Below are 226,035 nucleotides of genomic sequence, written 5' to 3'. Positions count from 1 at the left end.
TACGTCGCCCTCGCTTCGCCCGACGCCACGGATGGCTAGCTGGGATTCTGAGCAACTTGGAGCGCAGCGGGCCAGCGAACCGTACGGATCCAGTTCGCGCGCTCACGAGGGGAGACGGCGGGGCAGGGCGCGGAGGGCGGCATGGGAGTGGCTCCGGGCCGTCGATCACCCCTCGAGCCCCCTTGCGGTTTGTGGGGCGATAGCCTGCTCGTGTGCAGAAACCGGTGTCTGGGAGCGGTCAGGATGGCTGACGCCGAAGACGTTCGCCGGTTGGCACTTGCGCTGCCTCATGTGGTCGAGATCGACAGCGACGGCTTCGATTTCCGGGTCGGTGGCAAAGGGTTCGTCTGGTCCTATCCCGAGCGCAGACCGGGTAAGCCGCGCGTCATCCGGACCGACATCGCCGTCCTGTACGTCGGCGACGAGGCAGAGAAGCAGGCGTTGCTGCTCGGTGAGCCGGAGCGCTTCTTCACCACGCCCGGCTACGACGGGATGCCTCTGGTCATGCTGTGGCTGGGCGAAGTGGACCTCGACCGTCTCGAAGAGCTCATCACCGACGCCTGGCGCATGCGTGCGCCGGACACGCTCGTCGGCGACCTCGACGGCACAGCCGATTAGTTCAGCACAGATACAGGATGAGCTGAGCCGGCCGGGCCCGAGGCCGCAGTCAGCCGTCTCTGCGCATTTACGGCCATGGTCCTTCTAGTATCTCCCCCAAGGTCGGACAGCCCGGTCGCTTGGGCGGACCCTACGAAGTAGGTCATTCGGTCAAGGAGCGTAGGTAGGCCGTGAGGGCCTTGCCGCGCGGGGAGAGGCGGTAACCGGTCTCCAGGCTTTCGGTGAGGCCGAGGGCTTTGAGGCGGCGGACGTCGGCCTTGAAAGGGAGTTTGTCGCGGCCCAGGTGTTCGGCCAGGTCCAGGGCGCGAAGGCCGGGGTGTTCCTCGATGAGGCGGAGAACCTCGCGGGTCCAGGGGGCGCGGCGGCTGCGGGTGTCGATGGCGTCCAGGGCGGCTTTGAGGTCGGCCAGTTCCTGGTCGGTCAGGTCGGCGTTGGCGGCCAGCTCCGATCGGGGGTCGGGCCCGCCGAGATGGAGCATGACGCGGTGGTAGCCGCCCTGTTTGGTGCTCTTGGACAGGGCGGTGAGCAGCGCAGCGCGATCTTGGAAGCCGGAGCGGAGGGCGTCCTCTTCGGTGATCTCCTCAGGGGTGACGGCCGTGACCGAGTCGATGACGATGATCCCCGCCCAGGTGCGCTGCGTGCTCCCCGCGTGGACGCGGGGCTCGGCCCACAACCCGGAACACCCGGTCGATCCGCCCGCCCGCGATCCCCTCAAGGACCTCTCGCCTGAACAGCATCGTTGCCTCCCGGTGATAAGCCTTCCCCTTCTGCAATCTTCTTCGGATGCACGCGGGAAGGACACGAGGTTCGCCAGCCGGTCGCATGTGCGAAGCAGTGCTCTTCACGCCAAGCTGGCGGACTTCCAAGGTGGCAGATGCTCCGCGGGGCTGAAACGCCTACATCGTGGCGACCGGTCCTGCCGGTGCTGACGCCGACCGTCCCGAACGAGTGAGGGGGGCAATCCCGGCTCCAGCAGCAGCGGTTGGTACGGACCAGATCGTGGACAAGCGGTCGGGGGTGGGTCGATCTCGGCTCCTTGAATCTCTCACTCGGCAGGCTATTCAAGGAGGAATCAAGCGCCTCTGCGCCGGTTACGAGGTTCGGTGGGTTCCGGTCTCGTTCGCTGAGCTGCTGGTCGTTGCTGGGTTTCGGGGATGCGGGTGGCGGCCTGGCCGGAGATGCGGACGGTGGCGGCGAGGTCCGGCGGGCGCGTGTTGAAGGCCGACGGGGGCGGGTCGTGGCTGCCCGCCGAGTTGGCCAACTCGGCGGGCAGCGGAGACGCGGTGAGGGGCCGCGTGCGCGGCTGGTGGTAAGGCGGCGGTTGCGACGTGGCCCCCAGGACTGCACCTCTACCAGCGGGTGGGCTTCTTGTAGACGAGTCCCAGCTTCTCCGCTCCGTCCTTGCTGCCGCCGATCATCTCCGCGACCGACTTCGGGTCGGTGTGCCGCATCGAGGCGATGACCTCGGCCGCGACGGTTTCGGGGGCGCGATCCTTCACGTCGATGACCAGGCCGAACTGGATGGAGGGGTCCTCGAAGGAGCCTCTGCGTGCGGGGTGGCCGAACGTCAGGCGGGCGGTGTCGAAATCTCGCAGCCAGGCAGTGGACCATCCTGGCGCACAGTCCCACCGGCCAAGGATGGTCGGGTCGGCGCGGAGTTCGTCTTCCACCAAGCGGGCCACGGTCCGGGCCGGCCATTCCCAGCCATGGTCCTGCTCGGCTCGGGCGATCTCCCGGTCGTACTCCGCCGCGTCGAACCGCACGTCCGGCGGTGGGTCGCCGGCCATGGACGAGCGCCAATCCCTCCAGACCACCTCGGCCTCCTCGCGGACGATGGTGGTGTAGAGGCCACCGCAGCAGCCCTCGGTGCAGTACGCCTCGGCGAGCATGACCTCCCTCGGTTCGCTCGTGGCCCTGAGCTGCACGAGCCCTTCAGGGCTTTCAGCGGGTCCCTTGTCGAACGCGGACGCGACGACCGGCATCCCGTCCACCATGACCCTGGCCTCGACCTGTGCGAAGCCGACCGGGTTCGGGTCCGGCACCACGACGCGGATCGCGAACTTCTCTTCGGGGATGTCGTTGCTCGCCAGTTCGCCGAGGACCCAGGTCGCGCGCCGGGCCTCGATCGGGTCGCTCGAACGCGCGCTGTGGTGCAGCATCTCCGCCCATTGCGGAGAGCGCAGCACGCGGCTGATCGTCTCGATGAGACCTCGGCGAAGCGTGCCGGCCACCGGGGCCGCGGGTCCCGTGCACAGGTCCTGAGCGACCATGGCCAGTGAAGCGGCTCGCTCTAGTGTCGGCGGTTGGCGGTCCGCGAGTTCGACCCACCGCTGATAGACGACGGTGGCGTCCCGGTATCTGCTGATCTCGGACTGGTAGTTGTGGGTGCTGGTCATCGCGAGCAGGAGGTTCGCCGCGTGATCCCAGAGGGCGTCGTCCACCGCCGTCAGGCCGAGTTTCTCGGCCAATCCGTGCCACTCGGCCAGCTTCCGTGCGCGCTCGCTGGACAGCAGTTCCCTGGGCGTCGACAGCACCCAGTCCCGCACCACGGGATCCTCATTCCCGGACAACGCCTCGGCGGCCGCGACCCGAATACGGGTTCGCGAGCGTTCGGTAAGCCAGATGAGGTGGTGTTCAGCGCCGGGAACCTTCGCCAGAACCTCTACGGCGAGACGGTCGGCGAAGGACAGCAGTCCGACGGTCTGGACGACCGGAACATCGTGCAGTTCGGCATTTCCGCACAGCAGGCTCAGTCCGACGATGACCGCGCGACGATCCCAGCCGTTCCTGACGAGCCACCGGGCCGCATCAACGAGCCGCTGCGAAGGTTCTGGCGCGAGCTCGTGAAGGACGCCGGTCGCATCCATGGTGGTGACCGCCAGGCCGGTGCATCGATCGTGGAGATCTGCGGCCGTCAAGGACGGGTCGTCGATGAATTCTCGCAGGACGGCGGCGAGGGCGGCCTTGCGCTCGCGGACCCGGACTTCGGGGTGGTCGCCGCGATCCGGCCAGGGACGGCCGCCATCGGGCAGCGGGCCGTCCGGGTTCAGCCGAAACAGCCGCCGTGCGTGTTCGTACAGGGAAACCGGGCGGTCGAGCGCGCTGCGCTCGTTGGCCACGCTCACCGGCCGGGGGAACACTCGATTCTGTTCGTCATGATCGGAACAGTACACAGGCGCCGGCGCGGTCCGCCACCGCGAATGGGCCCCGAGCGAGGCCCGCCCTTTCAGTGGGCGCGAACATTCTTGGGGGTTCGGGCGTCTTGACGCTGGGTTCTGGGGGTGGGTTCGGGGGGTCGGGGGTTGGATTGATCACGGAGGCGGGAGACAACTTCGGGTGGTGGGGGTCGCATCTCACTTGGCACAGCGCGACCAGGGAGGTTGCGCGGCGAGGACGGGAGCGGGACCCATGCGGAAGATCGTGATCGGCGGGGTGGCGGCGGCGCTGGCGCTGGGGCTGACGGCCTGCGGGAGCAACGGCGGCGGCGCCGCGGCGGCGCCGGCCTCGCCCGCCGGCTCGCCGACCGCGTCCAGCGAGCCCACGCAGACGCCGGACGGCCCCTCGACGCCGGGCGCCTCCACGCCGAGCGAGCCCTCGGCGCCGAGGAGCACGGGCGCTCCCGTGGTTCGGCACACGCCGCTCGCCCAGCCGGGCGGGCAGCAGGTCAAGTCGAAGTGGGGAACCCTGCGCTACCTGGCGCCGGGCAAGTTCCTCGTCGGGAACATCGGCTTCTTCGTCGCCAACGACACCGTCCTGCAGGTCGCCGGGGGGACGTGCCCGGACGGCAGCACTCCGTCCGACGACAGCAAGTGCTCGATCGACGGGCTCGACGAGTGGGTGCAGGCCGCGCCGCACAACGCCGTCGTGCAGTTCTCCGGGCAGGCCGCCACGCTCATTCGGGAGACGCAGTAAGGCTGCGCCGGGTGTGACGCGGCGGCCCCTGTGGTCGAAGGGGCCGCCGTGGAGTTCGGGCGTTGTGCTGGTGGGGCCTGGGCGGCAGGGTTCAGAGCGTGGCTCTTTATGAGGAGTGGGAGGATCGGAAGATCCTCAGGGTTCGGGGTGCGCGGGTCGTCGAGGTCAGGGCTGCTCCGGCGTTCTTTCTTCGGCTCACCGGTGGATTGGTTCTTGAGTTCGGCGGGCCGGTGCTTCATACGCTCGGGCCTCGCGGGGAGGGATCTGCGGCTCCTCGGTCGCTCGGGGAGTTCTCAGATGAGGAGTTGGCGGGGCTTGTCGGGGCTTCGCCGTTGTCGTGGGTCGTTTTCGACGGCGGGGATCAGCGGATCGTCTTTTCCAATTCGTGGCATCTGACCTTGGAGGCGGAGGCCGGCGACTCGTGGAGCTTGGAGCTCGGTGATGGGTCGCGGCTACTCGAGTAGGCCGCTGTGGCGGAGGCCGGTGGAGCGGGTCCGGTTTCTCCCGCAGGCTCATGGGGGTGCGTTTTCACAGCCGGGTCAGTGCCGCTGGTCGCTGATCTGTGCGGCGGCGCGGGGCTCGGCGGTGCGGTGCGTGCCGTAGGCGAGCAGGGCTCCGGCGAGGCAGGCGAACGCGGCGGTGTGGAGGAGGGCGCGGACGATGTTCCAGGTCACCCACCGGCCCTCGAACTGGTCGCGGACGGCGTGGAGGTGCTTGATGTGGTGGGGGTCGCCGGCCTTGGCGAGCTGGTCGTTGAGGGGGACGTTGACGCCGCTGGTGACCGCGAAGGCGACCAGGTAGAGGACGAGGGCGGCGATCAGCCAGGGCAGGGCGGGGCGGCCGTGGCCGCGCCAGGCGAGGAACGTGGCGAGGCCGATCAGCGGGATGGAGCCCATGAAGGGGAGCATGAAGGCGGGGTTGAGGATGGCCTTGTTGATGGTCTGCATCGCCTCGACGAGGGTCCGGTCGGACGACCGTCCGAGGCCCGGCATGACCGCGTAGGCGAAGGCCGCGAACAGGCCGGCCATGAGGCCGGTGGAGAGGGTGGCGGCAAGGAGGGTGCCGGTCTGCAGGAGTTTCATGCTGCGTCCTTCGTGTTCCAGATGCCGGTGGCGGCGGTGTCGCGGGCGTAGTCGGTGAAGTCGCGGGGCGGGCGCCGGAGGACCTGGCGGACGCCGTCGCCGAGCGGGGTGCGGCGCCCGGAGGACGCCGGCGCCGGGACGAACGCGATGTGCCGGCCGGTGGCCTCGGCGATGGCGGCGACGGCGGCGGCGAAGGTGAGGAGCCGGGGTCCGGTGAGGTCGTAGGTGCGGCCGCGGTGGCCGTCCTCGGTGAGGACGGCGGCGGCGGCGTCGGCGATGTCGGCGGCGTCCACGAACGGTTCGGCGGCGCCGGCGGGCAGCACGACCTCGCCGTTCAGGACGGGGCCGAGCAGGGGGCCTTCGCTGAAGTCCTGGGCGGGGAGGGCGGCGCGGAGCACGGTCCAGTCGGCGCCGGAGGCGGCGAGCGCCCGTTCGCGGGCCTGCGCTTCGGGCTCGCCGCGGGCGGACAGCAGGACGAGGCGGCGCGCGTCGGACGCGACGGCGAGCCGGGCGAACGCGCCGATCGCCGCGGGGGCGGCGATCGAGGGCCGGCCGGCGATGCAGGCGGCGTGCACGCCGTCGAGCGCCGGTGCCCAGGTGGCGGTGTCCGTCCAGTCGAAGGGGACGCCGCCCGACCGAGAGCCGATCCGGACGCGCAGGTCGCGGCCGGTCAGCCGTTGCACGATGCGGCGGCCGATCTGGCCTGTCCCTCCTAGGACGAGCGTCATATCATGTGTGATCACAAGGGTTTTTCCTCTGATTCGGAAGTGAGAGCCGGGGGCGTCCCGGCCATGTCTCGACTCTCGCGCCTGGGCGATTCGCGAACAACGCCCGATCTCGCAAGGATCGTTAACCGGTGGGTTATCGAAGGGGGAGCGGGTGGAGCGGCGCGAGATCGAGGTCTTCCTGACGGTCGGCGAGGAGCTGCACTTCGGCCGCAGCGCCGAGCGGCTGCACGTCTCGGTGGCGATGGTCAGCAAGACGATCAAGAAGCTGGAGCGGTCGGTGGGCGCGGCGCTGTTCGACCGGACCAGCCGCCGGGTCGCGCTGACCCCGATCGGGCGGCGGCTCTACGACGACGTGCGGCCCGCCCACCAGCAGATACTCGACGGTTTCGAGCGGGCGGTCGCGGCGGGGCGGGGCGTGGACGGGGTCCTGCGGGCGGGGTTCCTCGGCACGGCCGTCGCGCAGTTCGTGCTGCGGGTGGCGGAGGTGTTCCAGGCCCGGCATCCGGCGTGCCAGGTCCGGATCCAGGAGAGCCGCTACGCCGACGGGACGGGCCTGCTGGACGACGACGTCGTCGACGTCCTGCTCATCGCGGCCGCCGGGTCCGGTCCGGACCTGGCGGCGAGCCCGGTGCTGTTCCGCGAGCCGCCGGTGCTGGCCGTCTCGGCGCGGCATCCGTTCGCGCGCCGCGACGCGGTGTCCGTCGAGGATCTCGCGCGCGACAAGGTCCTGCGTCCGCGCGGCATCCCGGCCGAACTGGACGCGCTGTCGGTGCCCGCGGGCACGCCCGGCGGCAGGCCGATCGAGCGGGGGATGGAGTTCGGCACGGTCCAGGAGATGTTCGCCCTGGTCGGGGCCGGGCGCGGCGTCTTCCCGGTGCCGCGGCACGCGAGCCTTTACGACTCTCGGCCGGACGTCGTGTACGTCCCGATGTCGGACGGGCCGCCGTTCGAGTGGCGGCTGGTCTGGCGGGCGGCCGCGGAGACCAACCGGATCCGGGCCTTCTGCCAGGCCGCGGCCGATCTCGTCGCGGAGGAAGGCAGCCCGTTCCCGGCCGCCTGACGGCTCCTAGGCCCGGGCGAGGTCGCGCGCTGTGGCGAGGGCGGCGATCGCCAGGGCGGCCAGGGCGAGGGTGGCGGGGACGGCGGTCGTGGCGCTCTGCGCCGCCGCCGCGGCGAGCCCGGTGCCGGTGAGGGCCAGGGCGGCGCTCAGGCGGCGGGCGGACGGGGCCGTCCCGGCGCGGGCGACGAGGGCGCAGAGGCGGTGGGCGATGAAGGCGAGCGTGGCCCAGTAGTAGGCGAGCAGCGCGACGGCCACCGGGGCGGACGGTGAGGCGAACACGCCGCTGCGGGCCGTCAGGATCAGGGCCAGTACGGCCGCCGCGGGGGCGGTCAGGGTGCGGACGGTCTGGACGGCGAGGCGGCGCAGCGGCTCCCACCGCAGCGGCGGGAGCGGGGCGGCGAGGGCGGCGCCGAGGAGGATCGGGGCCAGCCACAGGCTGGTCGCGGGGTGGGCGGTGTCGGCGGTCAGCGTGCGCGACGGCTCGATGGCGCGCAGCAGCAGCGTCGACAGGGCGAGGATCGCGAAGAGGGCGACGGCGACGGTGCGGCGCGTCTGCCCGGCGCGGGTCTCGGGCCAGTCGGTGGGGTGGAGCCAGAGGCGGGCGGCGCCGGCGAGGGTGTCGGGCCAGGCGCGGGCGCCGGTGTCGCGGAGGGCGTCGTCGATCTCGGCGCCCCAGCGTTCGCGGACGGCCGGCGGGTAGAGCGCGGACGCCCTCATGCCGGGCCCAGCGCTCGGAGCCCCGCCTGGGAGACGCGGGCCATCTGCTCCAGTTCGGCGCGGAGCGCCGCGCGGCCGGCGTCGGTAATGCACATGGTGCGGTGGCGCCCCTCGGACGCGCCGTCCGACGGGCGGATCAGCTCGCGGGCCTCGAGCCGGGACAGCGCGCCGTAGAGGCTGCCGGGGCCGAGCTTGCGGCCGGTGAGCTCCTCGATCGCGGCGTTGATGGCGTAGCCGTGCAGGGGCCCGTCGGCGAGGACGGTCAGGACGAGCATCTGGGCGTCGTTGCTGTGCACGCTCCTGATTGTAGTACGAGACGCGTTGCTACTTGCCACGTAGTACGAGGCGCGTACTATGGCGGCCATGGAACGGACGCGACCACCGCGCGCCGTACTGGCGGGCCTCGCCCTGGCCTGCCTGTTCGAGGCGCTGACGGTGCTGGAGACGCAGGACCGGGAAGTCCGGGCGGCGAGCCCGTGGCAGGACGACCCGTACAACGCGGCTGTATCGCTGGCCCAGTTCGCGGTGCCGATGCTCGCCGCGGTGATCGCGCTGCGGCTGCTCGCGTGGCGGGCGCCGGGCGGCCCGGACCGGGAGCGCCAGACGGTCCGGGCGGCGGGCGCGCTGACCGCGCTGGTCGGGCTGACGCTCGCCGCCGAGTGGGCCGGCGTCGCGGCGGTGCGCCGGTCGTGGACCGGGCGGACGTGGGCCATGGTCGCCGGGCTCGCCGTGATGTCGGCGTGCGCGGTCGCCGTGACGGTGATGCTCGCGCGGTGCCGCGGGACGCGGCCGCGGGAGCGGTGGCGGCACGACTGGCTCGGCGACGTCCTGCTGGTCGGGCAGCGCCTGCCCGTGCTGCGGCGGTGGGCGACACCGGCCGCCGCGGACCGGGTGCGCGACCACGCGACGGCCGTGTTCGCGCTGGCCAGCGCCCTGGCCGCTGCGGGGATCGTCGGCGGGATGGTCGCCGGCGAGCACTGGACGGACCCGGGCCTCATCGCCTGGGCGTTCGCCGTCGAGTTCGCGTCCAACCTGGCGTTCTGCGTGATCGGCAACGCGGTCGCCGGGTTCATCGCCCGTCCGGAACGGCCGCGGACGCGGCGCGCCGGCGAGGCGTCGCTGGTGGCGGGATGCGTCGCGGTCCAGGTCGCGGTCGCGTTCCACGGCGAGCTGTGGCCCTCGGCGTCGGTGGCGGACCTGGCCGTCCTCACGCTCGGCGCCGGGGCCGCCGGCGCGGCCGCCACGAGCGCTCTGCTCATGGCGAGGTTCATGGCGAAGGGGAGGCAATGGCAACGGTGATCAGTGCGAGCGGGCTGTCCAAGCGGTACGGGCGGCGGCAGGCCGTCGGCGGGCTCGGCTTCGCGGTCGGGTCCGGGCAGGTCTGCGCGCTGCTCGGCCCGAACGGCGCCGGGAAGACCTCGACGATGCGGATGCTGCTCGGGCTGTCGAGGCCGGACGCGGGTACCGCGACGATCCTCGGCGAGCGGGTCGGGCTCGGGGCGCCGGTGCTGCGGCGGGTCGGCGTCCTGATCGACGGCCCGGCGTTCGTCCCGCACCTGTCCGGGACGGCGAACCTGAAGCTGCTGTGGGCGGCGACGGGCCGGGCGTGGCCGCCGCCCGCGCTGGACGACGCGCTCGGCCTCGCGGGCCTCGGCGCGGCGGTCGACCGGAAGGTCAAGGGCTACTCGATGGGGATGAAGCAGCGGCTGATGCTCGCGCAGGCGCTGATGCGCGCGCCGGACGTGCTGATCCTCGACGAGCCGGCGAACGGCCTGGACCCGGCGGAGGTGCGGGCGCTGCGCGAGCGGCTCGCGCAGGCGGCGCGGGACGGCGCGGCGGTGCTGGTGTCCAGCCACCAGCTGGCGGAGGTGCAGCAGCTCGCGACGCACATCGTGGTGATGAACCGCGGGCGGCTCGTCGCGTCGGGCCCGCTGGAGGAGCTGCTCGGCGGCGAGGACGCCTACCGGGTCGAGGTGGACGACACCGCGCGGGCGGCGGAGGTGCTGCGGGCGGAGCGGCGCGTCGCCTCGGTCGCCGTGCAGGACGGGCGGCTGGTGGTGACCGCGCCCGGGACGCCGCCCGCCGCGCTCGTGGAGGCGCTGGTCACGGCGGGTGTCGGCGTCATGTCGGTGACCCGGGCGGACCGGTCGCTGGAGGAGGCGTTCCTGACGATGACCGAAGGGGAGGGCGAGCATGCTGCGCGTTGAGCTGAGGACCCAGCTGCTGCGGATCCGCACGCTGGTCGCGCTGGCGTTCCTGGCCGCGGTGCCGGTCATCGCGGGGCTGGCGACGGCGTCGCGGGCCGGGCGCCGCAACGGGAACCAGGGCGGGCTGTTCGGCGCGTCGGGGTTCTCGGCGCTGAACCACGCGATGGCGAGCCTGGAGTTCATCGGCCCGCTGCTGCTGCCGATCGTGGTGGCGATGCTGGCGGGTGCGATCGGCTCGTCCGACCGGGACTGGGGGACGCTGCGCTACCTGTACGTCGCGCCGGTCGGCCGGGCGCGGCTGCTCGCGGGCAAGTTCGGCGCGGTGGTGGTCATCACGGCCGCTTCGGTCGCGTTCGTGCTGGCCGGGGGCATGGTCATCGGGCTGGCGGTGTTCGGCTGGCACCCGTTCCGGATCATCGGCGCGCCCGATCTGTCGATGGGCGACGCGATCGGGCGGGTGCTCGCGGCATCCGGATACACGCTGCTGTGCATGCTCAGCATCGCCGCGATCGCGTTCGCACTGGGGCTGCTGCTGCCGCGCGGCGCCGAGGCGCTCGGCGCCGCCGTCGCGTTCGTCGTCGCGGCGAGCATCCTGAACGGGTCGCCGGTGCTGCGCGCCGTCCAGCGCGTCCTGCCGGTGCACTACTGGCAGGACTGGACGCACCTGTTCGACCCGCACGGGACGGCCCGTCTCGGCACCGGGGTCGTGTGCCAGGTCGCCACGATCGCGCTGGCCGCGGCGGTGTCCGTGCTGGTCCTGCTGCGGCGCGACCCGGCCGCCTAGCCCCCGCCCGGGTAATGGCGGTGCGGGTACCGGGTGCGGTGGTCGCCGTCGCGGCGGTCCACGCTGACGGCGGCGGACGGGCGGTCCGCGTGGCAGGTGACGGTCATCGTGACGAGCCGGGCGGACGACTGGAACCGGACGAACACCGGCCCGGGCGGCGTGCGGTTGCTGGCGCCGACGCTGAAGTTCTGCGCGGGCGTCCAGGAGACGAGGAAGGCGGCGCCGCGCTCGCAGCGGGCGACGACGTCGCCGGCCTCGGAGGCGAGGTCGCTGATCGCGGTGGTGACCTGCCGGGTCACGGTGACGGTCGGGGCGGGACGGGGCGGGTCGCGCGGCGGCGGTGAGGACGGCGCGGGCGCGGGCGGCGGGCCCGGCGGCGTCGCCGGTGCGGCGAGCGCGGCGTCCACCTGGCCGGGCGTCATCGGCTCGACGCCGCGTTCGGTGATCCCGGTGCCGACGGCGGAGATCGCCGCCATGCCGGCGCCGACCCCGAGCACCGCGGCCGCCGACCAGACCGCGGCGGCGAGCACGCTGTGCTTGGACATGCGCGAACTGTTCCAGATCGATGGCTAAGGTTCGGTTAAGCCGCCATTAAGGCGTCTATAGGTCCCTTATCGGCCGCTTTCCCGGTCTAGCGTGGCGCCGTGGCGCAACTGTTGCTGGTGGAGGACGACGCCGAGGTGCGCAGCAGGCTCGTCCGCGCGCTGGGCGAGCGCGGGCACGCGGTCGCGTCCGCGCCCACGGGCATGGACGGCATCCGCCGGGCGGTGGGCGCCCGCCCGGACCTGGTGATCCTCGACCTCGGGCTGCCCGACCTGGACGGCGCGGAGGTGCTGCGGATGCTGCGCGCGGTCAGCTCCGTCCCGGTGATCGTCGCGACGGCCCGCGACGACGAGCGGGAGATCGAGCGGATCCTGAACGCGGGCGCGGACGACTACCTGGTGAAGCCGTTCGGCGCGGGGCAGCTCGACGCGCGGGTGCGGGCGGTGCTGCGCCGGGCGGAGGACCCGGGCGCGGCGGCGCGCGAGGTGCGGGTGGGCGGGCTGCGGATGAACGCGGCGGCGCGCGAGGCGGCGCTGGACGGGCGGCCGCTGGAGCTGTCGCCGAAGGAGTTCGACCTGCTGCTCTACCTGGCGTCGCGGCCGGGGCAGGTGGTGTCGAAGCGGGAGCTGCTCACCGAGGTGTGGCACGTGCCGCTCGGCGGGGCGAACAAGACGATCGACGTGCACGTGGCGTGGCTGCGCCGCAAGCTGGGCGAGTCGGCCTCGGAGCCGCGGTACCTGCGGTCGGTGCGCGGCTCCGGCGTGAAGATCGTCGACCCGTCGTGAGGCGGCACATCACGCTGCTGGTGGCCTCGACGGTGGTGCTGGTGCTGGTGGCGTTCCTCGTCCCGCTGGCGCTGCTGGTGCGGGACGTGGCGCGGACGCGGACCCTCGCGGCGGCGAACGTGCGGGCGCAGGCGCTCGCGCCGGTGGTGGCGGCGGGCGACCGGGGGACGGTCGAGGTGGCGCTGCAGCAGACGGCGTCGAGCGGCTACCCGATGACGGTGCTGTGGCCGGACGGGAGGTTCAGTGGCGCGCCGGCCGGGCGGGACGCCGGGGTGCGGCTCGCGGAACGGGGCCGGAGCCTGACCGTGGACACGCCGGGCGGCCGGGAGATCCTGGTGGCGGTACTCGGCGGCCGGGGCGGGACTGCGGTGATCCGCGCGTTCGTCACCGACCGGCAGATGTTCGCGGGCGTCGGCCGGGCGTGGGCGATCCTGGCGGGGCTGGCGGCGGGCCTGCTGGCGGTGAGCGTGCTGGTCGCCGACCGGCTGGCGCGGTCGCTGGTGCGCCGGATCACCAGGCTGGCGGCGCTGGCCAAGGGCATCTCCAGCGGGGACCGGGACGCGCGGATCGAACCGGGCGGCCCGCCGGAGATCCGCGACGTGACGGTGGGGCTGAACGAGCTGGCGGGGCAGATCGACGCGCTGCTGTCGCGGGAGCGGGAGCAGGCCGCGGACCTGTCGCACCGGCTCCGCACGCCGCTGACGGTGCTGCGGCTGGAGGCGGAGACGCTGCGCGACCCGGCGGAGGCGGGCCGGATCGGCGAGCAGGTCGACGTGCTGGAGCGGACCGTCACCGAGCTGATCAACACGACGCGGCGGCCGGTGCGGGCGGAGGCGCCGTGCACCGACGCGACGGCGGTCGTGGCGGAGCGGGTGCGGTTCTGGTCGGTGCTCGCCGACGAGCAGGACCGGCGGATGGACATGCGCATCCCGTCCGGGCCGTTGCAGGTCGGGGTGCGTGCGGAGGACCTGTCGGCGTGCCTGGACGCGCTGCTCGGCAACGTCTTCGCGCACACGCCGGAGGGCGGCGGGATGGGGGTCGCGCTGGAGGCGCGCAGCGGCGCGGTGTACCTGACCGTGGACGACGCGGGCCCGGGTTTCGGCGGGCGGCACCTGCTGCGGCGCGGGGTCAGCACGGCGTCGTCGACGGGGCTCGGGCTGGACATCGTGCGGCGGACGGCGGAGGCGAGCCACGGCAGCCTCCAGCTCGGCGAGTCACCGGCCGGGGGCGCGCGGGTGATGGTCCGTTTCGGCGTGCCGCCGCGTGACGGGGCGCCTTAGCCGACTCTTAACCCGTCCGAAGCGCCGCCTTATCGGGTGAGCCGCGACCCTGGCCGGGTGATGTCCCCTCCGCGGTCCGGCGGCGGCTCCGTCCTGCCGCTGGCCAACCGCATCGTGCGGCTCGGCGGCGCCGGCGCGGGCGCCGTCCTGCTCGTGCTGTGCGCGGTGGTGACGCAGGCGGTGCAGTCGCCGCCGGGACGCCCCGCGGCGGCGCCGGAGCCCGCGTCGAAGCGGACCCGCCCGGCGCGCCCGCCGCGGGGCGCCAAGCCCGCGACGACCACCGCGAAGACCGCGCCGCTGGTCCGGACGGTGCGCACCGCGGTGCTCCGGCAGCGGTCGGCGATCGCGCGTCGCGAGTTCGGCGGCCGCGCCCCGGCGGCGCCGACCGTGCTGCTGTCGCGGGCGGACGCGGCGAAGGGCTGGGCGTTCGGCTCGTCGGTGCTCGCGCCGCCCGCCGGGGTGGACGCGCCGCCGGACGCGTCGCTGTTCATCGCCCGGCATGTGAAGACCGGCTGGCAGGTGTCGGTGACGGGCGCGCCGGCGTTCGCGGCGTTCGCGCGGAGCGCCCCGTCCGACGTCGTGCCGGACGGCGAACGCGCGCTCCTCGCGAAGTACGGGAAGGCCGCCGTGAGCGGGGCGGCCACCGGACTGGAGCTGCCCTTGGGGCCCGGTAGGCCGTGGACGATGCGGCCCGCCGGCGACCCGAGGGCGATCGCGTTCGCGGGAGGGGACGGCCGGGTCCTCGCACCCGGGCCCGGCCGTCTCTACCGGCTGTGCAGCCGCTCCTCTGGGCACGCGATGCTGCTGCTCATCCACCCGAACGGGCTGGCCTCGACGTTCTCGCGGCTGTCGGCGCCGACGGCGGTGAAGGACGGCGGCGCGGTCCGGGCGGGCGCCTACCTCGGGACGACCGGGCGCGGGCTGCCGTGCTCCCCCGGCCAGGCGGCCGGGCCCGCGTCCGTGGTGTTCGGGCTGCTGTCGGGCGGGCGCCCCGCGGCGCTGAACGGGGTGCGGATCGGCGGCTGGACGCTGCAGGTCGCGGCGTCGGGCCGGGCCGTCGCGGCGACCCGCTCCGGGGTGCGCGTGCGGCAGGGCGATCCACTGCCCATCCTTGGCGGCGGCGCGGCCCCCACCCCCGCGCCGTCGCCGTCCCCCGCGTCGCCGTCGGCGTCCCCGCCGCCGGCGGCGACGTGACGGGGAGGCGCGCGTGACCGCCGCGTCGCCGCCGCCCGTCCGGGTCCCCGCGGGCCACCGGACGCTGAAGATCGTGCTGATGGCGGCGGGGATCGCGGCGGCGGTGCTCGCCGGCCGGACCGCCGGGGCGGCGCGCGCCCTCACCGCCGCGCACGCGTTCCTGGAGTTCTTCGCCGGCGTGTTCACGCTGGTCGGGCTGACCGGCGCGGTCGTGTTCGGGCTGCTCGCGGCGGCCCGCTTCACGCCGATCCGGCTGCGGATCCTCGCGCAGTCCGGGCACCGCGCCGCCGCGACACTGTCGCTCGCCTTCCTCGCCGTCCACATCGTGCTGAAGGTGCTGGAAAAGCACGCGACCGCGCTGGACGCCGTGCTCCCGGCCGCCGGGTTCCAGGGCCACGGGCTGATGGTGAGCCTCGGGCCCGTCGCGGGCGACCTGATGGTCCTCGCGGTGCTGACGGGCGTCGCGCGCGGCCGGTTCATCGGCGCCGGACGCGCCTGGACGTGGCGGCTGCTGCACCTCGCCGTGTACGCGTGCTGGCCGGTCGCGCTCGTCCACGGCCTCCAGGCGGGGCGCGCCGCCAAGAGCTGGGTGGTCTACAGCTACCTGCTGTGCGCGGCGGCGCTCGTGCTGCTGGTGCTGGTGCGGCTGGCGATCGCGTCCCGGCACCGCCGCACGACCGGGCCCCGGCCGGTCCGTCCCGCCGCGGCGGCGCGTCCCCCCGCCCGGCGGCCCGCGCCCGCCGCCGAGGCCCGCGTCCCCGACGAGCAGTTCTGGGCGGACCTCAAGGACGAGGCGCGCCGCTGGTCCAGGAGCCGCCCATGAGCACCGCCTTCACCACCGACCGCGCGTACCGGCTCACCACGCTCGGCCCGCCGCGCCTGTTCGCCGGCCTCGACCGGACGTCCCGGCTGGACGCCGCCGCGCACCGGCTCGTCCACCCGGTGCCGCGCGGGCTCGCGTTCCGCGAGCTCGCGGCGCTCGCCGAGAGCGCCGACCTGCGCGGCCGCGGCGGCGCCGCGTTCCCGTTCGCGCGCAAGCTCGCCGCCGTCCACCGGTCGGCGCAGCGCACCGGACGCGACTGCGTCGTCCTCGTCAACGCCACCGAGGGCGAGCCCGCCAGCTCCAAGGACAAGGCCCTCCTCGCGCACGTCCCGCACCTGGTGCTGAACGGCGCGTTCCTCGCGGTGCGGGCGCTCGGCGCGCGGGACCTCGTCATCGGCGTCACCGACGACGGCCTGGCCGCCCGGTCGCTGCGCCTCGCCATCGCCGAGACCCGGCTGCGCGACCGCGCCCGCGTCGTCCGGCTGCCCGAGCGGTTCATCACCGGGGAGGGCGGCGCGCTCGTCCGCGGCGTCAACGGCGAGACGCCCATCCCGCCCGGCCAGAAGGTCCGGGCCGCCGACAGCGGCGTCGACCGGCTCCCCACCCTGCTGTCCAACGCCGAGACGTTCGCGCAGCTCGCCGTCCTCGCCGAACTCGGCACCGACGGGTACCGCGCCGCCGGCACGCCCCGCGAACCCGGGACCGTCCTGCTCACCGTCACCCTCCCCGACGGCGGCCACATGGTCGTCGAGACCCCCGCCGGGGTGCCGCTCGCCGACGTGCTCCGGCACTGCGGCACCGACGCCGGGCAGGGCGTCATCGTCGGCGGCTACCACGGCGCCTGCCTCACCCCCGAGCAGGCCGCGCAGGTCAGGGTGTCGCGCGAGTCGATGGCGGCGGCCGGCGGCGCGCTCGGCGCCGGGATCGTCGTCCCGCTGCCCCGCGACACCTGCCCGCTCGGCGAGATCGCCCGCGTCGCCGCGTACATGGGCGCCGAGTCCGCCGGGCAGTGCGGCCCGTGCCGGCTCGGCCTGCCCGCGATCGCCCGCTCCGTCGCCGCGCTCGCCGCCGGCACCGCCGGGGACGAGGCCGTCGCCGCCGTCCGCCGCGGCAGCGCCACCGTCCGCGGCCGCGGCGCCTGCAAGCACCCCGACGGGACGACCCGCTTCCTGCTGTCCGCGCTGCGCGCCTTCGACCGGGACGTCGCCGCGCACCTCGACCGGGGCGGCTGCGGCCGCCCCACCCGCCGGTTCCTGCCCGTCCGCGGCGAGGAGCCGGCCGAGGCCGAGCGGTCCCCGCACCGGCTCGCCGTCGACTGGTCCCGCTGCGCCGGGCACGGGCTCTGCCGCCACCTGCTGCCGGACCTCGTCCGGCTCGACGAGTTCGGCTACCCGGTCATCGCCGGCGCCGCCGTCCCCGCGCGGCTGCTGCGCGACGCCGTCCAGGCCGCCGAGATGTGCCCGGCGCTCGCGCTGTCCGTCCGGAGCGCCTGAACCCCCCGGTCATGAGGGCTTTACCGGCGCCGGACCATCCGGGGCGCGGCTTGCGGGTACTGCCATCCCGCCGACCGGCCACAGCGCACATGAGGGGGAGAACCGAGCGTGACCGACGTTGCGAGCAGGGGTGCCCAGCCGGGGGACGACCGTCCGGTGCTGACGAACCGGCAGGGCCATCCGGTCTACGACAACCAGAACCAGCGGACGGTCGGGGCGCGCGGCCCCGCGACGCTGGAGAACTACCAGTTCCTGGAGAAGATCAGCCACTTCGACCGGGAGCGCGTCCCCGAGCGGGTCGTGCACGCGCGCGGCGCCACCGCGTTCGGCTACTTCGAGGCGTACGGCACGTGGGGCGACGAGCCGATCTCCCGGTACACGCGGGCGAGGCTCTTCCAGGAGGCGGGCAAGCGCACCGCGGTCGCGCTGCGGTTCTCCACCGTCATCGGCGGCCGCGACTCCGCCGAGACCGCCCGCGACCCGCGCGGGTTCGCGATCAAGTTCTACACCGAGGACGGCAACTGGGACCTCGTCGGCAACAACCTCGCGGTGTTCTTCATCCGGGACGCCATCAAGTTCCCCGACGTCATCCACGCCCTCAAGCCCGACCCCGTGACGTTCCGGCAGGAGCCGAACCGGATCTTCGACTTCATGTCGCAGACGCCGGAGACGATGCACATGCTCGTCAACGTGTTCAGCCCGCGCGGCATCCCCGCCGACTACCGGCACCAGCAGGGCTTCGGCGTCAACACCTACAAGTGGGTGAACGAGGCCGGGGACACCGTCCTGGTCAAGTACCACTGGATCCCCAAGCAGGGCGTCCGCAGCATGACCGCCGCCGACGCCGCGGCCCTGCAGGCCGGCGACCTCGGGCACGCGACCAAGGACCTGCACGACGCCATCGACCGCGGCGACTACCCCGAGTGGGAGCTCGTCGTCCAGATGATGAGCGACGACGACCATCCCGAGCTGGACTTCGACCCGCTCGACGACACCAAGGTGTGGCCGGAGAACGACTTCCCGCCGCGGCCGGTCGGCCGGATCGTCCTCGACCAGAACGTCGCGAACAACTTCGCGGAGAACGAGCAGATCGCGTTCGGCACCGGCGTGCTCGTCGACGGCCTCGACTTCTCCGACGACAAGATGCTCGTCGGCCGGACGTTCTCCTACAGCGACACCCAGCGGTACCGAGTCGGCGCGAACTACCTGCAGCTGCCCGTCAACCAGGCGAAGGGCGCGCAGGTCCGCTCCAACCAGCGCGACGGGCAGATGACCTACTACGTGGACGGCGCCGGCGAGAACCCGCACGTCAACTACGAGCCGTCCATCACCGGCGGGCTGCGGGAGGGCCGGTACCCGACGCACGACGACCAGGGCCCGGAGATCCGCGGCCGCCTCACCCGCAAGCGGATCCCGCGCGCCAACGACTACACGCAGGCCGGGCAGCGCTACCTGCTGATGGAGGACTGGGAGCGCGACGACCTGGTGGACAACTTCGTCGACCAGCTGTCGCAGTGCGAGCGGCCCATTCAGGAGCGGATGGTGTGGCACTTCCTGATGGTCGAGGACGACCTGGGCCTGCGGGTCGGCAAGGGCCTCGGGATCGCGCCGGAGGACGTCGCGCACCTCGAACCGCTGAACGGGCAGGACCTCACCGACGAGGACAGGCGGCGGATGGGCAGCCTCGGACGCAACGGCCCGCGGGACGTGGCCGGGCTGAAGATGACGCACTGCGTCCCGAACGAGCGCGCCGTCCACCTGCCCTCCGGCCCGACCGGCTGAGCACCGCGCACACGCCGGAACGGGCGGTGACCGGTGCGGGCGGGCGGCGTGCGCGCCGTCCGCCCGCCGCCCGGACCGCGGTCACACGAGCCAGCCGGGCGCCGCGTGCACGGCGACCAGGTCGGCGGCCAGGAGCGCCGCGAAGGCGGCGCCGCACCACGCGTACTTCCTGAACGTCGGCTTCTCGATGAACAGGATCGTCGCGGTGATCGCCCCCGCGACGGCGGACAGCAGCAGGAACGCGACGGCCAGGCCGGGGGCGTTGCCGCACGGCTCGTCCTCGAAGCAGTCGCCCGGCCCGAACAGCGCACCGACGCCGAGCAGGAAGTTCGCCACTGTGGCCGGGCCGGTGCACACGCCGATGGCGGCGGTGACTCCCAGCGGCCAGTACCAGCGGCGCCTCGGCACGGACGGCCCCGATCCCATCCCGTACTCCTCCACCACACGGCCCCCCGAAGGGCGGGCTCCCATCCGCGTTCGACACCGGAAAGGCCCGCCCGGTTCGGACGGAGATCGGGGAATGGCCTCACGCGGCCACGCCGGGCGGCAGGCCGCGGACGGGAGGGGGTCAGTTCGCGGAGTAGCGGTGGCCGCGCGCGACCAGCGGGTACAGGCGGGAGCCGCTGCCGGACGGCGCGGCGCGGTGGTGGCCGTCGACGGCGGCCTCGACGATCTGGTCCTCCGCGCTGAACGCGCTCTCCATGACGGCGATGAACTCGGTGTTCGGCGGGTGGACGCGGGCGGCGGCGTTGGCGGTGCGGCGGATGAGCACGCGGGCGCCGCTGCGCAGCGCCGACTCCAGGTGCCGGACGTCCTGCCCGGCGCGGGCCTCGTGCGCGCCGAGCCGGCGGAAGTGGTCGAGGGCGGCGCCGCGGTCCTGCGCGCCGGTGTAGACGGTCAGCGCGTCGCGGACGAGGGTGAGGATCATCGCGGCGCTCAGCCCGGTGTAGGCGGGGACGCGGCCGGCGATCTCGCCGGCGACCTCGGCGGTGATCTCGTCGAGCCGCTCGGCGAGCAGTTCGGTCACGGGGTTCATGGCGCCGTCCCCTCGGGGCTCCGTCTCGCGTGCACCGGTGTGCCGCGTCGGTCCGTGCGTCGTGTCTATCCGTCCCGCGGGTCCGCGGTGGCAACATGTTACTCACGCGTAGGCCGGCCGCGCCGCCCTCGGCGCCGCGGCTGGCCACATTGCGACTCCCGCTTCTACTGCACGTGCATATGCACTTGCCGCTACTATCCGGCCAGCAGGAACCCACCCTCCGAGGAGCGGCGTTGAGCGCAGGGCAGGAGCCGGAGGCGGCGGGACCCGGGGACGGGGCCGTGCGGGGGCCGGCGGCGCGGCGCATGCTCGTCGGCGCCCGGCTGCGCGGCCTGCGCGAACGCGCCGGGCTCAGCCGCGAGCGGGCCGGCTACGCGATCCGCGGCAGCGCGTCCAAGATCAGCCGGATGGAGCTCGGCCGCACCTCCTTCGCCCGCCGCGACATCGCCGACCTGCTCACCCTCTACGGGCTGCCCGGCGGCGCCGAGCGCGAGGAGCTGCTCCGGCTCGCCCGGGAGGCCAACGAGCGCGCCTGGTGGTACCGCCACGGCGAGCTGATCCCGGCCTGGACGCACCGCTTCCTCGACCTGGAGGAGACCGCCCGCGAGGTCCGCGCCTACGAGCCGTGCCAGATCCCCGAGCTGCTGCAGACCGAGGAGTACACGCGCGCGAGCCTGGCGATCCGCGACGGGATCCGGGAGGGCGACCGGCGCATCGAGATCGACGAGCGCGCCGCCGTCCGCCGGCTGCGCCGCCGGCTGTTCGCCGACGACCCCGCCCGCACCCTCACCGCCGTGCTGGACGAGGCGGCGCTGCGCCGCTTCGTCGGCGGCCCCGAGCTGATCCGCGACCAGCTCGCGCACCTGGCCGCGCTCGCCGGGACCGGCCGCGTCGAGCTGCGGATCGTCCCGGTGGGCGGGCGCGCGCTCCCGCTCGCGCACGGCTTCTCGATCCTGAGCTTCGCCGGCGGTGCGCTCCCCGACGTCGTCTACCTCGAGCTCCTCACGACCGCGCTCTACCTGGACAAACGCGCCGACGTCACCGCCTACGCGGGCGCCTGGGACCGGCTGGCCGCCGCCGCGCTGCCCCCGGACGCCGGCCGCGACCTGATCACCGACCTGCTCAAGCGGCTGTGACGGTCAGGCGGTCGGCGGGTTCGCCGCCGCGCCCTCGGTGCTCAGCAGGACGACGGTGTCCGCGGGCCCGAGACCGAGGCCGGGCAGCGCGGCCCGCACCCCCGCCAGCGCCGCCGCACCGCACGGACCTGCGGAAACGCCCAGTCCGGCCAGCTCGCGCGCGGCCCGCGCGGCGCCCGCGTCCGTCACGCTGACGGCGGCGTCCACACCCGCCCGCAGGTACGGCCACGCCGACGAGGACGGCGTGGCGCAGTTCAGGCCCGCCATCGCCGTCGCGCCCGTCGCCACGGTGACGAGGCGGTCCTCGGCGAGGCTCGCCAGCACGCACGGCGCCGCGTCCGGCTCCACGGTGAGCAGAGTCGGCGCCGCCGCGCCTGATCGGTAGTGCATCACGGCCGCCTGCGCGAGCGACCCCACCCCCACCGGGACCGCCACCACCCCGGGCGCCCCGGCCCCGGCGGCGCGCAACTGCGCGTCGATCTCGGTGAAGAGCGTCGAGTAGCCCTCCACGATCCACTGCGGCACGCGCTCGTAGCCGGGCCAGGCGGTGTCCTGGACGAGCAGCGCCGACGCGTCCCCTCCGGCGGACTCCGCGGCCCTGCGCACCGCCTCGTCGTACGGCGCCGCGACCCGCACCACGCGCGCCCCCTCGGCCTCGATCGCGGCGAGCGCGGCGGGATGCACGCCGTCCGGCACGAACACCTCGGCGGCCGCCCCGAGCATCCGGGCCATCGCGGCGACGGCCCGGCCGTGGTTGCCGTCCGTCGCGGTGACCAGCCGGAACGCCCCGGCACGGGACCGCAGCACGCCGATCGGGTCGATCGCGGGGACCGGGACGCCGAGCCGGTCGCACAGCGCCCGGCACACGCCCCACGACGCGCCGAGGATCTTGAACGCGGGCAGCCCGAGGCGGGACGACTCGTCCTTGGCGAACACCCGTCCGGCGCCGAGACCGGCGGCGAGCGCGGGCATCTCGACCAGCGGCGTCGGCGCGTACCCCGGCAGCGCGGCGTGGAAGGCGGCGACGTCGCGGGACGCGGGCGGGCACCTCCAGTCCCTGGCGGCGGGACGGGAGAACCAGGACGGGCGGACGGCGGAGGCGGGAGCGGCCATGCGGGCCACGCTCCCGCAGGCACGACCCATCGGTCCAGCGAATGTTTCCGAGCGATAATCATCAATGGAACCGACGAATGGAGCGCCATGCTCGACCTGCACCGGCTGCGGCTCCTGCGCGAGCTCAAGCACCGCGGGACGCTCGCCGCCGTCGCCGAGGCGCTCTCCTACAGCCCGTCGTCGATCTCGCAGCAGCTGTCCGTGCTGGAACGGGAGGCCGGGGCACGGCTGCTGGAGCCCGTCGGGCGCCGCGTCCGGCTGACCGCGCAGGCCGAGATCCTCGTCGCGCACACCGAGGCCGTGCTGGAGCGCCTCGAACGCGCGGAGGCCGACCTCGCCGCGTCCCTGCGCGACATCACCGGCGTGCTGCGGGCCGCCGCGTTCCAGACCGCCGCGCTCGCGCTGGTCCCGGGCGCGCTCAGCGCCCTGCGCGACGCCCATCCCGGCCTGCGCGTCGAGATCACGCAGCGGGAGCCGGAGAGCGCCCTGCCCGCGCTGCTCGCCCGCGACTTCGACGTCGTCGTCACCGAGGAGTACCCGGGCGAACCGCACCCCCGGCCGTCCGGCGTCGAGTACGAGGAACTGGGCGAGGACGAGATGCGGCTCGCCCTGCCCGGCACCGTCCCGCCGGACGCCGATCTGGCCGATCTCGCGGAACTGCCGTGGGTGATGGAGCCCGCAGGGACCGCGGCCCGCGCCTGGGCCACCCGGCTGTGCCGCGACGCCGGATTCGAGCCCGACGTCCGGTTCGAGTCCAGCGACCTGCTGCTGCACCTGCGGCTCGTCGAGCGCGGGCACGCCGCCGCCCTGCTCCCCGGCCTCGTCTGGACGGGCCGCCCGCCCACGGTCGCGATGGCGCCGCTGCCCGCCGGGCGCCGCGTCCGGCGGCTGTTCACCGCCACCCGGCGCGGCGGCGGCGCGCACCCCGCCGTCCGCGCCTTCAGGGACGCGCTCGCCGGGGGTACCGGATTTGCCCGTGCCGACTAGCCTGGTCCGGAGTGAATAAAGCGCGCCGCCAGGGAAGGGTCCTGGTGAGCGGCTAGGCCGCGCGCACGACGGCACCGGCCGAAGGCGCCGTCCCGACCGAACTGGAGACGCCCGGCGGCGGGGGCCCGCACCAGGGCCGCGCCACGCCGGCTCCCTGAGACTTCCACAACCCCGACCCCGGACGCCCGCCGCCTACGGGTGTTCCAGGGGTGACCCGCACCTCCGAATGGGTGTTCTCCCCGATGGCGATGACTCCGCCGCTCCGGCAGAGTCATAGTCGGCAGCAGGGGGACGAGGCCCCCTCGTAGGAAGAAGGCACACGATGTCGAACACGCCGCCCAATCCCTCGATGACCGCCACCGACCTCGCCGAGATCCTCTTCAGCTCGGGCCTGCAGGCCTCCGACAGCCCCACGCCCGAGCAGGTCCGCACCGCCGTGGACGCCCTGTCGCGCACCTGCGGCGGCGACCCGTCCGCCTGCGCCGCCCGCGTCGCCCAGGAGGCCGGCGACCACCCCGACACGTTCGCGGTCCGGATGCGGTGGGCGCTCGACACCGTCCACGACGCCTACGGCGACCTCACGACCGCCGCCTGACCGCCCCGCCCGGCACCGGGCGGGGAACCGCACCGACAGCAGGGAGGGACGTCATGCGCTCCACGCGCCCCACCGCCCCGCGCACCCGCTTCACCGACCGGCGCGAGGACATCGTCCCGCGCACGCTCCGCGACCTGATCGCCGCCGACTCCGCGCAGCGGCTCGACGAGGGCGGCCGCCGGCGCCGCAGACGCCGTGCCATGACCGCCCGCCGCGTCACCTAGTGGTGCTTGACCTTCACCTTGGTCTTGTGGTGGTGCACCACGGTGGTGTGGTGGTGGTGATCGTGGCCGCCGCCGCAGGCGGTCAGCCCGAGACCGGCGAGCAGCACGGTCGCCGCCAGCAGTACGGGACGGGTCTTCGACATGGTCGGCCTTTCGCTCCGGGGGGATGACGGGGTATCTGACGCAGCCTGCGCGCCGCCCGTTCCGTCCGTTGTGCGCGCCGGACGGGCCGGAGCCGGTGGCGGGGCGTGGCGAACTATGCTTCTCCCGTGACCGAACAGCCGGCGGACGACCAGGGCGCCCCCTCCCCGGACACGGGCGAGGGCACACGCGAGGACGCGGGCCGCGAGTACCGGATCGGCGAGCTCGCCCGGGCCGCCGGCGTCCCCGTCCGGACCCTGCGCTACTACCAGGAGCGCAAGCTGCTCCCGCCGCCCCGGCGCGCGGGCCGCATCGGCCTGTACTCCGAGGACCACCTCGCCCGGCTCCGCATGATCGGCAACCTGCTGGAGCGCGGCCACACCCTGGAGGGCATCCGCGAGCTGCTGTCGGCGTGGGAGCAGGGCCGCGACATCGGCACCGTCCTCGGCGTGGAGAAGGTCGCCACGGCGCCGTGGTCCACCGAGGTCCCCGTCACGATGACGCTGGACGAGCTGGCCGCGCTGTTCCCCGGCGAGGTCGGGCCCGAGTCCGTCGAGCGGGCGCTGTCGTCCGGGGTGATCGAGGTCGACGGCGACCGCGTCACCCACTGGAGCCGCCGCCAGCTGGAGGCGACCGTCACGCTGGTGCGCGCCGGGGTGCCGCTCACCGAGGTGCTGTCCGCCGGGCGGCGGCTGCAGGAGAGCATGGACGAGCTGGCCGCGATGTTCGTCCGGCTGATCGCCGACCACGTCGTCGGGGACTTCGGCGAGCAGGACCTCGGCGACCTCACCGAGACCCTCGCACGGCTGCGGCCCGGCGCCCAGGTCACCGTCGAGGCCGGGTTCGCGCGCGCGATGGACCGGCAGGTCCGCGCCGCGATCGACCAGCTGCTCGGCCGCCTGACCTCGCCGTAGCCACGGACCGGAGCCGCGCCGTCGCGTGTCGCGACCGGGCCGCCGCGCCGCCGATCACTAGCGTGGGCGGGTGCCTGGACTCCTTCCGCGGACCCTGGCGGCGAGCGCCGCCGCCGGTGCCGTCCTCGCCCTCGGCGCCGTGCCCGCCGCCCTGCCCACCGCCGTGCCTACCGCCGCCGCCCGCGCCTCGGACCGCCCGGTCTGCACCTCGGCCTCGTCCGCGCACCGCGCGCTCGCCCGCCGGCTCGGCCGCCGCATCACCGCCGCGCTGAAGGGCCGCACCGGCACCGAGTCCGTCGCCGTCTACGACCGGAGGCGCGGCGTCCGCTGCGGCGTCCTGGCCGGCCGGCACTACGACTCGGCGAGCGTCGTCAAGGCGACGATCCTCGCCGCGCTGCTGTGGAAGACCGCCGGCGAGCACCGCGCCCTCACCGCGTCCGAGGACGCCCTCGCCACCAGGATGATCACCCGCTCGGACAACCGCGCCGCGTCCGCGCTGTGGCGCTCCGTCGGGCGCGCCCGCTTCGCCCGGTTCCTCAAGCGGGCCGGGATGACGCACACCACGCTCGACCCCGCCGGGCGCTGGGGCCTCACCCGGATCACCGCCGCCGACGAGATCACCCTCCTGCGGCGCCTCACCGAGCACGGCACCCTCCTCACCGGCAGGGCCCGCGCCTACGAGCTCGGCCTCATGCACCGCGTCATCGCGTCGCAGCGCTGGGGCACCACCGCCGGGACGCCCGCCGGGACCACCTGGCACGTCAAGAACGGCTGGCTGCCGCGGCACGGCAAGGACTGGCGCGTGCACAGCATCGGCGCGTTCACCGGCCGCGGCGGCGACTACCTGATCGTCGTCCTCACCCAGGGCACCCCGACCATGGCCTACGGCGTCGGGACGATCGAGCGCGTCGCCCGCGCCGTGCACGGCGACCTCGCGCCCGGCACCCGCGTCGCGATCCGCGGCGGCCTCCCCCGCGGCGCCGCCGAGACCTCCGACGGCTCCGTCCCTCCGCAAGCATGATCGCGGGCGATACTGGGGTCATGGTCGACGACGAACGCTGGAAGGCGCGGTTCCGCGCCGCCCGGATCAGCCTTCCCCGCTGGGCGCGCGACGCCCCGAACCGCAGCATCTACCGGTCCAACGCCACCGGCACCTGGGAGATCTACACCTGGGACCGCGGCACCGGCGAGCAGCGGCAGACGACGGACCGGCCCAACGGCACGTGGATGGGCACCGTCGACCCCACCGGGGAGTGGGTGTGGTGGTTCGCCGACACCGACGGCGACGAGTTCGGCGTGTGGCGGCGCGTCCCGTTCGGCGGCGGCGAGGACGCCCCGGCCGTTCCCGGGCTGGAGCCGTCCTACCCGGCCGGGCTGTCCCTCGGCGCGAGCGGGCTGGCCGTCGTCGGCCGCACCGGCGAGGACGGCAACACCGTCCACCTGTGCCGTCCCGGCGCCGCCCCGGAGGTGCTGTACCACCACGCGGAGGACGCGCACGTCGCCGCGCTCTCGCGGGACGAGTCGCTGATCGCGATCGGGCACAGCGAGCACGGCGACAGCCGGCACATGGCGCTGCGGGTCGTCCGCCCGGACGGCTCCGCGGTCGCCGACCTGTGGGACGGGCCCGGCAAGGGCGTCTACGGCATGGGCTTCGCGCCCGTCGCCGGCGACACCCGGCTGCTCGTCGGGCACGAGCGCCGCGGCCGCGACGAGATCCTCGTCTGGGACCCGGTCGCCGGCACCGAGCGGGAGATCGTCCTCGACCTGCCCGGCGAGATCGGCGCCGGCTGGTACCCGGACGGGTCCGCGCTGCTGATCTCCCACAACCACGAGGCGCGCGACGAGCTGTACCGCCACGACCTCGGCGACGGGTCGCTGACGCGGGTGGAGACGCCGCGCGGCGTGATCGGCGGCGCCGACGTCCGGCCCGACGGGACGGTGGAGTTCTCCTGGTCGTCGGCCGCCGAGCCGCCGGTGATCCGGTCGGCGTCCGGCGCGGTGGTGCTCACCCCGCCCGGGCCGCCCGCCCCGCCGTCCGTGCCGGTCGGGGACGCGTGGGTGGACGGTCCCGGCGGCCGCATCCACGCGCTGGTCAGCAAGCCGGAGGGCGGCGAGCGGCCGTTCCCGACCGTGTTCGACGTGCACGGCGGGCCGACCGCGCAGGACGACGACTCGTTCGCCCCGGCCGCCGCCGCGTGGGTCGACCACGGGTTCGCGGTCGTCCGCGTCAACTACCGCGGCTCCACCGGCTACGGCTCGCAGTGGCGCGATGCGATCGAGGGACGCGTCGGCCTCACCGAGCTGGAGGACGTCAAGGCCGTCCGCGACTGGGCCGTCGCCACCGGGCTCGCCGACCCGGACCGGCTCGTGCTGACCGGCGGGTCGTGGGGCGGGTTCCTCACGCTGCTCGGCATCGGCACCCAGCCGGAGGACTGGAGCGTCGGCGTCGCGTCGGTCCCCGTGGCGGACTACGTCGCCGCCTACGAGGACGAGATGGAGGGCCTCCAGGCGTTCGACCGGTCGCTGTTCGGCGGGTCGCCGGAGGAGGTCCCCGACCGGTACCGGGAGTCGTCGCCGATCACCTACGTCGAGAAGGTGAAGGCGCCGGTGCTGATCCTCGCGGGGGAGAACGACCCGCGCTGCCCCATCCGGCAGATCGACAACTACCTCGCGCGCCTCGGTGAGCTGGGCCTGCCGCACGAGACGTACCGCTACGACGCGGGTCACGGCTCCCTCGTCGTCGAGGAGCGCATCAAGCAAATGTCCGCCGAAATGGACTTCGCCCGGAAACATCTGGGTATGGCATAGCGCAGTCGCGGGGACGGGCGTCGCCCCGCCCGCCCCCGCGTTCCCCTGACCGCGGTTCGCATGATCGCGTTTACATGATCGAGGACCCGGGCATCCCTCCGATCGGCCGCCACCGGGCGGCCGGTACGTCAGAGGGCCGGTCATCGACCGGCGGCCCCCCGGGCGCCGCCGCCACGTGCGGCGACGCGCTCGTCCGCCGCTCTCCGCGCGGAGAGCCGAACCGGGGGATCCGCCATGAACCGGATGCATGCCGCCCGCACGCCCGCGCCCTGTCCGAAGCCGCGCCCGCGCCCGCATCGAAAACCCGCGTCCGCCGCGCTGACCACGCTGCTCGCGACGGCCGCCGCGCTCGTCGCGACGACCCACGCGGCACCGGCCGACGCCACCGTCCCGCCGCCCGCCGCGACGCCCCCGCCGCCGGAGCCCGCCGCGGCCGCGCCCCTCCCCGGCGGCGCGCCCGCCCTGTCGCCGACGGCCGACGGCGGCGTCGCACCGGTCACGATGCCCGCCGCCGAGGTCGCGGCGGATCCCGGGAACGGCGGGACGCAGGCCGCTCCGCCGCCTCGCGGACCGTCCGCGCCCGCTGTGAGCGGCCCGCCGAGCCCGCTGCCCGGGACGCTGGCGGGCCTCGCGCCCTCCGCCGCGGCCGCCGGGGTAGGCGGCCTACTACCGCCCCCGGCGCCGAACCCCGCCGTGCCACCGAACACCGCCGTCCCGCAGACCGATCCGGCCCCCGGGACGGACGGTGAGCCCGCGCCTCCGGCCGCGGAGACCGACCCGCCCGCCGACGACCCGCCCGCCGATGATCCGGCCGGCGCGGTCTCCGGCGTGCTCACGGCGGCGGTGCCGGACATGCCGAAGTCGGTGCGGCTGACCCAGCAGGTCGCGGAGGGCTTCCTGCGCGCGAACGGCGTCCGGTGGCGGTCCACCGGCGGCTGCTCGGACCGCGCGCGCCGCACCTGCACGTCGTTCGACGGCCTGCGCTGGGGGACGCTGAAGGGGCTGCTGGACTTCCAGGCGGCGAGCGGCTGCCCGGTCACGATCACCGGCGGGACGGAGACGGGCCACGCGGGCGGGCCGCGCAGCCACGGCAGCGGCCACAAGCTCGACATCGCGACGGGCCGCTGCGTCGACACGGCGATCCGCCGCTACCCGTACCGGGGCGTGCGGGGCGACGGCGCGCGGCTCTACCGGTCGCCGGACGGCGCGCTGTTCGCCCGCGAGCGCGACCACTGGGACATCACGTTCCCGTGAAGAAGACCTAGGCGCGGACCTCGCGGATGATCCCGACCAGCTCCCGGGTCACCGACTTGAAGCCGGGCAGCCGGGACATCGCGACCATCCGGTTGACGAGCGGGACGGTCCGCTCGACGAGCAGGTAGGTCTTGCGGCAGCCGGGCGAGTTGTCGTGCACCCAGTACAGGACGATGCCCATCGAGTAGATCCACAGCAGCTCGGGCAGCTCCTTGCGGAACTCCTTGTCGATCTTGAGGTCGGAGCCCTCGACGACCTCCCGGTAGATCGCCACGGCGGAGTCGCGGGCGGGGCCGGACTCGGCGCTGAACGGGTTGAGCGGGCTGGTGGGCTCGGCGGCGAACTTGAAGAACTTCCCGGCGAACTCGTGGTAGGGGACCATCGTGTCGACGCGGGCCCGCAGCACGCCGAGGAGGCGGGCCGCGAACGCGGTCTCGGAGTCGAGGACGGCGCGGCAGGCGGCGACGTGCTCGTCCTGGAGCTCGTCGTAGTACGCCTGGATCAGTTCTTCCTTGGACCCGTAGTAGTAGTAGGCGTTGCCGACCGAGACCCCGGCCTCCTTGGCGATCGCGCGCATCGTCGTCGCCTCGTAGCCGCGCTCCCGGAACAGCCGCAGCGCGGTCTGGACGATCAGTGCCCGCGTCTGCTCGGACTTCACCGCCTTCGTCTCGGTCACGCATGCCACCCTACGGCCCAGGAGGCCGTGGAACACTGCGCGCGTCCACGGCCTCACCGGTCTCCGGGCCGTTCGGCCGGGTCAGCGGCCGGGCGGCCCCTCGCCGGTCCAGCCGGACTCCAGGGTCAGCTGCGCCGTCTCGACCTGCCCGGCCCGCGCGGTGCCGGCGGCCTTCCCGCCCTTGCCGGTCATGACGGACTCCCAGGCCAGGGCCCTGCCGGTCTTGGGGTCGAGGACGAGGCGCTCGGTGAACCGGGACCCCTGGGCGTCGACGCCGGCGTTCAGGCCGACGGCGGTGCCCGTCCGCCCGGCCCGGTCGGTGACCGTGCCCAGTTTCCTGATGCCGGGCAGGCCGGCCAGCATCCGGTACGTCGCCGCGCGCACCTGCGGCGACGCGGGGTAGCGCAGCAGGAGGCTCCCGCCCCAGTCGAAGAGCTGCTCGTCGCCCTCGTCCGCCGACGCGCGCTTGATCAGCCGCAGCAGCGCGGTCCTGAGCCGGGCGGGGTCGGCGGGGAGCGTCCGGACGTCCTCGGGGGTGAGCTCCTGGCCGAACCGCTCGCCGTACCCGCCGGGCTTGATCCGTTCGGTGAGCGGTTTGTCAGGCTTGGCCGGGATCTTCACGTCACCGTTCTCGGTCGTGCGGTACGTGGCGGGCGATCCCTGGGCGCGCCAGACCGCCTCGTCCGCCTTCGTCGCGGGCGCGGCGCCGAGGCCGCTCGTCCGGATCCAGGCGGGGGCGGCGGCGTCCTGGGGCATCCAGAGGTCGGTCCGCGCCCGCTCGCGCACCTGGTAGGTGCCGCGGCCGGGCGAGCCGACCTGGATCAGCTCCTCGCTGAGCCCCGAGGTGTGCCAGTACCTCCCGGTGCCCGCCGGCGCGGACGCGGCCGCGTCGGCGGCCGTCAGCAGCAGCTCGCGCGCCGCCGGCCCGTCATCGTGCTGCCCGGTCACGCCGACCGCGACCGCGGCGGCGGCCACCGCGAACGCGGCGCCGGCGGCGGTCGCGGCCCGCCGGTTCCGGTTCCGCCGGATCCGCCGCTCGACCCGGCCCATCGCCTCCGGGTCGGTGCCGAACACCGCCGCCTTGCTGCGCAGCGCCTCGCGCAGGTCGTCCTCGACCATCGTCATGCCTTCTCCCTCAACGAACCCTGCAGCGCCGCGACGGCCCGGTGCGCGTGCGACTTGACCGTGCCCGCCGAAATGCCCATGACCTTGCCGATCTCGCGCTCGGACAGGTCCATCCAGTAGCGCAGCACCAGCACCTCGCGCTGCTTGGCCGGCAGCGCGTCCAGGGCGGCCAGCAGTTCCCGGTGGTCCTCGCGCACCATCGCCGTGAAGTCGGCGGGCACGTCCTCCTCGGTCCGCGCGAACAGCACCGGCAGCGCCCGGCGGACCACGCCGAGGTGCCTGCGCCGGTTGCGGGTCAGGTTGCAGACGGTCGACCGCAGGTACGCGAACGCCGCCGCGTCGTCCCGCAGCCGCCTGCGCCTGCGGTAGTACCGGGCGAACGCGTCCTGCGCGATGTCCTCGGGGTCGTCCGCGCCGAGCAGCCCGGCGAGCCGCACCAGCGGGCCGTAGTGCGCGTTGAACAGCGCGGTGAAGGACGCCTCGTCCACCGTGGTGCGCCCCCTCGTCCGGGCCGGTCCCGCTCGATCGTGCACGAAGGTTTCGATCATGTTGAAGAGACACGCGTGCGCGCCCCGGGTTGTCCCGGCGCCCGAAAAGGTCTCCGCGCCGGCGGCGCGGCGCAACCCGCCCGGCGCAACCCGCCCGGCCCGGCCGGTGTTCTCCCGGCATGACCAACGCATGGGACGTACTGGAGCGCTTCTACGCCGCCGAGGCCGACTACCTGGCCGCGGGCGGCCCCGGCAAGGCCGACTTCGCGGGGATGGCCGCGCACCTGGCGCCGGACGTGGTGATGCACCAGGCGCCGAGCCTGCCCTACGGTGGGACGTGGCGCGGCCACGACGGCATGGAGCGGTTCATGGCCGCGATGAGCGAGGCGTGGACGGGCCTGACGTTCCTCGAACAGCACCGCGCCGTGGACGGGGAGACGGTCGCGGTCCTCAACCGCTGCGTCTTCCGGGCCCGCGCGACCGGCCGCGAACTGGAGACGTCCGTGCAGCAGTGGATCACCGTGCGGGACGGGCTCGTCCGCGAGTTCCGGCCGTTCTACCTGGACACGGCCGCCGTGCTCGACGCGCTCGGTGCCGCGGAGGCCGCCGGGGCCGTCACGGGGTGAGGTCGGCGGCGACCGGTTCGGCGATCTGCGCGGTGTTGAGCGCGGCGCCCTTGCGCAGGTTGTCGCCGCACAGGAACAGGTCGAGGGCGCGCGGGTCGTCGGGGGACCGGCGGACCCGCCCCGCCCACGTCGGATCGGTGCCGGCGGCGTCGGACGGGGCCGGGAACTCCAGCATCTCGGGGTTGTCGCAGAGCACGACGCCGGGCGAGCGGGCCAGCACGTCCTGCGCCTCGCGCCGGTCGACGCGCGCGGCGAAGACGGCGTGGACGGCGACGGAGTGCGCCGTGACGACCGGGACCCGCACGCACGTCGCCGCCGCCTTCAGCTCCGGCAGGCCGAGCACCTCGCGGCACTCGTCCCGGATGCCGAGCTCCTCCGAGCACCAGCCGTCGTCGCCGACCTTCTCCAGCTGCGCGTAGAGGGTGCCGGCGCCCTCGCGGCCCGCGCCGGACGCGGCCTGGCAGGACGCGACGACCAGTTCCCGCAGCCCGTACCGGGCGTGCAGCGCGCCGAGCGCGACGATCATCGACAGGGTGGTGCAGCCGGGGCCCGCGAGGACGCCGCGCGGCCGGTCCCGGACCAGGTCCGGGTTGACCTCGGGGACGATCAGCGGGACGTCCGGGTCCGCGCGGAACGCCGCGTGCGCGCCCGCACTCCGTCAACTTCCGCGGCGTGCGGGCGGTTCCCGGCCCGAGGGTGCCATGTCCGGGCGCGCGGCTCTGCGGCACAGGGCGCAGAAACGACGGTGCGGGCCGCACGGGTGGTCCCGTGCGGCCCGCACCGGTCGTCGAGAGGCCGGGGTCAGCGGCCGGTGCCGCCGTAGACGACGGCCTCGACCTGGTCGGCGTCGAGGTCGAACGCGTGGTGCGCGGCGGCGACCGCGGTGTCCACGTCGTCCTGCGCGACGACGACGGAGATCCGGATCTCCGAGGTGGAGATCATCTCGATGTTCACCCCGGAGTCGGCGATCGCGGCGAAGAACGTCGCGGTGACGCCCGGGTGCGAGCGCATCCCGGCGCCGATCAGCGACACCTTGCCGATCCGGTCGTCGTAGCGCAGCGACTCGAACCCGATCCGCTCCTTCAGCTTGTTCAGCGCGGTCAGCGCGGACTGGCCGTCGCTCGCCGGCAGCGTGAAGGAGATGTCGGTGCGCCCGGTGGACGCCGCCGACACGTTCTGCACGATCATGTCGATGTTGATCTCGGCCTCGGACAGCACCGTGAAGATCGTCGCGGCCTCACCGACCTTGTCGGGCACCCCGACCACGGTGATCTTGGCCTCGCTCCGGTCGTGCGCGACCCCGGAGATGATCGCCTGCTCCATGTCCTGCCCTTCGATCTCGCTGCTGTCGACGACCCACGTCCCCTCCTTCTGGGAGAACGAGGACCGCACGTGGATCGGGATGTTGTAGCGGCGCGCGTACTCCACGCAGCGCAGGTGCAGGATCTTCGCGCCGGTCGCCGCCATCTCCAGCATCTCCTCGTAGGAGATCTTCGGGAGCTTGCGGGCGGCGGGCACGATGCGCGGGTCGGCGGTGAAGACCCCGTCCACGTCGGAGTAGATCTCGCAGACGTCGGCGTCCAGCGCGGCGGCGAGCGCGACCGCGGTGGTGTCGGAGCCGCCGCGGCCGAGCGTGGTGATGTCCTTGGTGCCCTGCGAGACGCCCTGGAAGCCGGCCACGATGCACACCGCGTTCTCGTCGAGCGCGGTGCGGATCCGGCCCGGCGTCACGTCGATGATCTTGGCTTTCCCGTGGGTGCCGTCGGTGATGACCCCCGCCTGGGAGCCGGTGAACGAGCGGGCCTCGTGGCCCAGGTTGGCGATGGCCATGGCCAGCAGGGCCATCGACATCCGCTCGCCGGCGGTGAGCAGCATGTCGAGTTCACGGGCCGGCGGCAGGGGGCTGACCTGCTTGGCCATGTCGATGAGATCATCCGTCGTGTCACCCATGGCGGAGACCACGACGACGACGTCGTTCCCCGCCTTCTTCGTCGCGACGATGCGCTGGGCGACCCGCTTGACGCACTCGGCGTCGGCGACGGAGGAGCCACCGTACTTCTGCACGACAAGAGCCACGGGTGGGCGCTCCTCGGTTCGGGGTCAGGCGTACTGACGGACGAGTCTACCGAGACCGCGCCAATGGATTACGAGCAGGTAACTGCGCACCGCCCGGACTAGGGCAGGAGCGCCCCGGCGAGGCGGCGCCAGTGCGGCATGGCCGGCTCGCCCGGAACCGCGCGCAGGACCTGGACGCCGACGTGGTCGGCGCCGGCGTCGAGGTGCTCGTGCAGCCGCGCGGCGACCGTGTCGACGTCGCCCCATACGACCAGGTCGTCGACGATGCGGTCGCTTCCGCGGCCCCCGGCGATGTCGTCCTCGGTGTAGCCGAGCCGGAGGAACTTCGCGATGTTGTACTTCTCGGTGAAGTAGCCGTGCAGGTGCTCGCGCGCGATCTCGCGGGCCCGCGCCGGGTCGGTCTCGAAGAGCACCGGCTGCTCGACGCCGAGGAACGGGCCGTCGCCGAGCACCTCGCGCGCCTGCGCGGTGTGCCGGACCGTCACGTGGTAGGTGTGCGCGCCCGCGGACCGGTCGCGGGCCATCTCCAGCATCTTCGGCCCGTAGGCGGCGAGAATGCGCCGCACCGGCACCCGCGGCTCGGGGTTGGCGCTGGTCGCCGCGTCCATCTCGGTCAGGTACTCCTCCATCGCCCGCAGCGGCGTCGTCCCCGGCTGCGGCTTCCCGCCGAAGCCGAGGCCGAGCACGTGCCGGCCGGGGTAGGCGTCGGCGAGCAGCACCGCGGCGCCCCGCGTCCATCGCGCGCCGCGCGACCAGATGCGCGCGATGCCGTTGACGACCTTGATCCGCTCGGTGGACGCGAGCAGGAACCCGGCGTGCGTCATCGCCTCACGGCCGTCGCGTTCCGGGATCCAGACCGCCGGCCAGCCGAGCTCCTCCAACTCCTGGACGGAGTCGCGGATCGCGGCCGCGGGCCGGTCCTCGAAGTCGAACGTCCAGATGCCGAACCGGCCGAGGTCCGTCCCGCCGATCGCGCCCATGCCGCCTCCCAAAGATCGCGTCGATGATTCGAAGTATCGCAGAATCTCGATATGAATGCCAACGTGCCGGGGATCGCGAGCACGGGTGCGGCAGGGTCAGAGCGAGCGGCCGAGGGCGGCGACGAACCAGGCGATGCGCTCCTCGTCCCGCCTGTAGTGCGTCCACTTCCCGACCCGCGTGGACCGGACGAGCCCGGCGCGCTCCAGCGCCGCCATGTACGCCGAGACCGTCGACTGCGCCAGCCCGACCTTCGCCTGGATATGGCTGACGCAGATGCCGACCTCGGCCGGGTCCGCGATCGCCTGCTCGACCGGGAAGTGCAGCTCCGGCTCCCGCAGCCACTGCAGCAGCTGGAGCCGCACCGGGTTGGCGAGCGCCTTGAAGACGTCCAGCAGCTCGGCCGGGACGTCCTCGGCGGGGTCCGCGTTCGTCGTCATGGTCCGGCCACTCTACCTCGACGTTTCGCGGTTCCTCGATATGACTTCAGGACACCGCGGCGGCCAGCTCCGCGAGCACCTCCGAGGTGGTGACCGGGTCCAGGTCGGTGAAGGGCCGCCGCCCCTCGCGGGCCACCCAGTCGCCCGTCTCGGGGCGGTCGTCGAGCCAGATGACCTCCAGCCGCTGCCCATCGGCCAGCTCCGGGTAGATGCTGAGCCCGGGATTCAGGTGGACGTTGACGAACAGGCCGCTCGGCGCCGCCCGGTACACGCTGTGCTGGATGCCGGCGTCCATCGGGCCGCCGCGCCGCCAGCCGCGCCGCTCCAGCGCGAGGACGGCGGACGGATCGACGCCCGCGTCCTCGAACCGGGCCAGCCGGCGGGCGGCGCGCTCCGCCTCGGTCAGCGTGTGCACCTCGCGGCCGAGCTGCGGGAACGGCTGCAGGATCGCGTAGTCGGCGAACAGCACCGACCACGCCTCGACCGACCCGCCCAGCTCCAGGGGGTGCGGGATGCCGACGGCCGCCGACTCCGGCAGGGCCACGACGTCGTCGGCGGCGTCGGCGAACGTCCCGTCCTCCGCGATGCGGAACGACGCCGCCTTGCCGCCGTCCTCGGCGACCCACACCAGCCGCCGCGCGACGTGCGCGATCAGCGGGTGCTCCACGAACAGGCGGCGGAACTCCCCGGCCGTCCAGCGGCGCCGCGCGACCATCGCGGCCTCCAGGCGCCGGATCTGGTCGGCGGCGACCGTCCGCACGTCCTTCTTCAGCGCGGCGAACCGCTTGTACGCGGCGGGCGCCAGCTCCGGGTCGTCCTTCGCGCCCGGCTTGGGCAGCGCCTTGCGTCGGGTGCCGTCCTCGTCGGCGACCTGCGGCCTGAGCTGCTCGTCGAACCCGACGACGAAGCGGCGCGGCCCGTAGTCCAGGACGAGCCCACCACCCGCGTCCAGCCCGAAGTCGGGGACGAGCCGGTCCCCGAGCTGCTCCGCCGTCAGACCCAGCCCGTCGGCGACCTCTTGGACCTTGTCCTGCGCGCGCGCCTTCAGCCCCTTGAACTTCACTTTCTGCGAGATCCCGTAGAGCTGCATCAGCGCGATGTCGGTGCCGATGGCGGCGAGGACGTCCAGGCCCACCACGGCCTTGGAGTGCCCGTCCTCCCCCGGCCATGCGCGGATCAGGGGCGTCAGCCGGCGCGCGGTGTCGTCGTCGCCGAGCCAGCCGAGCTGCGCCAGCGCCCACCCGTCCTTGGCGGGCGCCTCGTTGCGCCGCCACTGCTCGAACAGCGCCCACGCGAACGCCGCGAGCGACTCGGGATCGCACGCGTCCTTGACGATCCCGACGCCCGCATACACCTCGTCGTTCTTGGACATGGCCAGCATCGTCAGCAAGTGCCGGACGGCCTCGACGGGCAGTGCGTCGTCGCGTCCACGGAGCCGGATCTGCGGCAGCGTCTCCGCGACGGCCCACTCGCCCACCACCGGAATGCGTTTCGGCAGGAGCTCTAGAGGGTCCACCGCGAGAAACGCGCGGACGGCGTCCGCCGCCTCATCGCCGTGCGCGCGCGCCGCCGCCTCAACGACCTCGTCGATCCCGTGGTTCTCGGCCAGCAGGCGCAGCGCCGCCTCTGCCTCCCGGCGCGGCCCGACCGGTTTGCCCAGCGCCGCCGGAACCAGCAGCGGCACCGCGTCCACGCCATGCCGGCCGAACCACGCGAGCGCGGTCTTGCGCCCCTTCTTCGGACGCCCCAGTGCCCCGGCCATGAACCGGGCCACACCGGCGTCCAGGAACGGCAGCGCCCGGTCGGAGAGCCCCGCCGGGTCCTCCTCCGCGATCCGCAGCGCGACCGGCAGCGCGTCCACCCCGAACCGGGCGACGACCGGCCGCAGCCACATCTCGGCCTCCCACAGCCGCGGCTTCCAGTCCGCCAGCCACGGCCGGACCTTCTCCACCGGCCCGTGCGTGAGGACGCCGAACCCGTACCCGTGGGCGCGGCCGGTGCGGAACTCCTCGACCAGCGCGTCCCAGTCGTCGCTCGCCGGGACGCGGTGCCGCTCGTCGGTCCTCGCCCATTCCTCCTGCTCGCCCGGCTCCCACCGCACGGCCGGCCCGGCGGGCGGTACGAGACCCTCGATCACGACGGGCTTCACCGGCTTCGTGCCGCGCAGCCACGGCGGGTCGGCCAGCGGCCTCGGCAGCGCGTCCACCGGAGCGTCCGGCAGCCTGCCTTCGTCGTCCACCACCATCCCGGCCGCCGCGGCCAGCTCGGGATGGGACCGCACATGCCCCGCCAGCAGCTCGGCGAGATGCGGCGCATCCGCGGCCGCCGGCTCCAGCAGCCGCAGCGCCCGTACGGGGAAACGCTTCATCGCCGCGAGCAGCGCGGGCCGCACATGCTTCTGACCGGCGCGATCCACCAGCGCCTGGAACGCCTCATCGCCGGGCGTGATCGCGAGCATCTCCAGGATCAGCTTCCGGAGATCGGTGTCCCAGTCGTTCGCGTCGTACACCCCGGCGAACAGCGGCACGGCCGCCGCACCCACCCCGTCCAGCACCGTGACCAGGCACGACCGGTCCCACTGCGGAAAGAGGAGCCCGTGCGAAGCCAGCGCCTCCACATGGCGGGGCTCCCCCAGCGCGCAGTGCAGCATCCACAGGAAGACGCCCTCGGACCGGTCCGGCGGCGCGGCGCAGCACTCGTCCACCCAGTCGAGCCGCGACGGCACCAGGAACGACACCACCGTCCGCTGCGCCACGCCGCGGCGGCACCGCGCGAGACCGTCGACCGCCTCCGCGTACTCGTCGTCGCCCGCGACGGCCAGCATCGCCCGCAGCCGCGCGCCGATCCGCCACGCGGACGTCGACGCGACCGACCTGCCGGGACCCTCCGCCGCCCCGTCCGCGCGCAGCCCCGGGACGCTCCACCGGATCCGGCTCAGCTCCGCGAACGCGCACGCCGCGAACGGCAGCCCGTGCTCGGTCACCCACGCGTCCGCCAGCGGCGCCGCAAGCCGGCCGACGGTGTGGTCCCACCGCGCGTCCTCGGCGACGACCGCCGCGACCACGGCCGCGCCCAGCGGGTTCGCGGCACCGTCCAGGTACTCGCCCGCCGCGGCGGCCAGGTCCGGGCCGACGCCGTCCCACTCCCGGACCGGACGCTCGGCCTCGATCACCCGGACCCGCTCGCGCAGCCACGCACCCGCGTCCCGGTCGATCTTGATCGCCGGTCCGGGACGGCCGCCGCGCCGCGGAAGCATCCGCCGCCGCCACGCGTCCGGGAGGATCAGGGCGTCTTCGTCCGGAACCGGAAGATCATCCATGCCGCCCACCGTAGGGCAGCACTCCGACACGCGCCCCCGCTACTGGGCGACGGCGGCCTCCTGCGCCACGGCGAGCCGGTCGTTCGCGACGAACGCGTGCAGCGCCCGCAGCGACGCCCCCGCGTGGTTGCCCCAGTGGTTGAAGTACGAGTACTGCCACCACCACAGCGCCTCGAGCGGACGGTCCTGGTTGTAGTGGCGCAGCCCGTGCACGAGGTCGCTCGCCACGTCGACCAGGTCGTCCGACAGGCGGTAGGACGTCGGCTCGGTGTCCTTGTACGGGTCGAACACCTCGACGTACTCGTCGAGGGCGCCGAGCCGCTCGGCCAGGCCCGTGCGAACCGCGTCCAGGTCCGGGTCGTCACCGATCTCCGGCTCCCAGTTGTCCGGGAGGATCACGTCCGCGCTCGCGCCGAGCTGCGCGCCCGCCAGGATGACCTGCGACACCTCCAGCAGCAGCAGCGGGACCGTGTGGGTGCCGCCGTCGCCGCGGGCGACGGCCTCCAGGCCGTTCAGGTAGTTGTCGACATGGCACGCCACCCGCTCGGCGAGGGCGTTCCAGTCCTGCGGGCTGTTGGCTTCAGACCTGCTTGCTTCAGACATCGAGCAGCCTCCGTCCTTCGAATGCGCGTCCCAGGGTCACCTCGTCGGCGTACTCCAGGTCACCGCCCACCGGCAGGCCGCTGGCGAGCCGGGTGACGGTCAGGCCCATGGGCTTGACCAGCCGGGCGAGGTACGTCGCGGTCGCCTCGCCCTCCAGGTTCGGGTCGGTCGCGAGGATCAGCTCGGTGACCGTGCCGTCGGCGAGCCGCTGCATCAGCTCCCGGATCCGCAGGTCGTCGGGGCCGACGCCCTCGATCGGGCTGATCGCGCCGCCCAGCACGTGGTAGCGGCCGCGGAACTCGCGCGTCTTCTCGATCGCGACGACGTCCTTGGACTCCTCGACCACGCAGATGACCGACGGGTCGCGGCGGGCGTCCCGGCAGATCCGGCACTCCTCCTCCTCCGCGACGTTCCCGCACGTCCGGCAGAAGCGGACCTTGTCCTTGACCTCCTTGAGCGCCTTGCCGAGGCGCTCGACGTCGGCCGGATCGGCGGCGAGGAGGTGGAAGGCGATCCGCTGCGCGCTCTTGGGGCCGACGCCGGGCAGCCTGCCCAGCTCGTCGATGAGGTTCTGGACCACCCCTTCGTACAACGGACCCCTCCTTTCGGTTCCTGTTCCTGCTGTCCGCCGTCGTCCGGCCGCCGCGTCAGGCGCCGGTCAGGCGCCGCCGCCGAGGCCGGGGAAGCCGCCCGGAAGGCCGCCGCCCGGCGCGCCGCCGCCGCCGAGGCCGGGGATGCCGCCACCGCCGCCGAGACCGGCCGCGAGCGGGCCCATCTTCTCCTGCTGCAGCTCCGCCGCCTCCCGGGCCGCGTCGCGGATCGCGGCGAGCACCAGGTCGGCGATGGTCTCCGCGGTGTCGGCCGGGTCGTCGGGGTCGATCGCCTTCGGGTCGATCGCCAGGCCGGTGACCTCGCCCTGGCCGTTGACCGTCGCGGTGACGAGCCCGCCCCCCGCGGTGCCCTTCACCTCCGCCTCCGCCAGCTCCCGCTGCGCGGCGAACAGCTGCTCCTGCATGGCCTGCGCCTGCTGCAGCAGCTCCTGCATGTTCAACTGACCACCGGGTTCCACGGTGCACCCCTCTTCCGGCCCCCTCGGAAGGGCCTTTCTCTCGCGACCGCGCCGCCCACCGGACGTCGTCCCCCGAGACTACGGGGTCCCGGCGCGATCCGGTACGTGCGGCCCGCCCACTCTGCCGCGTCCGCCCGCCGCCCCGCCCCCGGGAACGACAAAGGCGCGCGCCCTAAGGCGCGCGCCTCCCGGCCCGGTGGCCCATCTCACTCGGACGGGCCTAGGCCGTTCGTCGGGTCGGCCGGGCGGACCGCCGCCCGGCCCCGTACTCGCGTCGGGGCCGGCCGGCGGCGCCACCTGGCGTTCGGTCGCCGAGGCGACCGCGGGTCAGCGAACGCCGGCGAGGGCCTCGCTGTGGCCTTCGGCTCCGGCGTTGCCGGAGTCGCCGCCGCGGCCGCCGTTGCCACCGGCCGTGTACGAGGTGTTCGAGGCGTTCCCGCTGTTGCCGGTGTTCCCCGTCTTGCCGGAGTCGCCGGACGAGGCGTAGGCCACCAGCAGCGCGTGCTCGCGGCCCTTGTCGCCCTTGCCGCGCTCGCCCTGCTCACCCTGCTCGCCGTGCTCGTCGCCCTCGTGGGGACGGCTGATGTTGGCGGCGACGTTGCCGCCGGTCGAGCCGGAGTTGCCGGAGTTGCCGGTCTGGCCGGACAGGGCGAAGTTCTTGCTCTCGGCGTTGCCGCCCTTGCCGCCCTTGCCCGTGGCGCCCGTCGCGGCGGCGGTGTGGTCGCCCGAGTCGGCGGCGGCCGAGCCGTTGCCGTCCCGGCCGTCGCCGTCCTGCGACCCGAGCCGGTAGCCCGCCCTCATCGACCGCTCGTCGCTCTTCGCGCCGCTCTCGGCCTGGGCCTTGCTGTGGCCTTCGGCCCCGGCGTTGCCGGAATCGCCGCCGCGGCCGCCGTTGCCGCCGCCGGTGGCCGAGATGTTCCCGGCGTCGCCCGAGTCGCCGGTCTTCCCGGTGTCGCCGGACTTGCCGGACGTGGCCGCCGCCCCGCACTTGCTCATCACGCAGATGTTGTAGGCGGCGTTGCCGCCCGTGGAGCCGGAGTCGCCGGACTTGCCGGTCTCACCGGAGACGGCGGTGTTCTTGCTGTCGGCGTTGCCGCCCTTGCCGCCGTTGCCCGTGTCGCCGCTCTGCGTCAGGGACTTGTTGCCGGAGGCGGCGCCGGCGGTGCTGCCGCCCTGCCACCCGCCGTACTCCTTCGCGTAGGCGACGGCGGCGGCGTTCGACTCGCCCTTCGCGAGGCTCTCCCCGGAGTCGCCCCCGCGGCCGCCGTGGCCGCCGGTGGTGTGCGACTTGTTCCAGGCGTTCCCGCTGTTGCCGGTCTTCCCCGTCTTGCCGGAGTTGCCGGAGGTGGCGAAGGCCGCGCAGTCCGCCATGACGCAGAGGTTGCCGGCCTTGTTCCCTCCCGTCGAACCCGAGTTGCCCGAGTTGCCGGTCTTCCCGGAGGCCGCGACGTTCTGGCTGGCCGCATCGCCTCCCTTGGCGCCGTGCCCGGTCTTGCCGCTGACGGCGACGCTCTGGTTGCCGGACCCGGCGCCCGCATGGCCGTGGCCGTCGTGGCCGTCCTCGACCGCCTGGGCGGCGGCCTGCCCCAGGAAGAAGACCCCGCCGATGGAAGCCGCGACCAGCAGGCCGCGCTTGAGGTTCTCGATCATGAAGTGGTGCACATCCCTTTCGGAGAAGTGGAGTCCCCCTCTGGTCGCCGACCTCGGCGTGGGGGACTCGGAAGCCGGCGCCGGCCGGAGCGGTCCAGGCGCCGTGTCCGTGAAGGGGGGTGACAGGGGTGAGAGGGGGGCTCAGCCCGGGGACGCGCGGGCGTACCGGTCGTCCGTCCCCGCCGGCCCCGTGCCTTCGACCGCATTTCGCCGACGTTCGCCGATCAGTGTCCGCATCCGTCCACTCCCGGAGCGGCGACATCGTCGCCGCCTGTAGTCGATCTTGCGCTGTCCGTGCAGGATAGCGCCGAACCCGCAGGTCATCGAGGATCCCGCCGCGGTCGCTTGGCAGGTGTCGCAGGACCCGCTTCCGTGGGCCCGACCGCCTACCCCCAGGCCCCCGCTGGGCCGCGGAATCGGCACGGTTCAATTTCGGAGAGGGAGACGGCCGGCCGTGACGGCCGCGGCGGAACCCAGCGGACGCGGCAGAAGGGACCAACATGCCGGGCGATGGCGAAGCGGAAGCCTCAGCGGACGGCACCGCAGCGGGGGCGCTGGTGCCTGCCGACGCGGGCGGCGGCGGGGGCGGGGTGCTGCGGCTGGGCACCCGGACCTCGCCGCTGGCGATGGTGCAGGCCCGTGGAGTGGCCGCCCGGCTGCGGGAGGCGGCGAACGCGACCGTCGACGTGGTCGGCATCTCGACCGCCGGCGACCGGCACCGCGGGCACCTCGGCGAACTCGGCGGCAAGGGCGCGTTCATGAGCGAGATCGACCGGGCGCTGCTGACGGGCCGCGTCGATGTCGCGGTGCACTGCCTCAAGGACGTGCCCGGCGACGTCCCCCGGCCGGACGAGCTGGTGTTCGCCGCGTACGTCGAGCGCGACGACGTCGCCGACGTGATGCTGTTCCCCGCGTCGAGCGGGATCCAGAGCCTCGCCGATCTCCCGCCGGGGGCGCGGGTGGGGACGTCGGCGGTGCGGCGCCGCGCCCAGCTCAGACGGATCCGGCCCGATCTGCGGATCGAGTACCTGCGCGGCAATGTGGACTCGCGGCTGGAGCGGCTCGACGCGGGCGAGGAGCTCGACGCCATCGTGGTGGCGAGGGCGGGCCTGACGCGGCTGGGAATCGATCGGCCGGGCGAAGCCCTCGACATCCTTCCCGCCGTGGGCTCCGGGGTACTCGCGGTGGACTGCCGGCGTGCGGACACCGAGGTCGTGGAACTGCTGCGGCTGCTGGATCACCCGGAGACCCGGCGGTGCGTCAGCGCGGAACGCGCGATGCTGCACGGCCTCCACGGGCACTGCAACAGCCCGATCGCCGGCCACGCCCGGATCGAACGCGATGGGCGGCTGAGCCTGCGCGGGATGGTGTTCACGGAGGACGGTTCGCTCTTCGTGCACGCTCAGGAGTCGTCCCCGCCGGAGAAGGGCGAGGGTCTCGGCGCGTCCGTGGCCGCTGATCTGCTGCGCAAGGGCGCCCGCGACGTGATCGCGGACATCCCGCACTGACCGGGAACACCGTCCGCGGGGGCGATGTCCGTCGCGGGGCTGCGGGCGCGTTGCCCGGCCCCGGGCGTCCGGCCCCTCAGGAGTTGTCGATCTCCCGGATGATCTGACCGCCCAGTTCGCGCTGGATGAGCGCCATACCGCTCATCTCCGCCTCGGTGCCGTCGGCATCGGCGTCCCCTTCCGGGTCCACCTCGTCGCTCTCGTCCATGGGAGACGGCTCGGGGGGCGGGGGCGGCTCGTCCGGAGGCGGCGGCAACGGCCCCAGGTCGCCGGCGGCGCCCGCGCCCGCGCCGAACCCGTTGCTCCGGCTCGCCCCGTTGGCCCCATTCGCGCCGTTCGCGCCGGTCCCGCCGGACGCGGGGCGCGGAACCGGATTCGTCCCACCCTGCTGCGATCCCGCCTGCGCGTTCTGGCCCGTCCCGCCGCCGAAGCCGCTCCCTTGCGGGGAAGCCCCGAACCCTCCGGCGGCCGGAGCGCCGCCCGTGGAGGACGAACCGAAGCCACCGGACGGAGCGGAGCCGAACCCGCCGGAACCGCCGGGCCCGTTGGATCCGAACCCGCCGCCACCTGCACCGCCGGCGCCGGACCGTCCGCCGCCCGGGCCCGCCTTCGGCCCCGGACCGCCCTGGCCGCGTCCGCCGCCCGCGCCGCCGGAGACCGTCTCGATCCGCCAGTCGACGCCCATCCGCTCCCGCAGCACCTCGCTGAGGATCACGTCGCGGTTGCCGTTGACGAACCCGAGGCGGTTCCCCTCGGCGTCGAACGCGAGCGTGAGCACGCGCCCCTCCAGGGACGCCGGCCGCACGCCGGACATGATGACCATCCAGGTCGCGCGGCTCTTCTGCTTGACGGCCTCGACGATGTCCGGCCAGTACCGCTGTACCGTCGCCACGTCCACACCACCGGCGCCCTGCCCACCGGCGCCTTGCCCAGTGGGGCCCTGCCCGCTGACGCCCTGCCCGCTGACGCCTTGACCTGCGGCGCCTTGCCCACCGGCGCCCTGCCCAGTGGGGCCTTGACCTGCGGCGCCTTGACCTGCGGCGCTCGAAGCGCCGTGGTTTCGCGACGGGGTTCCGGTTCCGGCGGAGCGCCGGTTATCCACAGAACCGCGTTCCACCTCCGCCGGACCGTGGCCGGAGTTGACACTAGAAGTGGGGTCGCCCCCCTGGGCGGGCGGGGGCTGCCTCACCCCGGACTCGGAAGACGCCGCCCCAGAAGCCGAGGTCGGAGCCTGAGCCGGAGCCTGAGCCGGAGTTGGCGCCGAGCCCGAGGACGAGGCCGGGGTTGAGGCCGATCCAGGGGACGAGGCCGGAGCCGCGGCCGGGGCCGGGGCCGGGGCCGGGGCCGGGGCCGGGGCCGAAGCCGGGCTCGGGGCCTGGGTCGCGAATGCTTGTGCCATGCCGTCGCCGGGGGCAGGCCCGGCCGCGAATCCGCCCTGCGGGATCTGGGCGGCCTGGCGTTCGAGGCGGTCGAGGCGCGCGAACATCGACGCCTCGTCCTCGTACGCGGCGGGCAGCAGGATGCGGGCGCAGATCAGCTCCAGCAGCAGCCGCGGCGACGTGGCGCCGCGCATCTCCGTGAGCCCGGTGTGCAGCAGGTCCGCGGCCCGGGTCAGCTCCCCCGGGCCCATCGAGGACGCCTGCCGCCGCATCTGCTCCAGCTCGTCCGGCGGGACGTTCAGCAGCCCCGAACCGCCCGCCTCCGGGACGTTCGACAGGATCACCAGGTCGCGGACGCGTTCCAGCAGGTCCGCGGTGAACCGGCGGGGTTCCTGGCCGCTCTCGATCACCCGGTCGACCGCGGCGAACACGGCGGCCCCGTCGCGGGCGGCGAACGCGGCGATGACCTCGTCGAGCAGCGTGGAGTCGGTGTAGCCGAGCAGCGAGACGGCCCGCGCGTAGGTGATGCCCTGCTCGTCGGACCCGGCGAGGAGCTGGTCGAGGATCGACAGGGTGTCGCGGGCGGACCCGGCGCCGGCCCGCACCGCGAGCGGCAGCGCGGACGCCTCGTACGGGACGTCCTCCGACTTGAGGATCTCCTCGACGAGCTCCGTCAGCACGCCCGGCGGGATCAGCCGGAACGGGTAGTGGTGTGTGCGGGACCGGATCGTCCCGATGACCTTCTCCGGCTCGGTGGTCGCGAAGACGAACTTCAGGTGCGGCGGCGGTTCCTCGACGAGCTTCAGCAGCGCGTTGAAGCCCTCGCGGGTGACCATGTGCGCCTCGTCGATGATGTACACCTTGAAGCGCGCCGACACGGGCGCGAAGAACGCGCGTTCGCGCAGGTCGCGGGCGTCGTCGACGCCGCCGTGCGAGGCGGCGTCGATCTCGATGACGTCGATGTGGCCGGTGCCGGACGGGCCGAGCGCGACGCAGGAGTCGCACTTGCCGCACGGGTCGGGCGTCGGTCCCTGCTCGCAGTTGAGGGAGCGGGCGAGGATGCGGGCGCTGGAGGTCTTGCCGCAGCCGCGGGGGCCGCTGAACAGGTACGCGTGGTTGATCCGGCCGTTGCGCAGCGCCTGCTGGAGGGGCTCGGCGACGTGCTCCTGCCCCTTCAGTTCGCCAAAGGTCGCTGGCCGGTACTTGCGGTACAGAGCCAGACTCATCGGGGGTCCGCCCTCCCTCGAGAAGCAGAGCGTCACGGGCGCGGTGGCGCGGTGAAAGCAAGGGACCCCCCGCACACCCGCCAGAGCCTGCTTATCCTTGCTGCCTTCCGGCCCTGGGGAGGTTCACAGGGTGACGCCGTGCGAGGGGTCTGCACAGAGTCTATGGCATCAGCGGCCAGGCTCGGCACGGTTGCGGCGTACTCTCCCGCCCATGACCGACGCCGCGCAGCAGACGCTCCTGCACATCGCCGAACGCCGCCACTGGGAATCCGCGCGGGACTCGGGTGTGTCGTACTCGATGTCGACGCTCGGGCGGACGCTGGGCGAGGAGGGCTTCGTCCACTGCTCGTCGGACCTGGAGCAGGTGGACGGGGTGCTCGGCCGCTTCTACGGCGCCGTCCCCCGCTCGGATCTGGTGCTGCTGGTCGTCGACGTGGCGCGGCTGGACGCGCCGGTCCGCTACGAGCCCGCGGGGGACGAGGTCTTCCCGCACGTGTACGGGCCGATCCCGGTCTCCGCCGTAATTGATGTCAGGTCACTGCCGGAGAGCCGGTAAGCTTTCCCGCGGAGGATTCGCCTAGTGGCCTAGGGCGCACGCTTGGAAAGCGTGTTGCGTGCAAGCGCTCGCGAGTTCGAATCTCGCATCCTCCGCCACCGGCGTGAGCCGAACGAAGGTCCCGACCGCACAGCGGCCGGGACCTTCGTCGTTTCCCGGTGCCGCCGCCCTCGCCCGCGGAGGGGTCTCACTGAGTCGAACCGGCCGTCCGGACGCCGCATCGTGCCTGGTAGCTGTGGGGGGACGCCGGCGCACGGCCGGGCGGGGAACGGGGCTGATCATGGGGAACCTGGAGAGCAAGGTGGCCGTCGTGACCGGCGGCGCGTCCGGTATCGGCGGGGCGGTGACGCGGCTGTTCGTGGAGCGCGGCGCGCGGGTCGTCGTGGTGGATCTGCAGCGGGACGCGGGTGACGCCCTGGCGAAGGAACTGGGTGACGCGGTCGTCTTCCGGCAGGGGGACGTCTCGGACCGGGCCGTCGCGGACGCCGCCGTCGCCGCGGCCGTGGAGCGCTTCGGACGGCTCGACACGCTGATCAACAATGCGAGCGCGTCGCGGCAGAAGCCGATCGAGGAGCAGACGGACGACGACTGGCGGCTGGCGATGGACACCGGCCTGTACGCCACGCGCAACTTCATGCTGGCGGCGCTGCCGGAGCTGAAGAGGGCGGGCGGCGGGTCGATCGTGAACTTCGGGTCCGCGGCCGGGATGGAGGGCCAGCCGAACCAGGCGTCCTATGCCGCGGCGAAGGAGGCGATCCGCGGGCTGAGCCGGGTCGCGGCGAACGAGTGGGCGAGGTACGGCATCCGGGTGAACGTGGTCTGCCCCATGGCGTTGACGCCCGGCGTGGCGCAGTGGGCGCAGGCGCGGCCGGAGCAGTACGCGCAGTCGGCCGCGAAGGTGCCGATGGGGCGGTTCGGCGACCCGGCGCGGGACGTCGCGCCGATCGTCGCGTTCCTGGCCTGTGACGACGCGCAGTACATGACCGGGCAGACCGTCATGGCTGACGGCGGCGCCGTCAAGCTGCGCTGACAGCAAGCGACCGGCGCCCGGACGCGGCGGGGACGGGGTCCGTCCGGGCCGCGCCGGACGCCGTGTTCTCAAGCGTGGTTCTCAGGCGTGCTGCGGCACGTCGTCCTTCAGTCCCTTGCGGATCTCCTCGCGCAGTTCGGGGCTGTCGGCGTGCCCGTGAACGGACACCGCGTGCTCGGCGGCCGCGCGTACCACCTCCTGCTCCTCGCCGGCGATGGTGAGCGTGCAGTTCATCTCGCTCGGGTAGTCCCTGCAGTCGGCGACCTTGCGCATGTCGATACCTCCCCTCCCTGCCAGTGTCGGACGGCGGACGTCCCAGGGCGAATACGGGAAATCCCGTACCGGCAAAGACCTGGAATCGGCGCCTTGTCCCACCTGACCAGGGATTTTAGAGTGGAGGGATGACCGGCTGCGCGGAGGTCGGGCTGCGGCGGGCGCTGGCGGTCGCCGATCTCCTGATCGACGCCGGCGACGAGCGGACGCTGCTCCCGGCGCTGCTGCCGATGCTGCTCGACGTGCTGCCGGGCGACAGTCTCGTGTGGTCGGTGCGCCCGTACGACGGCGGCGGGCCGCTCACGGTCCCGGGCGGGCTGCTGACCCGGGACGCGCTGGCCGCGTTCGCACGGGACAGGGACGCCGATCCGCTGGTCGCCCACACGACGACCGGGCCCGGCACGCCCGTCCTCCGGTCGGATCTGCAGTCGCGCGCCGAGTTCCACGCGCTCGCCGCCTACGCGGACGTGTACCGCCCGCTCGGCGCCGAGCACCAGCTGGCGATGGCGTTCCCGGCCGGATGGGCGGGGGACGAGCCGCGCAGCGTGTGCCTGGCGGTGAACCGGCGGCGCGGCGACTTCCGCGACGCGGACCGGGCCGCCGCCGAGCTGCTGCGGCCCCGGCTGGCGCGGGCGATGCGGCGGCTCGCCCCGCCCGCGCGGGACCGGGTGACGCGGCGGGAGGCCGCGGTCCTCGACCTGCTGGCGCGGGGCCTCACGGACCGGCAGATCGCGCGGCGGCTGGCGATCAGCCCGCGGACCGTGGAGAAGCACCTTGAGCACGCCTACCCGAAGCTCGGCGTGCACGGCCGCGTGGACGCGGCGGTCACCTGGCTGTCCGCCGGCGACGGCCGCCGTCCGGGCGCCCGCCCCGGGGCGCCGCAGGCCGGTGACGGAGGTTACTCACGGGGCCTCTGAGCTGCGGTGTAACTGGTTTACCAATCGGTGGAATGCGGTGACCGGGTCAGTCGGGGCACGTAGACTCGGGGCGTGATCTTCAAGGCGGTGGGCGAGGGAAGGCCCTATCCCGAGCACGGACTGTCGTCCCGGGACTGGGCCAAGATCCCCCCTCGCCAGGTCCGTCTCGACCAGCTCGTCAGCACCAAGCGGGAGCTCGACCTGCAGTCGCTGCTGGCCAAGGACTCCACGTTCTACGGCGACCTGTTCCCCCACGTCGTCCAGTGGAAGGGCGAGCTGTACCTGGAGGACGGCCTGCACCGGGCGCTGCGGGCGGCGCTGCACCAGCGGCTCGTGCTGCACGCCCGCGTCCTGGACCTGGACGCCGTCGACATGATCGGCTGACCGGGCCCCGCCCCGCTACGAGGTGCGGACGGGCTCGGCCGCGGGCAGGCCCTTCGGCTCGACGAGACGGCCGTCCGCCGCCCCGGAGCGCACCACCGGGCGGACGAAGCCGGGCCGGGCGGCGAGCATCCCGAAGACCAGTTCCGGGACCACGAGGACGAGCAGCAGCGTCAGCGAGACGTGCCAGCCGCCCGTCGCGCTGTGCAGAACGCCCATGGCGAGCGGCCCGAACCCGGCGAGCAGATACCCGCCGGTCTGCGCCATGCCGGACAGCCGCGCCGCGATGGACGGCGTCGGGGAGCGCAGGCTGAGCAGGGTGTAGGCGAGCGGGAACGCGCTGCCGGTGCCGATGCCGAGCACGGCCGTCCACGCCCAGCCGGCGGCGGGCGCGAACATCAGGCCGCCGATGCCGACGACCATGGTGAGCACGACGCCGGCGACGACGACGCGCTGGTCGCGCAGCCGGGCGGCGAGCACGGGCACGAGGAAGCCGAGCGGGATGCCGACGACCATCATCGCGGACACCATCATCCCGGCGGTGGCGGGCGCGTACCCGGCGTCCTGCATGATCTCCGGCAGCCACGACATCAGCACGTAGAACATCAGCGACGCCAGGCCCATGAACACCGCGACGTACCAGGCGACGGGCGAGCGCAGCAGCGACCCCTCCGGCGCGGCCGGAACGGAGGCGGGCACCGAGGCGGGGGCGGCCGCGGGCTCGGGGGAGCGGCGGCCGCGGAGCGCGAGCGGGCCCCAGGCGAGCGCCGCGATCAGCGACGGGACGGCCCAGACGGCGAGGGCGAGCCGCCAGCCGCCCGCGTCGTTCAGCGGGACGGCGAGCCCGGCGGCGATGGCGCCGCTGGCGGCCATCAGCATCATCGCGAGGCCGGTCAGCGACCCGACGCGGCGCGGGAACGCGCGCTTGATGACCGCGGGCATGAGGACGTTGCCCATCGCGATGCCCGCGCCGGCCAGGACGGTGCCGGCGAACAGCGGCAGCGGCGACGCGACGACGCGCAGCAGGATCCCGGCGGTGATCAGCAGGAGGGATCCGGCGATGGCGGTCTCGGTGCCGAGCCTGCGCGCGGCCAGCGGCGCCATCGACGCGAAGACGCCCAGGCAGAGGACGGGGAGGGTGGTGAGGACGCCGACCTCGACCCCGGACAGGCCGAACGCGTCCCGCAGGTCGCCGAGCACCGGGGAGATCCCGGTGATGGCGGCCCGCAGGTTGATCGTCAGCAGCACCAGGCCGATGAGCGACCAGGCGGTCAGGGCACGGGGGACGGGGGTCGTTGCCGAGGTGTTCATGTCGCCTTCGTCATGCGCCCGCGGGCGCGGTCGAACCGGTTTCGGGCAGGGCGCGGCGGCACGGAGGGCCAGGTCACGCCGATGATCGTTGATGGGGACGCGGGGGAGAACCGCGTGATGCCGGACGCATGCCGCCGCTAGGGCTCGCGCTCCTCCGGCGCCTCGGGGACCTCCGAGGCCGGCGGCGCGGACTTCCACGGGCCGGTGGAGGCGAGGATCTGGTCCAGGCAGGCGTGCGTGGCCTGCGCGGCGGCGGTCGCGTCGCCCGCCTGCACCGCGGCGGCGATGGGGCCGTGCGGGACGTCCGCGTGCTCCAGGAGGGTGCCCGCCGCGCCGATGCTGGCCCGAAGCGCCGTGCTGAAGTCGCGGTAGAGGTCGGTGAGGACCTGGTTGTGGGTCGCCTCCACGACGGCGGTGTGGAACGCCAGGTCGGCCTCCACGAACGCGGCGTGCTCGCCCGCGGCCCACGCCGCGTCCCGGCGGCCGAGTGCCTCGGTGATCGCGGCGATGTCGGCGTCGGAGCGGCGCGCGGCGGCGAGCCGGGCCGCCTCCACCTCCAGGCCGCGCCGCACCTCGAGGATCTCGACGAGCTCGGCGCGCTCCAGGCGGCGCGCGACGGCGCTGGACAGCTCGCTGGTGGCCCGCACGTAGGTGCCGTCGCCCTGGCGGCTGTCGAGCAGGCCCGCGTGGGTGAGGGCGCGGACGGCCTCGCGGACGGTGTTGCGGCCGACGCCGAGCGTCTCCGACAGCACCGGCTCCGGCGGGATCTTCCCGCCGACCGGCCAGGTGCCGCCGGTGATCTCGCCCCTGAGCTGCTCGATCACCTGGTCGACGAGCGACGAGCGACGGGCGGTGCGCAACGTCATGGTCCCTCCTCGACCTCGGGACGCCGACATCCGGTCAGCCAGTCATCCCATGTTTCCGTCACCAGGATACGACAGGCGCATCGCCGCTTTTATTCCGCGGCGCCGTGATCTCGCACGCAGTCCGCGCGTTCAGACCCGTCCGAGGTCGTGGTTGGCCTCCTGGGACGGCGCGGCGTGCAGCCCCGCGGCCTCCAGCGCCTGCCGGTACGCGGCGGCGGCCGCCTCCACGTCCTGGACCAGCTCGAACAGCTCGCCCAGCTCGCGCAGCAGATGCGCGGCGGGGCGCCCGGCCGGCAGCGTCCTCAGCTGCTCGGACGCCGCGCGCAGCACGACCTTGGCGGCCGCGCGGTCGCCCTGCGCCACCCTCGCCCGGGCCAGGACGAGGCGCGCCAGCACGGTCTTCTGTGTGCGCGCGGCCAGGTCGTTGCCGGGATGCGGTGTGAGGGTACGTCCCTGCTCGGGCGCCGCAAGGGCCATCCCGGTCTGGAGGAACTGCTCCAGTTCGGCGATCGCCTCTTCCAGCTCCCCCACGAGGACCAGCGCGCGCGCCTTGGCGATGGTGCTCTCCGTCGCCTCGGCGCCTTCGAGCGCGTCCGTCCCGTCCAGCAGTGCGAGCGCCTCCTGCGCGGCCTCGCGCGAACCTTCCGCACGGGGCTTCTCGATGCCGGGCACGCCTTCGCCGGGCGAGACGACGTCCGCCATCGTGGCCGGCGCGGGCTCGGAGAACGGCATGACGCCTCGTAGCAGCGCCTTGGCGGCGGCGAGGGCGAGACGCGCCTGCGCCCGCACGGGCGTCGCGTCGGTGCGGGCGGCGAGGGCCTGGTCGGCGAAGTACAGCGAGTCGCCGATCGTCCCCTCCTCCAGCGCTCGCATGCTCGCCCGCTGGTAGTGGACGCTCGTGGACTCGTCCTGCCCCGAACCCTCCGGATGCAGGAGCCGCCTGCCGAGCTCGTGCGCACGCGCCGGGTCGGAACGGTCTATATAGGCCAGCAGCAGGATCCTGCCCGCCTCGGTGTACTCCTGCCCCGCGGCCAGCCCGAGCTTGCCGAGCCGGTCCATCGCGCGCTCACCGAGCGCGATCGCCTGCCCGAGGTCGCCGACCGTGTGGTAGCAGCGCGCCAGCGCGATCACCGGCGGCAGCCAGCTCGCCCGCCCCGGATCGCGCTCGGCCTGCTCGCGCAGCTCCTCGAACAGCGCGATCGCCTGGTCGGCGCGGCCGAGCTCCTCCAGGGCGCGGGCGCGGCCCCAGCGGGCGCGGGACGTCAGGTCGGGATCGTCGCTGCGCGCGATCACCTCGTCGAAGCCGGACTCGGCGGTGCCCGGGTCGCCCCCCAGCAGCGCGAGGTGCGCATGGCGCTCCCGCACCTCCAGGTGCGCGCGCTGCTCCGGCTCGACGCCCTCGGCGAGGTACTCGGGCGTGCAGCCGAGCCGTTCCGCCAGCATGCGCAGGACGGTCGGCGTCGGAGTCCGCTTCCCGGACTCGATCAATGAGATGTAGCTGTCGGAAAGGTCGTGACCGGCGAGCTGTGCCTGCGACAGGCGTCTGGTGAGCCGCAGGTTGCGGACACGTTCGCCGACATTGCCTGGACCCGGCATGTGGACTCACTTAGCGGAAGTAATCAGGCGGCTGGGGTGCCGACATGATTGCACATTGCGGGTTATCGCACATCGAGAGTAACGAAGCGGGACCCCCCGACCGTCGCGGCACCTGTCCACTCCGACGTTATCCGACGATCCCCGCAAGATCGCCGATTCCGCCGAGATTGCTCCCCCACCACCACTACGCCGAACGCAGCCACGCGGCCAGCACGCGGTAATCCGCGTCGCCCAGCCCCGACCGCGCGTCGACGCGATGCAGCAGCGCCCGCCCCCCATGATGGGCGGCCACCCAGCCGCGATCCGCATCGGAGATCTCGTCGTCGACCCATGCGAAGGGACGTCCCGCGGCCCATCCGACCAGCGTCCGCGTCTTCCAGTGCAGGCCGGCGCGCTCGTCCCGCTCGTCGTCGGCGGACGGCTCGGGCCATGGGACGACCGCCAGGTCCGGCAGGCCCAGCCGCGGCGCGATGCATTCGTTCGCGTCGGCGGCCCATGTCGTCGCCCACACCATCTCGCAGGGCAGTGACATCAGGCGGGGGCCGTGCGCCGGGTCCAGACGGGGCAGCAGCGGATGGGAAGTGGGGTCTTCTGGACGATCCGGTCCATAAAGGGGGTACGGGTCCGGCGAGCCGAACGGAATGAGCGGACCGTCGACATCGAGGAACAGCAGCGGGCGCTGCGCGGAACCGGCCACGCCCGCACCGTAGCGCCCGGAACGCCGCCGGGTCAGTCGTCGGCGGTGGCGTTCTTGTTCGGGAAGATCATTTCGCAGACCTCGAGGTAGAGCTGCTCCGGATACGGCAGGTACGGCACGTTCGACAGCGCCTGCTCCTGGCCCGCCGACTCCAGCACGAACTCGCCGTAGCCGAGCATCCGGCCCGCGATCGTCCGCTTGAAGCTCATGTCGGTGACCTTCGCCAGCGGCATCATCGCGACCTTGCGGGTGATCAGGCCGGTGGTCAGCAGCATCCGCTGGTTGGTGATCACGAAGTAGTCGACCGACCATTCGGCGACCCGCCAGACGAACCAGGCGAGCAGGATCAGCCACGCCCACCAGATCCAGCTGATCACCGTGCCCGCCTGGCTGGCGACGGTGTTGCTCAGCACGCCCGCGACGATCAGGCCGCCGAGGACGAGCCCGACCGGGACCATCAGCACCGCCGGATGCCGGCGCACCGTGATCACCTGGTTCTCGTGCGGGAGGAGGTACTTGTTCACCGAGGCCGGGGCCGAGTCCCCCGGGGTCACCAGCCTCATCGCGGCCTCGGGCCGGAGCGGCGGCGCCCACCCGGCGGGGCCGCTGCGGCCCTCGTCATCTGCATGCTTGCGGGCACGGCTGCCTCCCGGAGCGTCGACCCACGGACCCCGGTTCAGTCTCGCACAGCCGCAACCCCCGGCAAAGCAAGGGCTATGGCGCGTTGTCGAGAGACGAGCGCCGCGCCTGGCGCCGCTTCTCCGCCGCCACCGTGGCGAGCACCTCCAGGTGCCGGCGCGCGATCCGCTCCACGAGGTCCGGGGTCGCTCCCCCGCACACCTCGTCCGCGCCGTGCCGCGCGGCGGACACGCACCGTTCCACGGTGTCGGCCTGGTGCACCCCTTCGAACTCCTCGCCGAGCCGCTCGCCGATCGCGGCGTAGCGCGGCAGGTCGCCATCCCCTTGGTGAGTCATCGCGACTCCTAGGCCTCGCTCGCGCCGCCCGGTCCGTGAAGGTCCCCTGTGCCGGGGCGGCGGAGGGGAACGCGCACTGACGTTCCGTAGCGCGTTCGTACCCCTTGCCACCAGGAACGAACATCTGGAGCACGCCGCGCATCCGGATCACGCCCCACAGCGCCCCCGCAGGGGAATCGGCCCCTCAGACGACGCCGTAGAGCCGGTCGCCGGCGTCACCGAGCCCCGGCAGGATGAAGCCCTGCTCGTTGAGGTGCGCGTCGATCGCCGCGGTGACGACCCGGATCGGCGCAGCCGTCCCGGCGAACGCGTCCTCCAGGTACTTCAGGCCCTCCGGCGCGGCGAGCAGGCAGATCGCCGTGACGTCGTCGGCGCCGCGGTCGAACAGCAGCTTGATCGCGGCGGCGAGGGTCCCGCCGGTCGCGAGCATCGGGTCCAGGACGTAGCACTGCCGCCCGGACAGGTCGTCGGGGAGACGGGTCGCGTACGTCTGGGCCTGCAGGGTGCCCTCGTCGCGGATCATGCCGAGGAAGCCGACCTCGGCCGTCGGCAGCAGCCGGGTCATCCCGTCCAGCATGCCGAGCCCGGCCCGCAGGATCGGCACCACGAGCGGCTTCGGACTGGCGAGCTGGACGCCGTCGGTCTCCACCAGCGGGGTGCGCACGGTGACCGGGGCGACCCGGACGTCGCGGGTGGCCTCGTAGGCCAGCAGCGTGACGAGCTCGTCCGCCAGGCGGCGGAACGTGGGGGAGTCGGTGCGGACGTCCCGCAGCGTGGTGAGCTTGTGCGCGACGAGCGGATGGTCGACGGCGAGGGTCTGCATGCGCACACCGTAGCCCAACGCCCGCCCGCGGCGGCCGGGCCGGCGATTTGGATAGGACGCCGCTGAGCTGGGCACCATGGGCTTATGAGCAGCGAAAGTGATCGGCGGCCGGATCGGGCGCGCGAGCCCGCGCCCGATCCGCCCGGGCCGGGCCCCGGCGCCGCGGAGGGCGCGCCCCCGGCCCCCGACTCCCTCGTCCCCCCGCCCGAACCCGTCCCGTTCCCCGCCGAATCCGCGGACGTCGACGAGGCGGTGAGCGATGTCACAGCGGACCGCTACCGCGCGGGCGCGGGCGACGTCTCGCCGGAGCAGGTCCGCGAGCGGCTGCGCCGCCGCGCGATCTTCCTGCGGGAGCTGGCGGAGGCGCGCGAACTGCGCCGCCGGGTGACACCGCACAGGTCGCGGCGCGCCCGGATCCACGCGGCGCTGCGGCGCCGCACCTTCCGCATCAACTGACCGCCCGGGCGCCGGCCCCTCCCCAGGGCGCCGGCGGGGACCGGGTAGGTTGTGCCGTTGCCGCCGGAATGCGGTGCTGACTCCCCGCTTCACGCGGCGGTGCGGCGCCCAGTTCAGCGGTCGGGCACGCGAGCGCGCGCCGCATCTGCGACCATGCCCAGGCAGGAACGGCGCCGGTGGGGTGGAAATGACGGATGTGGACGCGACGGACTTCGCCGTCGTGGTGTACCGCGAGGACGACCGCTGGGAGGCCGAGATCCTCCCGGTGGCGCTGACCGAGGATCTCGCCGGGCTGATCCATGCCCTGCGGCAGCAGCCGAGCCTGGGCGGGACGGTCGGGCTCGTGTCGGTGGGCGACGACTTCTTCGTGGCGATCCGGCTGCTCGGCGACGAGGTGATGGTGTTCCTGTCGGACGTCACCGCCTCGGTGGACTGGCCGCTCGCCGGGCAGGTGCTGGAGTACCTGGACATCCCGATCCCCGACGACGAGGAACTCGACCAGGTGCTCCCCGTCGGCGACATGTCGATCTTCGCCGACCTCGGGCTGGACGAGATGGAGCTCGGCGCGATCTCCGGCGACCTGGAGCTCTACCCGGACGAGATGCTGCTCAGCATCGCGGGCCGCGTCGGCTTCGCCCCCGCCTTCGAACGCGCCCTGGACTCTTGACTTTCCCAGGGGGGCGACCCCCTGGAACCCCCGTTGCGACGGACGGATCGTTTCGCGCTCCGCTAGCGCTCCGCGCGAAACGGCCCGTCCGTCGTCGGGCAGGCCCGCTGCGCTCGCTAGCGCTCGCTCCGCGTGCCTGCCCGTGGGCGGTGGCTGGGGTTCGAGCATGGCGGCGTCGGGGGCCTGGGGTTATCTGAAGCCGTGAGTTAGGGCGTAGGCGTTGAGTTGGGCCCAGTCGTCGCCGGCGTGGGTGTGCTGCGGGTCGATGCAGCCGAGGGTGAGCGGGCGCGGGACGTCGTAGTGCGGCGCCTTCAGCTTCGGTGCGCTGTCGAAGTCGAGGACCTCGGCGATGTTGCGGGCCCCCGCGTCCCGCACCGACAGCGGTTCGAGGCCCCAGCGCCACTCGATCGCCTTGAGCACGGACGTGTGGTCGTACACCTCGTGGGCGACGGCGCCGCGCCGGGCGCGCGGTGAGATCAGCAGGCAGGGGACGCGGAAGCCGCGCAGGCCGGTGCCGAGGTCGGGGCGCGGGTCGGGGCCGGCGGGCGGCGCGACGTGGTCGAAGAACCCGCCCCACTCGTCGTAGTTGATCACCAGCAGGGTGCGGGCCCAGTTCGGCGAGTCGATGATCGCCGTGTAGACCTTGTTCAGGAAGCTCTGGCCGAACCGGATGTCGGCGAGCGGGTGCTCGTCCTCGGACAGGCCGGGCAGCGCCTCGCCGACGAAGCCGGGCTCGACGAAGCTGACGGCCGGCAGGTTGCCCTTCCTGGCGTCGTCGTAGAAGTAGTTGATGTGGCGGCTGATGTCGAGCTGCTTGAGGCCCCACAGCGCGGTGAACGGCACGTCGCTGAAGTAGTAGTGCGCGGGGATCTTCTTCTCCTTCAACCGGTCCCAGATCGTGGTGAGCTCGGAGAAGGTGAAGGTGTTGGAGATCCGGTCGGTCTGCCCGGCGTGCTGGAAGATCCGGTTCGGGAACGTCGATGACATGACGGCGGCGAAGTAGCGGTCGCAGAGCGTCCAGTCGAGGGCGGCGCGGCCGTGGAAGCCGAGGTCGGGCCCCTTGAAGTAGCCGATGGAGAAGACGTCGTTGTCGCCCGCGCGCAGCCATCCGTCGCAGGCGCCGCCGTTGTACTCGGTGCGTCCGCCCTCGTAGGAGTGGTCGGGGTCGTTGAAGCCGCAGCCGTAGGGCACCGTGAGGTGGTGGGTGTCGTGCGCGGCGCCCTGCGCGTCGGTGAAGGTGAGGCCGGCCTGCTTGCCGTCGGCGCCGGGCACCCAGCCCATGTAGTGGTCGAACGACCGGTTCTCCATCATCACGACGACGATGTGGTCGATGCCGGAGTCGCCGGGTTCGGGGAGGGCCGAGACGGGGGCGCGGACGGTCGCCGCCGCGTCCGCCGCCGTCCCGCCGGCACCGCTGGCCGCGATGAGCGCGGCGGCGCCCGCCGTCCCCGCGAGGAACCCGCGCCGCGTCAGTTCGTCCTTGCCCATGGTTCTCCTCCCGCCGCGTGGCCGGTGAGAAGTATCACGATCATCGGGTCACCAGGGGAAGAACCGCACCCGACCACCATGGGACAAAACCCGAAGTATCCTCATGACCGAAAGCGCGCGGAGGGTGTGACCGCGGCAACCCCGTGGGTCACAATGTGCGTGTGCCGTACTTCGCAGCCGTGTTCGCGCAGAGCCCGCAGGGCTGGGTCGGGGCCGAGGCCGTGCTCGCCGAGGCCGAGCACGTCGACGACGTCGCCGACCTGATGCGGGAGGCCGCCGTCGAGTCCTACGGGGACCCGGTCGTCCTGCTCGTCGAGCAGGACGACGACTGGTTCGCGGTCGTCCGGCTGGACGGCGACGGCGAGCCCCGCGCGTACGTGTCGACCGTCCGGGAGGACGGCCTCGCCGCGCTGTTCCACCAGCTCGTCGGGGAGGTCCCCGACGGCGACTCCGGCGGCGACCCCGCTCTGCTGGCCGACCTCGGCGTCGGCCCCGACCAGCTCAGCGACCTCGGCGAGCGCGCGCTGCCCGGCGACGCGCTGCTGACGGTCGCGGAGCGCGCCGGTTTCGGCGAGGAGTTCGACCGCCTCCGTGACTGACCTGGACGAGGAGTTCGGCGCGGCGATGCGGCTGGCGCTGGACGAGGCGCGCGCCGCCGGCCGCGACGGCGAGATCCCCGTCGGCGCCGTGGTCCTGGACGGCTCCGGCGCGGTGATCGGGACCGGCCGCAACGACCGGGAGCGCAGCACCGACCCGACCGGGCACGCCGAGATCGTCGCGATGCGCGCGGCCGCCCGCGCGCGGGGGGAGTGGCGGCTGTCCGGCTGCACGCTGGTCGTGACGCTGGAGCCGTGCACGATGTGCGCCGGGGCGTCCGTCCAGGCGCGGGTGGACCGGGTCGTGTACGGGGCGGTCGACGCGAAGGCGGGCGCGGTCGGGTCGCTGTGGGACGTCGTCCGGGACCGCCGCCTCAACCACCGGCCCGAGGTGCTCGCGGGCGTGCTCGCGGCGGAGTGCGGCGCGCTGCTCTCCGAGTTCTTCGTACGCCGCAGAGTCCGGTAGGCTTCCCCGCGGTGGTGTCGCCTAGTGGACGAGGGCGCACGCCTCGAAAGCGTGTGAAGTGCAAGCTTCCGTGGGTTCGAATCCCACCACCACCGCCAGCCGAACGGCCGTTCACCTGGCCGAACACCTAGAGGGCGGGACCGGCGGTCCCGCCCTCGGTGCTTTCTCGTGCCACGTCAAGGGACCGTCGTCGAACAGGGCGAACGTTGCCTGAGCGGCGTGTCCCGGCCTTGTCAGGAGTCGGCGGGCGGTTCGATCGCCGGCTCCTCGCCGGCGGCCAGCGGGAAGTAGCCCAGGAAGGTGACGCCTTCCTCGGTGGCGTCGAACTTTTCGATCACCGCGCCCCCGGGTTCGTGGAAAACGTCCCCGGGACGAAGCACCGAGGGCTCCTGGCCTGCGATCTGGTAGACGGCCGAGCCGGATTCGATGCTGCCGAACACGGGCCCGTTGTGAATGTGCCGACCGGCGGGATGGCCAGGGGCGATCCGGATGCGGCGGATCTGGATACGGGCCGTCGCCTTGACCGGGTCCACCACTTCATCGAGCAGAATCTCTCGGCTCATCGGCGCCTGAGCGTCACCGGGTCCAAGGGGCGTTTGATGCTCCATGGCCCCATCATGCCCGGAGTGGCCGGCCGGACCGGTCCCGCCTCAGGTCCACGAGGGGCGAACACCGAACGCCACGGTCACCTGTTCGCCGGCCAGTGGCAGACTTCAGCATCGCTTTGTACTGGTCTGCTCGCTGCGGCGGCTGCAACGTCCGTACCCCTGCCAAGTGTCCGTCAACAGGGAACTGTGACCTATGGATAGTGAACTCGACGAACTTTTCAGGCTCATCGACCGCTTGGCCGATGGACGGCGCTGGGACGATCTCCGAGCCCTGTACGACCGGCTCGATGACGCACACGGCCGCACGGACCCGCCCGCGTCTCAAGAGGAGGTCCAAGGAGATTACGACCTGCGCTACACCTTGACCTGGATCGGCCGCCTCATGGCCGAGCGCGGCACTCCGCGGCACGCCGTGCACATCGTGACCCGCGAGTACGAGGAGAGCCGCAGGGAAGCCCGGGATCTTCATGAGGCGCTGGCCATGAGGCGGTGGGACGAACTCGATGAGCACCTGACCCACCGTGGACTGCGTCATCTGGTCGCGCACTCGCAGGTCCTGCGCGGCGCGGACCTGTCCGGCGTGGCCGGCCTCGACACCGCTGTGTTCGCCGGGGTGCCGTTCGCGCTGCAGCCGTGGGAACGTGCATGCTGGCGACCCGACCAGCACATGCGCGACTTCTCATGGCGCGGTTCCGGCGGCGGGACGATGGCGTACTTCCCCGACGATGCCCAGGAGTTGACCGTGCCGATCGTGAGCGCGGGTGACACCCCGCTTCGGGCAGAGCCTGTCGCGGGGATTCTGGACTCCCACTGGATCGAGGGACCGATCACCGTGCACGGCACTGCCTGGGAAGCGGCGGCACGTGTGATGGCCGCCGCTCCCGGATCGCCCGCTGATCAGTACGGCGCCCCGATCGACTTCGTCGACGCGTATCCGGCTCTGCTCGCCGTGGCCGGAGGCAACGCGGCCTACGGACAGTGGTCGGAGGCGCGCGGGCGCATTGCGGTCTGGCGCCTCCTGGCTCGCATCGGCGGCCTCGCCGAACCCGTCGACATCGGAGCCCTGGCGGGCGTGGTCGCCCGCCTGCGCTGCGTGGCCTGGCGCCGACCCGACGACGAGATCTGGTTCATCCATCTGGCCATCGAGGACCCGCTTAGCGGACTGACCTGGGTGCTCGACGGCCAGGACTTCGATTAGTTCAGGCGTTCCGTACCAGGTCTCAGCGGTGCGTGTCGGCCGCAAGTCTCCGAAGACGTGCGGCCGAGACGCCGGCGACGTTCGCCGCATCCCTGGTGGTCTGCTCCACCGGGCTGCACAAGATCCGGCCGGATGCGCTGAGGGCGGGACCCATGGTCCGTCCTCAGCGCTTCTCTCATCCCGGTTCGGCCTGGTCAGAGGGTGCGGTTGATGACGAACATCCCGCCCTTCTGGGAGACGGCGGAGAGCTTGGCGGCGCTGATGGTGTGCCTGCCGCCGGTCGCCTTCCACGGGTCCCAGACGGCGATGGTCTTCTTGGATGCGTTGTAGCCGTACACGACGATCGCGTGCCCGGTGTGGTTGGGGAAGCCCTGCTTGGCGTTCCAGGGCAGATCGTCGGCCCATACGCCGAGGACCGTGGCCCGGTGCAGCACGCCCGCGTCGTACCTGACCTTGGCCAGCAGTTTGGTGCCGGTGCTGATGTCGTCGCCTGTCCGGTAGGCGAGGTGCTTGGGCTTGGCGTAGGCGTTGAGCACCGGGAGCGCCTGCCTGGCCGTGGTGCCGGGGCCCGCGGTCTTCATCTTCTTGGCGAGCGTCGTCTGGCTCACCTTGATGCCGAGGGTCCGCAGGCTGATCGAGCTCGACGTCGGCACGCACCAGTTGTTCCGGCTCTGGTACTGCCCGGTGATCTTCACGGTGTACGACCCGGGCGAGATCGCGGCCTGGTGCAGGGTGGGCCGGCTCGCGGGTGCGGGCGCGGGCTCGTAGGGCATGCCCTGCGGGATGGCGGCGGGCCGGGTGGGCAGGGCCTGGGCGGCTCCGGCGACACCGGCCCGGCCGCCGTCCCGGTCGCCGGCCGTCGAGACGACGATCCCGGTCGCGACGGCGGCGGTGGCGGTGACGGCGGCGATGCCTCCGGCGATCCAGCGGGAAACGGGCACCTGGATACTCCTTGTGGTCGGGGGGCTACCGAGGTGACTCGGCTGCCTCCTGAGACGCACCAAGATCGCCGAGGGTTTCGGAGGATCGTCCGATCTTCGCGGCGGGCGTCAGCCGACGGTGACGAGGGCCACGCCGGCGACGGCGACCGCCATCCCGACGCGCTGCACGGCGCGGAGCCGCTCGCTGTAGGCGACCCTCGCCAGCATCACCGTGATGGCCGGGTAGAGCGAGGTCAGGACGGCGACGAGGCTCAGCAGGCCGTCCTGGACGGCCAGGTAGTACAGGGCGTTGGCGCCGGAGTCGAGGATGCCGGACAGCAGCGCGAGGCCGATCAGCGCCCGGCCGCTCACCCACGGGCCCCGGTCGCCGCCGCGGGTCCGCAGGGCGATCAGCAGCGCTGTGAACACGACGGTCAGCGTGCCGACGCGGGCGCCGGCGATCGGCCAGAGCCCGGCGCCGTCCCCGACCGCCTTCAGCACGATGAAGAAGACGCCGAAGCAGGACCCGGACACCAGCGCCATCAGCGGGCCGCTGTCCAGCGGCCGGCGGAGGAGGGAGGCGGCGCCGGACGGCTCGCCCTCCCCGCCCTTCTCCATGCTGACCAGGCCGATCGCGACCAGGCACAGCAGGACGCCGAGCAGGGCCGTCTCGTCCATCCGCTCGCCGCGCAGGACGCCGGCGCCGACCGGCAGGACCGCGGAGGCCAGCGCGGACACCGGCGCGACGACGTTCATCGGGCCGCGGGCGAGCGCGCGGTAGAAGGTGATGAGGCCGACGCCGCCGGTGAGCCCGCCGAGGAAACCCAGGGCGATCGGGCCGGGCGCGGGGGCGCCGCCGGCCAGCAGCGCGGCTACGACGACGACGAGGAGCCCCATCGGGGCGGACAGCGCCAGGGTCTTCAGCGCGGTGGACCGGCGCGAGACGGCGCCGCCGAGGAAGTCGGCGACGCCGAACGCGACGGCGGTGACGAGGGCGAGGGCGGTGACCATCACGCCCCGCCGACGAGCCGGCTCTCGATCCGGACGTCCGGGGAGATCTCGCGCAGGCGGGCGGCGAGCTCGTCGCCGGCGGCCTGCAGCCGCTCCAGGGGGTAGGGCGCGAGGCGCTCCAGCAGGAAGAGGCCGTTCTCGGTGTCCTCGGTGAGCCGGGTGCGGACGCACTGCCGCCAGTTCCAGCGCCGGCAGGTGACGCCGGCGTCGTCGCGCCAGACGACCTCGCCGGGCTCGGGGTGCTCGACGGCGGGCTCGCCCGCGGCGATCACGTCGAACGGCTCGTCGCCGGAGGCCCTGACCAGGTGCGCGGGGCCCTGGTAGGCGTCGAGGTCCTCGCCGCCGATCGGCAGCGCGTGGGCGACACTGACGGCGTTGTAGGCGTCGACGACCCGGTTGATCGCGGGGAGGGCGTCGGCGCGGCGGAGCAGGGCGTCCACGGAGGGGCGGGTCCGCTTCGGCTTGGCGCCGAACGCCCGGTACGCCTCGCGCCACGCCTCGACGTGCGGGTCGGCGGCGTCGGCCTGCCCGGCGGCCTCGCGCAGCCAGGTCTCGGACGCCGCGTCGCTCGGGCCGTTGGCCAGGCCCTCGGCGGTCATGACGAGCACGGCGAAGTCGGGACGGAGCTCCCGCACGGCCTCGTCCACGGTGATCCGCTCCAGCATCCCCTTGCTCCCCTCGACGGTCATTTCAGTGAACTTCAAAGTTCAGCATACCGACCGAAGGGGCGATCCGGTGAACCCGTTTCCTCCAACACGCGGGCGCCGCCGGATGTTCTCCGGCGGGTTCAGTCCGGGTCGGGGAGCTCGCGGACCAGGTCGAGCAGACGCCGGACGTCCGGGAGGACGCCGATGAGCCCGGCTTCGGCGAGCGCTTCGGCCGCCCGGTCGAAGAAGGGTTGCCGGGCTTCGGCGATGCGCTCGACGAGGTCCCGCCCGGCCGGGGTGAGGGTGAGGTCGGTCCGGCGCCCGTCGTGCGGCGAGGGGGTGCGGTCGATCCAGCCGGCCGCGGCGAGCCGGTCGGTGAGCCGGCTGGGATGGCCGGGGTCGGCGGCCATCCGGGCGCCGAGGTCGGCGATGGAGACCGGCTGCCCGTCGGCGATGATCAGCAGCGCCTCGGCCTGGACGGCGGTGACGCCGAGCGGGCGTAGCAGGTGATTGAACCGCCGCTCGACCTCCCGCTGCGCGGTCTTGAGGGCCATGAGCAGTTCGAGTACGGGCTCCACGGGAGGAGTCTATTGCTTTATGTGTCATGACATGCATATGCTCGGCGCCGGGCAAATATGTGTCATGACATGGAAATGGGGCCGTGGATGCGCGCGATCAGGTTCTCCCGGACGCCGGCGTTCGCCTTCGAGGCGCTGCGCGGGCTGTGGACCGCGGCCTACGACGGCGGCGAGTTCGGCGAGGTCGCCGCCGTCATGGCGCGCGTCCGCCGCGGCGACTTCGCATCCTGGTACCGCGAATGGTCCGCGATGGCGGACCGGGTCGCGGAACGAGGACGCGCATACGGCGAGCCCGTGTCCCGGGGCACAGCGCTGCTCAGGGCCGCCAACTACCAGCGGCAGGCCGAGTTCTTCCTCGACCCGGCGGACCCGCGGCGCGCCGCGTCCTCCACGGCCGGCCGGGACCTGTTCGACGCCGGGCTGGACGCCCTCGGCACCGACGCCACCCGCACCCGCATCCCCTACGAAGGCGCGGACCTGGAGGCGCTGTTCCTGCGCCCCGCGGACCCGGACGCCCGCACGGTGCTGGTCGTGCAGGGCGGCTTCGACTCCACGCTCGAAGAGCTGTACTTCATGCTCGGCGCGGCGGCCGTCCGGCGAGGGCACTGCGTGCTGATGTTCACCGGCCCGGGCCAGGGGTCGGCGCTGCGCGAGCACGGCATGCCGTTCACGCCCGAGTGGGAGCGTCCCACCCGGGCGGTGCTCGACTGGCTGGACGGCCTCGTCGAGCCCAGCCTCCTCGTCGGCGCCGGCATCAGTTTCGGCGGCCACCTCCTCGCCCGGGCCGCCGCGTTCGAGCCGCGCTACGACGGGATCGTCCTGTACGACTACTTCCCCGGCATGCTCACCGCGTTCCTGCACAACGTGCCCCGGCCGGTGCGCCGCGCATTCGAGCGCATGCCGTGGTGGATGCGGCGCGCCGTCCCCCTGTACGGCGGGTTCGACGCGCAGGCCCGCTGGGGGATCGGCAACGCGCTCTGGACGTTCGGCGCCGAAACGCTGCCCGACCTGGTCGAGGCGATGCGCCCGTTCGACGACCGCGCATGGGCCGGCGGGATCACCGCGGACGCCCTCGTCCTGCTGGCCGAGCGGGAGCACTTCTACGACCCCGCGCTCGGCCGCGGCTTCGCCGACCGGCTCACCGGCGCGCGCTCGGTGCGGGTCCACACCTTCACCGAGGCCGACGGCGGGCACCTGCACTGCCAGAACGGGGCGCTCCAGCAGGCGCACGAGGTGATCTTCGATTGGGTGCACGGTCTGGCCGCCGCCGCGGCGCCTCGGCACAGATGACCACGGCACGGATGACCACGGGCCCGCACCGAGGGTCTTTCCGTGGTGAGCACGGAGGCGTCCCGTACTCCCGGTGGGCGAGGCTATGACCACGGCGATCGGCCGGGGAGAACACCGGCGATCGGGAGAACGGGCTAAAGGAGCGACCATGGCTGCCACCAAGGACAGCGGTTACGAGGGTTTCACGGCCGAGGAGCGGGCCGCGATGAAGGACCACGCCAAGGAGCAGAAGAAGGCGGCGAAGCGCGTCTCGGCGGCGGAGAAGGCGGCCGAGGCGGAGCGCGACGTCCTTGAGAAGATCGCCGCGATGCAGGACTCGGACCGGGTGATGGCCGAGCGGATCCACGCCGTCGTGACGGCCACCGCTCCGGAGCTCGCGCCGAAGACCTGGTACGGGATGCCCGCCTACGCGCTGGACGGCAAGATCGTCTGCTTCTTCCAGAGCGCCGAGAAGTTCAAGGCGCGCTACGCGACGCTCGGCTTCAGCGACCTGGCGAAGCTGGACGACGGCCCGATGTGGGCGGCCGGTTTCGCGCTGACCGAGGTGACCGAGGAGGTCGAGGCCCGGGTCGCCGAGCTGGTGAAGCGGGCGGTCTCCTGAGCCGCTACCGGACGGCCATGGGCGCGAGGCCGAGGCCGTCGAGGGCCGCCTGCCCGGCGCCGGCGTGCTCGCCGCCCGCGAGCACCAGCGTGCGGGCCGCCTGGTAGCGGCAGCCCGCCGCCTCGAACGCCGCGGCGGCCGCGAGCTGCCCGGGCACGTCGCCAACGAGCAGCGCCTCCGCCCGGTCCACCTGGGCGGAGGCGACCGGGTTGCCGGCGACCAGGGCACGGGCGGCGGCGATCCGGTCGCGGGCGTCCGGGCGCCCGGCGAGGACCGCCGTCTCCGCCCGCAGCGCCGCGTACCAGTGCAGCCACACCCAGCAGACCCACTTCCACACCTCGTCCGGCTCCGGCGCGACGCGGTCGAGCGCCGCACCGGCGTCGCCGTGGTGCAGCAGGACCATGGCGTCGAAGACCGCGCCGTATCCGAGGCGGTGGTCCGCCTCGGGGCCGGCCTCGGCGACGATCGCGAGCCACTCCTCGCGGGCGGCGCCGTCGCCGCGCAGGCCGTGCACCATAGCGACGGACGCGGCGGCGGGGCCGAGCGAGCGCGTCCGCAGCCGCCCGCTCTGCTCCCACGCGTCGTGGAACCGCAGGCTGCTCGCGAGCACCTCGCCGGCGTTCCCGGCGAACGCGTCCGCGACCAGCAGCCAGGACGTCGCGTGGTGGCCCGCCTCGGCGAGCAGCGGATGCCCGGCGAGGCGCCCGCCGAACCGGCGCGCGTCCGGCAGCCCGCCCACGCCGATCGCGGTCCCGGCGGCCATCGCGAGCGCGTCCATCAGCTCGTGCGTCTCCGCCGGGCCGGACGGCTCGGACGGCAGCAGATCGATCCGGCGCCGGGCCGCCGCGGCGGCGCCATGGGAGTCGCCGGCCCAGCTCAGGGCGCCGGAGAGCGCGTCGAGGGCGGCGGACTCCGCCACCGCGTCGCCCGCGCGCCGCGCCAGCTCCACCGCCCGTTCGGCCTCCCCGACCGTCTCCTGCGCGGGATTGTCCGGATCGCCCTGGACGGAGCCGAACGCGTCCGCAAGCACCGCCGCCTCGGCCAGCGCCACGGCCGCCCCGGCGACCGGATCGTCGCCGGACAGCGCGCGCGCCTCCGCGAGCATGGCGGCCACCTCGTCCACGGGCGGGATGCGCTCGAACGAGCTGGAGAACCGGTACGCGACGGTCGCGGCCATCGCCAGGTCGCGGGCGGCGCCGGTCGCGTCGCCGGACCGGCGGGCGGCGTCCGCGGCGGCCTGGTGCAGGCGGAACATGTCGCCGTCCACGCTGCGGCACCCGGCGACCGCGGCGGCCTGCCGCAGCGCGACGGCGGCCTCGGCATCGCCCGCGAGCCCGGCGGCCTGCTCGAACCGCTGCTGCGCCTCACCGAGCAGGGTCCGCGCGAAGGCCAGCTCCGCCATCGACGAGGCGAGCCGGCACGCGTCCGCGCGGTGCTCCGGCCGGCCTGCGGCCCAGGTGAGGGCCGCGCGCATGTCCTCGGCGACGGCGTCGAACCGGACCCGCCAGTCCGCGCCGCGCTTACCGGACAGGGCGTCCGCGGCGTTCAGGCACCACGCCAGATGGCGCGACCGGACGTCCTCCGCCTCGGCGGCGCCGTCCAGCCGCTCCGCGCCGTACTGGCGGATCGTCTCCAGCGCCTGGTAGCGGGTGCCGGTCTCCGACGGCGCCACCGCCAGCAGGCTCTGCTCGGCGAGCCGGCCCAGGCCGTCGACGACCGCCGCCGGATCCAGCGGCGCGAACCCGGCCACGTCCGCGGCGGCCTCCGCGGTGAACGGCGCGACGAACACCGACACCCGGCGCAGCAGCGCCCGGTCCTGCGGCTCCAGCAGGTCGTGGCTCCAGTCCAGCACCGCCCGCACCGACCGGTGCCGGTCGTCCGCGCGAGGCCCGCCGGTGAGGATCCGCAGCTGGTCCGACAGGCCCGCGGCCAGGCCGTCCAGCCCGAGCGTCGCCCACCGCGCCGCCGCCAGCTCGATCGCCAGCGCCATCCCGCCGAGCCGCTCGCAGACCGCCACGACCCCCTCGCTCACCCCCGGGCCCGGCGGCCACCCGACCGCCGCCGCGCGGTCCATGAACAGCGCGACCGCGTCCGACTCGTCGCCGCCCTCCCGCGACAGCGGCGGCACCGGCACGACCCGCTCGAACGGCACCATCAGCCGGGCCCGGCTCGTCACCAGCACCCGCAGCCGCGGGCACGCCGCCAGCAGCCGCTCCAGGAACGGCGCCACCCCGTCGCGGACGTGCTCGCAGTTGTCCAGCACCAGCAGCGCGCGGCGGTCCGCCAGCGCGGCCGGCACCGCGTCGTCGATGCCGCGCCCGGGCTGCTCGCCCACGCCCACGGCCGCCGCGACCGCCGCCCCGACCCGTCCCGGCTCGGTGACCGGCACCAGGTCGACGAACCACACGCCGTCGGGGAAGTCGCCCGCCACGTCCGCCGCCACCGCCAGCGCCAGCCGCGTCTTGCCGACCCCGCCCGGGCCGACCACCGTCACCAGCCGCTGCGCCCGCACCGCCCCGGCCAGCTCCGCGCGCTCCCGCACCCGCCCGATGAACGCCGTCAGCGGCGCGGGCAGCGCCGCCTGCGGCTCCTCGGCGCGGACGACCTCGGCGGCATGCCGGGCGAGCGCCCGCCGGTCCGGCACCTGCAGCTTGCGCAGCAGCGACGAGACGTGCGACTCGACCGTGCGCACGGAGATGACCAGCCGCGCGGCGATCTCCGCGTTGCTGAGGTGCTCGCCGAGGAGCGCGAGGACTTCGGCCTCCCGGGCCGAGACCGCCGGACTGATCACCGGTTCATTATCCGTGGTGGATTCCGTGACCGGCACGGAGGCGGCCCGCACCCCCGCGGCGACAGGCTGTGAGCACGGCGACCGGCCCGTGACCCACGACCATCGGAGCAGCGATGACCAGCCCTTCCGCGCAGGAGACCCGGCCCCTTCCCGAGCCCCGCCCCCGCGCCCGGCGCCGCCGGGACACCGAGCACCGCCTCGCCCGCGACGTGGACGTCTGGGTGGCCACCGCCTCGCCCGACGGCGTCCCGTACCTCGTGCCGCTGTCCTTCGACTGGGACGGGGAGGCGCTGCTCGTGGCCACCCCGGCGGGCAGCCCGACCGGCCGGAACCTCGCCGCCGCCCGCACCGTCCGGCTCGGCCTCGGCCCCACCCGCGACGTCACCATGATCGACGGCGATGTCGAGCCCATCGACCTGGACGCGCTGCCCAGCGACCGCGCCGACCTGTTCGCCGAGCGCACCGGCTTCGACCCGCGCACGTCGCCGGGGGCGTACCGCTGGTTCCGCGTCACCCCGCGCCGCGTCCAGGCCTGGCGCGAGGTGAACGAGCTGCCCGGCCGGGACCTGATGCGCGACGGCCACTGGCTCCCCTGACGGCGCGACGCCGGCGCGATCCGGAGGCCCGCCGGAACTCCGGGCACCGATGATGGTGGGATCGTGGGGGACGTCGGATCACGGGTCGTGCGCGGCCGTGCGGGCGGGAGGCCGGGGTTGAGCGGGCAGGAGACCGGGTCGGGCGGGCAGGAGGCGATCGGCGAGGCCGTCGCCCGGACCGTCCGGGCCCTGCGGGCGGGGCACGGCTGGAGCCTGGACGAGCTGGCCGGGCGCTCCGGCGTCAGCAAGGGCGTGCTGGTCGGCCTGGAGCAGGGGCGCGGCAACCCCAACCTCGGCACGCTCATCCGCATCTCCGACGCGCTCGGCGTCCCGCTGACCCGCCTCGTGCAGGTGGAGGAGGAGCCGCCGGTGCGGGTGTTCCGCCCGGAGCGGCACGTGGTGCTGTGGGAGGGCGCGAACGGCGGGACGGGCACGCTGCTCGCCGGCAGCGACCCGCGGCCGTCGCTGGAGCTGTGGCGGTGGGAGCTGCGGCCCGGGGAGGTCCGGGAGAGCGACGCGCACGTCCCCGGCACCAAGGAGATCGTCTACGTGGAGGCGGGCACGCTGACGCTGTGGGTCGACGGCCGCACCGACCTCCTCGACGCGGGCACCGCGGCGGTGTTCGTCGGCGACCGCCCGCACTCCTACGGCAACGCCGCCGCCGACGACCTGCGCTTCGTCCTCGCCGTCCTCGACCTCTGACCGCCCGCCCCGGCGCGTGGGGCGAGGGTCAGCGGTCCAGTGAGGACCAGAAGGCGTAGTCGTGGTCACGGGCGAAGGCGGCGGGCTTGATGCCGTGCTCGCCGGGGGCCAAGGACTGGACGTAGGGGCGGGTGGGGGCGGAGCGCTTCCAGGCCGGGGCGGCTGAGCCGTTGGGGTCGCCGGTGCGGGCGAAGCGGGTCCAGTAGCCGATCATCTGGTCGGACAGGGGCGGCTGGGCACCGGTGAGGGGCTCGGTGCCGGTGGTCTCGAACAGGTAGGGCAGCTCGGCACTGTGGTAGGCGCCCATCGCGTAGGGCTTGGCGACACCGGCGAACCAGGGGGCGCCGGCGTCGGCGAACTCGTAGGCGTAGGTCGGCACCCGCCGGGACAGGGCCTTGTACGTCTCTAGGGCGGGCTTGGCGTACTCGGCGTCGGTCAGCGCGGTGGCGAGCGCCTGGCCGGCGGAGGCAAAACGGTTCAGCGGGTAGCGCGCCAGGACCTTGGCGGCGTGGTCGCCGAACGCGGCGCGGACCTCGTCGTCGTAGGCGCCGGCCGGGATGGGGCCGCCGTACTTGGCCATCTCCAGGCCCCACACGTGCATGCGTTCCTCGTCGTGGTTGGTCCCGGCGAGCACCGGCACGCGGTGGAAGCGGCCGGCGGCGATGGCGCGGGCCGGGTCCTCGGGCAGGACCGGGCCGCCGACGACCGGCCCGAACCCCGGCTGGGCGGGGTCGGCGGCGGCCTTCAGCAGGTCCTTGACGGGAACCCGGCGCAGCCGGTCGGCGGTGGGCTCGGCGCCGAGGTCCAGCCGCCCGACCAGCGCTTCGCCGTCGCGTTCGGCCTGCGCGCGGGGACGGGGGTTGTTGGCCAGGGCCATCGACGGCGCCTGCGGCGCGGTGCACGGCGCGCTCTGGGTGATGGCGCGGTCGAACAGCCCGGCCGATCCGGGCGCGGTCAGTTGCGCGCAGGTGCTGATGGCGCCGGACGACTCGCCGGCCAGGGTGACGTTGCCGGAGTCGCCGCCGAACGCGGCCGCGTTGCGGCGCACCCAGCGCAGGGCGGCCTGCTGGTCTTCGAGCCCGAAGTCGCCCGAGGCGTTCTTTCCCCGGTCGAGGGACGGGTGGGCGAGGAAGCCGAAGACGCCGAGCCGGTAGTTGATGGTCACCACGACGGCCTGGCCTTGGACGGCCAGCCGCCGCGCGCCGTACAGGCTGCCGCCGCCGTCCTTGAAGCTGCCCCCGTGCATCCACACCAGCACCGGCAGCCGCCTGCCGGACGCGACCGCGGCCGGGGTGGTGACGTTGAGGTAGAGGCAGTCCTCGGCCTCGCTGCCCTGGCCCAGGTGGTCCCCGCTCTGCGCGCACAGCGCGCCGGGCTTGGTCGCGTCCCGCACCCCGCTCCAGGCGGTGGCCGGGCGGGGTGAACTCCACCGCAACCGCCCTACCGGCGGAGCCGCGTACGGGATGCCTTGGAAAGTCCGGTGATCGCCTACGACGGCCCCACGTACCAGGCCCTTGTCGGTGCGGACGGTCGCGCTCGCCGCGGTCATGGCTCCCGCTGCGGCCGCCGGCGGACCCGCCAGCGCCGCCGTCACCCCGGCCGCGCCCACGGCCGCCGCCAGTCCCGTGCCCAGTGCCTTGCGCATGTTCGCCTGCCCCACATCCCGTTGATCAAGGTCGATGGCGAGGACACTAACCGCGATTTGGGCAAACGTGCAAGACGCATGCCCAAGTCGTTTGCCTAAGGCGGATGCCCAAGTCCGGTGCTAGCATGTCCGGCCATGGGAAACCGCGAAGACCTCCTCGCCGGAGCCAAGCGCTGCCTGTACGAGAAGGGGTACGCGCGCACGACCATCCGCGACATCACCGCCGCCGCCGGCGGCGTCAGCATGGCGGCCATCGGCTACCACTTCGGTTCCAAGGAGGCGCTGCTCAACGAGGCGCTCGCCCAGGCGTCCGGGGAGTGGGGACGGCAACTCGGTGAGGCCCTGGCCGCCGCGCCCCTCGGCCCGGGCGCCACCGCGGCCGAACGCTTCGAGGTCGCCTGGAACCACATCACCGGGTCGTTCGCCGAGCACCAGCGGCTGTGGACCGCCACCTTCGACGTCATCGGCCAGTTGCCGCACGTCCCCTCGCTGCGCGAGCAGCTCGCCGCCGGCCTGAGCGAGGCACGCCTCGGGCTGGCCCAGGTGCTCGGCGGTCTGGACCCCGACGCCGACCCGGACACCGCCTGGGCGGTCGGCGGCTTCTACCAGGCCCTGCTCACCGGGGTCATGGCCCAGTACCTCATCGACCCCGACCGCGCCCCCACCGGCCGCGACCTGGCCCGCGCACTTCAGCGCATCGCCACCGACGGCGGGACGTGAGGGTCAGCTGGTCAGGCGGACGGGCATGGCCAGGTAGCGGAAGCCGGTGTCGGACGGGGCGTCCGGACCCGGGTCCTCGCCGTCCTTGCGGTCGGGGATGCCGGTGAGCAGGGCGGCCTTGGTGGGGCCGGTGCATTCGAGGCGGGCGTACTCGGTGTCGATGCCGGCGAGGCCGTCCAGCAGGTACTGGGGTGCGAACGCGATGTCGATGTCGTCGCCGGACAGCTCGACGCCGAGGCTCTCGTTGGCGCGGGCGGAGTCGCCGGACGCGGCGCGGATGCGGACCTCGCCGGCGGTGAACGCGAGCCGGATCGGGGTGCCGCGCTCGGTGACCAGCGCGGCCCGCTTGATCGCCTCGACGAACGGGGCGGTGCGGATCTCGGCGACCGACGTCCAGTCGCCGGTGAGCCGGGACCGGTAGTTGATGTACTGGTCGTCGAGGAGGCGGCTGGTCATGCTGCGGCCGCCGCCCGAGACGCCGATGAGGGTGTCGGCGGCGCCGGTGAGGTCGAGGGCGACCTCGGCGCCGGGCCGGATCGCCTTGGCGGTGTCGGCGAGGGTGCGGGCGGGCACGACGACGCCGGCGGTGAAGCCGGGCTCGGTGGGCGACCAGGTCAGCTCGCGGGCGGCGATGCGGTACCGGTCGGTGCAGGCGAGCCACATGGTGTCGCCGTCGATGTCGATGCGGACGCCGGTGAGCATGGGCAGGGTGTCGTCGCGGCCGGCGGCGGGGACGACCTGCGCGACGGCGGCGGCGAACAGCTCACCCGGGACGGTGCCGGCGCGGGCGGGCGCCTCGGGGAGCGTCGGGTAGTCCTCGACGGGCAGGGTGAGCAGGCCGAACTCGGCGGGCCCGCAGCGGACGACGACCTCGGCGCCCTTGGTGGCGAACTCGACGGGCTGCGCGGGCAGGTTCCGGACGATCTCGGCGAGCAGCCGGCCGGGGACGAGGGCGCGGCCGGGCTCGGCGACGTCGGCGTCGATCCGCGCGCGGGCGGACACCTCGTAGTCGAAGCCGGCGAGGGCGAGCCCGCCGTCGGCGGTGGCCTCGACGAGCATCCCGGCGAGGACGGGCAGCGCGGGGCGCGCGGGCAGCGTCCGCGCCGCCCACGCCACGGCCTCGGCGAGGGTCTGACGGTCGACTCGGAACTCCACCTCGGTCTGCCTTTCGACGTTCGGCTTGCTCTTCGTGCACGGTAACTCGCGGCTCTGACAGAACGGTGATCCCCCCGTACGGGGGAGTTCCCCACGACCCGGCGGGGGAAGCCCGGGCGGCCGGGCGCGTGGCTCTTCGCGGGCTGGGTCCTGTTCTTCCTGGCGGGGCTGGGGTTCCGGCCGGGGCCGGTTACTTAGAAGAGCGCCGCTTCGACGCTGTGGGTCTTGCGTTCGAAGTCGAGGAGGTAGCGCTTGCGGTCGAGGCCGCCGCCGTAGCCGGTGAGGCTTCCGGTGGAGCCGACGACGCGGTGGCACGGGACGATGACGCCGACCGGGTTCTTGCCGTTGGCGAGGCCGACGGCCCGGGACGCGCTGGGCTTGCCGAGTTCGACCGCGAGTTCGCCGTAGGTGGTGGTCTCGCCATAGGGGATCTCTTGGAGCGCGGCCCAGACCCGTCCTTGGAACGGGGTGCCGCGCAGGTTGAGCGGCAGGTCGAACTCGGTGAGTTCCCCGGCGAAGTAGGCGGTGAGCTGCTCGGTGGTGACGGCGAAGGGTTCGGCTGTGGGGTCTCCGGGGGTGCCGAAGGACTCCTGTGGCGGACGGTGCCGCTGGTTCACCATGTAGAGGCCGCATAGGGCGCCGTCTAGAGCCACCAAGGTGAGCGGCCCTACGGGACTGTCCACTACGACGTGTGTCGGTTCCATGGATATGTCTCCTGGTCAGTTGGCGGGGAGAAGGTTGATGGGGTGGTCGCTGGTGGCCCACAGGTATTGCACGGCGTAGGCGCGCCATGGGCGCCACTGTGCGGCGTGCTTGGTGAGGGCGGCCGGCGTGGCGGGGAGGCCCAGCGCCTTGGCGGCGACCTTGATGCCGAGGTCGCCCGGTATGAACGCGTCGGGGTCGCCCAGGGCGCGCATGGCGATGGTCTCGACGGTCCACGGGCCGAAGCCGGGGAGGTCGTAGAGGCGCGTCCGGGCCTCGTCCCAGTCGCTCCCTACGCCGAGGTCGATCTCGTCGTTGGCGAGGGCGTCGACGAGGGTGGTGAGGGTGGTGCGGCGGGTCTTGGGGAAGGCGAGCGCCTCGGGGTCCAGTTCCGCGAGCGCGGCGGGGGTCGGGAAGAGGTGGGTGAGGCCGCCTCCCGGGTCGGTGATGGGGTCGCCATAGGCGGTGACGAGGCGTGCCGCGTGTGTGCGCGCGGCGGCCACCGACACCTGCTGTCCGAGGACGGCCCGCACCGCGAACTCCGGCGCGTCCATGGTGCGCGGGACACGGCGCCCGGGTGATTTGTCGACAAGCGGTGCCATGACGGGGTCGGCCCTCAGCAGGTCGTCCACGGCCACGGGATCGGCGTCGAGATCGAGCATCCAGCGGCACCGGCTGATCGCGATGGTGAGGTCGCGCAGGTCGCTCAACGTCAGCGTGCAGGCGACATGGTCAGGGCGCGGGCTCAGGGCGGCGATCCCGTGCCCGTGGGGGAGGCGCATGGTGCGGCGGAACGTGCCGTCCCGCCACTCCTCGACGCCCGGGACGGCCGTCGCGGTGAGATGGCCGAACAGGTTGTCGGGGCACAGCGGCGCGCGGAACGGGAGCCGCAGCGACAGCGTCCCCGAGCCGGCGGGCGGGTGGCCCTTGGCGACGCGGTCCCGCAGCTCGGTCGGCGTCAGGGCGAACACCTCCCGGACGGTGTCGTTGAACGCGCGGATACTGGCGAATCCCGCCGCGAACGCGACGTCGCCCATGGGCAGCGGCGTCGTTTCGATGAGCAGCCGCGCGGTCTGGGCCCGTTGCGCGCGCGCGAGCGCGAGCGGGCCCGCACCGAGTTCGGCGTTGAGCTGCCGCTCGATCTGGCGGGTGCTGTAGCCGAGGCGTCCGGCGAGGCCGGGGACGCCCTCGCGGTCGACGACGCCGTCGGAGATCAGCCGCATCGCGCGGGCGACGACGTCGGCGCGGTGGTTCCATTCAGGGGAGCCGGGGCTGGTGTCGGGCCGGCAGCGCTTGCAGGCGCGGAACCCGGCCTGCTGCGCGGCGGCGGCGCTGGGGTAGAACCGCATGTTCTCGGGCTTCGGCGGCACGACCGGGCAGCTCGGCCGGCAGTAGATCCCGGTGGTCACGACCCCGGTGAAGAACCATCCGTCGAAGCGGGCGTCCTTCGACCGGACGGCCCGCACGCACCTTTCCACGTCCTCGTGCATGCTTCCAGCATCACCGATGGTCAGGCATGTTCACTGGCGGAAAACCGACATCATCGTCGCGGGGCGGGACGGCCCGCGAAGGCGTAGAGGACGACCCCGAGCGCGATCGCGGCGATGCCCGCCCATGCTACGGCGCCGGGCGGGTCCGTGGCGGTGAACAGCGGTTCCAGGAGCGCGACGAACACGACCTCGGCGGCCTGCGTGGCCTCCACGGCGGCGAGCCGCAGCGGGTGCCGCCGGACGCGGTGCGTCGCGGCGAAGAACAGCGACGTCGCGATCACGCCGGAGCTGACCGCGACGACGAGGCTCGCGACGAGCTGCCCCGACGTCGGCGCGCCCGCCCGGACCCCGCCGGCGGCCGCGACGACGATCCAGAACGGCAGGCTGCCGATCGACATCGCCAGCAGCCGCTGGAAGGTGTCGAGGCCGGTCCCGGCGAGCTCCATCGTGCGGCGGTTCCCGACCGGGTAGGCGACGGCCGCGACCAGCACGACCGCGACGCCGCCCGCCATGCCCGCCGACGTCCCGCCGTGCCCGCCGAACTGGCTGAGGAACACCCCGGCGAGGATCAGCAGCGACAGCGCGGCGGCGCGGCCGGGGATCCGGCCGCGCTCGTCGTCGTAGAGCAGCGGCGCGAGGAGCATGCCGCAGACGATCGTGACCTGCCAGGTCGCGGCGACCGTCCAGCCGGGGGCGAGGTCGGCGGCCAGGCACAGCGGCGCGTAGAAGAACCCGAATCCGACGGTGCTCCACAGCGTCCAGGGGAGCGGGTCGGCGCGCAGCGCCCGCAGGACGGGCCGGACGCCGCCGCGCGCCCCCACGATCGCCAGGAAGATCGGCAGCGAGAAGAAGAACCGCAGCGCGCCGGTCCACTCCCAGGCGCCGCCGCCGACGGCCATCATCCGGTTCGCGATGAACGAGGCGGAGAAGAACAGCGCGCCGAGCACGGCCAGGCCGATGGAGGCGGTGGCGCCCGTGCGTCCGCCTCCATCGGCCTGGGCGTGCAGGGCGGGGGCCTCGGCGGTCACTGCTGGAACGTTCCTTCCCGGTGCGGGTCCGTCCCCCGCAGGGGTGGCCGCCGGGGGAGTTCGCAGCCCGACACTATCCGGCATCAAGCGGGGCGAGTCCGGTCGGACCTCGCATGACGTCCCAGGTAATCGATCTCCGGCCGCCGGGACGGCACCGTAGGGACCACCGGGACGGACGAGCCCGGACGAACCGACAGGAGCACCGAGATGAGCGACGTTCAGCAGCGGGTCGAGCAGTACCTGGCCGCCTGGAACGAGACCGACCCCGCCGCGCGCCGCGCCGCGATCGACGCGCTGTGGACCGAGAACCCCGTCTACGTCGACCCGCTCGGCGTCGCCGAGGGCCGCGACGCGATCGACGCGTTCATCGCCGCGGCCCAGGGCCAGTTCCCCGGCCTGGTGTTCCGCGCGGCGGGCGCGGTCGACGCCCACCACAACGTGGCCCGCTTCACCTGGGAGCTCGGGCCCGAGGGCGGCGAGGCGCTCGCGGTCGGCTTCGACGTGGCGACCTTCGACGACGACGGCCGCTTCGACCGCGTGACCGGCTTCCTCGACAAGGTCCCCGCCTGAAGGAAAGGGGACGGGCCGGGCGCCCCGCGCCCGGCCCGTGGCACCGCTCAGAGCTGCCGGAGGGCTCCCCCGTCCACGGCCCACTCGGCGCCCGTGACCTGCGCGGACAGCGGCGACAGCAGGTAGGCGATGACGCGCGCCACGTCCTGCGGCGTGCCGAGCCGCCCGGTCGGGAGCCGGCGCTCCTCCCGGACGAACCGGTCGACCGCGTCCTCCACCGGCAGCCCGTACTGCGCGGACAGCTGCTCGGCGAACCCGCCCGGCTCGTCCCACAGCCGGGTGCGTGTCGGGCCCGGCGCGACGACGTTGGACCGGACGCTGCAGCGGCCGAACTCCCCCGCCAGCGTCTTCGACACCGACAGCAGCGCCGTCTTGGCCGCCGCGTAGTCCACCAGCGGCGTGTCGGGGAACCGCGCCGCCTCGCTGGACACGTGGACCAGGCTGCCCGCGCCCTGGTCGATCAGCGCGGGGAGCGCGGCGCGCGCCATCCGGACGGCGGCGTGGAGGTTCAGCTCGAACGCGGCGTGCCACTGGTCGTCGGTGACGTCCAGGAAGCCGATCCGCGAGTCGAGGGCTCCGGCGTTGTTGACCAGGCCGTCGAGGCGGCCGTGCCGGTCGAGCGCCGCGTCCACGATCCGCTGCGCGGCGGACGGGTCGGTGAGGTCGGCGGCGATGCCGTCCCCGGCCGGGGTGCGGGCGACGCCGACGACGTGCGCGCCCTCCTCGGTGAGCAGCCGGGCGGTCGCCGCGCCGATCCCGGCGGACGCGCCGGTGACGATGATCACCTTGCCGGCGAGTTCGAGGTCCATCGGATCGATCCCTTCTGCGGGTTCAGGAGCGGCGCAGGAACAGCCCGGCGAGGGCGCCGCCGGCGACTGCGATCAGGGCGTTGACCAGGGTCGCGGCGTGCACGCCGCCGAGGACGGAGGCGTGCGCGGTGGCGATCGCGCTCATCACCGGGATGCCGAGGGTGATCGCGACCTGCTGCGTCATGGTGGCGAGGCCGGTCGCGAGGCCCTGCTCGCCGTCCGGCAGCCCGGACGTCGCGGTGCCCATGAACGCGACGATCGCGACGAGGTTCCCGAACCCGCCGATCGCGGTCGCGGCCAGCAGCAGCGGGAGCGCCGAGCGGTCCGCGCCGAGGCCGAGCAGCGCGGCCGTCGCGGCGGCCTGCAGGACGAGCCCGCCGACGAGCGTCGCGCGGCCGCCGAACCGGCCCATGATCCGGGGTGCGGCGACGCCGCCCGCGAACGTGCCGGCGCCGAGGACGCCGAGCGCGAGGCCGGTGGTCAGCGGCGAGAAGTCGAGGACCTGCTGCAGGTAGAGGGTCATCAGGAACACCAGCGACGTCTCGGTCGCGAACGCCACGAAGCCGCCCGCGTTCCCCCAGCTCACCGAGCGCCGGGTCAGCACGTTCAGCGGCGCGAGCGGAGCCGGGGACCGCCGCTCGACCAGCACGAACGCCACCAGCAGGACGACGGCGGCGGCCAGCGCGACCAGCGCGACCGGGTCGCCCCAGCCGTGCTGCCCGGCCGTCGTGATCCCGTAGACGAGGGCGAGGAGGCCGCCGGTGACGGTGACCGCGCCGGGGACGTCCAGCCGCGCGCCGTCCCGCGCCCGGCTCTCGGCGACCAGCGACGGCGTCACCGCGAGGATCAGCACCGCGACCGGCACGTTGACCAGGAACGCCCAGCGCCAGCTCAGCAGGTCGGTGAGCACGCCGCCGAGCACCGCGCCGACGGTGAACCCGGCGGACATCAGCGCGCCGCTCAGCCCGAGCGCCCGCGTCCGCATCGGCCCCTCGGGGAACGAGGTGGTCAGCAGCGACAGCGCCGCGGGCGTCGCGATCGCGGTCGCGAGCCCTTGCAGGACGCGCCCGGCCAGCAGCATCGCGGGCGAGGCGGCGAGCCCGCCGACCAGCGAGCCGGCGGCCAGCAGCGCCATCCCGGCGAGCAGCATCCGGCGGCGTCCGGCGAGGTCGGCGACGCGTCCGAACAGCAGCGTGAACCCGGCGGCCGGCAGCGCGAACGCCGTCGCGATCCACTGCAGCTGGCCGAGTCCGAAGCCGAGGCCCTTGCCGACCACGGGAAGCGCCACGTTGAGGATGGAGAAGTCGATGGCGAGCATGAACTGCGCGCCGAGAAGCAGGGTCAGGATCAGCTTGTGCCGCGGCGACATCCGCTCGGGGGCGGTCACCGCGGCGCTCGTGAGAACGCTCATGGCAGCGACTCTGGCGCCGCCCCGCGCGCACACCCAGCCCCCGCCGATTCGTACCACCGGCAGTAGCAGGATCAGCGGATAGCCTCACCGGCATGGCGCGCAACACCGAGCTCGGCGAGTTCCTCAAGTCCCGGCGGGCCCGGCTGCGGCCCGAGGACGCCGGCGTCGCCTCCTACGGGACGCGCCGCCGCGTCCCCGGTCTGCGGCGCGAGGAGCTGGCGCAGCTCGCCGGCGTCAGCGTCGCCTACTACATCCGGCTGGAGCAGGGCACCGCGGACGGCGTGTCCGCCGAGATCATCGACGCGATCTCGCGCGCGCTGCGGCTGGACGCCGACGAGCACGCCCACCTGCACCGCCTCGCGCACCCGCCCCGGCGCTCCGGCCCGCACGCGCCGGCCCGGCTGCGTCCGCCGCTCCAGCACCTGCTCGACTCGATCACGCAGGCGCCTGCGTACGTCGTCGGCCACTACACCAACGTCGTCGCGTGGAACCGGCTCACCGCGGCGATCTTCGTGGACCTCGCGAACATCCCGCCGGACGAGCGCACCTGGTCGCACCAGATCCACCTCAACGCCGACTACCGGGCGCGGCTCGGCGACAACTGGCCCACGGTCGCCCGCCGCAACGTCGCCTACCTGCGGTTCCGCTCGGGCCAGGACCCTGACGACCCGCACCTGCGCGCGCTCATCGACGACCTGCGCGCGCGCAGCCCGGAGTTCGTGCGGCTGTGGTCGGCGCACCACGTCACGGACCTGACGCACGGCGAGGCCCGCATCGACCACCCCGACGTCGGACGGCTCGTCCTGCCGTTCGAGACCCTGCACCTGCCCGGCGACCCCGAGCTGAGCCGCCTGATGCTCTACGCCGCCGAGCCCGGCTCGCCCTCGGAGGCCGCCCTCCGCAAGCTCGCCGACACGTCCCGCCACCTCTCCAGCGCCGACCTCGCCGCCGCTACCGAGCGATCCCCGCGAACCGCCGGCTGATCTCGGCCAGCCGCAGCACTCCCGGATCGTCCGGCATCTCCGCCAAGGCCGGGACGACGGCACCGGCGCGCTCCACCAGGACGAGCGCGGTGCCGGTGAAGCCCTCCATGAGCGCCTTCAGGACGTCGTGGTTGGACCGCGCGTACCTGCGGACCAGCGCGTCGACGAACGCGGCGAACGCCGGGACGTCGATCCGGCACTCGTCCGCCACCATCGGGCCCAGCCCCGACGGCCGCTCGACCAGGCGGGCGAGCGCCTCGGCCGTGTCCGTGAAGAGCCGCGCGACGGCGGTCGCGGGATTCCACAGGACGTCCTCACCGGCCTGGAAATACTGGCTCACTGGGCGGCGGCGCGGAAGGCTGCGTCGCGGTCGAGGGTGGCGAGGGCGGTGTTGAGCAGCGCGACGACGGCGAACGCGGCGGCGAGCGCGGGATGTCCGACGCCGTAGAGCGCGAGGGCGCCGGCGCCGAAGACGACCGCCTTCACCAGCAGGACGAGCGGCAGCGCGACCTTGAAGCGGGCGCGGGGCGCGGCGAACATGCCCCACAGCACCATCGCCGCCACCGGAGTGCCGATGCCGAGGACGATGTGGACGATCACGTTCCCGCCCGCGGTGAAGCCCCACCACGCCAGCGCGGCGAGCGCGGCGAGCTCCAGGATGAAGGCCAGGCCCTCGTTCAGGACGTGCAACGGACCTGGTAGACGCATGGGGTGATCTTCGCATCGGGCTCGCCGCCGCCGCTACCCTGCTCGTTGTGGACGAGCGGACCGTGATCGGCTGGCGCGAGGACGGCCGCGACCGCTCGGCGCGGTGGCGGTCGGAGAGCGGCGCCGCCCGCCCCCGCCGCGTGGTGGTCGCCGACGACGCGACGCGCGCGGACGAGGCGTACCGGCTGGCGTGCGAGGGGACGGCGCTGCTGTGGCGCGGCGACTTCCAGAACGCGCGGCAGCTGCTCAAGGCGATGGCGCGGCGCGCCGACCGGCCGCCCCGCCGGAACCGGCAGAAGCCGGAGCCGTCGCAGGTGCAGGCGTTCCACCTGTACCGGCAGGCGCGCGCGCAGCGCGCCCGTACGCTCGGCATGCTGCTCATCCCGTTCGAGCCCGGTCACACGATCCCCTTGCGGCGTGCACCGGACGTGGTGCAGGCGTGCACCGAGGCGTACGGGCCGGATGACGAGCCCTATGTGACCTCGTTGCGGGAGCTTCTCGGGCTCGTCGGTGCGCACGAATGGCGCGAGAAAGGCGTTCCGATCTCCGCGCTGGGGGGCGACCACATCCACCCGCACTACGGAGTGTTCTCCCCTGTGCGGGGCGAGTACGTGGACTTGGTGGCGCAAGCGCCGCTGCCCTCGACCACGGTCGCGTTCGACATCGGTACGGGGACGGGTGTGCTCGCCGCAGTGCTCGCTCGCCGCGGGGTGCAGCGCATCGTCGCGACCGACCAGGACCCGCGCGCGCTTGCCTGCGCCCAGGACAACATCGAGCGGCTGGGCGTGGCGGAGCGCGTCGAGGTCGTCGAGGCCGACCTGTTCCCGGACGGGCGCGCCCCGCTGATCGTGTGCAACCCGCCGTGGGTCCCCGGGAAGCCGGCGACGCCGCTCGAACACGCCGTCTACGACCCGGACGCCCGGATGCTGCGCGGTTTCCTCGCCGGCCTCGCCGGTCATCTGGAGCCGGGCGGCGAGGGCTGGCTGATCCTGTCCGACCTGGCCGAACACCTCGGCCTGCGCACGCGCGACGACCTGCTGCGCCTCTTCGAGTCGTCCGGCCTGACCGTCGCCGGACGCCTCGACACCAAGCCCGCGCACCCGCGCGCCGCGGACCGGGACGACCCGCTCCACGCCGCCCGATCGGCCGAGACGACGTCGCTCTGGCGCCTCATGCCCGCCCGCTAGCCGTCACACGTGGCTGCGGTGCGCGGTCTCGGGGCCGATGACGCGCAGGAGTTCGAGGGCCTCGATGGCGCCGGAGCCGGGCGGCGGCGTGAACACGAAGACCCGCTGGTCCTCGGCGGGGGTGAGCAGCGCCTCGGTGTCGAACTCGATGAGGCCGACCTCCGGGTGCACGACCTTCATCCGGCTGCTGCGGTGCACGGCGACCTCGTGCCGCTCCCACAGCCGGGTGAACTCCTCACCGGTCCCGTGCAGCCGCTCGACCAGCGCGGACGCGGCGGCGTCGTTGCCACGGCGGGCGACCGCGGCGCGCAGGTGCGCGACGTGCAGGCGGCCGACCCGCTCGTGCTCCTCCTCGGGATACGCGGACCGGACGAACGGGTCGGCGAACCACCGCCACACGATGTTGCGGTCCCCCTCGTCGACCGTGCACACGCAGCCGAAAAGCGCCTCGGCGAGGGCGTTCTGCGCGAGCAGGTCGCCGAGGTCCCCGATGATCTGCGCGGGCGTCTCGTGCAACCGGTCCAGCAGGTAGAGCAGCCCCGGCCGGACGTACTCGCCCGCGAACGGCCCGGCGGGCGGCCGGTGCCCGGCGAGGAGGTAGAGGTGGTCGCGCTCGTCCAGGGTGAGGCGGAGCGCGCGGGCGAGCGCGCCGAGCAGCTGCGCCGACGGCTGCGGGCTGCGCGCCTGCTCCAGCCGCATGTAGTAGTCCGCGGACATGCCCGCGAGCTGCGACACCTCCTCGCGGCGCAGGCCCGGCGTGCGGCGGCGCGGCCCGGCGGCCAGGCCGACCTCCTGCGGGCGCAGCCGCTCCCGCGAGCGGCGGAGGAAGTCAGCGAGCTCCCTGCGGTCCATCTCCATGCCCCCATGTTCGCGTGCCGCGGCCCAGGCCAGAACGGCTCAGGCTAGGACCGTTCGTCCTAGCCAAAGCGGTCCGCTCCTCATCGCGGACCCGCGGTGGCAGCGTCGGGAACGTCCGGAACCGATCCGGGCGGAATCGACCACCACCGAAGGGACGGCCGGAAATGACGACGCTCACCGTGGGGAACGCCCGCGTGCCCTACCGCACCGAGGGCTCCGGGCCCGCCCTCGTCCTCGTGCACGGCGCCGGCCCCGGCTCGGTCATGTGGGACGGCGTCCTCGACCGGTTCACCGGCCACCGCACCGTGATCCTGCCCGACCTGTCCGGCAGCCTCCCGGCCGAGGACGACGGCGCCCCGCTGACGATCGAGACGCTCGCCGCGCAGGTCAACGCGGTGATCGAGGACGCGGTCGGCGGCCCCGCCGACGTGGTCGGGTTCTCGCTCGGCGCCCCGACCGCCGCCGCGGCGGCGGCGCTGCGGCCCGACCTCGTCCGGCGGCTCGTGCCCGTCGCGGGCCTGACCAACGCGGACGACGAGTACGTCCGGCAGCACATGACCACGTGGCTGGGCCTCGCCGAGGTCCCCGACGCCTTCGGCCGGTTCGCGACGCTCACCGCCTACAGCCGCACGTTCCTCAACCGGATCGGGCACGACGCGGTCGAGGAGTCGCACGCGTTCATGCAGCCGGCGGACGGGCTGCTGCGGCAGCTCGACCTCGTCCGGCGGCTCGACATCCGCGGCCTGCTGCCGAGGATCACCGCGCCGACGCTGGTGGTCGGCGCGTCCCGCGACCAGACGATCCCCGTCGAGAACCACCGGGAGCTGTTCGCGGCCATCGCCGGCAGCGAGTACGCCGAGCTGGACACCGGGCACGTCGCGATGGCGGAGCGCCCCGAGGAGTTCACCAAGCTCGTCCTGGACTTCCTCGACCGGCCGTGACCGCCGGCGCGCGCCGCCCAGCCTGGTGGTCGCGGGTACCAGGCTGGGCGAGCCCTGGTTACGGCCGCCGCGCGTCGAGCAGGATGGGGCCATGCGTCCCATCGACCAGCAGACCATCCTGATCACCGGCGCCACCGACGGCCTCGGCCGCGCCCTGGCCGGCGAGCTCGCCGCCGAGGGCGCGACGGTGCTGGTGCACGGCCGCGACGACCGGCGCGGCGAGGACACCCTCAAGGAGATCGGCGGCACGGCGGCCTGGTACCGGGCCGACCTGTCGTCGCTCGCCGAGACCCGCTCGCTCGCCGAGCGGGTCCGCGCCGACCACCCCCGGCTGGACGTCCTGGTCAACAACGCCGGCATCGGCAGCGCCGGGCCGCGCCGCGAGAGCGCCGACGGCCACGAGCTGACCTTCCAGGTCAACTACCTGTCCGGGTACCTGCTCACCCGGCTGCTGCTGCCCGTGCTGACCGCCTCGGCGCCGGCCCGGATCGTCAACGTCAGCAGCCTCGGCCAGACCGCCATCGACTTCGACGACCCGATGATCACCCGCGGCTACAACGGGACCCGCGCGTACTGCCAGAGCAAGCTCGCGCAGATCCTGTTCACCGTCGACCTGGCGGACGAGCTGGCCGGGACGGGCGTCACCGCGAACGCCCTGCACCCCGCCACCTACATGCCGACGAAGATGGTCGCGTCGCCGATCAGCACGCTGGAGGAGGGCGTCCGCGCGACGCACCGGCTCGTCACCGACCCGGCCCTCGACGACGTCTCCGGGCGGTTCTTCGACGGGCTGCGCGAGTCCCGCGCGGACGGCCAGGCCTACGACCCGGCGGCCCGCGCCCGCCTCCGCGAGCTGTCCGAGCGGCTCACGTCCCCCTGACCCGGGGGTCACGCGGCCCGCAGGTCCCAGATCACGTTCGAGCGGACGCCGGCGATGCGCCAGCCGTCCGGCGTCCGCGCGGCCTGGAGGTCGTAGCGCTCGCCGACCACGCGCGGGCCGTCCTCGTGCGCGAAGACGACCAGCAGGTTCGCGCCGATCCCGGCCCGGTCGCCGTCGACCTCGATGAGCGGGTTGGTGACGAAGTGCTGGGTCGGGACGGTGTGGTTGCGGCGGGCCTGCGCGGCGAGCGCGCCGGCCCCTTTGGACGTCCCGCCGGGCGTCGTGACCTCGGCGTCCTCGGTGAAGACGGCGCGCGGGTCGTCGAAGCGCTTGCCGTCGAGCCACAGCCCGAGCCGCCCGATCAGGTCGGTGAGCTCGTCGCGGTCGCGCTGTTCCATGACCCCTCCTTTTGTTGGCGTTGCCAACGTTGGTAGAGCCAACATTACAGCTATTCATTGGTGATGCCAACAAGTAGACTGGCCGCCATGATCACCGACGACGCCCGGCAGCCCGCGCGGCTCCGGCACGCCGCCAGCTGGCTGATCAACCAGGCGTCCGCGCACAGCCACCGGCTCGTCGCCGACGGCTTCGCCGCCGCCGGCGCCCGCGGCTACCACTACCGGCTCCTCGCCACGCTCGAGGAGTACGGCCCCGCCAGCCAGGCCGACCTCGGCCGCCGCGCCGCCATCGACCGCAGCGACGTCGTCGCCGCGCTCAACCAGATGGGCGACAAGAAGCTCATCGAACGCGCCCCCGACCCCGCCGACCGGCGCCGCAACATCATCACCCTCACCCCCGCCGGCCGCCGCCACCTGCACGAACTCGACACCGTCCTCGCCGGCATCCAGGACGAGCTGCTCGCCCCGCTGTCCCCGCCCGAACGCGCCCGGCTCACCGAGATGCTCACCCGCGTCACCGACCACCACGCCAGGAGCCGCCCATGACCCTCCGCCTCGTCGAACTGCCGCCCCCCGTGATGACCGCGCTGCTGGACGGCGACCTCGCGACCGCCTCCGCCCTCGCCGGAGCCCCCCTCCCCGCGTACTTCCTCACCGACGACGCGAAATGGCTGTGGCGGTACCGGCTCGACCAGCTGGAACGGTCCCCCGAGGACGCCGCCTGGATCGTCCGCGCCGCCGTCGCCGAACCCGAGGGCACCGTCGTCGGCCACACCGGCTTCCACTCCGCGCCCGACGAGAACGGCATGGTCGAGATCTCCTACTCCGTCGCCCCCGCCCACCGGCGCCGCGGCCACGCCACCGCCATGCTCGCCGCGCTCCTCGCCCGCGCCGCCGCCGAACCGTCCGTCCGGACCGTCCGCGCGACGATCAGACCCGACAACGCCGCGTCCCTGGCCACGCTCGCCGGAAACGGATTCCGCCACGTCGGCGAGCAGTGGGACGAGCGGGACGGCCGCGAGCTCATCTTCGAGCGCCCCGCCCGCTGACCCCGGCGCGATCAGCCGATCGGCATCGTCACGGCGATCGGCCACGCCAGCAGGACGCCCCCGACCAGCGCCGTCACCCACACCGGCGCCCGGACGGCCCGCAGCGCCGCCGCCTGCACGCCCTGCCACACCAGCAGCCCGGCGATCAGCGGCGCCACCAGCAGCACGAACCACGACACCAGCCCGAGGACGGCGGCGGCCCCCAGCCCGGCCAGCGCGCCCGCCGCCGTCCACGCGTGGATCAGCGCGGCGGCGCGCGCGCTGTATCCGCGGCACAGCAACTCGATCCCGGCGAAGAACGCCATCGCGCACACGGCGACCGGCACCAGCGCCCACACCCGAGGCCCCACCGGAACGGCGTGCGCCCAGCCGAGCTGCGCGGGCACGGCGAACGACACCACGGTCAGCACCGCCAGGACAACGGCGGCCGCGACGGTCCGCACCTCCGGCCGCCCAATACTCCTTCGTCTGACCAGCGGAAACGCGGCGCACAGGACACCGATCACACCGAAGAACCCGGCCAGCGGCCCCGCCGGCCCGACCGGAAGCACCCCGCGCGGAATCACCGCCACCGCCGCGACCGCGGCGAGCACCCCCGCCACCGGCACCCCCAACGCAACGGCCGGCGAGAGCCTCTCCTGCACGCCGCCCTCACCGCCGGACCGCCGCCCCAGCAGTGCCGAAGCGACCGCGCCGAAGCTCAGCACCGCCGCCAGATACAGCAGCAACGCCGACCCCGCCCGCTGGAACGGCCGGATCCCGACACCCCTCGCGTCCCCCGAACGGCCGAAGGCCCGATCGAACCAGGCCGCGGCCTCCCGGTGCGTCCGCGGCTGGAACAGGACCCCGACATGCTCGGCACCGCCCACGATGACGGCCCGCCGCGCCGTCCCCGCACGCGGATCCCCATACGTCACCCCGGCGCGTCCCTGTGGATAAGCCGCCCGCACCGCTCCGACCGCCCCCTCGCGGTAGTCGCCGAACTCGAACCCGCCCGCGATCGCCAGCAGGTCCCGCGGGCTCGACGCCGACGCGCCGAACGGCATCGTCCCCTGCGAGATCGCCACCGTCGCCGCCACGTCCGGATGCGCGGCCGCGTACCGCACCACCGCGGCGGCGCCCATCGAATGCCCGAGAAGCCCGATCCCGTCCACCCCCGGCATCGCCCGCAGGTGGCGGACCGCGACGTCCAGGTCCCGGTCCAGCCGCGCGTCCGCCGCGGGCCCGTCGCCCAGGTCCGGCAACCGCTCGGTGTTCGCACCGCCGCCCGCCAGATCCACCAGCTCGACCACGTACCCGCGCCGCGCCAGCGTGTCCGCGAACCCCCGCATGAGCTGCATGCTCGCCGACAGCCCGTGGGCGACCACCACCCCGGGACGCCGTCCTGCCGCCCCGTCCGGCCGCACCACCTCGACCGGCACCCCCGACACCACCGCCGACCGCCGCTCGATCCCCCGGTCCGCCGTCGCGAACCCGACGACCCCCGCCACGGCCGCCACAACGGCGACCACCACGCACGCCCACCGACTCCCCTGCACCCTCAGATGGACGTCACCGAATCCACTCAAGTTCCCCCAAGCCCGGTCACTAGAGTCGTCGCGTGGCGACGCACAGGCCTAAGACGCAGCACGGCATCGAGGACGCCGCCCTGCCCATCTTGGAATGGCTCGCCGAGCAGGGCGTCAACGCCTTCCTCAGAGTGGACGCCGAGCGCCTCGCGGAGGGACGCCCCGCCTGGTCCTTCGGGGCGAGCGGCGGCCCCTTGCCGCACGGGATCCGCGCCGACGGAGCCGACGCCGACCAGTGCCTCTCCCTCGCACTGTCCGTACTGCACGCCGCCGGAGTCGACGTCCCCTACTGAAGCGCGGCTCCTGGTGGTTCCGGCAGCCGGCCAAGACGTCCGGAAACACGCCCACGCAGCAGCCGGTACTCCTCATGGCGCCGCTGCAACGGCCCCGGCGGCCGCTCGACGACCCGCCCAACCGTGACGATCTGGCCATCCCGGAACTGCTCACGCGTCAGATCGAGCTCCACCCCGCTGCTCAACCGATTCCACCAGTGGTACCCCTGCTGCTCTCCCTCGCGGTGGACCTCGCCAACGACGAGCTCGCCGCCGAAGATGTCGTGGACGACCAGGGCCGTGATGTCGCAATGACCCCAGGCGGGGTTGTCAGGCCGCCAGCCCGCGCGGGCGAGGTCGTCCGGCGAGCATGTGTCGGCGGCCCAGCTTGCTCGAAACGCCTGGGCAAGGGCTTCCAGGTTCCATGGGGACACGTCCGCAGCGTCGCAGCCGCCACTGACACCGGAGCCCCTCGTGGTGGCTCACGGAAGCCATAGGTCCGGTTCCATCGCCGTGACCTGGTCGGGCTCGACGCGCCAGGCGCGGCGGTCGGGGAGCACGGCCACGGCCCGGTGCAGCCGGGTGCCGACGTAGTGGAGGGCGACGCCGTCCTCGGTGGCGTGTCCGGCGGCCAGGAGGCCGTCCGCCACGGCCTGTCGATAGCGGGCCCGGCGCGGCTGGTCTGCCAGGTCGTCGTGGACGCCGTTGCTGAAGGGCAGGAAGCCCAGGCCGTCGTTCAACACCGTCAGGGAGTCGCCGAAGGAGTCGGTCACTCCTCCGCTGTGCCAGCACAGGCTTCCCGCGCTCGTCCCCGCGAGCACGACGCCCTTCTCCCAGCACTCGCGCAGGATCTCCTCCAGCCGGTGGGCGCGCCAGACCGCCAGCAGGTTCACCACGCTGCCGCCGGACACGAAGATCACGTCCTGCTTCAGCAGGTGCGCGGCGACGTCCGGGACGTTCGGCCGGACGAACAGCTCCAGATGCGTCAGCTCGGCCGGCCCGTACCGGGAGGCCCGCTCGTACCAGCGGTCGATGTAGGGACGCTGGTCGCCGACGGCCGTCGCGATGTAGCACGCCCGCGGGCGCGCGACCCCGGTCAGGCGCAGCGCCTGACCGGTCTGGTCGCCCAGCCGGCCGGGCGGCAGGCCCTCGGGCGGATGGACGATGCCCGAGCACGCCAGGATCTGCGGAGGACGCCCCATGATCGGCATTATGTCCCGCGACGGGAGCTACTGGGCCATGTCGACAAAACGGCTGTAGTGGCCCTGGAAGGCGACCGTGACGGTCGCGGTCGGGCCGTTACGGTGCTTCGCCACGATCAGGTCGGCCTCACCGGCCCGCGGCGACTCCTTCTCGTAGGCGTCCTCCCGGTGCAGCAGGATCACCATGTCCGCATCCTGCTCAATGGATCCCGATTCGCGTAGATCGGACACCATGGGCTTTTTGTCGGTGCGCTGCTCGGGACCTCGGTTCAGCTGGGAGAGCGCGATGACCGGGACGCCCAGCTCCTTGGCGAGCAGCTTCAGCGAACGGGAGAACTCCGACACCTCGACCTGACGGCTCTCGACCCGCTTGCCGGACGTCATCAGCTGCAGGTAGTCGATGATCACCAGGCGCAGGTCGTGCTGCTGCTTCAGCCGCCGGCACTTGGCCCGGATCTCCATCATCGACATGTTCGGCGAGTCGTCGATGAACAGCGGCGCCTCGGCGACCTCGCTCATCCGGCGGGCGAGGCGCGTCCAGTCCTCGTCCTGCATGGTGCCGGACCGCATCGCGTGCAGCGCCACCCGCGCCTCCGCCGACAGCAGCCGCATCGTGATCTCGTTGCGGCCCATCTCCAGACTGAAGAACGCCGAGGTCAGGCCGTGCTTGATGGATGCGGCACGGGCGAAGTCGAGCGCCAGCGTCGAGTTGTGCGTCGGGATGCAGGACCGCCCGGCGAGGTACATGTGGTCGGCGTTGTCGACCTGGACGCACCGCACCGGCACGCTCGCGACCGGCCGCACGTCCACGATGTACCGCACCCGTGCGCCGGGACGGCCGCCCGCACGCTGCCGGTCGGCCTTGCGCGGGGAGCGGAACACCGTCTCGTGCGGGGTGAAGGAGAGGTGGTGGATCGGCTCGTCGCGCGGGTCGAGGTCGGCGCGGTGGCCGAGGCCGTGAACAAGTTCGAGGACCCCCTCGGCGAGCCGCGCGGACGGGAGGGTTGCGTCGACGCGGCCGTCCGGGGACGACTTGCCGCACGCGTCGAGGAGGCCGGCCAGCAGCGCGCGCCGTTGGGGGACCGACGCCCGCAGGTAGGCGGCGGGGACGTGCTTGCCGTCGAGCAGGCCCAGGGCGGCGAGCCCCCCGTGCAGGCCGGGGAGCAGGTAGCAGCCGGGGAGGAGTTCGGGCACGACCGGCTGCCCGGCCAGCTCGACCTGGGCGATCACCGCGCCGTCGAGGCAGGTGATCCGGGCGTCGTCCTCCCCCGCGCCGAGCCACACGCCGAGGACGTAGGGGTCGACGGGCAGGTCGGCGTCGGGCAGCTCGAACGCGGCGGCGACCTCGACGGCGTGGCGGGGAAGCCCGTCACTGCGCAGGTCGGCGAAGATCTCCTCGGTCGTCCGGATCCGGGACGATCCGGCGAGCGGACGGCCGTCCTCGTGCCGGGCGGCGGCGGATGCGCGGTGGGAGGGCCGCGCGGCGCGGCCGGTGTGCGTACGGAGCGCCAGCGCACGGTGGGGGGAGATCGAACGATGCGGTCGGTCGATGATGGCCGGGGCCGTCCGATCGGTGAGGACGTCGCCGCGCCGGATCAGCTCCGCCAGGGCGAGGCCCGCCTCGACGGTCTTGCCGTGACCGACGTGGTCGCCGACCAGCCTGCCGCTGTAAAGGAGGGAGGCGACGGCGGCCGTCTGGTGCGGCCGGGGACCGAGGTCGTCCACGCCGCTCGGCGCGGTGCCGCGAGCCGGGCGGCGCGCGCCGCCGCAGCGGTTGTCGCCGGTGCGGTTCGCGGACGCGGGGCCCCCTGGCAGAGGCCGCGATGCGGTGGTCGCGGACGGACGCGAGTCGTCGCCGCCGTCGCCGGTGATGGTGCGCCACTGATGCTGGGCGTCGGCGACGATCACTTCGCCGTCGGAGAACTCGACCTCGTAGCAGGGGCGGCCGTGCATGACCTCGGTGGCCGCGACGACGCGGGTCGGCTTGCCGTCGGCGCCGATCAGGTGGTCGCCGACCGCGACCTCGCCCATCGTCGTCCAGCCCGTAGGGGTCGGGAGCAGTGTGTCCAATTTGAGAGCTTTGCCCATCGCGGGGCGGGCAGCGACGACGATCATCTGGCCGGGGTGCAGGCCGTTGGTGAGGGCGTCGAGGTCGGCGAAGCCGGTGGGGGTGCCGACCATCTGGCCGCCGCGGCTGCCGATCGCCTCGATCTCGTCGAGGGCGCCGGGCATGATCTCGCTGAGCGGCACGTAGTCCTCGCCGGCGCGCTTCTCGGCGATGGCGAAGACCTCGGCCTGGGCGCGGTCGAGGACCTCGTCGGCGTCGGCGCCGTCGGCGGCGTAGCCCATCTGGACGATGCGGGTGCCGGTCTCCACGAGGCGGCGCAGCACCGAGCGCTCGTGCACGATCTTGGCGTAGTAGCCGGCGTTGGCGGCGGTCGGCACCGAGGAGATCAGCGTGTGCAGGTAGGGGGCGCCGCCGATGCGGCCGATCTCGCCGCGCTTGGTGAGCTCGCCGGCGACGGTGACGGCGTCGGCGGGGTCGCCGCGGCCGTACAGGTCGAGGACGATGTCGTAGATGATCTGGTGGGCGGGGCGGTAGAAGTCCTGCGTGCGCAGCACCTCGACGACCTCGGCGATGGCGTCCTGGGAGAGCAGCATGCCGCCGATCACGCCCTGCTCGGCCGCGATGTCGTGCGGTGGGGTGCGTTCGAACTCCTGCTCGTGCGGTCCGAGCTCGGTCACGCTCACCTGCGCACCCCCTTCCTCCCGGCCGCCGGGCGCCCCGTCCGCCCATCGCCGGCCGTTACTCATCACGTCTACCTCAGGCGTCCGACATTCTCCCGAGCCCACGCGGGCGGGAGCAAAGGCACGTGTGGACGAACCTGTGGAATACCTGTGCAGACACGCGGGCCATGTTGTGCACGACCTGTGGACAACTCTGGGGAAAGTTCGTTCGTTGCTTCATCTGGCACGTCGTGAGCTGGGAAAACACCGTCCACCGGGTGTGGGGGAGAGAAAGTTCGCGGATCCGGGTGCTGTAAGGTGTGAACTTCTTTGAAGAGTTACCGAGTCCGGGGGCGGTGTGGTGAGGTTCCGGGCGGGCCGGTACGACCGGGAGATCCTGCGCCTGGCGGTGCCGGCCTTCGGCGCGCTCGTGGCCGAGCCGCTGTTCCTGCTGTCGGACTCGGCGATCGTCGGGCACCTGGGGACGGCGCAGCTCGGCGGGCTCGGCGTCGCCGGGCAGGCCCTGAACACGCTCGTCTACCTGTGCGTCTTCCTCGCCTACGGCACGACCGCGGGCGTCGCGCGGCGGATCGGCGCGGGGGACCGGCGCGCGGCGGTGCGGCAGGGCATCGACGGGATGTGGCTGGCGGTCGCCATCGGCGCGGTGCTGATCGCGGCGGGCTGGCCGCTGATTCCGCCGATCGTGGACGCGTTCGGCGCGTCCGCCGCGGTGGCGCCGTTCGCCGAGACCTACCTGCGGATCAGCCTGTTCGGGATCCCGTCGATGCTGGTGGTGCTGGCCGGGACGGGCGTGCTGCGCGGCCTGCAGGACGCCCGGACGCCGCTCGCCGTCTCGATCGGCGGGTTCACCGTGAACCTGCTGCTCAACGCGGTGTTCGTACTGGTGCTCGGGTGGGGGATCGCCGGGTCGGCGTGGGGCACGGTGCTCGCGCAGACCGGCAGCGCGGCGGTGTACGTCGCGGTGGTGCTGCGGGCGGCACGCCGGGAGGGCGCGCCGGTCCGCCCCGACTGGGCCGGGTTGCGGACGTCCGCGACGGCCGGTTTCGGACTCCTGCTGCGGACGGCGGCGCTGCGGATCGTGCTGATCGTCGGGACGTCGATCGCCGCGCGGATGGGCGACGCGGAGATCGCCGCGTACCAGGTCGGGTTCCAGGTGTGGACGCTGCTGGCGTTCGCGCTGGACGCCATCGCGATCGCGGGCCAGGCGATCACCGGACGGTACCTCGGCGCGGCGGACGTGGCCGGAACGCGGGCCGTCACCCGCCGGATGGTGGGCTGGGGCGTGGCGTGCGGGGTGGCGTTCGGGCTGGCCGTGCTGGCGGTGCGGCCGTGGCTGCCGGACCTGTTCACCTCGGACGGCGACGTCCGGCATCTGCTGCTGGTGTCGCTGCTGCTCGTGGCGGTGCTGCAGCCGATCGCGGGCGTGGTGTTCGTGCTGGACGGGATCCTGATCGGCGCGGGCGACGGCGCCTACCTGGCGGTGACGACGCTGGTCGCGACGGTGGTGTTCCTCCCGGCGGCGCTGCTGTTCTACGGCGCGGACGCCGGGCTGGTGGGGCTGTGGACGGCGATCGGGCTGTGGATGGCGACGCGGATGGTCACGCTGGGGCTGCGGGCCCGCGGTGACCGCTGGATGGTGACGGGCGCCGTCCGCTAGCGGCAAGGCGCGCGCGCATGCCGTCGATGAGCAGCCCGAGCCCGTGTTCGAAGGCGGCGCCGGGGCTCTGGATCTCGGCGACGGCCCGCCCCAGCAGACCCTCGCCGGACGGCGCGCCCTGGAGGCGCTCGAGCCCGTCGTCCTCGCGGTCGCGCCCGGCCTGTTCTTCGAGGGCGGCGCCGCCGACGTAGTCGGTGAGGGCGAGGATGTTGAGCAGCGCCTCGCCGGGGGTGAACCCGGCGTCGCACAGAGCGCGGAGCATGCCCTCGATCGCGGGTGCCCGGTCTGCGGTGGGGCGGCTCCCGGCGGCGAGTCGGACGGCGTCGCGGTGCGCCCGGTACCCGGCGTGCAGGTCGCGGGCGAGGGCGGTGAGCCAGTCGTCCCAGGACTGGCCGGGCGCCGGCGTCTCCCGCCGCCGCGACCCGGCGGCCATCATCGAGACCATCTCGTCGAGAAGCTCCTGCTTGTTCGCGAAATGCCAGTAGAGCGCGGGCGCCTGCACGCCGAGTTCGCGGGCCAGCCGGCGCAGGCTGAGGGCGTCCAGACCCACCTCGTCCAGCAGCCGGATGGCGGTGCGGACCACCTCGTCCCGTTCCAGTTTCATGCGGGCGCCCTTCGATCGCGGGGTTGACAGCCTAACGAGGCCGAAGCAAACTTAACGCCGTTAAATTTAACGGCGTTAAGGAGGCTGGGATGGAACGGCAGCACACCGGGGTCGTCGTGTCGGGGGCGGGGCCGATCGGGCTCGCGCTGGCCGTCGAGCTGCGGCTGCACGGCGTCGAGGTGGTCGTCCTGGAGCGGCTCGCCGCGGTCGACCGGCGGGTGAAGGCGGGCGCCGTCCACGGCCGCGCCGCCGAGATGCTCGACCGGCGCGGGCTCACCGACGCCATTACCCGGATCCAGGAGTCGATCATGGTGGCGGCGGCCAAGCCCGCACTCCGCGGCGGATCGGTGCCGCGCGGGCACTTCGCCGGCATCTGGGCGCTGCGCGAGACCCCCTACGAGGCGGCCGGGCTCGCCATCATCCCGCAGGACCGGCTGGAAGAGCTGCTCGCCGAGCACGCCGCCGGGCTCGGCGCCGAGATCCGCCGCGAGCACGAACTGCACGCCTACGAGCAGGACGGCGCCGGTGTCACGCTGACCGTCGGCGGCCCGGACGGGCGGTACGAGCTGCGCGCCGGGCACCTGGTCGGCGCCGACGGCGGCCGCAGCCGGGTCCGCAAGCTCGGCGGGTTCGCGTTCCCCGGCACGGACGGGATCATCACCGGCTACCAGGCCCTCGCCGAGCTCGACGACCCGGGCTTCGCGCCGCGCAGATGGAACCGCTATCCCGGCGGCCTGCTGGTCAACGGCCCGACACCCGGACGGCTGCTCATGGTGGAGTTCGACGGCCCGCCGGCCGACCGCGACGCGCCCGTCACCCTGGCCGAGGTGCAGGCCGCCGCGCGGCGCATCACCGGCACGCGGGTCACCCTGAAGTCCGCGGCGTCGCTAACCCGCTTCACCGACAACGCGCGGCTGGCCGACACCTACCGCGACGGCCGCGTGCTGCTGGCGGGCGACGCGGCGCACGTGCACTCGCCGTTCGGCGGGCAGGGCCTGCTCCTCGGCCTCGGCGACGCCGCCAACCTCGGCTGGAAACTCGCGCTGGTGGCGCGCGGCGAGGCGCCGGACGCCCTGCTCGACACCTACACCGAGGAGAGGCGCCCGGTCGCGGCGCGGGTGCTCGACAACACGCGCGCGCAGGTGGCGCTGCTGCGGCCGGGCCCGCACGTGGACGCGCTGCGCGAGATCTTCACCCGGATGCTCGACCACGACGACGCGAACCGGTACCTCACCGGCGTCATCACCGGGTCGGACGTCCGGTACGACCTCGGTTCGGCCCAGGACATCGTCGGCCGCTGCTACGCGCCGGACACGGCCGTCCGGACGCCCGGCGGCGAGGTACGGCTCGCCGATCTGCAGCGGTCCGGGCGAGGGGTGCTCATCGCCGCGGACGAGGTGCACGCCGCGGCCGCGGCGGGCTGGGCGGGCCGCGTCGACGTGGTGGCCGGGACGTCCGGCCTGGCGCCGGGCGCGTCGATCCTGGTGCGGGCGGACGGGTTCGTCGCGTGGACGTCGGGTGACGCGGCGCCGCTGGAGGACGCGCTGACCCGCTGGTACGGCGCCGCCCGGGTGCCGGCGGCCTGAGCGGCCGCCGCCGGCGTGCGGGGCCGTGGCCGCGCGAGCGGGGAGGCGGGGGATTTCCGGAAGCGCACGCGCCTCCTCCGCCCCACTCGCTACTATTCGAACATGTGTTCCACCCACGGCGAGCGGATGGCCCGGCTCACGCAGGCGATCGACGACCTCGCGGCGGAGGGCCTGGCCGGGCTGCCGCCGGAGACGCTGGTGGAACGCGTCGCCGGCATCTGGTCGCTGGTCGAGGGCATCGACCCGGAGATCGCCCGCAGCCGCACCCGCTACACCACTCCCGAGACGTGACCGCCCGCCCGCGCCCGGCCCGGCGTCACCAGTTCAGGTTCAGCAGCCCGGGCCAGTCGTCGTCACCCTGGTAGTACTGCGTCGGGTTGCCCGGGTCGTCGTCGCCGTCGTCCGGCCTCGGCTTCGGCTTGGGCTTCGGCGGCGCCTTGGGCTTGCCCTTGGGCTTGCTCTTCGGCTTCGGCTCCGACGAGCCCTCCAGCCGGTCCGCGACGGCGCGGCGCAGCGCCGGCAGCCGCGAGTACAGCACGTCACCCGGACACGAGGTCTGGTTGAAGTCGCGGTGCCCCACGATCGCCTCCGCCGGATCCAGGTCGTACTCCCGGCACAGCCACACGCACACCTCCATCAGGGAGGCCCACAGGCGGCCGGGGACCGCCGTCCTCATGTAGTTGCCCTCGTTCTCGATCCCGAGGGTGTGGTCGTTGTTGTGCAGGACCTGCGCGCCCTTCACCAGCTCACCGGCGCGGATGGACGCCAGGCTCCGGTTGCGGCCCTCCATCACGGCGCCGCCCCGGCTGATCGTGAGCTGCTGCCCGCTGTCGTCCCAGCCGCGCTTGTCCATGTGGAAGTTCTGGATGTAGCGCGACAGCCCGAACGCGTGCGCGACCGAGTAGTCGGTGGAGTTCCCCGTGTCGGTGTGGTGCACGACGATGTGGTCCGGCGCGCGGTCCAGGACCTTGGCCGGACGCTTGGGCGGACGGGCCTTCCACTGCGCGCGCGTGTAGATGTGCGGCGCGTCCGCCGTGAACAGGGGCGCCCGCTCGTCGAGCAGGCGGCCGGCCGCCGGGTCGGGCGGCACCGTGCCGGTCACGCCGTCCAGGTCAGGGCCCGCCGAAGGGCCGTCCGCCAGCGCCCTCGCCCCGAACGGCGAGCCGAACGCCAGCGCCTCCAGCAGCCCCGCGCCCACCACGCCGCCGATCACCGACCGGCGCGTCAGCGCCGTCCCGTCGCGTTCCCGGCCGGCCGCGCCGTCCCCCGATTGCGCGATCAACACCGTCCCCCTTCGCCCCGCGATGATCTGATCACGGAACGTCATGGCCGCTCAGACGATCACCCAAACACCGGGCGGTTCAGGGACGTTTCACATGAAACCCAGAGAGATCCGGGACGGGTCGACCCTGCTCTTGTGCAAGAGATTGCAGGGACGAGAGGCGACGCGGACCGGGAGCGGACCACCGGCCGGAAAGCGGAACGACCCCCGCGCCCGGGTTGCTCCCGGGACGCGAGGGTCGTCCGTGACGTCCGGTCTCCGCGGGTGTCACCCGCGGCGGCGGACGTCCAGGTCAGGCCTCGACGACGTTGACGTCGATCGTGGCGTTCACGTCGCTGTGCAGCCGCACGCTGACGCGGTGGGTGCCGACCGTCTTGATCGGGTTGCCGATCTCGATCCGGCGGCGGTCCAGCTCGGGGCCGTCGGCCGCGCGCACCGCGTCGGCGATGTCGGCGGCGGTCACCGCGCCGAACAGCCGGCCGTTGCTGCCGGTGCGGGTGCGCAGCGTCACGCGCAGCGCCGCCAGCTGGCCGGCGACCTCCTTGGCGTGCTCGACGGTCGCGATCTCGCGGGCCGAACGCGCCTTCTTGATCGAGTCGATCTGCTTCTCGGCGCCCCGGGTCCACTGGATCGCGAACCCGCGCGGGACCAGGTAGTTGCGGCCGTAGCCGTCGCGGACCTCGATGACGTCACCGGGCTCGCCGAGCCCGGAGACCTGCTGGGTCAGGATGAGCTTCATGTTCGTTACCCCCTGCCTCAGCGCGCGGTGCTGGTGTACGGCAGCAGCGCCATCTCACGGGCGTTCTTGATCGCCGTGGCGACGTCCCGCTGGTGCTGGGTGCAGTTGCCGGTCACCCGCCGGGCACGGATCTTGCCGCGGTCGGAGATGAACTTCCGCAGCAGGCCCGTGTCCTTGTAGTCGACGTAGGAGATCTTCTCCTGGCAGAAAACGCAAACCTTCTTCTTCGGCTTGCGGGGAGGTGGCTTCGCCATCGTGGTGCTCCTTTGGGAGAGCCCCGCTCACGCGGGAATGGACGTGGAAAGTGTCGTAGGTCGTTCTGCGCGGTTAGAACGGCGGGTCGTCGGAGAAACCGCCGCCGCCGCCACCGCCGCCGCCGGTCGCCCAGGGGTCGTTGGCCTGGCCGCCCTGCTGGCCGCCGCCGCCGAAGCCGCCGCCCTGCTGGCCGCCGTCACCGAACCCGCCGCCCTGGCCGCCGCCGCCGAAGCCGCCGCCGCCCTGGCCGCCACCGCCGCCGAAACCGCCGCCACCGCCGCCCTGCCGCTGGGTCTTGTTGACCTTCGCGGTGGCATTGCGCAGCGAGGGGCCGACCTCGTCGACCTCGATCTCGAAGACGGTGCGCTTCTCACCCTCGCGGGTCTCGTACGAGCGCTGCTTCAGCCGGCCCTGCACGATCACCCGCATGCCGCGCTGCAGGGTCTCGGCGCAGTTCTCGGCGGCCTGCCGCCAGACGTTGCAGGTCAGGAAGAGCGCCTCGCCGTCCTTCCAGTCGTTGCTCTGGCGGTCGAAGAACCGCGGCGTCGACGCGATGCGGAAGGACGCGACCGCCTGGCCGCTGGAGGTGAAGCGCAGATTCGGGTCCTCGACGAGGTTCCCGACGATCGTGATTACGGTGTCGCCTGCCATGGGGCTCGCTCCGGCTGGTGTGAGGACTGAGCCGGGCTCAGTGGACCTCGGGGCGGATGACCTTGGTACGCAGGATCGACTCGCTCAGGTTGAGCTGCCGGTCGAGCTCCTTGACCGTGGCGGGCTCAGCCGAGAGGTCGACCACCGCGTAGATGCCTTCGGACTTCTTCTGGATGTCGTACGCCAGGCGCCTGCGGCCCCAGACGTCGACCTTCTCGACGCTGCCGCCGGCGTCCTTGACGACCTTCAGGAACGGGTCGAGCGCCGCGTTCGCGGTGCGCTCGTCGATGCCGGGTTCGAGGATCGCCATCAGTTCGTATCGACGCATGCTGTGTCCCTACCTCCTCTGGACTGGCGGTCACGGTCTCTCCGTGACAGGAGGGCTCTTGCGTCCCCCGCGGCCGCGCCGGACCCGGATTCGCCGGGCGCGCCTGCCGCGGGACCGGTACAGGCTACCAACAGTTGGCAGCGTACGAGCCGGTTCCGGCCGGTCCGCCGGACCCGCGGGACCCGGCCGCCCGGCCTGCCCGACCCGAGCCGCCGGGCGTACCGGGCCCGGCCGTCGAGCGCGCGGGACGGACGCGGAGGCGCGGCGGGCGGTCAGCGGCGCGCGGCCGGATGGCCCGGGGTACTGCGGCGCCGCCGTTCGAGCTCGGCCATGATGTCGGCCATCCGCGCCCGCATGCGGGCGGTCTGGGTCGTCAGCATGGACAGCTCCTCGACGAGCTCCGCGTCGCCGATGACCACGAGTTCGCTGGAGTTCATCGCCTCGCCTCCGCTCCCCGGCCCGCGCGGGCCGGCACGCTCTCCCTCACGGTTCGCTCCTCCCGGACCCCGGCGTCCGCCCGGGTCCCGGCCGTGTTCTCGAATCCTTGTTCGACCGTACCCCCTGGCGCCGACATTTCGAGCGGCTCCGCCGGTTGATCTTCCGATCGGCTGGGCATTCCTTTACGCACATGGTCCGTCCGGTCCCGCGCCCACCACGCGTCGCGCGCGGGGCACCATGAAGTGAGGAGGTCCGGATGCCCGACCAGGTAGCCGGCAGTCGGCACGCGACCGCGGAGAGCCGGGCGGAGCCCGAGAGCCACCGGTTGCAGGACGTCCTCGCCGTCGTGGCGTTCACCCTCGGGATCGCCGCGCTCGTCCTCGGCGGGGGCATCCCGTCGGCCCACTTCGTCGGCCTCGTCGTCGGCGTCATCGGGCTGCCGCTCGCGCTCGTCTCCCAGATGATCTCGGCGACGACCAACGAGCGCTGGCTGAACGTCATCGGCATGGTCGGCTCGTTCGTCGGCGCCGGCTTCGCGATCAGCCACGGCGGTTTCTCGCTCTGACCGCGCACCGCCTCCGCCGGCGCACCGCACCCCCGCCGGCGCGCGTTGCGGAGCGAAACGTCGCAGGGCGCGGATAACCTCGGTGCCATGCGCATCGGAGCCCACGTCGACCAGACCGACCCGCTCGACAACGCCCGCGCGGTAGGAGCCGACGTCGTCCAGTTCTTCCTCGGCGACCCGCAGGGCTGGAAGAAGCCCGTCCTGCCGGAGGGCGTCGAAGCGCTGGCGGGCTCCGGCGTGGACGTCTACGTGCACGCCCCGTACACGATCAACGTGGCGACGTCCAACAACCGGATCCGCATCCCGAGCCGAAAGAACCTCGCCCAGCAGCTGGAGGCGGCCGCGTCGATCGGCGCGAAGGGGCTGATCGTGCACGGCGGGCACGTGCTGAAGGACGACGACCCGGAGACCGGCTTCGAGAACTGGCGCAAGGTGTTCGAGCGCACCGACTGCCCGATCCCGGTGCTCATCGAGAACACCGCGGGCGGCGGCAACGCGATGGCCCGCAGGTTCGACCGGATCTCCCGGTTGTGGGAGGTGCTGTCGGGCGTCCCCGGGCTGGAGGACAAGCTCGGCTTCTGCCTCGACACCTGCCACGCGCACGCCGCCGGCGAGGAGCTCGTCGACGCGGTCGACCGGATCAAGGCCATTACCGGCCGCATCGACCTCGTGCACTGCAACGACAGCCGGGACGCGTTCGGGTCCGGCGCCGACCGGCACGCCAACCTCGGCAGCGGCAGCATCGACCCCGAGCTGATCCTCACCGTGGTGCGGGCGGCGGACGCGCCGGTCGTGGTGGAGACGCCCGCCGCCGGCCAGGCCGCCGACATCTCCTGGCTGCGCGACAACCTCTGATCGGCCGGGCCTCCGGGGCGGCGCAGGCGGGCCCGGGGGGACGTTCCGGCGCCGGGCGGCGGACGGGCGCGGTGGCACGATCAGGCCATTCGTGGAACCCGGACGGCGCGCGCGGCATCCAACCTCGGTGACGGCGGCATGGCGACAAAATCGCGATGTCACGTCACACTGGCATAATCCGGAACCCCAGCCCATCAGCGCACGCGCGTCCTCTCGGCGGCGGGCGCGCGAACCGATCGGGAGCCCCCATGGCCCAGCCTCCGTACGATCCCTACGGCTACGGCTCGAACGACCCCTACGCTCCCCAGCCGTACTCGCAGCCGGCCGTCCAGCACCACTACTACGGCGGCGGCGCGCCGGTCACCCGCGGGACCAACGGCATGGCGACCGCGGCGATGATCCTGGGCCTGGTCGGCATCATCAGCTGCGGCACGACGTCGATCCTGGCGATCATCTTCGGGCACGTCGCGCAGAGCCAGATCAGGCGGACGCGCGAGGAGGGCGCGGGGATGGCCACCGCCGGCCTCATCCTCGGCTACATCGTGACCGGCCTGTGGGTGATCGTCTGGATCTTCTACCTCTGGCTGTGGGCGATCATGTTCGGCAGCGCCGCGTCCACCGGTTCGACGTACTAGCCGGGCCCGGGCCGGCCTCCTGGCGGGGCCCGGCCCGATGCACTAGAACGCCAGCCGGGGGACGCCCGCGACCTCCACGCCCACGCTCGCCAGCAGCACCACCATGGGCGTGGGGGTGTCGCGCCACGCCTTGACCGCGGTTCCGAAGACATCGAGGACGGTCCGGAACGCGCCCTGGTCGGTGTCGGCGAGCTCCGCCCACGACTCGTAGAGGACGAGGTAACCGTTCTTGGCGGGCGTCCAGGACAGGTCGGAGAGGCAGTCCTGCAGGGCGTCCCAGTTGCCGCCGAACCAGCCGGGCAGCTCGAAGACCTCCGCGCAGAGCCGCAGGAACGCGTCCTTGTCGCGGGCACGGCGGCCGTCGAGATGGAAGCCTTGCCAGCCCGCCTCCTCGGCCCGGTCCGTCCAGGCGGTGTCGCCGACGGCACCGGGGGCCGCGGGCGCCCGCCACTGGTAGACGCCGGGCCGCAGCCGCCCGGCGAGCAGCTCGTCCAGTGCTCGATTCGCGTTCACGTCGTCTCCCGGCAGTCGTCCTCCCCGCGCCTGCGGGGCACCCGGGGCCGCTCGCCCCACCGGCCGCGATCATCCCCGGCATTCACCTACGAAATCCTCAAGTCGCCGCAATCGTCCCGGCGATCCCGTCGCGTCGCCGGCTGACCCGGCTCGACGCCGGCGGCCTCCCCTGTGGCCTCCTTGGGGCCTCCACTGCGGCCTCCACTGTGGCCTTCCCGATGGTTGACGCGGGCCGACCCCTGCCCTATTCTCTCTTATATCGAGAGACTCTTTAGGAGAGCGACTCTCGAAGCGAGGTAGTTGCCCGATTCCGCGAAGGAAGACAGAGATGAACACCACGCCCACCACCCCGGCCACCACCGACGCCCCCGCCGACTCCGCCACCACCCGCGTCCAGGCGTACTACGGCGCCGTCAAGAAGCTCGGCCACTGGGCGCAGACCCGCCGCTTCGAGGTGCGCGCCCGCCGCGCCTCCGCCGTCCTCGACCTGCGCTCCCCGCGGATCCCCGACGGCGACATCGAGATCGAGGTGGCCGTCGACCACTCGATGGTCAAGCTGCTCGTCCCCCAGGACGCCGAGATCGACCACTGGGACCTGCGCTACACCGGCCGCGGCCGGGTCAAGGACTGGACCGGCGCGAACGGCGGCGGCCGCCGCATCCGGATCACCGGCGAGATCAAGCACGGCGAGATCCGCATCCACCGCGGCGGCGTCGCGACGCTGTCCGCGCTGTTCACCAAGGAGTTCCTCCAGGACGCGCGCCGCGCCCACCTCGAGGGCACCACGCCGGCCGTCGCCGACCCGTCCCACACAGGCTGACCGACCTCTTGCAGAGAGCGCGCGCGGGCTCCCCGCGCGCGCTCTTGCGCATCCCGGCGTGGCGGATTCGAGAAGGCGGCGCGAACGGGCTTGAGTCTCCACCGACTGGAACCCGCAAGGTGGAGGACATGGACGGCGACACCCTGTACACGATCGGGGACCTGGCCCGCCGGACCGGCCTGCCGGTCCGGACGATCCGGTTCTACTCCGACGCCGGCGTGGTGCCGCCGACCGACCGGTCGCCGGCCGGCTACCGGCTCTACGACATCGCGGCCGCCACCCGCCTCGACCTCGTCCGCACGCTGCGCGACCTCGGCGTCGACCTCGGCGTCGACCTCGGCACCGTCCGGCGCGTGCTGGACCGGGAGGTCTCCGTCGGGGACGTCGCGGCGGCGCACGCCGAGGCGCTCGACGTGCAGATCCGCACGCTCCGGCTGCGCCGGGCCGTGCTGCGCGCGGTGGCTAAACGCGGTTCCGCCCCTGAGGAGGTCCAGCTGATGCACAAGCTCGCCAGGCTGTCCGACGAGGAACGCAACCGGATCATCACCGGTTTCCTCGACGAGACGTTCGCCGGCCTGGAGGTGAACCCCGAGTTCGCGGCGAAGATGCGCGCGGCGCTGCCGGAGCTGCCCGACGACCCGTCGCCCGAGCAGGTCGACGCGTGGGTCGAGCTCGCCGAGCTGGTCGGCGACCCCGGCTTCCGCGCCGCCGTGCGGCGGATGGCGGAGTTCCAGGCCGAGGAGTCCGCGCGCGGCACCGCCACTGAGGGCCTGCCCGAACTGACCGAGATCACGGTCCGGAAGGCGGGCGAGGCCGCCGGGAACGGCGTCGACCCCGCGTCGGAGGCCGCCCGTCCCGTCGTCGACGAGCTCGCCGCCGCCTACGCGGACGCGCTCGGCGAGCAGGACGGCCCGGAGTTCCGCGCCCGGCTGCTGCACCGGCTCGAGGTCGGCGGCGACCGCCGCGCCGAACGGTACTGGCAGCTGCTCGCCGTGATCAACGGCTGGCCCGTGCCGCCGTCGCTGGTCCCGGTGTTCGAGTGGTTCATCGCCGCGCTGCGCCACTGACCGGGCGCGACGCGGGGCGCGGCGTCAGGTCGCCTGGGGCGCCAGGTGCCGGGCGCCGCGCCACCGGCGGAGCGACACCACGTCGTCCGCGCCGTCGAGCACCCCGCCCGCCGGGTCGTCCTCGCCGCCCGTCCGCACGATGTCGCCGGACGGGCGCAGGACGTCCCACACCACCAGCACCGCCATCGCCAGCACCGTGACGAACCGGGCGAGCAGCGCGATGACGTACACGTCGTGGCCGATCCCGCCCTCCGGGGCGCCGAGGTGCGCCACCGCCGACAGCGTCGACGACAGGTCCGCCCCCGGCACCTGCAGCGACACCGACATCAGGTACCACCAGATGCCGAAGAAGTAGATGATCTCGCCGACCTGCCAGACCACGAACGCCGGGACCTTCGGGCGCGCCAGCACCGCGAGCGGCAGCAGCCACAGCACGTACTGCGGCGACCACACCTTGTTCGGCAGCATGAACGCGACCAGCACCAGGAACATCAGCTGCGGCAGCCGCGGACGCCGCGGCGCCGCGAGCGCGAGCACCGCGATCCCCGCGGCGAGCACCAGGAACGTCCCGGTGCCCGCGAGGTTCAGCTCGTCGGTGTTGGACGCCAGGCCGGACAACCCGTGGTCCTGCAGGAAGAAGAAGACCGAACCCCAGTCGATGCCGCGCTTCTGGCTGAAGCTGTAGAACTCCACCCAGCCGTCCCACGCGAACACCATCACCGGCACGTTCACGACCAGCCACGCGCCCGCGGTGCCCGCCAGCATCCGCCCCATCGCCCGCCACCGCCCCGCGCGGACGCACAGCAGCACCAGCGGGCCGAGGAACAGCAGCGGGTAGAACTTCGCCGCGATCGCCAGCCCCAGCATCGCGCCCGCCAGCGCCGGACGCCGCGCCGACCACGCCGCCAGCGCCAGCGCCGCCAGCGCCACCGCGAGCAGGTCCCAGTTGATGTACGCGGTGAGCAGCAGCGACGGCGACAGCGCCACCATCAGCCCGGCCCGCAGCGACCGCCGCCCCGCCGCGTACGCCGTCGCCAGCACCGCGACGATCGCCAGCACCGCAAGCAGCAGCGCCGTCACGTTGTAGAACGCCATCCCCCGCGCGTCCACCCCGAACGGCTTGACCAGCCACGCGGCCAGCTGCATGAAGCCGCCGCTCAGCACCGGGTACTCGACGTGGTGGATGTCGGAGCCGGTGAACGAGTCGAAGTACGGGATCTTCCCGTCGTTCAGGCCCCGCACGTAGTACAGCGGGTACACGTCGGTGTAGCAGGCGTGCTGCGTCGTCTTGATGAAGTCGAACTTCGCCGACGCGCACGGCTGCTTCTGCAGCCAGCCCAGCGCGCACACCAGGGCCGCGACCCCGGCGAGGACCGGCGCGAGCCGCGCCGTCCGGCCGCGCTCGCCCGCCGGATCCGTCCCGGCAGCGGCGCCGGCCATGGCGACCCTCTCAAAAGACGACGACATGGACAGCAGACTATTGGTCCCCGCGCAAAGAACGCGTCGGCGCACCGCCCGCGGACCGGGACGTCCAGGAAACCCTCAGGAAAGCGGAACGGCCCGGAGCCTCCCTGGCTCCGGGCCGTTCCGGTCACGCGCTCGCGCTCAGTTCGTTCCGTTCGGGGTGTTCGGGTCCTGCTCCCTGCACGCCTGGTTGTTCGGGTGCGTCTTGCACCACCGCCTCAGGTCGTTCGGGTCGGTCGGCGGGAGGTTCGGGTCGCAGCCGAACGGCATCCCCATGCCGTTGCACGGCACCCCCGGGTTCGGGGTCGGCGACGTGGTCGTCGGGTTCGGTGACTTGGTGTGGCAAGGCCGCCCGTTCTGCGGCTGCTGCTGCCCCTGGCCGTTGTTCCCGCACGACGGGGTGATGGTCGGCGACGGCGTGTTCGACGGCGACGTGGTCGGCTGCGGCTTGGCCGCCGCCCACGGGGCGACCTCACCGCCGTAGACCGCGGGCGGGAACGGTTTGATCTCCTTGCCCTCGAGCGCCTTCGTCATGACCATCTTGAACAGCTCGGCCGGGACGGTACCACCGTAGACCTGGCTGTACCCACCGACGCCGACCAGGGACTGGCGGTTGCCCTTCTTGTCCTGCCGCCACATCGCCGCCGAAGTCACGTACTCCGGCGTGTAGCCCACGAACCAGGCCGACTTGTTCTGCGACGACGTACCGGTCTTGCCGGCGACCGGACGGGAACCGAGGCTCGCCCCGGTACCGGTGCCGTGCGTGACGACACCGCGCATCGCCTCCGTGGCGTCCGCCGCGACCCCCGACTCGAAGACCTTCGTCTCCTTCGTGCCCCACGGGTTCTTCTTGATGGGCTTGCCCGCGTCGTTCCTGATCGGGTTGCCGTTCGCGTCCGTGATCGACTGGATCACGTGCGGCGGCCGGTGCACCCCGTTCGCGGCGAACGTCTGGTAGACGCCCGCCATCGTGACCGACGTCGCGTCGATGACACCGAGGGGCAGCGAGGTGTAGGTCGCGTTGAGGCCCGGCGTGTTCGCCGGGATGCCCATCTTCTCGGCCATGTCGACCACCTTGTCCAGCCCGACCTTCTGGCCGAGGTCGACATAGGCGGTGTTGATGGACTTGGCCGTCATCTCCTTCAGGTCGAAGACGCCGTTCTCCGCGTGGCTGTCGTTCGTGAACGCCGTCCCGTTGATGACGCGCCGGTAGTGGCCGTCCATCGTCGTCTTCAGGCTGACGTTGTTGTCCAGCGCGGTCGCGAGCACGATCGGCTTGAACGACGAACCCGGCTGCACCGCACCCTGGAAGGAGTCGTCGAACTGCTGGGTCTTGTAACTCGGGCCGCCGTAGGCGGCGACCACCCCGCCGGTAGCAGGGTCGACCACGGTGAGACCGAAGTGGATGCTGCTGTTGAAGTTCTTCTCCTGCTTCAACTGCTTGACGGCCACCGCGGTGTAGTCCTGCAGATTCTTGTCGAACGTGGTCGTGATCCGCAGCCCCGCCGTCTGGACGCTCTGCTTGGAGATGCCGAGCGTCTTGAGCTCGGCGATGACACGGTCGGTGAGGTACCCGGACTGCCCCGTGTCCTTGATGTCGCTCCACTTCTCGAACGTCTTCGGGAACTTCGCCTTGGCCTTCTCGTCAGGCGTGATCCACTGCTTCTTCTCCATGCCGGCCATGACGTAGTTCCAGCGGGAGATGAGCGCCTGCTTCGCCGGGTCGGAGTCGGAGCCGAAGGACTTGAAGTAGGTCGGACGCTGGATCATCGCGGCCAGCAGCGCCGCCTGCGAGGCGTTGATGTCCTTGACGGGCTTGTGGAAGTAGGCGCGCGAGGCGGCCTGGACGCCGTAGGCGTCGCGGCCGAAGAAGACGGTGTTGAGGTACTGCTCCAGGATCCACTTCTTCTGCTTCTCGTTGCCCAGCCGAACGGAGATCAGGATCTCCTTCAGCTTGCGGCTCACGGTCCGCTTCTGGCTCAGGCCCTTGTAGTAGTTGCGGGCGAGCTGCTGGGTGATCGTCGAGGCGCCGTTGACGTCCCCGCCGGTCGCGGCCCGGTACAGCGCGCCGGCGATGCCGCTCGGCGAGATGCCCGGCTCGTTGAAGAACTCCCGGTCCTCCGCGGCGAGCACCGCGTGCTGAACGACGTCCGGGATGTCCTTCAGGGGGAGGATCTCGCGGTTCATGCCGACCCGCGCGATCGTGGTCTTGCCGTCGTCATAGCTGATGACCGACGCCTGCTTCTTCACGTCGTCCTGCGTCGCCGTCGGGATCGGGGTGTTGGCGTAGGCCACCCCGATCAGCGTCGCCGTCCCCAGGATCCCCACGGTGATGACCGCGGTGACGATCTTCCAGTTCGGGACGTACTTGCGCCAGCCGGTCTTCTCCGGCTTGTCCTTGCGCCGTCCGCGCCGGCCGCTGCGTCCGCCGCCGCCCCCGCCGGGACCACCGGGGCCGCCCGGCCCGCCGGGGCCCCCAGGACCTCCCGGACCACCGGGACCGCCCGGGCCGCCGGGACCGGAGCGCATCGCGTTCGGCGGCGCGGCGCGGCGGCGCCCGCCGGGACCGCCCGGCCCGCCCGGCCCGCCGGCCCGCGCGGGACCCGTGCCCCGCCGGGGACCCGGCCGGGACCCGGGCCGCGGCGCGGCCCTGCCGGGCGTCGGCGCGCCCATCTGCGATCCGCGCGGCGCCCCTTGGCCTCCGCGCGGCGCGCCCTGGCCCCCGCGCGGCGCGCCCTGGGACGATCCCTGGGCGCCGGGGCGGGGGGAGCCCCTCCTGGGCGGGGGGCCCTCTCCGTATTCGGGTCCGTAACGGCTTGGGTTGCTCACGCGACCTCATCAACTGGGGTACGGCTTTGCGTCGTCCGAGCGTACTGCTCACCCGCGGGCGCGGGGGGCGGGGGAGGAACGACGCCCCTCCCCGGCACGGACGGACGCACTGGAACGTGCCCGACGAGACCGGAATGTCCGGACCCGTAGCGGACGGGGCCGCTCCGGCGGGACGACCTGCCCCGCCGTGCCGCGGCCTGCACCGGCGCATCGGGACGTGCGACGTCCGCCGCCGCGCCGCACGGCGTCATACGGACATGGCTCATGTCACACCCCGATCCGCCGAGGGGGACGGTGGACGCGGCCGGGGCGGCCCGGGTCCCGGCGCCCTGCGGGCGGGACCAGGCCGTCGGCCATGGATACGCGCGCCGGTGCCCCGGCCGGTTCAGCCGGGGCCGGTTCGCGTCCTGGAGCGCGCTCATTCCGGCGGCCTCGTGAGCGTGAGCAGCGGCGCCAGCGCCGCGCCGTTCGGCTGGTTGGGGCCGCCGCCGCCCCGCTGCTTGCGGCATGCCGGGTCGCCCCGGTGCATCGTGCACCACCAGCGCGGAGGCGGGTCGCTCGGCGGCTTGTTCGGGTTGCAGTCGGTCTGGAACGGCGACTGGCACGGCTGCCCGCCGCCACCGCCGCCGCCACCGCCGCCGTCCTTGCACCGCGGGTCGTACTTGCCGATCGGGGAGTTGCACCACGGCGGCCTGTCGTCGTGCTTCTTCTTCTTGGGCGGCAGCTTCGCCCACTTCTGCACGAGTCCGCCCCACACCGGGTTCGGGAACGGCTGGACCTCCATGCCCCTGGTCGCCTGCGCCATGTACGAGCGCCAGATGCGCGCCGGGATCGACCCGCCCTCGACCTCGCCGATCTGCGGCAGCACCACCGACTTCTTCTTGTGGTCCGGCCCGAGCTTGTCGTTGTACATCGTCACCGCGGTCGACACCTGCGGCACGAACCCGATGAACCACGACGAGACGTTCCGGTCGGTCGTCCCCGTCTTGCCCGCGGCGGGACGGCCGTCCGGCAGCGCCGCCGCCGTCGCCGTACCGCTCTTGATGACCTGCTGCAGCGCGTACGTCGCGTCCGCCGCCACCTTCGGGTCGAAGACCCGGCGCGTCTGGACCTTCGGCCTCAGCCGCACCGTCTTGTTGTCGCTCTGCTTGACGATCCGGATCACGTGCGGCTCGTGGAACACCCCGCCGTTGGCGAACGCCTGGTAGCCCGCCGCCTGCTCGACCGGCCGGATGTCGTTGACGCCCAGCGCCAGGTTCAGCTGGTGCTTGTACGGCTCCAGCAGATCCGAGGAGACCCCCGCGTCCTCCGCCGTCTCGATCGTCTCCGGCACGCCGACCTTCGCGATCAGCTGGATGAACGCGGTGTTCACCGACTCCTTCAGCGCCGTCACGAGGTCGACGGCCGGCGCGACGTCATGGCTGTTCGGCACCGTCACCGAGTTCGGCGACCCCTTCGGGACGACGTTGCCGGTGCCCGCGTCGATCGGGGTGTTCGACTTGCCCTCGACCATGCTCTTGAGGCTGTAGTTCTGCTTCAGCGCCGTCGCCAGCACGTACGGCTTCATCGCCGACCCCGCCTGCGCGGAGCCGCTCCACACGTTGTCGAACGCCTGCTCCAGATAGCCCGGCCCGCCGTAGAACGCCACGACCTCGCCGTTCGCGGTGTTCACCGACACCAGCCCCACCCGGATGCCCTGCTTCGCGAGCTTCTTCGGGTTCACCTGAGGGACGGTGTGCTCGGCGGCCTTCTTCGCCATCGCCATCCGCTCGCGGTTGAACGTCGTGTAGACCCGCAGGCCCTTCGTCGTCAGCTCCGACTGCTGGATGCCCTGCCGGCGCAGCTCCTCCTTCGCGCGCATCAGCATGTAGCCGCGCTGCCCGCCGTACAGCTGGTCGCCGCTGCCCGCGCTCTTCACCGCCGGCACGTGCTGCATGTACTTGTCGGCATCGGCCTTGGACATCTTGCCCATCGCGACCATGCCCTTGAGCGTGTACTGGTACCGGCTCTGCACGTACGCCTTGTTGGCCTTGTCCGCCGGGTCCTTGTTCGCGTCCTGGATCATGCCGCCGAGCAGCGCCGCCTGGTCCGGCTTGAGCTGCCACACGTCCACGCCGAAGTACTCGCGCGACGCGGCCTGGATGCCGTAGGTGTCGCGGCCGAAGTAGATCGTGTTCAGGTACAGCTTGAGGATCTCGTTCTTGGACCGGCTCTTGTCCAGCTTCACCGCGATGAACAGCTCCTTGAACTTCCGGCTCATCGTCCGGTTGTTCGGGTCGGAGTAGTAGTTCTTCGCCAGCTGCTGGGTGATCGTCGACCCGCCGCCGTGCCCGCCGGTCAGGTTCACCCACACCGCGCGCCCCGTGCCCCGGATCGAGAACCCGGGGTCGGTGCGGAAGCTGCGGTTCTCCGCGGCCAGCACCGCGTCCTGGACGAACGGCGGCACCTTGTTCAGCTCGACGCTCTGCCGCTTCTTGCCGATCCGCCCGATCTCGGTCTTGCCGTCGGAGTAGTAGAAGATCGACGCCTGGTCCTCGACGCCCGCCACCGTCGGCTCCGCCGGCGTCGGCGTGTTCGCGTACGCCACCCCGATCATCGTGACGAGGCCGGCGACGCCGAGCAGCAGGACACCGGTCACGAGCTTCCAGGACGGCAGGAACCGCCGCCATCCCGTGCTGCGCGACCGCAGGTGGTCGACGAAGGACTTCTTCGCGGCCCGCCGTCCCCGACCGCCGGGCCCGCCCGGACCACCGGGACCGCCCGGGCCTCCGGGGCCGCCAGGACCGCCCGGACCGCCGGGCTTGCCGGGACCGCCGGACGCGCCGCCGCTGCGGAACTTGGCGACCACTCCGCTGACCGCGCCGAGCGCCGCCGTCACGCCGGCGCTCACCGCGGCCCCCGGACCGCCGGCTGCGCCCGCGCCTCCGGCCCCGCCGGGCACGCCCGCCGACCCGAACCCGGCCGGCCCGCCCCGCATCCCGGGCCCGCCGGGCCCACCGAAACCACCGGGCCCACCGGGACCGTTGGGCCCGCCAGGCCCGCCCGGGCCACCGGGGCCGTTCGGACCACCGAAACCGCCGGGACCATTGGGACCACCGGGGCCGTTCGGGCCGCCCGGCCCGGCCTGACCGTGAGGAGCGCTCGGGCCATTGAAACCGTTCGGGCCGCCGGGACCGGCGGGCCCACCAGGGCCGTTCGGTCCGCCGGGGCCACCCGGACCGGCCTGGCCGCCGGGGCCCGCGGGGGTGCCGGGGGAGCCCGGGTGCGGGGAGACGGCGGCGCCGTGCAGGTCGGGCATGGTCATGGGACCCGGGTCGCCACCGGTCGGAGCGCCGAGCGGCCCGGGGGACGAGCCGGGGCCACCGGACGGGGACGGCCCGGCGAGCGGACCCTGGCCCAGGGGGTCCCCGGCGGGCGGCGAGGACGACGCGGACCCGAAGGACGGGCCCTGTCCCAGCGGGTCGCCGCCGAAGTCGTTCTGGCCTGCGGAGCCCGCGCCGGGCCCGGACACGGCCGAGGGGCCGGACGGGGCGGCGCCGCCCATGAAGGAGGAGCCGAGCGGGTCGTCCGGCAGGAAGGCGGCGCTCGGCTGCGGGCTCACCGGCCCGGTCACGCCCGGGGGCGCAGGTGGCGCGGGCGCAGGCGGCGCGGCGGGCGGCTGCGGCGCGGACGGGCCGATGTTCTGCGTGCGCTCGGCGTCGAAGCCGGACGGTTCGGAGCCCGGCGGGCCGGCCGGGCCGTGGCCCTGCGGCGCCCCGGAGGGGGGCGGCGGCGCGGGGGTGCCGGAGCCGGACGGGGGGGTGCCGAAGACGGCGGTCGCGTCGAGCCTGATCCCCGAGGCGTCCACGGGCGGCGGCGGGGAGCCGAGGGGTCCGGGGCTCTGGCCGGGGGCGCCCGGCGCGGGCGGGGGTGTCGGCCCGCCGGTGGCGGCGTCGCCGGGACGGGCGTCCGGGACCTCCGGTTCACCGGTGCGGCCGAGACGGGGGATCTGGTGCCCGCCCGGCCCTGGCGACCCGGACTCCGGTCGGGGCTGGCTTGGATTACTCACGCGACCTCATCAACAGGGGACGACGACGGGCGGGTCACCGCGGGTTCCGGAGGGGCTCCAGGTGCCGCGGCGGCTCGTGCGCCGTCCGAAGAGTACTGTGCGGGCTGGTGAGCGGGGGGAGCGCGGTGCATGGCGGAGCACCGTCCGTGCTGGTCGGACGCCCTCTCGTCGGCTGATCCTCCTCACTTCGCCACCGCCCGGGGCGCCGTTCCCCGCGGCCGGGGAGGCAGGGCACGGTCGGCAGATGCCATCCGCAACTTTGACACACTTCCACCACATACACCCTGAATTCGCCGGATTCGCGGTCCCCCAGGGCGCCTCCCCGCCCGCCTCCACCCGTCCGGCGCGCGGTCCCGCATGCGCCGGACGCCTCCTTGACGATCACCACGAACGGCCCGTTTCCAGCGGGCGGCTTGCCAGGATGCGGTGGGGTACGTATCTTTGCGATGTATCGAGCCGATACATTCACTCGATACATCGAACGGAGACATCGACTCTGCGGAGGGATTCGCGATGGCGGGCAAGAAGGGCGCGGGCGTGCTGGAGCTCGCCGTGCTCGGCCTGCTCCACGAGTCCCCGATGCACGGGTACGAGCTGCGCAAGCGGCTCAACACCCTGCTCGGCATGTTCCGCGCCTTCTCGTACGGAACCCTCTACCCGTGCCTCAAGCAGCTCCTCGCCAACGGGCTGATCATCGAGGACCGGCCGGAGGAGCCGAACGCGACGCTGGCCCTGCAGAGCCGCCGGTCGAAGATCGTCTACAAGCTCACCGCCGAGGGCAAGGAGCGGCTCCAGAACCTCCTGACCGAGGCCGGTCCGGCGTCCTGGGAGGACGAGGGGTTCGGCGTGCACTTCGCCTTCTTCTCGCACACCCGCGCCGACGTCCGGCTCCGGATCCTCGAAGGCCGGCGCAGCCGGCTCGAGGAACGCCTGGAGAGCGTCCGCGCCGCCCTCGGCCGGACCCGGGAACGGGTCGACTCCTACACCCTGGAGCTGCAGAACCACGGGCTGGAGTCGGTCGAGCGCGAGGTCCGCTGGCTCAACGAGCTGATCGGGCGCGAGCGGGCCGAGCAGGAACAGCAAGCCAGATCTTTCGAAAAAGACAACGACATGCCTCGGGACAAGGGCCGCTGAGGAGCGGCCCCACCTGGGACGGGTGAACTCCACCTCAGGTCCCGCCAGTGGTGGCGTTCGCCCTCCGGGGCGGGCGAGGATCGCAACCGCAAGAGAGTTAAAGGAGCAATCGGATGGGTTCCGTGCGCGTAGCCATCGTGGGTGTGGGCAACTGCGCCTCTTCGCTTGTCCAGGGTGTCGAGTTCTACAAGGACGCCTCCCCGGAGACGCGTGTCCCCGGCCTCATGCACGTCCAGTTCGGCGACTACCACGTCGGCGACGTCGAGTTCGTCGCCGCGTTCGACGTGGACGCCAAGAAGGTCGGGATGGACCTGTCCGAGGCCATCCACGCCAGCGAGAACAACACCATCAAGTTCGCCGACGTCCCGCCGACCGGCGTGACCGTCCAGCGCGGCCACACCTTCGACGGCCTCGGCGAGTACTACCTCGACATCATCGAGGAGTCCGACGCCGAGCCGGTCGACGTGGTGCAGGCGCTGAAGGACGCGCGGGTCGACGTCCTGGTGTCGTACCTGCCGGTGGGCTCGGAGGCGGCCGACCGCTTCTACGCCCAGTGCGCCATCGACGCCAAGGTCGCGTTCGTGAACGCGCTGCCGGTGTTCATCGCCTCCGACCCCGAGTGGGCCGCCAAGTTCACCGAGGCCGGCGTGCCGATCGTCGGCGACGACATCAAGTCGCAGGTCGGCGCGACCATCACGCACCGCGTCATGGCCAAGCTGTTCGAGGACCGCGGGGTCGAGCTGCTGCGCACGTACCAGCTCAACTTCGGCGGCAACATGGACTTCATGAACATGCTGGAGCGCAAGCGGCTCCAGTCCAAGAAGATCTCCAAGACGCAGTCGGTCACCTCGCAGATCCCGCACGAGATGGCGAAGGCCGACGTGCACATCGGCCCGTCCGACCACGTGCCGTGGCTGGACGACCGCAAGTGGGCCTACGTCCGCCTCGAGGGCAAGTCCTTCGGCGACACCCCGCTGAACCTGGAGTACAAGCTGGAGGTCTGGGACTCCCCGAACTCCGCCGGCGTCATCATCGACGCGGTCCGCGCCGCGAAGATCGCCAAGGACCGCGGCATCGGCGGCCCGATCCTGTCGGCCAGCTCCTACTTCATGAAGTCGCCGCCGGAGCAGTACAACGACGACCAGGCCCGCCAGGCCGTCGAGCGCTTCATCGCCGGCGAGGTCGAGCGCTGACCCCCGCCTCGCGGCGCTGAGAGTCTCGTCACAAAGCTCTCCCAGGACGCCCTGACAGTGGACATCCCACTGTCAGGGCGTCCTTACTTCTCTACATAAAACGGTGATGTAGCGGCCCTTTGTCACGCTCTGGCCCTACTGTGACACCGCCGGTTATCGCACACCAGCTGCCGAGTGCCGGACTGGAGGACGAGATGGCGCGCGAGGTGGTCAAGCTGACGGCGGGGATCGCCGGGCTCGCGGTCGGGCTGGCCGCGTGCGGCGGAGGGGGCGACGGCGCCTCCGCCGACGGCCCGCCCCGCGACGGCGACACGCTGCGGATCGTCGGCTCGTCCGACGTCGAGCACCTGGACACCGCGTCGGTCGCCAGCGTCGGCGGGTACGGGCTCGTCCGCACCTTCGCCCGGACGCTGTTCGCCACCCGCGCGTCCAACGACTTCGCCGAGACCGTCCCCGTCCAGGCCGACGTCGCCGCGCGGCTGCCCAGCAAGGAGAACGGCGACGTCAGCAAGGACGGCCGCACCTACACGATCCGGCTGCGCGACGGCGTCATGTGGAACGCCTCGCCGCCCCGGCCCGTCACCGCGCAGGACTTCGTCCGCGGGTTCCAGCGCCTGTGCAACCCGGCGTCCCCGTCCGCCGGCAAGGGCTACTACATCTCCACGATCAAGGGGATGGACGGGTTCTGCCGCGGCTTCGGCGCCGTGGACGGCAAGGACGCCGCCGCGATGGCCGGCTACCAGCGCGCCCACGGCATCGACGGCGTCCGCGCCAAGGACGACCGCACGCTGGTGTTCCGGCTGAAGCGCCCCGCCAGCGACTTCCTCAACCTGCTGTCGCTGCCGTTCACCGCCGCCGCGCCCCGCGAGTACGACGCGTACGTGCCCGACAGCCCCGAGCTGCGCCGGCACATGATCTCCGACGGGCCGTACCAGATCGCCGAGTACCGTCCCGGGATCTCCTACCTGCTGACCCGCGACCCCGCCTGGCGGCAGGACACCGACCCCATCCGCGAACGGCACGTCGAGCGCATCCAGATCACCCTCGGCCAGGACTCCCCGGAGACCGTCCAGCAGCAGATCGAGCAGGGCGCCGCCGACCTCGCCTGGGACCAGCCCGTCCCCACCGCCGCGATCCCGCGGCTGCGCGACGACCCGCGCTTCGCCATCCGGGAGACCCCGAGCAACAGCCCCTACCTGGTGTTCAACCTGCACAGCCCGAACAACGGCGGCGCGCTCGGCGACCGCGCCGTCCGGCAGGCGCTGGAGTACGCGATCGACCGCAGCGCCCTCATCAAGATCGTCGGCGGGCCGTCGGTCGCGCAGCCGCTGCACACCGTCATCCCGCCCGGCAACTCCGGCTACGCCGCCGCCGACCCCTACCCGACGCCGAACGAGTCCGGTGACCCGGGCAAGTGCCGGCAGCTCCTCGCCAAGACCGGGCACCGCAAGATCACGCTGAAGTTCCCGTACCGCACCAACAGCGTCCACAAGCTCATCGCCCAGTCCATCGCCGAGAACCTCTCCTCCTGCGGCGTCAAGACCGAGCTCACCGCCGACACCGGCGGCTCCTTCTACTCCGACACCATCGCCACGCCCGCGCGCGCCCGCGAAGGCCAGTGGGACATCGCCGCGCCCGGCTGGACGCCCGACTGGTACGGCAACAACGGCCGCTCCATCATCCAGCCGCTCTTTGACGGCCGCTCCTACGGGCCGAACTCCACCGACTACGGCGGCTACGACAACCCGCAGGTCAACGCCCTGATCGACGGAGCCCTCACCGCCCCCGACGCCGCCCACGCGGCCGGCTACTGGCACCAGGCCGACCAGCTGATCATGGCGGACGCCGCGATCGTCCCGCTCCTCGACCGCGCCCACACGATCTTCCGGTCGTCGCGCGTCCACGGCGCCGTCTTCGTCCCCACCGCCGCCGGCTACGACTACACCAGGCTCTGGTTGTCTTAGCAGTGCCCTCGGCGGCCGGGCTCTGTGGGCCCTCCCTTCAACGGGCCCTGCGTGCGATCGCTGCATCGCTCCGACTCGGCCCTGGGGGCCTCGCTGCGCATCGGATTCTCGCTTCGCTCGAATCCGCCTTCGGACGCGATCGCAACGGTCGAGGTCGCTGACGGCTGGGCACAAGTGCGCCGCCGGCGGGGCGGCTGCGGCCCGGGTCGGTGTCCGGCGGGCAAAAAGGGTGCGGGGGTGCGAGGCGGCGGGGCCGCGGGGGTCGGGGCGGCGGGTACTTTGATCAGGTGAAAGCGGGTGAGCTGGGCGCGATCGTGCGGGGCCGGGACTTCCGCCGGCTGTACGCGACGCGGCTGACGTCGCAGCTCACCGACGGGGTCTTCCAGGTCGCGCTGGCCGGCTACGTGTTCTTCTCGCCGGAGCGGCAGGCGACGGCGGGCAAGGCGGCCGCGGCGTTCGCGGTGACGCTGCTGCCGTACTCGGCGCTCGGGCCGTTCGCCGGGGTGTTCATCGACCGGTGGCAGCGGCGGCAGATCCTGGTGTGGACGCCGGTGCTGCGGGCCATGGTCGTGCTGGTCGTCGCGGCGCTGGTCGCGAGCGGGCAGGACGGCGTCGGGTTCTTCCTGGCCGTGCTGGTGGTGCTCGGCGTCAACCGGTTCTTCCTGTCCGCGCTGTCGGCGGCGCTGCCGCACGTCGTGCGGCGCGAGCATCTGGTGACGGCGAACGCGTTCTCGGTGACGAGCGGGACGGTGATCGCGTTCGTCGGCGGCGGCGCCGGCTACCTGCTGCGGGCGCTGTTCGGCGGCGGCCAGCAGGGGACGGCGCTGATCCTGGCGGCGGGCGCGGGCATGTACCTGGCCGCCGGGGCGATCGCGACGCTGCTGCCGCGGGGGCTGCTCGGCCCGTACCCGGCGGAGGCGGAGGCGCTGGCGGGACGCGGCCCGGGGCAGGACGCGCAGGGGGTGCGGGACGCGCTCGGCGCGGTGCTGACGGGCCTGGCGGACGGGGCGCGGCACATCGCGGGGCGGCGGCAGGCGGCGCTGGCGCTCGCGGCGATCTCGTTCCACCGGTTCGTGTACGGGATCATCCTGATGATGACGCTGCTGCTGTGCCGCGGCCATTTCGCCGACAGCGCCGACGAGGGGCTGGCGACGCTGGCGCTGATGCTCGGGGTGTCGGGCGCGGGCTACTTCGCGGCGGCGCTGGTGACGCCGCCGGTGGTGCGGCGGATCAGCAAGCAGGCGTGGATCGCGCTGCAGCTCGCCGCGGCGTCGGCGGGGATGCTGCTGCTGGGGCTGCCGTTCTCGGAGAAGACGTGGACGGCCGGCGCGTTCGCGCTCGGGGTCGTGTCGCAGGGCATCAAGCTGTGCGTCGACACGACGCTGCAGGAGTCGATCGACGACGCGTACCGGGGCCGGGTGTTCTCGGTGTACGACATGCTGTTCAACACGACGTTCGCGGCGGCGGCGGCGCTGGCCGCGACCTGGCTGCCGGCGGACGGGGTCGCGTCGATGACGCTGGTCGCGGTGGTCGTCGCGTACGCGGCGGGCGCGGCGGCGTTCTGGACGGCGTCGGCCCGCGGCCCGAAGCCCGTCCCGGTGCGGGACTAGCCGGAGCCGGCTACAGCGACTCGGCGATCGCGTGGAGCGCGGCGCCGATGTGGCCGACCTCGTCCTCGGTGCACACGTAGGGCGGCATCGTGTAGATCAGCTTCCCGAACGGGCGGAGCCAGACGCCGTGCGCGATGGCGAGGTCCTGGACGGCGGCCATGTCGACGGGTTCGCGGGCCTCGACGACGCCGATCGCGCCGAGGACGCGGACGCCGGCGACCCCGGGCAGCTCCTCGGCGCCGGAGAGCTCGCTGGTCAGGACGGCTTCGATGGTGTCGACCTCGGTCCGCCAGTCGCGCGACAGCAGCAGGTCGATGGACGCGGACGCGACGGCGGCGGCGAGCGGGTTCGCCATGAACGTCGGCCCGTGCATGAGCGCGCCCGCCTTGCCGGACGTGATGCCGTCCGCGACGCGGTCGGTGCACAGGGTCGCGGCCATCGTCATGTATCCGCCGGTCATGGCCTTGCCGACGGACATGATGTCGGGGACGACCTCGGCGTGGTCGCAGCCCCACAGCTCGCCGGTGCGGCCGAACCCGGTGGCGATCTCGTCCAGGATCAGCAGGAGGCCGTGCTCGTCGGCGATGTCGCGGAGGGCGCGCAGGTACTCGGGGGCGTAGAAGCGCATGCCGCCGGCGCCCTGGACGATCGGCTCGGCGATGATCCCGGCGAGTTCGTGGGCGTGCTCGGCGGCGAGCTTCGCGACCTCGTCGATGTAGCCCTGGTCGGGGTCGGCGGTGTAGCCGGGCGGCGGCACCGGCGCGAACACGTGCCGGGCGAGGACGTCGCTGAACTCGCGGTGCATGCCATTGAAGGGGTCGGCGACGGCCATGTCGCCGAAGGTGTCGCCGTGGTAGCCGCCGCGGACGGTCAGCAGCCGGTGCCGCTCGGGGCGTCCCTGCGACCGCCAGTACTGCATCGCCATCTTGATCGCGACCTCGACGGCGACGGAGCCGGAGTCGGCGAAGAAGACCTTCGTCAGCGGCTCGGGCGTCAGCTCGACGAGGCGTTCGGCGAGGCGGACGGCGGGCGGGTGGGTGAGGCCGCCGAACATGACGTGCGCCATCTTGCCGAGCTGCCCGGTGACGGCGGCGTTCAGCTTCGGGTGGTTGTAGCCGTGGATCGCGGCCCACCACGACGACATCCCGTCGATCAGCTCGGTGCCGTCGGCGAGGGTGAGCCGGACGCCGTCGGCGGACACGACGGGCAGCACATTCTCCGTCGCGGGCATCGGCGCGTACGGGTGCCAGATGTGGTCGCGGTCGAAGGCGAGCATCCGCTCGGCCTCGGCGGGGCTCATCCGGCCCAGCTGCAGGGAGATCATTCGGGCTTGATCCCTTCCTCGGCGGCCCAGCGGCGCAGTTCCCGCTCGGCGGCCTCCTTGCCGACCATCCCCTGGTCGAGGCGCAGCTCCAGGAGGAACTTGTAGGCCTTGCCGACGAGCGGCCCCGGCCTGATGCCGAGGATCTCCTGGATCTCGTTGCCGTCGATCTCGGGCCGGATCGCGGCGAGCTCCTCCTCCTCGGCGAGCCGGTCGATCCGCGTCTCCAGGTCGTCGTAGGTGCGGCGGAGCCGGTCGGCCTTGCGCTTGTTGCGGGTGGTGCAGTCGGCGCGGGTGAGCTTGTGCAGCCGGGTGAGCAGCGGCCCCGCGTCCCGGACGTACCGGCGGACGGCCGAGTCCGTCCACTCGCCGGTGCCGTAGCCGTGGAACCGCAGGTGCAGCTCGACCAGCCGGGACGCGTCGGCGATGACGTCCTTCGGGTAGCGCAGCGCGGTCAGCCGCTTGCGGGTCATCTTCGCGCCGACGACCTCGTGGTGGTGGAACGAGACGCGCCCGCCCGCCTCGAACCGGCGCGTCCGCGGCTTGCCGATGTCGTGCAGCAGCGCCGCGAGCCGCAGGACGAGGTCGGGGCCCTCCTTCTCCTGCGCGATCGCCTGCTCCAGGACGATCAGCGAGTGCTCGTAGACGTCCTTGTGCCGGTGGTGCTCGTCGATCTCGAGCCGCAGCTTCGGCAGCTCCGGCAGGACGTGCGCGGCGAGGCCGGTGTCGACGAGCAGCGCCAGGCCCTCGCGCGGGTACGTCCCGCAGATCAGCTTGGACAGCTCGTCGCGGACCCGCTCGGCGGAGACGATCTCGATCCGGCCCGCCATGTCCTTCATCGCCTGGACGACGTCGGGCGCGACGGTGAAGCCGAGCTGCGCGGCGAACCGGGCGGCCCGCATCATCCGCAGCGGGTCGTCGCTGAAGGAGTCCTCGGGCCTGCCGGGCGTCCGCAGCAGTTTGCGCCGCAGGTCGGTGAGGCCGCCGAACGGGTCGACGAACTCGTAGCCGGGCAGCCGCGCCGCCATCGCGTTCACCGCGAAGTCGCGGCGGCGAAGGTCCTCGACGAGGGAGGTGCCGTAGGACACCTCGGGCTTGCGGGACTTCGGGTCGTAGGACTCGCTGCGGTAGGTGGTGATCTCCAGCTCGTGGCCGTTCTTGCGCAGCCCGACCGTGCCGAACTCGATGCCGATCGTCCAGACGTTGTCGGCCCAGCCGTCGATGATCTCCAGGATCTTCTGCGGCGGCGCGTCGGTGGTCAGGTCGACGTCCTTGGACGGCCGGCGCAGCAGCGCGTCCCGGACGGGCCCGCCGACCAGGGCCAGCTCGTGCCCGGCGGCGGCGAACCGCTCGCCCAGCTCGTCGGCGACCGGCGCTATCCGGCGCAGCAGTTCCGCGATCGCGGTCCTGCGGTTCGCGGTGGCGCTGGGGTTCTCGTTGTCGTCGGGCACCTGGTCGAGCACGGCCATCGAGCGTATTTCCTTGGTGAGCGGGCTGACAAAGGACTTTCGGCGGGCGCCGGCCTTCACGGCGTCGGCTCCGGGTCACGTTCCGGGCGCTGCGACGAGATCGGCGCGGCCGCCGGTGAGCCTCCCGTACCCACCACGGTATCGGGATCCGCGGGCCGCCGGTCCGCCGCACATGCGCCGCGACGCGCCCGGGAGGCTCCGCGGAGGCTCGACCCGCGGTTGGACGCGTGTTGGACCGAGCTCCTCGGGTATGTGGGGACATTCCCCGCAAAGTGCGACGTACGGGGGCACAGGGAGACCGGCGCGGGGATGTGGCGGGGAGTTGCCCCGCGGGACGGAGCCAGCTGATGAAGGACGCCCTCACCCTCCACCGCGCGCTGCTCGAATGGGAGGCCGTGCACGAGATCGTGCGGCTGCCCATCGGCATCGCCCACGCCGACGAACTGCCGAAGGCGCTCGGCCTCCCGGCCGACCGGTGCCTGGTGACGCGCGTCTTCACCTGCGACGACGACTCCGGCGGCGGCCACGGCGGCGGCCACGGCGGCGGCCTCGGTGGCGGCCTCGGTCGTGGCGGCCCGCGCCGGGACCGGGGCCGGGGCCGGCGGTTCCTGGCCGGGGTGATCGTCCGGGCGGGGGACCGGCCGCCCGGCGAGGCGGTCCGCCGCGCGATGGGCGCCGCGCGGGTCGTCCCGGCCCGCGCCGACCTGGTCAACGCCGTCACCGAGTACGCGGCCGGGCTGGTGTGCCCGCTGCTGCTGCCGGAGTCGATGCCGCTGCTGATCGACCAGCGGCTCGCGGACGGCCCGCCCGGTCCGGACGTCGTCTACACCCCGACCGGCGAGCCGTCCACGGCGCTCGGCATCCGCGGCCACGACCTCGCCGCGTTGTGCCAGGCCAAGCCCGTCGATCTGGCCGCCGTGCCGGACCTCCCGGCGCCCGGGCCCCGGCGCGGCGCGGCGAACACGCCGGATCGGCGCCGTCCGGTGGGCTGATCCGGATCGGAAGTCCGGCGCCCGGCCGGTCCCGACTACCATCGGGGCCGTGGTGCGGGAAATCGACCTCCGCCCCGCGGCGGACCCGGCGCCGGGCGGCCGTCGGGCGGACTTGTGCGCGGGCACGGCGTGAGGGCGGAGACGGCGTGAGAGCGGTCAGACGCGCGGTGACGCTGGCGGCCGTGCTGCCGTGGTTCGCGGTGGGGGCGGGCCCCGCGCTCGCCGCCGCCCCCGGCACCGGCGCGCTCGCCCGGGCCGCGGCCGCGCAACCCGGCGCCGCCCCACCCGAGGCGGCGCAACCCGACGCGGCTCAACCCGGCTCCCCCGATGCCCCGCAGACCCCCGACCTGGGACGCGGCCGCGCCCAGGTCGGCCTCGCGCTCACCAAGGTCAGCCCGAAGCCGCTCAAGGCGAACTCCAAGCTCGACATCCGCGGCCTGGCGCAGAACCGGTCCGGGCACGAGATCGGCGGCCTGACGCTGCGGCTGCGCTACGGCCGGCAGCCGATCGGCAGCCGCAGCCAGCTCGACCAGTACGCCCAGATGACCGCGAACCAGCTCCCCGTCTCCGGCGAGGCCAAGCAGATCGCGCAGGCGGGCGCCGCCGGCGGCAAGCAGAACTGGGAGTTCAAGGTCCCCGTCGCCTCGCTCGGGCTGGCCGCGCCGAGCGGCACCCCCGGCGTCTACCCGGTCGGCGTCGAGGTGCTGAACTCCGCGCAGCAGGTCGTCGGCGGCGTGACGACGTTCGTGACGTTCATGCCGAAGCAGACGCACTTCCAGCCCGTCGCCGTCGGCTGGGTGCTGCCGCTCGCCGACCAGCAGCACCGCACCGGCGACTCGATCTTCCTCGACGACCGGCTCGCGCCCGAACTGGCCGGCACCGGACGCCTCAACGACCTCGTCGGCGCGGTCACGGCCAACCCCAAGACCCCCGTCACCTGGGCGGTCGACCCGGCGCTGCTCGACGACGTCCAGCAGATGGCGCGGCACGACTACCACGTGCTGACGCCCGGATCCGACACGTCCACCAAGACCGTGAAGAAGAGCCCCGCCGCGGCCGCGTGGCTGACGGCCCTGCGGAACGCCGCGAAGGGCGACCACCGCTACTTCACCCTCCCGTACGCCGACCCCGACGTCGTGGCGCTCGCCCGCCTCAAGACGACCGGGCCGATCGCGACCGCGTTCGACCCGCGCAACACCCGCGTCGCCTCCGACGTCATCGGCCGCGCCCCCGACGCGCGCTACGCGTGGCCGCCCTACGGCGTCGCCGGCCCCGACACGCTCGACGCGCTGGCCAAGTACGGCCTCAAGGGCGGCGGGTCGTTCCTGATGAGCGACCTCCAGTTCGGCGACCTGCCGCAGGGCGAGGCGGCGAACGCCACCAGCGCGATCCGGACCGCCCACCAGGGCACCCACAAGACGCTGATCTACGACTCCGGCCTGAACGACGTCGTCAGCGCCAACTCGCGGGCCCCCGGCGGCGCCGTCCTCACCGAGCAGCGGTTCCTCGCCGAGACCGCGGTGATCGCCGGCGAGGCGCCCAACGTCCGGCGCACCCTGGTCATCGCCCCCGACCGGAACTGGAACCCCGCCCCCGGCCTGGCCGACCACCTGCTGAAGTTCACCAAGGGCGCGTCGTGGCTGCGCCCGGCGGGCCTCGACAAGATCGAGCGGGTTCGCGCGCAGGCCCGGACGCTGCGCGCCTACAACGACGGCTACCAGCGCTACGAGCTCGGCAGCGCCTACCTCGACCAGGTCGCGGCCATCGCCCGCCGCGCCGCCCGGTTCCGCGCGATCATGACGGAGCCGATCGGCATCTCCTACGAGCGCGCCCTGCTGCGCGTCCAGTCGGCGTCCTGGCGGACGAGCCCGGCCCGCGCCCGCAACGCGCGGATCGAGCTGTCCGGCGAACTCGACCACGAGATGGCGCGGGTCCGGATCGTCACCACCAAGAACCGGCGGACGAACCTCGCGGGCAGCTCCGGCAAGTTCCCGGTGACCGTCAAGAACACCCTGCACGGCCAGTCGGTGCAGGTGCGGCTGGTCGCCGTGTCCGCGAACACCGCCAAGCTGCAGCTCGGCAAGCTCGACAAGGACGAGGACGTCATCACGCTGCGGCCGGGGGAGCAGCAGCAGCGCTGGTTCCCCGCGCAGGCGGCGGGCAACGGCAACTTCGACGTCCGGCTGGAGTTGCGGGACCCGGCTTCGGGCAAGGTCTTCAGCAGCGCCACCATCACCGTCCGCACCACCGGGTACGGGCGGCTGTCCCTGCTCATCACCGGTGGCGGACTTGCCGTACTCTTCGTGGGCGTCGGAGTGCGGGCCATCAGAGCGAGGCGCCGCCGGAAAGCGGAGGCAGCCGGTGACGGGTCGACCGGAATGGGACCAGCAGGGTCCGGAGAACCGGGGGACGGATTCCCCGGTCCCGGGTTCCCGGGGTCCGGGTTCCCAGGGTCCGGGTACCCCGGGTCCGGAGTACCGCCCGCAGAACCCCCAGCCGGGCCCTCGGCAGGGCCCTCCGCAGGGGCGTCCGCCGCAGGGCGGTCCTTCACGGGGCCGTCCGCCGCAGGGATACCCGGCGCCCCAGGGACCCCCGCCGGCCCAGGGGCCGCAGGGCTACCCGGAGCAGACCCCGCAGGGCTACCCGGCGCGGGGCCAGCAGCCCCCGTACCCCCCGCAACCTCCCCGGCAGCCGCGCCATCAGCGGCCCCCGGCTCCCCCGCAGCCCCAGGCGCCGCAGGGCCGTCCGGTCCCGGCGAACCCGGCGGGCTACCCGGGCCAAGCACCGGCGGGCACGCCGCGCACCGCGGCGAACATCGCGGCCGAGACCGCGATTGACATCCCGCTCCCAGGCGGGGGCGGCCCCGTGGGCGAGACCGTCGTCGACGTCCCGCCCCCGGCGGACGGCGCCGCCGACGGCGGCAAGGCCGGCGGCATCCTCCGCTCCGGCGCGATCATGGCGGTCGGCACGCTCGCGTCCCGCGTCACGGGATTCCTGCGCACCGCCGTCATCGTCGCCGCGCTCGGCACCGGGTCGCTCGCCAACGCCTACAACACCGCCAACACGATCCCGAACCAGGTCTACGACCTGCTCCTCGGCGGCATCCTGACCAGCGTCATCGTGCCGCTGCTGGTGCGCGCCAAGGAACGCGACCGCACCTACGGCGAGCAGTACGAGCAGCGGGTGTTCACCCTCGCGGTGATCGGCCTCGGCGTGCTGACGGTCGTCGCCGTGATCGCCGCCCCGCTGTTCATCGACGTGCTCGCCGGCAGCTACAAGGGCGACCAGCGGCATATCGCGATCCTGTTCGCCGAGTTCTTCCTGCCGCAGATCTTCTTCTACGGAGTCGGAGCGTTCGCGGGCGCCATCCTGAACACGCGCGGCAGCTTCGCCGCCCCCATGTGGGCGCCGATCCTGAACAACATCATCGTGATCGGCGTCGGCGGGGTGTTCCTGGCCATGGCGTCCGGGAAGGTCGACCCGTCCAGCATCTCCAACACCGAGTTCATGGTGCTGGCGGTCGGCACGACGGGCGGCATCGTGCTGCAGACCGTCGCGCTGTGGCCGTCGCTGCGCCGCGTCGGCTTCCGGTGGCGGCCGCGCTTCGACTTCCGGCGCGACGAGATCGGGCAGGTCGGCCGCATGGCCGGGTGGACGCTGCTGTACGTCGTCGCGACGCAGATCGGCCTCGCCGTCGTCACCGCCCTGGCGAACCGGGCCGGCGACCTCGGCACGCAGAAGGGCCTCGGCGAGGGCTACGGGTACACCCCGTACTTCAACGCCTACCAGCTCTTCCAGCTGCCGTACGCGATCGTCGGCGTCTCGGTGATCACCGCGCTGCTGCCCCGGATGAGCCGGTTCGCCGCCGAGGGCAAGATCGCCGACGTGCGGGCGGCGTTCTCCAGCGGGCTGCGCCTCTCCTCGGTGATCATCATGCCGGCGGCGGCGCTGATGCTGGTGCTCGGCCCGGAGATCACCACCGTGCTGTTCGCGCACGGCAACACCAGGCCCGAGGACGCGCTGGTGATCGCCCGCGTGATGCAGATGTTCGCGATCGCGCTGGTGCCGTTCTCCACCTACCAGCTGATGCTGCGGGTCTTCTACGCGTTCGGCGACACCCGCACGCCCGCGCTGGTCGGCGCCGTGTCGGTCACGTCCAACATCATCATGGCGTTCGCCGCCTACAACCTGCTCGGCGTCAAGTGGATCGTGGTCGGCATCGCCGGCGGCTACGCGATCACCAACATCGTCGGCACGTTCGTGTGCTGGCTGGTGCTGCGCCGCAAGCTCGGCGGGATCGACGGCCGCCGCATCGTCGGCGGCCACCTGAAGCTGCTGGTCGCGATCTGGCCGCTGATCGGCTTCGCGTACGCGGTGCACGCCGTCGCCGACGCCGCCGTCGGCACCGACTCGATGCTGCCCGCCCTCGGCACCCTGGTCGTGGGCGCGGCGGGCGGCGGGCTGCTGTACCTGCTGTTCGCCAAACTGCTGCGGGTCGACGAGGTACAGGCGACGATCGCCACGTTCGCGCGCAGGTTGCCGGGCGGACGCCGGTAAGACGTGGCAAAGTGAGGGGGACGCGCCCGGATCACGCCGCCGTTCCCGTGTTCGAACCACTACCATGTGGGGGACTACGGCTTGCGGGCTGACACCCTGGGGAACGCAAAGAGGAGGGTCGGAGGCGTAAGCTGCCACGCCACGAACATGGGATCTGACCACCTGCGCAGGACGTTGCCGTGAGCACGTCAGTGATCGAACCCGGCACGCGTCTCGCCGGCCGCTACCGGCTCGAGGAGCGCATCAGCGACTCGGGCGGGTCCTCGCTCTGGAAGGCCATCGACGAGATCCTGGCCAGGGCCGTCGCCGTCCGCACCTTCGACCCCGAGTTCCCCCGCATCGGCGAGGTCGTGACCTCCGCCCGCGCCGCCAGCCGCCTCACCGACCCCCGCCTCACCCAGGTGTTCGACGCCGACGACAGCGGCGAGAGCGCCTACGTCGTCAGCGAGTGGGTGGCGGGCGAGACGCTGGAGCAGATGCTCGCCAAGGCCCCGCTGGAGCCGGGCCGCGCCGCGACCCTGCTGTACGAGGCCGCCGAGGCGGTCGCCGCCGCGCACGCGGCCGGGCTCGCGCACCTCTGCCTGTCCCCGCGCGACCTGGTCTGGACGACCGGCGGCACCGTCAAGCTGCTCGGCGTCGCCACCGACGCGGTGCTCGGCGACCGCTACTCCGACGACCCCGCCGCCGAGGACGTCCGCGGCCTCGGCCGGATGCTGTACGCGGCGCTCACCGCGCACTGGCCGGGCCCCGAGGAGCGCTCCGACCTGCCCGCGGCGCCCACCGCGGACGACGTCCCGCAGGCACCCCGGCAGGTGCAGGCCGGCATCTCGCACGCGATCGACGCGATCGTCTGCCGCTGCCTCGGCATCGGCGCCGCCGAGCCGCTCACCGAGCCCGCCGAGCTGGCGAAGGCGCTGCGCGGCGTGCCGCGCACCCCGCTGCCGCTGTTCGCGGGCCTCGGTAGCGTCGCGCCGTCCCCGCGTCCGACGCCGAAGCGGCCCGCGACGCCGTCCACGTCGGCGACGACGCAGCCGCACCAGCCCCCCGTCCAGGACCCGCCGCGTCCGGCGCCGGGCCAGGACACACGGGGGCCGGGCAGGCGCGCGCGCGGCTCGCACGCCCAACATGCCCAGCACGCCCAGCACGCGCAGCCGCAGCAGTCCGGGCAGGTCCCGCCGCCGCGCGGCCGCTACGACACGCCTCCGCCGGGGGCGCCGTCCAACGCCACGACCGTCGCGTCCCGACCCCGCAAACCCGCCAACCGCGCCCTGCTGGGCGTCGCCGCCGCCGCGCTCACCGTCATCGTCGGCCTCGGCGCCTGGGCCCTGTCCGGCGGCGACGGCTCCAAGCACGATTCCGGCGGGGGTGGCACCGGCGGGCAGAAGAAGACGAGCGCTCCCGCCACGCCGTCCGCCACCGCGCTCAACATCCAGAGCGCGGAGGGCGTCGACCTCACGGGCGACGACGGAGGCAAGGGCCCGAAGGGGCGGCTCGCCATCGACGGCAAGTCCGGCACCACTTGGCGGAGCTCCTACTACAGCTCCGCCGAGTTCGGCCGCCTGAAGAGCGGCCTCGGCCTGCTCCTCGACCTGGGCGACACGGTCAAGATCAAGGAGATCAAGGCCGAACTGCCCGAGGGCGCCGGGGCGACGGTGCAACTGAAGGTCGGTAACACCTCCGACCCGAAGTCGATGCAGAAGGTCCAGACGGTCACCACGACGGGCGCCGGCTCCACGTCGTTCCAGCTTCCCCGGCCGCATTCCGCGCGTTACGTCCTGCTCTGGTTCACCCGGCTCTCCCACGGTACGGACGGCCAGTTCCGCGCCGAGGTCAGCGAGGTCTCCGTCCTCGGCTGGCACTGAGCCGGCCCCGCGCACATCCGGCGTGGCCGGGAGCGTCCCGTGCGGGACGCCCCCGGCTCCGCGGAACGCGAAGGTCAGGCCCAGTCCATGCACTTGCCGCCCAGGCCGCTGCCCGGCAGCCCCCAGGCGCAGACCCGCATCTGGACGTACCGCGTCTTGTGGGTGGCGCGGTGCAGCGACAGGTAGCCGGTGCCGCGCGCGGGCGTCACCTTCCCGAGGTTGGACTTGCTGTGCCACCGCCACTTCCCGCTGGTGTACACCTGGTAGCGGATCTGCATGTAGGCGTAGGTGTCGGTGGAGGTGTTCTTCACCGTCCCCTTGACGGCGACCTTGGTGCCGTTCCAGTAGATGTGCAGCCAGGCCCTGCCCTCCGACTGCTTGCTGTAGGCCGTCCGCGAGTGCGCGGACTTGATCCCGCCCTTGACCCAGTCGTCCGACGCGGAGGCGGAGGAGACGGCGAGACCTGAGGCGACGGCGGCCGTCGTCGCGATGACGAGGGCGCGCTTGGCGGCTGTTCGCATGGGAGCCTTCCGGATCGATTCGATGATCATGAAGTCCCGGCCATCATGTCCTGAGCGCCGCCGCGCGGGCAATCGACGGCCCGGAAGTGGACACCTCCGGGGACGGGGGACGGGGCGGTCCGGGCACCGGGCGGCGGCCCCACGGCCGCCCCACGCCTGCCCCCACGGCCGCCCCACGGCGGCTGGAACGGTCCGGGAAAGGTCCGGGGCGGCTCGACCTGTGACGTGAGCTGCCGGTTGTCTGTATCGTGCCTGTGAGCATCCATGTCCCCTCGCCCCCAGGAAACCGTGGTGACCACCCGAGCAGCCGCAACCGGTCGCAGCCGCCCGGCACCGGCAGGGCGGCCCGTACGAGAAAGCGGTCGCTCATGACGTCGGTGAGCATGCGTCGGGTCGACGAGGTCCCCGACAAGGAGCTCCTCGCCCGCCACGCCCAAGGGGACCCGCACGCCTTCGCCGAGCTGGTGCACCGGCACCGGGACCGGATGTGGGCCGTCGCGCTGCGCACCCTCGGCGACCCGGAGGAGGCCGCCGACGCCCTGCAGGACGCGTGCCTGTCGGCGTTCCGCGCCGCCGGCCGGTTCCGCGGCGACGCCGCCGTCACCACCTGGCTGCACCGGATCGTGGTGAACGCCTGCCTCGACCGGATCCGCCGCAAGTCCGTCCGCCCGGCCACCCCGATGGGCGACGACGCGACCTTCGACGCCGTCGCGCCCAAGATGCCCGACCCGACCGACGCGCACGGGGTGTCCCTCGACGTCCGCACGGCGCTGGAGCAGCTGCCGTTCGAGCAGCGCGCCGCGCTCGTGCTGGTCGACATGATGGGCTACTCCGTCGACGACGCCGCGCAGGTGATGGAGGTCCCGCCCGGGACGATCAAGAGCCGGTGCGCGCGGGGGCGCGCGCGGCTCGCGCCACTTCTGACCCATCACCGGAACCGACGCGGCTCGGAAAACGTCGGAGGTGTGGAAGGAGGTGGCATGCCCAAGTGAACCCCGCACATCTTGACTACGACGTCCTCGCCGACCTGGCCGAAGGACTGCTCGAAGACGACCAGGCCGCCTCCGTCAACGCGCACCTCGAATCCTGCGCCGAATGCCGGGACCGCTCCGCCGACCTTGCGGACGTCTCCCGGATCCTGGCGGAGGCACCCGTGCCGTCCATGCCGCCGGAGTTGGCCGAGCGCATCGACACCGCCATCGCGGCGGAGTCGATGCACAGCGCCACCGTGGTGAGCATGGAGCAGCGGCGCGGAAGGCGGCATTGGCGGATACTGTCCGCCGCGGCGGCGACGATCGTCGTCCTCGGCGGCGGTGCGACGGTCGGCAAGATCGCGCTGGACGACTCCGACGGCAGCGGCAGCCAGGCCGCGACCCCGCCGCAGGACCGCGCCCGGCAGCACTCGGCGGGCGGCGCGGCGCCGAACGCCGCCGCGCCCTCGGAATCCACCATGGTCAAGGGGGCCTACAAGGTCACCCGCAGCGGCACCGAGTACCGGGCCGGCCGGCTCGGCGGGCAGGTCGACCGGCTGCTCGGCAAGGGGCAGGAGCTGCGGCTCCAGGGGTCCGCGCCGAGCGGGGCGGTGTCCGGCTGCGTCGCCGGCGTCACCCGCGGCCGCACGCCCGCGCTGGTCGACCGGGCCAGGTACGACGGGCGGGACGCGATCGTGATAGCGCTTCCCGGCGCCAAGGACGGCGGCTGGGACGTCTGGGTCGTCGGCCCGGACTGCACCGCGAAGGACCCGCACGTGCTCGAGCACGAGCCCGCCTGATCCAGCCCATCGGGGCGGAACCTCCGGACGTTCGGGGTCCGCCCCCAGAGGCCGCGCTCACCGCGGCCCACCGTCGCCGTGGGGCACGGCCACAGCGGGCCGCGCGCGGCGGTCAGAGGGTCGCCACGAAGTCGAGGGCGATCGCCCAGGCGCGCTCGGCGGCCTCCGCATCGTGGTCGGGCAGGTCCGGGTCGGTGAACAGGTGCCCGGCGCCCCGGTAGCGGAACACCTCCACGTCCGCGCCCGCCTTGCGCATCCGCAGGTACCACGCGTTCAGCCAGTCGACCGGCTCGTAGGTGTCGGGGTCGGCGACGTGCAGCTGCACCGGGATCTCGGTGGACGCGTCGTCGGCGAGGTCGGACGTCCCGTGCATCAGCAGCAGGCCGCGCGCCCTGTCGTCGCCGAGTGCCAGGTTCTGCGCGATGGACCCGCCGAGCGAGAACCCCGCGTACACGAGCCCCTCGTCCCCGTCCAGCAGCGGGGCCGCCGCCGCGACGGCGCGGCGCAGCAGCTCGTCCCGGCCGATCTCCTCCTTGATCTCGACGCCCTCGTCCGGCGTGCCGGCGACCCGGCCGCCGTACAGGTCCGGGACGGCGACCTCGTGCCCCGCGGCGCGGAGCCGGTCCGCCGCCTGGTGCACGGCGGGACGGAGCCCGTACATCGAGTGGAGAAGCAGAATGCGTGCCATGGGACAACCCTATGGCCGTCGCGACGCCCCCACGGCGGGCCCGGAGAGGCGTCGGAAGGGCGTCGGAAGGGCGTCGGAAGGGCACTGCGGGGCAGGTCACGGGACGGGCCGCGCATGCCGGGAATCCCCTGGCCCTAGGATCGGTTGACGCGACTGGCAGGCCGTGCGGTGAGGCCACCGAAGGCCAAGAGGAGAGGCGCACAACAGTGAGCGACGTCCGTAACGTCATCATCATCGGCTCGGGCCCCGCGGGCTACACGGCCGCGGTCTACGCGGCCCGCGGCGACCTGAAGCCGCTGCTGTTCGAGGGGTCGGTGACCGCCGGCGGCGCGCTGATGAACACCACCGACGTGGAGAACTTCCCCGGCTTCCCCGACGGCGTCATGGGCCCCGACCTGATGGACAACCTGCGCAAGCAGGCCGAGCGGTTCGGCGCCGAGCTGATCACCGACGACGTCACCGAGGTCGACCTCGCCGCCGACCCGAAGGTCGTCAAGGTCGGCGACGAGACGTACCTGGCCAGGACCGTCATCGTCGCCACCGGCTCCGGTTACCGCGAGCTCGGCCTGCCGGACGAGAAGCGCCTCTCGGGACGCGGCGTCTCCTGGTGCGCGACCTGCGACGGCTTCTTCTTCCGCGAGCAGGACATCGCCGTCGTCGGCGGCGGCGACACCGCGATGGAGGAGGCGATCTTCCTGACCAAGTTCGCCCGCTCCGTCACCGTGATCCACCGCCGCGACGAGCTGCGCGCCTCCAAGATCATGCAGGACCGGGCGTTCGCCAACGACAAGATCCGCTTCCTGTGGGACAGCGAGGTCGTGAAGATCGACGGCGAGGACCGCGTCACCGGCGTGCAGGTCCGCAACCTCAAGACCGGCGAGCAGAGCCCGCTGGAGATCACCGGCCTGTTCATCGCGATCGGCCACGACCCGCGCAGCGAGCTGTTCACCGGCCAGCTGGAGACCGACGCCGACGGCTACCTGCTCGTGGACGCCCCCACCACCCGGACGAAGATTCCCGGCGTGTTCGCCTGTGGCGACGTGGTCGACCACATCTACCGTCAAGCCATCACCGCGGCCGGCAGCGGCTGCTCGGCGGCCATCGACGCCGAGCGCTGGCTCCAGGACCAGGACGCCGCGGAGACCGTCCCGCAGGCCTGACCGCACGCCCGGCCCGGCGCCCGAATCCCGCGCCGGGCCCGCTACCGAAGGAGACACCATGAAAGCCGTGACCGACGCCGACTTCGCGTCCGAGGTCCTGGACAGCGACAAGCCCGTCCTGGTCGACTTCTGGGCCGAGTGGTGCGGCCCGTGCCGGATGGTGGCGCCGATCCTGGAGGAGATCTCCCAGGCGCACGGCGACAAGCTCGAGATCGTCAAGCTGAACATCGACGAGAACCCGAAGGTCCCCGCCGAGTACGGCGTCCTGCAGATCCCGACGATGAACGTCTACTCGGGCGGCCAGGTCGTCAAGCAGATCATGGGCGCCAAGCCGAAGGCCGCGCTGCTGCGCGACCTCGCCGAGTTCATCTGACGGCCCTCCGCCCGCCCCCGCGGCGCCCGTGAACACGAGTGCGGCCCGCATCCCGTCCGGCGGGATGCGGGCCGCACTCATGTGAGCCGCTCAGACGGCCTCAGACGGGACGCAGCGCTCCCTCCGGGGTCATGGAGCCCAGCAGCCGTTCCAGGGCGACCTCGACGTCCTCACGCCACGACAGCGCCGACTTCAGCTCCAGCCGCAGCCGCGGGTACCGGTGATGCGGCCGGATCGTCTTGAACCCGACCGACAGCAGGTAGTCGGCCGGCACCATGCAGCCGCCCTCCTCGCCCTTCAGGTCGCCGAACGCCTCGATCGCCTTCACCGCGCGCCTCGTCAAGTCCTTCGCGACGCCCTGCACGAGCATCCGGCCGAGCCCGCCGCCCGCGAACTCCGGCAGGATGTGCGCCGTCATCAGCAGCACCGCGTCCGCGCTCACCGGGCTCGTCGGGAACGCCACCGACCGCGGCACGTACAGCGGCGGCGCGAACATCACGAACCCCGCGGGCACGTCGTCCACGTAAGCGATCTTGCCGCAGGAGCCCCACTCCAGCAGCGTGGAGGAGATCCACGCCTCCTTCTCCAGCCCCGCGTCGCCGCTCGCCTGCGCGCGGTCCCGGCTGACCGGGTCCAGCTCCCAGAAGACGCAGCCGCGGCAGCGGTGCGGAAGATCGTCCAGATTGTCCAGCGTGATGTTGACGAGTCGACGCGACACCGGGCCGGCACCCCCTGCTGGCATCCTCGTCCGCCGGGCGAAGGCACCCGGTACGGCCGGGGCCCTCGGGGCGGAACGCCCACTTGCGCGGAAGTCCCCGGCAACAAACCGGGATCCTCGGGCATCGTATCGGACGGGGGACGAGCAACCGGGCGGCGCGCCAGGCACGGGAACCGCCGAAGTGCGGGGCTCCAGCACCGCCGGAGGGCGGGGTCCGGGGACCGCCGAGGCGCGAGGTCCGGGGTTCGCCCGCTCCCCCCGGAGCCGATGCCGTAACTTTGCGGTCAAGCCAGCCCCACCGGAGGTGCCTCGTGGAACAGCACTCGCGAACCGATGCCTACACCGACCGCTACGCCGCCCGCGCCGCCGGCATGGTGCCGTCGGAGATCCGGGCTCTGTTCGCGATGGTCGCCCGCCCCGAGGTCGTCTCCCTCGCGGGCGGCGCCCCCTACGTGTCCGCGCTGCCCCTCGACGCCGTCGGCTCGATGGTCGGCGACCTCGTCGCCGGCAAGGGCGCCGAGGTCCTCCAGTACGGCTCCGCGCAGGGCGACGAGACGCTCCGCGAACTCATCTGCGAGGTCATGGCCCTCGAAGGCGTCCAGGGCTCGGCCGACGACGTCGTCGTCACCGTCGGCGCCCAGCAGGCCCTCGACCTCATCACCAAGATCTTCATCGACCCCGGCGACGTCGTCCTCGCCGAGGCCCCCTCCTACGTCGGCGCGCTCGGCACCTTCGCCTCCTACCAGGCCGACGTCGTGCACGTCCCGCTCGACGACGCCGGCCTGATCCCGTCCGCGCTCCGCGACACCCTCGACCGGCTCCGCCGCGAAGGCCGCCGCGTCAAGTTCCTCTACACCGTCCCCACCTTCCAGAACCCCGCCGGCGTCACCCTCACCGCCGCCCGCCGCACCCAGGTCCTGGAGATCTGCGCCGAATACGACGTCCTCGTCATCGAGGACAACCCCTACGGCCTCCTCGGCTACGAGGGCGAGCCGATGCGGGCGCTGCGCGCCGACGACCCCGACCGCGTCATCTACCTCGGCTCGTTCTCCAAGACGATCGCCTCCGGGCTCCGCGTCGGCTGGGTCCTCGCACCGCACGCCGTCCGCGCCAAGCTCGTCCTCGCCGCCGAGTCCGCGATCCTGTGCCCGTCGAACTTCTCCCAGCTCGCCGTCCGCGAGTACCTGCTGACGCAGCCCTGGCGCGAGCAGATCAAGGCGTTCCGCGAGATGTACCGCGAACGCCGCGACGCCATGCTCGACGCCCTCGACCAGCTCATGCCGGACGGCTGCACCTGGACGCGCCCCGGCGGCGGCTTCTTCGTCTGGGCCACCCTCCCCGAGGGCCTCGACGCCAAGGCGATGGCGCCCCGCGCGATCGCCGACCGCGTCGCCTACGTCCCCGGAACCGGCTTCTACGCCGACGGCGGCGGCCGCCGCAACATGCGGCTGTCCTTCTGCTTCCCCGAGCCGCACCGCATCCGCGAAGGCGTCCGCCGCCTCGCCGCGGTGGTGGAGAAGGAGATCAGGCTGCGGGACACTTTCGGGGGAGTCGAGCACGACGGCCCCGGCGGTGTGCACACCCCGGGCCCGGGCATCGTCTAACCGATACCACCCGGTTTCGCGTAACCGCGCCGGCTCCCCCATGCTGGGAGCCGGCGCGTTTTCGTTGCCGCTCCGAACGCCAGAAGGGCACCTGCTGTGGAACTCGGGCACGTCGTCGTCCTCGCCGGGGGACTGTCCTACGAGCGAGAGGTCTCGCTGCGCTCCGGCCGCCGCGTCACCGACGCGCTGCGCGCCCTCGACATCCCGGTCGAACTGCGCGACGCCGACGCCACGCTCCTGGACTCCCTCACCGACGACCCGCCGGACGCCGTGTTCCCCGTCCTGCACGGCGCCGCGGGGGAGGACGGCTCGATCCGCGACGTGCTCGACCTCCTCGGCGTCCGCTACGTCGGCGCCCGCGCCGACGCCTGCCGCGTCGCCTGGGACAAGCCGACCGCCAAGTCCGTCGTCCGCCGCGCCGGGCTGCGCACCCCCGACTCCGTCGCCCTGCCCAAGGAGGTCTTCCACGACCTCGGCGCCGCGTCCGTCCTCGACCAGATCATCCGCGGGCTCGGCCTGCCCCTCTTCGTCAAGCCCACCCGCGGCGGCTCCGCCCTGGGCGCGTCCGTCGTGCACGAGCCGTCCGAGCTGTCCGCCGCCATGGTCGGCTGCTTCGCCTACGGCGACGCCGCCCTCGTCGAGCGCTACATCGAGGGCACCGAGATCGCCGTGAGCGTCATCGAGCGCAACGGCCGGCCCCAGGCGCTCCCCGCCGTCGAGATCGTCGCCCCGGGCGCCCTGTACAACTACACGGCCCGCTACGACGCCGGCGACACCGAGTTCGTCACCCCGGCCCGCCTCACCCCGGACGCCGCCGAACGCGCCACCGCCGCCGCTCTCACCGCCCATCGCACCCTCGGCCTCCGCGACCTCTCCCGCACCGACCTCATCGTCGACCCGGACGGCGAGGTCCACTTCCTCGAAGTGAACGTCGCCCCCGGCATGACCGAGACGAGCCTCCTCCCCCGCGCCGTCAGCGTCGCCGGCCTCGACCTCGGCGAGGTCTGCCGCGACCTCCTGCTGACCCAACTGACCACCACGTGACCCCCCGATGTTTCACGAGAAACCCCCAACGTTTCCCGTGAAACATCATCACCCGTCACGAAGCAAAAGCAGCGTCAGCACTCGGTCTTGCCAAACGCGATGCCCGGCCAACAGCTGGCGGTCACCCGCGTGTTCTCCTGGCGCAGCTGCCGGGCCAGGCTCGGGTGGCTGCGTGCGACAAACGACCGGTGCACCTGGTCGACGGTGAGAGCAACCCCAGGAAGAACCATCGCACGCGCGATTCGCCGACGTGACTAGAGCGCACCCGGCCGCAAAAGAACCTGAATATGCGGTCGGCTCCCCAGGGGGGCCGGCCGGCAGAGGACCGGTCACGACCCGGCGTGCTGCGGCGCACACCGGCGTGCTCCAGCGTGCTCCGGCGTGCTCCGGCGACGCAGGCTCAGCAAAGCGGCGCCCGGCAAGCAACGTCAACGGGCGAGCGGACCCGCCGCTGCCAGCCGCCCCTGCGAATCCGGGCGCAGAACCTTGCTGTCACCTTCGCGCGCATGGGCATGCAGGCCGGGTCGCGCTGAACATGACCTCCATTTGCCGCGCGCCCAGTGCCCGTCGGGGGATCGGCCGTGGGAGCAGTTGAGCTTTGTGCCTGAAGGCCCGCCTCCAATCGTCCATGGATCAGCTGCCGACGGCCCCACCCCTGAGGGGGCAGCCGGCTCCATTGATCGCTCTCCTGGCGCCGCTACGGCGCGCCCCGTATGACGCCTTCCTGCCGCGCGGGCGCCGGGTCACAGGCAAGCCCAGCCGCCATCCGTCGCCCGTCGGCGGACCAACACCCGGCGCCCAGCACCTGCCGAGCACTCGCTCGAGGTTCGCTGCGCCGGGTTCTGCCGCGAGGCCCCGGGGCTCCCGGCCTTCGCGTCCGAGCACGAGCACGCGCTGATTCTGCCCCCGTTGCTCGCTATCGCTCCGCCACCGTCCGCCACCCGCTCACCGGACCAGGTCTCGCCATGCCAAAACGTGTCGTCCCACCCACGCCCGGACGCGCCGGGCCGCGCGCCTGCCGTCCCTCGCTGCCAGAGGGGGCCGACCATCACTCGCCGTCGGGGGCGTCGGCCGGCTCCCGGCGCATATGATCTGCCGCGGCAGGCTTCGAGACTGGCCGGGGCAGCCGGAGCGGTGAGCGGCCGGAGGGGGACGCCGCGGAGTGAGCCGCACAGGGCCTTCCGGGACGAACAGGCGGCGCAGAAGTGGTCGTTGGTTCTCTGCGTACCGCGCCGCCGCGGGCGAGAGCTCGCTACCCGATCGATGCGAGGGACGGACGGTGCGCCCGCGTCCTCCCCGCGTGCTCCCCGCGGCCGCCGCGCGTGCTCCCCGCGGCCGCCGCGCGTGCTCCCCGCGGCCGCCGCGCGCCCGAGGCAAACGAGGCAACGCGCTCCGGGGGGGGAGCTGGGCGATGTTTCACGCGAAACGTCGGCGTTTGCGGATGCTGCCCCCTAGCGGTCATTCGTGGGTTGGAGCATGGAGAGCTACGGCGGCGGCAGGGAGCTCCTCCACAGCCTCGACGCGAGGTGGGTTTCGTGGGGGGTGCGGCGGTTTGGGAGGGGCGTCTGCCGGTGCGAGGTCGAGTTGGGGTCGGCCGTCGGGCTCATGTTTCACGGGAAACATCGGGGCGCCCGGAAAGCGGAGCGCCCCGGAAGGAAGCTTCCGGGGCGCTGAGAGCGAGCGTAGGGGGCGTTCCTACGGCTCGCCGGGGTCGGTGTCATTGTCGGGTGCCATCGACTTGATGATGCGGTCGAGGTCTTCGAGGGTCGCGAACTCGACCACGATCTTGCCCTTGTTGCGCCCCATGTCCACACGGACCTTGGTCTCGTAGCGGTCGGAGAGGCGGTCGGCCAGCTCCTTGAGACCGGGGGCGACGGGGCGCTTCCGGCGGCCCTGGCGCGGCGCCTTCGGCTCGTCCTCCACCTCGCGGAGGGCGATCATCTCCTCGAGCGCCCGCACGGACAGGCCCTCCTGGACGATGCGCTGCGCCAGGTGCTCCTGTGCCTCGACGCTGTCGAGGGAGAGGAGCGCTCGGGCGTGGCCGGCCGAGAGCACGCCGGCGGCGACGCGGCGCTGGACGGCGGGCGGCAGGTTCAGCAGGCGAAGCGTGTTGGTGATGTGCGGACGGGACCGGCCGATCCGTGTGGCCAGCTGCTCGTGAGTGGCGCCGAAGTCCTGCAGCAGCTGCTGGTAGGCGGCCGCCTCCTCCAGCGGGTTCAGCTGCTGGCGGTGCAGGTTCTCCATGAGCGCGTCACGGAGCAGGTCGTTGTCGCCGGTGTCGCGAACGATCGCGGGGATGACGTCCAGCCCGGCCATCTGGGACGCGCGCCACCGCCGCTCGCCCATGATGAGCTCGTAGTCGTGGTCGCCGGTCTCGGCCCGGCGGACGACGATGGGCTGCAGGAGCCCGACGATGCCGATCGACTCGGCGAGCTCCTCGAGGGCCTGCTCGTCGAAGTGCTCGCGCGGCTGGCGGGGGTTGACGGTGATGGACGTGACGGGAAGTTCGGCGAAGTGCGCTCCCGCGACCGGCTGGACGTCCGCGATCGCGGCGCCGTCCTGGCCGGGGCCGTTCGGGCCGCCGGGGAAGCCCGGCGCGCCGGGGGCGCCGGTTCCGCCCGCGCCGGACGGATCGTCCGCCGGCGGTGGGGGCGGGGCGGTGGGGATGAGGGCGCCGAGCCCCTTGCCCAGACCGCGTCGCTGCTGGCTCACTTCCTCGCCCCTCCATGGGCCATTTCCGAGGCCGCCTCGCTGTAGGCGAGGGCGCCGCTGGAACCTGGGTCGTACGTCATGACGGACTGCCCGTAGCTCGGCGCCTCGGAGACGCGGACGCTGCGGGGGATCACCGTGTTGAGGACGACGTCCCCGAAGTGGCTGCGGACGTCCTCCGCGACCTGCGCGGCGAGCCGCGTCCGGGCGTCGTACATGGTGAGCAGGATGGTCGACACCCACAGTTTCTGGTTGAGGTGCGCCTTGACGAGGTCGACGGTGCGGATCAGCTGCCCCAGCCCCTCCAGCGCGTAGTACTCGCACTGGATCGGGATGAGCAGCTCGTCGCCGCCGACTAGGGCGTTGACGGTGAGCAGGCCGAGCGACGGCGGGCAGTCGATCAGCACGTAGTCGAACTTGTCGGTGTCGTAGGCATCGAGCGCGCGGCGCAGCCGGGACTCGCGGGCGACCTTGGAGACGAGCTCGATCTCGGCGCCGGCGAGGTTGAGCGTCGCGGGCGCGCAGTACAGGTTCGGGATCTCGGGGGCGGCGACGACGATGTCGGCGAGCGCCATGTCCTCGATCAGGACGTCGTAGATGGACGGGATCTCGGCGTGGTGCTCGACGCCGAGGGCGGTGGAGGCGTTGCCCTGCGGGTCGAGGTCGACGACGAGCACCTGCGCCCCGTGCATGGCGAGCGACGCGGCGAGGTTCACCGAGCTGGTGGTCTTGCCCACCCCGCCCTTCTGGTTGGCGATGGTGATGATGCGGCAGCGGTCCGGGCGCGGCCATTCGCGCTCCCTGCGGCCGGACATCGCCTTGAGGGCGGTGACCGCTGTTTCATGTGAAACCTTGGCGTCCTTGAGCGCCTCGCGCACGAGTTCTGACTCCCCCTGAGATGGTCCCTGGCGCGGAGTCGCCTGCTGTGTGCCGGCGCTGGTCGGCACATAGCCGACGTTCTCCGCGGTACCGGACGTCGTGTTACCCCACATTGCGTGCCCGGAGGGCGCGGACGCCGGCGTCGTCGCGGCGCCGGCGTCCCCCCGCGTCCCCTCGTCGGCCTGCGCGGCCTGGCCCGCGGGGGTCCCCCGCACGGGTTCCGCGGCGCCGGTCCCGCCCGGGCCGGGCGGCTGTTCGTCGGGGGATTCGTCGGCGCGGTCAGGCCGGCCCAGTCCTGGTCCCGTGCTCATGAAGACCTCTTCCTCGACCTTCCAGCGCGCCGGGGCGCGCTCTGTCGTCGCCCGGCCGCTGCACTCCGGTCCGCCGGCCTGCCGGCGACCACACGGACAAGCGTTGTCGGCGGGTCGACCATACCGCGCCCGACTTGGAGCAGTTCGGTCTCCCGCACCCCGAACCGCTGCAGAACGGGCGCGGCCTCGTCGAGTTCGGCCGCGGCCCGCTCGCCCTTCAGCGCGAGGAGTTCGCCGCCTGGGCGCAGCAGCGGCAGCGCCCACTTGGCGAGACGTTCGAGGGGGGCCACCGCGCGCGCCGTCGCCACGTCCACCGAGAACTCCTTGGTGACGTCCTCGGCTCGCGCCCGGCGCACCTCGACGTTCCGCAGGTCGAGCATCTCGACGCACTCGTCGAGGAACGTGGTCCGCCGGAGCAGCGGTTCGAGGAGCGTGATCCGCAGGTCGGGCCGGACGATCGCGAGCACGATGCCGGGCAGTCCCGCGCCGGACCCGATGTCGACGACCTGGGCGTCCGCCGGGATCGCCTCCGCCACGACCGCGCAGTTGATCAGGTGGCGCTCCCAGAGCCGATCGGCCTCGCGCGGACCGATCAGCCCGCGTTCGACACCGGCGTCGGCAAGGAACGCCGCGTAGCGTTCCGCGACCGGCAGCGTTTCCCCGAAAACCTCGCTTGCAATCCCCACCGTACGAATCGTTCCACATAACGGCGTGGCGGCGTACACACGCAACGTCCCGGAGTGAAACGGGAGCGCCTTTTGCACGCCGCCGATCACGGCTTCGCCCAGCGCCGCCCCTACGGCCATGCCGCCGGGTCGCCCGCCCGGGACGGCCCGCCCCTTGCGCTATGGCAAGAACCACATGTCCCTCCGCATATTCGACGTCCGCCGGGTAAAGGGACCGTGTCGCCCCCCTTGGAAGGAGCTCCGAGACATGGGAATCGGAGTCAGTCTCGCGTTCATCGCCATCGGCGCGATCCTCGCGTTCGCCCTCCGCGTCGATCTCGCCGGCGTCGACATCCACCTCGTCGGCTGGATCCTGATCGTGGTCGGGGCCGTGAGCATGGCCTTCACCCTCAAGTACACGCGCCCGCGGCGCCGCGCCGGCCGGGTGGTCGGAGCAGACCCCGCATACGGGGACGAGCCGGGCACCGTGGTGCGCGAGGAGCACATCATCGAGGACCCCGCCCCGGCAGGACGTCCCGCCGAGCGCGTGGAACGCGTCGTCGAGCACCCCGCGGACGAAGGGGTGACGCACGGGCACGTCGCGCAGGACCCGTCGTTCGCGCAGGATCCGTCCCGCGCCCAGGACCCGGTCGAGGAGAACACCACGGGCGTTGTGTCCGACCCCGTCGACCCGATCCACGATCCGGCGCCCCGCGAGCGGAGCGTGTACGGCCGGACGCCTCGCGGACGCAGGTGACGGAGGCGGGACGGCGCGTGCGCTGATCCCGTCCGGGCGACGCCGCCTCCGTCCGGGACGAGACCGACGGCGCCCAGCGGGAATCGTCCATCCCGGCCGCGTCGACCCGTCCGGAAAGACCAACCCGGTGTGCTTTGGGCGGCGGTGCACACCGGGTCCCCAGGGGCCCCGCGTCGGTCAGGACGCGGGGCCCCGCCCTTGCCTCACCACGATCGCCTCCCCATCCTGTTGCCCGACGCCCGGCGCGGCGCGAGCACGCACCGGGACGGGCCCGCCCCCGCCTCGCCACCGTCCCCAGCGCGCCTCAGCACGCTCGCCGTACCGTCCCCCGCCCCCGGGGCATGGGTCCGACGCCCTCTCATCGTCCCTGACACCGCCGCCGGCGAAGGCTCTGTCTTCAACCTGTGGATAACAAGGCCGGTTATCCACAGAATTGCATTCTGGTTCCGTGGAGGGTGGCGAGGCTTGACTATGGAAGTAGCCGGTCCGCCCCCGGGGCGGGAGGGGCCTCTTTTCGACGCCGGGAGCAACTCATCTCCACCCCGCCGCAACCCGCTCGGCCCCGCTGCCCTCCGCGCGCGGCTCACTCCCCGCGTCCCGCCTCGCTGACCCGCGCACTCCGGCTCGCTGCCCCGGCGCACTCCGGCTCCCTGTCCCCGAGCGCGCCGCCCCACTGCCCCACATGCGTGTCGCCCCGCTGCCCCCGTGCGCGTGCCGCCTCGCTGCCCCCGTGCGCGTGCCGCCTCGCTGCCAATGCGCCCGTCGTCTCGCTGCCCATGCGCGCGTTGCCCCGCTGCCCCACATGCGCGTTGCCTCGCTGCCCCTGCACGCCGTCGTCTCGTTCCCGTAGCCCGCCCCGCCTCATCGCTCCACGGCAGCGTGCGGCCTCGTGTTCCCGGGGCGCCCGGGCATGCGAAACGGCCCCGGCGTGGTGCTCTTGCCGGGGCCGTTTCGATGGATCGGATCAGCCGGTCGTCCTGCCGGCCGCGGTGATCAGACCGCCCGTCAGGACGGGTAGACGACCACGTAGCGCTCGGGCTCCTCGCCCTCGGACTCGCTGCGCAGGCCGGCCGCCGCCACCGCGTCGTGGACGATCTTGCGCTCGAACGGGGTCATCGGGGCGAGCGGCTTCGGCTCGCCGCCCTGCTTGACCTCGTCCGCGACGTCGGTGCCGAGCTTGGTCAGCTCGGCGCGCCGGCGCTCCCGGTACCCGCCGATGTCGAGCATCAGCCGGGTGCGGTTGCCGGTCTGGCGGTGCACGGCCAGCCGGGTCAGCTCCTGCAGCGCCTCCAGGACCTCGCCGCGCTTGCCGACCAGCTCGTCCAGCGACCCGCCGACGACCGCGACGATGGCGCGCTCGCCCTCGACGTCCATGTCGATGTCGCCGTCGTAGTCACCGATGTCCAGCAGGCCCTCGATGTAGTCGGCGGCGATCTCGCCTTCCTGCTCGAGGGCCTGGACGTCGACCTCGGTGGTGTCGGTCTGGCTCAACGGGGTCTCCTTCTTCGGCGAGGACAGAGGTCCAAATTAGCGCTTCGGGCTGCCGCTGCGCTTGCTGCGCGGCTTGCGGGTCGGCTGGTTCCGGACGACCTTGGGCTTGGTGTCCTCGGGCTCGGGGGTGGGCTCCGGCTCCTTCTTGAGCTTGGCCTTGATCCCGGACTGCGCCTGCCCGTTCTTGCCCGCGGCCGCCTTCGAACCGGCGGCCTTCGAACCGGCGGCCTTCGAACCGGCGGCCTTGGAACCGGCGGTCTTCGTGCCGCCGGTCTTCCCGCCGGACGTGGTCTTGGCGGTGGTGCCCGCCTCGTCCGCCTTGTCGCCGGGCGGAGGGAAGCGCTTGTAGATGTAGTGCTGCTGCGTGAGCGTCCAGCCGTTCGACGTCACCCAGTACATGAGGACGCCCAGCGGGAAGCCGAGGCCGAACAGGCCGAACAGCGGCGCGAGGAAGACCATCATCTTCTGCGCCTGCATCATCGGGTTGGCGTCCGCGGCCGCCGCCGGCTGCCGCTTCATGCTGGCCCGGACGGTGAAGAACGTCGTGCAGGAGCTGATCACCACCGCGATGCCGGTGATGACGACCGCGCTCGTGACCTTGTGGTGGGCGCCCCACGCGTGCAGGAAGGTGTCGGGGATGTGCGCGCCGAAGATGTTGGCGTGCTGGGCGCTGTGCACCAGGTCCGCCGACATCGCGAAGACGCTGTGGCCCTCCTTGGCGTCCGAGATCCGCTTGAGGGTCTGGAACAGGCCGATGAAGATCGGCATCTGCACGACCAGGGGAAGGCAGCCCGACAGCGGGTTCGCGCCGTTCTCCTGGTAGAGCTTCATGACCTCCTGGTTGAGGCGCTGCTTGTCGTTCTTGTACTTCTTGCGCAGCGCCTGGACCTTCGGGTTCAGCTCCTGCATCTTGCGGGACGCATGGATCTGCTTAACGAAGAGCGGGACCAGGAGGAGCCTGAGCAGGACGGTCAGCAGGATGATCGAGCCGCCCCACGCCCATCCGCTGTCCTCGGGGAAGACGGCACTCAGCCCCGCGTGTATCCACACGATGAGCTGAGAGACGATCTGGTATAGCCAGTCAAGCACCGGGCAGCTCCTTGGGCTCTGCTAGGGCGGGGCCGCTCTCCTCGCGGCCGGAGTTCGAAGAAGCCGCCTTCGCCTTCGTGGAGGGCGTCCTCTTCGGCGGCACCGGGTCGTAGCCGCCGGGGTGGAAGGGGTGGCACCGCGCGATCCGGCGGACCGTCAGCCATGTGCCGCGCCCTGCCCCGTGCACCTGGAGGGCCTTGAGCCCGTAGGTGCTGCAGGACGGGGTGAAGCGGCACTGCTGCCCGAGCAGTGGACTCAAGAAGCGGCGGTAGGCGCGGACGAGAAGGATCAACACCGCGGCGACCGGACCAGGAGTGGTCGCCGGGCGCTGGTCGGTGAACGGTTTCCCGTGCCGGTTCCTCATCTCCGCCCCTTGGACGCGGGCCGCAGCAGCCGGTCGAGTGCCGACTCCAGATCCGCGGCCAGATCGTCAGGGCGCGCCTCGCCCGCGCGGGGGTTGGCGCGCACTACGAGCAGGCTACCCGGTGCAAGCCGGTCCACGTGCCCGCGCGCGAGGTGCCGGAGACGGCGCCGCACCGCGTTGCGGGTGACGGCGTTGCCGACGTTGCGCGCCACGATGAACCCGACCAGTGCCGGGCCGGCGGCCTCGTCGTCCTCCCCGCGGAGCAGGTGGACGACGACGTTAGGCCGTCCGGCGCGGCGCCCGCGCCGGACGGCCAACGAGAAGTCGTCCCGCCGCCGCATCCGGTGTCCGGACGGCAGCATGAGAGGGGTCGGTCAGACCGCGACGCGGCCGCGGCCCTTGCCGCGCCGCGAGGAGAGGACGGCGCGCCCGGCGCGCGTGCGCATCCGCAGCCGGAAGCCGTGCTTCTTGTGGCGGCGGCGGTTGTTCGGCTGGAATGTACGCTTGCTCACTTTGAGGCTCCAGTGCTGCGGTCGGTTCGACTAGAAAGGCTCGATAGCTCGCATCGAGGGCCCGCGTTCGGTCCCCCGCAGCGGGGGCCCACCCGTGCCGTCCGGACGGACGACCGGCGGGCACGCGTCACCTCCGTCGATGCGACTCGACCTCAGCACGTTACGGGCTATCCGGCCGCCGGGTCAAACGGATCACCGCGCCGAGGGCACGGAGGGCGCGGCCAGGCGCCCTCTGGCCTCGTCATCCAGCGGCCCGGGCTTTCGTGGTCCGGGCGGGCGGGGCGGTCCTCGGCTTCGTGTTGCGAGGGCGTTCGGCAGGGGTTAGGGTCTTCCTTCCGGGCAAGCCGATACTCCTGTGACGATCTGGGATCGAGATCGGTGTTCCGCCCGCCGAATCCCCCCGTCAGAGAACAGCCCGATCCGGCCGCGCGACGCGGCCGGTGAGCTCCCGTCCCCACCTCTCCGACCGCCGCGGCGGAGTTTTGCACAGGGTCCCGCATGCCTATGCACAGCATGTGGACAACTCTGTGGACAACTCGTGAGAGAGTAAGGCTTCCGCGTCGCGGCCGTGCCCAACGAGGCGGGTCGCGACCCGCGGGAGAGCCGGGCAGTCAGGTACTCCGTTGACCGGAGTCGTGGGGAGGGGACCTTGCGCATGGACGGACAGGATCTCGGATCGGTCTGGGCCCGCACCCTCACCGCACTGTCTGAGAGCGATCTGTCCCCGAGCTACCGCGCATGGCTGCCGATGGTCCGCCCGCTGGCCCTGGTCGAGGGGACGGCGCTGCTCGCGGCGCCGAACGAGTTCGCCAAGGACGCCCTGGAAACGCGCCTGCGCAACCTCATCACGCAGGCGCTCTCCCGTGAGCTGGGCAGGGAGATCCGCGTCGCGGTGACGGTGCAGCCGGAGCCTCCGGCGGCGTCGGGCCCGGGCGGCGGTTCCCGTGCAGGGTCGGGCGAGCCGCTGCCGGCGCCGGTCCCCGGGCCGGGCCTGCACGAGTCCGCACCTTCTTCTTATGGCGAACGGCCGCTCGACGACCGCGACCGAGATCGCGACAGGGAACGGGACCGCGATCGGCCGTATGCGGAACAGCAGCAGTACGGGGACGCCCCTTACTCCGACCGTCAGGACTACGCTGACCGCTCGTACCCGGAGCAGCCGTACGGCGACCCGGGCTACCGGCCGCCGTCCGAAGTTACCCACAGGCCCGGTCTTCCCGGTGGATATCCACAGGGCGACGACGACCGTGGATGGCCGCAGCGCGACAACGACCACGGCGCCCCGTTCCCGCCGGCCCCCCGTCCTCCGGCGTACGGCGCCGGGCCGGGGGGGCGCGGGCCTTCGTCCTACGACCGGGGGGGCGTGCCGAGCTTTCCGGGACGCGGCCGTCCGCAGGAGGGCTTCGGCGGTTCGGAGGGGTACGGAGGCGAGCCCCCCGGGCGGCCGCCGCACGCGCCGTCGCATCTCAACGACCGTACGCTCGGCCCGCTGCGTCCGGGGGGGCGCGGCGAACCGCTCGGCAGGGAGCCGCAGCACGGTGCCGGCGAGCCTCCGCTAGGGCACGACGAGGAGTCCTACAAGACGGAGTTCCCTGGCGCGGAGCAGTCGTACACAGGGCCGGAGCAGTATTCGGGCTCCGAGAAGTTCCGTGGGGAAGAGCCCTACAGGGCCGACGAGCAGCCGTACCGGGGCGAAGGCGGTTTCCGCGACGACGAGGCGTCCGACGCCCGTGGACCGGTCCCGGCACCAGGCGGGCCCACCAGCCCGGGAGGGCCGGGAGGCCCCGGCGGGGGCGCGCGCGAGGGAGGCGGCGGCCAGGGCGCCGGCGCGTCCGAGCACGCCCGCCTGAACCCCAAGTACACGTTCGAGACGTTCGTGATCGGCTCCTCGAACCGGTTCGCGCACGCCGCGGCCGTCGCCGTCGCCGAGCAGCCCGCCAAGGCGTACAACCCGCTGTTCATCTACGGCGACTCGGGCCTCGGCAAGACGCACCTGCTGCACGCGATCGGCCACTACGCGCAGAGCCTGTTCAACGGGGCGCGCGTCCGGTACGTGAGCTCGGAGGAGTTCACGAACGACTTCATCAACTCGATCCGCGACGGCAAGGCCGACGGGTTCCGCCGGCGCTACCGGGACGTGGACATCCTCCTCGTCGACGACATCCAGTTCCTGGAGGGCAAGGAGCAGACGCAGGAGGAGTTCTTCCACACCTTCAACACGCTCCACAACGCCAGCAAGCAGATCGTGATCTCCAGCGACCGGCCGCCGAAGGAGCTGGTGACGCTGGAGGACCGGCTGCGCAACCGGTTCGAGTGGGGCCTGACGACCGACGTCCAGCCGCCCGAGCTGGAGACGCGGATCGCGATCCTGCAGAAGAAGGCCCGCCAGGAGGGCCTGGCGGCGCCGCCGGACGTGCTGGAGTTCATCGCCTCGCAGATCGCGACGAACATCCGCGAGCTGGAGGGCGCGCTGATCCGGGTGACGGCGTTCGCGAGCCTGAACCGGCAGTCGGTCGACATGAAGCTGGCGGAGATCGTCCTGAAGGACCTGATCCCGAACGACTCCGGCCCGGAGATCACCGCCGCGATGATCATGGCGCAGACGGTGGAGTACTTCGGCACGACGATCGAGGACCTGTGCGGGCCGTCGCGGTCCCGGATGCTGGTGACGGCCCGGCAGATCGCGATGTACCTGTGCCGCGAGCTGACCGACCTGTCGCTGCCGAAGATCGGGCAGCAGTTCGGCGGCCGCGACCACACCACGGTGATGCACGCCGAGCGCAAGATCCGGTCGCTGATGGCCGAGCGCCGCGCGATCTACAACCAGGTCACTGAGCTGACGGGACGGATCAAGCACCAGGCCCGCAAGCGCTGACGCGGGGCCCGGGCAGGACGGGCCTGGGGACGACCTGGGGAAAGCCTGGGGATGACCTGGGGACGACCGCCCGCGAGACCGTCCCGGGCTGTGTACGAGGCCCGTGCACAGGCCCGTTCGAACGCCCGATCGAAGACCCGCCCGGACCGGACCCGAACCAAGATCGACACGCACAGGCTGGGGATAACCCTGGGGATCCCGGCGCAAAGACCGGGGAAAACCTGCGGACAACATGGGGACGACTCGTGGACCGATTGTGGAAGCCCTGGGGACGGCCACCCGGCATCATGGGGACGAACCCGTGGACAAGCTGGGGAAGCCTTGGGGACGCCCTGGGGACGGGCCCGGCCGGTGCCCACCGCGACGGCCGGCCGCCGTGCCGGCCCGGGAGAACCTGCGGAAAACTCGTGGACAACCGGGGGATGACGTGAGGATGACGTGTGGGGAAGGATTCGCCGTCCCCAGCGCGGCTCGCGGCGTCCACCGCCGATGCACAGCCCCGGTGGACAGAGATTCGCGCTCTGACCTGCGAGAACGGGGTCTGTCCACACTATCCACGGCCCCTATTACTGGTACTGCACTACTTCTCTACTCAAGAAAAGATCCAACTCAAGTTAGGGCCTGGGGACAACGCGCCCCGAGCGCCCGAGCCGAGGCCGAACCACCCGAGCCTTGTCCGACACCTGCAGGAGGCGGGTCCCCTTGAAGTTCCGCATCGACAGAGACGCCCTGGCCGACGCCGTGGCCTGGACGGCGCGCACGCTGCCGGTCCGGCCCCCGGTGCCGGTGCTCGCGGGCATGCACATCGTCGCCGGGGGCGACGGCAACGGCGACCGGCTGAAGCTGTCGGCGTTCGACTACGAGGTCTCCGCGCAGGTGTCGACGGAGATCGACGTCGAGGAGGAGGGGACGGCGCTGGTCTCCGGCCGCCTGCTCGCCGAGATCTCGCGCAGCCTTCCTCCCCACCCTGTGGAGGTGACGACCGACGGCGCGAAGGTGATGCTGCGCTGCGGCAGCGCGAAGTTCACACTCCTCACCATGCCTGTGGAGGACTACCCGTCGCTGCCGGAGATGCCGCCGGCGGCGGGCGCGGTGGGCAGCGACGAGTTCGCGGCCGCCGTCGCGCAGGTCGCGATCGCCGCGGGCAAGGACGACACGATCCCCATGCTCACCGGTGTGCGTGTGGAGATCGAGGGCGAGACGGTCACGCTCGCCTCGACCGACCGGTACCGGCTGGCCGTCCGGGAGCTGCACTGGAAGCCGGAGCGGCCGGACTTCTCCGCGGTCGCGCTCGTCCCGGCGAAGACGCTCGCCGACACGGCCAAGTCGCTGACGGCGGGCGCCGAGGTGTCGATGGCGCTGGCCGGGACGGGCGGCGCCGGCGAGGGGATGATCGGCTTCGAGGGCGGCGGGCGCCGCACGACGTCGCGGCTGCTGGACGGCGACTTCGTCAAGTACCGGTCGCTGCTGCCGAGCGAGTACGCGGGCCTGGCGGAGGTGAACACGGGGCAGTTCATCGAGGCGGTGAAGCGCGTGTCGCTGGTCGCCGAGCGCAACACCCCGGTGCGGCTGTCGTTCAGCCAGGGCGAGGTCGTCCTGGAGGCCGGGACGGGCGACGAGGCGCAGGCCGTGGAGGCCCTGGAGGCGACGCTGGAGGGCGAGGACATCGACATCGCCTTCAACCCCGGGTTCCTGCTCGACGGGCTCTCGGCGATCGGCTCGGACGTCGCGCGGCTGTCGTTCACGACGCCGACCAAGCCGGCGGTGCTGACCGGCAAGCCCCCGCAGGACGGAGAAAACCCGAACTACCGTTATCTGATCATGCCGGTGCGGTTGTCTGGGTAAAGACCGGTCCTGGGGCATACCTGGGGGAGACGACCGGCCCGCGGGGGACCCGCCCCCGCGGACGGGCACGGGCAGCTACGCACAGGGGAGAAGTGAGCATGGAGCTGGGCATCATCGGCCTGGGCAAGATGGGCGCGAACATGGCCGAGCGGCTGCGGCGCGGCGGTCACACGATCGTCGGCTACGACCGCGACCCCGACATCAGCGACGTTGGCTCGGTCGAGGAGCTGGTCGAGCGCCTCTCCCCGCCGCGCGCCGTGTGGGTGATGGTGCCCGCCGGCGGCCCGACCCAGGAGACCGTCAACAGGCTGGGGGAGGTCCTGGATGCGGGCGACCTCGTCGTGGACGGCGGTAATTCACACTATGTGGACGACCAGAAGCACGGCGAGGAGCTGGCGGCCAAGGGCATCGGCTTCATCGACTGCGGCGTCAGCGGCGGCGTGTGGGGGCTGCAGAACGGCTACGCGCTCATGGTCGGCGGCGACGACGAGAACGTGAAGCGGATGATGCCGATCTTCGAGACGCTCAAGCCCGAGGGCGAGTACGGCTTCGTCCACTCCGGCAAGGTCGGCGCGGGCCACTACGTGAAGATGGTCCACAACGGCATCGAGTACGCGATGATGCAGGCGTTCGGCGAGGGCTACGAGCTGATCGAGGCGAGCCCGCTGGTCACCCGCGTGCCGGAGACGTTCCTCAGCTGGCAGGAGGGCACGGTCATCCGGTCCTGGCTGCTGGACCTGCTGAACCGCGCCCTCAGGGACGACCCGGAGCTGGACGACCTGCGCGGCTACGCCAACGACTCCGGTGAGGGCCGCTGGACGGTGCAGGCCGCGGTGGAGCACGCGGTGCCGCTGCCGGCGATCAGCGCGTCGCTGTTCGCGCGGTTCGCGTCCCGGCAGGACGACTCCCCCGCGATGCGGGTCGTCGCGGCGCTGCGCAACCAGTTCGGCGGGCACGCGATCGAGTCCGCCAAGGGCGCCGACTCCCCCGGCGCCGACGTGAACCCGCCGAAGGTCTGACCCCGCGGGGAAGTTATCCACAGAACGCGCCGGGTGTGTGGGCGGCGCGCGAAAGGCTCTACCCTCGTGTCCCGTGCACGTCGCCCACCTTTCGCTCCAGGACTTCCGGTCGTACGCCACCGCGGAGGTGGCGCTCGGGCCGGGCGTGACCGCGTTCGTGGGGCCGAACGGGCAGGGCAAGACGAACCTGGTCGAGGCGATCGGGTACGTCGCCTCGCACGGCAGCCACCGCGCCGCGACGGACGCGCCGCTCGTCCGGCAGGGCGCGCCGCGCGCGATCGTCCGCGCGGGGGTGGTGAAGGACGACCGCAAGGCGCTGATCGAGCTCGAGATCAACCCGGGGAAGGCGAACCGGGCGCGGCTGAACCGGTCGCCCGTCCCCAGGCCGCGGGAGATCCTGGGGATGCTGCGGACGGTGCTGTTCGCCCCCGAGGACCTCGCGCTGGTGAAGGGCGATCCGGGGGAGCGCCGCCGGTTCATGGACGAGCTGCTGACGGCGCGGGCGCCCCGGTTCGCGGCCGTCCGGTCCGACTACGACCGCGTCCTCAAGCAGCGCAACGCCCTGCTGAAGTCGGCGGCGGCGCACCGCCGGTCCCCCGGCCCGGAGGTGCTCGCGACGCTGGACGTGTGGGATGCGCATCTCGCGCGGACCGGCGCGGAGCTCCTGGCCGGGCGGGTCGAGCTGGTGGAGGCGCTGCGTCCGCTCGTCGCGCGCGCGTACGCGGCGCTCGCCCCGTCCAGCGGCGCGGCGGATCTGCACTACAAGAGCTCGCTGGGCGCCGAGGAGTTGTCCACAGACCGTGGACGGCTGGCCGAGCAGCTGCTGGCGGGCGTGGCCGAGGCGCGCAAGCAGGAGCTGGAGCGCGGGGTGAGCCTGGTCGGGCCGCACCGCGACGAGCTCGTCCTGCGGCTGGGGGAGCTGCCGGCGCGCGGCTACGCCAGCCACGGCGAGTCGTGGTCGTTCGCGCTGGGGCTGCGGCTCGCGGCGTTCGACCTGCTCCGCGCGGACGGCGACGACCCGGTGCTGATCCTCGACGACGTGTTCGCCGAGCTGGACGCGGGGCGCCGCAGCCGGCTCGCGGAGATGGTGGCGCCGGCCGAGCAGGTGCTGATCACCGCGGCGGTGCCGGCGGACGTCCCGGCGGAACTGACGGGCGGTTCCTATACCGTCGCCGACGGCCGGGTCGTCCGGGAGTGACCGGGAAGGGGCGGGCGCGTGGGCGATGATCCCCGTCGTCCGGGGGATGCGGGAGGCCGTCCCGCCCCGGGCGGTAATGATCCACAGGATGTGCACAACTCCCCCGGTCCGGTGAATTCTCCGGAACCCGGGGGTGCGGACGGCGCCGGTGATCCCCAGGCTGTGGACGGCCCGGCCGGGGAAGGGGCGGCGCCTCCGGCGAAGTCGGGGATCGAGCTGGCGCGGGAGGCGCTGGCGCAGGCGAAGGCGGACGCGCTGAAGCGCGGCACGCTGCCCGGCCAGGGCGGCCGGCGCAAGGGCGGGGCGAAGCCCGCCCGCGTGCGGGACCCGGGCCGCGGCGGCGACCCGAAGGCGTTCGGCGCGGCGATCCGCGAGCTGATGGCCACGCGCGGGTGGGAGCAGCGCGCGGCGGTCGGCGGGGTGTTCGGCAACTGGGCGGGGATCGTCGGCCCCGAGCTGGCGGAGCACACCCGTCCGGAGCGGTTCGAGGACGGGGAGCTGACGGTCGCGGCCGATTCCACGACGTGGGCGACGCAGCTGCGGCTGCTGTCGTCGACGCTGGTGCGGCGGCTGAACGAGGAACTGGGCCACGGGACGGTCCGCAGGGTGAAGGTGGTCGGGCCGGCGTCGGGCCCGCGGCGCACCGGCGGCTGGCGCGTACGCTGAAATCCGGGCCGGACGATGCGACGGAGCATCTCAGCGGCCCTTCCCACGAGACGGAGCCCGGAGCGGCCCGGCGGCGGGCCGACCTTCAGAGAAGTGACAAGGCGGCGGGGCCGTCGCGGCGGGTGTGGACGGGCGGTTGCGCGGCGTGACGGGATGTCGGTGGCGGGTGGGAACATCTGTTCGGGAACCGCGGTGACGAGTTCAGCAACGAGCGCGCCGTAGGCCAGAGAACCCCCCTAGGGCTATGGGGGGATGCATCTCCAGGCCCGCCGGGCCGGGAGACGCGCACACAGCGCTCGTGAGTGCCACTTTTCGCCGTGTGACCCGGTAGAATGAAAACGGGTTCAGGATGCTGCACCGCCATGGGGTGCCCGAGAGCTCTACCGAACACGTACAGAGCACCAGGGCGCCCTCATGTGTGTTACGGGGCACACCGCGCTCCCCTGGGCGCGGGGCGGCTCACCATCCCCGGCAGGAGGATCTCCTTTGGCGTACGACGCTAGTTCGATCACTGTCCTTGAAGGCCTGGAAGCGGTTCGCAAGCGTCCGGGCATGTACATCGGGTCGACCGGTGAGCGCGGCCTCCACCACCTGGTCTACGAGATCGTGGACAACTCGGTCGACGAGGCCCTCGCGGGCTACGCCGACGACATCGTCGTGACGCTGCGGGCGGACGGCGGTGTCAGCGTGGTCGACAACGGCCGCGGCATCCCGGTGGGCGAGCACCCTGTGGAGAAGCGGCCGGCGATCGAGCTGGTGCTGACGACTCTGCACGCCGGGGGCAAGTTCGACGGCAAGTCCTACGCGGTGTCCGGCGGTCTGCACGGCGTCGGCTCCGCGGTGGTGAACGCGCTGTCGACGCGGCTCGAGGCCGAGGTCAAGGTGGACGGGCACGTCTGGCGGCAGACCTACACCTGGCGGGGGCCGGACACGGAGCTGCGCAAGGGCGAGGCGACCACCGAGACCGGGACCCGCATCACCTTCTGGCCCGACGGCGACATCTTCGAGACCCTCGAGTGGAACTTCGAGACGCTGTCGCGCCGCATGCAGGAGATGGCGTTCCTGAACCGGGGCCTGTCGATCACCCTGTGCGACGAGCGGCCGGACCACTCCAACGGCGAGCCGCACGTGGTGAAGTACCACTACGAGGGCGGCATCGAGGACTTCGTCCGCTACATCAACGCGCGCAAGGACGCGGTCCACGAGTCGACGATCTACTTCGGCGACGACACCGAGGGCATGTCGGTGGAGATCGCCATGCAGTGGAACTCCTCGTACGCCGAGTCGGTGCACACGTTCGCGAACACGATCAACACGGCGGAGGGCGGCACCCACGAGGAGGGGTTCCGCGCGGCGCTGACGACGATCGTCAACCGGTACGCGCGCGACAAGGGGCTGCTGCGCGACAAGGACGACAACCTGACCGGCGAGGACGTCCGCGAGGGCCTCACCGCGATCATCTCGATCAAGCTGGCCGACCCGCAGTTCGAGGGGCAGACCAAGACCAAGCTCGGCAACACCGAGGCGAAGTCGTTCGTGCAGCGGGCCTGCAACGAGCATCTGCGCGACTGGTTCGAGGAGAACCCGGGCGAGGCCAAGGAGATCATCAACAAGGCGTCGCAGGCCGCGCGCGCGCGGGTGGCGGCGCGGCAGGCGCGCGACCTGACGCGGCGCAAGAGCCTGCTGGAGTCGACGTCGCTGCCCGGCAAGCTGTCGGACTGCCAGTCGCGGGACCCGTCCAAGTCGGAGCTGTACATCGTCGAGGGCGACTCGGCGGGCGGCTCGGCGAAGGGCGGCCGCAACCCGCACTTCCAGGCCATCCTGCCGATCCGCGGCAAGATCCTGAACGTCGAGAAGGCGCGGATCGACAAGATCCTCAAGAACAACGAGGTCCAGGCGATCATCACCGCGCTCGGCACCGGGGTGCACGACGAGTTCGACATCACCAAGCTGCGCTACCACAAGATCATCCTGATGTCGGACGCCGACGTGGACGGCCACCACATCAACACGCTGCTGATGACGCTGCTGTTCCGGTTCATGAAGCCGCTGATCGAGGCCGGCCACGTGTACCTGTCGCAGCCGCCGCTCTACAAGATCAAGTGGGACGCGCGCGGCAACGAGGCCGACTACGCCTTCTCCGACGCCGAGCGCGACGCGATCATCGAGGCCGGGATCGCCGCCGGCCGGCGCGACCCGCGCCCCCGCGACCAGGTGCAGCGCTTCAAGGGCCTCGGCGAGATGAACGCCAACGAGCTGTGGGACACCACGATGGACCCCGACAACCGGGTCCTGCTGCAGGTGCAGCTCGACGACGCCGCCCAGGCCGACGAGCTGTTCAGCGTGCTCATGGGCGAGGAGGTCGAACCCCGCCGGGAGTTCATCCAGCGCAACGCCAAGGACGTGCGCTTCCTCGACATCTGACAGGTGCGGCGGCCCCGGCCCGTCCTTGACCGGCGGCGGGGCTCCCATCGGGCGTCGTACTTCGTTCCCACTTAGCAGAAGAGGTCTTGAGAGTGACGGACGTGACCACAGAGGGTGGACACCCGGGCGAGCGGATCGAACCGGTCGACATCCAGGTCGAGATGCAGAAGAGCTACCTCGACTACGCGATGTCGGTCATCGTCGCGCGCGCGCTGCCCGAGGTCCGCGACGGGCTCAAGCCGGTGCACCGCCGGGTCATGTACGCGATGTACGACGGCGGCTACCGGCCCGACCGCGGCTACTTCAAGTGCGCGCGCGTCGTCGGCGACGTCATGGGCAACTACCACCCCCACGGCGACTCCGCGATCTACGACGCGCTGGTCCGGCTCGCGCAGCCGTGGTCGATGCGGTACCCGCTGGTCGACGGCAACGGCAACTTCGGTTCGCGCGGCAACGACCCCGCCGCGGCGATGCGGTACACCGAGTCCCGCATGGCGCCCCTGGCGATGGAGCTGCTGCGCGACATCGACAAGGAGACCGTCGACTTCTCCCCGAACTACGACGGCCGCTCCGCCGAGCCCGACGTCCTGCCGTCGCGGTACCCGAACCTGCTGGTCAACGGCTCCGCCGGCATCGCGGTCGGGATGGCCACCAACATCCCGCCGCACAACCTGCGCGAGGTCGCCGACGGCGTCCGCTGGTACCTGGAGAACTACGGCGCGACCGACGACGAGCTGCTCGAGGCGCTGATCGAGCGGATCAAGGGCCCCGACTTCCCGACCGCCGGCCTGATCGTCGGCCGCAAGGGCATCGAGGAGGCCTACCGCACCGGCCGCGGCTCCATCACGATGCGGGCCGTCGTCGAGGTCGAGGAGATCCAGGGCCGCACCTGCCTGGTCGTCACCGAGCTCCCCTACCAGGTCAACCCGGACAACCTCGCGCTGAAGATCGCCGAGTCGGTCAAGGACGGCAAGCTCGACGGCATCGCCGACGTCCGCGACGAGACGTCCGGCCGCACCGGCCAGCGCCTGGTGATCGTCCTCAAGCGGGACGCGGTCGCCAAGGTCGTCCTGAACAACCTGTACAAGCACACGCAGCTCCAGGAGACGTTCGGCGCGAACATGCTCGCGCTGGTCGACGGCGTACCGCGCACGCTGCGCGTCGACCAGTTCGTCCGGCACTGGGTGACGCACCAGATCGAGGTCATCGTCCGGCGCACCCGGTTCCTGCTCCGCAAGGCCGAGGAGCGCGCCCACATCCTGCGCGCGCTGCTGAAGGCGCTGGACCGCATCGACGAGGTCATCGCGCTGATCCGGCGCTCGCCGTCGGCCTCGGAGGCGCAGCAGGGCCTGATGGACCTGCTGGAGATCGACGAGATCCAGGCGCAGGCGATCCTGGACATGCAGCTGCGCAAGCTCGCCGCCCTGGAGCGCCAGGCGATCACCGACGAGTACGACAAGCTGATGGCGGAGATCGCCGACTACAACGACATCCTGGCCTCGCCGGAGCGGCAGCGGCAGATCGTCGGCGACGAGCTCGCCCCGATCGTGGAGAAGTTCGGCGACGACCGGCGCACCGAGATCATCCCGTTCGACGGGGACGTCTCGTACGAGGACCTCATCGCCGAAGAGGACGTCGTCGTCACCATCACCCGCGGCGGCTACGCCAAGCGCACCAAGACCGACCTGTACCGGGCGCAGCGGCGCGGCGGCAAGGGCATCCGCGGCGCGCAGCTGAAGCAGGACGACATCGTCGACCAGTTCTTCGTCACCACGACGCACCACTGGATCCTGTTCTTCACCAACAAGGGCCGGGTGTACCGGGCGAAGGCGTACGAACTGCCCGACGCCGGGCGCGACTCGCGCGGCCAGCACGTCGCGAACCTCCTCGCGTTCCAGCCGGACGAGCACATCGCCCAGGTCATGGACCTGCGCGACTACGAGGTCGCCCCCTACCTCGTCCTCGCCACCAAGAAGGGCCGCGTCAAGAAGACCGCGCTGAGCGACTTCGACTCGCCCCGCACCGGCGGCATCATCGCGATCAACCTGGTCGACGACGACGAGGTGATCGCCGCGCGGCTCGTGTCCGCCGACAACGACCTGCTGATGGTGTCCACCGGCGCCCAGGCGATCCGCTTCCACGCCGACGACGACTCCCTGCGGCCCATGGGCCGCGCCACCTCCGGCGTGATCGGCATGCGCTTCGAGGAGGACCAGGAGGTCCTGAACATGCTGGTCGTGAGGGACGCCGACCACGACGTCCTGGTGGCCACCGAGGGCGGCTACGCCAAGCGGACCCCCGTGGACCAGTACCCGGTCCAAGGACGGGGTGGTAAGGGAGTTCTCACCGCTAAGATCGTGGAATCTCGCGGCAGGTTGGTAGGGGCTCTCATGGTCCGTCCGGACTACGAGGTGTTCGGCATGACCTCGAACGGGGGGGTCATCCGCACGAGCGCCGCGGAGATCAAGCAGTCCGGCAGGCAGACCATGGGCGTCCGCCTGATGAACCTCGCCGAGGGGGACAGCGTGGTCGCCATCGCGAGGAACGTAGAGTCCACCATTGAGGACTCAGTAGACGCCGAGGGGGGCGATGGTGAGTGACGCATCCGATCGCCTCACCGAGCCGCTAGGCCAGGAGGACACGTGAGCACGGAGCCCGGCAAGAGCAAGGGCGGGCCCGGCGGGGACCGCAGCGGCAAGGGGGCGGCCGGCAAACCCGCCGGCCGCCCGGCCGCCGCCGGCAAGCCCGCGGACAAGCCCGGCGGCAAGACCGTCGCCGCCGCGTCCGCCAAGCCGGCCCGGGACGAGGCCACCGTCGAGATCGACTCCGACGCCGCCGCGCCCGCCTCCTCCGCCGGCAAAGGCCCGAAGCCCTCGCCGGGGTCCGACGAGACCAGGGTCGACCTCGCCCAGCTCAAGGACGAGCCGGAGAAGCCCGGCACGCCGGGGATCGCGCCGGTCAAGGACACGGCCGAGCCCGCCAAGGACGCCAAGGCCGCGGGGAAGCCCAGCTGGACCAAGCCCGCCGAACCGTCCGGTTCCGTCTCCACGGGCCGGACGGAGAAGCCCGCGCCGCCCCCCGCGCCGTCCGCCGCCGCTTCCGCGTCGGGCGGCTCGTCGGGCGGCCGTCCCGGCTCCGGCTCCGGTTTCGCCAGCACCGTCCTGAAGGACCGGCCGTCCGCCGCCGTCGCCCCGGTGAACTCCAAGTCGCCGGCGCCGGCCAAGCCGGCCCGCAAGGCCCAGCTCCAGCTGGCCCGACTCGAGCCGTGGTCGGTGATGAAGTTCAGCTTCGTGATGTCGCTGGTCTGCTTCGTCGTCCTGCTCGTCGCCGTCGTCGTGCTGTACGTCATCCTGTCCGGCCTCGGCGTCTTCGACGCCATCAGCGACACGGTGAACAGCCTCACCAAGCAGCAGGGCGACACCAGCGGCGGCGTCGACGCCGCCAACTGGTTCTCCTTCGTCCGCGTCTTCGGTTACACCGTCCTCGTGGGCGCCCTGAACGTCCTGCTCATCACCGCCCTGTCCACGGTCGGCTCCGTGATCTACAACCTCGCCGCCGACCTCGTGGGCGGCGTCGAGGTCACCCTCAAGGAGGCCGAGTAGCGCGATCCGGCCGCCGCCCGGCAATCGATTTCCGGTTGCCCTTCGACATGGGGTAATCTCTGGTTGCGCCGCAAGGGCGGCGGCAGTGCGGGCCTATAGCTCAGTCGGTTAGAGCGCATCCCTGATAAGGATGAGGCCGGAGGTTCAAGTCCTCCTAGGCCCACCAGCTCAAAGACCCCCACCGGGTACCGGTGGGGGTCTTTTGGCAGCAGCGGCTCACCTTTCCGGCGTCCCGAACAGCTCGTCCCCAGCGCCATCACGCGGGCCGAGCGTCGAGCCTCGTTCGCCCTGTCGGCGCCCACGCGCGCCGGCGCCGGTCCCCGGCCGCGCTTTCCGTTCGCCGGCCCGGTCCGCTCGGGGTCGCGCCGCCGCCCGGGATGGGCCGACCGCCGTGGCGTTCAAGCCATCCGACGACGAGGAGCAGGCCAGCAGAGTTGGAACGCCCTGCCGCTAGGGGGGCGCGCTTCGGATGAAGCAGCAGAACCCCGTGATAGGGGTACTCGTCCGACTCCATGAGCAGTCGGTCGACAACTTCGACCGGTTCGTCGAGGAAGTCGCTCAACTCGGCCACGAGGCGTGTGATCCACCCGTATCGGGGATCGTCCTTAGCGGCTGGGGTCATCGGCTCCCACTTGCGACATCGACTTGCACGGCGAACGAGACGCTCGCATGGTTGCCTCCGGTCGCTGGAGGGGCCCGGCAGCAGTGACAGCAAGCATGACAGTCCTTGGTTCTGTGCGGGTCGTGTGTGGGCGGTCTTCGGTGGGGGGCCATGAGGGTGGTGGGTGTCCCCCGTGCGAGCTACTCGGGAATGTCCTCCGCGCGGTGATGCTCCCGGGGGCGGCCGATTCATAGCGTTCTCCATGTGCACGCGGCCGGTACGGGCCGCGAATTCCCCCCGGTGGTCGCGCTCCTTTTCCAGTGACCGCCGGGCCATTCACTGGAGGACATGATGACCCGCAAGTTCAGGACCCTCGCCGCGATCGTGCTGGGCTGCGCCGTGGCCGGCGCGGGACTGACCGGGTGCAAGGTCGACGGCGACTCCGTTCCGTTCATCGAGAAGCAGCCCGACTCGTTCATCGGCACGAAGAAGTTCAGCGTCTCGGGGAAGTCGGTGAACACGTCCTGCTCGGGCAAGTGGAAGAAGGGTGCGCCGGTCGTCGTCCTGCTGCACGGCGGGGGCGACGGGCTGGACAAGATGGCCGCCTTCCAGAAGACCCTGAGCGCGAAGAACCGGGTCTGCTCCTACGACCGGCTCGGCGCCGGCAAGAGCGGCAAGCCCGACGGCGACCAGAGCTTCGCCGACACGGGGAAGGTCCTCACCGGGGTGCTCGACGAGCTGGCCGGGGACGCGCCGGTCGTCCTGGCCGGGCACTCGATGGGCGGGCTGATCGCCGCCAGGTACGCGCCCGACCACCAGGACAAGGTCAAGGGGCTGGTCCTGATGGACGCGACGCCGCCGACCATGCTCGCCGACCTGAACAACGCGATCCCGGCGTCGGACAAGGGCCCGGCGGGCCAGCTGCGGGCGCAGAACCTCGCGATCTTCAAGGGGGAGAACCCGGAGCGGCTCCTCATGCCCGACGGGAAGGTCGGGTCCGCCGGGCACATGCCGGTGGAGGTCATCAAGCACGGGAAGCCGTACCTGGCGGCCGTCCCCGGGGCCGGTCCGCGGCTGGAGAAGGCGTGGACCGCCGGTGAGCGCAAGTGGCTCGCGCTGTCGAGCGACAGCAGGTTCACGGTGGCGCCGAAGAGCGGCCACTACATCTACCTCGAGCAGCCCGATGTCGCCGTCAAGGCCGTCGAGCGCGTCACCGCGAAGGTCGCGAGCTGAAAGTCCCGCGAGGCCGCGAGCATCCCCGCGCCGCTCACCATCGGTGAGCGGGCGGGGATGCTCGCATTTCCGGAGCCGGGTAATGGCAGGACGCGCCATTCGGCCGCCGCTCGCGCAATGGCTTGTCCCCCGTCCGAGCTACTGGTGAATGTCCACGCTGCGGTGACGTTTCCGAGGGGGCCGGTTCCCTAGCGTGATCATCAGCCGCGGGGAGTGCGGGCCGCGGGTTCACGCGAAGGAGTCGACATGCGTTTGCTGAAGCAGCTGCTGGCCGTCGGGGCGGTCGCCCTGGTCGGCGGCCAGGTCACCATGGCGGTCAAGGGGAACCCCTTCCTCACCCTGGTGCTGGGGATGGCGACGGCGGCGCTGGCGCCGGCCGTGTACGCCTGGGTGGTGCGGCGGACCGAGCACCGCCCGCCCGCGGAGATCGCCGCGAAGGGCGCCGGCGCCGCCGTCGCGCGGGGCATGCTGATCGGCTTCCTGATGTTCGCGGCCGTGATCGCGAACATCGCGTTCCTCGGCGACTACCGGGTCGACGGCTTCGGTTCGGTGTCGGGCGCGGTGGGGCTGCTCGGCTTCATGGCCGCCGCGGCGGTGACGGAGGAGCTGATATTCCGGGGCGTCCTGTTCCGGATCATCGAGGGGCGCGTCGGGACGTGGGCGGCGCTGGGGCTGACGGGGCTGCTGTTCGGGCTGTCGCACCTGACCAACGCGCACGCCACGCTGTGGGGCGCGATCGCGATCGCGGTGGAGGCCGGCGGCATGCTGGCCGCCGCGTACGCCGCGACCCGGAACCTGTGGGTGCCGATCGGGCTGCACTTCGCGTGGAACTTCGCCGAGTCGGGGATCTTCGGCACCGAGGTGTCGGGCAACGGCGCTTCGAAGGGGCTGCTGGACGGCGCGACGTCGGGCCCGTCGCCGATCACCGGCGGCGAGTTCGGGCCGGAGGCGAGCCTGTACGCGGTCGGGGCCGGAGCGGCGCTGACCGTCGCGTTCATGTGGCTGGCCCACCGGCGCGGCCACCTGGTGCCCGCCCGCCGGGCCGCCGCCGCTTCCGCGAGCGCCGGATCCGGTGCCGCCGCGACCGCTACGCTCTCCCGATGATCGTTCTGCGGCGGAGCCCGGCGATGGGGCTCGGCCGGATCGCGGAGGTGTGGCGGCGGTGCGACGTCGTGGTCCGCGACCTCCCGCTGGCGCTGGCGCTGGCCGCCTCGTCGTTCGTCCCGGCCTTCCACGGCAAGGGGACGCAGATCGGCGAGATGGCGACCCGCCCGTTCGACGCTCTGGCGGTCCTGGTGATCGTCCTGGAGTGCCTCCCGGTGGCCCTGCGGCGGCGGTGGCCGGCGCTGTGCCTCACGCTGGTGTCGCTGGGGTTCGCCTTCGACCAGATCCGCGGCTACCACCTGGTCGCGGGCACGGCGCTGCCGATCGCGCTGCTGAGCACGGGCGCGCACCTGGAGTTCCGCCGGCGCACCGTGATGCTGGCGGGCTCGGCCGCGTTCGTGGCGTTCGCGTTCGCGGTGAACGGGGCGGGCGCGAACGAGCGGGTCGACGAGTACGTGACGTTCTACCTGGCACTCGTACTGATCTGGGGGGTCGGGTCGTGGCTGCGTTCGACGCGGGCGGCCGAGGCCGAGCGGCGCCTCCGCGTCGCCGAGGCCACCCGGACCGCCGAGCGCACCCGCATCGCCCGCGAGCTCCACGACGTGGTGACCCACCACGTGACGGCGATGGTGGTGCAGGCGGAGGCGGCCCGGTATCTGGTGGCCGCCCCCGACCGGCTGGACGCGACGCTGAGCACGGTGACCGACACGGGCCGGCGCGCCATCGCCGACCTGCGGCATCTGCTCGACCTGCTCAACCCCGACCACGGCACGGGTTCCGGGGACGGCCCGGGCCGGGCACCTTCGGCGGGGGACCTGGACGAGCTGGTGGAGCAGACCCGGCGGGCCGGGCAGCCGGTCGAGTTCACCCGGGTGGGCGAGGCGGCGGTCGCGGCGGGCAGCGCCGAGTCCGTCGCGTTCCGGGTCGTGCAGGAGGCCCTGACGAACGTGTTGAAGTACGCCCATGGGAGCCGCGCCGAGGTCGAGGTGCGGTACGGCGGAAGGGAGATCACGGTGGAGGTCGGCAACGACGGCACGGGCTCGCGGGCCGCGGCCGTCGGCGGCAGCGGGCGGGGCCTCGCGGGGCTGGGCGAGCGGGTGGCGGCGCTGGGCGGGGAGTTCAGCGCGGACCCGCGGCCGGGCGGCGGGTTCCTGGTGCGGGCGCGCATCCCGGCGGGGGGCGCCTCGTGACCGCGCCGGTCCGGGTCCTGGTCTGCGACGACCAGGCGCTCATCCGCACCGGCTTCGCGACGATCATCGACGCGCAGCCCGACCTGGAGGTCGTCGGCGAGTGCGGGGACGGGCGCGCCGCGGTCGACCTCGCCCGCCGGCTGGACCCCGACATGGTGGTGATGGACGTCCGGATGCCGGTCCTCGACGGCATCGAGGCGACCCGCCTGCTGGCCGGCGCCGGGGTGGAGAACCCGGTGAAGGTGCTGGTCGTGACGACGTTCAACCTGGACGAGTACGTCTACGAGGCGCTGCGGGCGGGGGCGAGCGGGTTCCTGCTGAAGGACGCGCCGCCGGCGCAGCTGCTGCAGGGGATCCGCACCGTCGCGTCCGGGGCGGCGCTGCTGGCGCCCGAGGTGACGCGGCAGCTCGTCGGCAAGTACGCGGCGCGGATCCGGCCCGTGCCGGGCACGCCGGAGGGCACCGCGCTGGCGCCGCGGGAGCTGGAGGTGCTGCGCCTGATCGCCAACGGGCTGTCGAACAGCGAGATCGCCGCGACGCTGGTGATCAGCCAGGAGACCGTCAAGACCTACGTGTCCCGCATCCTGACGAAGCTGGACCTGCGCGACCGCGTGCAGGCGGTCGTCTACGCCTACCGCAACGGCCTGGTCACCTGACGCCCGGCGCCTCGTCCGTCCCCATTGGGGACGGCTGGCGCACAGGGGTGTGAACAGAGTTATCCACAAGATGTGGACGACCGGTCGCCCGGGGAGCGGAAGCGCTTGTGGCCAGGGAGGACGCGGATATCCCCAGGATGTGGGGATGGGGACGACCGGTGGACGGCGGTGGACACGGCAGCCGCCGCCGGAATGCGGGCGAAGTTATCCACAGGTGTCATGCCTCGGCGTGGAACTCGTGGACGACCTCGATCGGCCCGACGATGTGCGCGTTGAACTCCTCCAGCTCGTCCGCCGGCACCCACAGCTCCAGGATCGTCCGGCCGCCCGCCTGGCGGACCGGGTACCGCTCGGCGAAGCCCGCGTCGACCTCGAACCTCGTGACGTAGCCGGAGCCGTGCGCGGGCACGTTCCAGTCCCGGGCGATCTTGATCGCGTAGTCCTCGTTGAGCACCGGGTAGAAGATCGGCTGGTCCGGCAGGCGCGGCGGCCACGCCCGCCATTCCGCGGCGCGCAGCAGGTCCAGCTCCGCCGGGCCGACCGGCCGCCAGAGGGTGAGGGTGGTCATCCGCAGAGTCTGCCCGCCCGGCCGTCTCGTGGCCATCTTCCCCGGGGACGGCCGTGTCGGTGGCCGCCCGCTGGGATGTCGCGCCGTTCTCGCTCGCGGACCGTGTCCGGTCGTCCACAGGCGGTCGATCGGGTGGCGGCTGGGGACGTGGTTGGGGATTGCCGGTGGGCGGCGCCGTCCACCGGCCGCGGGCCCTTGTGGAGGGCGATTGCCCACAGGCTGTGAACGCGGTGTGCGCAGGCGCGCGGGGAGAGCGCTCTTACCGCTGGTCAGCGGGTTATCCACGTCGTGGCCAACGGTCCCGCCGTTTGGGGACCGGGTGGGGAAGAATGGTGGACGACGGCGCTCACCGGTCGTGCCCAGGTTGTGCACGGGAGTTATCCACAGGCTGTGGAATATGTGCGTGAAGGGACGGCGGTGTGGACGGCGCGGCGACGCGCCCGCTCGGGTCGATCGGACGTTCGAAAGGCCCTGCCGCCTGGGGATTCCGCTGTGGAGCCGGCGTCCGGAACGCCTGCTCACCAGGGTCGGAGGATGTGTGAAACGTTGCCCCCAGCCTGTGGACGACGGGCCTCACAGGTCCTTGGCGAGGGGGTGGCGGGGTTGGTAGATCGGCAGTTCGCCGCCGCTCGGCAGCCGGATCGCGGCGAGCAGTCCCCAGCCCTGGTCGCGCACGGGCACGTCGACCTGGACGCCGCGCTCGGCGAGGTCGTCGAGGGTCGCGTGGATGTCGTCGCACATCAGGTAGAACTCGTGCCGGGGCGCGCCCTCGGTGGGGTGGGCGGCGAGCTCGGCGGGCGGCAGCTTGAAGATCAGCCAGCCGTGGCCGGCGTCGACGTCCGGGAGGCCGAGCACGTCCCGCAGGAACGCGCGGTCGGCGGCCGCGTCGCGGCTATAGATGATGACGTGCGCACCGTTGATCATGAGTCCCCCTCCCGGGCCGTCCTACCCGCGCGGGCGCCGGTCATTTCGGATGGTCTGGACATGGCCGGGCGGCTGCGCCTTAATGGCGGCATGGAGCCCGGAACGGTCGCCGCGCCGCGGCGCGGGCGTCCGGCGCGGCTCGCCGGACGGCCCCCGACCTGCGAACATCTGTTCGAACGCGTGCTAGGCTCCGGGATTCATGGGGCACCTTCTGAACGAGCCGGTCCGCGCCGAGCACGACCCCGCCGGACGACTCACCGCGTACGAGTGGCGGGGGTCGCGCTACGCCGTCGAGGAGGTCCTGAAGACCTACGGGACGCCCCAGGACGGCCGGGTCTACCGGGTCCGCGTCGTCGGCGCGGAGGGCGTGGCGGTCGCGGAGCTCGGCCGTGACCGGGACCGCTGGCGGCTCCGGCACGTCTTCTCTGCCTGACGCCCCGGGCGGCGGCGGAGCCGCGGGGCGCCGCCCCGACCGGGCGGTGTGGACGCGGGTCGACGGCATCCAGGGCGCCTCGCTCGACCTGCTCAACGCGCGGATCGGCCGCCGCCACTACGCGCCGCACGCGCACGACGAGTTCGCGATCGGCGTGTGCGTCGACGGCCTGGAGACCATGCGGTACCGCGGCGAGCGGCTGTACTCGGCGGCCGGCAGCATCGTGGTGATCGAGCCCGGCGAGGCGCACACCGGCGGTCCCGCCGACCAGGGCGGCTTCGCCTACCTGTGCCTCTACCCGACGGCGGAGCTGGTGGCGGCGGCGTCGGGCTGGGACGGCGGGCTCCCGCACTTCCGCGAGCCGATCGTCGGCGACCCGGACCTGGCCGGCCGGCTGCGGCTCGCGCACCGGTCGCTGCGGCTGGCCGACGACCCGCTGGAGGGCGAGAACCGGCTGCTCGAGGTGCTCGGCGCGATCGTCCGGCGGCACGCCGTCCGCGTCCCGCCGGGCGGGTCCGCGCCACGGGGCGCGTCCGGGATCGCCCGGGCCGTCGCGGCGCGGCTGTCGGACGAGATTGTGGGTCCGCCTACCCTGGCGGAGGTGGCGGCCGACCTCGGTCTGTCCCGGTACCAGCTCCTACGGGCCTTCCGCGATTCGATGGGGATGCCGCCGTACGCATGGCTCGCCCAACACCGGGTGGCGCGCGCGCGGACGCTGCTCGACGCGGGGCATAGGCCCGCGGAGGCCGCATCGCTCGTCGGGTTCGCCGACCAGGCGCACCTCACCCGCTGGTTCCGGCGCGTCCTCGGCGTGACGCCGGGCGCGTACCGCAACAGCGTTCAAGACCGCGTCCGCCGCCGCCCCGCATCCTGAACCGGTGCCCGGCGCTGGTGGCCGGGCGGACGATCCGGAACGGAGGACGTGGTGAGTCGCCGCGGCTGGTTGCTGTTCGCGCTGATGAGCGTGCTGTGGGGGATCCCCTACCTGATGATCAAGGTGGCGGTCGGGGGCGTGTCGGTGCCCGTGCTGGTGTTCGCGCGGACCGCGCTCGGCGCGCTCGTGCTGGTGCCGATCGCCGCCCGGTCCGGCGGGCTGGAGCCGGTGCGCCGGCACTGGCGGCCGCTGCTGGCGTTCACGGCGGTGGAGGTTCTCGGCCCGTGGGCGCTGCTGTCGGACGCCGAGCACCGGCTGACCAGCTCGATGACCGGGCTGCTGATCGCCGCGGTGCCGATCATCGGGGTGGTGCTGGCGCGGCTGTCCGGCGACGCCGAGCGGCTCGGGCCGGTCCGCTGGGCGGGGCTGCTGGTCGGCCTCGCGGGCGTCGGCGTGCTGGCCGGGCCGCATCTCGGTGGCGGCAGCGCGTGGGCGATCGGCGAGGTCATGCTGGTGGCGCTCGGCTACTCCATCGCCCCGATGATCGCGACGCGTCGGCTGCAGGACCTGCCGAGCCTGCACATGGCCGCGGGCGCGCTGACGATCGCCGCGCTGGTGTACGCGGTCCCGGCGGGGCTGACCTGGCCGGACGCGGTGCCGAGCGGGCGCGTGCTGGCCGCGCTCGGCGGCCTCGGGCTGGTCTGCACCGCGCTGGCGTTCATCGTGTTCTTCGAGCTCATCCGGGAGGCGGGCACGTCGCGGGCGATGGTGTTCACCTACGTGAACCCGGCGGTGGCGGTCGTCGCGGGCGTGCTGCTGCTCGACGAGCCGCTCACCGGGACGATCATCGCCTCGTTCGCGCTGATCCTCGGCGGTTCGGTGCTCGCGACCGCGCGTCCCGGCGGCGGCGCTTCACCGGCCGCCGCCGGGACGTCGGGCACGGAGGTGCCCGGCGCGGAGGTGCCGGTCAGCGAAGAGTCACGATGAACTTGCCGGGCTTGGCGACGTTCCCCGCCGGGTCGATCGCGCGGTACTCGACGGTGTGCCGGCCCTTGGCGAGCTTGCCGTAGGTCAGCGAGTCGATCACGGTGCCGTCCTCGGAGAACCGCCACGGCGCGGACGAGTCGGTCGGCCAGCCGAAGTAGTTGAACCAGCCGTCGCCGTCCACGCGGAACTCGGAGACGACCACGCCGGGCCGGTCGTCCGCGCCGGTCAGCTTCATGGTGAAGGGGCCGTCGAAGACGTACTCGGGCGTGCGGCCAGGGCGGGGGCGTGCCTGCGCAGCGGCGGACAGCTGGAACTTCACCGTCGGACGTTGCGCGTCGATCGTCCACGTACGGGTCTTGGTGCCGACCTTGGCGACGAGCTTGTGCGTACCAGTGCGCAGGTGCAGGCGGCCTAGTGCGATGTCGCGTTCGCCACCGTTCACGCGCCGCCCGTCCAGTTCCCAACGGACGCTGGGGACGCTCCTAGCGGGATGGGTCGTTTCCGCGTACACGACGGATTCGGCGCCCACTGCACTGTCGGTGGGGGTGGACGAGGTGAAGTCCGCGGGCACGTTGTCGGGCGGCGTCTTCACTCCCGTATCGACGTTCCAGGTGCGGACCTGGGTGAGCGCTGCAGACGCCCGTACGGCGGGGTCCCGCACGAAGTCCGTCGGGTCGGTGACGGTCGCCTTGACGGTGTGCGTGCCCTTCTTCAGGTGGAGGCGCCTGAGGTCCAGGTTCGGCGACTTCCCCACGGTCCTGCCGTCGGCCGTCCACGTGACCGACAGCTGGTGTCCTGTCGGGTGCATGGTCTCGACCCACAGAACACGGTCAGCGCCCACAGGAGCGTCCGTAGGGGTCTGCGCCTGGACGATGTCGACCTTGCCGGAGATGCGCTGCGTCATCCGCTCACGCGCGACCTGGTCGTAGTAGTAGCCGAGCGTCTTCATCATGGAGTGCCGGCTCGGCCTCCACACGCCCTTGCTGTAGTAGAGGCCGCCCTCATAGCGCCCTATGACGCCGCCCGCTTCGCTGCGCTCACCGAGCCACCGCCACCACTTCTTCTTCTGCGCCTTCATCTCGTCGACGGTGAGCAGCGTGTGATGGATCGACGTGGGCTCCGGACCGGTGTACGTACCGCCCGGCACACCCCGCTGGTAGTAGTCGTACTCGTCGTCCAGTCCGCCTAGCGAATGCCCGAGCTCGTGCGGCGCGATGAGGGCCGACATGGCGTTCCCGCCGGACGACGTGGCGTACGTACCACCAGCGCCCCCGTAGGTGTCGCTGTTGGCCATCGCGAGGATCTGCCTGTTGTTCGCGGTCGTGCCGGGGACCATGTCCGCGTACTTCTTGGCGGCCGCGGAATCCATGACGAGCAGGCGCTGCAGGCCGTCCTGCCTGCAGCCGCTCCAGAACGACATGCTGAGCGGCGTCGTACGGCGCGGTGAGGACAGATCCGGGTCGCAGCTCACCCCGGACTGCTCCGACGGGATCTCGACCGCGTACACGTTGACGTAGCTGCGGTACGACTTGAACGGCTCGATCGTCCACAGGTCGTTGAGGTGCTTGTCGAGGTCCGCGCGGAACTTCGGCATGTCCGCCGCCGTATAGCCGTCACCCATCACGACCAGGTTGAAGCGCTTGGCCGGATCGCCGGTGACCTGGATCGGCACTATGGTCGCGTCCGGTGCCTCCGCGCGCGCGGGAACGGCCGCCAGGGCCGTCACGGTGAGCGCTGCCGCGCCGATGATGCTCGTCCTACCCGTCCACATGCACGGACCTCCTCGCGTGGGCGCGCGCGAGCCACAACGGCCCGGGGAGCGGCGCGCCGGCCCCGCTGATCAAGCGGCGCTGCCCGGATTATCACTCCAAGATCCGCGTTTGTCGCCCATCCGCGCCCGGCGCCGTCAGCGCTTGCCGCGCTGGCCCTCCGCCAGGCCCGCCGAGATCTTGTGGCCGCCCGCGCGCCGCTGCACCGCCGCCGACAGCACCGGCGCGACGCCGCCGAGCCGCGCGCCGAGCCGCAGCGCGAGCGGCGCCACGTCCACCTCGGCGACGTCGCGCTCCACCGCCCGCACCGTCGCCTTCGCGACGTCCCGCGGCGAGCGCGTGCCGACACCCCGCGGCAGCGCGACGCCGGCGTCCGCGAACATCCCGGCATCACGGATGAAACCGGGAAAGACGGTCGACACGCCGACGCCGTGCGGGCGCATGTCCTCCCGCAACGCCAGGGCGAACCCCCGCATACCGAACTTCGTCGCGTTGTAGAGCGACGCGTGGCCGGACGCCGTCTTCCCGGACAGCGACGCGATGAACGCCAGATGCCCGCGGCCACGATCGGCCATCTGCGCGCCCGCGAGCTTCGCCATCACGATCGGCGCGCGCAGGTTCACGTCCAGGACCCGGTCGACCTGATCCACCGAGTACTCCGCCAGCAGCCCCGACGCGGGCAGCGCCGCGTTCGCGACCAGCACGTCCACCGGGCCCGCCGCGTCCAGCAGCCGCTCCACCGCGGCGCGGTCGGCGAGATCGGCGACCACCGCCCGGCCGCCGAGCCGCTCGGCCAGCGGCTCCAGCACGTCCGCCCGGCGCCCCGTCAGCACCACCCTCGCGCCGCGCCCGGCGAACCCCTCCGCCAGCGCCCGCCCGATCCCGCCCGTCGCCCCGGTGACCAGGACCGTCGCACCACGCAGCTCCATGGCCGCGATCATGGCCGATCAGAACCCGATCCGCCACAGCAGCAGGATGACCGACGCGATCGCCAGCCCCACCGCGCCGAGCCGCACGTCGCCCAGCGCCATCAGCAGAGCGCACCCGGCGGCCGTCACCGCCGCCACCAGCATCAGCCCGCGGCCCCCCGGCCCCTCCTTCTCCGGCGTACCCGGCTCGAACTCGCGCTCCCAGCGGCGGAAGTCGTCCTCAGCCATGGGCACTCCCGAGGGTCGTCCCCAGGATCATGCGGCCGCGCGACCGGCCCGTCGAGATGGCGTGGACGTGACAGCCACGGCACCCGGGATTGGATGATCGGTCCGATAACGGCGAGCGGGTGCGGACCGCCCGGGTTCGGTTGCTAGGCTGCGGAGAGCCTGGGGGAGCAGACACTGATCCGTATCTTTCCCCGGGTTCGGACTCATAGTCGAGGTGAAGGGGTCCCCACCGTGAAGAAGCTACTGATTCTCGCCGTTGTCGCCCTCGGTGGCTTCGCCGTCTGGCGCCGCCTCCAGCAGGACCGCGCCGAGCTGGACCTGTGGACCGAGGCCACGTCGTCCGACAGCTGAGACGCCGGCGACACCGGGCCCCGGCGTGAGCGGCGCAGAGCCGATCTCGATCGCCTGCATCGATCTCGCCGGGACCACCGTCGCGGACGGCGGCACCGTCGAGACCGCCTTCGCCGAAGCGATCGCCGCCCTCGGCATCGTCTCCGGCACGGCGGCCCACGACCGCGCCATGGCCCGCGTCCGCGAGTCACGCGGCGGCTCGAAGATCGAGATCTTCCGCTCGCTCTTCGACGAGCCGCGCGCTCAGGCCGCGCACCTGGCCTTCGAGCGGTCCTATGACCAGCTCGTCGACCGGCACGGCCTGCGACCCGTGCCCGGCGCCGAAAGCGCTCTCGAGCGCATCCGCGGCGCCGGGGTCCGCGTGTGCCTGCTCACCGGCTTCGGCCGCCGCACCCAGGCCCGCGTCCTGGACGCGCTCGGCTGGTGGGACCGCGTCGACCTGACGCTGTGCCCCGAGGACGCCGGCCGCGGCCGCCCGTGGCCCGACCTCGTCCTCACCGCCGCCCTCCGCCTCGGCGCGGACGACGTCCGGCACATCGCCGTCTGCGGCGACACCGCGAACGACATGCTGACCGGCCGCCGCTCCGGCGCGTCCGTCGTCGCGGGCGTCCTCACCGGCGCCCACGACCGCGACCGCCTCCTCGCCGCCGGCGCCACCCACGTCCTGCCCAGCGTCGCCGACCTCCCCGGCCTCGTCCTCGATGACGCGCCGGTAGCCGACCACCGGTAAGCTTGACGCGCCCGCAGGGCAAAGAGGGGCCTTAGCTCAGTTGGTAGAGCACCGGCTTTGCAAGCCGGGTGTCAGGGGTTCGAATCCCCTAGGCTCCACCACCGAAAACGCCCCCATCCGACTCCCGGACGGGGGCGTTCGTGCGATTAGCGTGCGATTAGGCCACCGGGACGAGCGCGCCACCGAGGCCCCCGTCGTCCTCGTCATCGTCGCCGCCCGCCTCAGACGTCGCGTGCTGATAGATCATCGCTGCTCGGACGCTGTCATGCCCCATGCGGTCCATGAGGTCGCGCAGGCTCGCGCCGCCCTGTGACGCAAGGGTGTTGCCCATGTGCCGGAGGGCGCGGAAGTGGGGTTTCGCGAGCCTGGGCGTCTCCACGGCTAGCGCACACTGAGACGCCCGCCGCAGGACCCGGCCGTCCGGCCCCGCGAAGACGAGCGCCGCAGCGTCCTCGCGACGTGCGCCCGCAGGGCGTTCCCGGATCAACGGGACGATGCCTTCCGGGAAGCTCACGGTTCGCTTGCCCGCCCGAGACTTGGGAGGCCCGATCACCAGGTCGCCGGTGTCGAGTTCAAGGGGCGGCGGCGCTCAGGCCGCTGCGCGGCCCCGCGCCAGGCCGCCCGGAGCGTGCGGCGTGGGCGCCGGTCACCGGACGGCCGCGCTGGGCCGCGCATCGCGACGCGTCCGCCGGCCCCGCCCTGTCCGCCCGCCACCGGGGCCGCGCCGCCGCCTACGGACTCAGCGTTGGATGGCCAGGCGTGCGCTACTGGGGAACCCCGTGGTTTCCCAGACCCCTCCTGGAACCGGAGGGCACTCCCGCGCCAATCTGTCTGTCACGGGGTACGCGCCGTTGGCGCGGGAGCACCCTCCGGACAGGTCCGTTCGTGTGTCGCAGAGCGCGGGGCGCCAGCAGACGGGAAACTCGGGCGGCAGGACACATGTTTGGCGCCATCAGCTGAGGTAGAAAGCCTGCCTACGCCTCGGCTGAGTCGTTGTCGACTGGTTCGCCACGAACAGATCTCTCCGAGATCAGGAATACCCCTGATGCGGTAGCGGTCGCCCCTGCTGGACGTTGATAGCCGCAACCCACAACGGTGCCCTTGGCGTTCACGACCGTGAAATCCATAAGGACTTTGGTGGGGTCGCCGCTCTCGTAGATCCACACGCTCAGGTGGTTGGGCTGGGCGTAGACGGCGAACTGAGGATCGGTGTCGTCGGCCGAGGGCATCACGGCAAGGCTCTCACCCGGCCTCAGCCAGAAGTCTTCGGCATACGGCTCGACGGACAGGCAGAGAAGGCGGTCGCCTGTGTTTTCCACTGGAAGCCTGTTCATGGCGCCATGATCTCGCCGCCCTGGCAAGGGCGGTCGCCCAGGGGCGCCAGATGCGACTTCCCAGGCTGACAACGCGGAACAATCACGGAACGGACGGCCCCGGTCGCGCGCACTGCAGCCGTCCGTTCGCAGGTCAGAGCGCTACTCGGAGTCTTCTTGATCACTTCACCCTGCCGAGTGCATGACGCTGGGCCAGTCGTGGGCCGCCGTGCGATTAGGGGCGCTGATCAGGAGTCAACAGGGGTCATATGCGGATCATGGTTGGCCCACGTCAGAGGGGCGATCGGGGCCGGTCACGGAGATTTGCAAGCCGCGTCTCAGGGGTTCGAATCCCCTAGGCCCCACCCACCAAGAAGCCCAGGTCAGAACCAGAATTCCGACCGGGCGGTACGGGGAGTCGGTTGCGCGTGCGCTACTGGGGAACCCCGTGGTTCCCCAGACCTCTCCTGGACCCGGAGCACCCGTTTGCGCGCCAAGCTCTGTTGCAGCTCTCGCCGTTCGCGCGAACAGGCACTCCGGAGCGATGCGCGAGGCTGCGGGTGGAGTGTCGGGCACATGGGGCCGTAAGGATCAGTCCCCATTGAAGCCACGGAAAGTACCGGACTCGTCCGCGGCATCAGCGAAATCGGCGAAGTCCATGTTCGCGATGCTCAGATTGGCGGAAACATCGCCGTACCAGCGGGGCGGCAGGCGGAAGGTACGGCCGGGTTCCTCGTATAGGTCGACGGCAAGCAGCGAGCGTTCATCCTCGGTCATGGTGGTCGCGTCGGCAAGGAACAGATAGGTCAGCTTCTCCTCGTCGACAGCGGCGGCATCCGCGGCAACTAGGGTTTGGACGCTTACCCCGGCGTACGCAAGATCGCTCACGTAAGTCGCGCCGCCGCTAAGGGAGGCTTCGATTGCTGCTTTCAGCGCCTCCCAGGCCATGTCATCGGTGAAATCGGTGCGCATGACCAAGGACGCCAGGTCGCCGGGCTCGGGCAGGGGAGTCATGCTAAGGATCTTCCTGCATGTACTCAACTTCTCAACACGGCGTGTAAGCGTCGGACGGCGGTGACAGCAGCCGTTACAGCAACGTCAGCGGATGCCGTCGCCCCTCACCGCAAGGCCACCACGGCGAACCGAGCTAGCGACCTTGGTCGTGATCGAACTGATAAAGATGCGGTCGACCGGTCAAGGGACGGCGTGCCCGTAGGCTCCACCAGCGAAAACCTCCGCATCCGGATCACGGACGGGGGCGTTCGGGCCATTAGCGGGCCATTAGGCCACCGGAACCAACGCCCCGGCCGCTCCGTCGTCGTCCGTCGCGCTGGCCGCCGTGATGCGGTCGTTGAGGTCACGGAGACTCGCCCCGCTCTGCGCGGCGAGCGTGTTGCCCGTATGCCGGGGTCGTGGAAGTGCAGGCTCGGAGCACCGATCGCCGCCACCGCATCGGCCCATTGTGATGCACGCCGGAAGTTGCCCCGTCGCAGGACGACGCCCTTCGTCCCCGTGAAGACCAGCGGCGTCGGGTCGGAGCCCGTGTGTCGCTCCGGTGTTCGGCGATTGCCGGGAGCATCGCCGCCGGAAGCGAACCCGCCCGCGATTTCGTCGGCCCCACCACCAGGTCACCGGAGTCCATTTCAGGGGGGCGCCCGGACGGCCGCGCGATGCGCCGCCCGGCCCTGTTCCCCGGGTGACCGTCATCACGGGGTGCGCCGCTGCCCCAGGACGCGCCATCACGGATCGGCCGGAGGCCGCCGGCCAACGCGCACGCTCGCTCCTCCGGGGTGCCTACGGCGTTGGACGGCAGCCCGCTCGCACTGCCGAAAGATCAGCACTCAAGAAGCCCACTTGAGTGCGCGCAGCCCGGGGGTACGCTGCCCCCGAACCCCCTGCGACCCGGAGTGCTCGCGCGCCTCTGTCTGTCACACCGTCTCGCCGTGCGCGCGGACGAGCACTCCCGCACGCGCTCGCCACTGCCGCCGCAAACGCGACGGCGTCCACCACGCCACTCGCGGCATCGCCCTCATGCGCAACCTGGCCATGGGCCGGCTGACCCGGTCCCGGGCCGGTGGTGACCGACGGTGCTCATGACCAATACATGTTGGTCATTGCGGTGTTCGGGTACCGGGCTCCACGTCATTGATGTGGAGCCCGGTCTCCTTTACGCAGGGCGGGAGAGGCCATTGGCGCACTCACGCAGCGGTCTCGCCTCACGCATCTGCCCGGGTGGTACTTCTGGGAGCGGACATTGTGCGCTGCTCGAGGGGGTCGCCCGTAGGGCGAATTCCGGGCCGTTCAAGAAGCCCGAACGGGATCAGTGGTCGTTGACGAAATGCTTGGAGCTGAAGTTTCCGCCGTTACCGTCGTATTCGATGTCGATCCTGGCGTTCTCGGGCAGGTTGTAGACGCCGCCGTCGCTGGCCCGGTGCGTCTTGCTGCTGCCCTTGGACTTGGCGGTCATGTTGTAGCTGAAGTCCCTGCCCTGGTAGGTGTACATGACGGTGACATAGGCCGAGTGCCCGTTCGCCGAGGTGTCCGTCACCTTGACGACGTCACCGTGCTCCCAGATCTGGACCTTGACACCGCTCGCGGTCACCAGGTGGTAACCCGCGGTGGCGGCGGAGGCGGTTCCGGTGGTGGCCATGACGGCGGCGGCACTGAGCGCCACCGCGCTCGCGACGAGGCGACCGATGCGAATCTTCAAAACAGGTTCCCTCCGTACGGAAGAGTTGGCGGGTTGCCCCGGTCGGTACCGACCTCACGTCGTGTACCGACTCCAGGGCTCTACCTTCGTTCGTGGGACATTCGGGTCGAGACCGTACTACAGCCGATCAAAGCGGTCCGTCTTGGGGTAGGCGATCGCGGCAACCATTCAGGTTGAGACTCTGGTTTGATCGCCGTCAGATCGGCTATGAGGCGGGTCATCGCGGTCCGATAAGCCTGCCGTCTCGCTCCCCGGCCGTCCTTCAGGGCTATGACGGCGGCGAACGCCGGGCGGTTCCATGATCTCTGTTGGGGACGTGACCCATCGGCTCGGCGAGGGGTCGCGCTGCGGTCGGGGCGGTGTGTGCGCGAGGAGTGGCAGGTTAGTGGTCGTTCAGGAACCACTTGTTGCCGTCCCAGGCTCCGCCGTTCCCGTCGTAGTAGACGTTGATGTTGCTGCCCTCTCCCCAATTGTGTGCCGCACCGTCGCCGGCCCTGGCCGTCTTGCAACTGCCGGAGCCGCTGTGACGGTGAGGTGGTAGAAGTCGCCTCCGAAGCCGGCGGGGATCTGCTCATCGACATAGACCACGGCCGAATGCCCGTTCGCCGATGTGTCGCACGGAGATGATGCCGCCGGGTGTGTACGGCTGATGAAGGGGACTGTCCGAGCGTGGGGGGTCGCGGCAACCGATCGGGTTGTGGTTTCGGTGTGATCACCATCAAATCGGCCAGCGCTACAGGTCGAAGGCGCCGCCCTCGACGAGGATCAGCAGGCCGATTCCGATCAGGACCACGGGCAGCAGGACATGACCCCACCGGCTGAGGGTGCGGGCGATGACCGGCCGCGTCGCGAAGTAGCGCCCCACCGCGCACCAGATGCCCACCAGGACGAGGAAGACCACGGCGTACACGCTCATTCCGCCCGCACCGGCGGTCGCGAAGACAGGGACGTAGACCCCGATGTTGTCGCCGCCGTTCGCGAAGGTCACGGCGGCGACTTCCAGGGCGCCGGGGCCTCCTGACCTCGTCTGCTCGTCCTTCTCGTCCTCGCCGTTCCGGCGGTTCTTCCACGCCTGCCAGGCCGCTTTGAGCCCCAGGGCCAGCGGCAGCAACCCCAGATAGGGGATGGCGGACTCCGGCAGGAAGGTCGCGCCGAACGCGGCCGCCACGGCCACGGCCAGAATCGCGGCGAACCCGAGGTATTGCCCGAGGCTGATCCGCACGGCCGAGCCGTGATGGCCTGCGCCCTGGGCGAAGAACAGGGACAAGATCAGGATGTCGTCGATATTGGTGACGGCGAACAGCCCGGCAGCCTGCCCGATGATGCCCAGATCCACGCGCGTGAGATCCCTCCGGTGACGCGAATCCCAGGAGGCTACCGCTCCCGATCTGTCGGGCTTTCCAATCCCCCTCACCGACGTCGAGCGCGCTCGCGCGGTTCAGTGAATCGCAGGACTCCGGGACCGGGCGAACACCTGGTGGTCGGCCTGAGCGTGTCCACCCCGCTCGTTCGCTCCGGCACGACCGTTCGTGCTGTGGGTGCTCACAGGCCGGCGCCGCCTGTGGCGTCGATGACGCGTCCGGTCACCCAGCGGGCGTCGTCGGAGGCGAGGAAACCCACGATGTCGGCCACGTCCTCCGGCTGCCCGACTCGGCCGAGGGCCGCCAGGGCCGCCGCGTGCGCCTCGGCCTGCGGGTTGCCGCGGAGCCAGTCCGCGTTGACGTCGGTGTCGACGACCCCCGGTGCCACCGAGTTCACCGTGATGTCTCGGGAGCCCAACTCCTTGGCCAAGTTGAGGGTGAAGGTGTCCAGGGCGCCCTTGGTGGAGCCGTAGGCGATGGCCTCCGGCATGGCCAGGCGGGCCGCGCCGCTCGAGATGTTGATGAGCCGGCCTCTGTCGCGCAGGCGGGTCAGGCCCTGCTGGACGATGAAGAACGGTGCCCGCACGTTCACCGCGAAGAGCTCGTCGAATCCGTCCTCGGTCAGCGTGGCCAGCGGCGCGCTGCGTCCTATGCCGGCGTTGTTGACGATGATGTCGAGCTTCCCGTCGGGCGCGTGATCCCCGGCGGCGGCGGCGAAGGCGGCCCAGAGGTCCGCCGCGTCGCCGTGCCGTCCGAACTCGGCGCGCACCGCGAAGGCCCGGCCGCCGTCCTTGCGGATGCGTTCGACGGCCTCGGCCGCCGCCGCCTCGTCGCGGGCGTAGGTGAGGCCGACCGCGGCGCCGTCTCGGGCGAGCCGTTCCGCGATCGCCCGTCCGATGCCCCGGCTGCCGCCGGTGACCAGCGCGACCTTGCCCTCGAGTGCTCGTGCCATGACCGCCGCCCTCTTTCTTGAGGGCTCGTTCAAGAATGACGGTAGCACGGTTTCTTGAGTGATTGCTCTAGAATGGGGTGCATGGGTGAATCGGGAACCAGGCGAGGGCGCCCGCCGGGCTTCGACCGCGCCACGGCGCTGACGGCCGCCACCCGGCTGTTCTGGGAGCACGGCTACGAGGCCACCTCCATCGGCGAGCTGACCCGGGTGATGGGCATCAGGCCGGGCAGCCTGTACGCGGCGTTCGGCGACAAGAAGTCGCTGTTCAAAGAGGTCGTCGACGCCTACGGGCGCACGCCCGCCGGAGCGTTCGCCGCCGCCGCCCTCCGGGAGGAGCCCACCGCCCGCGAGGCGTTCGGCCGCATCCTGCGCGAGGCGGCCGCCGTCTACCCCGACCCGTCCCATCCGGCCGGCTGCCTCACGATCAGCGCCGCCACCAACGTCACCGAGCAGGACGCCGAGGTCGCGGCGTTCCTGCGCGACCTGCGCAACCGGAACCTGGCCGCCTTCGAGGCCCGTCTGGCGAACGCACAGCAGGAGAGCGAGCTGCCCGCCGCGGCCGATCCCCGTGCTCTGGCCGCGTACTTCGCCGCGGTCATCCAGGGGATGTCACAACGCGCCCGCGATGGTGCGACGACGGCGGAGCTGACCCGGACCGCCGAACTGGCGCTGGCCGCCTGGCCGCAAGAACAGGGCTGACCGCCGTCCTTGCGGGACGCGCTCGGCCGCTACTCGAAGAGAGAACGGATGGCCTTGGCCACCAGGAGAACCAGGCAGACGAAGCCGAAGACGAAGGAGAGGGTGCCTCCTATGCCGATCAGTAAGGGAGCCAGGTAGTCCTGCCTGCCGACCCGTGCCATGGCGCAGCTGAAGTCGCAATTGGGCGGGGATTTCTCGCTGAACTGGAGCAGTACAACGCCTGCCAGTACGCATGAGAGGCTTACCAGCAGTGGTATGCCGCCGACCCGCCAGAAAAAGCTCGTCCCGCGTTCGCGCATACCGGCATCGTCTCCGGCCCCCTTCGATCGCACATCCGCCTGAGGTCTGACCCCGAGGAGCACAGCTTGATGGATCTGTCGGGCCTGCCGGAGGACAACTCTGAATCGTTGCAGGTGGACGAGACGCGGGGGCGGTTGGTCGGGCACTGTTGTACGAGTACGGCGTCTATTCGTTCGACGGGCCGCGGCGCTTCCGGTTGAGCTTCTGTCGTCAGTTCGACATTGACCGGGACGGTGTGGGGGTGCTCATCCAGCTTCGTTGCGAGTTCGAGTACGAGCCCGCACCCGCGCTCGAAGCTCTGGGCGCACATCATCGTTGGTGGTGCGGCATGGAGGACGAACCACCACTGGCGGTGGTGCTGGACGAGATCGGGCGGGGGCCGGAGTGGGCCGTTGTTGCGGCTCATCGGCCGGCGGCGAGTTCGGTCCGCCAGGAGGATGTCTGCTGACCCCCCGGGGCGACAAGGGGGGTGACCTGCGGGTACGCTCCTGCGATCAGGTTCGTGGCGGGGGAGTGTCCGTGGGGTCGATCGGCTTTTTCGAGGTCGTTGTGCTGCTCGCCGTTCTCGGGGTCGGGGTGGCGTTCGTGGTCGGGTTGGTGCTGGCCGTCGTCGCCATTTCCAAGCGTCTTTGAACAGGGCGTTTAACGGACCGGCTCGGGGCCGGTTTTCGGCGGTTCCGATGGTCGACGGTGGGGGCGCGCGAGCGTAGCTTCTGGGCATGGCAGGCGTCAGTCCGCAGCGTGTCGCGTTCGATGCGGCGCGGGTGCTGGTGTCGGCGGCGGGCAGCGATCTGTGCTGGTGGTTGTGCGGGGAGATCGGCCGGTGCCTGGGGGCGGGGTACGAGGCGCGGTTGCTGGAGACGCGGCTGCGGATGGAGCAGGACGACGTCTACTTCAAGGAGGCCGGGTGCTGGCGGGCCATGTTGGAGGATGCGCTGCGCGACCGGCCTGATGTGGCGGAGTGCCTTTACGAGGTCATAGGTCCGCTGCTCGGGGCGTCAGCCGGTCGGTGAGGCGTCCGGGACGAGGGCGGGGCGGGTCAGGCCGGCGGGGACCAGGAGGAACACCTTCGGGCCGAGGCGGTCCATGTCGCCGCCGCGGCCGAAGACGAGGCCCGCGGCGAAGTCGACGAACTGCTTGGCGACGTCGTCCGAAAGGGCGGTCAGGTCCATGACGACGGGGATGCGCTTGTTGCGGAAGTAGTGGCCCACGTGCAGCGCCTCGTTGTAGTCGCGGGGGCGCAGTGTCTTCACCATCACCCTGCCAGTGTCCGGGTGCTGTCAAGAGGCACAACCCGGGGTTGTGCGGCGGGCCGGGCGGTTGTTTGTGGCGGCGGCGCGCGGGGGTGTTTGATCGGCGCCGGAGAAGAGGGGGGCGCTGTGCTCGGACGGGATTTCGCGTGGCTGTGGCGCGCGTACGCGGTCAGCGCGCTGGGGACCTGGCTGGCGCTGGACGCGTTCCCGCTGATCGCGGTGCTGGTGCTGCACGTGGGTCCGGCGCAGGTGTCGATGATCTCGGCGACGAGCCTGACGGCGGCGGCGCTGATCGCGGTGCCGCTGGGGCCGTGGATCGAGTTCCAGTACAAGCGGCGGTTGATGATCCGCGCGGATCTGGTGCGGTTCGCGGTGCTGGTGACGGTGCCGGTCGCGTACGGGTTCGGGGCGTTGACGTACGTGCATCTGCTGGTGGTGGCGGTGGTCGTCGCGCTGGCCGACATCGTGTTCCGGGGGGCGAGCGGGGCGCATCTGAAGGCGCTGGTGCCGAAGCGGCATCTGATGGAGGCGAACGGCCGGTTCGAGACGGTCCAGTGGATGTCGACGGCGGTGGGGCCGCCGGCGGGCGGGGCGCTGATCGGGGTGCTGGGGCCGGTGGTGACGGTGCTGCTGGACGCGGTGAGCTACGTGCTGTCGGCCCTGGGGGTGTGGAGGATCGCGGCGCCGGAGGCGGAGCCGCCGGAGCGGACGGGCGCCGGGTCGCGGTGGGCGGAGATCGGCGAGGGGTGGCGGGTGATCGCGGCGGACCGGGAACTGCGGCTGCTGTTCGCCAACAGCGTGCTCACCGGGGCGCTCATCATGGCGACGGCTCCGCTGCTGACGTATCTGATGCTGCACGACCTGGGGTTCTCGCCGCTGGAGTACGGGCTGGCGTTCGGGGTGCCGTGCATCGGCGGGATCGCCGGGGCCCGGGTGTCGGGGCGGCTCGTCCGGCGGTACGGGCGGCGGACGGTGATGCTGGTGTTCGGGGTCGGCCGGGCGGTGTGGCTGGTCGGGCTCGCGTTCGCCGGGACGGGGATCGGTGCGCTGCTGCTGGTGATGGCGATGGAGTTCGGGATCATCACCTGCATGGGGGTGTTCAATCCGGTGTTCGCGACGCGGCGGCTGGAGCTGGTGGATTCGGCGAAGGTCGCGCGGATGCTGACCGCGTGGACGGTCAGTTCGCGCACGGCCATCGCCGTCCTCACCGCGTTGTGGGGTGTTCTGGCGGGGTTCGTGGGGGTGCGGGCGGCGGTGGCGGTCGCGGGGGTGCTGCTCATCGGCGCCTGTGCGTTCCTGCCGTGGCGCCGGGAGCCGGCCGCGGTCAGCGCAGACGAAGCCGAGGTTCGCGTCCCGGGGTGATCGGGTAATCGGTTTCGCGCCGCCAGAGGGTGCGGTAGAGGCCGGGACGGGAGATCAGCTCGGCGTGGGTGCCGCGGTCGGCGACGCGGCCCTCGTCGAGGACGATGATCTCGTCGACGGCGTCCAGGCCGGTGAGGCGGTGCGTGACGAGCAGGGTCGTGCGGCCTTCGGTGGCGGCGAGGAGATCGGCGGTGAGCGCGTCGGCGGTCGCGGTGTCGAGGTGCTCGGCGGGCTCGTCGAGGAGCAGGATCGGGAAGCCGGCGAGGAGGGCGCGGGCGAGGGCGATGCGCTGGCGCTGGCCGCCGGACACCTGGGCGCCGTGCTCGCCGACGCGGGTGCCGAGGCCGCGGGGCAGCGCGTCGACCCAGTCGAGGAGGCGGGTGCGGCGCAGCGCGTCGCGGATCTCGGCGTCGGTGGCGCCGGGGCGGGCGAGCCGGATGTTCTCCCCGATCGTGGAGTCGAACAGGTGCGCGTCCTGCGCGCACAGGCCGATGACCGTCCGGACGTCGTCGCCGGTGAGGGTGCGCAGGTCGGTGCCGTTGAGGGACGCCGATCCGGACGCGGGTTCGAGGAACCGCAGCAGGACGGAGGTCAGGGTCGTCTTGCCCGAGCCGGACGGCCCGACGATCGCGCAGCGGCGGCCCGGCGCGAGGTCGAGGGAGACGCCGTCGAGGGCGAACGGTCCGGTGGGCGTCCACCGGGCGCGGAGGTCGTCGACCGTGAGGGTGTAGGGCGCGGCGGGGAGCGGCGACGGCGCGGGCGGGTCCTGGACGGGCGGTGCGGCGTCGAGGACGGCGAAGATCCGCGCGGCCGAGCGGCGGACCCGTTCGAGGTGCTGGGCGGCGAGCGGCAGCCCGGTGACGACCTCGAACGCGGCGAGCGGCAGCAGGACGATCACGGCGAGCAGGACCCCGTCGAGGGCGCCGGACCGGACGGCGGGCACGCCGACGGCCAGCGAGCCCCACACGGCGAGCCCTCCGGCGAGTGCGGACACGGCGGCGCCGAGGCCGGTGGACGCGGCGGATCGCGCGGTCGCGCGGGTGAAGTCGCGGTCGATGCGGGCGGCTTCGGCGAGTTGCGCGGGCGCAGCGCCGTAGGCGATGAGTTCGGGTGCGCCCTGGAGGGTGTCGACGACGTGGGAGGTCAGTTCGCCGCGCAGGTCGGTGGTGCGGCGTTCGGCCCGGCGGGCCGTCATGGACGACAGCCAGGGCGCGACGACGCCGGCGAGCAGCAGCGCGAGCAGCAGGATGACGCCGGCCGACGGGAGCAGCGCCCACGCGAGCCCGACGGACGCTCCGCCGACGACGGCGGCGACCGCGCACGGGAGCAGGACGCGCAGGAACAGGTCCTGCACGGCGTCGACGTCGGCGACGAGCCGGTTCAGCAGGTCGCCGCCGCGGAAGGCGGGGAGCCCGCCGGGCGCGAGGCGTTCCAGCCGTTCGTACACGCGCGCGCGCAGGTCGGCAAGGATCCGGAAGGTCGCGTCATGGCCGACGAGGCGTTCGAGGTAGCGGAACACGCCGCGGCCGAGGCCGAACGCGCGGACGGCGACGATCGCGACCATCAGCATCAGCACGGGCGGGTGCTGCGCGGCGCGGGAGATCAGCCATGCGGACGTCGCCATGAGGCCGACGCCGCTGCCGAGGGCGAGGACGCCGAGGAGGACGGCGAGCAGCAGCCGTCCCCCGGCGGGGCGGGCGAGCCGGAGGAGCCGGAGGATCATGCCGCCACCGCCGCGGGCTCGACGGTGACCACCCGGTCGGCGAGGGTGGCGAGGGCCGGGCGGTGCGCGACGAGGACGACGGTCCGGCCGGCCTTGAGGCGTGCGACGGCGTCGATCACGGCGGCCTCGCTTTCGGCGTCGAGGCCCGAGGTGGGCTCGTCCAGCAGGAGGAGCGGCGCGTCGCGCAGGAACGCGCGGGCGAGCGCGATGCGCTGGCGCTGGCCCGCGGAGAGGCCGGCGCCGCGGTCGCCGAGCGCCGTGTCGAACCCGGACGGCAGCGCGGAGACGAACTCCAGCGCGTTCGCGGCCTCGGCGGCCTCCCGCACCGCGGCGTCCGGCGCGCCGGGGCGGCCGAGGCGGATGTTGTCGGCGACCGTCCCGGCGAACAGGTAGGGGCGCTGCGGGACCCAGGCGATGCGGTCGCGCCAGGCGTCCGGGGCGAAGGAGCCGAGGTCGTCCCAGTCGGCGAGGACGCGCCCGGCGTCCGGCCGGACGAACCCGAGCAGCACCGACAGGACGGTCGACTTCCCGGCGCCGCTCGGCCCGACGAGCGCGACGGTTTCCCCGGGGTGGACGGTCAGCGAGAAGTCCTCCAGCGCGGGGCCCCGCGAGTAGGCGACGGTCACGCCTTCCAGCCGGAGGGTCGCGCGGGAAAGGTCTGGAATGTCCGTCCGGTCGCCCGCGGCGGGCAGCGGCGTTTCGAGCACCTCGAAGATCCGTGACGCGGCGGTGAGGCCCTCGACGCTCGCGTGGTACTGCGCGCCGACCTGCCGCAACGGCAGGTACGCCTCCGGCGCGAGGACCAGGACGAGCAGCGCGGTCTCCAGGCCGAGCCCGCCGTCGACGAGCCGCAGCCCGATCGACACGGCGACGAGCGCGACCGACAGCGTCGACAGCAGCTCCAGCACGAGCGCGGACAGGAACGCGACCCGCAGCGTCGCCATGGTCGCGCGCCGGTGCCGGTCGGTGACCTCGCGGATCCGGTCGGCCTGCGCGCGCGCCCGGCCGAAGATCTTCAGCGTGGGCAGCCCGGCGACGACGTCGAGGAAGTGCGCGGCGAGGACGGACAGGGTGCGCCACTGCCGGTCCATCTTCCGCTGCGTGGTGAGCCCGACGAGGATCGCGAAGACCGGGATGAGGGGCAGCGTCGCGGCGATCGTGACGGCGGACGGCCAGTCGCCGAGCAGGATCCGCAGCCCGACGGCCGCCGGGACGATGACCGCGAGGACGAGCTGCGGCAGGTAGCGGGAGAAGTAGCCGTCGAGCGCGTCGATGCCGCGGGTGGAGAGGGCGGCGAGCTCGCCGCTGCGCTCGCCGGACAGCCAGCGCGGGCCGAGCGCCATCGCGTGGGCGAGGAGCCGGCCGCGCAGCTGCGACTTCACCGCGGCGGACGAGCGGTGCGCGGCGACCTCCTGCAGCCAGGAGACGAGCGCCCGGCCGAGCACGACGCCGAGCAGGAGCAGCAGCGGGGTGCGCAGCTCGGTGAGCGCGGCGCCGTGCAGGAACGCCCTGGTCAGCATGGTGGCGAGCAGCGTCGCCTGCGCGATGATCAGCGCGGCGGTGGCGGTGCCGAGCGCCACCGACGACAGCAGGAAGACGCGTGCCGTCCGGGCGTGGCGCAGCAGCCGCGGGTCGAGGGGCTTCATCGCACCGGCTCCGGCTTCTTCTTCGGCGTCGCGGGGATGTGCGAGGTGCCGATCCGCTTGCGGAACACCCAGTACGTCCACCCCTGGTAGATCATCACGATCGGGGTGAACGCGGCGGCGACCCACGTCATGATCTTCAGCGTGTAGCCGCTGGACGCGGCGTTCTCCGTGGTGAGGGTGCCCGACGCGAGCGTGGACGGCATCACGTCCGGGAACAGCGCGGTGAACAGGGTCGCGATGGCGAGCACGATGGCGGCACCGGTGCCGATGAACGCCCAGCCCTCGCGGCCGCGCCGGTTCGCGGCGGCGGCGAGCAGCAGCCCGGCGGCGGCGCCCCCGGCGGTCAGCCAGGTCACCGGCTTGCCGTGCTGGACCTGCGTGATCAGCAGGAAGCTCCCGCCGGCGGCGATCGCCCCCACGACGGCGATCTCCGCGACCCGCCGCGCCCGGTACCGGATCTCGCCGGATGTCTTCAGCGCGAGGAACACCGCACCGTGCAGCACGAACAGGACCGTGGTGGCGACCCCGCCGAGCAGCGCGTACGGGTTGAGCAGGTCGAGCAGCGTCCCGGCGTACTCGTGCGAGCCGTCCAGCGGCACGCCCCGGACGATGTTGGCGAACGCGACGCCCCACAGGAACGCGGGCACGAGGCTGCCGCAGAAGATCGCGCGGTCCCAGCGGGCCCGCCACCGCGCGTCGTCGCGCTTGCCGCGGTACTCGAACGCGACGCCGCGGACGATCAGCGCGATCAGGATCGCGAGCAGCGGCAGGTAGAAGCCGCTGAACAGGGTGGCGTACCACTCGGGGAACGCGGCGAACGTGGCGGCGCCGGCGACGATGAACCACACCTCGTTGCCGTCCCAGACGGGCCCGATGGTGTTGATGACGACGCGGCGCTCGACGTCGTCGCGGCCGAGGACGGGAAGCAGCATCCCGACGCCGAAGTCGAAGCCTTCGAGGAAGAAGTAGCTCGTCCACAGGAAGGCGATGATGACGAACCAGACGGTGGTGAGTTCCATGGCCGTTCCCTCAGTAGGCGAACGCGAGCGAGCGCTCGGCGTCGTCGTCGGAGTCGTCGGACGGCGGCGGGGGCAGCACCTCTTCTTCGGTGGGCGGCCCGGCCTTGGCGTACCGGAGCATCAGCCCGACCTCGATGACCAGCAGGACGCCGTACAGGGCGGTCAGCGAGACGACGGAGATGAGCATCGACGTCGCCGACACCCCGGGCGAGACGCTCGCGGACGTCTTCAGCACGCCGAACACCGACCAGGGCTGCCGGCCGTTCTCGGTGAAGATCCATCCGGCGGAGTTGCCGATGAACGGCAGTGACAGGGCCAGCACGCCCACTCGGTACATCCAGGGCTTGGACGGGAGCCGTCCGCGGCGCATCAGCCACAGTCCGGCGACCGAGAGGAGCGCGGTGAGCATCCCGACGCCGACCATGATCCGGAAGTTCCAGTAGGCGACGGGGACGACCGGCCGGTAGTTCCCGGGCCCGTACCGCGCCTGCTCGGCGGCCTGGACGTCGTTGATCCCCTTGACCTCGCCGTCGAAGGTGCCGGTGGCGAGGAACGACAGCACCCGCGGGACCTTGATCCCGAAGACCTCCTTGTGGCCGTCCGGGGTGCCGAGCGTGAAGACCGAGAACGACGCGGGCTGCTCGGTCTCGTAGAGCGCCTCGGCGGCGGCCATCTTCATCGGCTGCTGCTCGGTCATGACCTTGCCCTGGACGTCCCCGGTGATCGCGACGCCGATGGAGGCGATCGCGGTGACGGCGAGCGCGACCTTCAGCGAGGGCCGGAAGACCTCGATGTTCCTGCGGCGGGCGAGGTGCCAGGCGCTGACGCCGGCCATGAACAGGCCGCCGGTGACGAACGCCGCGGTGATCGTGTGCGGGAACGAGACGAGCTGGGTGGAGTTGGTGAGGACCGCCCAGAAGTCGGTGAGGCGGGCCCGTCCGGTCGCGTGGTCGATCCGGTAGCCGACGGGGTGCTGCATCCACGAGTTGGCGGCGAGGATGAAGTAGGCCGACAGCAGCGTGCCGATGTGGACGAGCCAGATGCAGGCGTTGTGGAGCCTGGCGTTGAGCCGGTCCCAGCCGAAGATCCACAGGCCGAGGAAGGTCGACTCGACGAAGAAGGCGAGGAGGCCCTCGATGGCGAGCGGCGCGCCGAAGATGTCGCCGACGAAGCGGGAGTAGTCGCTCCAGTTCATGCCGAACTGGAACTCCTGCACGATGCCGGTGACGATCCCCATCGCGAAGTTGATCAGGAAAAGCTTCCCCCAGAACTTGGCGGCGCGCAGGTAGTGCGTCTTCCCCGTCCGCAGCCACGCCGTCTCCAGGCCCGCGACCAGCGCGGACAGTCCGATCGTCAGCGGGACGAAGAGGAAGTGGTAGACGGTGGTGATCCCGAACTGCCACCGTGCGATGTCGACCGTGTCCATGGGCGTGCGCCTCTCCGGCTGTCTACTACAAGCTGTAGTACTACGTCCTGTCAGAGATACTACGGCCTGTAGTACTACGAGTGGTCGTAAGATCCCTCACACGGCCGCGGGCGCACGCGCGTCGAGCCCGCGGCCGGTCGGCGGCCGCGGGCTCGACGGGGTCGGATCAGGCGGTGGGGCGGTGGATCACCGGCCGCCGCGGACCGCGTGCGGAACGGTGCAGCCGGCACGCGAGAAGTCCAGGACGCTGCCCGGCGCGATGCACGCGGCGAGCCCGTAGGTCTCCTGCGCGTAGCCGATGTGCGGGCGCACCGTGACGTTGCCCGACTCGTCCACCTCGCACGGGTTGTCGAGCGTGCAGCGCTCGCCGTTCTCGTTGATCGTGTTGTTGATCGCGATCACCTTGCCGGAGGCGGCGTCGATGACCGGGGAGCCGGAGGTGCCGCCGATGACGTCGCACGACGACGTGTAGCGGACCGAGTCCTTCCAGGTCCACTGGTCCTCGCGCAGCCGGTAGGCGAACCCGTCGAGGCTGCACGAGTACATCCTCCGCCAGTAGCCGGACACGACGCGCAGGTCCGTGCCGGCCGCCGGGTGGGCGAGCGACAGCTCCAGCGCGGGCGTGCCGTAGCGCTGCCGGATCGCCGCGTAGCTGGTGTTCAGCCTGTACAGCGTGACGTCGGTGTCGGTCATCGTGGAGTACAGCATCGTCTTCGCGCGCAGGGTGCCGAGCGTCCCCTGGCCGCTGGAGTCCAGCAGCGTGAACGACCGGCTGGACGCCCGGTTCGTGATCACCTGTCCGGCGCTCGGCATGCCGCCCTCGTAGCAGTGCCCGTTGGTGAGCACGAGCGCCGGATCGGTGTCGGCGGCGCCGGGCGTGCGCACGAGGGAGCCGGAGCAGTTGCTGAGGGCGACGATGCCGGTGAAGTCGACGGCCGCCTTGGCGGGAGCGGGGGACGCCGAGGCGGTGGAGACGGAGGCGGTGGTCAGGGTCGCGGTGCCGAGGAACGCGGCGGCGAGCACGCCGAGGAGGCGTCGGTGCATGGCGGGGGTCCTCTCCGTTGAGCGGGCAGCGTGATGCTAACCAGGCCCCCGACGCCCAGGAAGCGCCAATATGTGCCAAAACGTCCGGCCTGTGCGGGAACGCCGCGAATCTGGCACGGAATGCAAAACCGCACCCGCCATCGGCGGCGGTCCCGCCGCGCCGTCAGTAGTGGAAGGCCGTGGTGGCGCGCGCCCCCGCGGCGCCCATGTTGACGATGGACGACGCGCCGGACGGGACCGTCCGGCAGAACGCGCCGCCGTAGCCGTCCGGGAAGACGAACAGGCCCCACACCGCCGTCCAGTCCTCGACCTCGCCGGTCTCCGGGTCCATCACCGGTTCGGCGACCGGGTCGATCCGGCGCTGGACGATGTGGTCACCGCCCAGGCGTCCGGCGACCGTCTCGGCCCACTCGCGGTCGGTCTGGTCCCAGCCGACGTGGATGCCGCGCCCCGACAACTCCCCCACCGGCTTGAGGATCAGGGTCTCGCGTTCGGCGCGCACCTGGTCGGCGAGGTCGCGGGTGAGGGTGCGCGTCCACGGCAGGATGCGGTCGATCAGTGCGTTCTCGTCCGGCGACAGCTCCGCGCGCACCTCGGGATCGGACACCATCGCCAAGCAGCTCTTATAGGAGAACATCGTCTCCGTCAGGGGAGTCCACAGGACGACCTTGCCGTCCTCATGGGCGCGCATCACCGTCTCTACGGGCTTGTCATTGCGCGTGTCCCGGGCCACCTGGTTGATGGTGAAATACCGCAGGATGAGGTCGATCGGACGGCCGTGCAGGTACAGACGTCCGTCCTTCTCCTGTACCTGGTCGACCTCGCCTAGGAGCACCTCTATGCCGTACTGCTTCATCGACTGCTGGAAGGAACGGTAAAGCGACCCGTACGTCGGCATCCCGCCGACGGCCTCCAGGATGGCGACGACGGGCGACTCGTTCTGCGTCGCCTGGACGGCATGGCGCGCGATCGCCACCGGCGTGTCGACGGTCGAGAGCCCGTGCTCCTCGGCGAACGCCGCGAACTCCTTGTGTTCGAGCAGCCTCCGGTTGACCTCGCTGATCTCAATGCCGCCCAGCTCGCTGCCGGTGTTGAACTCCAGCAGCCGGAACGCGGAACCGTCGTCGTACAGGTCGGCGCGCCCGTACAGGATCGGCTCGCCGCCGACCCGGGTCATCAGGGCGGCGCGCCGGTCGTCCGCGCCGATCGCCGCGCAGAACGCGCGCCGGTCACCGCCGAACAGCCGGCCGGGCAGGGACGCCATCATCCCGAACAGGCCGGTCAGGTCGTCGGCCGCCTGCCGCATCCGCGCCTCGGAGGAGAACAGCGGACGCGGCAGCAGGATCGCCCGCCATGCCTCGTCGAACAGGGGCGGGAACTCCGCGTCCGCCATGACGCCGCGCAGGGGACCGGCGGCGCAGGCGTCGAGGTACTTCGCGGTGACGCTCACTCGGTCCCCTCCGCGTCCACGACCAGGTCCTTCTCGATCTTCCGGATGGCCTCGCGGTCGGCCTGGAGCTGCCCGGGGTCCTCGTGGGCGAGGATGATGTAGCCCATCGTCATGCTGGCGAAGATGTCGGTGCTGGCGTGCACGCGGTCGCCGGTGCGCGCCAGGGCCACGGGCGAGTGGTAGCTCGGCAGCTCGCGCGCCTGGTCGTAAATCTCGGCGTTGCGCAGGATCCCCGTCGAGTGCGACATCAGGAACACGGCCATGACGTTGCGGTGCAGCGTGTAGCCGGGCGGCAGCTGCGGACCGCGCCCGCGGACCAGGTCGATCGTCCGCGTCACCTGGCTCTCCCCGGACGCGATGTGCGTGACCGCCGGGTTGCCCGCCCCCGACAGCCGAGCGTTCACCTCCAGCAGCCGCGGCCCGTCCGGCGTCATCATGATCTCGGTGTGCGCGGCCCAGTTGCGCAGCCCGACCGCGTCCAGCGCGGCGAGCCCGTAGTCGATCAGCTCGCCGTAGGCCTCCCGGTCGTAGGGCAGCCACTCGACGCTGTCGTAGACCGCGATGCCCTCCCCGAACGGGACCCGCCGGTACTTGATCATGTCGGTGATCGAGTGCCGGCCCTGGTGGCTGATCGTGTCGATCGCGTACTCGGTGCCGGTCAGCTGCTCCTGGACGAGCACCTCGTCGGCCAGCACGCCGAGCTTGTCGTGCGTGCCGAGCATCGCGTCGAACAGGTCGCGCCAGCCCTCCCCGCCCGGCGCGCGGCTCACCCCGACGGTGCCCGCGCTCGCCGGCGGCTTGATGACGAGGTCTGCCCCGGCGAGGCGCTCCCGCTCGATCCACGCCGCGACCTCCGCCGGGTCGGACGTGCAGACCTGCCGGGGGACGGGCAGCCCCGCGGCGGCGACGGCCTGGTGCATGGCGTACTTGTGGCGCCGGGCGTCCATCAGCGCGGGGTCGTTGGAGAACTCCGGCGCGAGCGCGTCCGTGCAGCGCTGCGCCAGTTCCAGCGCGGCCTCAGCACCGTGGAAGACCGCGACCGGGTCCAGCGCGCCGAGCCGGGCGATCGTCGCGTCGACGTCGCCGTGGTGGTTGATCACCGCGTCGTAGGCGGACGGATCGTAGGCCGACCGCATCGGCGCGAGCGCCGGGCCGTCGTAGTCCATGACGGCGACGGGGCTGAATCCGGCCTCGCGCAGCGCGGGCGCCAGCAGCGCCGACGAGCTGAACGGCTGGACGACGGCGACGACGGGTTCCTTCATGCTCTTCACCTTCATGTCGATTGCTCCGCCGCCTGGTTCGCGGCCATCGCCGGCGCTTCGTCCGGCGCGTCGTCCTGGGCGCGGCGCCGCGGCAGGCCCGTCCCGGCGAGCACGAGGCAGGCCGCGACCAGCCCGAACGCCCCGGTCAGCAGCCAGACGCCGGACCCCCACGCGTGCCACGCGGCGATCCCGATCATGGGTCCGATCGCGTTCCCGACGTGCTGCGGGACGGTCGCCGCCGCGATGTAGCGGGCGCGCAGCGCGGGCGGCGCGACGAGGCCCGGGTAGGCCATCATCGACGGCGCCGCGATGATCTCGCCGGCCGTCCACACCGCGGTGGCGAGGACGAGCACGGTCACCGACGACGGCCCCGCGTAGACGAGCTGGCCGGCGCCGAGCAGCACCATCCCGAGCGCCATCGGCAGCCCGATCGGGAGGCGCTGCGTCCACTTCGACAGCAGTACCTCGAACGCGATCACCAGGAACCCGTTGACCGACAGCAGCGCCGCGTACACCTTCTCGGTGTGGCCGGACCCGGTGACGAACAGCGGCAGCGCGGCGGAGCTCTGGATGTAGGCGATCGCGGTGACGAACAGGCCGAGGACGACGAGCATGAACCGCCGGTCGGCGAACACCTGCCGGTATCCGACGCGCTCCCCCTCGTCGGTCCGCTTGGCCCTTCCCTCCGGCTCCGGGCCCGACCGCAGCGCCGCGTAGGCGATGACGCCGAACGCCAGCGACGTCGCCGCGTCCACGTAGAACAGCGCGCTGTAGGACGCGTAGGCCAGCAGCAGCGCGGCGCCGACCGGGCCGACGGTGGTGCCGATGTTGAACGTCAGCCGCCACACCGAGAACGCGATGACCTGGCGGTCCTTCGGCGTCAGCTCGACGAGCCAGGCCATCGCGGCGGGCCGGTACGCCTGCGCGGTGAGGCCCGCTCCCCCGGCGACGAGCATGGCGGTCCACACGTTCGGGACGTGCACGAGCGCCGCGGTCAGCACGGCGCTCGCGGCCATCGAGCCGATGATGGCGCGCCGGTAGCCGAACCGGTCGGCGGCGGCGCCGCCCACCGCCGACCCGGAGATCCGGCCGATCATCAGCGCGGTCAGCACCGCGCCGCTCTCCCACGCGCTGAACCCCTTGCCGGTCAGGAACAGCACGAGGAACGCGTTGAGGAACGCGGCCAGGTTGATGATCAGATTGCCGAGGAAGAGGATCCGGACCGTCCCGGACATCTCCCGCAGCGTCGCGAGGATCGTCGGGTGCTCCCCGGGGGCCGTGGACGCCGTCATGGCGCCGGCTCCAGCGCTGCGCCCTCGAACGTGAAGTACCGTCCGGCGTCCGGGACGGCGGCGCGCGTCTCGTCGAGGGTCGCCCCGACCGCGATCACGTAGCCGGTGCGGGCCAGGCCGTGCGGGGGGAGCCGGACCCGCGCGCCCGGCTGCGTCCCGACCTCGACCTCGGCGACCGGCGGCCGCATCAGGTCGCGGTGCGCGGTCGCCGACGTGATCTCCATGTCGTACGGGGGATAGGCGAACCGGATCGAGGCGGCCCTGCGCTCCTTGGGGAACGCGACGGCCGGGCGCCGGCCGGCGGCGACGTCGGCGGCGGCGAGCGGCGCGTCGACCCCGGACGTCAGCAGCCCGAGGTAGGGGATCATCCCGCCGCCGAGCCGGACGTTGATCTCGATGACGTGCTTCAGGCCGTCCGGGGTCAGCTTGAACTCGATGTGCGTGCAGCCGTCGGTGAACCCGGCGGCCGCGTGGACGCCGGTGAGCATCTCGTGGAAGTCGTCGTCGAACAGCAGCGGGTCGTTGGCGTCGACGTCGTGGCCGATCTCCTCGAACGCCAGCCGGCCGCTGCCGCCGAGGACCTTGCGGGCCACGATCAGCGGCGTGCACTCCCCCGCGGACAGCACGCACTCGACGGAGATCTCCGGGCCGTCGAGGAACTCCTCCACGATCACGTAGTCGTCGAACTGGCGGATGCCGCCCATCCGCGTCCCGTCGGTGAGCGCGAACGCGGCGTCGAGGCCGTCCGGCCCCTCGACCTTGCTGAGGCCGAGGCTGCCGCCGAGGTTGCGCGGCTTGACGATCAGCGGGTAGCCGATCTCGTCCGCGAACGCGCGGGCGTCCGCGAGCGAGGACACGGCGCGCGACGCGGGCTGCGGGAACCCGGCGTCCGTGAGCGCCCGCCGCGTCGCGGACTTGTCGCGGCACCGCGCCACCGCGCCCGGATCGAGGACGGGGAACCCGAGCGCGGCGCTCAGGTGCGCGGACGTCTCGATGTACACCTCGTCGTAGCAGAACACTCCGGCCACGTCGTGGTCGCGGGCGACCGCGCGCGCCGCGTCGGTGAGCTTGTCCAGGTCGAGGCAGTCGACGACGGTGGATCCGACGATGTAGGGGTCCTCCCAGGAGGACGGGGCCGGGTTCAGCAGCCACAGCCGGTACCGCGCCGACACCGATTCCAGGATGTACCTGCGGTAGACCCAGTAGCTGCTCGCGACCAGGAGGAGGAGCGGGCGCTCGTCGCCCGCGGGCGGGTCATACGACATGCGAACCTTCCGCCGTCAGGAGAGGTAGTCCTCGAGCGCGCCGCGCCGGCGGACGTCGAGGGTGGCGCAGTGGAAGCCGCCGCCGAAGGTGTTGACCGTCCGGAACGGGACGGGGATGGGGGTGAAGCCCTCCTTCTCCAGCAGCCGCAGCAGCTCGGTCTCCTGCGCCTCGACGAAGATCCGGTCGTGGTCGAGCATCAGGGTGTTCATCGCGATCCAGCGGCTGCAGAAGTACATCGTCTGGTCGGCGGGGATGGCGGGCTCGGGGCAGACGAGCACGTCCCAGCCGGCGAACATGGCCGGTAGTTCCGGCACCCGCTCGGGGTTGATCAGTACCTTGCCGGGACGGAGCGGGACGAACGTGGCGTTCATGTGCATCGGGTGGTCGTCGGCGAACGCGACCTCGTGCACCCGGAACTCGCCGCCGAGCAGCCGCCGCACCCACTCGATCCCGAACCGGTTGGTGACGTGGCTGCGCTGGACGAGGATGTCGCGGCCGAACCGCATGAAGTCGCCCGCGTCCACGATCGGCTCGAACTCGGTGATCACGGACGTCGCATTCGGGAACGGGTCGTCGCGGGACGGGGTGTCCGGCTTCGCCGCGGCGTAGCCGGGGTTGTAGGCGGCGTCCGTGAGCTGCGGTTTCGGTGCCGCGACCCAGCGGGCGCCGCGCCGGAAGTAGTCCTTGAAGATCGTCCGGAACGGGTGGGTGGCGAAGTAGTACGACCGCCAGCCCATCGTCGCCTCGACGATCTGGTCGCCGGCGACCAGCGCGACGTCGCGCGGGAACGTGTGCGACGAGCCGCCGGTGGACGTCCAGTCCGCGGTCCCGAACGAGGCGGACTGGTCGACCGGGTCGGGCCGCCGGACCGTCACCCCCTCGCCCTCCAGGATCGACACGAACCCTTCGAGCTCCTCGTGGGCCGCCTCGACCTGCTCGGCGGGGAAGCCGGCACCGCCGTTGCGCTGGTAGAACTCCCACGCCTCCGGCGGCACGGTCGCCTCGATCGCCGGATGCCAGGGCGGGACGGCGGCGCCGTCGATGACGCCGACGATCACCTCTTCCAGCGGGTCCCACTCGTTGTACGAGCCGACCGGCGAGGTGTGCTCAGGCATCGAAGGTCCTCTCAACGGTCCGTACGGTCACGCGGGCCTCGGGCGAGGCCGCCTTCAGGCCGTGCAGCCGGCCGCGCGGCACCAGCAGCACGTCGCCCGTCCCGAGCCGGTGCGGGTTCTGCGTCGCCCAGGCGTGCACGTCGACCTCGCCGGACTCGACCTCGACGAGCCGGTCCGCGTCGTAGACGCCGGTGCTGAACGGGGAGCCGGGACGGAGCGTGCCGGTCACGGCGTCGTCCATGGCGGCGGTCGCGAGCGCGGCGCCCGCCTCGGTGTGCGCGTCGAGCGCGTCCGCCCAGGCGATCTGCGCGCGGAAGTCGGCGTCGCCGAGGCGCAGCAGCAGCTTGGTGTCCTCGATCCCGCGCACCAGCTCGGGGATGACCAGCTCGCCGTGCGCGCGCGCGAGGCCGAGCAGCAGGTTCTCGTAGGTCATCCGCCCGTGGTGGACGTCGATGTGCGCGTGCTCGTCGCAGTACTTGGCGTCCACCCGGTCGCCGTAGACGGCGCGGAGCATCGCGCCGGTGTCGGCGAACCCCTGCGCGAACAGCCACTCCAGGTACGTCACCGCGGCCATGTAGCGGAACATGCCGCGGTGGTCCTCGGTGAGCCAGTTGAAGTAGTTCACCCCGACCAGCGAGCTGGTCAGGTAGAAGTTCCAGTACGCGTGCAGGTCGGTGCGCAGGCCGACGCTCGCCAGCATCTCCTTGAAGATCGTGCTGTGCTTGGCGCCGTAGACCCCGTACCCGAACTCGTCGTTGAAGATCTTGAACAGCTCGGACTGCTCGACCCCGTACGACCCGCCGAGGTTGCGCGCCATCGCCGACGCCTCGGTCAGCGCGTCCAGCGCGAGCTGGATCAGGTGCAGCGCCGCCGCCTCCTCCGGGTGCCGGCACTCGGTGATCGCCTTCATGGTGCCGCTCACCGGGGCCGCCGCGTCCACCGCCGGGTTGCTCCCGGACGCGTCCGCCGGCGCGCCCGCCCCGCCGACCTCGGCGAGGAAGTACGCCTGCAGCTCGTCCAGCGTCCGCACCGGCGGGGCGGGGACGGCGTCGTCGAGGAACGAGAACGCGTACCGCTCCAGCCCGGGCCGGACCCGGTCGCGCAGCGCCCGCACCTCGTCGCCGTAGAACAGGTCGAAGTCGTCCTTCGCGGACGCCAGCCCGGCGGGCGGCAGCAGGATCATGTCGCTCTCGTAGGCGTTGCACAGCACGCGCCCCGCCAGGAGCTGGCCGCTGCCGAGGAACTCCGCCTCCGTCGCCGGGACGGAGAAGTCGTGCTCGCCGAGCGGCCCGATCGGGCGCAGGAACGGGTTGCCGGCGATGAGGACGTCCGGCACCGGCTGGAAGATCCGCTGCGCGCAGTACCGCGCGAGCGCGCTCCCCGTCGTGGTCGCGGTCGCGGTCGTCGTCACCGTCATGACGCCACCTCGAACCGGAGGCACTCGCCGTCGTGCGCGGCGTCCAGCACGACCGGCTCGCCAGGCTGGACGTGCAGCGGCTCGGGCAGGCACTGGATCGCCTGCTTCCAGTGCGAGTCGTGCCCCGGCGCGTTGTCGACGACGATGCCCGGCAGCAGCTCCATCTCGAACCAGAACGCGACCGCGTGCATCCGCCCCGCCGCCGTCGGCGCGATCCGCAGCTCGGTGCGCTGCGGCCGCGCGTCCGCGGTGGCGAAGTCGAACTCGAACACGGTCACCGGTTCCGACAGCATGCGGTGCTCGTGCCGGTGCAGCCGCGAGTCGAAGTACTCCAGCGTGGACAGCCGGTTGAACGGCGCGAGATCGAACCCGTACAGCTTCCCGACATGGTTCTTGCGGTGCAGCGGTTCGCTCTCGATGAGCTGCGCGATGATCCGCCCGCGCGCCGGCAGGATCACCGCGTCGGGGGTCAGCAGGTGCTCGCGGGCGTGCGCGATCGTGCCGAGGATGCCCTCGCCGAGCAGCCCGCAGTCGACGATCTCGGTGACCAGCAGGCCGGCGCGGCGCGGCAGGTCGTCCGGCACCCGCATCCGGGTGGACATCTTCGCGACGACCGAGACCGCGTCGTCGTACCCGGCGCCGCGCACGACCCGGGCCGCCGTCTCGGCGACGGACGGCTGCCCCTCGCACGCGACCACCCGGCGCGCCCCGGCTCGCGCCGCCATCATCGCCAGCAGCCCGGACCCGGCGCCGATGTCCAGGACCAGCGCGTCCGGGTCGGCCGCGACCGCCCGCCGGATCGCCCGGTCGTACAGCTCGGCGCGCTCCTCGTCGTGCAGCATCTCCCAGTGCCAGCGCGGGACGGTGCGGCGGACGGCGCGGTTGCGCCCGATCAGCGCCTCCTCGTTGTCGCTGTCCAGCCCGAGGATCAGCTCGAACGCCCTGGCGGCGTCCTCGAAGCGGCCCTGGTGGTGCAGGTCTCGGCCCCAGTCGAGGAACGCGTCCAGCTTCGGCTCGCCGGGGATGTCGGTGCCGTTCATCCGTGCTCGGCCCCCTCGTCGTGGTGGGTCGGGTCGGGCGGGAGGTTGGCGAGGATCTCCCGGTGGGTCACCGAGACCGGCGCATCGGCGCCGTCCGGGAGCACCACGAGGGCCTCGTCGCCGCTGCGCACCATCGGCAGGCGGCTTCGCCGCACGGCGGCGACGCCGACCTTGGTGCCGTGCCACGGGCAGCTCAGCCGCCGCCCGTCCGGGGTGCGGCGGGCGAGGCTCAGCGGCCCGCCGCGGTGCGGGCAGTGGTCGCGGACGAGCTCGGCCCGTCCGCCGGTGTCCAGGACGAAGTAGCGGTCGTGGCCGACCATCACGGTGTTGTGCCGGCTCAGATCCATCACGATGACGCGTGCCATCGGCTCCTCTTCGGTGTCGGGCGCGGCCGGTGACGGGCGGGGACGGCACAGGGCATGGCGCGGTCAGGCGGCGGCGGTGAGAGAGGGGAGCGGAAGCGGGAGCGACGGAGGTGGGCGGGGGTGCGGCGGGTGAGGCGGGTCAGGCGGGTCAGGCGGGTCAGGCGGGTCAGGCGGGTGAGGCGGGGGTGCGGCGGGTCAGGCGGGTGCGGCGGGTCGGTCGGGTGACACGGGATGCAGCAGGAACGCGGTCTCGGGCGTCGCCGCCCGGACCCCGTAGAGCCGTCCGGCGGGGATCAGCAGGGCGTCGCCGCGCGCCATCCGCTCCGGGGGCCCGGTCGGCGTGGTGAACAGCTCGGCCTCGCCGCGCTCGATCTCCAGCACCATGGCGCCGTCGTGGCAGCGGGTGCCGAACGGGTCGTCCGGCGTGCGGACGGACCGCCGCGGCGGGCCCGCGGCGGTCGCGGCGCCGGCGAGTTCGCGGTGCCGGGGGAGGGTGTCCGACCAGCGGATCTGCTCCGCGGTGTCCGCCTCGAACCAGCCGCCGATCAGCCGGGCCTCGGCGACGCCGCGCAGCAGTTCGGGCACGACCCGCGGGCCGTGCCGCTCGGCGAGCGCCAGCAGGACCTGCTCCCGGGTGATGCGCCCGTGGTGCTCGTCGATGTGTGCGTGCTCGTCGCAGTAATGCAGATCGACGGCGTCGCCGAAAATGTCGCGGAAGACCGCGACCATCTCCACGAATGCGGGCGCGAAAACCGCTTCCGCATAAGTGACGGCTCCGGCGTAGCGAAAGAACTTCGCATGGTCGCGGGACAGGTAGTAGTAATAGTTGTTCGTCGCCAGCGGGCCGGCCAGGTAGAAGTTCCAGTACGCGTGCACATGGTCCGCCATCCCGCGGCTGCGGAGCATTTTGGCGAAGATGGTCGTGTGCTTGGCGTCGTAGACGCCGTACCCGAACTCGTCAATGAAGATCTTGAACAGGGCGGACTGCTCGGGGCCGTAGGCGCCGGCGAGGTTGCGCGACATCGCCGACGCCTCGGTGAGCCCGTCGAGCGCGAGCTGCACGAGGTACAGGTCGGCGGCGCGCGCCCGGTCGCCGGCCGCGGCGACGGCCGCGAGCGCGGGCGACGGCCCGGCGGCGGCCTCGGCCACCATGTGCTGGAAGAAGGCGTCCAGGACCTCGGGGGTGGCGGCGCCGGTCACGTCCACCGCGTCGTCCAGGCAGGCGAACGCGAAACGTTCGAGCGCCGAGACCGATCCTTCCCGAAGGTCTTTCAGCTCCTGCCCGTAGAAGGCGGAGAAATCCTCGTACAGCCCCGCGAGCCCCTGCTCGGGCAGGAGCACCGTCTCCGACTCGTAGAAGGTGCCGAGGAGCCGGTGCGCCGCAAGGGAGCGGTGGGAGGACCACTCGCCGGGGCCGGGCGGCCGGTCGAAGTCGGGCTCGGCCAGCGACTCCGGCACGAGCATCCGGCGGTAGGGGTTCCGGTCGTGCAGCACCTGGGCGTCACCGCGGAAGAGGGGGCTGCCGGCGAAGGCCAGGAGCCGCCGTCCGAGGGTGTCGCCGGCGGCGCTGCCGGCGGACGATTCCTGCGGTTGCACTGTCATTAATTTGTACCGTTCACGTGACTGTTCGTGGGGTCGGGCATGGCTGTGGACGCTCGCCGGCGCCGATTGTGTCGGCCCCTGGGCGAGAACGGTTCGATTTGTTGGCGGGAAGAACAAACGTCGCGCAGTGAATTCGTCCTATCACGGGTGGTGAAAGGCCGAATTTCTCCGGCTGCCGGGCAGATTAACAAGGGCGGACGGGGTGATCAACGATGCGGCGGCAACTTTCCCGACCGGCTGATCATGCCCCGAATCCGGTTTATGGTCGGCAGGTAATCGCGTGCCGGGGCGCACCCTTCGCGGCGCCCCGGACCGGCCCCGCCGCCGAGACACGGGCTCTGACCTGTCTCGTCGCCCGCTCCGCCGCCCCCGCCCCGCCGCGCCGGCCGGATCGAAACGGCGCCCTGACAACACTTGTCCACGACAGTCACCACTTTCCGGGCGGCGTTCGTGGACCATGGCCGTATCCGGCCGACCCGCCCGGGCGGCGGCGCGCGCCTACACTCGCGTGCATGGAGCTGAGCGACGCCGCACGCATGATCCTGACCGAGTCGGCCCCGCACCCGGAGCTGCTCCGGGTCACGCGGCAGGCGCACGACGAGCTCGCCGCCGGACGCCCCGTGCGGCACGCGGAACTGAGCTGGATGCTCCGGGAGGCCGCCCGCAAGAACGTCTACCCGGCCGTCCGGGCCCGGTACGGCGCCGGGGCGTTCGACGAGATGGTCCTCGCCCTCGGCCGCGAGATCGACCGGCAGGCGCCGGTCGCCCGCCGCTAGCCGGCGGGACCCGCGCCCGCCGCCTCAGTGGGCGGCGGAGCGGAACGTGCGGCGGTAGGCGGACGGGGACGTCCGCATCGCGCGGCCGAAATGGTGCCGGAAGGTCACCGGGCTCTCGAACCCGACCGCCGCGCCGATCTCCTCGATCGGCACCGCGCCGTCCTCCAGCAGCGGCAGCGCGGCCATGATCCGCTGGGTGACGACCCAGCGCAGCGGGCTGGTCCCGGTCTGCCGGTTGAAGTGCCGGATGAAGGTGCGCGGCGCGAGGTGCGCCTCCCGCGCCATCCGCGCGACGGTGATCGGCTCGGCGAGGTGGCCGAGCGCCCACCGCATGCTCCGCGCGACCGGGTCGTCCTCGGCGGGCGGGGTGACGGCGGCCTCGACGAACTGCGCCTGCCCGCCCTCCCGGTGCGGCGGGACCACCAGGCGGCGCGCGACGGCGTTGGCGACGCGGGCGCCGTGGTCCTTGCGGACGAGGTGCAGGCACATGTCGAGCCCGGCGGCGCTGCCCGCGCCGGTCAGGACGTCGTCACCGTCCACGTACAGCACGTCCGGGGTCACGCGGACGTCCGGGTAGCGGCGCTGCAGCAGGTCGGCGTACCGCCAGTGGGTGGTGGCGGCGCGCCCGTCGAGGAGGCCGGCGGCGGCGAGCGCGAACGCGCCGGAGCAGATCGACACCACCCGGGCGCCGCGCGCGTGCGCCGCCCGCAGCGCCGCGACGACCTCGGGCGCGGGGTCGCCGCGGACGTCGGGGACGGCGACGACCATCACCGTGTCGGCGGCCGCGAACGCGTCGAGGTCGTGCTCGGCGGCCATCGTGAACCCGCCGACGGCGCGCATCGGGCCGCGTTCCAGGGAGCAGACCCGCAGGTCGTACCAGGGGACGTCGAGTTCGGGGCGGGGCAGGCCGAACACCTCGACGACGGAGCCGAGCTCGAACGGGGCCATGCCGTCGAACGCCAGGACGGAGACGGCGTGCCGGCGGGCGGGGGCGGCGATGTCCATGGCGCGATGTTAGCGATAACCGGCATTCACGCCACTCCCGGCGGCCCGGTCCAAGGCCCCAGGATCGAGGCACTGGAGAGAAGGAGCCGCCCATGAGCGCCGTCCCCGCCGCCCGCCCCGAGGAGGCGCGCCGGCATTTCGCCGCCCGCCTCGCCTTCGAGACCGACGTCTCCGACGTGGCCGCCGACCTCGCCGCCGGGACGCCCGGCATCGTCGTCGTCGACACGCGCAGCGCCGAGAGCTGGGCGCAGGGCCACGCGGCCGGCGCCGTCCACCTGCCCACCGCGGAAATCAGCGCGCGCGCGGACGTGTTGGTCCCGGAAGGCGCGACCGTCGTCGTCTACTGCTGGGGACCCGGCTGCAACGGCGCGCAGAAGGCCGCCCTGGAGTTCGCTAAGCTCGGCCGTCCCGTCAAGGAGATGATCGGCGGGTTCGAGTACTGGGCCCGCGAGGGGTACCCCGTCGAGACCGGCGCGGGCGCCGTCACCCGCCGGTCCCCCGACGCGCTCACGGCGCCCGTCACGGGCATCTCCTGCGCATGCTGAGCCGAACGGGGCGAATGTTCCGCCCGGGACGGGGCATAAGGAGGCACCCGTCCGACGTTAGACTCTACGAATCATTCTTCGGCGCCCCGATGGCGCCAGGCTCGTCCTTGTAGCCCACCGACCGCGCCGCGCTCATCGCCGTGCCGGTCGCAACGTGGTGGTGCCTCCCGAGACGTGCCCCCCTCTCGGAAGGTAATGCGTGACCACAGCTGCCGCTGCACAGAACCCGTCCGCCGACGTCCCGGCCGCGCCGGAGACCGCCGACGAGCGCGTTCCCACCTTCACCGAGCTCGGCCTCCCGGCCGCGCTGGTGTCCGCCCTGGCCCGCCAGGGCATCGAGGCCCCGTTCCCGATCCAGGCCGCCGCGATCCCCGACGTGATGGCGGGCCGCGACGTCCTCGGCCGCGGGAAGACCGGCTCCGGCAAGACCCTCGCCTTCGGGCTGCCGCTGCTCGCCCGTCTCGCGGGCCGCCGCGCCGCGCCGAAGCGCCCGCTCGCGCTCATCCTCGTGCCGACCCGCGAGCTCGCCCAGCAGGTGCAGAACAACCTGGAGCCGCTGGGCCGCGGCCTCGGGGTGAAGTTCAAGACCGTCATCGGCCAGACGTCGATGTTCAAGCAGATCGACGCGCTGCGCCGCGGCGTCGAGGTTCTCGTCGCCACCCCGGGCCGGCTCAAGGACCTGATGCGGCAGGGCGCCTGCGACCTGTCCGACATCGAGATCGCGGTGCTGGACGAGGCCGACCACATGGCCGACATGGGCTTCCTGCCCGACGTCACCGACATCCTGGACGCCGCCAAGCCCGGCGGGCAGCGGCTGCTGTTCTCCGCGACCCTCGACAAGGACGTCGACGTCCTCGTCAAGCGGTACCTGGACGACCCGGTGACGCACGCGATCGGCCCGGTGGACGAGTCCGTCGACACCATGGAGCACCACCTGCTGCTGGTGGCGCCCAAGGAGAAGGGCTCCATCACCGCCGAGATCGCCAACCGCGAGGGCCGGACGATCCTGTTCGCCCGCACCAAGCACGGCGTCGACCGGCTCGCCAAGCAGCTCACCCAGGTCGGGGTGCGCGCGGCGGGCCTGCACGGCGGCAAGAGCCAGGGGCTGCGCACCCGCACGCTCGCCGAGTTCCGCGAGGGCTCGATCAGCGTGCTGGTCGCCACGGACGTCGCCGCCCGCGGCATCCACGTGGACGACGTGTCGCTCGTCATGCACGTCGACCCGCCCGCCGACCACAAGGACTACATGCACCGCGCCGGCCGCACGGCCCGCGCGGGCGAGCGCGGCACCGTCGTCACGCTCGTGCTGCCGCACCAGGTCCGGTCCACGTCCGCGATGACCCGCCGCGCCGGCATCAACGCGCCGCGCGTCCGGGTGAGCAGCGGCGACTCCGAGCTGATGAAGCTGACCGGGGCGCGCATCCCGTCGGGCATCCCGATCGAGGAGCCGCTGATCCCGGAGCGGCCGCGCCGCGAGGGCGGCCGGGGCGGCCGTCCGGGCGGGCGCCGCGGCGGGCGCGGCTTCGGCGGCGGCCGCGGCGGGCGCTCGTTCGACCGGCAGGACGGCGGGCAGCGCTCCGAGGGCCGTGGCGAGGGCTCGTACGAGCCGCGCCGCGAGGGCGGCGGCTACGGCGAGCACCGCGGGTCCTACTCCGGTGGTGGCGAGCGCCGCGGCGGCGGTCCCCGCTCCGGCGGCGGCTCGCACGCCAACCGCCGCTCCTTCGGCGGCGGCGGTGGCGGCGGCAAGCGCAGCGGCGGCGGCGACCGCCGCCCCGCCCGCTACAACTGACGCAAGGCGCGAAGAAGCCCCGTCCACCCGGACGGGGCTTTTTCACGTTCGTCTTTAGCCCGCTTCCTCGCGGAGCTTGTCCTGGAGCAGCTGGAGGCCCTCCAGGCCGTCCACGGAGAGGGCGGCGAGCTCGTCCAGCGACATCAGCGGGCCGTTGCGCAGCGGCGGCTGCCAGCCGTTCTCGTCGTCGTAGCTGCGCAGCACCTTCGCGGGCACGCCGCCGATCACCGCGTGGTCGGGGAACTCGCCGCGGACGACCGCGCCGCCCGCGACGGCGACGTTCCGGCCGAGCCGGGTGCCCGGGAGGATGATCGCGCCGGTGCCGATCCAGCAGCCGTCGCCGATCACCACCGGGTTGTTCTCCGGCCACTGCCGCCCGATCGGCGTCTTGGTGTCGCCGTAGGTGTGGTTCTGGTCGGTGATGTAGACGTTCGGGCCCGTGAAGACGTCGTCGCCGATCTCGACGGACTGGTGCCCGACGATGTGGGTGCCGCGCCCGAGCGAGCAGCTCGACCCGATCTTGACGATGACGTCCGGGCCGAGGTCCAGGCCGGGGACGAAGCCCGCGGAGATCGTCACGTGCGTGCCGACGAGGGTGTGGTCGCCGATCGAGATCCACGGCTCGCCGTAGATCGCGCCGACCGGGAAGCCGATGCAGGCGCCCTCGCCGAGATAGGCGAAGCGGCGGCGGCCCGGCGTGTGCGGCGTGATCTCGCCCTGCCGCTGGATCCACTTCCAGCCGGCGTGCACCGCCGTGTGCAGGCCGCGGCGGGCCCCGTCCTTGGCCCGGTCGGCCAGCAGTTGCGCCATGGCGCGCGGGTTCGGCGACATGGCGTTCACCGTACCGGGTGGTAGTAACCGGCGGAACGCGAGGACCGCACGGCGCGGGACCACGGCCACAACGGCCGGGCCCCGCGCCGTGCGGGCTGCGCGGACGGTCAGTGCGGCGAGTGCACCTGCCCGTCGACGTCGGACCCGGAGACGGTCATCGAGTCGGCCGAGACGGCCTCCCCCTGCTCCCCGGAACCTCCGGTCATGTCGCGCATGGCGTCGCGCTTGGTCAGCACGATGCCGGCCATGCCGGCGGCCGCCACCATGCCCATCATCGCCATCATGGCGCCGCGCCGCGGCCTGCTCCTCGGCGGCTCCACCCGCTGGGCGACGTCACCGAGGAACGCGCTCACCCTGGGGGCGAGCCCGGTCTCGACGTACTGAGCGGCCATCCGCAGGCGCGGTGCGCTCCAGCCGCGCATGACCATCACCTGGTCCTGGGCGGCCGGCATGATCCGCTCCGCCATGGCGGAGGCGCCCTCCTGGGCGCGTCCGGCGCCCTGGCGGGCCGCCTCCTGGACGCGGCTGAGCCGCGAGAGCATCTCGTCCTGCGGCTTCCGGCGGATACTAATCATTAGGGACACGCTAACCTCCCTGTTTGCGAGGTCCTGTCAGGAAGCCTTCCCGAGAGCCGGAGGGTAAACCCGATGTACGCGATCGCATCGTCACGCACCGTGACGGATTCGGGCCTGGCCGGGACCCGCGGGAAATGCACACAGATCCACTTCACGAGGAGGCGGCCAGCGTGGCCAACGAGACCTTCGCGACGCTCACCACGTCGCTCGGCAAGATCGTGATCCAGCTGTACCCGGAGCAGGCGCCGGAGACGGTGGCGAACTTCACCGAGCTGGCGGAGGGCGCGCGCACCTGGACCGACCCGAACACCGGCGCCAAGTCCGAGGCGCCGCTGTACAACGGGACGGTCTTCCACCGCGTCATCCCGGGCTTCATGATCCAGGGCGGGGACCCGCTGGGCACCGGCACCGGCGGCCCCGGCTACAAGTTCAAGGACGAGTTCCACCCGGAGCTGAAGTTCAACAAGCCGTACCTGCTGGCGATGGCGAACGCCGGGCCCGGCACGAACGGCTCGCAGTTCTTCATCACCACCGACAACATCGGTCAGGTGCAGCACCTGACCGGCCGGCACACCATCTTCGGCAAGGTCGTCGAGGGCACCGACGTCGTCGACAAGATCAGCCATGTCAAGACCGGCCGGATGGACCGTCCCGAGACCGACGTCGTCATCGAATCGGTGACGATCGAGCGGCGTTAGTCGTTTTCCAGGGTGAGACCCAGCGCCGGGTGACACCCCGCGACGGCCCGACGGAGACCCGATGAGCACAGAGCAAAGTCCCGCGCCCGAGACCTCGGTGCCGACCTGCTACCGGCATCCGGGGCGGGAGACCTATGTCCGCTGCACGCGGTGCGACCGCTACATCTGCCCCGAGTGCATGCGGGACGCGGCCGTCGGGCACCAGTGCGTCGAGTGCGTCGCCGGGGGGAACCGCGGCGCGCGCAGTGCCGCCCCGCGAACGGCGCTGGGCGCGCGCGGCCCGGTGTCGGCGATGCCGGTCGTCACGTACTCGCTGATCGGCCTGTGCATCGCGGTGTACCTGGCCGAGCTGGCGTCGACGCGGGTCGTCACCGACTTCATGATGCTGGGCCGGTGGGTGCAGCCGGACGGGGAGGTCATCGGGGTCGCCGGGGGGCAGTGGTACCGGCTGGTCACGACGATGTTCCTGCACGAGCGCGGGGGGTCGTTCGGCTTCACCCACATCCTGTTCAACATGTGGGCGCTGTACGCGGTGGGGCCGGCGCTCGAGCAGGTGCTCGGCCGCTGGCGCTACCTGGCGCTGTACCTGCTGGCGGGGCTCGGCGGCTCGGTGCTGCTGTACCTGGTCGACCCGAGCGGCGCGGCGGTGGGGGCGTCCGGAGCCATCTTCGGCCTGTTCGGGGCGTACTTCGTGATCGGCCGCCGGCTGGGCGCGCCCGCCGCGCCGATCGTCTTCCTGCTGGTCATCAACCTGGTGATCACCTTCTCGGTGAAGGGGATCTCCTGGGAGGGGCACGTCGGCGGGCTCGTGGTCGGGGCGCTGATCGCGCTGGCGTACGCGTACGCGCCGGCGGCGCGGCGGCGGCTGTTCCACATCGGGATGCCGGTGGTCACGTTCGCGGCCCTGGCGGTCCTGGTGGCGGTCAAGACGCTCGCGCTGACCTGAGGGCCGCTGAGCGGCTCCTGAACGGCTCCTGGACGCGCGGAAGCCGCCCGTGCCCCTCGGGGTGCGGGCGGCTCTTCCGTGTGCGGCACCGGGCGTCCGAAGACCGTTCGGTACCCCGCCTGTGGAAAACCTGGGGAAAGCCGCGGCCAGGGATCCCCAGCCTGTGGATAACTTTCGTGGATTCGCGTGACGTGAAAGCGGGTATCCCGGCTGGATCGGCCCGATCGACCCGATCGGCCGGAGCAGGGACCGGTCAGCGCCAGCGGGTCGACAGCACCACGCCCAGGATGATCGCCGCGAAGCCGATCCCCAGGTTCCAGTTGTGCAGATCGGACATGAACGGCACGTTCGTGCCGGTGCTGGCCGTCACGTAGAAGACCGCGATCCACGCCAGGCCGATCAGCCACAGCGCGACCATCGTCGGGACCAGCCAGCGCGGGCTGACCTCCGGCGCCTTCGACTTCTGCGGGGGCGTGTAAACGGCCTTCTTGCGCACTTTGGACTTGGCCACGGTGGGATCGTTCTCCTCGTGCGTCCGGCGGCCGGAGCGCCGGACCGCGCATGGGTGGTTTGTCGGTTAGCGTAGTCGCTGGTGAGCACTGACTGATGAGCAGTTCAGGATGATGAGGGTACGGCGTTCGGCGTGGGGAAGCATCATCCCAGCACTCACGCTTCTAGCGGGAACCCTGTTCGCGGCGAGCGCGAGCACCGCCCGCGGCACCAGCCTGCGCGACGAGGGCCGCACCCGCGTCACCGACCTCATCGGCGACGAGCAGCGCGGCAACCGCCGCGAGCGCGCCGACTACCGGCGGCTCCGCCGCGACGTCGACGGCCTGTCCCGCGCCGCCGGCCGCACCGACGCCCGCGTCAAGCAGGCCCAGGGCGACGCCGACCGGCTCGCCCCCGCCGCCGGCTTCACCCCCGCCACCGGCCCCGCCGTCCGGGTGACCCTGGACGACGCGCCGCAGCCGCCCGGCGGGCTGCCCCACGGCGTCCGCCCCGACGACATCGTCGTCCACCAGAGCGACGTCCAGGCCGTCGTGAACGCGCTGTGGGCCGGCGGCGCGCACGCCATGCAGATCATGGACCAGCGGGTGATCGCCACCAGTGCCGTCCGGTGCGTCGGCAACACCCTCATCCTCCAGGGCGTCGTCTACTCCCCGCCGTTCCGGATCACCGCCGCCGGCGACCCCGCCCGCCTGCGCGCCGCCCTCGCCGCGTCCCCCGACATCGCGATCTACCGCAAGTACGTCCGCGCCTACGGGCTCGGCTACACCGTCCGGACGATCGCCCGCGCCGAGCTTCCCGCCTACACGGGCAACATCCACATGAAGCACGCTACGGTGCCGACGGAGGCGCCGGCCGGCGCCCACTGAGCCTCGGGAGGGGGACGCGGCGTGCGGATGGTCATCCGTGGCCTCGGCGAGCTGTGTATCACCGCGGGCGTCATCGTGATGCTGTTCGTCACCTACGAGCTGTGGGGCACCGGCCAGTACACCAGCGCCCAGCAGGACAGGCTCGGCAAGCAGCTCATGCGGTCCTGGCAGGCGCCCAAGGTCACCACCGAGAAGGTCAGGCTCGGCAACGGGCTCGCGATGATCCGCATCCCCAAGTTCGGCAAGAAGTACCACTACGTGATCATCGAGGGCGTCGGCGTCCCCGACCTGCGCAAGGGTCCCGGCCACTACCCCGGCACCGCGCTGCCCGGCCAGCTCGGCAACTTCGTCGTCTCCGGCCACCGGACGACCTACTCCGCCCCCTTCAACAAGCTCGGCGAGCTCGACCGCGGCGACGAGATCCTCATCGACACCCGCGACGACCAGTACGTCTACAAGGTCACCGACCGGAAGATCGTCAAGCCGACCGAGGTCGACGTCACCGACCCCGTGCCGTTCCACCCCGGCCGCGCGCCCCGCGAGCGGCTGATCACCCTCACCACCTGCCACCCCAAGTACTCCGCCGCCAAGCGGATGATCATCTTCGGTGAGCTGGCGTCCGCCGTGCCCCGCGCGGCAGCGGGCGCCCCGTCCGCCGCCGGAAGGTAGGAGAGACCGTGTACGCCTGGCTCTGGCGCCACCTGCCCGGCACCTGGCCCGCCAAGACCGGCATCGCCCTCGCGATCGCCGCCGCCCTCGCCGCCGTCCTGTGGTGGGGCGTGTTCCCCTGGCTCGAACCCAAGGTCCAGATCGACCACGGCGTCGTCGACGGCACCCCGACCCCCGCCGGGACCTCGACCACACAACCCCGCTGACCTGCACGTTCAGGCCCCCGCTGGGCGTCATGCCGGATACATCAGAAAAGTTCGGTTGAAACCCGTAACGTCCGAGACGCCCCACACGAAGACCTATCGAGGGCTTCCGCCATTGCCCCCGAGTGGCGGAAGCCCTTACTTATTTGCATTGCCCTTGGCGGTCGGGCCCTGGGGGCCCTCCCTTCGGCGGGCACTGCGGCGATCGCTGCATCGCTCCGGCTCGCCTAGGGGCTCGCTGCGCGATCAGATTCTTGCTTCGCTCGAATCTGGCTTCGCACGCGATCGCAACGCTCGGGTCGCTGCCGGCCTTGCTTACGGACGATCTTCTGCTGGTGCGTCGTGGTTGCGCTGCCGGTTGGGGGTGGTGGGTGCGTGGGGCTTGTGGACATGTTGAAGGGCCCGTCCCCTGCGGGGGGCGGGCCCTTCGTCGTTCGGTCAGTTACCCCAGTTGGGGAAGTTGGGAATGCCCGTGGTCGGTGAGTCCGTCGGGTTCGGCGGCTGGGTGGGCTGCTGCGCCACGAAGATCGTCACCGTGTCGCCGGGGGCCACCGTCGCGTCCTGGCCGGGCGACTGGTCGTAGACGAAACCGGTCGCGACCTGCTTGTCCGGCGGCGGCGTGCCCTCCTGCACCTTGCACCTCAGGCCGAGGCTCTCCAGCTTCGAGCAGGCCGCCCGCTTGCTGCTGTTGAACAGCGCCGGGACCTTGAGGTTGCTCGGGCCGTTGGAGATGACGACGGTCACCGTCGACTTCGGCTTCACCTGCGAGCCGGCCGTCGGGTCGGTGCTGATCACGCTGAGCCGCGGGACGCTGTCGCTCGTCTGCACCGACTTCTCGACCTTGAAGCCCTTCTCCTCCAGCATGCTCTTCGCGACCGAGTAGGTCTTGCCGGTCACGTCCGGGACCTCGACCTTCGGCACCGGCTTGGAGCCCCTGGAGACCAGCAGGACGACCGAGGAGCCCTTCTTCAGCTCGGTGCCGGGCTTCGGCGTCGAGGTGATGACCAGGCCCTTGTCGACCTCGTCGCTGTAGTCGTACTTCGGGTCGCCGACCGTCAGGCCGAGCTTGGTCAGCTGCGCCTTCGCGGCGTCCTGCTGCGTGTTGACGATCGAGGTCGGGACCGCGACCTTGTCGCTGCCGCCGCCCCCGCCGCCGCTCATCATCCAGCCGACGAGCGCGGCGCCGCCGATGAACACCACGGCCAGCGCGATCCACAGCGCCGCCTTCTTGCCGCCGCCGCCGCGGTGGTCGAGGCCGTCGTCGTAGTGGGCGGGCGGCAGGGTGTAGCCGTCGTCCATCGGGCGCTGGACCTGCGTGTGCGCGCCACCGGGATAGCCGCCCATCACCTGGGTGCCCTGCGGCTGCGCGCCCATCAGCATCGTCGACGCCGCCGTCGAGGCCACCGGCTGGCCCTGCAGGACGCGCTGGATCTCCTGCCGGAACTCCGTCGCGTTCTGGTAGCGGTGGTCGGCGTCCTTCGCCATCGCCTTCAGGACCATCGCGTCCGCCCACTGCGGGATCTGCGGGTCGACCTGCGACGGCGGGACCGGCTCCTCCCGGACGTGCTGGTAGGCGATCGCGACCGGGGAGTCGCCGGTGAACGGCGGACGGCCGGTGAGCAGCTCGTACAGCACGCAGCCGGTCGAGTAGATGTCGCTGCGGGCGTCGACCCGCTTGGCCTGCGCCTGCTCCGGCGACAGGTACTGCGCGGTGCCGATCACCTGCGCCGTCTGCGTCATCGTGGACGCCGAGTCGGCCATGGCCCGGGCGATGCCGAAGTCCATGACCTTGACCTCGTGCTGCCGGGTCAGCATCACGTTCGCCGGCTTGATGTCGCGGTGCACGATCCCGCCGCGGTGGCTGTAGTCCAGCGCCCGCAGGATCCCGTCGGTGATCTCCAGTGCCTTCTCCGGGAGCAGCGCGCGGTTCTCCCGCAGCAGGTCGCGCAGCGTGCTCCCGTCGACGTACTCCATCACGATGTAGGGGATCGGGGTATCGCCGATCATGTCCTCGCCGGTGTCGTACACGGCGATGACGGAGGGGTGGTTCAGCGACGCGGCCGACTGCGCCTCGCGCCGGAAGCGGGCCTGGAACGTGGGGTCGCGCGCCAGGTCCGAGCGCAGCGTCTTGATCGCGACCACGCGATCCAATCGCAGATCACGGGCACGGTAGACCTCGGCCATGCCGCCACGCCCGATCACCGTGTCGAGCTCGTAGCGGCCGCCGAGCAGCCGAGGTTGACTCATATGTGCACTTTCCCTCGTACGTCTACACCTTGGTGTCCGAACTTAGCTCCCCGCTCTGCGTGGGCGAGGGATCCGGGCTCGGAGTTGACGGAGTCGTGGTGCTCGCCGTCGGTGTCGGTGTGGGCTCAGGGGCGGTGGGAGTCGCCCGGGACGGTTTCGTGGTCGGCTTGTGTGTAGGGGACGCCTTGCGGCTCGGTGACGTTGACGGACGGATCCTATGCGTCCGGTGCGGCCGGGTGACAGCCGGTCCGGGGGTCGGCGTCCGCCCGGCCCGCGGCCGGCCGGGCGCGGTGGCCGGGACGTCCACGCTGTCGCCGCCGACCGGGCTCATGACCGGGGTCCGGGGCGCGTCCCGGCGGTCGCGGGCCGAACCGGACGCGCCCTTCCACAGCGAGCCCGCGACGATGGCCCCCACCACCAGCAGCACCGCGGCGACCGAGGTGAACGCCAGTACCGTGCGCCGTTGCCCGGTTCCCGTTCCGCTGGTGAGGTTATCCTCCGCACCGTCAGCGTCAAATCCCGACAAAGTAGATGATCTTGCCGTCCGCCGCTCGGGCGCGGGGCCGGTGCGCAGCGGCTCGGCCACCGGGTCGACGGCCGCGGGGCGCTGCCCCGGCCGGCCGTCCCGGGCACGGCGTCCCGTGCTCAGCGACCGCCGGATCTCCAAAGCCCGGTCCGCGAGCGCCGACGCCCCGGCCGGACGGTCCGCCGGGTCCTTCGCCAGCAGCTCCATGATCAGCGCGCGGGCCGACTCCGGCACCCGCGCCGGCAGCTCCGGCGGCGCGTCCCGGACGTGCTTGAGCGCCACCTCCACCGGCGTCTGCCCGTCGAACGGCGGCTCGCCGGCCAGGCACTCGAAGGCCACCACGCCCAGCGAGTACAGGTCGGCGGCCGTGGTGATCCCGGTCGCCGACGCCTGCTCCGGGGAGATGTAGTGCGCCGTCCCCATGACCATCCCGGTCGCGGTCTGCGACGCCGCCGCCAGCCGCCGCGCGATGCCGAAATCGGTGATCTTCAGGGTGCCGTCCGGCGACACCATCAGGTTCGCCGGCTTCACGTCGCGGTGCACGATCCCCGCCTCGTGCGCCACCGCCAGCGCCCGGCCCGCCTGCACCAGCAGGTCCAGGACCGCCTCCACCGGCAGGCCGCCGTCGCGCGCGAGGATCTCGTCGAGCGGCTCGCCCGGCACCAGCTCCATCACCAGGAACGTCCGGCCGTCCTGCTCGCCGTAGTCGAACGCCTGCGCGATCCCGGTGTGCTGCAGGCCCGCCGCGAACTGCGCCTCCGACTCGAACCGGGCCCGCGCCGACAGGTCCCCGCCGAGCTCCAGCCGCAGCAGCTTCACCGCCACCGGACGGCCCAGCGACTCGTCCCGGGCCCGCCAGACCTCGCCCATCCCCCCGGTGGCCAGCCGCTCCAGCAGCCGGTACCGGTTCTTCAGGACGAGGCCCGCGCTCACTTCTTCAGCACCTGGCGCATGATCGCCGCGGCGATCGGGCCCGCGCCGGTCGCGCCGAAGCCGCTGCCCTCGGTCATCACCGCGAACCCGTACCGCGGATTGTCGGCCGGGGCGAACCCGACGAACCAGCGCGCGTTCGGGTTGCCGTCCTGCTCCGCGGTACCGGTCTTGCCGGCGATGTTCATGCCCTGCAGGTTCTTCGCGGTGCCCTGCGCGACCACCGCGCGCATCATGTCCTGGAGCTGGGACGCCTGGTCGCCCGACAGCGGCTCGCCGTACTGCTTCGGCGAGGCCTTGTAGAGCTCGCTCTGGTCCTTCGCCCGCACGTCGTCGACGACGTAGGGGTTCATCAGCTTGCCGTGGTTCACGACCGCGGAGGCGACCATCGCCATCTGCAGCGGCGTCGCCCGCACGTTCTCCTGGCCGATGCCGGACCGCGCCGTCGCGTCCTGGCCGGTGTGCTGCTGCTTGCCGTCGGCGCCCATGAAGTTGATCGGCACGTCGCTCTCCGCCGCGGGCATGTACGGCTCGATCGTGACGTGCTTGCCGAACCCGTAGTCGGCGGCGCCCTGGCTCAGCCGCTCGATGCCGAGCTGCAGCGCCAGCCGCCCGAACGAGGTGTTGCAGGACTCGGCGTACGCGCCCTTCAACGGCGCCGACGAGCCGCACGCCCCGCTGTCGCTGTCGTTCGGCAGGTTGATCCCCGACTCCGGCAGCTTGAGCGGCGAGGTGTTCACCGTCGTCTGGTCGTTGATGCCGAGCTTGCGCATCGCCTCCGTCGCCGTGACGGTCTTGAACGTCGACCCCGGCGGGAACGTCTGGCTCAGCGCGTTGTCGTTCAGCGGCCGGAGCACGCCGCTGCCCTTCTGCAGCTCGCCCAGCCGCTTGACGCCCTTGTCACCGGTCTGCGGCGCCACCTCGTTCGGGTCGTAGGACGGCCACGACGCCGCCACCCGGATCGCGCCCGTCTTGGCGTCGATCACCACCGCGCCGCCGCGGCGGCCCGGCGCCGTCTGCGCCTTCAGCTGCGCGTACGCGGTCCGCTGCGCCTGCGGGTCGATCGTCAGCTCCAGGTTCGCGCCCTCCGGCTTCTTGCCGATGAACGTGTCGAACCAGTGCTGGTTGGCGATCCGCTTGTCCTTGCCGCCCAGCAGCGAGTTGTAGGCGCGCTCGACCTGCGTGGCGGTCCCGCTGCCGCCGAAGAACCCGGTGATCGGCGCGAAGATCGGCCCGTCCTTGTAGGCGCGGCCGAACTTCGGGCTGTCCTTGCCCGTCGACGGCGACGTCACCAGCACCTCGCCGCCCGCCGAGATCTCCCCGCGCGGCGAGTTGAACAGGTCCTGGTACTGCCGCGCGTTGTGCGGGTCGGTGCGCAGGCTCTCCGCCTCGCTGCCCTGGACGTAGTTCACCTGTGCCATCAACCCGAAGAACAGCAGCATCCCGAAGACGGCCACCCAGCGGATCGGCTTGTCCATGTTCATGGAGCGGAGATCACCTCGTGCTCACGATCTGGGTCATGCCCTCGTCCTGGATGGCCTGCGGGGCGGGCTTGCGGGCGTCGTGGCTCATCCGGACCAGGATCGCGATCAGGATCCAGTTCGCCATCAGCGACGAACCGCCCTGCGACAGGAACGGCGTGGTCAGACCCGTCAGCGGGATCAGCTTGGTGACACCGCCGACGATCACGAAGACCTGCAGCGCCAGCACGAACGAGACGCCGCCCGCGAACAGCTTCAGGTACGGGTCCCGCGCGGCCACCGCGGTCTTCATCCCGCGCTGCACGATTAAGGCGTAGATCAGCAGCAGCGCCATCAACCCGGTGAGACCGAGCTCCTCGCCCATCGAGTCGAAGATGAAGTCGCTGAACGACAGCGGCGTCCGCCACGGCTCGCCCTGCCCGAGGCCCTTGCCGAGCACCCCGCCCTCGCCGAGCGAGAACAGGCCCATCATCAGCTGCCGGCTGTCGGAGTAGTCGCCGCCGAGCTTCGTGCAGGCCGTGAAGCCCGGGTAGCCGCTGCCGGCGGCCTGCTCCTTCTTGTAGATCGTCGTGTCGGGGTTGACGGGGACGACCTTGCCGTCGTGCAGCAGGCAGCCGCCGTCGAAGTACGGCTTCGGGTTCTGCCAGATGTCGATGCGCTGGTTGACGTGCGCCATGAACGGCAGCTGCGTCGCCACGAACACGCCGACGGCCAGCATCCCGATGCCGATCGCCACCCACGACAACCGCTGCGTCGCGATGTACAGCATCGACACGAACAGGCCGAAGTACAGCAGCGCCGTACCGAGGTCCTTCTGCATGAACAGCACGCCCAGGCTGAAGAACCAGATGACCACGATCGGGCCGAGGTCGCGGGCGCGGGGCAGGCTGAACGGGCCGATCTTCTTGCCGATCAGCGACATCGCCTGCCGCTTGTTCACCAGGTACCCGGCGAAGAACACCACCAGCAGCAGCTTGGCGAACTCGCCGGGCTGCACCGACAGCGGCCCGACGTGGATCCACACCTTGGCGCCGTTGATCTCCGCGCCGATGCCCGGCACGATCGGCAGCAGCAGCAGGATGATCGCGGCGAGGCCGGTCAGGTAGGTGTAGCGCTGCGCCGTCTTCGGCGTGAACGACAGCGGCGCGTCCGGCTTGCTGGTGTCCCGCATGATCAGGACGGCCGCGACGAACATCGCGATCCCGATGAACGTCCACATCAGCTGGCCGGTGGCGTTCGCGTCGTCGGGAATCAGCTTCTTGCCCGCCAGCTGCGCCACCTTGTGGCCCTCGCTGGTGTCCAGGTCGAGCCGGTAGATCATCGCCAGGCCGAGCCCGTTCAGCGCCACCGCCAGCGGCAGCAGCAGCGGATCGGCGTACGGCAGGAACTTCGCCATCACGAAGTACGCGGCGAACGCCAGCACCAGCAGCGCCCCGCCGTAGGTGAACAGCCCGGCGGGAAGGTACCCGTCACGGGCCAGCCCGACCTCCGCGAACGCCGACAGCGTCAGCACCATCGCGAACGCCAGCAGCGCGAACGACGCCGCGTTCCGCCGCTGGTAGGGCAGGACCGACCTGATCTGCTCCCCGAGCGAGTTCATCTATGGCTTCCCCCGTCGGAGGGGCAGTCCTTGATGGACGGGTTGCTCCCCTTGCACGCGTTGCGGCGGTCGCCGAGCTCCTTGAGCTTGGCCTCCGCGGCCGCCTGCCCGATGAACGCCAGGCCGCCCTTCGTCACGGCCGTCGCGTCCGACGACGGGAGCTCGCTCAGCGGGATGTCGCTGTTGGTGATCTTCTTCTCCTGGCAGTTGCGCTGGCCCCGCCCCTTGACGACGACGACCTTGCCGGCCTCCTCCGTCAGGACGTACTTGCACGCCCGGTTCTTCAGGTCGTCCAGCGCGGACGGCCCCTTCACCGTGTAGGTCCCCTTCACCTGCGCCTGCAGGTCGAGCGGCAGGTCCGCCAGCAGGATCGGCGGGTTCGGCTGCTTGTCGGCCTTGCGCGACAGGCTGAGCCCCGGCACCTTCTGCGTCGTGCCCCGGTACAGGACGACCTTGCCGCCTTCCGTGCCGACGTAGTAGCCGCCCCGGACCTTCTGCAGGAGCACGAAACCGCCCGCCGCCACGGCCACCACCACGACGCCCGCCACCACGATCAGCCACATCCACTTGCGCACGCCCCCGCCGCGCCGCCGCTGCGGCGCCGGCATCGGCTCCTGCACTGCCTGCGGCATCGCGCCCGGCGGCCCCGCCATCGGCTCGCCCATCGGCATCGGCGCCGGCGGCGGCATCTCGTCCACCGCGACGGGCGGCTGCGGCATCGTGTCGCGCAGCTGCGCCGCGCGCCCCGCCGGGGTGTCGGCCACCGTCGTGTTCGGGCCCGTCCCGCCGCCCGGCGCCTCCGGCGGCGCGGCGTTCGCCGCCGCGCCCACCGCGTGCCCGGGCCCGCCCGTCGGCGGCGTCCGGTCGAGGTCCACCACGTCGGCGACCACGCAGGTGATGTTGTCCGGGCCGCCGCCCCGGTTCGCCAGGTCGATCAGCTGCCGGACGGCCTGCTCCGGCTCCGTCGCGTCCGTCAGCACCTGGAAGATCGTCTCCGCCGTCACCACGCCGGACAGCCCGTCCGAGCACAGCAGGTAGCGGTCCCCGACCTTCGCCTCGCGCAGCGACAGGTCCGGATCGACCTCGCCGCGGCCGTCGAGCGCGCGCAGCAGCAGCGACCGCTGCGGGTGCGTCGCCGCCTCGTCCGGGCTGATCCGGCCCTCGTCCACCAGCGACTGCACCAGCGTGTGGTCGTGCGTGATCTGGAAGAGGCTGCCGTCGCGCAGCAGGTAGGCGCGCGAGTCCCCGATGTGGACGAGCGCGACCTGGTTGCCGGCCCACAGCATCGCCGTCAGCGTCGTCCCCATGCCCTGCAGGGCCGGGTCGGACTCGACGATGCGGTGCAGGTTGTCGTTGGCCGTCTTCACCGTGTGCTCGAGCGCGGCCAGCAGCTCGTTCGCGGGCAGGTCCTTGTCGAGCCCGCGCAGCGCGTCGATCGCGGCGGCACTGGCGATCTCGCCGCCGACGTGCCCGCCCATCCCGTCGGCCACCGCGAGCAGATGCGCCCCCGCGTACGCCGAGTCCTCGTTGCCCTCGCGCAGCATGCCGACGTCGGAGCGCGCGGCGTAGCGGATTCCCAGTGTCATTTGCGCAGCTCGATCACGGTCTTGCCGATACGGACCGGTACGCCGGGCGGTACCGGCATCGGCCGGCTCACCTTCGTGCGTCCGAGATATGTGCCATTGGTCGAGCCGAGATCTTCCACGATCCACTGACCGTCCTGCGCATAAAGTCGGGCATGCCGGCTCGAAGCGTAGTCGTCGGTCACCACGAGCGTGGCGTCATTGGCGCGTCCGATGGTGATGGGCACCCCCGTGAGGTCGATGACGGTGCCGGCCCGCTCGCCCTGGACGACCACGAGCTTGCTGGGGGCGCCGCTGCCGCCGCCGTGGGCGCCGCGGCGCGGCGGCGGTGGCGGTGCCGCGGCCTGCTGCGGCCGGCCCGCCTTGTGGGATCGGGGCTGCTGTGCCGCCCGCGCGGCCGCCTTCGTCGCCGCCTTCGAGCCGAACAGGTCGGCCCTGATCACACCGACGGCCGCGATGACGAAGAGCCAGAGCACCGCGAGGAACGCCAGCTTGATCAGCGTGAGGGTGAAATCGGACATCGGAGTCGGGGTTACTCCCTATCGCGGCGGAACACAAGGGTAGTGCGGCCCATCGTGACCCGGGAGCCGTCCACCAGCGTCACCCGCCGGATCGGCTGCCCGTTCACGAACGAGCCGTTGGTCGACCCTAGATCCACGAGCGCGATTTCGGGACCTTCTACGCGGATCTCGGCATGGTGCCGGGACACGCCCGGATCCACGAGACGCAGGTCGCAGTCGGTGCCGCGACCCAGCAGGGTGACCGGAGTGTTGATGTCGTACGTGCGCTGCGTCGTGTCGGAGCCCTCCACGGCCGTCGTCACCAGGAGCCGCGGATGGCCGGCGAAGGCACCGCCCCGCCCGCCCTGCGGCACGTCGCTCACCGGCTGGCGGATCTCCCCGCCCTCCACGGTGGACCCCCTGATCACACCGGACCGGATCCGGAACATGCCCGTGGCGAGATCCCCGGCGTTCTCGAACCGGACGCGCACCGGGCCGACGAAGGAGTACCCCTGCTCCTTCGCGTACTCGCGCGCCAGATTCGCCAGCTCCTGGCTCAGGCTGTCGGCGTACACCTGCAGCCGCTGCCCGTCCTGCTGAGAGATCTCGACGACGAAGTCGTTCGGGACCAGCGTGCGGCCCTGCGCCACGATCGCGGCCCGATCGTCCATCTCGCGCTGCACAGCACTGGCCACCTCGACCGGCTGCAGCTCCGACTTGAAGGCACGGGCGAAGGCCCCTTCGACCATGCCCTCGAGCCGTCGCTCGAAGCGCTGAATGACGCCCACGGGCACCTCCTCTCCCCACTGGTAGACGATCGTATCGGTGCGAAGGTTCGCGAGAAGTATCCGAGTAGCTAACCACTGCTCCGACCGTGCTAGCCTTTTCAAGCGCCCGGAGACGGGCCGACACCCTGGGCGGGTGGCGGAACGGCAGACGCGCACGGTTCAGGTCCGTGTGTCCGAAAGGATGTGAGGGTTCAAATCCCTCCTCGCCCACCAAGGGGTACCGGCGAAAGTCGTAGCCCTACAGTGACGAATCAGACCCCGGAGCGGCAAGCTCCGGGGTCTTCGTCGTTGCGGAGGCCAGTCTTCTGTGACCGCTGGGACCAAAGAGGCGGCCGTGCAGGAGAGCGCCTCGGCCCTTGGTCCGGTTCGTGATGGTGTGCCGGCCTCGTGAACGCCGGCGATGGCGCGGACCCCCGGCCGGGCGCGGCCCGATGAAGATCACGATCGGGTGTCGGGGGCAACCCGGTCGCCGGGCCGGACGTCCTGATCAACGCTGATCTTCGCGCCCACCCAAGGGACACTCGTGCTTCGTATCGCCACCACCGGGACGGCGGCCGTGCTCATCCTCGGCACATTGACGGCCGCTCCCGCCCTCGCCGACGGGGCGGCGTCCATCGAGCTCGCCGCCCAGGCCGCCTCCGTCGACCCCGACAACCCCACGACCACGATCACCGGGAAGGTGCTCGCCGCGGACGGAACCCCCGCCGCGAGCATCCCGGTCGACCTGTCCACGAACACCGGATGGGGCTCGGTCACCGACGCCACCACCACCGCCGACGGCACCTTCACCGCGACGCTGAGGCCCAACGGGGCGAGCGACTCGGTGAACGTCTGGGCCGATGTTCCGTCGCTCGGAATCCACTCCGCCATGGTGACCGTCCAGGTCGTCCATGGAAAGACGCAGACGACCCTGGTCGGGAGCCGAACGGGCCTGGACGAGGGCCAGCCCCTCACCCTCAGCGGTCAGGTCACCTACCAGGGCAGGCCGCTGTCCGGACGGACGGTCGTCATCGACCCCGCCGTCGACCCGTCCCGCTGCACCAACCCCATGTACACCTTCCAGGCCAGCACGGACGCCGAAGGCCGGTTCAGCAGCACCATCAAGCCGTCCTGCACCGCGACCTACGTCGCGCGGACACCCGCCGCCGGCTTCTACGAAGGTTCCACCGCGACCCTCCCCGCGGTCAGCGTCCGGCCGGCCACGCAGACCTCGCTGTCGGCGACCATGGACGCCTACGGACGTTTCGAGGCATACGGCACTCTGTACGCGGCCTCCGCCGGTGGAGACGTGAACGGCAAGCAGGTGCTCCTCGAATACTCTCCCGACGGCCGCACCGGCTGGCAGACCGCCCGCCGGATGAAGACCAGCCAGGGACAGTTCAGCGCCTCGTTCGACGTGAACAACTCCGGCTACTGGCGGGCCCGCTTCGCCGGGGACACCGCCACGGCGCCCTCCGTCAGTCCCGTGCGCAAGACGTGGCGATGGTCGACCTCGATGTCCAAGCTGAAGGCGTCCTCGACCAAGGTCCGCAAGAACCGCTACATCACCGTCTCCGGGACCCTGAGCCGCTACTACAGCAGCAAGAAGCGTTTCGGCGCCTTCCCCGGCCAGAAGGTGCGCATCATCTTCCGGTTCAGCGGCAAGAAGACCTGGTACCACGTCAAGTGGGTGAAGACCGACGGCAAGGGCCGCTACACGGCCAAGGTCCGCGCCTACGGCAACGGCTACTTCGCCGCCACTTTCGCAGGCACCGGCGACACGTGGGCCGCCGGCACGCCCAGTGACACCCACGTCACCACCTACGCCGTCCCGTCCCCTGGCGGCCGGTCGGGCCCGCCTCCCGTCATGACCGTTCTCCCGTGGCGAGGCGACCGGTAGCCATCCCGTCGAACCGCAACCGCCGCTGACCGGCGGGGAACGCCCCACCCGGGGTCGTTCTCCGCCGGTCTTCTGTTACCGCAGGGACCAGAGGGACAGACGCGCTCCGGCGTACCCAGGTGCTTCCGCGTGTCCCCGTTACGTAGGCGAATCCGTGGTCGCCACGCATGTGGGGAGGGCCGGGCGGGCGGCAGGCTGTGGGCACCCGGACGACGAGGCCGGCATCGACGCCGCGACCTCACTGAACGCACTGGATGGGAACGCCATGGCCACCTTCGGATCCGTCACCCTGGAAGTCGCCGACCCCGCGGCCGCTAAGGCCTTCTACGAGGCCTTCGGGCTGGGCCCGTACGTGGACGTACGCGCCTCGGACGCGGCGGCCGACGGCTTCCGCGGGTTCGCGCTGTCCCTGGTGGTGTCCCAGCCGGGCGACGTGGACGCCTTCATGAACGCCGCCCTCGACGCCGGCGCCACCACGCTGAAGCCGGCCGCGAAGAGCTTCTGGGGGTACGGCGGCGTCGTCCAGGCCCCGGACGGGACGATCTGCAAGATCGCGACCTCCAAGAAGAAGGACACCGGTCCCGTCGCCCGGGAGATCGACCGGGTCGCGCTCCTGCTGGGGGTCGCGGACGTCAAGGCGAGCAAGCGGTTCTACGTCGACCGCGGGCTCGCGGTGGCGAAGAGCTTCGGCGGCAAGTACGTCGAGTTCGACACCGCGTCGGCGGTCACGCTGGCGCTCTACCCGCGCCGCGCCCTCGCCAAGGACATCGGCGTCCCCCTGGAGGGCACCGGATCGCACCGCATCGTGATCAGCGGCGACGCCGGTCCCTTCACCGACCCCGACGGGTTCGCCTGGGAGACCGCGTCCGCCTGACGGCATGACCGGCGGCCCTCGGTGCCGGTCAGGGGATCTGGATGATGCTCTTGCCGGGAGTGCGGGTCTTGCGCTGGAACGCCTCACGCGTGTCCGCCAGGGGATGGACGGCGCCGACCAGCGGCTCCAACCGGCCGTCCTGGACCCGCCGAGCCAGTTCGGCGAGCTGTGCCCGGTCGGGTTCGACGACGAAGAAGACCGCCCGGCCGTTCTCGGGCCGTACCGTCGGCGGCGCGGCGACCGTCACGAGCGTGCCGCCGGGCCGGACCAGTGCGGCCGACCGGTCGAGCACCTCACCGCCGATCACGTCGAGGACCAGGTCCACCTCACCGGTGAGGGGGCCGTCCGCGAGGTCGACGAAGTCGTCGGCGCCCAGCGACAGGACCCGGTCGCGGTCGCCGGCGCGGCCCGTGCCGATGACGCGCGCCCCGGCCTCGCGGGCGAGCTGGACGGCGAGCGACCCGACGGCGCCGGCCGCGCCGTGGACCATGGCCGTCTGCCCCGTCTCCAGGCGTCCATGGACGAACAGCGCCTGCCAGGCGGTGAGGCCCGCCACCGGCAGCGCGGCCGCCCGCACGTGGTCGACGGAGGCGGGCAGCGGCGCCAGGTTGCGGGCCTCGACCGCGACGTACTCGGCGAGCGCGCCGTCCCTCGTCCAGTCGGTGAGGCCGAACACCCGCCGGCCGGGGGTCAGGCCGGTGGTGCCGAAGCCGAGTTCCGCCACCTCGCCGGACACCTCGTGGCCGGGGATGCTCGGCGCGCGGTCCCGGCCGGCGCGGTCGGTCCAGGTGCCGGGCCAGGTCAGCTCGCCGGGGGTGAACCCGGCCGCGTGGACCCTGACGATGACGTCGTTCTCGGCGGCGTGCGGGTAGGGGACGTCCTCCAGGACGAGGCCGTCGATGCCCGCGTCGCGGGTGTGGACTCGGATCGCTTTCATCGCGGTTCTCCTGTGTCGGCTCAAGCGGGCGGCCGGCGGGCGGGCGCGGGGTCAGATCATGCGTCGCAGTGCGGCCTCCACGGCGTCGATCAGCGGGTCGCCTTCGGTTCGCGGGTGGCGTGCGAGGCCGAACTCGACGTCCGGCAGGGTGGGCAGGGCGTCCGCGTCGTGGCAGACCATGCCCGGTTCGAGGTTGGCGGGCATGAGCGCCGCGACGCCCAGCCCGGCCCGTACCGCGGCGAGGACGCCGGGCAGGGTGTTGCTTTCGAACGCTACCCGCCAGCGCCGATCGGCATGCTCCAGCGTTTCCACCGCTGCCGTGCGGAAGGAGCACGGGTCGGAGAACAGCACCACCGGCAGCGGATCGGCGGCCACGTCCACACCTTGGCCGACGGCCCAGACCAGCGGGCGGCGTACCGTCCAACGCGGCGGCCCGGGGATGTCCGGTATCTCGTCGAGCACGAGGTGGACGCGGCCCGCGTCGTACGCCTCGCGCATCGCGGTGTTGGAGAGGGCGAGCACCTCCAGCGTCGCGCCGGGGTGCAGCCGGGCGAGATCGGCGAGGGCCTGCGAAAGGCGGGACGCGGTGAGGTCTTCGTGCAGCTTGACGCCGCAGTGGCCGGTGAGCGCGCGTCCCGTTTCGGTGAGCGCCTGTGCGGAGAGCGAGAGGATGCGCTCGGCGTACGGCAGCAGTTCCTCGCCGGCCCGGGTCGGCACGACGCCGGAGGGCGAGCGGTACAGCAGCGATCGGCCGACGGTGCTCTCGAGCTTGCGCAATTGCTGGCTGAGCGCGGGCTGGCTGTGTCCGAGCGCGGCGGCGGCGCGGCTGATGCTGCCCGATCGCACGGCGGTGACGAACGACCGCAGCAACGCGGTCTCGAGATCCCTGGCCATAAGCACTGATTATGGCGGCTCCAATCATTTGGCCACTTCCTATGGCTCGGCGGGCGATCTACCGTCACGCGGGTGACCAGATACCGACAGGTACTCGCCGTGCCGGGGATGGCGCCACTGCTGGGCGTCTCGCTGCTCGCCCGCGCCGCGATCACGGCGAACGTGATGGCGTTGACGCTGTACGTCGTCCTGGGCCTGGACAAGAGCTACGCGGCGGCGGGTGGTGTCGCGGCGGCTCTGACCGCGGGGATGGCGCTGGGCGGGCCGCTGCTCGGCCGCATGATCGACGCGCGGGGCCCGCGTGCCGTGCTGCTGGTCACCGTCGCACTGCAGGTCGTCTTCTGGCTGAGCGTGCCGATCCTGCCGTACGGGATCCTGCTGGGCGCCGCCTTCGCGGCGGGTCTGCTGATGGTGCCGGCCCAGCCGGTGACCAGGCAGGCGATCACCGCGATGACGACGGCAGGGCAGCGCCGCGCCGCGTTCGCGCTGGAATCGGTGCAGGGCGAGCTGTCGTACATGGTGGGCCCGCCGATCGTGATCCTGTGCGCGGCCCAGATCTCCCCTGGCGTGGTGGCTTGGGGGGTCGGCGCCGCGATCGTGGCGGGCGGAGCCGGGGTCGCCCTGCTCGACCCGCCGCTGCGTGCGAAGGACGAGGTGGACGCCGGCACGGCCGCCCGCCCCCGCCGCCGGGACTGGCTGGGCTCGCGCATGATCGCCGCACTGGTGATGGCGTTCGGCGCCACGCTGCTGCTCAGCGGCACCGACCTGGCCATCGTCGCCACCCTCGAAGAAGCCGGCCAGGTGTCCTGGGCCGCCCTGGTCGTGGCGGCCTACGGCGTGGCCTCCGTCATCGGCGGGCTCGTGTACGGCGCTCTTTCCCGGCCGCTCCCCACCTGGGGTCTGCTAGGTCTGCTCGGCCTGGTGACCCTTCCCGCCGCGCTCGCGCACGACTGGCGCTGGCTGTGCGTCGCGGGCGCCGGCGCGGGGCTGCTCACCGCGCCGACCCTCTCCACGGTGGCCGACGCGGTGAGCCGGCTCGCGCCCCCCGGCGTGCGCGGCGAGGCGACGGGCCTGCAGTCCTCGGCGCTGAGCGCGGGCTTCGCGCTCGGCTCCCCGATCGTGGGAGGAGTGATCGACCTGTCGGCGCCGGGCGGCGGCTTCGCGGCGTCCGGGCTGGCCGGGCTCGCCGCCGCGCTCACGGGTCACCTGCTGTCCCGCCGCTCGCCCGCCCCGACGCGGCCTCCGCTCGGCGATCCCGTCCCCGCCGGAGCAGCGGACGTCAGGCCGTCGCCGTCGCCGCGTTCGAGCGGTACTCCTGCGGGCTCGTCCCGTGCTCGCGTTTGAAGGCGGTGCTGAGCGCGAACGCGGTGCCGTAGCCGACCCGGTGGGCGATCGTGTCGAGGGTGGCGTCGCTTTCGCGCAGCAGGTCGGCGGCGTGGGCCAGCCGGATGCCGGTCAGGTACGCCATCGGGGGCTCGCCGAGGAGCTTGCTGAACCGCTGCGCGAGTGCGGTCCGGGACGCGCCGACCTTCGCGGCGAGGTCCGCGACCGTCCAGGGGTGTGTCAGGTCGTCGTGCAGCAGCCGTAGCGCGGGGCCCACCACCGGGTCGCCGTGCGCCCGGTACCAGCCGGGTTGTTCGGCCTCGGGACGGGAGAACCAGGCGCGCAGGGTCTGGATGAGCAGCAGGTCGAGAAGCCGGTCGAGCACGACCTCCTGGCCCGGCTCGTCCTTGGTGATCTCTTCGTCGAGCAGCCCGACCAGCGGCGTCCGCCAGGTGTCGCCGCGCACGACCGCCAGCGGCGGCAGCGCGGCGAGCAGCCGCTGGGTGACGGCGCCGCGCGTCTCGTAGGTCCCGACGAGCATGACCGCCGTGCCGTGCGGATCGGTGCCCCAGGCGCGCACGCCGAGGTCCATCGCCTCCGACAGGCTCGTCCCGTCCGGGGTGGTGCAGTGCTGGCCCGGCTGGATCACGATCTGCGGTTCGGTGGACGTGCTGTCGGCGACGACGTAGGGATCGGGGCCGCGGCAGATGACCAGGTCACCGGGGCGGACGTGCACGGGCGTCCCGGTGTCGGGGACGATCCAGGCCTCGTCGTGGACCATCGCGACGAGCGTCAGCGGCGCCCGGTCCTGGATCCGCACCGACCACGGCGGGTTCAGCGTCGAGCGGATCATGAACGCGCCGCGTGCGCGGGGGCCGTCGAGGAGGTCGGTCAGGGCGTCCATGCGATCAGCGTAAACGGGATGGACGCCGGCGTATGGAGCCGAGCTTCTCAACGATGTTGGACGAGCGGCTGCGCCGGTTGACTCAAGGGCATGACGAACACCACCACGAACACCGCGGCGACCACCGCCACGACCACCACGGAGAACGGTCTCGTCCTCGTCCTCGGCGGGACCGGGAAGACCGGCCGGCGGGTCGTCGAGCGGCTGGAGGCCCTGGACGTGCCGGTCCGGATGGGCTCGCGGTCGGCCGACCCGGGCTTCGACTGGACCGACGAGGCGACTTGGGCGCCGGTCCTGCAGGGCGTCCAGGCGGTCTACCTGTCCTACTACCCCGATCTGGCCGCGCCCGGTGCGCCGGAGGCGATCGGTGCGTTCACCGCCGCGGCGGCGGCCGCCGGGGTGCGGCGGGTGGTGCTGCTGTCGGGCCGCGGCGAGGAGGAGGCGCGGGCCTGCGAGCAGGTCGTGCAGGACTGCGGCCTGGAGTGGACGATCGTGC

At 72.6% G+C, this 226,035-nt stretch carries 219 protein-coding genes, 5 tRNA genes, 1 other RNA gene and 1 pseudogene; 106 read left to right on the top strand and 120 right to left on the bottom strand.

Going from position 1 to position 226,035, the window contains the following annotated elements; translation table 11 throughout:
* Nucleotides 1–243 precede the first annotated feature (243 nt).
* Nucleotides 244–618, top strand: coding sequence for an MmcQ/YjbR family DNA-binding protein (locus tag J4709_RS27985; protein ID WP_208244775.1), 375 nt, complete (start codon nt 244–246; stop codon nt 616–618).
* Nucleotides 619–760: 142 nt separating this feature from the next.
* On the opposite strand, the gene J4709_RS27980 is transcribed toward J4709_RS27985, so the two are convergent.
* Together J4709_RS27980 and J4709_RS27975 are read right to left on the bottom strand one after the other, a co-directional pair.
* Nucleotides 761–1,291: an ASCH domain-containing protein gene (locus J4709_RS27980; protein ID WP_208244774.1), complete on the bottom strand. Its 531-nt coding sequence runs from the start codon at nt 1,289–1,291 to the stop codon at nt 761–763.
* Nucleotides 1,292–1,967: 676 nt separating this feature from the next.
* Entirely contained in the window at nt 1,968–3,743 is a 1,776-nt protein-coding gene (locus J4709_RS27975) for a hypothetical protein (RefSeq protein ID WP_208244773.1), read from the bottom strand.
* Nucleotides 3,744–4,026: 283 nt separating this feature from the next.
* On the opposite strand from J4709_RS27975, the gene J4709_RS27970 reads away from it, so the two are divergent.
* A complete protein-coding gene (locus tag J4709_RS27970) occupies nt 4,027–4,530 on the top strand; it encodes a hypothetical protein (RefSeq protein WP_208244772.1) in 504 nt (167 codons plus the stop codon).
* A 98-nt stretch (nt 4,531–4,628) separates the two neighbouring features.
* Nucleotides 4,629–4,994, top strand: a complete 366-nt coding sequence (locus tag J4709_RS27965; RefSeq protein ID WP_208244771.1) for a hypothetical protein — start codon at nt 4,629–4,631, stop codon at nt 4,992–4,994.
* 75 nt (nt 4,995–5,069) lie between these two features.
* Here J4709_RS27965 and J4709_RS27960 read toward each other — a convergent pair whose 3' ends face one another.
* Together J4709_RS27960 and J4709_RS27955 are read right to left on the bottom strand one after the other, a co-directional pair.
* Nucleotides 5,070–5,612 (bottom strand): anthrone oxygenase family protein, encoded by a 543-nt coding sequence (locus J4709_RS27960; RefSeq protein ID WP_208244770.1) that lies wholly within the window; start codon nt 5,610–5,612, stop codon nt 5,070–5,072.
* The gene (locus J4709_RS27955) at nt 5,609–6,355 is read right to left on the bottom strand and encodes an SDR family oxidoreductase (RefSeq protein ID WP_307801612.1); all 747 of its coding nucleotides are present in this window, start codon (nt 6,353–6,355) and stop codon (nt 5,609–5,611) included. Before J4709_RS27955 ends, J4709_RS27960 begins: the two co-directional genes overlap by 4 nt.
* 136 nt (nt 6,356–6,491) lie before the next feature.
* Between J4709_RS27955 and J4709_RS27950 the strand changes: the two genes are divergently transcribed.
* The gene (locus tag J4709_RS27950; RefSeq protein ID WP_208244769.1) at nt 6,492–7,400 is read left to right on the top strand and encodes a LysR family transcriptional regulator; all 909 of its coding nucleotides are present in this window, start codon (nt 6,492–6,494) and stop codon (nt 7,398–7,400) included.
* A 6-nt stretch (nt 7,401–7,406) separates the two neighbouring features.
* Here J4709_RS27950 and J4709_RS27945 read toward each other — a convergent pair whose 3' ends face one another.
* A complete protein-coding gene (locus J4709_RS27945; RefSeq protein WP_208244768.1) occupies nt 7,407–8,117 on the bottom strand; it encodes a hypothetical protein in 711 nt (236 codons plus the stop codon).
* Nucleotides 8,114–8,413, bottom strand: a complete 300-nt coding sequence (locus J4709_RS27940; protein ID WP_208244767.1) for a PadR family transcriptional regulator — start codon at nt 8,411–8,413, stop codon at nt 8,114–8,116. The genes J4709_RS27945 and J4709_RS27940 overlap by 4 nt, the downstream gene beginning before the upstream one ends.
* Before the next feature lie 67 nt (nt 8,414–8,480).
* Between J4709_RS27940 and J4709_RS53670 the strand changes: the two genes are divergently transcribed.
* From J4709_RS53670 to J4709_RS27930, 3 genes are read left to right on the top strand one after another with little or no spacing between them, the layout of a single operon-like run.
* Nucleotides 8,481–9,416 carry a hypothetical protein gene (locus J4709_RS53670; RefSeq protein WP_232384136.1) on the top strand — a complete coding sequence of 312 codons (936 nt, stop codon included), beginning with the start codon at nt 8,481–8,483 and terminating at the stop codon, nt 9,414–9,416.
* Nucleotides 9,404–10,324, top strand: coding sequence for an ABC transporter ATP-binding protein (locus J4709_RS27935; protein ID WP_232384135.1), 921 nt, complete (start codon nt 9,404–9,406; stop codon nt 10,322–10,324). Before J4709_RS53670 ends, J4709_RS27935 begins: the two co-directional genes overlap by 13 nt.
* Nucleotides 10,311–11,108, top strand: coding sequence for an ABC transporter permease (locus J4709_RS27930; protein WP_208244765.1), 798 nt, complete (start codon nt 10,311–10,313; stop codon nt 11,106–11,108). Before J4709_RS27935 ends, J4709_RS27930 begins: the two co-directional genes overlap by 14 nt.
* Here the strand turns inward: J4709_RS27930 and J4709_RS27925 are convergent.
* Entirely contained in the window at nt 11,105–11,653 is a 549-nt protein-coding gene (locus J4709_RS27925; protein ID WP_208244764.1) for a hypothetical protein, read from the bottom strand. The two genes, J4709_RS27930 and J4709_RS27925, sit on opposite strands and share 4 nt — an antisense overlap.
* Before the next feature lie 99 nt (nt 11,654–11,752).
* Between J4709_RS27925 and J4709_RS27920 the strand changes: the two genes are divergently transcribed.
* From J4709_RS27920 to J4709_RS27895, 6 genes are all read left to right on the top strand, one after another.
* Nucleotides 11,753–12,436: a response regulator transcription factor gene (locus J4709_RS27920; protein WP_208244763.1), complete on the top strand. Its 684-nt coding sequence runs from the start codon at nt 11,753–11,755 to the stop codon at nt 12,434–12,436.
* Nucleotides 12,433–13,716 carry a sensor histidine kinase gene (locus J4709_RS27915; RefSeq protein ID WP_208244762.1) on the top strand — a complete coding sequence of 428 codons (1,284 nt, stop codon included), beginning with the start codon at nt 12,433–12,435 and terminating at the stop codon, nt 13,714–13,716. Before J4709_RS27920 ends, J4709_RS27915 begins: the two co-directional genes overlap by 4 nt.
* Before the next feature lie 57 nt (nt 13,717–13,773).
* Nucleotides 13,774–14,910 carry a hypothetical protein gene (locus J4709_RS27910; protein WP_208244761.1) on the top strand — a complete coding sequence of 379 codons (1,137 nt, stop codon included), beginning with the start codon at nt 13,774–13,776 and terminating at the stop codon, nt 14,908–14,910.
* Nucleotides 14,911–14,923: 13 nt separating this feature from the next.
* Nucleotides 14,924–15,733, top strand: coding sequence for a hypothetical protein (locus J4709_RS27905; RefSeq protein ID WP_208244760.1), 810 nt, complete (start codon nt 14,924–14,926; stop codon nt 15,731–15,733).
* Nucleotides 15,730–17,226 (top strand): NADH-quinone oxidoreductase subunit NuoF family protein, encoded by a 1,497-nt coding sequence (locus tag J4709_RS27900; RefSeq protein WP_208244759.1) that lies wholly within the window; start codon nt 15,730–15,732, stop codon nt 17,224–17,226. Before J4709_RS27905 ends, J4709_RS27900 begins: the two co-directional genes overlap by 4 nt.
* Before the next feature lie 108 nt (nt 17,227–17,334).
* On the top strand, nt 17,335–19,008 hold the full coding sequence (locus J4709_RS27895) for a catalase (RefSeq protein ID WP_208244758.1): 1,674 nt from the start codon (nt 17,335–17,337) through the stop codon (nt 19,006–19,008).
* Nucleotides 19,009–19,089: 81 nt separating this feature from the next.
* On the opposite strand, the gene J4709_RS27890 is transcribed toward J4709_RS27895, so the two are convergent.
* Nucleotides 19,090–19,434 carry a hypothetical protein gene (locus J4709_RS27890; RefSeq protein WP_208244757.1) on the bottom strand — a complete coding sequence of 115 codons (345 nt, stop codon included), beginning with the start codon at nt 19,432–19,434 and terminating at the stop codon, nt 19,090–19,092.
* A gap of 142 nt (nt 19,435–19,576) precedes the next feature.
* Nucleotides 19,577–20,044, bottom strand: coding sequence for an RsbRD N-terminal domain-containing protein (locus tag J4709_RS27885; RefSeq protein WP_208244756.1), 468 nt, complete (start codon nt 20,042–20,044; stop codon nt 19,577–19,579).
* 233 nt (nt 20,045–20,277) lie between these two features.
* Between J4709_RS27885 and J4709_RS27880 the strand changes: the two genes are divergently transcribed.
* Complete coding sequence (locus J4709_RS27880) at nt 20,278–21,180, top strand: helix-turn-helix domain-containing protein (RefSeq protein WP_208244755.1); 903 nt, start codon at nt 20,278–20,280, stop codon at nt 21,178–21,180.
* Nucleotides 21,181–21,183: 3 nt separating this feature from the next.
* Here J4709_RS27880 and J4709_RS27875 read toward each other — a convergent pair whose 3' ends face one another.
* Nucleotides 21,184–22,293 carry a diaminopropionate ammonia-lyase gene (locus tag J4709_RS27875; RefSeq protein WP_208244754.1) on the bottom strand — a complete coding sequence of 370 codons (1,110 nt, stop codon included), beginning with the start codon at nt 22,291–22,293 and terminating at the stop codon, nt 21,184–21,186.
* A gap of 87 nt (nt 22,294–22,380) precedes the next feature.
* Here J4709_RS27875 and J4709_RS27870 point away from each other — a divergent pair, with 87 nt between their 5' ends.
* The 3 genes from J4709_RS27870 to J4709_RS27860 all read left to right on the top strand — a co-directional run bounded on the left by J4709_RS27870 (nt 22,381) and on the right by J4709_RS27860 (nt 24,099).
* Nucleotides 22,381–23,280, top strand: coding sequence for a LysR family transcriptional regulator (locus tag J4709_RS27870; protein WP_208244753.1), 900 nt, complete (start codon nt 22,381–22,383; stop codon nt 23,278–23,280).
* A 322-nt stretch (nt 23,281–23,602) separates the two neighbouring features.
* Nucleotides 23,603–23,875, top strand: a complete 273-nt coding sequence (locus J4709_RS27865) for a hypothetical protein (RefSeq protein WP_208244752.1) — start codon at nt 23,603–23,605, stop codon at nt 23,873–23,875.
* Between the two features lie 53 nt (nt 23,876–23,928).
* Entirely contained in the window at nt 23,929–24,099 is a 171-nt protein-coding gene (locus J4709_RS27860; RefSeq protein WP_208244751.1) for a hypothetical protein, read from the top strand.
* Here the strand turns inward: J4709_RS27860 and J4709_RS27855 are convergent.
* Nucleotides 24,096–24,242 carry a hypothetical protein gene (locus tag J4709_RS27855; RefSeq protein ID WP_208244750.1) on the bottom strand — a complete coding sequence of 49 codons (147 nt, stop codon included), beginning with the start codon at nt 24,240–24,242 and terminating at the stop codon, nt 24,096–24,098. The genes J4709_RS27860 and J4709_RS27855 overlap by 4 nt on opposite strands.
* Before the next feature lie 126 nt (nt 24,243–24,368).
* On the opposite strand from J4709_RS27855, the gene J4709_RS27850 reads away from it, so the two are divergent.
* The 4 genes from J4709_RS27850 (at nt 24,369) to J4709_RS27835 (ending at nt 29,216) form a co-directional block, all read left to right on the top strand.
* Nucleotides 24,369–25,154: a MerR family transcriptional regulator gene (locus J4709_RS27850; protein WP_208244749.1), complete on the top strand. Its 786-nt coding sequence runs from the start codon at nt 24,369–24,371 to the stop codon at nt 25,152–25,154.
* 70 nt (nt 25,155–25,224) lie between these two features.
* Nucleotides 25,225–26,175: a serine hydrolase gene (locus J4709_RS27845; RefSeq protein WP_307801610.1), complete on the top strand. Its 951-nt coding sequence runs from the start codon at nt 25,225–25,227 to the stop codon at nt 26,173–26,175.
* Nucleotides 26,176–26,195: 20 nt separating this feature from the next.
* Nucleotides 26,196–27,962 carry a S9 family peptidase gene (locus J4709_RS27840; RefSeq protein WP_208244748.1) on the top strand — a complete coding sequence of 589 codons (1,767 nt, stop codon included), beginning with the start codon at nt 26,196–26,198 and terminating at the stop codon, nt 27,960–27,962.
* A 234-nt stretch (nt 27,963–28,196) separates the two neighbouring features.
* Nucleotides 28,197–29,216: a hypothetical protein gene (locus J4709_RS27835; RefSeq protein ID WP_208244747.1), complete on the top strand. Its 1,020-nt coding sequence runs from the start codon at nt 28,197–28,199 to the stop codon at nt 29,214–29,216.
* A 7-nt stretch (nt 29,217–29,223) separates the two neighbouring features.
* On the opposite strand, the gene J4709_RS27830 is transcribed toward J4709_RS27835, so the two are convergent.
* The 3 genes from J4709_RS27830 to J4709_RS27820 all read right to left on the bottom strand — a co-directional run bounded on the left by J4709_RS27830 (nt 29,224) and on the right by J4709_RS27820 (nt 31,565).
* Nucleotides 29,224–29,892 carry a TetR/AcrR family transcriptional regulator gene (locus J4709_RS27830; RefSeq protein WP_208244746.1) on the bottom strand — a complete coding sequence of 223 codons (669 nt, stop codon included), beginning with the start codon at nt 29,890–29,892 and terminating at the stop codon, nt 29,224–29,226.
* A gap of 81 nt (nt 29,893–29,973) precedes the next feature.
* Nucleotides 29,974–31,017, bottom strand: coding sequence for a CU044_5270 family protein (locus J4709_RS27825; RefSeq protein WP_208244745.1), 1,044 nt, complete (start codon nt 31,015–31,017; stop codon nt 29,974–29,976).
* Nucleotides 31,014–31,565 (bottom strand): RNA polymerase sigma factor, encoded by a 552-nt coding sequence (locus J4709_RS27820; protein ID WP_208244744.1) that lies wholly within the window; start codon nt 31,563–31,565, stop codon nt 31,014–31,016. Before J4709_RS27820 ends, J4709_RS27825 begins: the two co-directional genes overlap by 4 nt.
* A 119-nt stretch (nt 31,566–31,684) precedes the next feature.
* Between J4709_RS27820 and J4709_RS27815 the strand changes: the two genes are divergently transcribed.
* The gene (locus J4709_RS27815; protein ID WP_208244743.1) at nt 31,685–32,131 is read left to right on the top strand and encodes a nuclear transport factor 2 family protein; all 447 of its coding nucleotides are present in this window, start codon (nt 31,685–31,687) and stop codon (nt 32,129–32,131) included.
* Here J4709_RS27815 and J4709_RS27810 read toward each other — a convergent pair.
* The 9 genes and pseudogenes from J4709_RS27810 to J4709_RS27770 form a co-directional block, all read right to left on the bottom strand.
* A pseudogene (locus tag J4709_RS27810) lies at nt 32,121–32,768 on the bottom strand (aspartate-semialdehyde dehydrogenase); the annotation flags it as partial. The gene J4709_RS27815 and the pseudogene J4709_RS27810 sit on opposite strands and share 11 nt — an antisense overlap.
* Nucleotides 32,769–32,932: 164 nt before the next feature.
* Complete coding sequence (locus J4709_RS27805; protein WP_173097732.1) at nt 32,933–34,207, bottom strand: aspartate kinase; 1,275 nt, start codon at nt 34,205–34,207, stop codon at nt 32,933–32,935.
* 98 nt (nt 34,208–34,305) lie between these two features.
* Entirely contained in the window at nt 34,306–35,187 is an 882-nt protein-coding gene (locus J4709_RS27800) for a TIGR03620 family F420-dependent LLM class oxidoreductase (protein ID WP_208244742.1), read from the bottom strand.
* Between the two features lie 96 nt (nt 35,188–35,283).
* On the bottom strand, nt 35,284–35,625 hold the full coding sequence (locus J4709_RS27795) for an ArsR/SmtB family transcription factor (RefSeq protein ID WP_208244741.1): 342 nt from the start codon (nt 35,623–35,625) through the stop codon (nt 35,284–35,286).
* A 46-nt stretch (nt 35,626–35,671) separates the two neighbouring features.
* Nucleotides 35,672–38,944: a DUF4132 domain-containing protein gene (locus tag J4709_RS27790; protein ID WP_208244740.1), complete on the bottom strand. Its 3,273-nt coding sequence runs from the start codon at nt 38,942–38,944 to the stop codon at nt 35,672–35,674.
* 39 nt (nt 38,945–38,983) lie between these two features.
* A complete protein-coding gene (locus J4709_RS27785) occupies nt 38,984–39,547 on the bottom strand; it encodes a DUF5063 domain-containing protein (RefSeq protein WP_173097728.1) in 564 nt (187 codons plus the stop codon).
* Complete coding sequence (recR, locus tag J4709_RS27780; RefSeq protein ID WP_151542562.1) at nt 39,540–40,139, bottom strand: recombination mediator RecR; 600 nt, start codon at nt 40,137–40,139, stop codon at nt 39,540–39,542. The genes J4709_RS27785 and recR overlap by 8 nt, the downstream gene beginning before the upstream one ends.
* A gap of 66 nt (nt 40,140–40,205) precedes the next feature.
* A complete protein-coding gene (locus tag J4709_RS27775; protein WP_232384173.1) occupies nt 40,206–40,592 on the bottom strand; it encodes a YbaB/EbfC family nucleoid-associated protein in 387 nt (128 codons plus the stop codon).
* A 351-nt stretch (nt 40,593–40,943) separates the two neighbouring features.
* On the bottom strand, nt 40,944–42,266 hold the full coding sequence (locus J4709_RS27770; protein WP_208244738.1) for a serine-rich family protein: 1,323 nt from the start codon (nt 42,264–42,266) through the stop codon (nt 40,944–40,946).
* A gap of 557 nt (nt 42,267–42,823) precedes the next feature.
* On the opposite strand from J4709_RS27770, the gene hemC reads away from it, so the two are divergent.
* Nucleotides 42,824–43,774, top strand: a complete 951-nt coding sequence (hemC, locus tag J4709_RS27765) for a hydroxymethylbilane synthase (protein WP_208244737.1) — start codon at nt 42,824–42,826, stop codon at nt 43,772–43,774.
* A 76-nt stretch (nt 43,775–43,850) separates the two neighbouring features.
* On the opposite strand, the gene J4709_RS27760 is transcribed toward hemC, so the two are convergent.
* Together J4709_RS27760 and ffs are read right to left on the bottom strand one after the other, a co-directional pair.
* Complete coding sequence (locus J4709_RS27760; protein WP_208244736.1) at nt 43,851–46,379, bottom strand: DNA polymerase III subunit gamma and tau; 2,529 nt, start codon at nt 46,377–46,379, stop codon at nt 43,851–43,853.
* A gap of 57 nt (nt 46,380–46,436) precedes the next feature.
* An RNA gene (ffs, locus tag J4709_RS27755) (signal recognition particle sRNA small type) lies at nt 46,437–46,532 on the bottom strand.
* A gap of 58 nt (nt 46,533–46,590) precedes the next feature.
* Between ffs and J4709_RS27750 the strand changes: the two genes are divergently transcribed.
* The 3 genes from J4709_RS27750 to J4709_RS27740 all read left to right on the top strand — a co-directional run bounded on the left by J4709_RS27750 (nt 46,591) and on the right by J4709_RS27740 (nt 47,965).
* Nucleotides 46,591–46,935, top strand: coding sequence for a DUF952 domain-containing protein (locus J4709_RS27750; RefSeq protein WP_208244735.1), 345 nt, complete (start codon nt 46,591–46,593; stop codon nt 46,933–46,935).
* Nucleotides 46,936–46,945: 10 nt separating this feature from the next.
* A tRNA-Ser gene (locus tag J4709_RS27745) sits at nt 46,946–47,033 on the top strand.
* Nucleotides 47,034–47,215: 182 nt separating this feature from the next.
* On the top strand, nt 47,216–47,965 hold the full coding sequence (locus J4709_RS27740) for an SDR family NAD(P)-dependent oxidoreductase (RefSeq protein WP_208244734.1): 750 nt from the start codon (nt 47,216–47,218) through the stop codon (nt 47,963–47,965).
* Nucleotides 47,966–48,046: 81 nt separating this feature from the next.
* On the opposite strand, the gene J4709_RS27735 is transcribed toward J4709_RS27740, so the two are convergent.
* Complete coding sequence (locus J4709_RS27735) at nt 48,047–48,238, bottom strand: DUF1059 domain-containing protein (RefSeq protein WP_208244733.1); 192 nt, start codon at nt 48,236–48,238, stop codon at nt 48,047–48,049.
* 128 nt (nt 48,239–48,366) lie between these two features.
* Here J4709_RS27735 and J4709_RS27730 point away from each other — a divergent pair, with 128 nt between their 5' ends.
* Together J4709_RS27730 and J4709_RS27725 are read left to right on the top strand one after the other, a co-directional pair.
* Nucleotides 48,367–49,155, top strand: a complete 789-nt coding sequence (locus tag J4709_RS27730) for a helix-turn-helix transcriptional regulator (RefSeq protein ID WP_208244732.1) — start codon at nt 48,367–48,369, stop codon at nt 49,153–49,155.
* 72 nt (nt 49,156–49,227) lie between these two features.
* Nucleotides 49,228–49,539, top strand: a complete 312-nt coding sequence (locus J4709_RS27725) for a type II toxin-antitoxin system VapB family antitoxin (protein WP_208244731.1) — start codon at nt 49,228–49,230, stop codon at nt 49,537–49,539.
* 15 nt (nt 49,540–49,554) lie between these two features.
* Here J4709_RS27725 and J4709_RS27720 read toward each other — a convergent pair whose 3' ends face one another.
* From J4709_RS27720 to upp, 7 genes are all read right to left on the bottom strand, one after another.
* A complete protein-coding gene (locus J4709_RS27720; RefSeq protein WP_208244730.1) occupies nt 49,555–50,847 on the bottom strand; it encodes a CynX/NimT family MFS transporter in 1,293 nt (430 codons plus the stop codon).
* Between the two features lie 137 nt (nt 50,848–50,984).
* Complete coding sequence (locus J4709_RS27715) at nt 50,985–51,713, bottom strand: FadR/GntR family transcriptional regulator (RefSeq protein WP_208244729.1); 729 nt, start codon at nt 51,711–51,713, stop codon at nt 50,985–50,987.
* A gap of 129 nt (nt 51,714–51,842) precedes the next feature.
* Nucleotides 51,843–53,309, bottom strand: a complete 1,467-nt coding sequence (locus J4709_RS27710) for a helix-turn-helix domain-containing protein (RefSeq protein WP_208244728.1) — start codon at nt 53,307–53,309, stop codon at nt 51,843–51,845.
* Nucleotides 53,310–53,493: 184 nt separating this feature from the next.
* Nucleotides 53,494–54,006: an HAD domain-containing protein gene (locus J4709_RS27705; protein WP_307801604.1), complete on the bottom strand. Its 513-nt coding sequence runs from the start codon at nt 54,004–54,006 to the stop codon at nt 53,494–53,496.
* Nucleotides 54,007–54,038: 32 nt separating this feature from the next.
* Nucleotides 54,039–54,569, bottom strand: a complete 531-nt coding sequence (locus J4709_RS27700; RefSeq protein ID WP_151540952.1) for a PH domain-containing protein — start codon at nt 54,567–54,569, stop codon at nt 54,039–54,041.
* Nucleotides 54,570–54,720: 151 nt separating this feature from the next.
* Entirely contained in the window at nt 54,721–54,981 is a 261-nt protein-coding gene (locus tag J4709_RS27695; RefSeq protein WP_173097715.1) for a hypothetical protein, read from the bottom strand.
* A gap of 184 nt (nt 54,982–55,165) precedes the next feature.
* A complete protein-coding gene (gene upp / locus J4709_RS27690) occupies nt 55,166–55,804 on the bottom strand; it encodes a uracil phosphoribosyltransferase (RefSeq protein ID WP_208244727.1) in 639 nt (212 codons plus the stop codon).
* 84 nt (nt 55,805–55,888) lie between these two features.
* Between upp and J4709_RS53665 the strand changes: the two genes are divergently transcribed.
* Both J4709_RS53665 and J4709_RS27680 read left to right on the top strand, forming a co-directional pair.
* Nucleotides 55,889–56,260, top strand: a complete 372-nt coding sequence (locus J4709_RS53665; RefSeq protein ID WP_232384134.1) for a hypothetical protein — start codon at nt 55,889–55,891, stop codon at nt 56,258–56,260.
* A 187-nt stretch (nt 56,261–56,447) separates the two neighbouring features.
* Entirely contained in the window at nt 56,448–56,927 is a 480-nt protein-coding gene (locus J4709_RS27680; RefSeq protein ID WP_208244726.1) for a tRNA adenosine deaminase-associated protein, read from the top strand.
* Nucleotides 56,928–57,116: 189 nt separating this feature from the next.
* On the opposite strand, the gene J4709_RS27675 is transcribed toward J4709_RS27680, so the two are convergent.
* Nucleotides 57,117–58,415: an alkaline phosphatase family protein gene (locus J4709_RS27675; RefSeq protein ID WP_208244725.1), complete on the bottom strand. Its 1,299-nt coding sequence runs from the start codon at nt 58,413–58,415 to the stop codon at nt 57,117–57,119.
* 161 nt (nt 58,416–58,576) lie between these two features.
* On the opposite strand from J4709_RS27675, the gene J4709_RS27670 reads away from it, so the two are divergent.
* The 3 genes from J4709_RS27670 (at nt 58,577) to J4709_RS27660 (ending at nt 59,575) form a co-directional block, all read left to right on the top strand.
* Nucleotides 58,577–59,014: a tRNA adenosine deaminase-associated protein gene (locus tag J4709_RS27670; protein ID WP_208244724.1), complete on the top strand. Its 438-nt coding sequence runs from the start codon at nt 58,577–58,579 to the stop codon at nt 59,012–59,014.
* A gap of 25 nt (nt 59,015–59,039) precedes the next feature.
* On the top strand, nt 59,040–59,477 hold the full coding sequence (gene tadA, locus J4709_RS27665) for a tRNA adenosine(34) deaminase TadA (RefSeq protein WP_208244809.1): 438 nt from the start codon (nt 59,040–59,042) through the stop codon (nt 59,475–59,477).
* 10 nt (nt 59,478–59,487) lie between these two features.
* A tRNA-Ser gene (locus J4709_RS27660) sits at nt 59,488–59,575 on the top strand.
* Nucleotides 59,576–59,710: 135 nt separating this feature from the next.
* On the opposite strand, the gene J4709_RS27655 is transcribed toward J4709_RS27660, so the two are convergent.
* Nucleotides 59,711–60,085, bottom strand: coding sequence for a cupin domain-containing protein (locus J4709_RS27655; RefSeq protein WP_208244723.1), 375 nt, complete (start codon nt 60,083–60,085; stop codon nt 59,711–59,713).
* Nucleotides 60,086–60,278: 193 nt separating this feature from the next.
* Between J4709_RS27655 and J4709_RS27650 the strand changes: the two genes are divergently transcribed.
* The gene (locus J4709_RS27650) at nt 60,279–61,283 is read left to right on the top strand and encodes a DUF6183 family protein (protein WP_208244722.1); all 1,005 of its coding nucleotides are present in this window, start codon (nt 60,279–60,281) and stop codon (nt 61,281–61,283) included.
* Nucleotides 61,284–61,477: 194 nt separating this feature from the next.
* On the opposite strand, the gene J4709_RS27645 is transcribed toward J4709_RS27650, so the two are convergent.
* From J4709_RS27645 to J4709_RS27630, 4 genes are all read right to left on the bottom strand, one after another.
* Complete coding sequence (locus J4709_RS27645) at nt 61,478–62,224, bottom strand: C39 family peptidase (protein ID WP_208244721.1); 747 nt, start codon at nt 62,222–62,224, stop codon at nt 61,478–61,480.
* Nucleotides 62,225–62,332: 108 nt separating this feature from the next.
* Complete coding sequence (locus J4709_RS27640) at nt 62,333–63,214, bottom strand: EamA family transporter (protein WP_208244720.1); 882 nt, start codon at nt 63,212–63,214, stop codon at nt 62,333–62,335.
* The gene (locus J4709_RS27635) at nt 63,214–63,903 is read right to left on the bottom strand and encodes a B3/B4 domain-containing protein (protein ID WP_232384133.1); all 690 of its coding nucleotides are present in this window, start codon (nt 63,901–63,903) and stop codon (nt 63,214–63,216) included. The genes J4709_RS27640 and J4709_RS27635 overlap by 1 nt, the downstream gene beginning before the upstream one ends.
* A 98-nt stretch (nt 63,904–64,001) precedes the next feature.
* Nucleotides 64,002–64,439 (bottom strand): MarR family winged helix-turn-helix transcriptional regulator, encoded by a 438-nt coding sequence (locus J4709_RS27630; RefSeq protein ID WP_208244719.1) that lies wholly within the window; start codon nt 64,437–64,439, stop codon nt 64,002–64,004.
* 87 nt (nt 64,440–64,526) lie between these two features.
* Between J4709_RS27630 and J4709_RS27625 the strand changes: the two genes are divergently transcribed.
* On the top strand, nt 64,527–65,729 hold the full coding sequence (locus tag J4709_RS27625) for an alpha/beta hydrolase family protein (RefSeq protein ID WP_208244718.1): 1,203 nt from the start codon (nt 64,527–64,529) through the stop codon (nt 65,727–65,729).
* A gap of 148 nt (nt 65,730–65,877) precedes the next feature.
* Complete coding sequence (locus J4709_RS27620; protein WP_208244717.1) at nt 65,878–66,330, top strand: iron chaperone; 453 nt, start codon at nt 65,878–65,880, stop codon at nt 66,328–66,330.
* Between the two features lie 4 nt (nt 66,331–66,334).
* Here J4709_RS27620 and J4709_RS54930 read toward each other — a convergent pair whose 3' ends face one another.
* Entirely contained in the window at nt 66,335–69,121 is a 2,787-nt protein-coding gene (locus tag J4709_RS54930; protein WP_307801601.1) for an ATP-binding protein, read from the bottom strand.
* A gap of 113 nt (nt 69,122–69,234) precedes the next feature.
* Between J4709_RS54930 and J4709_RS27610 the strand changes: the two genes are divergently transcribed.
* Nucleotides 69,235–69,717, top strand: coding sequence for a pyridoxamine 5'-phosphate oxidase family protein (locus J4709_RS27610; protein WP_208244715.1), 483 nt, complete (start codon nt 69,235–69,237; stop codon nt 69,715–69,717).
* A 117-nt stretch (nt 69,718–69,834) separates the two neighbouring features.
* The gene (locus J4709_RS27605) at nt 69,835–70,419 is read left to right on the top strand and encodes a helix-turn-helix domain-containing protein (RefSeq protein ID WP_232384132.1); all 585 of its coding nucleotides are present in this window, start codon (nt 69,835–69,837) and stop codon (nt 70,417–70,419) included.
* Between the two features lie 28 nt (nt 70,420–70,447).
* On the opposite strand, the gene J4709_RS27600 is transcribed toward J4709_RS27605, so the two are convergent.
* Complete coding sequence (locus J4709_RS27600) at nt 70,448–72,064, bottom strand: carboxylesterase/lipase family protein (RefSeq protein ID WP_208244714.1); 1,617 nt, start codon at nt 72,062–72,064, stop codon at nt 70,448–70,450.
* A gap of 135 nt (nt 72,065–72,199) precedes the next feature.
* Between J4709_RS27600 and J4709_RS27595 the strand changes: the two genes are divergently transcribed.
* Nucleotides 72,200–72,784 carry a TetR/AcrR family transcriptional regulator gene (locus J4709_RS27595; RefSeq protein ID WP_208244713.1) on the top strand — a complete coding sequence of 195 codons (585 nt, stop codon included), beginning with the start codon at nt 72,200–72,202 and terminating at the stop codon, nt 72,782–72,784.
* Between the two features lie 3 nt (nt 72,785–72,787).
* On the opposite strand, the gene dnaN (J4709_RS27590) is transcribed toward J4709_RS27595, so the two are convergent.
* From dnaN (J4709_RS27590) to J4709_RS27575, 4 genes are all read right to left on the bottom strand, one after another.
* Nucleotides 72,788–73,939: a DNA polymerase III subunit beta gene (gene dnaN / locus J4709_RS27590; RefSeq protein ID WP_208244712.1), complete on the bottom strand. Its 1,152-nt coding sequence runs from the start codon at nt 73,937–73,939 to the stop codon at nt 72,788–72,790.
* Between the two features lie 194 nt (nt 73,940–74,133).
* On the bottom strand, nt 74,134–74,643 hold the full coding sequence (locus J4709_RS27585) for a methylated-DNA--[protein]-cysteine S-methyltransferase (RefSeq protein ID WP_208244711.1): 510 nt from the start codon (nt 74,641–74,643) through the stop codon (nt 74,134–74,136).
* A 15-nt stretch (nt 74,644–74,658) separates the two neighbouring features.
* Nucleotides 74,659–76,131, bottom strand: coding sequence for an AlkA N-terminal domain-containing protein (locus J4709_RS27580; protein ID WP_208244710.1), 1,473 nt, complete (start codon nt 76,129–76,131; stop codon nt 74,659–74,661).
* 50 nt (nt 76,132–76,181) lie between these two features.
* Entirely contained in the window at nt 76,182–77,159 is a 978-nt protein-coding gene (locus J4709_RS27575) for a DMT family transporter (protein ID WP_208244709.1), read from the bottom strand.
* A gap of 207 nt (nt 77,160–77,366) precedes the next feature.
* Here J4709_RS27575 and J4709_RS27570 point away from each other — a divergent pair, with 207 nt between their 5' ends.
* A complete protein-coding gene (locus J4709_RS27570) occupies nt 77,367–77,729 on the top strand; it encodes a nuclear transport factor 2 family protein (RefSeq protein ID WP_173097695.1) in 363 nt (120 codons plus the stop codon).
* Nucleotides 77,730–77,776: 47 nt separating this feature from the next.
* Here J4709_RS27570 and J4709_RS27565 read toward each other — a convergent pair whose 3' ends face one another.
* Together J4709_RS27565 and J4709_RS27560 are read right to left on the bottom strand one after the other, a co-directional pair.
* Nucleotides 77,777–78,538 carry an SDR family NAD(P)-dependent oxidoreductase gene (locus J4709_RS27565; RefSeq protein ID WP_208244708.1) on the bottom strand — a complete coding sequence of 254 codons (762 nt, stop codon included), beginning with the start codon at nt 78,536–78,538 and terminating at the stop codon, nt 77,777–77,779.
* A gap of 22 nt (nt 78,539–78,560) precedes the next feature.
* The gene (locus J4709_RS27560; protein WP_208244707.1) at nt 78,561–79,949 is read right to left on the bottom strand and encodes an MFS transporter; all 1,389 of its coding nucleotides are present in this window, start codon (nt 79,947–79,949) and stop codon (nt 78,561–78,563) included.
* 92 nt (nt 79,950–80,041) lie between these two features.
* On the opposite strand from J4709_RS27560, the gene J4709_RS27555 reads away from it, so the two are divergent.
* Nucleotides 80,042–80,932 (top strand): helix-turn-helix domain-containing protein, encoded by an 891-nt coding sequence (locus tag J4709_RS27555; RefSeq protein WP_208244706.1) that lies wholly within the window; start codon nt 80,042–80,044, stop codon nt 80,930–80,932.
* Here J4709_RS27555 and J4709_RS27550 read toward each other — a convergent pair.
* Entirely contained in the window at nt 80,901–81,272 is a 372-nt protein-coding gene (locus J4709_RS27550) for a DUF6086 family protein (RefSeq protein ID WP_208244705.1), read from the bottom strand. The two genes, J4709_RS27555 and J4709_RS27550, sit on opposite strands and share 32 nt — an antisense overlap.
* The gene (locus tag J4709_RS27545) at nt 81,269–81,640 is read right to left on the bottom strand and encodes a YrdB family protein (RefSeq protein ID WP_232384131.1); all 372 of its coding nucleotides are present in this window, start codon (nt 81,638–81,640) and stop codon (nt 81,269–81,271) included. The genes J4709_RS27550 and J4709_RS27545 overlap by 4 nt, the downstream gene beginning before the upstream one ends.
* Before the next feature lie 47 nt (nt 81,641–81,687).
* On the opposite strand from J4709_RS27545, the gene J4709_RS27540 reads away from it, so the two are divergent.
* Nucleotides 81,688–82,827: a methyltransferase gene (locus J4709_RS27540; protein WP_208244704.1), complete on the top strand. Its 1,140-nt coding sequence runs from the start codon at nt 81,688–81,690 to the stop codon at nt 82,825–82,827.
* A 3-nt stretch (nt 82,828–82,830) separates the two neighbouring features.
* Here the strand turns inward: J4709_RS27540 and J4709_RS27535 are convergent, their stop codons facing one another.
* The gene (locus tag J4709_RS27535) at nt 82,831–83,685 is read right to left on the bottom strand and encodes a helix-turn-helix transcriptional regulator (RefSeq protein WP_232384130.1); all 855 of its coding nucleotides are present in this window, start codon (nt 83,683–83,685) and stop codon (nt 82,831–82,833) included.
* A gap of 164 nt (nt 83,686–83,849) precedes the next feature.
* On the opposite strand from J4709_RS27535, the gene J4709_RS27530 reads away from it, so the two are divergent.
* Both J4709_RS27530 and J4709_RS27525 read left to right on the top strand, forming a co-directional pair.
* Nucleotides 83,850–84,626, top strand: a complete 777-nt coding sequence (locus tag J4709_RS27530) for an alpha/beta fold hydrolase (RefSeq protein ID WP_208244703.1) — start codon at nt 83,850–83,852, stop codon at nt 84,624–84,626.
* Nucleotides 84,627–84,717: 91 nt separating this feature from the next.
* A complete protein-coding gene (locus J4709_RS27525) occupies nt 84,718–85,506 on the top strand; it encodes an SDR family NAD(P)-dependent oxidoreductase (protein WP_208244702.1) in 789 nt (262 codons plus the stop codon).
* Nucleotides 85,507–85,514: 8 nt separating this feature from the next.
* Here J4709_RS27525 and J4709_RS27520 read toward each other — a convergent pair whose 3' ends face one another.
* Entirely contained in the window at nt 85,515–85,904 is a 390-nt protein-coding gene (locus tag J4709_RS27520) for a nuclear transport factor 2 family protein (protein ID WP_173097685.1), read from the bottom strand.
* 87 nt (nt 85,905–85,991) lie between these two features.
* Here J4709_RS27520 and J4709_RS27515 point away from each other — a divergent pair, with 87 nt between their 5' ends.
* Nucleotides 85,992–86,450 (top strand): MarR family winged helix-turn-helix transcriptional regulator, encoded by a 459-nt coding sequence (locus J4709_RS27515; protein WP_208244700.1) that lies wholly within the window; start codon nt 85,992–85,994, stop codon nt 86,448–86,450.
* Entirely contained in the window at nt 86,447–86,953 is a 507-nt protein-coding gene (locus J4709_RS27510) for a GNAT family N-acetyltransferase (RefSeq protein WP_208244699.1), read from the top strand. Before J4709_RS27515 ends, J4709_RS27510 begins: the two co-directional genes overlap by 4 nt.
* 11 nt (nt 86,954–86,964) lie before the next feature.
* Here the strand turns inward: J4709_RS27510 and J4709_RS54925 are convergent, their stop codons facing one another.
* The gene (locus J4709_RS54925) at nt 86,965–88,467 is read right to left on the bottom strand and encodes an alpha/beta fold hydrolase (protein WP_208244698.1); all 1,503 of its coding nucleotides are present in this window, start codon (nt 88,465–88,467) and stop codon (nt 86,965–86,967) included.
* An 86-nt stretch (nt 88,468–88,553) separates the two neighbouring features.
* Between J4709_RS54925 and J4709_RS27500 the strand changes: the two genes are divergently transcribed.
* A complete protein-coding gene (locus tag J4709_RS27500; RefSeq protein WP_208244697.1) occupies nt 88,554–88,814 on the top strand; it encodes a hypothetical protein in 261 nt (86 codons plus the stop codon).
* Here J4709_RS27500 and J4709_RS27495 read toward each other — a convergent pair.
* From J4709_RS27495 to dnaB, 3 genes are read right to left on the bottom strand one after another with little or no spacing between them, the layout of a single operon-like run.
* Nucleotides 88,808–89,227, bottom strand: a complete 420-nt coding sequence (locus J4709_RS27495; RefSeq protein ID WP_208244696.1) for a YunG family protein — start codon at nt 89,225–89,227, stop codon at nt 88,808–88,810. The two genes, J4709_RS27500 and J4709_RS27495, sit on opposite strands and share 7 nt — an antisense overlap.
* A gap of 48 nt (nt 89,228–89,275) precedes the next feature.
* A complete protein-coding gene (locus tag J4709_RS27490; protein ID WP_232384129.1) occupies nt 89,276–89,995 on the bottom strand; it encodes a Type 1 glutamine amidotransferase-like domain-containing protein in 720 nt (239 codons plus the stop codon).
* 27 nt (nt 89,996–90,022) lie between these two features.
* Entirely contained in the window at nt 90,023–92,746 is a 2,724-nt protein-coding gene (gene dnaB, locus J4709_RS27485; RefSeq protein WP_208244694.1) for a replicative DNA helicase, read from the bottom strand.
* Nucleotides 92,747–93,083: 337 nt separating this feature from the next.
* Between dnaB and J4709_RS27480 the strand changes: the two genes are divergently transcribed.
* Complete coding sequence (locus J4709_RS27480; RefSeq protein ID WP_307801597.1) at nt 93,084–94,400, top strand: MATE family efflux transporter; 1,317 nt, start codon at nt 93,084–93,086, stop codon at nt 94,398–94,400.
* Here J4709_RS27480 and J4709_RS27475 read toward each other — a convergent pair.
* A complete protein-coding gene (locus tag J4709_RS27475) occupies nt 94,342–95,004 on the bottom strand; it encodes a TetR/AcrR family transcriptional regulator C-terminal domain-containing protein (RefSeq protein WP_208244692.1) in 663 nt (220 codons plus the stop codon). The genes J4709_RS27480 and J4709_RS27475 overlap by 59 nt on opposite strands.
* 89 nt (nt 95,005–95,093) lie before the next feature.
* On the opposite strand from J4709_RS27475, the gene J4709_RS27470 reads away from it, so the two are divergent.
* Together J4709_RS27470 and J4709_RS27465 are read left to right on the top strand one after the other, a co-directional pair.
* Entirely contained in the window at nt 95,094–96,590 is a 1,497-nt protein-coding gene (locus tag J4709_RS27470) for an FAD-dependent monooxygenase (RefSeq protein WP_208244691.1), read from the top strand.
* A gap of 102 nt (nt 96,591–96,692) precedes the next feature.
* Entirely contained in the window at nt 96,693–96,881 is a 189-nt protein-coding gene (locus J4709_RS27465) for a hypothetical protein (protein ID WP_208244690.1), read from the top strand.
* A 25-nt stretch (nt 96,882–96,906) separates the two neighbouring features.
* On the opposite strand, the gene J4709_RS27460 is transcribed toward J4709_RS27465, so the two are convergent.
* The 6 genes from J4709_RS27460 to J4709_RS27435 form a co-directional block, all read right to left on the bottom strand.
* Complete coding sequence (locus tag J4709_RS27460; RefSeq protein ID WP_372442157.1) at nt 96,907–97,872, bottom strand: peptidoglycan recognition protein family protein; 966 nt, start codon at nt 97,870–97,872, stop codon at nt 96,907–96,909.
* A gap of 292 nt (nt 97,873–98,164) precedes the next feature.
* Complete coding sequence (gene rplI, locus J4709_RS27455; protein ID WP_173097679.1) at nt 98,165–98,611, bottom strand: 50S ribosomal protein L9; 447 nt, start codon at nt 98,609–98,611, stop codon at nt 98,165–98,167.
* 17 nt (nt 98,612–98,628) lie between these two features.
* The gene (gene rpsR, locus J4709_RS27450; RefSeq protein WP_019631633.1) at nt 98,629–98,865 is read right to left on the bottom strand and encodes a 30S ribosomal protein S18; all 237 of its coding nucleotides are present in this window, start codon (nt 98,863–98,865) and stop codon (nt 98,629–98,631) included.
* Between the two features lie 73 nt (nt 98,866–98,938).
* The gene (locus tag J4709_RS27445; RefSeq protein WP_208244688.1) at nt 98,939–99,517 is read right to left on the bottom strand and encodes a single-stranded DNA-binding protein; all 579 of its coding nucleotides are present in this window, start codon (nt 99,515–99,517) and stop codon (nt 98,939–98,941) included.
* 37 nt (nt 99,518–99,554) lie between these two features.
* Nucleotides 99,555–99,845: a 30S ribosomal protein S6 gene (gene rpsF, locus J4709_RS27440; protein ID WP_208244687.1), complete on the bottom strand. Its 291-nt coding sequence runs from the start codon at nt 99,843–99,845 to the stop codon at nt 99,555–99,557.
* A gap of 272 nt (nt 99,846–100,117) precedes the next feature.
* Nucleotides 100,118–100,282, bottom strand: a complete 165-nt coding sequence (locus J4709_RS27435) for a hypothetical protein (protein WP_173097677.1) — start codon at nt 100,280–100,282, stop codon at nt 100,118–100,120.
* A gap of 257 nt (nt 100,283–100,539) precedes the next feature.
* On the opposite strand from J4709_RS27435, the gene J4709_RS27430 reads away from it, so the two are divergent.
* From J4709_RS27430 to J4709_RS27420, 3 genes are all read left to right on the top strand, one after another.
* Nucleotides 100,540–100,848, top strand: coding sequence for a hypothetical protein (locus J4709_RS27430; protein ID WP_208244686.1), 309 nt, complete (start codon nt 100,540–100,542; stop codon nt 100,846–100,848).
* A gap of 87 nt (nt 100,849–100,935) precedes the next feature.
* Entirely contained in the window at nt 100,936–101,703 is a 768-nt protein-coding gene (locus tag J4709_RS27425; protein WP_208244685.1) for a deoxyribonuclease IV, read from the top strand.
* A gap of 248 nt (nt 101,704–101,951) precedes the next feature.
* Nucleotides 101,952–102,338, top strand: a complete 387-nt coding sequence (locus J4709_RS27420) for a DUF4190 domain-containing protein (protein ID WP_208244684.1) — start codon at nt 101,952–101,954, stop codon at nt 102,336–102,338.
* A 42-nt stretch (nt 102,339–102,380) separates the two neighbouring features.
* Here J4709_RS27420 and J4709_RS53650 read toward each other — a convergent pair whose 3' ends face one another.
* The gene (locus J4709_RS53650; protein WP_208244683.1) at nt 102,381–102,851 is read right to left on the bottom strand and encodes a barstar family protein; all 471 of its coding nucleotides are present in this window, start codon (nt 102,849–102,851) and stop codon (nt 102,381–102,383) included.
* 328 nt (nt 102,852–103,179) lie between these two features.
* Between J4709_RS53650 and J4709_RS27410 the strand changes: the two genes are divergently transcribed.
* A complete protein-coding gene (locus J4709_RS27410) occupies nt 103,180–103,671 on the top strand; it encodes a hypothetical protein (RefSeq protein WP_208244682.1) in 492 nt (163 codons plus the stop codon).
* A gap of 128 nt (nt 103,672–103,799) precedes the next feature.
* Complete coding sequence (locus J4709_RS27405; protein WP_208244681.1) at nt 103,800–104,738, top strand: MerR family transcriptional regulator; 939 nt, start codon at nt 103,800–103,802, stop codon at nt 104,736–104,738.
* A gap of 24 nt (nt 104,739–104,762) precedes the next feature.
* On the opposite strand, the gene J4709_RS27400 is transcribed toward J4709_RS27405, so the two are convergent.
* From J4709_RS27400 to J4709_RS55755, 3 genes are all read right to left on the bottom strand, one after another.
* Nucleotides 104,763–106,205: a glycosyltransferase family 87 protein gene (locus J4709_RS27400; protein ID WP_232384128.1), complete on the bottom strand. Its 1,443-nt coding sequence runs from the start codon at nt 106,203–106,205 to the stop codon at nt 104,763–104,765.
* A gap of 138 nt (nt 106,206–106,343) precedes the next feature.
* The gene (locus J4709_RS27395) at nt 106,344–108,875 is read right to left on the bottom strand and encodes a transglycosylase domain-containing protein (RefSeq protein ID WP_232384127.1); all 2,532 of its coding nucleotides are present in this window, start codon (nt 108,873–108,875) and stop codon (nt 106,344–106,346) included.
* Nucleotides 108,876–109,449: 574 nt separating this feature from the next.
* Nucleotides 109,450–113,079 (bottom strand): transglycosylase domain-containing protein, encoded by a 3,630-nt coding sequence (locus tag J4709_RS55755; protein WP_208244680.1) that lies wholly within the window; start codon nt 113,077–113,079, stop codon nt 109,450–109,452.
* Between the two features lie 513 nt (nt 113,080–113,592).
* Here J4709_RS55755 and J4709_RS27385 point away from each other — a divergent pair.
* The 4 genes from J4709_RS27385 (at nt 113,593) to J4709_RS27370 (ending at nt 118,980) form a co-directional block, all read left to right on the top strand.
* Nucleotides 113,593–114,213: a PadR family transcriptional regulator gene (locus J4709_RS27385; RefSeq protein WP_173097671.1), complete on the top strand. Its 621-nt coding sequence runs from the start codon at nt 113,593–113,595 to the stop codon at nt 114,211–114,213.
* A 113-nt stretch (nt 114,214–114,326) separates the two neighbouring features.
* Complete coding sequence (locus tag J4709_RS27380) at nt 114,327–115,406, top strand: inositol-3-phosphate synthase (protein ID WP_208244679.1); 1,080 nt, start codon at nt 114,327–114,329, stop codon at nt 115,404–115,406.
* Between the two features lie 194 nt (nt 115,407–115,600).
* Nucleotides 115,601–117,370, top strand: a complete 1,770-nt coding sequence (locus J4709_RS27375; protein WP_208244678.1) for an ABC transporter substrate-binding protein — start codon at nt 115,601–115,603, stop codon at nt 117,368–117,370.
* A gap of 287 nt (nt 117,371–117,657) precedes the next feature.
* Nucleotides 117,658–118,980 (top strand): MFS transporter, encoded by a 1,323-nt coding sequence (locus tag J4709_RS27370; protein WP_208244677.1) that lies wholly within the window; start codon nt 117,658–117,660, stop codon nt 118,978–118,980.
* 10 nt (nt 118,981–118,990) lie between these two features.
* Here J4709_RS27370 and J4709_RS27365 read toward each other — a convergent pair whose 3' ends face one another.
* Together J4709_RS27365 and J4709_RS27360 are read right to left on the bottom strand one after the other, a co-directional pair.
* Nucleotides 118,991–120,304 carry an adenosylmethionine--8-amino-7-oxononanoate transaminase gene (locus J4709_RS27365; protein WP_208244676.1) on the bottom strand — a complete coding sequence of 438 codons (1,314 nt, stop codon included), beginning with the start codon at nt 120,302–120,304 and terminating at the stop codon, nt 118,991–118,993.
* Complete coding sequence (locus J4709_RS27360; RefSeq protein ID WP_208244675.1) at nt 120,301–121,770, bottom strand: CCA tRNA nucleotidyltransferase; 1,470 nt, start codon at nt 121,768–121,770, stop codon at nt 120,301–120,303. Before J4709_RS27360 ends, J4709_RS27365 begins: the two co-directional genes overlap by 4 nt.
* 347 nt (nt 121,771–122,117) lie before the next feature.
* Between J4709_RS27360 and J4709_RS27355 the strand changes: the two genes are divergently transcribed.
* From J4709_RS27355 to J4709_RS27340, 4 genes are all read left to right on the top strand, one after another.
* Nucleotides 122,118–122,762, top strand: a complete 645-nt coding sequence (locus J4709_RS27355) for an aminoacyl-tRNA deacylase (protein ID WP_208244674.1) — start codon at nt 122,118–122,120, stop codon at nt 122,760–122,762.
* A gap of 146 nt (nt 122,763–122,908) precedes the next feature.
* Complete coding sequence (locus J4709_RS27350; protein ID WP_208244673.1) at nt 122,909–125,599, top strand: DUF6049 family protein; 2,691 nt, start codon at nt 122,909–122,911, stop codon at nt 125,597–125,599.
* A 28-nt stretch (nt 125,600–125,627) separates the two neighbouring features.
* On the top strand, nt 125,628–127,319 hold the full coding sequence (gene murJ / locus J4709_RS27345) for a murein biosynthesis integral membrane protein MurJ (protein ID WP_307801583.1): 1,692 nt from the start codon (nt 125,628–125,630) through the stop codon (nt 127,317–127,319).
* 179 nt (nt 127,320–127,498) lie between these two features.
* The gene (locus J4709_RS27340; RefSeq protein WP_208244672.1) at nt 127,499–129,181 is read left to right on the top strand and encodes a protein kinase family protein; all 1,683 of its coding nucleotides are present in this window, start codon (nt 127,499–127,501) and stop codon (nt 129,179–129,181) included.
* Nucleotides 129,182–129,255: 74 nt separating this feature from the next.
* On the opposite strand, the gene J4709_RS27335 is transcribed toward J4709_RS27340, so the two are convergent.
* A complete protein-coding gene (locus J4709_RS27335) occupies nt 129,256–129,702 on the bottom strand; it encodes a hypothetical protein (protein WP_208244671.1) in 447 nt (148 codons plus the stop codon).
* 368 nt (nt 129,703–130,070) lie between these two features.
* On the opposite strand from J4709_RS27335, the gene sigM reads away from it, so the two are divergent.
* Nucleotides 130,071–130,694 carry an RNA polymerase sigma factor SigM gene (gene sigM, locus J4709_RS27330; protein WP_173097661.1) on the top strand — a complete coding sequence of 208 codons (624 nt, stop codon included), beginning with the start codon at nt 130,071–130,073 and terminating at the stop codon, nt 130,692–130,694.
* Nucleotides 130,691–131,473 carry an anti-sigma factor family protein gene (locus J4709_RS27325; protein WP_208244670.1) on the top strand — a complete coding sequence of 261 codons (783 nt, stop codon included), beginning with the start codon at nt 130,691–130,693 and terminating at the stop codon, nt 131,471–131,473. The genes sigM and J4709_RS27325 overlap by 4 nt, the downstream gene beginning before the upstream one ends.
* Before the next feature lie 112 nt (nt 131,474–131,585).
* Here the strand turns inward: J4709_RS27325 and J4709_RS27320 are convergent, their stop codons facing one another.
* Nucleotides 131,586–132,161 carry a dienelactone hydrolase family protein gene (locus tag J4709_RS27320; RefSeq protein WP_208244669.1) on the bottom strand — a complete coding sequence of 192 codons (576 nt, stop codon included), beginning with the start codon at nt 132,159–132,161 and terminating at the stop codon, nt 131,586–131,588.
* Nucleotides 132,162–132,367: 206 nt separating this feature from the next.
* On the opposite strand from J4709_RS27320, the gene trxB reads away from it, so the two are divergent.
* Nucleotides 132,368–133,321 carry a thioredoxin-disulfide reductase gene (gene trxB, locus J4709_RS27315; RefSeq protein WP_208244668.1) on the top strand — a complete coding sequence of 318 codons (954 nt, stop codon included), beginning with the start codon at nt 132,368–132,370 and terminating at the stop codon, nt 133,319–133,321.
* 58 nt (nt 133,322–133,379) lie between these two features.
* Nucleotides 133,380–133,694, top strand: a complete 315-nt coding sequence (gene trxA / locus J4709_RS27310) for a thioredoxin (RefSeq protein WP_208244667.1) — start codon at nt 133,380–133,382, stop codon at nt 133,692–133,694.
* Between the two features lie 100 nt (nt 133,695–133,794).
* Here trxA and J4709_RS27305 read toward each other — a convergent pair whose 3' ends face one another.
* Complete coding sequence (locus J4709_RS27305) at nt 133,795–134,412, bottom strand: GNAT family N-acetyltransferase (protein WP_208244666.1); 618 nt, start codon at nt 134,410–134,412, stop codon at nt 133,795–133,797.
* Between the two features lie 371 nt (nt 134,413–134,783).
* Between J4709_RS27305 and J4709_RS27300 the strand changes: the two genes are divergently transcribed.
* Together J4709_RS27300 and J4709_RS27295 are read left to right on the top strand one after the other, a co-directional pair.
* A complete protein-coding gene (locus J4709_RS27300) occupies nt 134,784–136,016 on the top strand; it encodes an aminotransferase-like domain-containing protein (protein ID WP_208244801.1) in 1,233 nt (410 codons plus the stop codon).
* Between the two features lie 96 nt (nt 136,017–136,112).
* On the top strand, nt 136,113–137,060 hold the full coding sequence (locus J4709_RS27295; RefSeq protein ID WP_208244665.1) for a D-alanine--D-alanine ligase family protein: 948 nt from the start codon (nt 136,113–136,115) through the stop codon (nt 137,058–137,060).
* A 1,695-nt stretch (nt 137,061–138,755) separates the two neighbouring features.
* On the opposite strand, the gene J4709_RS27290 is transcribed toward J4709_RS27295, so the two are convergent.
* From J4709_RS27290 to rsmG, 3 genes are all read right to left on the bottom strand, one after another.
* Entirely contained in the window at nt 138,756–139,772 is a 1,017-nt protein-coding gene (locus J4709_RS27290) for a ParB/RepB/Spo0J family partition protein (RefSeq protein WP_208244664.1), read from the bottom strand.
* Nucleotides 139,769–140,647: a ParA family protein gene (locus tag J4709_RS27285; RefSeq protein ID WP_307801581.1), complete on the bottom strand. Its 879-nt coding sequence runs from the start codon at nt 140,645–140,647 to the stop codon at nt 139,769–139,771. The genes J4709_RS27290 and J4709_RS27285 overlap by 4 nt, the downstream gene beginning before the upstream one ends.
* A gap of 308 nt (nt 140,648–140,955) precedes the next feature.
* On the bottom strand, nt 140,956–141,645 hold the full coding sequence (rsmG, locus tag J4709_RS27280) for a 16S rRNA (guanine(527)-N(7))-methyltransferase RsmG (protein WP_307801616.1): 690 nt from the start codon (nt 141,643–141,645) through the stop codon (nt 140,956–140,958).
* 247 nt (nt 141,646–141,892) lie between these two features.
* On the opposite strand from rsmG, the gene J4709_RS27275 reads away from it, so the two are divergent.
* On the top strand, nt 141,893–142,381 hold the full coding sequence (locus J4709_RS27275; RefSeq protein WP_208244662.1) for a DUF6458 family protein: 489 nt from the start codon (nt 141,893–141,895) through the stop codon (nt 142,379–142,381).
* 1,005 nt (nt 142,382–143,386) lie between these two features.
* On the opposite strand, the gene J4709_RS27270 is transcribed toward J4709_RS27275, so the two are convergent.
* The 5 genes from J4709_RS27270 to rpmH are packed head-to-tail and all read right to left on the bottom strand — an operon-like array spanning nt 143,387 to nt 145,837.
* Complete coding sequence (locus J4709_RS27270; protein ID WP_173097649.1) at nt 143,387–143,872, bottom strand: Jag family protein; 486 nt, start codon at nt 143,870–143,872, stop codon at nt 143,387–143,389.
* Nucleotides 143,873–143,908: 36 nt separating this feature from the next.
* Complete coding sequence (gene yidC / locus J4709_RS27265; RefSeq protein ID WP_208244661.1) at nt 143,909–144,961, bottom strand: membrane protein insertase YidC; 1,053 nt, start codon at nt 144,959–144,961, stop codon at nt 143,909–143,911.
* Nucleotides 144,954–145,325, bottom strand: a complete 372-nt coding sequence (gene yidD / locus J4709_RS27260) for a membrane protein insertion efficiency factor YidD (RefSeq protein WP_208244660.1) — start codon at nt 145,323–145,325, stop codon at nt 144,954–144,956. The genes yidC and yidD overlap by 8 nt, the downstream gene beginning before the upstream one ends.
* A complete protein-coding gene (gene rnpA, locus J4709_RS27255; protein ID WP_208244659.1) occupies nt 145,322–145,687 on the bottom strand; it encodes a ribonuclease P protein component in 366 nt (121 codons plus the stop codon). Before rnpA ends, yidD begins: the two co-directional genes overlap by 4 nt.
* A gap of 12 nt (nt 145,688–145,699) precedes the next feature.
* Entirely contained in the window at nt 145,700–145,837 is a 138-nt protein-coding gene (gene rpmH / locus J4709_RS27250) for a 50S ribosomal protein L34 (protein ID WP_208244658.1), read from the bottom strand.
* Between the two features lie 655 nt (nt 145,838–146,492).
* Between rpmH and dnaA the strand changes: the two genes are divergently transcribed.
* The 13 genes from dnaA (at nt 146,493) to J4709_RS27185 (ending at nt 164,250) form a co-directional block, all read left to right on the top strand.
* Nucleotides 146,493–148,712: a chromosomal replication initiator protein DnaA gene (dnaA, locus tag J4709_RS27245; protein ID WP_208244657.1), complete on the top strand. Its 2,220-nt coding sequence runs from the start codon at nt 146,493–146,495 to the stop codon at nt 148,710–148,712.
* A 702-nt stretch (nt 148,713–149,414) separates the two neighbouring features.
* Complete coding sequence (gene dnaN, locus J4709_RS27240; protein ID WP_173097644.1) at nt 149,415–150,557, top strand: DNA polymerase III subunit beta; 1,143 nt, start codon at nt 149,415–149,417, stop codon at nt 150,555–150,557.
* 98 nt (nt 150,558–150,655) lie between these two features.
* Nucleotides 150,656–151,576 (top strand): phosphogluconate dehydrogenase (NAD(+)-dependent, decarboxylating), encoded by a 921-nt coding sequence (gnd, locus tag J4709_RS27235; RefSeq protein ID WP_208244656.1) that lies wholly within the window; start codon nt 150,656–150,658, stop codon nt 151,574–151,576.
* A gap of 73 nt (nt 151,577–151,649) precedes the next feature.
* Nucleotides 151,650–152,774, top strand: coding sequence for a DNA replication/repair protein RecF (gene recF, locus J4709_RS27230; protein WP_208244655.1), 1,125 nt, complete (start codon nt 151,650–151,652; stop codon nt 152,772–152,774).
* Nucleotides 152,775–152,936: 162 nt separating this feature from the next.
* Nucleotides 152,937–153,440, top strand: a complete 504-nt coding sequence (locus J4709_RS27225) for a DciA family protein (RefSeq protein ID WP_208244654.1) — start codon at nt 152,937–152,939, stop codon at nt 153,438–153,440.
* Nucleotides 153,441–153,926: 486 nt separating this feature from the next.
* On the top strand, nt 153,927–155,864 hold the full coding sequence (gene gyrB / locus J4709_RS27220) for a DNA topoisomerase (ATP-hydrolyzing) subunit B (RefSeq protein ID WP_208244653.1): 1,938 nt from the start codon (nt 153,927–153,929) through the stop codon (nt 155,862–155,864).
* A gap of 92 nt (nt 155,865–155,956) precedes the next feature.
* Complete coding sequence (gyrA, locus tag J4709_RS27215; RefSeq protein ID WP_208244652.1) at nt 155,957–158,464, top strand: DNA gyrase subunit A; 2,508 nt, start codon at nt 155,957–155,959, stop codon at nt 158,462–158,464.
* Between the two features lie 42 nt (nt 158,465–158,506).
* Entirely contained in the window at nt 158,507–159,466 is a 960-nt protein-coding gene (locus J4709_RS55750) for a DUF3566 domain-containing protein (RefSeq protein WP_307801579.1), read from the top strand.
* An 89-nt stretch (nt 159,467–159,555) separates the two neighbouring features.
* Nucleotides 159,556–159,632: transfer RNA gene (locus J4709_RS27205), tRNA-Ile, on the top strand.
* A 783-nt stretch (nt 159,633–160,415) separates the two neighbouring features.
* Nucleotides 160,416–161,300 (top strand): alpha/beta fold hydrolase, encoded by an 885-nt coding sequence (locus J4709_RS27200; RefSeq protein WP_232384125.1) that lies wholly within the window; start codon nt 160,416–160,418, stop codon nt 161,298–161,300.
* 246 nt (nt 161,301–161,546) lie between these two features.
* On the top strand, nt 161,547–162,404 hold the full coding sequence (locus J4709_RS27195) for a CPBP family intramembrane glutamic endopeptidase (protein WP_208244651.1): 858 nt from the start codon (nt 161,547–161,549) through the stop codon (nt 162,402–162,404).
* A complete protein-coding gene (locus tag J4709_RS27190; protein WP_232384124.1) occupies nt 162,401–163,594 on the top strand; it encodes a sensor histidine kinase in 1,194 nt (397 codons plus the stop codon). The genes J4709_RS27195 and J4709_RS27190 overlap by 4 nt, the downstream gene beginning before the upstream one ends.
* Nucleotides 163,591–164,250, top strand: a complete 660-nt coding sequence (locus J4709_RS27185) for a response regulator (RefSeq protein WP_208244650.1) — start codon at nt 163,591–163,593, stop codon at nt 164,248–164,250. Before J4709_RS27190 ends, J4709_RS27185 begins: the two co-directional genes overlap by 4 nt.
* Nucleotides 164,251–164,467: 217 nt before the next feature.
* Here J4709_RS27185 and J4709_RS27180 read toward each other — a convergent pair whose 3' ends face one another.
* Both J4709_RS27180 and J4709_RS27175 read right to left on the bottom strand, forming a co-directional pair.
* On the bottom strand, nt 164,468–164,818 hold the full coding sequence (locus J4709_RS27180) for a hypothetical protein (protein ID WP_208244649.1): 351 nt from the start codon (nt 164,816–164,818) through the stop codon (nt 164,468–164,470).
* 573 nt (nt 164,819–165,391) lie between these two features.
* On the bottom strand, nt 165,392–165,742 hold the full coding sequence (locus J4709_RS27175; RefSeq protein WP_208244648.1) for a VOC family protein: 351 nt from the start codon (nt 165,740–165,742) through the stop codon (nt 165,392–165,394).
* A gap of 199 nt (nt 165,743–165,941) precedes the next feature.
* On the opposite strand from J4709_RS27175, the gene J4709_RS27170 reads away from it, so the two are divergent.
* Genes J4709_RS27170 through J4709_RS27160 form a run of 3 tightly spaced genes read left to right on the top strand, consistent with a single transcriptional unit; the run spans nt 165,942 to nt 168,036 of the window.
* On the top strand, nt 165,942–166,175 hold the full coding sequence (locus J4709_RS27170) for a hypothetical protein (protein ID WP_151544802.1): 234 nt from the start codon (nt 165,942–165,944) through the stop codon (nt 166,173–166,175).
* Nucleotides 166,132–167,049, top strand: a complete 918-nt coding sequence (locus J4709_RS27165) for a helix-turn-helix domain-containing protein (protein WP_307801578.1) — start codon at nt 166,132–166,134, stop codon at nt 167,047–167,049. Before J4709_RS27170 ends, J4709_RS27165 begins: the two co-directional genes overlap by 44 nt.
* A 51-nt stretch (nt 167,050–167,100) precedes the next feature.
* Entirely contained in the window at nt 167,101–168,036 is a 936-nt protein-coding gene (locus tag J4709_RS27160) for a DMT family transporter (protein WP_208244647.1), read from the top strand.
* Here the strand turns inward: J4709_RS27160 and J4709_RS27155 are convergent.
* The 3 genes from J4709_RS27155 to J4709_RS27145 form a co-directional block, all read right to left on the bottom strand.
* On the bottom strand, nt 168,017–169,807 hold the full coding sequence (locus tag J4709_RS27155) for a M64 family metallopeptidase (protein WP_208244646.1): 1,791 nt from the start codon (nt 169,805–169,807) through the stop codon (nt 168,017–168,019). The genes J4709_RS27160 and J4709_RS27155 overlap by 20 nt on opposite strands.
* A 135-nt stretch (nt 169,808–169,942) precedes the next feature.
* The gene (locus J4709_RS27150) at nt 169,943–170,734 is read right to left on the bottom strand and encodes an SDR family NAD(P)-dependent oxidoreductase (protein WP_208244645.1); all 792 of its coding nucleotides are present in this window, start codon (nt 170,732–170,734) and stop codon (nt 169,943–169,945) included.
* An 18-nt stretch (nt 170,735–170,752) separates the two neighbouring features.
* Complete coding sequence (locus J4709_RS27145) at nt 170,753–170,962, bottom strand: hypothetical protein (protein ID WP_208244644.1); 210 nt, start codon at nt 170,960–170,962, stop codon at nt 170,753–170,755.
* Nucleotides 170,963–171,193: 231 nt separating this feature from the next.
* Between J4709_RS27145 and J4709_RS53635 the strand changes: the two genes are divergently transcribed.
* The 3 genes from J4709_RS53635 to J4709_RS27135 all read left to right on the top strand — a co-directional run bounded on the left by J4709_RS53635 (nt 171,194) and on the right by J4709_RS27135 (nt 172,144).
* The gene (locus J4709_RS53635; protein WP_211238580.1) at nt 171,194–171,313 is read left to right on the top strand and encodes a DLW-39 family protein; all 120 of its coding nucleotides are present in this window, start codon (nt 171,194–171,196) and stop codon (nt 171,311–171,313) included.
* 25 nt (nt 171,314–171,338) lie between these two features.
* A complete protein-coding gene (locus J4709_RS27140; protein WP_208244643.1) occupies nt 171,339–172,043 on the top strand; it encodes an HAD-IA family hydrolase in 705 nt (234 codons plus the stop codon).
* Nucleotides 172,044–172,068: 25 nt separating this feature from the next.
* Nucleotides 172,069–172,144 (top strand) — tRNA-Ala (locus tag J4709_RS27135).
* A gap of 56 nt (nt 172,145–172,200) precedes the next feature.
* Here the strand turns inward: J4709_RS27135 and J4709_RS27130 are convergent.
* From J4709_RS27130 to J4709_RS27105, 6 genes are all read right to left on the bottom strand, one after another.
* The gene (locus J4709_RS27130) at nt 172,201–172,557 is read right to left on the bottom strand and encodes a site-specific integrase (protein WP_208244642.1); all 357 of its coding nucleotides are present in this window, start codon (nt 172,555–172,557) and stop codon (nt 172,201–172,203) included.
* A 460-nt stretch (nt 172,558–173,017) separates the two neighbouring features.
* Nucleotides 173,018–173,377, bottom strand: coding sequence for a hypothetical protein (locus J4709_RS27125; protein ID WP_208244641.1), 360 nt, complete (start codon nt 173,375–173,377; stop codon nt 173,018–173,020).
* 570 nt (nt 173,378–173,947) lie between these two features.
* Entirely contained in the window at nt 173,948–174,370 is a 423-nt protein-coding gene (locus tag J4709_RS27120) for a DUF6924 domain-containing protein (protein WP_208244640.1), read from the bottom strand.
* Between the two features lie 1,306 nt (nt 174,371–175,676).
* Complete coding sequence (locus tag J4709_RS27115; protein WP_208244639.1) at nt 175,677–176,066, bottom strand: hypothetical protein; 390 nt, start codon at nt 176,064–176,066, stop codon at nt 175,677–175,679.
* A 733-nt stretch (nt 176,067–176,799) separates the two neighbouring features.
* Nucleotides 176,800–177,402, bottom strand: a complete 603-nt coding sequence (locus J4709_RS27110) for a cadmium resistance transporter (protein ID WP_208244638.1) — start codon at nt 177,400–177,402, stop codon at nt 176,800–176,802.
* Nucleotides 177,403–177,608: 206 nt separating this feature from the next.
* Complete coding sequence (locus J4709_RS27105) at nt 177,609–178,379, bottom strand: SDR family oxidoreductase (protein ID WP_208244637.1); 771 nt, start codon at nt 178,377–178,379, stop codon at nt 177,609–177,611.
* A gap of 81 nt (nt 178,380–178,460) precedes the next feature.
* Here J4709_RS27105 and J4709_RS27100 point away from each other — a divergent pair, with 81 nt between their 5' ends.
* On the top strand, nt 178,461–179,078 hold the full coding sequence (locus tag J4709_RS27100) for a TetR/AcrR family transcriptional regulator (RefSeq protein ID WP_232384123.1): 618 nt from the start codon (nt 178,461–178,463) through the stop codon (nt 179,076–179,078).
* Nucleotides 179,079–179,107: 29 nt separating this feature from the next.
* On the opposite strand, the gene J4709_RS27095 is transcribed toward J4709_RS27100, so the two are convergent.
* Nucleotides 179,108–179,377, bottom strand: coding sequence for a hypothetical protein (locus J4709_RS27095; protein ID WP_208244635.1), 270 nt, complete (start codon nt 179,375–179,377; stop codon nt 179,108–179,110).
* Between the two features lie 149 nt (nt 179,378–179,526).
* On the opposite strand from J4709_RS27095, the gene J4709_RS27090 reads away from it, so the two are divergent.
* A complete protein-coding gene (locus J4709_RS27090) occupies nt 179,527–179,826 on the top strand; it encodes a hypothetical protein (RefSeq protein WP_208244634.1) in 300 nt (99 codons plus the stop codon).
* Nucleotides 179,827–180,097: 271 nt separating this feature from the next.
* On the top strand, nt 180,098–180,391 hold the full coding sequence (locus J4709_RS27085; protein WP_208244633.1) for a hypothetical protein: 294 nt from the start codon (nt 180,098–180,100) through the stop codon (nt 180,389–180,391).
* On the opposite strand, the gene J4709_RS27080 is transcribed toward J4709_RS27085, so the two are convergent.
* On the bottom strand, nt 180,377–180,634 hold the full coding sequence (locus tag J4709_RS27080) for a cell division protein SepF (protein ID WP_232384143.1): 258 nt from the start codon (nt 180,632–180,634) through the stop codon (nt 180,377–180,379). The genes J4709_RS27085 and J4709_RS27080 overlap by 15 nt on opposite strands.
* Nucleotides 180,635–180,757: 123 nt before the next feature.
* On the opposite strand from J4709_RS27080, the gene J4709_RS27075 reads away from it, so the two are divergent.
* Nucleotides 180,758–181,993: an MFS transporter gene (locus J4709_RS27075; protein WP_208244631.1), complete on the top strand. Its 1,236-nt coding sequence runs from the start codon at nt 180,758–180,760 to the stop codon at nt 181,991–181,993.
* Here the strand turns inward: J4709_RS27075 and cydC are convergent.
* The 14 genes from cydC to J4709_RS53630 all read right to left on the bottom strand — a co-directional run bounded on the left by cydC (nt 181,956) and on the right by J4709_RS53630 (nt 199,654).
* Entirely contained in the window at nt 181,956–183,716 is a 1,761-nt protein-coding gene (gene cydC, locus J4709_RS27070; RefSeq protein WP_208244630.1) for a thiol reductant ABC exporter subunit CydC, read from the bottom strand. The two genes, J4709_RS27075 and cydC, sit on opposite strands and share 38 nt — an antisense overlap.
* The gene (gene cydD, locus J4709_RS27065; protein WP_208244629.1) at nt 183,713–185,362 is read right to left on the bottom strand and encodes a thiol reductant ABC exporter subunit CydD; all 1,650 of its coding nucleotides are present in this window, start codon (nt 185,360–185,362) and stop codon (nt 183,713–183,715) included. Before cydD ends, cydC begins: the two co-directional genes overlap by 4 nt.
* Complete coding sequence (cydB, locus tag J4709_RS27060) at nt 185,359–186,381, bottom strand: cytochrome d ubiquinol oxidase subunit II (protein ID WP_208244628.1); 1,023 nt, start codon at nt 186,379–186,381, stop codon at nt 185,359–185,361. Before cydB ends, cydD begins: the two co-directional genes overlap by 4 nt.
* A 10-nt stretch (nt 186,382–186,391) precedes the next feature.
* Nucleotides 186,392–187,807, bottom strand: coding sequence for a cytochrome ubiquinol oxidase subunit I (locus J4709_RS27055; protein WP_208244627.1), 1,416 nt, complete (start codon nt 187,805–187,807; stop codon nt 186,392–186,394).
* A gap of 186 nt (nt 187,808–187,993) precedes the next feature.
* Nucleotides 187,994–188,851 (bottom strand): S1 family peptidase, encoded by an 858-nt coding sequence (locus J4709_RS27050; protein ID WP_208244626.1) that lies wholly within the window; start codon nt 188,849–188,851, stop codon nt 187,994–187,996.
* Between the two features lie 163 nt (nt 188,852–189,014).
* Nucleotides 189,015–190,301, bottom strand: a complete 1,287-nt coding sequence (locus tag J4709_RS27045; RefSeq protein ID WP_208244625.1) for a hypothetical protein — start codon at nt 190,299–190,301, stop codon at nt 189,015–189,017.
* Complete coding sequence (locus J4709_RS27040) at nt 190,298–191,563, bottom strand: ATP-grasp domain-containing protein (protein WP_208244624.1); 1,266 nt, start codon at nt 191,561–191,563, stop codon at nt 190,298–190,300. The genes J4709_RS27045 and J4709_RS27040 overlap by 4 nt, the downstream gene beginning before the upstream one ends.
* 11 nt (nt 191,564–191,574) lie before the next feature.
* On the bottom strand, nt 191,575–192,855 hold the full coding sequence (locus J4709_RS27035) for an MFS transporter (RefSeq protein WP_208244623.1): 1,281 nt from the start codon (nt 192,853–192,855) through the stop codon (nt 191,575–191,577).
* A complete protein-coding gene (locus tag J4709_RS27030) occupies nt 192,852–194,120 on the bottom strand; it encodes an ATP-grasp domain-containing protein (protein ID WP_208244622.1) in 1,269 nt (422 codons plus the stop codon). Before J4709_RS27030 ends, J4709_RS27035 begins: the two co-directional genes overlap by 4 nt.
* Before the next feature lie 15 nt (nt 194,121–194,135).
* The gene (locus J4709_RS27025; protein WP_208244621.1) at nt 194,136–195,236 is read right to left on the bottom strand and encodes a hypothetical protein; all 1,101 of its coding nucleotides are present in this window, start codon (nt 195,234–195,236) and stop codon (nt 194,136–194,138) included.
* A complete protein-coding gene (locus tag J4709_RS27020; RefSeq protein ID WP_208244620.1) occupies nt 195,229–196,653 on the bottom strand; it encodes an iron-containing redox enzyme family protein in 1,425 nt (474 codons plus the stop codon). The genes J4709_RS27025 and J4709_RS27020 overlap by 8 nt, the downstream gene beginning before the upstream one ends.
* Nucleotides 196,650–197,693, bottom strand: coding sequence for a 50S ribosomal protein L11 methyltransferase (locus J4709_RS27015; protein ID WP_208244619.1), 1,044 nt, complete (start codon nt 197,691–197,693; stop codon nt 196,650–196,652). The genes J4709_RS27020 and J4709_RS27015 overlap by 4 nt, the downstream gene beginning before the upstream one ends.
* Nucleotides 197,690–198,058, bottom strand: coding sequence for a Rieske 2Fe-2S domain-containing protein (locus J4709_RS27010; RefSeq protein ID WP_208244618.1), 369 nt, complete (start codon nt 198,056–198,058; stop codon nt 197,690–197,692). The genes J4709_RS27015 and J4709_RS27010 overlap by 4 nt, the downstream gene beginning before the upstream one ends.
* A gap of 195 nt (nt 198,059–198,253) precedes the next feature.
* Nucleotides 198,254–199,654 (bottom strand): iron-containing redox enzyme family protein, encoded by a 1,401-nt coding sequence (locus J4709_RS53630; protein ID WP_208244617.1) that lies wholly within the window; start codon nt 199,652–199,654, stop codon nt 198,254–198,256.
* Nucleotides 199,655–200,172: 518 nt separating this feature from the next.
* Here J4709_RS53630 and J4709_RS27000 point away from each other — a divergent pair.
* Nucleotides 200,173–200,436: a hypothetical protein gene (locus J4709_RS27000; protein ID WP_208244616.1), complete on the top strand. Its 264-nt coding sequence runs from the start codon at nt 200,173–200,175 to the stop codon at nt 200,434–200,436.
* A gap of 24 nt (nt 200,437–200,460) precedes the next feature.
* Here J4709_RS27000 and J4709_RS26995 read toward each other — a convergent pair whose 3' ends face one another.
* Nucleotides 200,461–201,441 (bottom strand): helix-turn-helix domain-containing protein, encoded by a 981-nt coding sequence (locus tag J4709_RS26995; RefSeq protein ID WP_208244615.1) that lies wholly within the window; start codon nt 201,439–201,441, stop codon nt 200,461–200,463.
* Between the two features lie 92 nt (nt 201,442–201,533).
* Between J4709_RS26995 and J4709_RS26990 the strand changes: the two genes are divergently transcribed.
* The gene (locus J4709_RS26990; RefSeq protein ID WP_208244614.1) at nt 201,534–201,986 is read left to right on the top strand and encodes a rhodanese-like domain-containing protein; all 453 of its coding nucleotides are present in this window, start codon (nt 201,534–201,536) and stop codon (nt 201,984–201,986) included.
* Between the two features lie 199 nt (nt 201,987–202,185).
* Nucleotides 202,186–203,775 carry a DEAD/DEAH box helicase gene (locus J4709_RS26985; protein WP_208244613.1) on the top strand — a complete coding sequence of 530 codons (1,590 nt, stop codon included), beginning with the start codon at nt 202,186–202,188 and terminating at the stop codon, nt 203,773–203,775.
* A gap of 54 nt (nt 203,776–203,829) precedes the next feature.
* Here the strand turns inward: J4709_RS26985 and J4709_RS26980 are convergent, their stop codons facing one another.
* Both J4709_RS26980 and J4709_RS26975 read right to left on the bottom strand, forming a co-directional pair.
* Nucleotides 203,830–204,606: an acyltransferase gene (locus J4709_RS26980; RefSeq protein WP_208244612.1), complete on the bottom strand. Its 777-nt coding sequence runs from the start codon at nt 204,604–204,606 to the stop codon at nt 203,830–203,832.
* Nucleotides 204,607–204,713: 107 nt separating this feature from the next.
* Nucleotides 204,714–205,181, bottom strand: a complete 468-nt coding sequence (locus J4709_RS26975) for a hypothetical protein (RefSeq protein ID WP_208244611.1) — start codon at nt 205,179–205,181, stop codon at nt 204,714–204,716.
* A 134-nt stretch (nt 205,182–205,315) separates the two neighbouring features.
* Between J4709_RS26975 and J4709_RS26970 the strand changes: the two genes are divergently transcribed.
* Together J4709_RS26970 and J4709_RS26965 are read left to right on the top strand one after the other, a co-directional pair.
* Entirely contained in the window at nt 205,316–205,879 is a 564-nt protein-coding gene (locus tag J4709_RS26970; RefSeq protein WP_208244610.1) for a peptidylprolyl isomerase, read from the top strand.
* 61 nt (nt 205,880–205,940) lie between these two features.
* A complete protein-coding gene (locus tag J4709_RS26965) occupies nt 205,941–206,825 on the top strand; it encodes a rhomboid family intramembrane serine protease (RefSeq protein WP_208244609.1) in 885 nt (294 codons plus the stop codon).
* Nucleotides 206,826–207,078: 253 nt separating this feature from the next.
* Here J4709_RS26965 and J4709_RS26960 read toward each other — a convergent pair whose 3' ends face one another.
* A complete protein-coding gene (locus J4709_RS26960) occupies nt 207,079–207,336 on the bottom strand; it encodes a cell division protein CrgA (protein WP_173097599.1) in 258 nt (85 codons plus the stop codon).
* Between the two features lie 109 nt (nt 207,337–207,445).
* Between J4709_RS26960 and J4709_RS26955 the strand changes: the two genes are divergently transcribed.
* Genes J4709_RS26955 through J4709_RS26945 form a run of 3 tightly spaced genes read left to right on the top strand, consistent with a single transcriptional unit; the run spans nt 207,446 to nt 209,076 of the window.
* A complete protein-coding gene (locus J4709_RS26955) occupies nt 207,446–208,201 on the top strand; it encodes a DUF881 domain-containing protein (protein WP_208244608.1) in 756 nt (251 codons plus the stop codon).
* 27 nt (nt 208,202–208,228) lie between these two features.
* Nucleotides 208,229–208,870 carry a class E sortase gene (locus tag J4709_RS26950; protein ID WP_208244796.1) on the top strand — a complete coding sequence of 214 codons (642 nt, stop codon included), beginning with the start codon at nt 208,229–208,231 and terminating at the stop codon, nt 208,868–208,870.
* An 8-nt stretch (nt 208,871–208,878) separates the two neighbouring features.
* Complete coding sequence (locus J4709_RS26945; RefSeq protein WP_208244607.1) at nt 208,879–209,076, top strand: hypothetical protein; 198 nt, start codon at nt 208,879–208,881, stop codon at nt 209,074–209,076.
* Nucleotides 209,077–209,511: 435 nt separating this feature from the next.
* Here the strand turns inward: J4709_RS26945 and pknB are convergent, their stop codons facing one another.
* Genes pknB through J4709_RS26910 form a run of 7 tightly spaced genes read right to left on the bottom strand, consistent with a single transcriptional unit; the run spans nt 209,512 to nt 218,728 of the window.
* Entirely contained in the window at nt 209,512–211,320 is a 1,809-nt protein-coding gene (gene pknB, locus J4709_RS26940) for a Stk1 family PASTA domain-containing Ser/Thr kinase (RefSeq protein WP_208244606.1), read from the bottom strand.
* Nucleotides 211,321–211,342: 22 nt separating this feature from the next.
* The gene (locus J4709_RS26935; protein WP_208244605.1) at nt 211,343–212,779 is read right to left on the bottom strand and encodes a serine/threonine-protein kinase; all 1,437 of its coding nucleotides are present in this window, start codon (nt 212,777–212,779) and stop codon (nt 211,343–211,345) included.
* Complete coding sequence (locus J4709_RS26930) at nt 212,776–214,260, bottom strand: peptidoglycan D,D-transpeptidase FtsI family protein (protein WP_208244604.1); 1,485 nt, start codon at nt 214,258–214,260, stop codon at nt 212,776–212,778. The genes J4709_RS26935 and J4709_RS26930 overlap by 4 nt, the downstream gene beginning before the upstream one ends.
* A gap of 10 nt (nt 214,261–214,270) precedes the next feature.
* Nucleotides 214,271–215,857, bottom strand: a complete 1,587-nt coding sequence (locus J4709_RS26925; RefSeq protein ID WP_208244603.1) for an FtsW/RodA/SpoVE family cell cycle protein — start codon at nt 215,855–215,857, stop codon at nt 214,271–214,273.
* A complete protein-coding gene (locus J4709_RS26920; RefSeq protein ID WP_208244602.1) occupies nt 215,854–217,443 on the bottom strand; it encodes a Stp1/IreP family PP2C-type Ser/Thr phosphatase in 1,590 nt (529 codons plus the stop codon). The genes J4709_RS26925 and J4709_RS26920 overlap by 4 nt, the downstream gene beginning before the upstream one ends.
* On the bottom strand, nt 217,440–217,961 hold the full coding sequence (locus J4709_RS26915) for an FHA domain-containing protein FhaB/FipA (protein WP_208244601.1): 522 nt from the start codon (nt 217,959–217,961) through the stop codon (nt 217,440–217,442). The genes J4709_RS26920 and J4709_RS26915 overlap by 4 nt, the downstream gene beginning before the upstream one ends.
* Before the next feature lie 11 nt (nt 217,962–217,972).
* Nucleotides 217,973–218,728 carry an FHA domain-containing protein gene (locus J4709_RS26910; protein WP_173097590.1) on the bottom strand — a complete coding sequence of 252 codons (756 nt, stop codon included), beginning with the start codon at nt 218,726–218,728 and terminating at the stop codon, nt 217,973–217,975.
* Between the two features lie 127 nt (nt 218,729–218,855).
* On the opposite strand from J4709_RS26910, the gene J4709_RS26905 reads away from it, so the two are divergent.
* The 3 genes from J4709_RS26905 to J4709_RS26895 all read left to right on the top strand — a co-directional run bounded on the left by J4709_RS26905 (nt 218,856) and on the right by J4709_RS26895 (nt 221,481).
* Nucleotides 218,856–218,941, top strand: a tRNA-Leu gene (locus tag J4709_RS26905).
* A gap of 310 nt (nt 218,942–219,251) precedes the next feature.
* On the top strand, nt 219,252–220,607 hold the full coding sequence (locus J4709_RS26900; RefSeq protein ID WP_208244600.1) for a hypothetical protein: 1,356 nt from the start codon (nt 219,252–219,254) through the stop codon (nt 220,605–220,607).
* Nucleotides 220,608–220,872: 265 nt separating this feature from the next.
* Nucleotides 220,873–221,481, top strand: coding sequence for a VOC family protein (locus J4709_RS26895; protein WP_208244599.1), 609 nt, complete (start codon nt 220,873–220,875; stop codon nt 221,479–221,481).
* A 28-nt stretch (nt 221,482–221,509) separates the two neighbouring features.
* Here J4709_RS26895 and J4709_RS26890 read toward each other — a convergent pair whose 3' ends face one another.
* Entirely contained in the window at nt 221,510–222,418 is a 909-nt protein-coding gene (locus tag J4709_RS26890; RefSeq protein ID WP_208244598.1) for an NADP-dependent oxidoreductase, read from the bottom strand.
* 51 nt (nt 222,419–222,469) lie between these two features.
* On the bottom strand, nt 222,470–223,312 hold the full coding sequence (locus J4709_RS26885; protein WP_232384121.1) for a LysR family transcriptional regulator: 843 nt from the start codon (nt 223,310–223,312) through the stop codon (nt 222,470–222,472).
* A 72-nt stretch (nt 223,313–223,384) separates the two neighbouring features.
* Between J4709_RS26885 and J4709_RS26880 the strand changes: the two genes are divergently transcribed.
* Nucleotides 223,385–224,656 (top strand): MFS transporter, encoded by a 1,272-nt coding sequence (locus J4709_RS26880; protein WP_208244596.1) that lies wholly within the window; start codon nt 223,385–223,387, stop codon nt 224,654–224,656.
* Here J4709_RS26880 and J4709_RS26875 read toward each other — a convergent pair.
* A complete protein-coding gene (locus J4709_RS26875; RefSeq protein WP_208244595.1) occupies nt 224,592–225,539 on the bottom strand; it encodes an AraC family transcriptional regulator in 948 nt (315 codons plus the stop codon). The two genes, J4709_RS26880 and J4709_RS26875, sit on opposite strands and share 65 nt — an antisense overlap.
* 90 nt (nt 225,540–225,629) lie before the next feature.
* On the opposite strand from J4709_RS26875, the gene J4709_RS26870 reads away from it, so the two are divergent.
* Nucleotides 225,630–226,035, top strand: a 406-nt coding sequence (locus J4709_RS26870; protein WP_208244594.1) for an SDR family oxidoreductase, incomplete at its 3' end; no start/stop codon positions are given.

Source organism: Actinomadura violacea, assembly GCF_017573465.1.
Classification (GTDB): Bacteria; Actinomycetota; Actinomycetes; order Streptosporangiales; family Streptosporangiaceae; genus Spirillospora; species Spirillospora violacea.
Note: the sequence above shows the minus strand (reverse complement) of the source record. Positions and strands in the feature narration are given on the sequence as shown.

Coding starts and splice junctions, on each gene's coding strand:
- J4709_RS27700 (WP_151540952.1), bottom strand. CDS start 54,569: ATGAGGCTGGTGACCCCGGGGGACTCGGCCCCGGCCTCGGTGAACAAG.
- J4709_RS27750 (WP_208244735.1), top strand. CDS start 46,591: ATGACCGACGCCGCGCAGCAGACGCTCCTGCACATCGCCGAACGCCGC.
- J4709_RS27720 (WP_208244730.1), bottom strand. CDS start 50,847: ATGAACACCTCGGCAACGACCCCCGTCCCCCGTGCCCTGACCGCCTGG.
- J4709_RS27475 (WP_208244692.1), bottom strand. CDS start 95,004: ATGAAACTGGAACGGGACGAGGTGGTCCGCACCGCCATCCGGCTGCTG.
- pknB (WP_208244606.1), bottom strand. CDS start 211,320: ATGAGTCAACCTCGGCTGCTCGGCGGCCGCTACGAGCTCGACACGGTG.
- J4709_RS53670 (WP_232384136.1), top strand. CDS start 8,481: ATGGAACGGACGCGACCACCGCGCGCCGTACTGGCGGGCCTCGCCCTG.
- J4709_RS27815 (WP_208244743.1), top strand. CDS start 31,685: ATGACCAACGCATGGGACGTACTGGAGCGCTTCTACGCCGCCGAGGCC.
- J4709_RS27985 (WP_208244775.1), top strand. CDS start 244: ATGGCTGACGCCGAAGACGTTCGCCGGTTGGCACTTGCGCTGCCTCAT.
- J4709_RS27610 (WP_208244715.1), top strand. CDS start 69,235: ATGACCAGCCCTTCCGCGCAGGAGACCCGGCCCCTTCCCGAGCCCCGC.
- J4709_RS27740 (WP_208244734.1), top strand. CDS start 47,216: ATGGGGAACCTGGAGAGCAAGGTGGCCGTCGTGACCGGCGGCGCGTCC.
- J4709_RS27635 (WP_232384133.1), bottom strand. CDS start 63,903: ATGACCGTCGAGGGGAGCAAGGGGATGCTGGAGCGGATCACCGTGGAC.
- J4709_RS27625 (WP_208244718.1), top strand. CDS start 64,527: ATGCGCGCGATCAGGTTCTCCCGGACGCCGGCGTTCGCCTTCGAGGCG.
- J4709_RS27730 (WP_208244732.1), top strand. CDS start 48,367: ATGACCGGCTGCGCGGAGGTCGGGCTGCGGCGGGCGCTGGCGGTCGCC.
- J4709_RS27020 (WP_208244620.1), bottom strand. CDS start 196,653: ATGACGGTGACGACGACCGCGACCGCGACCACGACGGGGAGCGCGCTC.
- upp (WP_208244727.1), bottom strand. CDS start 55,804: ATGCAGACCCTCGCCGTCGACCATCCGCTCGTCGCGCACAAGCTCACC.
- rplI (WP_173097679.1), bottom strand. CDS start 98,611: ATGAAGCTCATCCTGACCCAGCAGGTCTCCGGGCTCGGCGAGCCCGGT.
- J4709_RS27050 (WP_208244626.1), bottom strand. CDS start 188,851: ATGCACCGACGCCTCCTCGGCGTGCTCGCCGCCGCGTTCCTCGGCACC.
- J4709_RS27925 (WP_208244764.1), bottom strand. CDS start 11,653: ATGTCCAAGCACAGCGTGCTCGCCGCCGCGGTCTGGTCGGCGGCCGCG.
- J4709_RS26885 (WP_232384121.1), bottom strand. CDS start 223,312: ATGGCCAGGGATCTCGAGACCGCGTTGCTGCGGTCGTTCGTCACCGCC.
- J4709_RS27510 (WP_208244699.1), top strand. CDS start 86,447: ATGACCCTCCGCCTCGTCGAACTGCCGCCCCCCGTGATGACCGCGCTG.
- J4709_RS27790 (WP_208244740.1), bottom strand. CDS start 38,944: ATGGATGATCTTCCGGTTCCGGACGAAGACGCCCTGATCCTCCCGGAC.
- J4709_RS27600 (WP_208244714.1), bottom strand. CDS start 72,064: ATGCGCAAGGCACTGGGCACGGGACTGGCGGCGGCCGTGGGCGCGGCC.
- J4709_RS27675 (WP_208244725.1), bottom strand. CDS start 58,415: ATGGGCAAGGACGAACTGACGCGGCGCGGGTTCCTCGCGGGGACGGCG.
- J4709_RS26995 (WP_208244615.1), bottom strand. CDS start 201,441: ATGGACATCGCCGCCCCCGCCCGCCGGCACGCCGTCTCCGTCCTGGCG.
- J4709_RS27145 (WP_208244644.1), bottom strand. CDS start 170,962: ATGGCTGAGGACGACTTCCGCCGCTGGGAGCGCGAGTTCGAGCCGGGT.
- J4709_RS27870 (WP_208244753.1), top strand. CDS start 22,381: ATGCTCGACCTGCACCGGCTGCGGCTCCTGCGCGAGCTCAAGCACCGC.
- J4709_RS27890 (WP_208244757.1), bottom strand. CDS start 19,434: ATGGGATCGGGGCCGTCCGTGCCGAGGCGCCGCTGGTACTGGCCGCTG.
- J4709_RS26990 (WP_208244614.1), top strand. CDS start 201,534: ATGAGCGCCGTCCCCGCCGCCCGCCCCGAGGAGGCGCGCCGGCATTTC.
- J4709_RS27640 (WP_208244720.1), bottom strand. CDS start 63,214: ATGGTCACCGCCCTCGCCCTCGTCACCGCCGTCGCGTTCGGCGTCGCC.
- J4709_RS27560 (WP_208244707.1), bottom strand. CDS start 79,949: ATGAGCGTTCTCACGAGCGCCGCGGTGACCGCCCCCGAGCGGATGTCG.
- sigM (WP_173097661.1), top strand. CDS start 130,071: ATGACGTCGGTGAGCATGCGTCGGGTCGACGAGGTCCCCGACAAGGAG.
- J4709_RS27735 (WP_208244733.1), bottom strand. CDS start 48,238: ATGCGCAAGGTCGCCGACTGCAGGGACTACCCGAGCGAGATGAACTGC.
- yidD (WP_208244660.1), bottom strand. CDS start 145,325: ATGAGGAACCGGCACGGGAAACCGTTCACCGACCAGCGCCCGGCGACC.
- tadA (WP_208244809.1), top strand. CDS start 59,040: ATGCGGCTGGCGCTGGACGAGGCGCGCGCCGCCGGCCGCGACGGCGAG.
- J4709_RS27695 (WP_173097715.1), bottom strand. CDS start 54,981: ATGACTCACCAAGGGGATGGCGACCTGCCGCGCTACGCCGCGATCGGC.
- J4709_RS27275 (WP_208244662.1), top strand. CDS start 141,893: ATGGGAATCGGAGTCAGTCTCGCGTTCATCGCCATCGGCGCGATCCTC.
- J4709_RS27820 (WP_208244744.1), bottom strand. CDS start 31,565: ATGATCGAAACCTTCGTGCACGATCGAGCGGGACCGGCCCGGACGAGG.
- J4709_RS27365 (WP_208244676.1), bottom strand. CDS start 120,304: ATGATCTCCCTGCAGCTGGGCCGGATGAGCCCCGCCGAGGCCGAGCGG.
- J4709_RS27335 (WP_208244671.1), bottom strand. CDS start 129,702: ATGCGAACAGCCGCCAAGCGCGCCCTCGTCATCGCGACGACGGCCGCC.
- dnaA (WP_208244657.1), top strand. CDS start 146,493: ATGGACGGACAGGATCTCGGATCGGTCTGGGCCCGCACCCTCACCGCA.
- J4709_RS27080 (WP_232384143.1), bottom strand. CDS start 180,634: ATGGTGAAGACACTGCGCCCCCGCGACTACAACGAGGCGCTGCACGTG.
- J4709_RS27825 (WP_208244745.1), bottom strand. CDS start 31,017: ATGACGATGGTCGAGGACGACCTGCGCGAGGCGCTGCGCAGCAAGGCG.
- J4709_RS27375 (WP_208244678.1), top strand. CDS start 115,601: ATGGCGCGCGAGGTGGTCAAGCTGACGGCGGGGATCGCCGGGCTCGCG.
- J4709_RS27100 (WP_232384123.1), top strand. CDS start 178,461: ATGGGTGAATCGGGAACCAGGCGAGGGCGCCCGCCGGGCTTCGACCGC.
- cydC (WP_208244630.1), bottom strand. CDS start 183,716: ATGATCCTCCGGCTCCTCCGGCTCGCCCGCCCCGCCGGGGGACGGCTG.
- J4709_RS27835 (WP_208244747.1), top strand. CDS start 28,197: ATGAACCGGATGCATGCCGCCCGCACGCCCGCGCCCTGTCCGAAGCCG.
- J4709_RS27400 (WP_232384128.1), bottom strand. CDS start 106,205: ATGTCGTCGTCTTTTGAGAGGGTCGCCATGGCCGGCGCCGCTGCCGGG.
- J4709_RS27430 (WP_208244686.1), top strand. CDS start 100,540: ATGCCCGACCAGGTAGCCGGCAGTCGGCACGCGACCGCGGAGAGCCGG.
- J4709_RS27585 (WP_208244711.1), bottom strand. CDS start 74,643: ATGGAACCGACACACGTCGTAGTGGACAGTCCCGTAGGGCCGCTCACC.
- J4709_RS27425 (WP_208244685.1), top strand. CDS start 100,936: ATGCGCATCGGAGCCCACGTCGACCAGACCGACCCGCTCGACAACGCC.
- J4709_RS27970 (WP_208244772.1), top strand. CDS start 4,027: ATGCGGAAGATCGTGATCGGCGGGGTGGCGGCGGCGCTGGCGCTGGGG.
- J4709_RS27085 (WP_208244633.1), top strand. CDS start 180,098: ATGGCAGGCGTCAGTCCGCAGCGTGTCGCGTTCGATGCGGCGCGGGTG.
- J4709_RS27800 (WP_208244742.1), bottom strand. CDS start 35,187: ATGGGCGCGATCGGCGGGACGGACCTCGGCCGGTTCGGCATCTGGACG.
- trxA (WP_208244667.1), top strand. CDS start 133,380: ATGAAAGCCGTGACCGACGCCGACTTCGCGTCCGAGGTCCTGGACAGC.
- J4709_RS27860 (WP_208244751.1), top strand. CDS start 23,929: ATGCGCTCCACGCGCCCCACCGCCCCGCGCACCCGCTTCACCGACCGG.
- J4709_RS27360 (WP_208244675.1), bottom strand. CDS start 121,770: ATGGCCGTGCTCGACCAGGTGCCCGACGACAACGAGAACCCCAGCGCC.
- J4709_RS27385 (WP_173097671.1), top strand. CDS start 113,593: ATGGCGGGCAAGAAGGGCGCGGGCGTGCTGGAGCTCGCCGTGCTCGGC.
- J4709_RS26970 (WP_208244610.1), top strand. CDS start 205,316: ATGCACACAGATCCACTTCACGAGGAGGCGGCCAGCGTGGCCAACGAG.
- J4709_RS27190 (WP_232384124.1), top strand. CDS start 162,401: ATGATCGTTCTGCGGCGGAGCCCGGCGATGGGGCTCGGCCGGATCGCG.
- J4709_RS27525 (WP_208244702.1), top strand. CDS start 84,718: ATGCGTCCCATCGACCAGCAGACCATCCTGATCACCGGCGCCACCGAC.
- J4709_RS27570 (WP_173097695.1), top strand. CDS start 77,367: ATGAGCGACGTTCAGCAGCGGGTCGAGCAGTACCTGGCCGCCTGGAAC.
- rpsR (WP_019631633.1), bottom strand. CDS start 98,865: ATGGCGAAGCCACCTCCCCGCAAGCCGAAGAAGAAGGTTTGCGTTTTC.
- J4709_RS26895 (WP_208244599.1), top strand. CDS start 220,873: ATGGCCACCTTCGGATCCGTCACCCTGGAAGTCGCCGACCCCGCGGCC.
- J4709_RS27175 (WP_208244648.1), bottom strand. CDS start 165,742: ATGATCAACGGTGCGCACGTCATCATCTATAGCCGCGACGCGGCCGCC.
- J4709_RS26890 (WP_208244598.1), bottom strand. CDS start 222,418: ATGAAAGCGATCCGAGTCCACACCCGCGACGCGGGCATCGACGGCCTC.
- J4709_RS27445 (WP_208244688.1), bottom strand. CDS start 99,517: ATGGCAGGCGACACCGTAATCACGATCGTCGGGAACCTCGTCGAGGAC.
- J4709_RS27875 (WP_208244754.1), bottom strand. CDS start 22,293: ATGGCCGCTCCCGCCTCCGCCGTCCGCCCGTCCTGGTTCTCCCGTCCC.
- J4709_RS27120 (WP_208244640.1), bottom strand. CDS start 174,370: ATGACTCCCCTGCCCGAGCCCGGCGACCTGGCGTCCTTGGTCATGCGC.
- J4709_RS27840 (WP_208244748.1), top strand. CDS start 26,196: ATGGTCGACGACGAACGCTGGAAGGCGCGGTTCCGCGCCGCCCGGATC.
- J4709_RS27095 (WP_208244635.1), bottom strand. CDS start 179,377: ATGCGCGAACGCGGGACGAGCTTTTTCTGGCGGGTCGGCGGCATACCA.
- J4709_RS27710 (WP_208244728.1), bottom strand. CDS start 53,309: ATGCCGGGTCCAGGCAATGTCGGCGAACGTGTCCGCAACCTGCGGCTC.
- J4709_RS27620 (WP_208244717.1), top strand. CDS start 65,878: ATGGCTGCCACCAAGGACAGCGGTTACGAGGGTTTCACGGCCGAGGAG.
- J4709_RS27015 (WP_208244619.1), bottom strand. CDS start 197,693: ATGAACGGCACCGACATCCCCGGCGAGCCGAAGCTGGACGCGTTCCTC.
- J4709_RS27945 (WP_208244768.1), bottom strand. CDS start 8,117: ATGAGGGCGTCCGCGCTCTACCCGCCGGCCGTCCGCGAACGCTGGGGC.
- J4709_RS27180 (WP_208244649.1), bottom strand. CDS start 164,818: ATGACCACCCTCACCCTCTGGCGGCCGGTCGGCCCGGCGGAGCTGGAC.
- J4709_RS27770 (WP_208244738.1), bottom strand. CDS start 42,266: ATGATCGAGAACCTCAAGCGCGGCCTGCTGGTCGCGGCTTCCATCGGC.
- rpsF (WP_208244687.1), bottom strand. CDS start 99,845: ATGCGTCGATACGAACTGATGGCGATCCTCGAACCCGGCATCGACGAG.
- J4709_RS27025 (WP_208244621.1), bottom strand. CDS start 195,236: ATGCCTGAGCACACCTCGCCGGTCGGCTCGTACAACGAGTGGGACCCG.
- J4709_RS27040 (WP_208244624.1), bottom strand. CDS start 191,563: ATGAAGGAACCCGTCGTCGCCGTCGTCCAGCCGTTCAGCTCGTCGGCG.
- J4709_RS27010 (WP_208244618.1), bottom strand. CDS start 198,058: ATGGCACGCGTCATCGTGATGGATCTGAGCCGGCACAACACCGTGATG.
- gnd (WP_208244656.1), top strand. CDS start 150,656: ATGGAGCTGGGCATCATCGGCCTGGGCAAGATGGGCGCGAACATGGCC.
- J4709_RS27530 (WP_208244703.1), top strand. CDS start 83,850: ATGACGACGCTCACCGTGGGGAACGCCCGCGTGCCCTACCGCACCGAG.
- J4709_RS27960 (WP_208244770.1), bottom strand. CDS start 5,612: ATGAAACTCCTGCAGACCGGCACCCTCCTTGCCGCCACCCTCTCCACC.
- J4709_RS27775 (WP_232384173.1), bottom strand. CDS start 40,592: ATGCAGGAGCTGCTGCAGCAGGCGCAGGCCATGCAGGAGCAGCTGTTC.
- cydB (WP_208244628.1), bottom strand. CDS start 186,381: ATGGAACTCACCACCGTCTGGTTCGTCATCATCGCCTTCCTGTGGACG.
- J4709_RS26980 (WP_208244612.1), bottom strand. CDS start 204,606: ATGTCGCCGAACCCGCGCGCCATGGCGCAACTGCTGGCCGACCGGGCC.
- J4709_RS27545 (WP_232384131.1), bottom strand. CDS start 81,640: ATGCGTCTACCAGGTCCGTTGCACGTCCTGAACGAGGGCCTGGCCTTC.
- J4709_RS27795 (WP_208244741.1), bottom strand. CDS start 35,625: ATGACGACGAACGCGGACCCCGCCGAGGACGTCCCGGCCGAGCTGCTG.
- J4709_RS27855 (WP_208244750.1), bottom strand. CDS start 24,242: ATGTCGAAGACCCGTCCCGTACTGCTGGCGGCGACCGTGCTGCTCGCC.
- J4709_RS26975 (WP_208244611.1), bottom strand. CDS start 205,181: ATGATTAGTATCCGCCGGAAGCCGCAGGACGAGATGCTCTCGCGGCTC.
- J4709_RS27200 (WP_232384125.1), top strand. CDS start 160,416: ATGATGACCCGCAAGTTCAGGACCCTCGCCGCGATCGTGCTGGGCTGC.
- J4709_RS27355 (WP_208244674.1), top strand. CDS start 122,118: ATGAAGGACGCCCTCACCCTCCACCGCGCGCTGCTCGAATGGGAGGCC.
- J4709_RS27150 (WP_208244645.1), bottom strand. CDS start 170,734: ATGGAGCTGCGTGGTGCGACGGTCCTGGTCACCGGGGCGACGGGCGGG.
- J4709_RS27170 (WP_151544802.1), top strand. CDS start 165,942: ATGGGGCACCTTCTGAACGAGCCGGTCCGCGCCGAGCACGACCCCGCC.
- J4709_RS27655 (WP_208244723.1), bottom strand. CDS start 60,085: ATGGAGCATCAAACGCCCCTTGGACCCGGTGACGCTCAGGCGCCGATG.
- J4709_RS27395 (WP_232384127.1), bottom strand. CDS start 108,875: ATGGGCGCGCCGACGCCCGGCAGGGCCGCGCCGCGGCCCGGGTCCCGG.
- J4709_RS27035 (WP_208244623.1), bottom strand. CDS start 192,855: ATGACGGCGTCCACGGCCCCCGGGGAGCACCCGACGATCCTCGCGACG.
- J4709_RS27650 (WP_208244722.1), top strand. CDS start 60,279: ATGGATAGTGAACTCGACGAACTTTTCAGGCTCATCGACCGCTTGGCC.
- J4709_RS27000 (WP_208244616.1), top strand. CDS start 200,173: ATGGAGCTGAGCGACGCCGCACGCATGATCCTGACCGAGTCGGCCCCG.
- J4709_RS27125 (WP_208244641.1), bottom strand. CDS start 173,377: ATGAACAGGCTTCCAGTGGAAAACACAGGCGACCGCCTTCTCTGCCTG.
- J4709_RS27155 (WP_208244646.1), bottom strand. CDS start 169,807: ATGTGGACGGGTAGGACGAGCATCATCGGCGCGGCAGCGCTCACCGTG.
- J4709_RS27300 (WP_208244801.1), top strand. CDS start 134,784: ATGGTGCCGTCGGAGATCCGGGCTCTGTTCGCGATGGTCGCCCGCCCC.
- J4709_RS26920 (WP_208244602.1), bottom strand. CDS start 217,443: ATGACACTGGGAATCCGCTACGCCGCGCGCTCCGACGTCGGCATGCTG.
- J4709_RS26925 (WP_208244603.1), bottom strand. CDS start 215,857: ATGAACTCGCTCGGGGAGCAGATCAGGTCGGTCCTGCCCTACCAGCGG.
- cydD (WP_208244629.1), bottom strand. CDS start 185,362: ATGAAGCCCCTCGACCCGCGGCTGCTGCGCCACGCCCGGACGGCACGC.
- J4709_RS27900 (WP_208244759.1), top strand. CDS start 15,730: ATGAGCACCGCCTTCACCACCGACCGCGCGTACCGGCTCACCACGCTC.
- J4709_RS27535 (WP_232384130.1), bottom strand. CDS start 83,685: ATGGAGATGGACCGCAGGGAGCTCGCTGACTTCCTCCGCCGCTCGCGG.
- J4709_RS27595 (WP_208244713.1), top strand. CDS start 72,200: ATGGGAAACCGCGAAGACCTCCTCGCCGGAGCCAAGCGCTGCCTGTAC.
- J4709_RS26930 (WP_208244604.1), bottom strand. CDS start 214,260: ATGAACATGGACAAGCCGATCCGCTGGGTGGCCGTCTTCGGGATGCTG.
- J4709_RS27865 (WP_208244752.1), top strand. CDS start 23,603: ATGTCGAACACGCCGCCCAATCCCTCGATGACCGCCACCGACCTCGCC.
- J4709_RS27760 (WP_208244736.1), bottom strand. CDS start 46,379: ATGAGTCTGGCTCTGTACCGCAAGTACCGGCCAGCGACCTTTGGCGAA.
- J4709_RS26955 (WP_208244608.1), top strand. CDS start 207,446: ATGATGAGGGTACGGCGTTCGGCGTGGGGAAGCATCATCCCAGCACTC.
- J4709_RS27520 (WP_173097685.1), bottom strand. CDS start 85,904: ATGGAACAGCGCGACCGCGACGAGCTCACCGACCTGATCGGGCGGCTC.
- J4709_RS27055 (WP_208244627.1), bottom strand. CDS start 187,807: ATGGACACGGTCGACATCGCACGGTGGCAGTTCGGGATCACCACCGTC.
- J4709_RS27410 (WP_208244682.1), top strand. CDS start 103,180: ATGAACACCACGCCCACCACCCCGGCCACCACCGACGCCCCCGCCGAC.
- J4709_RS27580 (WP_208244710.1), bottom strand. CDS start 76,131: ATGCACGAGGACGTGGAAAGGTGCGTGCGGGCCGTCCGGTCGAAGGAC.
- J4709_RS27885 (WP_208244756.1), bottom strand. CDS start 20,044: ATGAACCCCGTGACCGAACTGCTCGCCGAGCGGCTCGACGAGATCACC.
- J4709_RS53665 (WP_232384134.1), top strand. CDS start 55,889: ATGAGCAGCGAAAGTGATCGGCGGCCGGATCGGGCGCGCGAGCCCGCG.
- J4709_RS26965 (WP_208244609.1), top strand. CDS start 205,941: ATGAGCACAGAGCAAAGTCCCGCGCCCGAGACCTCGGTGCCGACCTGC.
- J4709_RS27380 (WP_208244679.1), top strand. CDS start 114,327: ATGGGTTCCGTGCGCGTAGCCATCGTGGGTGTGGGCAACTGCGCCTCT.
- J4709_RS27565 (WP_208244708.1), bottom strand. CDS start 78,538: ATGGACCTCGAACTCGCCGGCAAGGTGATCATCGTCACCGGCGCGTCC.
- J4709_RS27105 (WP_208244637.1), bottom strand. CDS start 178,379: ATGGCACGAGCACTCGAGGGCAAGGTCGCGCTGGTCACCGGCGGCAGC.
- J4709_RS27935 (WP_232384135.1), top strand. CDS start 9,404: ATGGCAACGGTGATCAGTGCGAGCGGGCTGTCCAAGCGGTACGGGCGG.
- J4709_RS27470 (WP_208244691.1), top strand. CDS start 95,094: ATGGAACGGCAGCACACCGGGGTCGTCGTGTCGGGGGCGGGGCCGATC.
- J4709_RS27680 (WP_208244726.1), top strand. CDS start 56,448: ATGACGGATGTGGACGCGACGGACTTCGCCGTCGTGGTGTACCGCGAG.
- J4709_RS27785 (WP_173097728.1), bottom strand. CDS start 39,547: ATGTCTGAAGCAAGCAGGTCTGAAGCCAACAGCCCGCAGGACTGGAAC.
- J4709_RS27435 (WP_173097677.1), bottom strand. CDS start 100,282: ATGAACTCCAGCGAACTCGTGGTCATCGGCGACGCGGAGCTCGTCGAG.
- rnpA (WP_208244659.1), bottom strand. CDS start 145,687: ATGCTGCCGTCCGGACACCGGATGCGGCGGCGGGACGACTTCTCGTTG.
- J4709_RS26915 (WP_208244601.1), bottom strand. CDS start 217,961: ATGTCCGATTTCACCCTCACGCTGATCAAGCTGGCGTTCCTCGCGGTG.
- J4709_RS27555 (WP_208244706.1), top strand. CDS start 80,042: ATGGCGCGCAACACCGAGCTCGGCGAGTTCCTCAAGTCCCGGCGGGCC.
- J4709_RS27515 (WP_208244700.1), top strand. CDS start 85,992: ATGATCACCGACGACGCCCGGCAGCCCGCGCGGCTCCGGCACGCCGCC.
- J4709_RS27030 (WP_208244622.1), bottom strand. CDS start 194,120: ATGTCGTATGACCCGCCCGCGGGCGACGAGCGCCCGCTCCTCCTCCTG.
- J4709_RS27320 (WP_208244669.1), bottom strand. CDS start 132,161: ATGGCACGCATTCTGCTTCTCCACTCGATGTACGGGCTCCGTCCCGCC.
- J4709_RS26950 (WP_208244796.1), top strand. CDS start 208,229: ATGGTCATCCGTGGCCTCGGCGAGCTGTGTATCACCGCGGGCGTCATC.
- J4709_RS27930 (WP_208244765.1), top strand. CDS start 10,311: ATGCTGCGCGTTGAGCTGAGGACCCAGCTGCTGCGGATCCGCACGCTG.
- J4709_RS26875 (WP_208244595.1), bottom strand. CDS start 225,539: ATGGACGCCCTGACCGACCTCCTCGACGGCCCCCGCGCACGCGGCGCG.
- J4709_RS27405 (WP_208244681.1), top strand. CDS start 103,800: ATGGACGGCGACACCCTGTACACGATCGGGGACCTGGCCCGCCGGACC.
- J4709_RS27420 (WP_208244684.1), top strand. CDS start 101,952: ATGGCCCAGCCTCCGTACGATCCCTACGGCTACGGCTCGAACGACCCC.
- J4709_RS27490 (WP_232384129.1), bottom strand. CDS start 89,995: ATGGGGCGTCCTCCGCAGATCCTGGCGTGCTCGGGCATCGTCCATCCG.
- J4709_RS27195 (WP_208244651.1), top strand. CDS start 161,547: ATGCGTTTGCTGAAGCAGCTGCTGGCCGTCGGGGCGGTCGCCCTGGTC.
- J4709_RS27465 (WP_208244690.1), top strand. CDS start 96,693: ATGTGTTCCACCCACGGCGAGCGGATGGCCCGGCTCACGCAGGCGATC.
- J4709_RS27715 (WP_208244729.1), bottom strand. CDS start 51,713: ATGACGTTGCGCACCGCCCGTCGCTCGTCGCTCGTCGACCAGGTGATC.